Origin of the sequence: Streptomyces sp. NPDC091281 (assembly GCF_044757425.1) — a bacterium.
Taxonomy (GTDB): Bacteria; Actinomycetota; Actinomycetes; order Streptomycetales; family Streptomycetaceae; genus Streptomyces.
On sequence record NZ_JBIVUY010000012.1, the window covers coordinates 114340 to 330684 of the forward strand.

The following is a 216345-nucleotide window of genomic DNA, read 5'->3' on the forward strand; positions in this document are numbered from 1 at the left end:
CCCGCGCCTGGCCGACGTCCTGCACGGCACGGCGGGCGCCGCCTTCGGCCCCCGGGCGGCCGTCACCGGCGGCGGCCTGCTGGTCGTCGCCGTCATGCTGGTCCTCGCGGCGGCCGTCCCGGCGCTGCGGCGCTACCGCATCTGACGCGTCCGGCAGGCAGCCACGGCCCCGGACGCGACGCCGCGTCCCGCGGGGGCGGTTCCGCCGGGAGCGCCCCGGACCGCCCCGGCGCGTCAGATCACGCCGCGCCGGTACGACCCGTACTGGTCCATCAGCCTGCCGCGGGTCATCTCCAGCCGGTGCGCGAGGATCTCGGCCACGATCCGCACCAGGGACATGCCGAGCGCCGGGTCCTCCTCGCACAGCTTCAGCACCGCCTGCGCCTCGAACTCGTAGGCCCGCACCGGGCTGAAGGCCTCCGCGCCGAAGTCCCAGCGGTACGGGGGGAAGAGCCAGGACCAGCCGAGCAGATCCCCGGCGCCGAGGCTCGCGACGGTGACCCGCTGGACGGAGGTGACCTCCTGGGTGAGGGAGACGGCGCCGGAGCGGATCACCCAGAACCGGTCGGCCCGGCCGCCCGCCTCGAAGATCCGGACGTCCTCCGCGAACGACACCTCCCGGGCCAGTTCCGTCAGCCGGTGGCGCTGGGGCGGGGGGAGAGCGGTCAGCAGCTTGGTCGCTTTTGTCATGGGACGGGGCTCCTCGCCGGGACGGTTTCCGGGGCTTTCCCTCCGTCCATCTCAGCCGCTGCGCGGGTGACGGGCACCTCGGCGGACGGGACTTCCTGCCCGCCGTCCTCCCGGCGCGTCCGACCGGCGTCCGCGCCGTGCCGGGCGCGCGGGCATGGGAAAGCCCTGGCTGGACGGGGGAAGCCAGCCAGGGCCGCCATGGCGGGCCCGCGGGGGAGTTGCCTCGACCCCTGACCCACTGTGAATGAACGCTAAACCATTTCGGCGGGCGGCGCGAAACGAAAACCCGGGCACGTGACCTGTTTCACTTTTCCGGGGTCCGCACCCCGTCCCGGCGCCCGGTGTGCTCACCCTCCGAGCCGGGGCGGCGGCAACGGCGGCAGCCGCCGCGGCCACGCCTCCTACGGCGGCGGCACGCTGTGCGAGGCGGGCCGGGCGGAGGCGGCGGGGGACCCGTGCGCGGCGTGGGGCACGTGCGGCGTCTCCGCGTGCCCACCTGGCGACACGATCGTGTCCAGCGCGGCCAGCACCGCCTCGTAGGCCAGCCCCCGAACGTGTGCGTCGCGCGCCGCGTCCGGGTCGGTGCGGGTCAGCTCCTCGCTCCGGGTGTGCCAGGCCCGCACCTCCTCCCGGGCTGCCGCTCTCGCGCGCCGGATGCGGCGCAGCAGTTCGTCCGAGTCCACGACGTCCGTCATGCACCGCTCCTACCCCCGCCCGGCCGGACGATGGCCGCCCGTGCCCTCCCGGCGTTCCGGACAGGGCGCCGCTCGCGAATATGCCCCACAACGGCACGTTTGGCGTCGCGTGCGGCGGCCAGCCGAACAGGGAGGGACGTGCCGTCCGGCGGGGAGAGGGCCGGGGCACGGCGGCGGACCGGGCTCGTACGACCCGGCCGCCCCCACCGGGCCGGGAGACCGGTCCGAGCGGCCGGGGCCCGCCACCGGCGGCGACATCCCGAGGGGAGCACCCTCGGGCCGCCGTCGGGGCCCCGACGGACCACAGAGCAGCCGAGAACGTCAGGAGAGCGACGGATGCGCGCCCACCCCCCGACCGACCGCGCCGACCGAGCGACCGAACCCACCACCCGCCCCACCGGCCCCGCCGAGCGGCCCGATTCCCCCGGCGTCGAGGACCTGCCCTGTCGCCCGGCCGACGTCCGGGTCGCCGTGCGGCAGGCCGTCGCCGGATATCGGGCCGCCGGGCCGCCCTGCGACGAGCGGTCCGTCGCCGACGCCCTGCTCGTCGCCTCGGAGCTGGCCACCAACGCCATCCTGCACGGCGGCGGCCTCACCGCCTTCGGCGCCGACCTCGACGGCCGGGCCGTACGGGTCTCCGTCAGCGATCGCAGCGACCTGCTGCCCGTCGCACCCCCTCCGGGGGACGCGCAGCACCGGGGCCGTTTCCTGGTCGGCGGGCGGGGCTGGCCGCTGGTCTGCCGCCTCGCCCGCGAGGTCCGCGTCCGCTGCCTGCCGACCGGCGGCAAGACGATCACCGCCCTCGTCCCGCTGACCTGACCCGCCGGAGATCGGGTCCGCGCGCGCCCGCCGGACCCGTCGCCGGCCCGCCCGGCTCCCGATGCCGTCCGGGACGCGGAACACCGTTTCCGGAAAGGCGAGTTTGTTCCTCCGGGGGGCGGGCAGGCGGAGTTTCGTGCTTCGGACCGGAGGCGCGCCGACGGGAGCCGTACGCCAGGCTCCGGGGCGCCGCGCCCCGGCCGTGACCGTGCTCTCCCGTGGTCATGCCCCCCTGACACCACCGCTCAGGAGCGATTCCACATGCGCATCGACATGTCGACCGGCCACCCCGCGGCGGCCACGACGACCCTGACCGCCCCCACGACGCCGGAGGCCGCCCCCACCTCTGCCGCCCGGCCCGCCGGGCACCCCCGCCGCCCGCACGACGACGCCCCCGACACGATGGGCCGCTTCGTCCGCATGGCCACGCTCCCCGAAGGACCCGAACGGGACGCCCTGCGCGACGAGATCGTCACCGCCTGGCTCCCCATGGCCCACCGCATCGCGAGCCGCTTCCGCGAGCGGGGCGAGTCCCTGGAGGACCTGAAGCAGGTCGCCGCGCTCGGCCTGGTGAAGGCCGTCGACCGCTTCGACCCGGAACGCGGCGCCTTCGAGAGCTACGCCGTCCCCACCGTCACCGGCGAGATCAAGCGGCACTTCCGGGACCGCATGTGGGCCCTGCGGGTCCCGCGCCGGGTCCAGGAGCTGCGCAACAAGGTACGGCTGGCCCGCCGCGACCTGGCCCAGCGGCCGGGCGCGCCCGAACCGTCCGTCGCCGACATCGCCGCCCACACCGGCCTCACCGAGGAGGAGGTCGGCGCCGGTCTGGAGGCCCTGGACAGCTTCAGCACCCTCTCGCTCGACGCCGAACTCCCCGCCGGGGACGACGGATACAGCCTCGCGGACACCCTCGGCGGACCCGACGCCTCCTTCGACACCGTCGTCGACCGGGAGTCGGCCCGCGAGAGCCTGCGCCGCCTGCCGGAGCGCGAGCGGGCCATCCTCTACATGCGTTTCTTCGAGGACATGACCCAGAGCCGGATCGCCGACCGGCTGGGCATCTCCCAGATGCACGTCTCCCGCCTCATCACCCGCAGCTGCGCCCAGGTCCGCGACGAGGCCCTCGGCCCCGACACCGACCCGGACTGACCCGCCACCCGCGACCGCGAGCCCCCACGCCCGTGCCGCACCCTCTTCGCCGCGTCCTCACGTGTCCACCGCACCCGTTCCTCCGAAGGAGCCCCCCGCATGCTGATGCCCCACCCCGCCGTGCTGCGCACCCTCGTCGACGAGTACGAGGCCGCCGTCCTCGCCGGGCCCGGTGAGGCCACGCGCACGCAGGACCTCGCGTACACGCTCTGCGTCTCCACCGGCACGCGGGAGGTTCCCCAGGCCCTGGAGGTGGCCCGTGAGTGGCTCGCCGCCGCCACGGTCACCGGGACCGCCCCCGCCCCGCGGGTCGCGGCGGCGGCCTCCGCCCCCCTGGCCGCCGCGATAGCCGACGCCCCCGCCGGACGCCCCGGCGACGAGGGCCCGCACGCCTGCGCCGCCTGAGCCACCCCCCGCCCCTCCGGGCCCCGCACGCCCCGCCGCACCCCCTCGCGGCGGGGCGTGCGGGTGTGCCGGGCCGAAGCCGGGGCATCCGGACCCCGTCAGTCACCAGGGGAGGAACAGATGAACGCAGCCGCCGTCGCACGCAACGGCCGGGCCGGCGCGGAGCGCGCCGCCAGAGGAACCGCCACCAAGGCCGCGGCACGGGCCGGACTCAGCGCCCGCGGGGTGATCTACGTCCTGGTCGGCGCGCTCGCCCTCCAGATCGCCTTCGGCGAGAACACCGGACAGCAGGCCGACCGGCAGGGCGCGCTGGCCGAGATATCCGAACGGCCCTTCGGGTCGGTCCTGCTGTGGGCGCTCGCCGTCGGACTGGTCGGCATGGCGCTGTGGCGGCTCTCCGAGGTCGTCTTCGGCGCCGTCGGCCCCGAGGGCCGCAAGGCCAAGAAGCGGCTCCAGTCCGCCGCCCGCTTCGTCTTCTACTCCTTCGTCGCCTACTCGGTGCTCTCCTTCGCCGCGGGCTCGGGCAGCGGCGGCGGCAACAGCGACGAACAGTCCCGCGACGTCACCAGCCGGGTCCTGGAACTCCCCGGCGGCCGCTGGATCGTCGGCGCGGCCGGGATCGGCATCGTCGGCGCCGGGCTCTGGATCGGCGGCCGGGCCGTGATGCGCAAGTACCGCGACAAGATGAACCTCGCCGGGGTCTCCGCGCGCATGCGCCGCCTGGTGGACATCACCGGGGTGGGCGGCGGTGCGGCCCGCGGCCTGGTCTTCGCCACCGCGGGCGTCTTCGCCGTGCGCGCCGCGATCGAGTACAAGCCCGACGAGGCCAAGGGCCTCGACGACACCCTGCGCTCCTTCGCCGACACCCCCGCCGGACCCGCCCTGCTGGCCTGCGTGGCGGCCGGACTGGTCCTCTTCGGGCTCTTCTCCTTCGCCATGGCCCGCTGGCGCAAGGTCTGACCGTCACCGGACCCCCGGCACACGGTCACAAGGTCTGTACACCGCGGACAGGTCTGAACAGCGCCGGACCGGGGAACCCGGGGCCCATGAACGAATCCGAGTTCCCGCAGGACGGACGGCCCGTGGACATGTACCTCGACCTCCTTCGCGTCCGCATGGACAGCGAGGACTACGCGATGCTGCTCAAGGTCGTCGCCCCCGCGCTCCGCGCCCTCGACGAGGAGCGACCGCCGACCCTCGACCTCTCGCTCGATCCGCGCGAGACCGAGGAACTGCCCCAGCAGATCCGTGACGAGGCCGCCCTGGTCATCGCCACCGCCGTCACCGGCCGCCTCGACAACCGCCTGGTGGAGATCGAGGTCGACGGCACCGGCCCGGTCCGGGTCGTCACCGACGCCGTCACCGCCGACGACCCGGAACGGCTCGCCGAGATCGCCGGCTGCATCCGGCAACGCCAGAACGACACCGACGAACTCCGCGGCATCGCCGCCGCCAGCGGCCTGCCCACGGACTTCTGAACCCCGTACGGCCGCACCGCGGACGCGGTACGAGCACCCGCCGTCCCGCCCCCTCTCATCCGGTCTCATCCGGCGGGCCTGGCCAGCGGGACCGCCAGCGGCCGGGCCAGACCGACCACCGCCTCGTCGAGGCGCTGAAGGTGCCGCAGCACCCGGTCCGTGACCCGGCCGTAGCGCGGGGCCCCGAACGCCCCCGGCTTCAGCAGCGACGCCACGCTCGGGCCGGTCCGCACCTCCGCCGTACTGCGCTCGTCGCCCACGCGCGCGGCGACCGCGCCGATGTTGTCCAGGATGCGCTGCCCCGCCCCGCGCAGCCGGGGGTCCGCCGCGATCGACGGATGGCTCGGCAGCAGCTCCGCCGTCGCCGCCAGCGACCGCGCGTGGTACGCGCAGGTCTCCAGCAGCGCCACCACATACTCGGCGGTGTCCCGCCGGGTCCGCAGCGGCGTCACCGGGTGCGTCAGCGGCTGCGTCGCGGCCCGCAGGTCGGCCAGCGCCTGGTCCAGCTCGCGCGCCCGGTCCAGCAGATCGGCCGGCGGCCCGCCGCTCAACTGCTCCACCGCCGCCCCGGTGACGTCACCGAGCCGGTCCAGGACCGCCGTCAGCAGCTCGTCCGTACGGCGGTCCGTACGCACCGGCAGCACGAACGCCGCCGCGAACACCCCGCACGCCACCCCCAGCGCCGTCTCCGCGATCCGCAGCAGCAGCACGTCCAGGCTGTAGGTGTGCAGCAGCGTGTACAGCACGCCGAGCGCCGCCGTCACGAAGAACGACATCAGCGTGTACGACAGCGGCGCCGTGTAGAACATGCAGAACACGCACAGCAGCACCACCGCGAACGCCGTCACCGTGTGGTGCCCCACCAGCGCGGCGAGCCCGATGCCCGCGACCACGCCGAGCGCGGTGCCCAGCAGCCGACGGTAGCCCTTCACCAGGATCTCCCCGGTGGACGCCGTGTTGAGGAACACGATCCAGCAGGTCAGCACCGCCCAGTACCAGCGGTGCTCGGACAGCAGCTCACCGCCCACGATGGCCAGCGCCGACCCGACGGCCACCTGCACCGCCGCCCGCGTGGTGGGCCGCCGCAGCCCCGCCTCCCGCTCCTCCTCCGCCTCGTCCCCGGCCCGCTCCGCCCCGTCGATCGCAGCGTCCTCCGCGTCCAGCTCCTCCCGCGAGCGGGCCGTCTCGGGGCTGTCCGCGGACTCGTCCTGCGGCCCGTCGAGCGCCGCCCGCAGCCCGAGGACGGCGCGGGCCGCCTCACCGACCCCCCGGAACACGTCCTGCACGGGAGGGGAGGCGGCGGGCAGGTTCTCCTCGTCGCGGTAGCCGAGCAGCCGGTTGCGGACCGGCGCCAGCCCGGCCCCGCCCGCCACCGGATGCCGTACGAGCGTCCGCAGCGCCCGCAGGTCGCGGCGCAGGGCGTCGGTGGCCGGGTCGCGCACCGGGAGGTGCCCGCCTTCCGGGACCGGGGCGCCCGGCAGGTGCAGGGTGAGGGTGTCGGCCCGCTCCGCGCTGCGCGCCGTCAGGAGCAGCAGGCCCAGCCGCTCCGCGCAGATCTCTGCGTCCGCCACACGGCGTTGCAGCAGCCGGGCCGTCGGCGCGTCCGGGGTGCCCTCCTCCAGCCGCCCCTGGATCAGCATCGCCGTCTCGTGCAGCCGGGCGGTGCCCGCGCGGGCGTCGGCGAGGGCCTTCTCCACCTCCGCCGGACCCGCGTCCAGCAGACCGAGCTGCGCGTCCAGCAACTGCGCGAGCCGCGCCCGGAACGCCTGCCGCAGCCGCAGCAGGATGCCCGCCGAGGTCTGCGGCACCAGCGCGAACCGGGCCACCGCCGCACACCCGAACGCGACGGCGAGCGTGCCCCACAGGGCGGGCAGCGCGCCGGTGGTGGCGCCCACGAACAGCGACAGGAAGTAGACCTGGAAGGCGATCAGACCGAGCGCGGTGCCCCGCTCGCCGAACCGCCGCCCGTACACGGCGCCGAAGACGAGCGCCACGAAGAACACGTCACCGGCCAGCCAGCGCGTGCTCAGCAGCGCCCCCAGCGACAGCGACGCCAGCGCCACCGGCAGGCCGAGCGCCAGCGTCACCGCCTGCGGCCCGCGCCCCTTCTCCCGCACCGCGAACGTGGCCACCATCGCCGCGACCGCCCCGGCGACCAGACGGCTCACCTCCGCGTCCGCGAGGGAGAGCACCCCCAGCGTCAGGGTGATCGCGCCGACGGTCCGCAGGCCCGCCGCGAGCCGCAGCAGACCGGGGTCGGACGCCGCGACCCGGTCCAGCGTCCCGGTCCACCACCGGCGCGCCGCCGCCCTCACGCCGCCGCCTCCCGTCCGGCCCCCGGCCGCCCGTCCCGGCTCACCCGGTCCCGGTGTCCGGGCCCTGCGCCCGACCGTCCTCCCCGGCACCCGCCGTGCCCTCCGCGCGGCCCTCGACGTGGGCGCGCACCTGCTCGGGCGAGAGATAGCTGTCCGTGTACTCGAAGTCCCTCAGCTTCGCCGCCCGCCGGGCCTGGAAGCCGGTCCGCACGAAGTCGTCGCCCGCGACGGCGTTCAGCGTCCAGTTCGTGAGCACCCGCGTCTTCGCCACGCCCGTGCGCAGCGCGCTCCAGTGGTAGCCGCGCGCCACCGCCTGCGCGGGCAGCCCGCGCAGCTCCACCCCGAGCGGCTTCGACACGGCGTCCGTGCCGCCGAGGTCGACGACCAGGCCGAGGTCCTTGTGCACGTACGGCTTCGTGGGCCGCCCGCGCAGGGTCGCCACGACGTTGTCCGCGACGGCCTTGCCCTGCCGCATCGCGTGCTGCGCGGTCGGCGGGCACACCGCCCCGTCCTCCCCCTTCGCCTCGTCCGGCACGGCGGCGGCGTCACCGAGGGCGAACACCCCGTCGTGGCCGGGGAGATCCAGGTGGGAGGTGACCGCGAGCCTGCCGCGGACCGTCTCCGCGCCGAGCGTCGCGATCAGCGGGCTGGCGACCACGCCCGCCGTCCAGATCAGGGTGCGGGTCGGTACCACCCGGCCGTCGGTGAACGTGACCTCCTCGGGGCCCGCCTTGGCGATCGACACCCCCAGCGAGATCTCGATGCCCCGCTTGCGCAGCACCTCCTGCGCGCTGCGGCCCAGCTTGTCGCCCAGCTCCGGCATCAGCTTCGGCGCGATGTCGATCAGGTGCCACTTGATGAGGCCCGGGTCCAGCCGCGGATAGCGCTTGACCGCGTTGTGGGTGAGCAGTTGCAGACACGCGGCCGTCTCGGTGCCCGCGTAGCCGCCGCCCACCACCACGAACTGGAGCCGGGAGGCCCGCTCGGCGGGGTCGTGGCTGGCGTCGGCCAGGTCGAGCTGGGTGATGACGTGGTCGCGGACGTAGGCCGCCTCCGCGAGCGTCTTCATCCCGAAGGCGTGGTCGGTCAGCCCCGGGATGTCGAAGGTGCGGGTGATGCTGCCGGGCGCCAGCACGATGTAGTCGTACGGCTCGTTCACGATCTCGTCGGTGATGGTCCGGATGACACAGACCTTCTTCTCCATGTCCACGCCGATCGCGCCGCCCGGAATGATGCGGGTGCGGTACTTGCGGCTGCGGCGCAGCGACACCGCGATCGACTGGGGCGTCAGCACCCCGGAGGCGACCTGCGGCAGCAGCGGCAGGTACAGCTGATAGGCGAACGGCGTCACCAGGGTGACGTCGGCCTCGTCGGGGGAGAGCGCGCGCTCCAGCCGCCGCACGCACCCCACCCCCGCGAAACCGGCGCCCACCACCAGGATCCTGGGTCGTGTCACGATGTCCATCCCTTTCCGCGGCTTCGGGCGGTCTGCCTCGACGTCCTGCGCGTGCCCGCCGGTCGGCCTCTTCGCACATCGTCGATCCCACCGCGACCGGAGCGGTTGCGCCAGCCGGACGGAGCATGCAGACGAACGTTTCTTCTGAGCCCCCGTGGTACCCGCGGGGTGACCTGTGTACGCCCCGGCCGTTCGGGTAGGCCGACGTACATGACAAGTGTGGTGTCCGGAGGGTAGCGGGTGTGGAGTGCGCGGACGGCCCCGGCGGTGACGGACGGGGTGCCCGGGAGGCGCAGGCGAGGCGTGTCCTCGACGCCGTGGAGACGCTGGTCGCGGACTGGCTCGGCACGGCCGAGGAGACCGTGCCCCGCCTGCCCGCCCGGCAGCTCCTCGCCCTGCGCACGGTGCGGCGCAGCCCCGAGCTGAACCTGACCGCCCTCGCCGAACAGATCGGCGTCGCCCTCCCGGCCGCGAGCCGCCTCTGCGACCGCCTGGAGGCGGCGGGCCTCCTGGAACGCACGGTCCAGCCCCGCAACCGCCGCGAGGTCCAGCTCGTCCTCACCCCCTACGGCCGCCGCGTCCTGGCCGACGTCACCGATCGCCGCGTCCACCTCCTGGCCACGGCCTTCGCCGCCATGAGCCCGTCCCAACGCGCCGCCCTGGAAACGGGCCTGACCGCCTACCACGACTCCCGCACGCCCCCGGACACGGCGCGGGGCGAGGCGGAGGGCTGAGGTGCCCGCGGTCGGCGGGGCGGGACCGGGCGTCCCGGCGCGCGCCCGCAGGCGCCGCGCCCCCTTCAGCCCGCCGCGGGCAGATGGCTCAGCAGGAGGCAGACGTCGTCGTCGCGTTCCGAGTCGCTGAGCATGGGGTCGAGGATGCGTTCGGCGGAGCCGTCGAGGTCGTGGGCGAGGTCCTCGGCGCGGAGGGCGGCCAGGGCGGCGGCGAGGCGGGCGATGCCGGGGTCTATGCCGTGCGCGCGCCGCTCGACGAGGCCGTCGGTGTAGAGGGCGAGGGTGGAGCCGGGGGCGAGCGGGACCGAGTGGTCGGCGATCTCCTGGCGCAGCGGGATGCCCAGCATGGCGCCCGGTTTGGCGTCGAGGAGGCGGACCTCGCCGTCCGGGCCGCGCAGCAGCGGCGGCGGATGACCGGCCGCCGCCCAGGTCAGCACCGGGCGGCCGGGCTGGAAGCGGGCGATCACGGCGGTGGCGTACAGGTCGGGCTGGAGGTGGTGGAGGAAGGTGTGCAGCCGGGTCAGGAGCACGCCGGGGCTGCCGCCGTCGACCGCGTACGCGCGCAGCGCGGTGCGCAGTTGGCTCATCATCACGGCGGCCCGCAGTCCGTGCCCGGTGACGTCGCCGACGACCGTGATGAGGCTGCCGTCGGGCTGCCGGAACGCGTCGTACCAGTCGCCGCCGATGTTCAGCCCGTACGTCGCCGGGAGATAGCGGGCCGCCAGGGTGAGGCCGGGGGAGTGGGGCAGCTGGGTCAGCAGGGCGTGCTGGAGGGTCTCGGCGATGTCCCGGTTGTGCTCGAAGCGGCGGGCGTTGTCGAGGGCGGTGCTGGCCCGCCGGGTCAGCTCGACCAGCATGACCGCGTCGTCCGCGTCCCACCGCTCGCCCGGCGGCGTGAGCGTCAGCACGCCCAGCGGCGCCCGGCGGCCGGGCAGCGGCACGCACAGCAGCGGGCGGGCGGGGTCCAGCGCGGACGGCGGATGGTCGTCGACGCCGGGCAGCCCGCCGGGCCGGTCCGCCGCGTACTGGGCGCGCCCCGTACGGGCCGCGACGACCGCCGCCGCCGGTCTGGGCGGCGACTGGCGGCGCTCCTCGTCGGTGTCGAAGAGCCAGACGTCGACGCTGGAGGCGTACTCGGGCACCAGCAGGTCGGGCAGCCGCCGCACGATCTCCTCGTGGTTGAGGGACGCCGTCAGTGCCGCGCTGGCGTCCGCGAGGAACGTCAGCCGCCGCCGGGCGCTCTCCGCCTCCTGCCGGGCCGCCCGCTCCGCCGCGAACGCCTCCCGCTGCGCCCGCCCGGCCGCGTCCAGTTCGGCGTGCAGCGCGAGGACGCCCTGGTTGGTCTGGTGCAGTTCCTCGCGGTGGAAGGCGACCAGTTCCTCCTGCTCGGCGAGCCGGTCCAGGACCGCGGTGGTGTCCTCGTCGGCGCCGAGCAGGGCCTCCGCGAGGACCGCCGCGTCCCGCGCCACGCCCGCGGGGACGGCCGGGTCCACCGGGCCGGGGCAGGCCGCCTCGACCTGCCAGGGCGGTGCGGCGGCGGCCGGGCACGGTGTGATCTCCAGCCGCAGCCGTCCGTGCCCGGCCGTCAGGGTCAGCTCCCAGAGGCCGCCCTTGGTGAGGCACTGGCGCAGCCGCCCGCTGAGCGCGGCGGCCAGCCGGGTGCGCTCCAGCGGGGCGACGCCGAACGCCGCGGCGATCCGGGCGGTGGCGATCCGGGCGGCGGCCGCGTCGGTGACGGTGCCGACCGGCCAGACGCGGGTGACGGAAGGACTGGCCGGGGGCGGTCCGGCAGGGCGTGTCATGGGCGGTCCGGCGGGGTCGGGGACAGGACGGCGACGGCGGTGTCGTCCCGCACCGGGCGGGCCGAGCTGCTGGCGTCGCGCACGATGACGGCGGCGGTCACCGCCGGGTCGGCCGCGGTGAGCAGCGGGTGGACGGGCGGCACCCAGCGGCTGGGCAGCCCGTCGCTGTGCAGCACGAGCAGCCGGTCGGCGGCCCACGGCACCACGGTCTCGGGGAGGTGCGCGGGGCGGTGCACGCCCACTATCCCGGGCCGGGACAGCAGATGCCGCCAGGAGTCGCCCTCGCGCAGCCGGCCCGCGACGTTGCCGATCCCGGCGAAGCGCAGCCGCTCCGCGCGCAGGTCCACCTGGGCCACCGCGACGGCCGCGCCCCGCGTGCCGCGCAGGACGCCGTCCAGCCGCCGCAGGATCTCGCCGGGCGGCAGCTCGGCCGCCCGGTGCACCTCGTCCACGGCCGCCGTGGACGCCCGCGCCGCCTCCGGGCCGTGGCCCAGGCCGTCGGCCAGCATCAGCGTCAGCCGGTCGCCCGCCCTGATCCACGTCCAGGCGTCGCCCGAGCACTCCGCCCCGGCGAACGGCACGTTGACCCCGCCCGCCCGCGCGGGCACCGGTTCGCCGCCGTCGGACGCGGCGGCGGCGCCGAGCCGGGCCAACGCGACCGTGCCGCGCCCCGGCACGCTGTGCAGGTGGAAGTCGTCGGCGACCCGGCGGCAGGTGCCGAGCCCGGCGCCCAGCGACCCGGCGGTGGAGAACCCGTCGCCGAACGCCGCCGGTACGTCGGCCATGCCGGGGCCGTGGTCGACGGCGGTGAGCTGGACGACGAGCCCGCCCCGCCCGGCGGGCGGGGCCACCAGGTCGACGCGGAGCTGCCCGCCGCGGCCGTGCTTGAGCAGGTTGGTGGACAGCTCGGTGGCGACCAGCGCGGCCGCCGCAGTACGGGAGGAGTCCAGGCCGACGAGGGCCGCGGCCTCCTCCGCCGCCACCCGCGCGTCCCGCACCCGCGTCGAGTCGTGCACGGGGACGTCCCAGACCCGGGCCATCAGCCCTCCTCGCGCGGCCGGGGCGGGCGGGCCGCCCACGACGTGACGGTGACCGTCGTGCCCTCGCCCGGTCTGCTGTCGATGCCGAACTCGTGCACCAGCCGCCGCGCCCCGCCGAGACCCATGCCGAGTCCGCCGCCGGAGGTGAAGCCGTCACGCAGCGCCTGCTCCACGTCGGCGATACCCGGCCCCGAGTCCGTGAACACCAGCCGCAGCCCCTCGGCGCGGCCCTCGGACAGCCGCTCGGCGCGGACCTCGCCGCCCCCGCCGTACACCAGGGTGTTGCGGGCCAGTTCGCTCGCGGCCGTGACCAGCTTGGTCTGTTCCACCAGGCCGAAACCGAGGGCGGCGGCGGCCTGCCGCACATGCTGCCGTACCCACACCAGGTCCCGTTCGGAACGGATCGGCAGGCGGGCGTCGACGCCCGCGGCCGTCCCGCTCACCGCGGCTCCCGGCGCGGCCCGTCCGACGCCGCCGCGCCCGCCCGGCCGAGGAGGTCCAGGGCCGCCTGCGTGCTCAGCGCCGTCCGCAGACCCGGCAGCGTCAGCCCCAGCTCGACCAGGGTGAGCGCCACCGCGGGACGCATACCGGCGACCACGGTCTGCGCGGCCAGCAGGCGGGCGTTGGCCGCGATCTCGGCCAGCACCCGGCCGAGGAACGAGTCGACGATCTCCACCCCGGAGATGTCGATGACCACCCCGGCGACCCGGCTGCGGGCGATCGCCTCGGTGATGTCCTGCTGGAGCCGCTCCGCCGTGGCGTCGTGCAGATCCCCCTGGAGGGTGACGAGCAGGACGTCACCCAGCCTGAGCACCGGCACGGGGGTGTCGCCGACGCGGGAGAGGTCGTGGTTCACCGCGGACCCGCACCGCCGTGGCCCGCCTGCACGATGTCGGCGCCGAGGCCGTGCAGGGCGTGCGCCAGCGCGTCGGCCAGCCCCGCCCGGGTGACGACGGTGCCCAGGTCCAGGCCCAGGTGCACGATGGTCTGCGCGATCGCGGGACGGATGCCGGAGACGACGCACTCGGCGCCCATCAGCCGTACCGCCGCGACCGTCTTCATCAAGTGCTGGGCGACCAGCGAGTCCACCGTCGGGACGCCGGTGATGTCGAGGATCGCGTACCGGGCCTGCTGGTCGACGACCGCCTCCAGCAGCGTCTCCATCACCACCTGGCTGCGCGCGCTGTCCAGGGTGCCGATGAGCGGCACGGCGACGATGCCGTCCCAGAGCCGGATCACCGGCGTGGCGACCTCCAGCAGTTGGAGCTGCTGCCGGTCGACGAGCGAGCGCACGTCCGTCAGCGCGGTCTCCATCACCACCAGCCGCAGCGTGCCCATCAGCACCGTCAGCACCGTCTCGGCCTCGCGCAGCCGGTCCGGGGAGGCGTCCGGCAGGTCGGCGCGGAGCAGCCCCGCGACCGGCGCGCGCAGCGCGTCCACCTCGCGTGACACCTGGCCGGTGGTCAGGCCCGACCGGGAGCGGGAGGCCGTCATCCGGGACAGCTGCTCGCGCACCACGGCGAAGCCGTCGCTGTCGGAGTCCTCGACGCGTCCGTCGGCGGCGACGTGGGCGAGCGCGTCCACGACGCCGCGGCCCGCCTCCACCGCCTCGTCCCGCGAGACCGTGAACACGGTCCGGAACAGCGGTTCGTCGGCCCAGCGCTGGGCGATCTGCTCCCGGCGGCGGCCCAGGAAGGCCGCGACCTCGTCCGTCGGCGCGCCCTGCGCCGCGTCCTCTGCGTGCTCCGGCACTCCTGCTCCACTCCCTGTTCTCGACGTTCTCGACGTTCTCGACTGCGCCCGGCTGTCCCGGCCCCACCGGGTCCGTTCGGTTCCGCCAGGTCGTCCCCGACCCTTCCGGCCCTGCTGCCCCCTCCGGGCCGTTCGCGTCCTCGCCGCGTCCGGCCGCCGCGTTCGATCCGATCACCCTCCTGCCCGCCCCGCACAGTTGTCAAATGGCAACTGTCGGGGTGTCGTGAGGGTTCCCACCGGTCGGTGAACCCGCGGGTGAGCTGCGGCGGAGAGCGGTACGCGGTCCGGTCAGGCCTCCGGATGCTCCGTCGTGGAGCCGGACCGGTCGATGAGCGCCATGGCCTCGTCGACCTTCTCCGAGACCGGCACCGTGATGCTCACGCCGGTGAGGTCGAGCACCCGGCGCACGGCGGGCGTCGGGTTGATCACGTGCACGCTGCCGGGCCGGTCCCGCGCCTCCTGGTAGACGCGCAGGATGATGTTCATCCCGGAGGAGTCCATGAACGGCACCGCCGACAGGTCCAGCAGGAAGTGGCGGCGGCCGTGGTGGAGCTGGTTGGCCAGATGGGCCTGGAACTCGGTCGCGGTGTCGAGGTCCAGATGGCCTGCGACCGTGACCAGGGCCACGTCCTCACGGGGCACGGTGACCTCGACGGACAGCGGGTTCTGGGCGATGGACACGGGTACCTCCGACGACTGACGGTCCGGGGCGGTGCCCCGGCGGGCTGCGCGGGGCGCGGCCGGGGACCGAGGCGGACGCAGACGACCCCCGTACCGGGCGCCGTCCCCCTCCACCTGCGGTTCTCGGCCTCACACCGCGCAACAGCGGATACCCGAGATCCCGGCTGCCATTCCTGCCCCGTGCCACGACCCCCGGCCGACCCCGGCCGCGCCCCGGTCCCGGCCCGAGCCCCCCCGTACGGCCGGGCCCGGCCGTCGTCGGGCTAGCCCAGCCTGATGCCCACGATGCAGGTGTCGTCGTCCGTGTCGGAGCGGCTGTACGTCAGCAGCCGGTCCAACTGCTGGTCCAGGGACTTCGGCACCGAGCGGGCGTGGCTCAGCAACTGCGTCAGCGACTCCTCCACCGACCGGTCCCGCCGCTCGATCAGCCCGTCGGTGTACATCAGCAGGGTGTCCTCGGCGGCGAGCTGCACCTCCGCCTCCTCGTACTCCGTCTCCGGCACGGCGCCCAGCAGCATGCCCCGCAGCAGCGGCAGCGCCGCCGCGCCCGAGCCGCGCACCAGCACCGGCGGCAGATGTCCGGCCCGCGCCCACCGCAGGGTCCGCCGCACCGGGTCGTACATCCCGCAGACGGCCGTCGCCGTGACGGCGCCCGTCAGGTGGTGCGCCACGATGTTCAGCCAGGACAGCAGCTGGCCGGGGCCCGCGCCCGTCACAGCGAGGCCGCGCAGCGCGTTGCGCAACACGACCATGCTGGTCGCCGCCTCGATGCCGTGCCCCGCCACGTCGCCGACGCACAGCATCACCAGCCGGTTCGGCAGCACGACCGCGTCGTACCAGTCGCCGCCGACCAGCTGCTCCTCCTCGGCGGGCCGGTAGCGCACCGCGACCTGGAGTCCGGGGACCTCCAGCGGCGCCCGGGTCGGCGGCATGATCGCGTGCTGGAGCTGGAGGGCGAGCCGTCCCCGCTCGCTCGCGTGCTGCTCGGTCCGCGCCAGCCGGTCCCGGGTCGCCGCGAGCGCCACCTCCGTCCAGTGCTGCGCGGAGATGTCCTGGTAGGCGCCGCGCAGCGCGACCAGCCCGCCGTCGGTGTCCAGCACCGGCTCCGCCACGATCCGCAGGTGCCGGGTCACGCCGTCCGGCCGCTGGAGGCGGAACGCGGCGGAGGACGGTCGCCGGTGGTGCAGCAGGGTGCGCAGGAAACGGCCGATGGGCACCGCGTCGTCGGCGTGCGCGTGGGCGCCCAGGTCCTCCAGCGGCACCGGCCCGCTCGCCGGGTCCCGCCCGTACAGCGCGAACATCTGCGCGTTCCAGGTGGTCTCGCCGGTGAGGACGTTCTCCTCGAAGCCGCCGATCCGGCCCAGCCGCTGCGCGTGCTGCAACAGGCTCGCCAGCCGGGCCGTCTCGTCCTCGATGCGCCAGATCAGCAGGACGCAGCCGCCGTGGCGGCTGATGCTGAGATCGGCGACCGCCGACAGCGGCACCTCGTCCACCAGCGCCGTCAGGCTCATCCGGCGGGCCCGGAACGGCTCCCCGGTGGCGTGCACCCGCTCGATCCGCTGGAAGAGGTCGCTGCCGCCCGCCGCCAGCGGGTACGCCTCCAGCAGCAACGCGCCGTTCACCACCGCCCGCGGCCGTCCCGCTGGGTCGAGGAAGCGGTCGTTGACGTGCTGGACGCGGAAGTCCACCAGCCGGCCCGCGCCGTCCAGATGCGGCACGAGCACCAGCGCCGGGTCGTGCAGCCCGTCCGCGAGGTCCATGAGTTCCGCCGCGTCCGGCACCGGGCGCGGCCCCCGGCCGGCGGCCCCGTCGTGCGGGTACGTCTGGAGGGTGTGCGCGCACAGCTCCGCCAGCGCCTCCACCTGCTTGACCACCTGGGGCGGCTGCGGCTCCAGGAACCCCGGCCAGGCGATCTCCAGCACGCCGTGGACGCGCCCCCCGGTCCCGGCGGGCAGGGCCACCCGCCCGCCGTCGCGATGGCGCTGCCCGCCGATCGTCGGCAGCCCGGTCTGGGCGAGGGAGGTGATCCACCGCCCCGACCGCTCGGTCAGCCCGAGGCGGGCCACCGTGGCGACGTCCGGCGGCACGTACCGCCAGCGGTCGGCCTCCCCGGGCGGGAACCCGGCGCTGCCCGCCAGGGTGAGCGAGCCGTCGGAGCCCGCCGCCCAGATCGCCACCGCGACCGCGCCGAGCGGGCCCAGCGCGTGATGGAGCAGGGAGTCCGCGACGGCCTGCGCGTCGTCCGCCGCCAGCGCCCCGCTCTCCGCCGCTCGCAGCCGCACCGCGGCCGACTCGTCGGCGGGCACCCCCGAGCCGGACACGACGGCGAAGAACGCGTCCGTCACCTCCGACACCCGGTCGCTCGCGGCCTGGTTGATGACCTCCACCGCGAACTCCAGGGCGCTCACCCCGGCCTGCCGGGCGAGTTCGGTGAGCTGCCGCGCGGCCTCGGCGGGCCCGCAGCCCAGCCGCTCCACGAGGATGCCCTTGGCCAGCTCGACCAGGGCCCGCCCCTCGGCCTCGGCCTGCGCCGCCCGCACCTCCCGCCGCAGCCGCTCCACGGTCGCCGCGAGCCGCCCGACGGGGGTGGGCTCCCCGGCCGCCCCCTCGGAGGCCGCCGGGTCGAGCGCGCCGTCGTCCCCGCCGGGGTGCGGGGACACCGCCAGCGCGGCGGCCGTCGCGCCCTCGGGACCGTGCGGCACGGGACGGGCGGCGCCGTCCTGCCGTTCGTGGGGCTGCTCGGGAATGCTCATCGTGCGGTGACTCCTCGGCCGGGGCGCCTGGGGCGGGGGACGGGCGGCGCGCTCAGGCGGTCAGCCAGCGGCGGACGCAGGACATCAGGTCGTGGGTGTCCACCGGCTTGGTGACGTAGTCGCTGGCCCCCGACGCGAGGCTCTTCTCCCGGTCGCCCGGCATCGCCTTCGCGGTCACCGCCACGATCGGCAGATCGGCGTACCGGGGCATGGTGCGGATCTCGGCCGTGGCCGTGTACCCGTCCATCTCCGGCATCATCACGTCCATCAGCACCAGCGCCACGTCCGGGTTGGCCCGCAGCGTGTCGATGCCCTCCCGCCCGTTCTCCGCGTGCAGCACCCGCAGCCCGTGCAGCTCCAGAATGCCGCTCAGCGCGAACAGGTTGCGCGCGTCGTCGTCCACGACCAGCACGGTACGGCCCACCACCGCGTCGTCGACCGGCCGGTGCGCCACCGGCTGGGGCTCGTCCGGCCGCACCAGCGCCAGCACGTCGCCCGGCTCCTCGGCGGACAGGTGCAGTGTGATCCGCTCCCGCAGCTCGTCCAGGCTGGACAGGAATTCCAGCGGACGGCCCGCCGCACCCGACTGGAGCGTCCGCTCCTGCGCCAGGTCCGCCCGGTGCCCGCTGTGCACCAGCACCGGTACGCCCGCGAGCGCCGAGTCGCCCTGGAGCGCCGCCAGGAACCGCGACGCCTCCGCGTCGGGCATGCCCAGCTCCAGCACCACGCAGTGGCAGGGCTCCGCCGCGAGCGCCCCGGCCGCCTCCTGCGCGCCGACCGCGGTGACGATGTCGACCGGCGGCTGCGGCGCCCCGTCGTCCCGGCTGCGCGCCATGTCGGCGACCACGCTCTCCGCGACCAGCGTCAGCAGCCCGCGCGGCCGCTCCTCCACCACCAGCAGCCGGCGCGGGCGCCGCCCGGCCGCGGGCGCCGCGAGGGGGATGCCCAGCGGCCGGTCGGCGCTCTCCACCGCCTGCGGCTCGTACGCCCGCTCCACCGCCCGGCCGCTGCCGAGCAGCTCCTCGAACTCGCCGCGCGCGACCGGCAGATAGAGCGTGAACGTGCTGCCCTTGCCGGGCGTGCTGTCCACCGTGACCGCCCCGCCCAGCAGATGGGCGATCTCCCGCGTGATCGACAGCCCGAGCCCCGTCCCGCCGTACTTGCGGCTGGTCGTGCCGTCCGCCTGCTGGAAGGCGCCGAAGATGGTCTCCAACTGCTGCTCCGGGATGCCGATCCCGGTGTCCCGCACCCGGAACGCGACCACCGTGCCGCCACCTGCCACCCCCGCGGGCACCTCCTCGGCGGACACCGGCTCGATCCGCAGCTCCACCCCGCCCTGCTCGGTGAACTTCACCGCGTTGGAGAGCAGGTTGCGCAGCACCTGCCGCAGCCGCGAGTCGTCGGTGAGCAGGTCGGCCGGGGCCCCGGTGGCGGTGCTCACCGCGAACTCCAGGCTCTTCTGCGTCGTCATCGGCCGGAACGTCGCCTCGACGTACTCGATGAGCTGCCGCAGCGGCACCCGTTCCGGGGAGACGTCCATCTTGCCCGCCTCGACCTTCGACAGGTCCAGGATGTCGTTGATCAGCTGGAGCAGGTCCGAGCCCGCCGAGTGGATGATCCCCGCGTACTCCACCTGCTTCGGCGTGAGATTGCGCGACGGGTTCTGCGCGAGCAACTGGGCCAGGATCAGCAGGCTGTTGAGCGGGGTGCGCAGCTCGTGGCTCATGTTGGCCAGGAACTCCGACTTGTACTTCGACGCCAGCGACAACTGCTGCGCCCGCGCCTCCAGTTCCTGCCGCGCCTGCTCGATCTGGAGGTTCTTCGCCTCGATGTCCCGGTTCTGCGCCACCAGCAGCGACGCCTTCTCCTCCAGCTCGGCGTTGGAGCGCTGCAACTCCTCCTGCTGCGCCTGCAACTCCGCCGATCTGGCCTGGAGTTCGGCCGTCAGCCGCTGCGACTCGTCGAGCAGTTCGTCGGTACGGGCGTTCGCCACGATGGTGTTGACGTTGACGCCGATGGTCTCCCGCAACTGCTCCAGGAAGTCCCGGTGGATCTCGGTGAAGGCGCTCACCGACGCCAGCTCGATCACCCCGAGCACCTGCCCCTCGGACAGGATCGGCAGCAGGAGCAGCGCGGTCGGCTCGACCCGGCCCAGCCCGGAGGAGATCGTCACGTACCCGGCGGGCAGCTCGTCGACCGCGATCGTCCGGCGGCTGCGGGCAGCCTGGCCGACCAGGGAACGCCCGAACGGGAACCGGGTGGGGCGGTCGTCGTCGTCCGGGTAGCCGTAGCCGCCCACCAGCCGCAGCTCGGGGCCGCGGGCACCGTCGTCGGCGAGGTAGAACGCGCCGTACTGCGCGGCCACCAGCGGCACCAGCTCGTCCATGATCAGCTCGGCCACCACGGGCAGATCCCGGTGGCCCTGCATGAGCCCGGAGATCCGCGCCAGGTTGGTCTTGAGCCAGTCCTGCTCCTGGTTGGCGAGGGTCGTCTCGCGCAGCGACCCCACCATCGAGTTGATGTTGTCCTTGAGCTCGGCGACCTCGCCGGACGCCTCCACGGTGATCGACCGGGTCAGGTCGCCCTCGGCGACCGCGCTGGTCACCTCGGCGATCGCCCGCACCTGCCGGGTGAGGTTCCCGGCCAGCTCGTTGACGTTCTCGGTGAGCCGCTTCCAGGTGCCGGAGACGCCCTCCACCTCGGCCTGCCCGCCGAGGCGGCCCTCGGTGCCGACCTCGCGGGCGACGCGGGTGACCTCGTCGGCGAACGCGGAGAGCTGGTCGACCATCGTGTTGATGGTCGTCTTCAGCTCCAGGATCTCGCCGCGCGCGTCGACGTCGATCTTCTTCGACAGGTCGCCCCGGGCCACCGCCGTCGTCACCAGGGCGATGTTGCGCACCTGGCCGGTCAGGTTGTTCGCCATCGAGTTGACGTTGTCGGTGAGGTCCTTCCAGGTCCCGGCCACGTTCGGCACGTGCGCCTGCCCGCCGAGGCGGCCCTCGGTGCCGACCTCGCGGGCGACACGGGTGACCTCGTCCGCGAACGCGGACAGGGTGTCCACCATCGTGTTGATGACGTCGGCGAGCGCGGCGACCTCGCCCTTGGCCTCGACGGTGATCTTCTGCGACAGGTCGCCGCGCGCCACGGCGGTCGCGACCTGGGCGATCGAGCGGACCTGGCCGGTCAGGTTGGACGCCATCACGTTGACGTTGTCCGTGAGGTCCTTCCAGGTGCCCGAGACCCCGCGGACCGTGGCCTGCCCCCCGAGGTTGCCGGCCGTGCCGACCTCGCGGGCGACCCGGGTGACCTCGTCGGCGAAGGCGGAGAGCTGGTCGACCATCGTGTTGATGGTGTTCTTGAGTTCCAGGATCTCGCCGCGCGCGTCGACGGTGATCTTCTGCGACAGGTCGCCCTCGGCGACCGCGGTGGCGACCTGGGCGACGTTGCGGACCTGGGCCGTCAGGTTTCCGGCCATGAAGTTCACCGAGTCGGTGAGGTCCCGCCAGGTGCCCTTGACGCCCTTCACGTCCGCCTGGCCGCCGAGGCGGCCCTCGGTGCCGACCTCGCGGGCGACGCGGGTGACCTCGTCCGCGAAGGCGGAGAGCTGGTCGACCATCGTGTTGATGGTGTTCTTGAGTTCCAGGATCTCGCCGCGCGCGTCCACGGTGATCTTCTGCGACAGGTCGCCCTTGGCCACGGCCGTCGTCACCTGGGCGACGTTGCGGACCTGGGCGGTGAGGTTTCCGGCCATGAAGTTGACCGAATCCGTGAGGTCCCGCCAGACGCCCGCCACCCCGGGCACCTGCGCCTGGCCGCCGAGGCGGCCCTCGGTGCCGACCTCGCGGGCGACGCGGGTGACCTCGTCCGCGAAGGCCGACAGCTGGTCGACCATCGTGTTGACGGTCTCCTTGAGCTGGAGGATCTCCCCGCGCGCGGGCACGTCGATCTTCTGCGACAGGTCGCCCTTGGCCACCGCCGTCGCCACCTGCGCGATGTCGCGCACCTGCGTGGTGAGGTTGCCCGCCATCGCGTTGACGGAGTCGGTGAGATCGGCCCAGGTGCCGGAGACGCCCGGCACCTCCGCCTGCCCGCCGAGGGTGCCCTCGGTGCCGACCTCGCGGGCCACCCGGGTGACCTCGGAGGTGAACACCGACAGCTGGTCCACCATCCCGTTGAAGACGGTGGCGATGTCGCCCATCAGGCCTTCGCCGTCGGCGGGCAGCCGGGTGCCGAAGTCGCCGTCGCGCACGGCGGTCAGACCGGCCAGGAGCTGTCTCAGCTCCTGGTCGCCCGGGACCGTGTCGACCTCGGTGGCGTTGCTGGTCATGCGCACCCTCGTTCCGCTCCCCAGGAGCCCCCGGCGGGAGCTCGGAACCTGGCCGCCCCGCTGGGGCGGCACCGCATGTCGTGCGTCCATCCCCGCAGTTCACGGAAGCGCGCGATGAGAGAGATCCGCCGCAGGCTAACCCACCGGCCTGCGGCGGAACAAAGTCTCTCCGTCACCCGTCACTCACCGCACGTGCACGGAACGTGTGCGTGCGGGGAAATGCGGTCGGGGGCCACGGCCCGGGTGCGGCGGTCGGGCGGCGCAGCCGGGGCGTCAGGCCGCCTCGGAGCCGAGCAGCCCGGTGCGCAGCCGGCCCATCATGCGGCTGATCAGCCGGGAGACGTGCATCTGCGAGATGCCCAGCTCCTGCCCGATCTCGGCCTGGGTGCGCTCCTCCACGAACCGCAGGTGCAGAATCAGCCGCTCCCGCGGGTCGAGCCGCGCGATCAGCGGCGCCAGCGAGTGGAAGTCCTCGACGAGCGCGAGGGCCGGTTCCTCTACACCGAGGAAGTCGGCCAGCACCGACTCGCCGTCCACCCCGCCGTCCGTGCTGAGCGCCGCGTCGAGCGACGCGGACGTGTAGCAGTTCGACGCCTTGCGGGCCTCGATCACCTCCTCCTCGGGCAGCGACATCAGCGCGGACAGCTCGCGCGTGGTGGGCGTCCGCCCCAGCCTGGTCCGCAACTCCTCGGTCGCGCGGGCGAGTTCGACGCGCGCCTCCTGCAACCGCCGGGGGACGTGCACCGCCCAGCCGGTGTCCCGGAAGAACCGCTTGATCTCGCCGACGATGTACGGCACCGCGAACGAGGTGAACTCGACCTCGCGGCTCAGGTCGAAGCGGTCGATCGCCTTGATCAGGCCGATCGTGCCGACCTGGACGATGTCCTCCATCGAGTCGCCCCGCCCGCGGAACCGCGAGGCCGCGTACCGCACGAGGGACAGGTTCATCTCGATGAGCGTGTTGCGCACGTACTGGTGCTCGCGCGTGCCCTCCTCCAGGACCGCCAGCCGGTCGAAGAACCGGCGCGACAGCTCCCGCGCGTCCCTCGGCGCGACCTGGCTCGGCACGTCGACGACCGGGACCCCGTCCCCGGCCGTGCCGTCCCCCGGGGCCCCGCTCCCCGGACCCTCCCCGGCCGTCGGCCGTCCACCGGCCGTCCGTGCCCTCACCGTCACGGCATCCATGCCGCTCTCTCCGTTCGTTCGTGGCCCCGCCGCATCACCGCGGACCGCCGGGCCGGTCGATGACGCCAAGCGTGTGCCCGTGCTTCCGCGCCGCATGCCGTACCGGATGCGGCCGCCGATCTTCCCTTTCGGGTGCCTTTCGCCCGCCCTCCGGCCGCCCCCTCCGCCTCCTGTCCACCCCCGGCCCGCCCCGCCGTCCCGCCGCTCGTCGGGAACCCGGCGGGGCGGGTCCCGTCCGGCCCGAATGCGGGTGCGAGGGCCGGGTAAGGGAGCTGTGGAACGTGAGAAGGGAGAAGCGTGACCATCGACAACATCTGGTTCTACGCGCCGGAGAGCGGCCACACGGCGGGACAGGACCTCACGGGGTACGGGGTGGTGGCGTCCGACGGCACGGTCGGGCACGTCGAGCGCGAGGACGGCCACCACGGCATGTGGCACCTGGTCGTCGACACGGGCGTGTGGCTGTTCGGCCGCAGCGCCGTCGTGCCGGTGGGCGTGGTGGAGGCGGTGGACGACGAGAACCGCAAGATCACGCTGGCCTGCACCGGCGACGAGGTCAAGGAGGCCCCGCGGTTCCACACCGACAGCGAGACCATGGACCCCGCGTATCTGACGTCCGTCGCCGAGTACTATCAGCGACTCGCCCCTCGCGGTACCGCGACCGCCTGACGTGGGGAGGGGCCACCGACATGACCGAGCCGTGAGGACCGCGCCGCGCGGTGCGGCACGGACAGAGACCGCGCGGCGCGGCAGGGACAGAGGGGGAGCCCGGCCATGAGGGGTGACGAACTCGCTCCCGTCGACCCCGGGTTCACCCCGGTGCCCGCGGTGACGACCGCCGCCGCGGCCCGGGACCGGGCCCGCGCCGTCGTGGACGCCGCGTGGACCGATCCGGCCCGGCCGCCCGGCGAACGCGACCTGATCGACCTGCTGCTCGTCGTGTCGGAGCTGGTGACCAACGCCATCCGGCACGGCGGCGGCCTCGCGGGCTTCGAGGCGTCCGCGACGGCGGACGGTGTCCTGCTCGCCGTGCACGACCACAGCGACACGGTCCCGGCCGGTGCGTCCGGCACCGCCGCCTTCCCCGTCGGCCACCTCGGCAGCGGCTACGGCTGGCCGCTGATCGCCCGGCTGGCCCGCGACATCACCGTCCACCCCCGGCGCGCGGGCGGCAAGACCATCACGGTCTTCGTCCCGGTCGGACCGGAGGAGACCGCCGAGAACGCCGAGAACGCCGAGAACGGGGACACCGTGACGACCCCGCGGACCGTGGAGACCACGCGCACCGCGGCCACCGCCGACGCCGCGGGGACCGCGGAGGCCGGTCGCACCGGACCCACGCGGTGCGCCGAGGGCCACGCGGAGTGCACCGTGCACGCCGGAGCGGCCGGGCGGTAGCGGCGGCCCGAGCGGGCGGGGGGTGCGCGGGGACGCCGTACCGCACGAAGGCCCCGCGACCCGTCTCACCGGGGCGGGGCCTCACTCGTGGTGTGCCGGGCTCTCACCCGGCCCTCACCAGGGCAGGAAGACGTGGATGTCCTTGCCGCCCTCGTCCGACCCGTCGCCCGCGCCACCGTCCCGGGGCACCACGCTCACCTGGCTGCACAGCGTGTGGATCAGGTGCCAGCCGATGCCGCCGCCCCCGCTGTCCGGGTGGAACGGCCGGGGCGTCGGCGCGACCGGGCTGGTGTCGGCCACGGTGACGTGCACGCCGTCGAAGGTGGAGCGCAGTTCCAGCGTGAACGGGCCGGGCGCGTACTGGACCGCGTTCGAGGCCAGTTCGGTCACGATCAGCACGATGTCGTGCCAGCACTCGGGTGCCGCGGGCGGCACGGCCAGTGCCAGGGCGCGCAGGAACTCCTCGGTCTCCAGGCGCGCGCCCGTCACGTCGTGCGGCACGCCCTCGAAGCGTGCGGTGCGGCCCGGGATCGCCCAGGAGGACAGTGCGTCGTTGTCTCGGGGCTCGGTCGCCATGTCGTCGGTGCGGTCCGCTGCCGCCGGACCGTCGTCCTTTCTCGTACGGCATCTCGTTCGCCACTGTCAGGGTTCCCGAGGCGGCGCGGCCTACGCGTCCGGCCGCCGCCCGGCTCAGCGGAACACGTCGTCGGTGTCGTCCCAGCCCAGCACCTCCGCCGGTCCCGGCTCGCGGGGCGCCCGCGCGCGGGCCTGGTACATCGCCTCGATCTCGGCCGCGTAGTGCCGGGCGATCGCGTCCCTGCGCAGCTTCATCGACGGCGTCAGCAGCCCGTTGGACGGTCCGAAGGGCTCCGGCAGGATGCGGAAGACCCGGATCGACTCCGAGCGGGACACCGTGCTGTTCGCGGCGGCGACCGCCCGCGCGACCTCCTCGCGCAGCGCGTTCTCCTCGCGGGCCTCCCGGTTCGCCGAGTCGCCCTGGAGGGTCAGCCCGCTCCGCCAGTGCGCCAGGAACTCCGGGTCGAGCGTGATCAGCGCGCCCACGCACGGCCGGTCGTCGCCGACGACGATCGCCTGGTGGACCAGGGGATGCACCCGCAGCCGCTGCTCCAGCGCGGCCGGGGCGACGCTCTTGCCGCCGTTGGTGATGATGACGTCCTTCTTGCGGCCGGTGATCGTGAGGTACCCCTCGGAGTCCAGCCGTCCCAGGTCGCCGGTGGCCAGCCAGCCGCCCCACAGCGCCGCCCGGGTGGCGGCGTCGTCGCTGACGTAGCCCTGGAACACGGACGGGCCGCGCACCAGGATCTCCCCGTCGTCGGCGACCCGGATCTCGGTGCCGGGCAGGGCCTGGCCGACGGTGCCGCTCTTCTCCCGGCCGAGCGGCTGCATGGTGACCCCGCCGCTGGTCTCGGTCAGGCCGTAGCCGTCGTGGACGTGGATGCCGATGCCCTCGAAGAACAGCGACAGGTCGCGGTGCAGGGGCGAGCCGCCCGAGGTCGCGCGGTGGACCCGCCCGCCGAGGGAGGCGCGCAGCCGCCGGTAGACCGTCCGCTCGAACACCGCGTGCTGGAGCCGCAGATCGAGGCCCGGACCCGAGCCGCGGCCCAGCCGCTGCCGCTCCACGGCCCGCGCGAAGTCCCGCGCCGTGTCCGCCGCCCGCTCGAACAGCGCGCCCCGCCCCGCCTGCTGCGACGTCCGCAGGAAGTTCGTGTAGATCTTCTCGAAGATCGACGGGACGCCGTAGAGGTACGTCGGCCGGAAGGTCAGCAGGGCCTCCGCCAGGGCCTCCCCGCCGAGGTCGGGCTCGTGGCCCATGAGGATGCCGCCGCGCAGGCACAGTCCCTGGATCATCAGCCCGTACACATGGGAGAACGGCAGGAAGGCGAGGACCGCCGGGCGTTCCCCGGCCGGTGCCGCGGTGTGCCCCCAGCCCGCCAGCAGGGTGTCGCAGGGCCAGGCGAGGCTGCGGTGGCTGAGCGCGCAGCCGAGCGGCCGCCCCGAGGTGCCCGAGGTGTACGCGATCACGGCGGTGGAGTCGGGCAGCACGATCCGGCGCAGCGAGTCCACGGTGGTCATCGGGATCGACTCGCCGCGCCGGGTGAGTTCCTCGAACGCGCCCGCGTCGAGCTGCCAGACATGGCGCAGCGCGGGCAGCGCCGCGCACACCGAGCCGACCGTCATCACGCTCTGCTCGTCCTCGACCAGGACCCCCACGCAGCGGGCGTCACGCAGAATCCACTCGACCTGCTCCCGCGAGGACGTCGGATGGATGGGCACGACCTCGGCGCCGACCGCCCACAGGGCGTAGCTCATCACCGTCCACTCGTACCGGGTGCGGGCCATGATCGCGACGCGGTGCCCGGGGGAAGTCCCGCAGGCGATCAGGCCCTTGGCCAGATCCACCACCTCGTCGCGCAGCTCCTCGGCCGTCACCTCCCGCCATGCCCCGGCGGGGGCGGCGCGCCGGGCGAGGACCGGATGGCGCGGCGTCCGGGCGGCGGTCTCGAAGACGCTGTCGGCGAGACCTCCGGTGAGGTTCGCGGCGGCCGGGGGAGCGAGGGCGACGTCGCGCATGCGCTGCTCCTGACAAGTGCGGATCGTGCCGCAGCCCGCGTACGGGCTGTGACTCCGCCGACGGGTACGGTCATCGACGGTGGTCGAATGTAGCCCAGGCGGGAGCACAAGTGGCCAGGATCGGATAACTATTCCGCCCGTATCTGCGGCAGGCCGCCGACCGCGTCCGCCCGCGCCCGACGACGGCCGGGCGGTGGGGCCGGGGCCGGGCGGGGCGTCATCCCTCCTGGGTCAGCCGTACGCACGTACCGACGACGTCGCGCAGGCTGCCCGTGCGTCGCCACACCTCGTGCTGGACGCGTGCGCCGTTGCCGTCCCGGAGCAGGTCGGCGCACGAGGCCCGCACGCGCTGCCCGTCGCCGCTGTCGGACAGTGCGGCGCCCACGTGGTCGAGGAGTGCCTCGACGACCTCCGCGGCGGGCGCGCGCCGCATCGTCGCGGGGTGCAGCAGGTCCCCGGTGAGCCCGGAGCGGGCGGCACGCCAGCCCGCCAGCCGCAGCAGGCTCACACTGTGGTCCACGGGACCGGTCCCGGCCCGCCACTCCCGGGCCGCCGTCTCGACGAGGCCGCGCACCAGGGCGGCGACGAGGACGGCGGTGTCGGCGCGCAGGCACACGTCCGCGACCCGCACCTCGACCGTCGGGTAGCGGGCGGACACGCGGGCGTCGAAGTAGATCATCCCCTCGTCGAGGAGGGTGCCGGTCTCCACCATGTCGGCGACCCGCCGCCGGTAGCCCTCGGCCGAGCCGAACAGCTCGGTGGGCCCGGCGGAGGGCCAGCGCTGCCAGACCCGGCTGCGGTAGCTGCTGTAGCTGGTCTCCCTGCCCTGCCAGAAGGGGGAGTTGGCGCTGAGCGCGGTGAGCACGGGCAGCCAGGGCCGTATCCGGTCGAGGACGGCGACGCCCTCCTCGTCGGATTCGACGGAGACGTGCACATGGCAGCCGCACACCATCTGTTCGCGGGTGGCGATGCCGAACTGCTCCTCCATCCACCGGTAGCGGCGGCCCATGCCGACCGAGGGCTGTACCGGCAGCGGCGAGGTGGCGAGCGCCGCCACCGCGCAGCCGGTCTCCTTGGCGTGTCCGGCGGCCTCGGCCCGTATCCGGACGATCTCGGCCGCCAGCTCGTCCATGCCGGACTGCGGGTGGGTGGCGAACTCCAGCATCTGGGCGTGGAGTTCGCCCTCGAAGACGTCCGGGCCGCCGTCGTCCTCGCCGCGCCCGTCCCGCTCGCGGGTGGCGCGGGCGAGGACGGCGGCCGAGAGGGCCCGCGGTTCGCCGGTCTCGGGATCTACGAGGAGGAGTTCCTCCTCCACTCCGACTGTGCGCACGTCATGCAGCCCTTCTGGCAGGTGGTACGCACCCGACTGCCCCGCGGTGCCTCCTTCACACGGCTACGGCGTCAGCCACACCGTCGCCAGCGGCGGCAGCGTGAGCGCGATGTGCCCGTCCACCGCCTTCACCGGCTCCGTCAGGCGCACGTCACCGCCGCCGTAGCGGGCGTCGTCGGTGTTGAGCGCCTCGTGCCAGACGGGTACGTCGCCGGGGACGCCGAGCCGGTAGCCGTGCCGGACGACGGGGGAGAAGTTGCTGACCGCGAGCAGCGGCGCCCCGTCCGCGTCGTACCGCAGGAACGCGAAGACGTTGTCGTCGGCCGCGTCGCACAGCACCCACCGGAACCCGGCCGGGTCGGTGTCCCGCTGCCACAGCGCCGGGGTCGCCCGGTACACGGCGTTGAGGTCCCGCACGAGGTCCCGTACGCCGCGGTGGTCGGCCTCGGCGCCGTAGGCGGGGTCGAGGAGCCACCAGTCGGGGCCGTGCGCCTCGGACCATTCGGCGCCCTGGGCGAACTCCTGTCCCATGAAGAGGAGTTGCTTGCCGGGGTGGGCCCACATGAAGCCGAGGTAGGCGCGGTGGTTCGCGCGTTGCTGCCACCAGTCGCCGGGCATCTTCGACACCAGCGCCTGCTTGCCGTGCACGACCTCGTCGTGGGAGATCGGCAGGACGTAGTTCTCGCTGTAGGCGTAGATCATCGAGAACGTCATCTCGTGGTGGTGGTACTTGCGGTGCACCGGCTCCTTCGCGATGTACTCCAGGGAGTCGTGCATCCAGCCCATGTTCCACTTCAGCCCGAACCCGAGGCCGCCGTGTTCGGTCGGCCGGGTCACCCCGCCCCACGCGGTGGACTCCTCGGCGATCGTCACGACGCCGGGGTTGCGCCGGTAGACGGTGGCGTTCATCTCCTGGAGGAACGCCATCGCGTCCAGGTCCTCCCGGCCGCCGTGCACGTTGGGCGTCCACTGCCCGGAGTCCCGCGAGTAGTCGAGGTAGAGCATCGAGGCGACGGCGTCGACCCGCAGCCCGTCGACGTGGAACTCCTCGCACCAGTAGGTGGCGTTGGCGACGAGGAAGTTGCGCACCTCGGTCCGCCCGAAGTCGAACTCGTAGGTGCCCCAGTCCGGGTGCTCGGCCCGGCGGGCGTCCCCGGGCTCGTAGAGCGGCTCCCCGTCGAACCGGGCCAGCGCCCAGTCGTCCTTCGGGAAGTGCGCGGGCACCCAGTCGACGATCACGCCGATCCCGGCCCGGTGCAGCGCGTCGACCAGGAACTTGAAGTCGTCGGGCGTGCCCAGGCGGGAGGTCGGCGCGTAGAACCCGGTGATCTGGTAGCCCCAGGACCCGCCGAAGGGATGCTCCGCCACCGGCATGAACTCCACGTGCGTGAAGCCCATCTCCTTGACGTACGCCGGAAGTTCCTCCGCCAGCTGACGGTACGTCAACCCAGGTCGCCAGGAGGCGAGATGGATCTCGTACACCGACAGCGGGGCCTCGTGCACCGGCAGGTCGCCCCGGTGCGCGAGCCATTCCGCGTCGCCCCACTCGTAGTGCGAGGCGTGCACGATCGACGCGGTGTCCGGCGGGACCTCAGCGCGCCGCGCCATCGGGTCGGCCTTGAGGAAGCGCTGCCCGTGCCGGGAGGTGATCTCGAACTTGTACCGGGTGCCCTCACCGACGCCCGGCAGGAACAGCTCCCACACCCCGGACGCGCCCAGCGACCGCATCGGGAACGCCGTCCCGTCCCAGTGCGTGAAGTCGGCGGCCACCCGCACACCCCGCGCGTTGGGCGCCCACACCGTGAACCGGGTGCCGGTCACGCCCTGGTGGGTCATCGGCTCCGCGCCGAGCGCCTTCCACAGCTCCTCGTGCCGCCCCTCCCGGACGAGATGCAGATCGAGTTCGCCCAGCGCCGGAAGGAAGCGGTACGGGTCGTGCGTCTCCGTCGCCGCGCCCTCGTACGCCACCGACAGGGTGTAGTCGGGCACCGAGGTCATCGGCAGGACCGCCGCGAACAGGCCGTCGCCCTCCGACACCAGCGGGGTCCGCGCGCCGTCCACGACGACCGCCACGGACCGCGCGAACGGCCGCAGCGCCCGGAACAGGACGCCACCCGGGACCGGGTGCGCGCCCAGCAGCCCGTGCGGGTCGTGGTGCTCACCGGCCAGCAGCCGCCCCCGGTCGGCGGGGTCGAGCGCGGGGGCCGCCGTGGGGCGGGGCCCGGCCGACTCGGGCGGGGAGGTGTCACGCAGTGCCATGGGTCAGTCTCCTCGGACGGCGAGGCGCTCGATCGCCGCCATCGGTACGGGTAGCCAGTCGGGGCGGTGCCGGGCCTCGTACAGCACCTCGTAGACGGCCCGGTCGGTTTCGTAGGCGCGCAGCAGCGCGTGTTTCTCGCGGGGGTCCCAGCCGGCCCGGACCGCGTACCCGGCGCAGAACGCGTCCCGGCAGCGGCGGGCCCACTCCGGCCGCCAGGGCCGGCGCTGGCGGGCCGCGTAGTCGAAGGAGCGCAGCATCCCGGCGATGTCGCGGACCGGGGAGTGCGGGCTGCGCCGTTCGGCCAGCGGCCGGGACGGCTCGCCCTCGAAGTCGATGACGAACCATTCCCGTCCGGCCCGCAGCACCTGCCCGAGGTGCAGGTCGCCGTGGATGCGCTGGGCCGCCGGGCCCGGTTCGCTGCCCGCGAGCGCCCCGAAGGCGGTGGTGAGGCCGGGCACGAACGGCCGCAGCGTCGGCACGTGGTGGGCCGCCGCCTCCAGCCGTTCGGTCATCGCCGCCGCCGTCCGCGCGTTGTCGCCGCGCGGCGCCGACGGGAACGCGGCGGCGAGCGCGAGGTGCACCTCCGCGGTGGCCCCGCCCAGCGCGTACGCCTGCGGGGTGAAGTCGTCCCCGCGGGCCAGCGCGTCGAGCGCGAGGGTCCACCCGTCGGAGGCGTCCGGCAGGAACGGCTGGAGCACGCCCAGCGTCGCCTCCTGGGGATGGTTCGTCCGGAACCAGGCGACCGGGGCGGGCACCCGGCCGCAGCCCTGCCCGGCCAGCGCGACCGGCACCTCCAGGTCCGGGTTGACGCCGGGCTGGATGCGCCGGAACACCTTCAGGATGAAGGAGTCGCCGTACACGAGCGAGGTGTTGGACTGCTCGGCCTCCAGCAGCCGGGGCGCGAGCCCGGACGGGACCGGGACCGACGGGTCCGACTCGAAGCACAGCGGCCCGAGCGTCCCCGGATGCCGCAGGCGTTCCAGCAGCAGGTGCGCCGACCGGGGGTCCTGGAGCGCGTCGTGCACGGTCAGTCCCGCGAGCGCGCCCTCCTCCACCTTGCCGATCAGCGCCCGGCCCAGCCGGGGCGACAGATGCTTCTGGATGCCCAGCAGCAACTGGTAGCAGTCGCCGGGCGGCGGGGTGTTGCCGGGCGACGGCACGCCGGACTGGCCGGTCTGCACCAAGAGATGCAGACAGCCCGGGTACAGCTCGGTCATCGACAGCAGACGCAGGTCGTTGAGGGGCCGGTCCTTGCCCGCGAACCAGCGCTGCCGGGGCAGCCATTCGCGCAGCAGCGCGCCGAGCGTCCCCGTGGTGCGGACGCCGACGTCACTGGCCGGACTCAGAGGTGCGGTCTTCTGCATGGTGACGCGTCCTTCCCTCGGCGCACGCTCACAGGCGCCGTCCGACGCGGGATGCGGCTCGGGTGAGCCGGAACCAGTAGAAACCGTGCCCTGCGAGGGTGAGCAGGTAAGGCAGTTCACCGATCGCGGGGAAGCGGACCCCGCCGAACAGTTCGACCGGGTGACGGCCGTCGAAGCGGCGCAGGTCCAGCTCGGTGGGCTGGGAGAAGCGCGAGAAGTTGTGCACGCACAGGACGAGGTCGTCCTCGTACTCGCGCAGGAACGCGAGGACGGCCGGGTTGGACGACGGCAGCTCGGTGTAGGTGCCGAGGCCGAAGGCGGGGTTCTGCTTGCGGATCTCGATCATGCGGCGGGTCCAGTGCAGCAGCGAGGAGGGCGACGCCATCGACGCCTCCACGTTGACCACCTGGTAGCCGTGGACCGGGTCCATGATGGCGGGCAGGTAGAGCCGACCCGGATCGCACGACGAGAAACCGGCGTTGCGGTCGGGGGTCCACTGCATCGGGGTGCGGACGCCGTCGCGGTCGCCGAGCCAGATGTTGTCGCCCATGCCGATCTCGTCGCCGTAGTAGAGGATCGGTGAGCCGGGGAGGGAGAGCAGGAGGGCGGTGAAGAGTTCGATCTGGTTGCGGTCGTTGTCGAGGAGGGGGGCGAGGCGGCGCCGGATGCCGATGTTGGCGCGCATCCGCGGGTCCTTGGCGTACTCCGCGTACATGTAGTCGCGCTCTTCGTCGGTGACCATTTCGAGGGTCAGCTCGTCGTGGTTGCGCAGGAAGATCCCCCACTGGCAACTGGACGGGATGGCGGGGGTCTTGGCGAGGATCTCGGAGACCGGGTAGCGCGACTCGCGGCGCACGGCCATGAAGATGCGCGGCATGACGGGGAAGTGGAACGCCATGTGGCACTCGTCGCCGCCCGAGGCGTAGTCGCCGAAGTAGTCGACGACGTCCTCCGGCCACTGGTTCGCCTCGGCGAGGATGACCGTGTCCGGGTAGTGGGTGTCGACCTCTCTGCGGACCCGCTTGAGGAAGGTGTGCGTCGCCGGGAGGTTCTCGCAGTTGGTCCCCTCCTGCGCGTACAGGTACGGCACCGCGTCCAGCCGGAACCCGTCGATCCCGAGGTCGAGCCAGAACCGCAGCGCGGCCAGGATCTCCTCCTGGACGGCCGGGTTCTCGTAGTTGAGGTCGGGCTGGTGGGAGAAGAACCGGTGGAAGAAGTACTGCCCCCGCACCGGGTCGTACGTCCAGTTGGAGACCTCGGTGTCGACGAAGATGATGCGGGCGTCGGGGTACTTCTTGTCGTCGTCGGCCCACATGTAGTAGTCGCCGTACGGCCCGTCGGGGTTCGCGCGGGACTCCTGGAACCACGGGTGCTGGTCACTCGTGTGGTTCATGACGAAGTCGATGATGACCCGCATGCCCCGCTGATGCGCCGCGTCGACGAACTCCACGAAGTCGGCCAGGTCCCCGAACTCCGGGAGGACGGCCGTGTAGTCGGAGACGTCGTAGCCCCCGTCCTTCAGAGGCGACTGGAAGAAGGGGGGGAGCCAGAGGCAGTCGATGCCGAGCCACTGGAGGTAGTCGAGTTTCGCGGTGAGGCCCTTGAGGTCGCCGACCCCGTCGCCGTTGCTGTCCTGGAACGTCCGGACGAGGACCTCGTAGAAGACGGCTCGTTTGAACCACTCGGGGTCGCGGTCCTTGGCCGGGGTGTCCTCGAAGGTGTCCGGGACAGGGGAGTTGACGGTCATGGCGGGGTGGGGTCTCCGATCGGTGCTGCGGGTCACCGGACGTGGAACACGTGGGCGGGCGCCCGGCCGGGCTCCAGGCGTACGTAGTTGGTCCTGCTCCAGGCGTAGGTCTCGTCGGTCAGCTCGTCGCACACGGACAGGGACGCGCCCTCGTCCAGGCCGAGCGCGCCCAGGTCCAGCGAGACCGTGGTCTCCTGCGTGTGATGCGGGTCGAGATTCGCGACCACCAGCACCGTGTCCTCGCCCGTCCGCTTGCTGAACGCGATCACCGCGTCGTTGTCCGTCCCGTGGAAACGGAGGTTGCGCAGCCGCTGCAACGCCGGATGCGCCCGCCGGATGTGGTTGAGGCGGGTGATGAGGGGGGCGAGGGTGGTGCCTTCGCGGGCGGCGGTGTCCCAGTCGCGGGGGCGGAGCTGGTATTTCTCGGAGTCGAGGTATTCCTCGCTGCCCGGCTTGGCGGGGGTGTTCTCGCAGAGTTCGTAGCCGCTGTAGAGGCCCCAGGAGGGGGAGAGGGTCGCGGCGAGGACGGCGCGGACCTCGAAGGCGGGGCGCCCGCCGTGCTGGAGGTAGGCGTGGAGGATGTCGGGGGTGTTGGGGAAGAAGTTGGGCCGCATGTAGGCGGCCGCCTCCCCGGTGAGTTCGGTGAGGTAGTCGGTGAGTTCCTGTTTGGTGGTGCGCCAGGTGAAGTAGGTGTAGGACTGCTGGAAGCCGGTCTGGGCGAGGGTGTGCATCATCGCGGGCCGGGTGAAGGCCTCGGCGAGGAAGATGACGTCGGGGTCGGTGCGGTTGATGTCGGCGATGACGCGTTCCCAGAACACGACGGGTTTGGTGTGGGGGTTGTCGACGCGGAAGATCCGCACGCCGTGGCCCATCCAGTGCCGCAGGACCCGCACGGTCTCCTTGACGAGGCCGTTCATGTCGGCGTCGAAGGCGATGGGGTAGATGTCCTGGTACTTCTTGGGCGGGTTCTCGGCGTAGGCGATGGTGCCGTCGGGCCGGTGGTTAAACCACTCGGGGTGTTTGTGGACCCAGGGGTGGTCGGGGGAGCACTGGAGGGCGAAGTCGAGGGCGATCTCCAGGCCGTGGGAGGCGGCCTCGCGCACGAACCAGGCGAAGTCGTCGAGGGTGCCGAGGCCGGGGTGGACGGCGTCGTGGCCGCCTTCGGGGGAGCCGATCGCCCAGGGCACGCCGACGTCGTCGGGGCCGGGGGTGAGGGTGTTGTTGCGGCCCTTGCGGAACGTCGTCCCGATCGGGTGGATCGGCGGGAGGTAGACCACGTCGAACCCCATCGCCGCGATCTCCGGCAACCGCCGCGCGGCCGTGCGGAACGTGCCGTGCGGCTGCTCGGGGGTGCCCTCCGAGCGGGGGAAGAACTCGTACCACGAACCGAACAACGCCCGCTCCCGCTCCACCTGCACGGGCAGCGGGGCACTGGCGGAGACGAACTCACGGAAGGGGTGCCGGGCCAGGACCTCGTCGACCTCCGGCGCCAGCGCCGCGGCGTAGCGCTCCGCCACCGGCAGCGTGTCGTCCAGCACCCTGCGGGCCGCCTCCCGCACCGCCACCCGGCCGGGCCCGCGCGGCACCTTCGCCGCCGCCCGCTCCAGCAGCAGACCGCCCTCCTCCAGCACCAGACCCGTGTCGATGTCCGCCGGGATCTTCACCGCCGCGTGCGCGCGCCAGGTGGTCACCGGGTCGCTCCACGCCTCCACCGTGTACGTCCAGCGGCCCGTCTCCGTGAGGGTCACCTCGGCGCCCCAGCGGTCCGTGCCGGGCGCGAGTTCACGCAGCGGGGTCCACGCGCCGCGGCGGCCGTCCGGACCCTTGAGGACCACGTTCGCGCCGACCGCGTCGTGGCCCTCCCGGAAGACCGTCGCGGTGATCTCGAACGACTCGCCGCGCACCGCCTTCGCCGGCCGCCTGCCGCACTCCACGCGCGGACGGACGTCCCGCACCGGGATACGGCCGATCGCTCTGCTGGACCTCACGCTGCACCTCCGCTGTAACTCGAACCGCTGAACCCGAACCACTGCACTGAAAAAGGTTTCTCTTGCCTGCCGTTTGCCGTTTGCCGCCGGGCCCCTGCGGGTCCCGGCGGCGGGCCCCGTCTCCGGGCGTCGGCCCCGGACCTAGCGGTCCGCCGCGAGCCGCAGCGCGGGACGTGTCGGAGCGAACCGTGCCACGCCGTCCGCCCGGTGACGTGCGACGGCACGCCGCAACCGCGTCTCGGCGCCCGCTCGGACGTACTGCTCGGCCGCGTCCGCCGCCTCGCGCGCGCAGCGCTTGCCCATCAGCACGCACAGCGTGTATCCGCTGTCCTCGAAGCTGGCCCGCACCGTGCCGTCCCCGGGACTCGCGAGCATCGCGCGCTCCCAGGCGCGGTAGCTGCGCAGACGCCTGGCGACTTCGGTCTTCGCTGGTAGCAGCATGGCGCTGGTCACCTTCCGGGAGATGCGAGGGGTCTGTCGCTCCGCGTCGAGCGGGTCGGCCTGCCGACGGAGGCGCGCACTGGTCAAACCTCCCGGGGCCTTCACTCATGGTGCACGGCCCACCACACAACGTCCTGTTGGATCTTGTGTGTGGTGTGCTCGTGTTGCACGAATGGCGTAGCCGTCCCACTGTGGTTGTGACTCAGGAGCGATCGATGCTCACGCTTCGTGTCCAGCGCTCGGCCCGTCGGGCCGAGGAGGAGCGCGAGCCTCGCCGGTGAGGAGCGAACGACGATGAAGACCGCAGTCCCCTGCTACTACCACCTCGACGTGGACGTCAGCCCGGAACGGGTCGGGCAGGTCAGGCGCATCCTGGCCGCCCACCTCAGGTACTGGGACCTGGAGACGCTGGTCGAGCCCGTCTGCGGCGGCGCCGAGATGCTGCTGCGGGCCATCGACGAGCACGCCACGGACAAGCACATCTCGGTCGAGCTGTGGTGGAACGGCCAGCACCTGATCACGGCCGTCGGGGGCGACGACCGGGACCTGCGCCCGGACCAGGACCTGCGCGGCTGTCTGGAGCGGATCGCCGCGATCAGCGACGGCTGGGGCTGCTGCGCCACCGACACCGGCAGCAAGGTCATCTGGTTCTCGCGCCGCGTCCGCGCCGCCGAGCGCGTCCCGCGGGTGCCGTCCGTGCCCGACCGTGACCTGCGCGCGGTGCTGCTGGTGCCGCGCCCGGCCCGGACGGCCGCCCTCGCGGCGCCCGCCGGGCGCGACGGCGTCCTGGAGGGCGCCCGGTGACCCGAGGGACGCACCGGACCCCAGGGGCGCCCGTGTGGAGCGGGCGCCCCTATCCGTTGGGCGCCGACTACGACGGCAAGGGCACCAACTTCGCGCTGTTCAGCGAGGTCGCGCACCGGGTCGAACTGGTCCTGGTCGACGAGGACGGCGGCAGCCGCTCCGTCCCGGTCACCGAGGTCGACGGCTTCGTCTGGCACGCCTACCTGCCCGGCGTCGGTCCGGGGCAGCGCTACGGCTACCGCGTCGAGGGCCCCTGGGACCCGGCCTCGGGCCACCGCTGCAACCCGGCGAAGCTGCTCCTCGACCCGTACGCGCGGGCCGTGGACGGCCAGATCGACAACCACGCCTCGCTGTTCGAACGGGCGGGCGACCGGCCCGATCCGAAGGACAGCGCCGGGCACACCCTGCTCGGCGTGGTCACCGACCCGGCGTTCGACTGGCAGGGCGACCGCCCGCCGCAGCGCTCCTACGCCGACACGGTCATCTACGAGGCGCACGTGCGCGGCCTGACCCGCACCCACCCCGACGTCCCCGAGGAACTGCGCGGCACGTACGCCGGTCTCGCGCACCCCGCGATCACCGGGCACCTCGTCTCGCTGGGCGTCACGGCGGTCGAACTGATGCCGGTCCACCAGTACGTCCAGGACGGCACCCTCACCGACCGGGGCCTGTCCAACTACTGGGGCTACAACACCATCGGGTTCTTCGCCCCGCACCACGCCTACGCCGCCCACGGCAGTCGGGGCGAGCAGGTCACCGAGTTCAAGTCGATGGTCAGGGCGCTGCACGCGGCCGGGCTCGAAGTGATCCTCGACGTGGTCTACAACCACACCGCGGAGGGCAACGAGAAGGGCCCCACCCTCTCCTTCCGGGGCATCGACAACGCCTCGTACTACCGCCTGGTGGACGGGGACTTCACGCACTACTACGACACCACCGGCACCGGGAACAGCCTGCTGATGCGGCACCCCTACGTGCTCCAGCTGATCATGGACTCGCTGCGGTACTGGGTGACCGAGATGCACGTCGACGGCTTCCGCTTCGACCTCGCGGCCACCCTCGCCCGCCAGTTCCACGAGGTGTCCCGGCTGTCGGCGTTCTTCGACCTGATCCAGCAGGACCCGGTGATCAGCCGCGTCAAGCTGATCGCGGAGCCCTGGGACGTCGGCGAGGGCGGCTACCAGGTCGGCAACTTCCCCCCGCTGTGGTCGGAGTGGAACGGCCGCTACCGGGACGCCGTACGGGACTTCTGGCGGGCCGAACCGGGCTCGCTCGGTGAGTTCGCGTCCCGGCTGACCGGCTCCTCCGACCTCTACGCCCACCACCGGCGCCGCCCGCGCGCCAGCGTCAACTTCGTGACCGCGCACGACGGTTTCACGCTGCGCGACCTCGTGTCGTACAACGACAAGCACAACGAGGCCAACGGCGAGGGCAACCGGGACGGCGACAACGGCAACCGGTCCTGGAACTGCGGCGCCGAGGGCGACACCGACGACGCAGGCGTGCTGGAGCTGCGCGCGCGCCAGCAGCGCAACCTGATGGCCACGCTGCTGCTGTCGCAGGGCATCCCGATGATCTGCCACGGCGACGAGCGGGGCCGCACCCAGGGCGGCAACAACAACGCCTACTGCCAGGACAACGAGGTCTCCTGGGTGGACTGGCGGCCCACGGACGACGGCCGTGACCTGACGGACTTCACCCGCCGCCTGATCGCGCTGCGCGCCGCCCACCCCGTGCTGCGCCGACGGCGGTTCTTCCGCGGGGAGACCGTCACGCACGCCGGGCAGCCGCTGCCCGACCTGGTGTGGCTGCTGCCGGACGCGCGCGAGATGACCGACGCGGACTGGGACCGGTCCGACGCGCACTGCGTGGGCGTCTTCCTCAACGGCGACGCCATCGCCGAACCCGACCCGCGCGGGCGGCCCGTCGTCGACGACTCGTTCCTGCTGCTGCTCAACAGCTACTGGGAGCCGGTCGTGTTCCGGCTGCCCGGCGCCGAGTACGGCGAGCGCTGGACGGTGTGCGTGGACACCGTGGAGCCCGACGGCGGGCCGGACGAGACCGAGTACAAGGCGGGCGCCGAGGTGACCGTCGAGGCGCGCGGCCTGGTGGTGCTGACCCGGCCGCCGAGACGGTCGGAGTAGCCGGTCCCGGCGGCCCTGAACTCCCCCTCGATCGAAGCAGGGGGAGTCCAGGGCCGCGGAGGTTTCAGGGCGTGCGCTGGGTGGTGACCGTGAACTGGGCGCCGTCGGGGTCCCGCAGGACGGCCTCGTCGGCGCCCTCGCCGAGCACGCTGCCCCCGTGCAGTTCGGCGGCCCGCGCGCACGCCTCGGCGTCCGTCACCTTGAAGTTGACCTGCCAGTGCGGTCGGAGCGCCGGGTCGGGGGCCGCCTCCAGGGCGCCGGACGAGATCCGCGCGACGGCCTCGCCCCGGCTGCGCAGCACGACCTCGCCGCCCTCGTAGTGGACCTGGCAGCCGCCCGGCCGGTCCGCCGCCCACTCCAGGATCTCGCCGTAGAAGATGGCGGAGTCGAAGGCGTCGCGGGTGTGCAGCCGGACGAAGGCGGGCGCCGTCTGGCGCCAGGCCTCCCAGTTGTGGATGAGGTCGCCCTCCCAGACGCCGAAGGCCGCGCCGTCCCGGTCCGCGAGGAGCGCCGCGCGGCCCGGCGGCAGCGAGATCGGGCCGACGGCGACGGTGCCGCCCCGCTCCCGGGTCCGCGAGGCCGCCACATCGGCGTCGGGGACGGCGAAGTACGGCGTCCAGGCCACCGCCATCTGCCACATGGACGCGACGGCGGCGACCCCGGCGACGGGCACCTCGTCGACCAGCGCGGTCCGGAACTGGTCCCCGAGCGACCCCCGCCGCCACCGCCAGCCCAGGACGGCCCCGTAGAACGCCTGGGTGGCCTCCAGGTCGCGGCTGGTCAGGCTCACCCAGCAGGGCGCGCCGAACACGGACCGCGTGGAGACCGCCTCCGGCGCGCCGGGGGAGGGCCGACGGGCGGCGGCGGGGGAGGGGGGCTGAGGGTTCATGGCACTCGCGTTCCTGAGGGGGCGGCGTCGGTCGTCGCCGGTCGGCGGGTCGTTCCCAGTGTCGGACCCGACCGGCCCGCGGCGCCCGGCGACCGGCCCCCGGTACGACGCCGGAGAGGTCCGGGTACCGCGCGTGCGCACAGGTGAAACCGACGGGTCCCGGGCCTGTGCGCGGCGGATCATGTTCCACCGAACGAGTGACGCCTCGCGGGCCGCGACGGCGGGCGCGAGGCAGGCCTCGGCGGCACCGTGCGCCCCGCAGGTGCAGGCGTGGCCGGCTTCTGTCAGCCCGCCTCGGCGGCGACCTCCGCGCGCAGGCGCGCGACGCAGCCCGCGAGCAGCCGGGAGACGTGCATCTGGGAGATGCCGAGCCGCTCCGCGATGCCGCTCTGGGTCATCCCGGCGAAGAAGCGCAGGTACAGGATGGTCCGTTCGCGTTCCGGCAGCGCCCGCAGACAGGGCGCCGCGGCCACCCGGTCCTCCACGACGGCGTAGCCGGGGTCGGAGTCGCCGAGCGCGTCCTCCAGGGCGTAGCCGTCGGTGCCGGGCAGTTCGGCCTCCAGCGACAGCGCGGTGAAGCACTCCAGCGCCTCGGCGCCGGTGCGCACCTCGTCCTCGGTGAGGTGGGCGTAGGCGGCGATCTCGGCGACGGTCGGGGCGCGGCCGGGGATCGTCTGGGACAGTTCCTTCGCCGAGCGCCGTACGCGGTTGCGCAGGTCCTGGACGCGCCGCGGGACGTGCAGGGTCCACATGTGGTCGCGGAAGTGGCGCTTGATCTCGCCGGTGATGGTGGGCACCGCGTACGCCTCGAAGGCCCGTCCGCGGTCCGGGTCGTAGTGGTCGACCGACTTCACCAGACCGAGGGCGGCCACCTGGTAGAGGTCCTCCAGGGACTCGCCCCGGCCGCGGAAGCGGACGGCGATCCGCTCGGCCATGGGCAGCCAGAGCCGCACCAGTTCGTCACGCAGGGCCTGGCGCCGGGGCCCGTCGGGCAGGTCGGCGAGCAGGCGGAAGGACTCGGCGGTGTCGGGGGCGTCGTCATGGGGGTGCTGCTTCGTTCTGACGGTGGTACGCATCAGCGCGCCTCCCTCAGGGCGGGTGCCGGTGGTGGGACGGTCCGGAGCACTCCCCTCCCGATGCCCGCTGTGTCGACTTCTAAAACGATTTGATGGTTTTAGTCCGTTTTGCTCACGCGGGACCTGGCGACAGCCCGCCGCCCACGCCTCCCGAACCCTGGAGGGACGGGCTTGACCGGCCCTTGAATCCATTAGCTCTGACACAGAGGTAACGTCGACCGTATGGACACCCGCGCGAACGGCGAGACCGCCGACGGCCCCCTCCCGGCCGGTTTTCCGGCCGAGCTGGCCGACACGCTCGTCGGCGTCCAGCGGCTGCTCAGGCGGCGGCTGCGCGCCGGACTCACCGCACCCCGGCTGCGGGGCGCCGAGGTGGAACTGCTCCGCCTCGTCGACGACCACCCCGGCATCGGCGTCTCCGAGGCCGCCAAGGAGCTGCACCTCGCCGGGAACTCGGTGTCCACCCTGGTCAACCAACTGGTCAAGGACGGCCGCCTGGTCCGGGAAGCCGACCCCGCCGACCGGCGCGCCGCCCGCCTGCGCCTCACCCCGGCCGCCCGCGACCGGCTGCGCGACTGGGAGGAACGGCGCGCCGCACTCGTCGGACGCCACCTCGCCGGACTCGGCCCCGCCGACCGGGCGGCCCTGCGCGCCGCGCTGCCCGCCCTGCGCGCCCTCTCCGTACGCCTGCGCGAGGACGACGCCGGGGCCGCCGAGCCCGCACCACCCGCCCGGCCCGCCGGGGCCGGACAGAAGGCCGAGGACGTATGAGCACCGCCACGCCCCCCGCGTACGCCGTCGCCTGCACCGGGCTCACGCACGCCTTCGGCGAGACCCGCGCCGTCGACGGGCTGGACCTGACCGTGGACGAGGGCGAGGTCTTCGGGCTGCTCGGCCCCAACGGCGCGGGCAAGACCACCGCCCTGCGCTGCGTCACCACCCTCCTCCCGGTCCCGCCGGGCAGGATCGAGGTCTTCGGCCACGACGCCGCCACCGACCGCATGGCCGTCCGCCGCCTCCTCGGCTACGTCCCGCAGCAGCTCTCCGCAGACGCGGGCCTCACCGGCCGGGAGAACGTCTCCCTCTTCGCCCGCGTCTTCGACGTCCCCCGCCGCGAACGCGCCGAACGGGTCGCCCAGGCCCTCACCGCCGTCGACCTCACGGACGCCGCCGACCGGCTCGCCAAGACCTACTCCGGCGGCATGGTCCGCCGACTCGAACTCGCCCAGGCCCTCGTCAGCGCGCCCCGGCTGCTCATCCTCGACGAGCCGACCATCGGCCTCGACCCGATCGCCCGCACCAGCGTCTGGGAGCACATCACCGCCGTCCGCGCGGCCACCGGCATGACCGTCCTGGTCACCACCCATTACATGGACGAGGCCGACCAGTACTGCGACCGGGTCGGCCTCATGCACCACGGCCGCGTCCGCGCCCTCGGCACGCCCGAGGAACTGCGCCGGGGACTCGGCGCCCGGCGCGGCACCCCGGACACCGACCCGCCGCCCACCCTGGAGGACGTCTTCCGCGACGTCGCCGGCAGCGGACTCGACGACCAGTCAGGAGACTTCCGCGATGTCCGAAGCACCCGCCGCACCGCGCACCGCGTCGGCTGACCCCGACCGCCTCCAGGGCATCGGCCTGCTGCTGCGGCCGCCCGTCCCGCGCGCCGGATGGCGGGTGCTGCCCGCCCGCGTCGGCGCGATGTGCGCGGTCGAACTCCAGAAGCTGCGCCACGACCGCACCGAGCTGTACACCCGCGCCGTCCAGCCCGCGCTCTGGCTGCTGATCTTCGGTCAGACCTTCACCCGCCTCAAGGCGATCCCCACCGGCGGCGTCCCCTACCTCGACTACCTCGCCCCCGGCATCATCGCCCAGTCCGCCATGTTCATCGCCATCTTCTACGGCATCCAGATCATCTGGGAGCGGGACGCGGGCGTCCTCAACAAGCTGCTGGTGACGCCGACTCCACGCGCCGCGCTCGTCACCGGCAAGGCGTTCGCGGCCGGCGTGAAGTCGGTGATCCAGGCCCTCGTGGTCGTCGTCATCGCGGCCCTGCTCGGCGTCGCCCTCACCTGGAACCCGCTGCGCCTCCTCGCCGTCGCCGCGGTCGTCGTCCTCGGATCGGCCTTCTTCGCCTGCCTGTCGATGACCATCGCGGGCATCGTCCTCAGCCGCGACCGCCTCATGGGCATCGGGCAGGCGATCACCATGCCGCTGTTCTTCGGCTCCAACGCCCTCTACCCCGTGGACGTCATGCCCGGCTGGCTCCAGGCGGTCAGCAAGGCCAACCCGCTCAGCTACGAGGTCGACGCCCTGCGCGGACTCCTCCTCGGTACGCCCGCCCACCTCGCCCTCGACTTCGGCGTGCTCCTGCTCGCCGCCGCCCTCGGTGTCGCCGCCGCCTCCGCGCTGCTCGGCCGGCTCGCCCGCTGATCTTGCCGCCGACGTGATGTACGGCACGCCCGCGCGGCCGGCCGCGCCACCCGATCCGGGATTCCCGCTGCGCACGGCTTGATCAACGATCAAAAGGGATGAAGGGCCTGGCCACGGCCCAATCCGCTCATTTGACAGTGCGCTGAGCCCACGGATAGGAAGCAGCCGGTAGAAGTCGAGAGGTGGACTGTGTACGAGCCGAACGTGGTCGGGGACTGGCACGAGTACGACGAGCATGCCGGTCTGCGCGTCCGCGTCCACCGACTGGAGCGGGCCGAGCCGCCGCGGGGACGGGACGAGGCGGCCGAGGGGCTGACGTACTTCTGTCTGCGGGTGACCGTCGAGAACCGGGGCGAACGCAGTTGCTGCGTCCACCTGGAGGACGGGCAGATCGACGTCCGGCTCGGCGCCGACGGGGAGAGCGCCTTCGTCGACTGGCGCAACTCCCAGTTCGTGGAGGGCTTCGACGTCTACCCGCTGCGCCGGGTCACCGCCGTGCTCTACGCCGCCGGACCCGAGAACGCGCTCGACGTCGTCGACGTCCAGGTGCAGCTGCGGGCCGACGAGGAGTGGGCGGGCCGCCGGATGTGGGTGGGCGGCGTCGGCCTGCACGAGGGGCCCGCCGAGACCGCCGCCGGGCCCCACCGCGACAGCCTGGCCCGGCAGGTCAGCAACTTCCTGCGGGACCAGGCTGAAGAGGGCACGGCCTGACCTGGTCGGCGCCGGGTCGGGGTGACTTGTGTGCTCAGTGGGCGATGCCGTCGATGATCTCGCGGGCGCCCTGCCGCAGCAGCGCCACGGCCACCGAGGTGCCGAGCGTCGCCGGGTCGAGCGGACCCGCCCACTCGTGGGCGTTCAGCCGCGTCTTGCCGTCCGGGGTGAACACGCAGGCCCGCAGGGAGAGTTCGCCGCTGCGGTCGACGCGCGCGTAGCCCGCGATCGGGCTGTTGCAGTGCCCCTGGAGGACGTGCAGGAACATCCGCTCGGCTGTGGCCTCCCGATGGGTCGCCGGATCGCCGAGCCCGCTGACGGCGTCGATCACCGCGCTGTCGCCCTCACGGCACTGGAGGGCGAGGATGCCCGCGCCGATCGGCGGCATCATCGTCTCCGGCGACAGGACCTCGCTGATCACGTCCTGCCGACCGATCCGCTCCAGCCCCGACACCGCCAGCAGCAGCGCGTCCACCTCGCCCGCCGCGAGCTTCGCCAGCCGCCGGTTGGCGTTGCCGCGGAACGGCACGCACTCCAGATGCGGGTGGGTGGCGGCCAGTTGGGCGACCCGGCGCACCGAGGACGTACCGATCCGGGTGCCCGGCGGCAGCTCGTCGAGGGTGAGACCGCCGAGGTGGACCAGGGCGTCACGGATGTCGTCCCGCTTCAGGAAGGCGGCGAACACCGTGCCCGCGGGCAGCGGCCGGTCGGCGGGGACGTCCTTGACGCAGTGCACCGCCAGGTCCGCCTGCCCGGCGAGCAGCGCCGCGTCGACCTCCTTGGTGAACGCGCCCTTCCCCTCCACGTGGGACAGATCGCCCATCCAGGTGTCGCCGGTGGTCTTCACCGGCACGACCTCGGTGCGCACACCGGGGTGGAGGGCGGCCAGCTCCGCGCGGACGCGCTCCACCTGGGCCAGGGCCATGGGCGAGTCGCGGGAGACGATACGGATGAGTTCCGGAACGGACATGCGGGACACCCTAGACCCACGGGAGGGGTGCGGTGCGCCGTTCCGCCCCGGCGGACCCCCGCCGGGGCCGTTCTCCGGGCGTCTCCCTCGACCTGCCCCCGGATTCCTCCGGTGCCCCGCCTTCCCTCCCGTCTCCTTGTCCGTGCTCCGCCCCGGCGGCGCGCGTTCCAGGTCAGGCGTAGGCGTCGAAGGTGATCCCGGACGGCTTCGCCTTGGTGAGGTGGTTGCCGAAGTTGGGGTCCTTCAGGCCGAAGTTGGCCTTGCCGAAGTCGTGCGTGCTCAACTTCTCGCGCAGGCCCGCCGGATAGCCGTTCCAGCCGACCAGCGCCGGGTACTGCCAGGTGCCGCGGTGGTTCTCCGGCGGTTCGTCGCCCGAGGTCGCGAGCCGGAAGCAGTGGGTGCTGATGCCGTCCTTGTGGTAGACGACCTTGGCGTGGGTGCCCTCGAAGCGGACCCCGGAGGCGGCGGTCGTTTTGAAGTTGCCGTGCGCGGACGTCGAGACGTACTTCACCTGGCCGCCCTGCACCCACACCACGACGTGCTCCCAGTCGTGCCGGTGCCCGCCCAGGCCGCTGCCGGGAAGCGCCTGGTCCTTCTCGAAGTACAGGCCGTACAGGTAGGCGCACCAGCCGCTGTCGCACTTGTAGCGGGAGTAGCTGTTGGTGTTGGCGAGGTCCGAGGCGTCACGGCAACTGCCGTTGAGCGCGCCCGTCGGGTTGAGGCCGCCGTTGACGCCGCCGTCGGCGCCGATGGCGGGCGTCGCGTAGCAGCCGTCCTTGTCGTAGTCGAAGGCCGGTTGGTAGGCGAACTCGGCGGCCTCGGCGTTCGCGGGCAGCGCGCCGGGCGGGGCGGCGAACGCCACGGCGGGGAAGGCGATGACGAGCGCGGCGGCTCCGGCCAGGCCGGTGAGCCATCTGGTGCGCTGCGCCCTGAACGTCGGTGACGGCACTGAGTCCTCCTCGGGGACCGCGCGCAGCCGAACGAACGGCTGGGGGACGACGGGTTCCGAAACGGTCGCAGTGTGCCCGATCGCCCCTCCCGCGCCAAGAGGTGACGGGCGTCTCCCGAGTGAAGTGCCGCACAATGCGGCTGTTTTGAGACTCCGTCACCTGCCGTGCGGCGCCGGTCGGACGGCGTCCGGTGCGGTCAGGCGCCGGGTGGGGCCTGCCCGTCGCCCTCCGGGAGGTCCGCCGCCGACTCCCGGGCGGTGAGGTCGGTGCGCAGGCGCAGCCAGGACGGCTGGCGCAGCAGCCCCGCCCGGGTCCGGGTGCTGAAGCGGACCTCGCCGACCAGCCGGGGCACGACCCAGCGCGCGTCCGGCACCGCGGGCACCGGCTCGAAGGGGCAGACACCGGTCGCCGCCTCCGCCAACAGCCCCGCCAGCCGGGTGCGTTCGGCCTCGCTCCAGCCCGTGCCCACCCGCCCCACGTACCGCAGTCCCGTCGCCGACCGCTGGCCCACCAGCACCGCGCCGGGCCGCCCGCCGAGCCGCCCCTTGCCGGGGAGCCAGCCGCCGACCAGGACGTCCGCCGTCCGCATGTTGCGGATCTTGATCCAGGACCGGGACCGCACCCCCGGCTCGTACACCGAGTCCAGCCGCTTGCAGACCAGGCCCTCCAGCCCGTGCTCCCGCGTCGCCGCCAGCGCCTCACGGCCGTGCCCGACGAGCGCGCCCGGCGTCGACCAGAACGGTCCCCGCAGCTCCAGCTCCTCCAGCCCGGCCCGGCGCCGTACCCACGGCAGCCGGACGAGGGAGCGGCCGGCCAGGTACGGGACGTCGAACAGCACCAGATGGACCGGCGCGGTGGCCGCGAGGCGGGCCGCCCGCTCCGGCGCCCCGACGAGCCCCATCCGGGACTGGAGCGCCTGGAAGTCGGCCCGGCCGCTCGCGTCGAGGACCAGGATCTCCCCGTCCAGCACGGCGGGCGTGCCACGTTGGACGGCCCCCAGCGCGGCCAGTTCGGGGTAGGCGGCCGTGATGTCCTCGCCCGAGCGGGCGCGCAGCGACAGGGTCCCGTCTCCGGGCAGGTAGACCATGACCCGCTGCCCGTCCTGCTTGGTCTCGTAGGCCCAGCGGGCGTCCTGCGCGACGGGCGGCAGGGTGCCCGCGGTGGCCAGCATGGGGGCGATGAACGGGAGCGTCACGGGGGAGGTGTCGCCGTCCCCGCCCCGGCGCACGCCCGCCGCCCGCCGGATTCCCCTGAACGGACCGGGCCGGCCGCCCCGCCGGGAACCGCGTTCCTACTCTGGCGTAATATCGCGCGCCAGGACTTCCGAGGAGGAACCGTGAACCGGTCCGCACGCTCGTCCCTGCTGCTCGCGGGCCTGCTGGCCGGTGCGGGCGCCGCCCACTTCGCCGTGCCCCGCCCCTTCGACGCCATGGTTCCGCGCTCCCTGCCCGGCACCCCGCGCGCCTGGACGTACGCCAGCGGCGTCGTCGAGCTGGCGCTGGCCGCCGGGGTCGCGCTGCCCCGCACCCGCCGCACGGCCGCCCTGGCGACGGCCGCGTACTTCGTCGGCGTCCTCCCCGGCAACGTCAAGATGGCGGTCGACTCCCGTCACCGCCCCACCCCCCACAAGGCGGCGGCCCTCGGCCGGCTGCCCGTCCAGGTGCCCCTCGTGCTGTGGGCCCGCGACGTCGCACGGAAAGCGAAGGAACACGCATGAGCAAGGCACTCGAAACCGGCGACCTGGTCGACGACTTCACGCTCCCGGACGAGACCGGGACGCCGCGCAGCCTCAGCGGACTGCTCGCCGAGGGACCGGTCGTCCTCTTCTTCTACCCGGCCGCCCTCACCGCGGGCTGCACCGCCGAGGCCTGCCACTTCCGTGACCTGGCCGCCGAGTTCGCCGCCGTCGGCGCGCGCCCCGTCGGCGTCAGCGGCGATGTCGTCGAACGGCAGCAGGAGTTCGCCGACAAGCACACCCTCGGCATGCCGCTGCTGTCCGACGCCGACGGCACCGTGCGGGAGCTGTTCGGGGTGAAGCGCGGCTTCTCCCTCGCGCCGACCAAGCGCGTCACCTACGTCATCGGGCAGGACCGCCGGGTCCTGGAGGTGGTCCGCAGCGAGCTGCGCATGAACACCCACGCCGACCGTGCCCTGGAGGCGCTGCGCGCGCAGCGTGCGTGAGGGCGGGGGGCCGCGGAGCGGGGTGCACGGCAGCGGCGGGCCTGAACGCGGCGTGCCCGGACGTGGCGGGCCCGGACGCGGCACGCCCCGACGCGGCGGGCCCGTACGCCGGTGCGTCGGCGCACGGGCCCGCACTCCGCTCCGCTCAGAACTCCTCGTGCGTGTCCGGGTCCCCGCCGAGCCGGCGGTGCGGGGCCTCGCCGATGGCGGCCATCTCCTTCGCGTCCAGCTCGAACCCGAACACCTCCAGGTTGGCGCGCTGCCGGGCGGGGTCGGCGGACTTCGGCACGGGGACCGCCCCGAGCTGCACGTGCCAGCGCAGGACCGCCTGCGCGGGCGTCACCCCGTGCGCCTCGGCCGCCGCGACCACCGCCGGATCGGACAGCACGTCCGAGCCCCGGCCCAGCGGGCTCCAGCTCTCCGTCACGATGCCCTTGGCCGCGTGGAACGCGCGCAGCGCCGCCTGCGGGAACAGCGGATGCAGCTCGATCTGGTTCACCGACGGCAGCACCCCCGTCTCCCGCTCCAGCCGTTCGATCTGCTCGGCCGTGAAATTGGAGACGCCGACGGAGCGCACCAGGCCGTCCGCGCGGAGCTTCACCATGGCCCGCCAGGAGTCCACGTAGCGGTCGACGCGGGGCAGCGGCCAGTGGATCAGGTACAGGTCGACCCGGTCCACGCCGAGGCGGCGCCGCGACTCCTCGAACGACGCGAGGGTCTCCTCGTAGCCGTGGTGGCGGCCCGGGAGCTTCGTCGTCACCACGATCTCCTCGCGGGGCACGCCCGAGCGGGCGACACCGCGGCCCACGCCCGTCTCGTTGCGGTAGTTCGTCGCCGTGTCCACCAGCCGGTAGCCCAGCGCGAGCGCGCCCGCCACCGCCTCCTCGGCCTGCTCGTCGTCCATCGGCCAGGTACCGAGGCCCACGGCGGGCAGCGCGGTCGTGTCGTCGAGCGTGTGGGTGGGAATGCCGGTCACCATCAGGTCTCTCCTCGACTCGGTCGTCCCTCCAGCCTCGGGCACGGCACCGGGATCGACCAAACGGAGCGGGCCCCGACCGACCCGCGCACCGACGCACCGACCCACCGACGGACCACGCGACCGACGTGGCGACGAACGGAGCACCCATGACGACGACCCCCACCCCGGACACCGGCACCGGCGGCCGGACCAGCGGCGCGGAGGCCGTGGAGCGGGCCGTGCGGGCCGCCGGGCTGGAGATCAGGCCCGCCGCCGGACACATCGGCGCCGAGATCTCCGGCGTCGACCTCGCCGACGGCCTCGACACGGCCGCCACCGCCGCGATCCGGGCCGCCGTCCTGCACTGGAAGGTCGTGTTCTTCCGGGGGCAGCGCCTCGACCACGCCGCGCACGTGGCCTTCGCCCGCCGGTTCGGCGAGCCCGTCGTGCTGCCCCGGCGCGGCGGCGCCTCCCCGGCCGGGGTGCCCGAGATCGAGACCACCGCCGACCGCCTCGAACTCGGAGGCCGGTTCGGGATGGAGCACGACGAGTGGCTCGCGCGCCGCCGCCACACCCTGCTGCGTGGCTGGCACTGCGACCACGGGGCCCGTGTCGACCCGCCCGCCGCGACGATCCTGCGCGCTGAGACCGTGCCGCCCTACGGCGGCGACACCACCTGGTCCAACCTCGCCGCCGCCTACGCGGGACTCTCCGCGCCCGTACGGCAGTTCGTGGACGGGCTGCGGGCCGAGCACCGGCTCGGGGTCGGCTACCAGCCCCGCCCCGGCGACGACGCGTACGTCCGCCACCTTCTCGACCACCAGGTCGCCACCGTCCATCCGCTGGTGCGCGTCCACCCCGAGACCGGCGAGCGGATTCTCCACGTCAACGGCTACTACGTCGAGCAGATCCGCGGCCTCTCCCGCGCGGAGAGCGCCGCGATCCTGGACATGCTGCTCGCCGAGGCCACCCGGCCCGAGTACACGGTCCGCTTCCGCTGGGAGCCGGGCAGCGTCGCCTTCTGGGACAACCGGGCCACCATCCACCTCGCCCCGAGCGACAACGCCCACCTCGGCTTCCCCCGCACCATGCACCGGGTGATGCTCGCCGGGGACGTGCCCGTCGGGGTCGACGGCCGGGCCTCGGAGCCGCTGGTGGGGACCGCGCCCGGCCGCTGGTGAACGACGCGGGCAGGCGGGCGCGGGTGCGGCCCGCTGCCGGGCTCGGGCCTCGGGCTCAGGCGGCGGGCTCAGGTGGTGGGCTCAGGCGGTGGGCTCAGGTGGTGGGCTTCCAGCCCAGCGCGGGGCCCAGTCCGGTCGCCATGTCGGTGAGGATCTGCACGTAGTCGTCGTGCGTGAAGGTGAACGGCAGGGCGAAGGCCACCTCATCGACCTCCCGGAACGCGGCGTGCGCGTGCAGGCGTTCGGCGATCTCGGCGGACGTGCCGACGATGTCCGGCGCGAACAGCAGGCGCGCCGGACCCTGCGGGGACCTGGTGCGCGGGAGCCGCTGGGCGGCGAACTCCTCGTAGCGCACCCGCTGTTCGGGGGTCGCGGTGTCGGTGGGGATCACCACCAGGCCCTGGGACACCCGGGCCGTGTCGCCCGCCGGGTGCGCGGCCCGGAAGGCGCGGATGTGGGACAGCTGGATCTCCGCGAAGTCCCGCGTGTCGTCCGGGCCTTCGGGCTTCACCACACTGCTGGTGAGGAGGTTCATGCCGTGCTCCCCGGCCCAGCGGGCCGAGTTGAGGCTGCCGCCGCCGTACCACAACCGGCCGCCCAGGCCGGGGGAGTGCGGCTGCACCCGGTCGGAGAACACCTCGAAGCCCTCGACACCGCTGAAGTCCGAGGCGCTCTCGCCGCGCACCAGGTCCAGCAGCCGCCGCACCCGGCCGTACCCGAAGTCCTCGGTGTCGCCGCTGTCCGGGTACAGGGCCTCCCGGATCTGCTCGTAGTGGGCGGGCGGGCCCACGCTCACCCCCGGGTTGAGCCGCCCGCCGGACAGGACGTCCACGGTCGCCAGGTCCTCCGCCAGCCGCAGCGGGTTCTCCCAGCCCAGCGGGATCACCGCGGTGCCCAGCTCGATGCGCCGGGTGCGCTGCGACGCGGCGGCGAGCACCGCGACCGGCGAGGAGATGCCGTACTGGAGATGGCGGTGGCGCACCCACGCGCTGTCGAAGCCGAGCCGCTCGCCCAGCTCGATGATCTCCAGGGTGGTCTCGTGCCCCGGACCCGGGTCGGCGCCGTCGAACAGGCCGATGGTGAGGAAGCCCAGCTTGCGCAGCGGGCGGGGGGTGGTCGGCATGGGTTCCTCCAACGTGGGCGGCGGCCACCGCCGCACAACCGGTGCTTTTCTGATTGTCGCAGTATGCGGGGAAATGTGAGGTCAGTGGGGCGGTGGCCCCAGCGGGATGACGACCTCGTCCTCCACCGGGGGGTCCAGCTCCTGCGCCAGGTTCCCGGTCGCGGCGTGGCAGCGCAGCCGGATGCTCTCCGGGCTCACGTCCAGCCGCAGGAAGCTCTTGAAGAACGGCGGGCTGTAGGTCGCCGAGCCGGGGGAGAACACCGAGGTGTAGATCTTCCGCACCGGCAGCCGCAGCCGCGCCCCCCGGTCCGGCCTGCGGGCCGTCCCCAGCAGGGTCGCGACCAGCCGGACCCGCCGGGTGATCCGGACCTCCGCGCCCGGACCCCGGGTCGGCGGGATGCCCAGCCGCTCCGCGATCACCGCCGTCGCCTCGGCCTCGGAGAGCGTGAAGAAGCGGCGCAGCCGCAGGCGGCGGCCGTACAGGCGGCTGTAGAAGGCGAGGGAGTCGCCGCGCAGCGGATAGCAGCGGAAGCCGGCCTCGGTGACCCCGCCGACGGCGACCCGCGGAATGGTGTGCGTGGCGTGCGTGAAGGCGCCGCCGCCGCCCGACACCACGTACTGGAGCGTCCGGCCGTCCGCCAACCGCACCGGATAGCGCTGGTAGTTGTGGATGTCGCCGCCGATCGCCGCGACGAACCGGTGCTCCGGGTCGCGCACGATCTCGTCCACCGTGCCGCCGCCCTCGATGGCACACGGATGGTGCGCGCCGTCCACGTACAGCGGCGACCCGGTGACGAGGATCTTCGGGCGGGGCCCGCGGGCCACCTCCCGCAGCCAGGCGCCCTGTTCGGCGTCCAGGGTGCCGAGCAGGCCCGTGTCGATGCCGATGACACGGATCGGGCCCGCGTCGATCGCCCAGTACGGGCCCGGCTGCACGGCCTGCTGGGACGGCTCGCCCCGCAACCGCCGTGCCTCGTCCAGGCGTTGCCCGTCGAGGCGGCGCGGCCGGTGCCAGAGCAGCCCGCGCAGCCAGGCCCGGCTCGGCGGCCGGGGCGCGGGCGCCGCGGGCAGCGGCGGCGCGTCGTCGCAGAACACCCGCATGAACGCGCCGAGATCCTCGTACCAGTCGTGGTTGCCCGGTATCGCGTAGATCGGCGCCCGGTAGTCGCGGTACGGGCGGAAGAACTTGGCGTCGTAGTCGTCGGCGGCGCCCACCGGGTAGACGACGTCGCTCGCCAGGACCGCGAACCGCGTGTCCTGACCGACCGTCAGCAGGCCGGGCACGACGGCGTACTGGGGGTCGTCGCCCTCGCCCGTGTCCCCGATGACGAGGAACGAGAAGCGGTCCGGGTCCGTGCGCCGGATCACCCGGTCGGCCGGGGCCCCGGCCGCCGCGCGCTGCGCCACCCACCGGGACCTGGTCCGGCCGGTGGGGTCGCCGAACCAGGACGCCAGCACACCGTTGCGCGCGGCCCACAGCGTCCTCGGGTCCAGCCAGGACACCTTCTTCATGCCGTCGGGCATCAACCGGCTGTAGGAGCCGCGGTCGGTGGCGCCCCAACCGGCGCCTCGGGCGGTATCACGTGAGGAGTCAGACACCGGCGCACCGTAGCAACCGACCTGGGCGGACGCCCGCCCAGGGGACGGCAGTTGGGCGGCGGCAGCCGGTCGGGCAGCGGAGTACGGCCGGTCGGCGGAGGACGGCCGGGCACGGGAGGGTCGCCCGTCGGCAGAGGGGCGCCGGTCGGTGAAGGGCGGTTGGGCAGGGGAGGGCGGCACCGCCACCCGCGCCGCCCCCGCCCGTCCCGTCACGGTCAGGCCGCCCCGCCCCGCTCCAGGGGGATGCGCTCGCCCGCCTCGACCGCCACCGGCAGCCGGTTCTCGGCGGGCGGCAGCGGGCAGGTCGCCAGATCCGTGTAGGCGCAGGGCAGGTTGCCCGCCCGGTTGAAGTCCACGATCACCCGTCCCTCGGCGTCCGGCGCCGCCAGCGACAGCGCCCGGTTCGCCGCGTACGTCGTCACACCCGAGGTCGCGTCGGTGAACAGCACGGTCAGCGTGCCCGGCGCGTGCCCGTTGAACGCCGTCAGCCGGTACGTCTCCCCGGCCAGCTCGAACTCGACCTCGCCGGGGGAGTCGTAGACGTGCTCCAGGCCCTCCACCGCGGCGCCCACCGTCACCGCGCGCGGCACGTCGTACGCCACGAAACGGCCTTCGCGCACCCAGCGCGGGTCGGGCGCGTAGGCGGGGGTGCGGGTGAACGCGGTGCGCAGCGCGCTGTCGGGGTGGCGGGGGCGGAGGATGTCGTGGCCGCCGCGCTTGGCGACCTCGATCACCGCGTCACCGGCCACCGGGTACAGGCTGTCGCGTTCCGCGATCACCCCGAAGACGTGCCGCCCGCGCACCACCGTGCCGTCCACGGTCAGCTCCTCGCCCTCCGCGAGGTCGACGACGACGCCCTCCTCCGTGGTGGACCAGGCGCCCGGCGCGTCCTCGAAGCGCTCCGGCTCCGGCCCCAGCCAGCGCAGACTGGTGATGGCGAGGAAGCCGTGCGGCCCGGCCAGCACCCCCTCCTTCTGCCGGTGCCACTCCTCCCAGGCCTCGGTGAAACCGGTGCGGTCGATGTCCTGGACGGTCATGGGCGCTCCCTCTGACGGGTCGGGCGGATCGGGCGGACGCCGTCCACAACCGCGCCGGACCCCGCCGCCATCCCCGTCCGGGGCGGTTCGGGGCCGATTTCACGAGCCTGCAATGTGCGGGCCGTCCGGCACGGGAATCCGGACCGGGACGGCGGCGGCACGGCCGGGCCGCCGCCGGACGCCGCCCTGCCGAGGGCCGCCACGGGCCACCGCGGAACGCCACCGCCCCGGCCGCCGCGTACGGGACGCGGCCTCGCCCCGCCGCCACGCGCCCCGGCCAGGCGATCCCTGCCCCGACTCCGCGCGGCCCACCCTGTGCCCCCGCCGCCGCCCCCGCCCCGGCCCATGCGCGTGCATCTGATGCCCTTGACATCTTCCGCCCCGGTCGACGTAGGTTGAGCCACGTTCCGATCCGGACGGGTGGAGGCCCCGATGCACGTACCTGGCGCGGCACCCGCCGGTGCCGGCACGGGCACGCGCCTGATCACCCGGCGGCACGTCGACTACTGCCGCACCGCCTCCGCCGTCTGTCCTTCCGCGCGCCCCTGACCCCGCCGGCCCCTTCCGGGCCGGCCGTCCCACCGTGCCCTCGGAAGGAACACCCATGTCCGGCCCCGCCCTGCGGCTCGCCGTCGAGATCGACGGCGACGGCGCCCACCCCGCGGCCTGGCGCCGCGCCGCGCACTCCCCCGACCACCTGCTCACCCCGCGCCGGGTCGCGGACGTCGCCGCCGCGGCGGAGAACGCCGGGTTCACCCTCGTCACCCTGGAGGACGGCGCCCTGCCGCCCGCCGGATCGCCCGACGTCGTCGGCCGGATCGGCGCGGTCGAGCGGGCCGCCTACCTCGCCGCCCGCACCAGCGTCCTCGGCATCGCCCCCGTCGTCCCCGTCACCTACGCCGAACCCTTCCACGTCTCCAGCCAGTTGGCGTCCCTCGACCACATCTCCCTCGGCCGCGCCGGATGGGTGGTCGGCGACGAACCCGCCCCCGGCGCCGCCCGCGCCTGGGGCCGCCCGCTCGTGGACGGCGACGCCGCCCGCGCCCGCGAGGCCGCCGACGGCGTCGACGTCTCGCGCGCGCTCTGGGACTCCTGGGAGGACGACGCCGTCATCCGCTCCGTCGCCACCAGCCGCTACCTGGACCGCGACCGGCTGCACTACGTCGACTTCACCGGCGGCACCTACACGGTGAAGGGGCCCGCCATCGTGCCCCGCCCGCCCCAGGGCCAGGTCGTCGTGTTCGGCCGGGCCGCGGCCGTGCCCGCCGCCCTCCTCGACGTCGCCCTCGTCGACGGCACCGACCCGGCCGCCGTCGCCGCGGCCGCCGCCCGCACCGGCACGCCCCGCACCTTCGCCGAGGTCGAGGTCGCCCTCGACACGCCTGCCGCCACCGCCGCCGAACGCGTCGCCGACCTCGAACGGCACGCGCCCTGGACCCCCACCGGCCGTCTGCGGCACATCGGCCCGGCCGCCGGACTCGTCGCACTGCTGGCCGAGTTGGCGGGCGTCGTCGACGGTGTCCGCCTGCACCCGCTGGTCCTCGACGAGGAACTTCCCGTCCTCTCCCGCCTGGTCATCCCGGACCTGGTCGAACGGCGCCTCGCCGTACGCCCGTTGCCCGCCGCGACGCTCCGCACCCACCTGGGCCTCGACCGCCCCGCCAACCGCTACGCCGCCGCGGTCCCCACCGCCGGGCAGGAGACCCGATGACCCGCACCGACCCCCTCGACGTGCCCCGGCCCGACGCGCGCCTCCACTTCGGCGTCTTCTTCCAGGGCGTCAACCACTGGACCGTCTGGTCCGACCCGGCCAGCGGCTCCCAGACCGACCCCGCGAGCTTCCGCCGCGTCGCGCAGACCGCCGAACGCGGCCTGTTCGACGCGTTCTTCCTCGGTGAGGGACTGCGGCTGCGCGAGGTCGACGGCCGCATCCACGAACTCGACATCGCCGGACGCCCCGACGCCGTGACCCAGCTCGCCGCGCTCGCCGCCGTCACCGACCGGATCGGCCTGGTCAGCACCTCCAACACCACCTTCAACGAACCCACCGACCTCGCCCGCCGCCTCTCCGGCCTCGACCTGCTCTCCGGCGGCCGCGCCGGATGGAACGTCGTCACCACCGACAACGCCTGGACCGGCGCCAACTTCCGTCGCGGCGGCTACCTCGACCACGCCGACCGCTACCGCCGCGCCGAGGAGTTCCTCACCGTGGCCCGCGCCCTGTGGGACAGCTGGAAGGACGGCGCCGTCTTCGGCTCGCCCGGCGCCCAGACCTGGTCCGCCCCCGACGCCGTGCGCCGCGTCACGCACCGGGGCGACCAGTTCGACGTCGACCTCGCGCCGACGCTGCCGCGCAGCGCCCAGGGGCATCCGGTGATCTTCCAGGCCGGGGACTCCGCGGAGGGCCGCGACTTCGCCGCCCGCAACGCGGACGTCGTCTTCTCCGCGCACGGCTCCGACTTCGACGACGCGCTCGCCTTCGCCGAGGACCTCCGCCGCCGGCTGACGGCCGCCGGCCGCCCCGAGGACGACCTGCGCATCCTGCCCGGCACCGAGATCATCATCGGCGCCACCGAGGAGGAGGCCCTGGAGAAGAAGCAGGCCATCAGGCTCCAACAGGTCACCCCCGCCACCGCGTTGGGCGTGGCGGGCCTGCTCTGGGGCATCGACCTCTCCGACCGGGACGCCGACGCCCCGCTCCCCGCCGAGGACCCGGTCGTCGCCGAGAACGACGGTTCCTTCGGCGCCCGGCGCGTCGCCGACCCCCGCGCGGTCGTCGCCACCTGGCGGGCGCGGGCCGAGGCCAACCGCTGGTCGCTGCGCGAGACGGTCATCGCCCTCGGCCCCCAGCGCGGCCACGTCGGCACCCCGGACTCGCTCGCCGACCGGTTCGCCCACTGGGTCCGGCACGGCGCCGTCGACGGCTTCAACATCACGCCGTACCTCATCCCCGACGGCCTCGACGACATCGTCGACCTGCTCGTCCCCGCCCTCCAGGAACGCGGTGTCTACCCGACCGAGTACACGGGCACGACCCTCCGCGAGCACCTCGGCCTGCGCGCACCCCTCACCCACCGGTCCACGCACGCCTGACCCGACCGGCCGCGCGGCATCGCCACCGACGGCAACGCCCCGCACGCGAGGAACCGCGTGCGGGGCGTCGTCCTGACCGTGCCGGTGCCGACCGTGCGTCTCCGGCCGTGCGCGGCGGGTCAGTTGAGCGGCTGGACCGTCATGGAGGCCTCGATCGGCGAACCGTCGTGGACCAGCGACTCGTGGTGGCCGACGTCGTCGAAGGCGAAGCCGTACGCCTTCCCGTCCACCATCTGCTCGTGCACCTTCTTGGAGTAGATGTTGGTGACCGGCTCCTTGTAGAAGCTGGCCGCGGACACGTCCGGCTGGTTGGTGTTGGTCAGCAGGTTGGTCCGGTTGAAGCCCGAGCACAGGGTGCGGGAGATCGGCCCGCGCACCAGGTCGTTCGGGGCGTCCAGCTTGTTGAAGCAGCCGAAGACACTGGCGGAGTCCGGCTTGACGAAGGACGTCACGACCGCGCCGGAGCTGTTGGTGAAGTTCATGACGTCACCGGAGACCCGGCCGTAGTACTTGACCGACGGGTTGTCCGCGAACGGGGTCACCGTGAGCGTCGTCGTGCGGTACTTCTGCCAGACGCGGTTGATGTAGTCGTCCAGCAGCGACGGGGAGAGCTTGCCGGTCTCCACGCCGTACAGCGGCGCGATGGCGCGCAGGATCGTGCCGTTCGGCGCCCGCTGGATCAGCTTCTCCCAGCCGCCGCCCTGCGCCTGAAGCGAGTTGAAGAAGTTCTGGTAGCCGCCCGGCTTCAGCGCCCCGGCGGTGAGCGTGGTGCCGTTGGCGCGCTTCACCCCGACCGTGTAGGGCGCGGAGAACATGTCGACCTGCGTGCTGTTGATCCACAGCCCGTCGTTGTTGAGCGTGTACTCCGACCAGTTGAACAGGGTGTTGATGTTCGGGTCGGTCGGGTTCTGCATCGCGGGCTGCACGAGTCCGCCGGTCGCCAGCCTGAAGTTGATCTTCTTGCCGTACGAGAAGTAGACGCGTCCGGAGAACTTGGGCAGCCGGATCGTGGCCGACTGGCCCGGCGCCGGTCCGACGATCGCCGCGTCCGGAGCGGGAACCGGCGGCTCGGCGCCGCCGGGCCACGCGTGGAACGTGCCGTTGGCGTCGCCCCAGCCCTGGCGGCCCGAGGACAGCTGGGTGCCGAGGTTGTAGATGTACAGCGTCTCGCCGCGGGCCGAGTTGTTGGTGATCTTGAAGGGGATGGTGTCCGGCACCGCGGCCTCGGCCGAGGGGCCGACGGTGAGGAGGGTTCCGGCCACGGCGGCGACGACGGTCGTCGCCGCGAGGCGGGACTTGAGGGTGCGCAGCAATCTGCACCTCCGTGCGGGGAGTACTTCGGGGGGTGTGGGGTTGGCTGCTCTCGGTGAGAGCGCTCTCACGTTCTGCTCGCAGCCAGTGCGAGAAGTTCTTGAGAGCGCTCTCAACCTGACATCAGGTAGTGGTCATGTCAACGATTTACGCAGAAGTAACATGCGGAGGCGCCCCCGGTGAACTCACCGGGGGCGCCTCGTGAACCAGGTCAGAAGGTGCGCTTCAGGAGATCGAGCAGGGCCGCCCAGTGCCGCTCGGTCGCGGCCTCGTCGTACGCGCTCGTGTCGGCCTGGGTGAAGCCGTGCCGGGCTCCCGGATAGACCTCGCAGCGGTGGCGCACGCCCGCCGCGGTGAGTGCTTTCTCCAGGCGTCGCATCTGCTCCGGCGGCAGCGACGGGTCCTCGTCGGCGTGGCCGAAATACAGCTCCGCCCTGATCCGGTCGGCCACCAGGTGCGGGCTCTCCGGTGTCTCGGTCGCGAGCCGCCCGCCGTGGAAGCCGGCCGCGGCGGCGACCCGCTCCGGGTGGCTGCCCGCGGTCAGCAGGGCGAGCCGCGCGCCCATGCAGTACCCGGTCACCGCCACCGGACCGTCCGCCACCAGCGGGTTCTCCGCCAGGGCGCGCAGATAGGCGCCCGCGTCCCGGACCGCGAGGTCGGGGGTGAGGGACCGCATGATCGGGCCGAGGCGTTCCAGGATGTCGGGCCGTGCGGTGGTGTCGATGAAGTCGGGCAGCTCGACGACCGGGGCCGGGCCGTGCCGGTAGAACACGTTCGGCACCAAGACGCAATAGCCGGATTCGGCCAGCCGGTCGGCCATGGCCTTGAGGTGCGGGCGGACACCGAACGCGTCCTGGTAGAGCAGCACTCCCGGATGGGGCGCCCCGTCGCCGGGGTGGGTGAGATAGGCGTCCGCGACGCCGTCCTCGGTGGGTACGTCCACGGTGCGTCCGTGTGCGGAGGTCATGAAGGGGGTGCCTCTCTGCGCGGTTCGGGTCGGGGCGGCGGATCGGGGGCGACGGGGGGCGGGGGCTACTCGAAGCGCGTGGCGTCGCCCGCCCCGTACCGCACGATCTCCGCCTCGCCGCCGGAGAAGTCGATCACCGTGGTCGGCTCGGTGCCGCAGTCCCCGGAGTCGAGCACCCCGTCCACCACATGGTCCAGCCGGTCCTTGATCTCCCAGCCCTGGGTGAGGGGTTCGTCCTCGCCGGGCAGCAACAGCGTGCTGGACAGCAGGGGTTCGCCCAGCTCCGCGAGGAGCGCCTGCGTGACGATGTGGTCCGGGATGCGCACGCCCACGGTCTTCTTCTTCGGGTGCTGGAGCATGCGCGGCACCTCCTTCGTCGCCGGGAGGATGAAGGTGTAGCTGCCGGGTGTCGACGCCTTGACGGCGCGGAAGACGTCGTTGTCGATCCGTACGAACTGTCCGAGCTGCGCGAAGTCCTGGCAGACCAGCGTGAAGTGGTGCTTGTCGTCCAGCTCCCGGATCGACCGGATGCGGTCGATGCCGTCTCTGCTGCCCAGCCGGCAGCCGAGCGCGTAGCAGGAGTCCGTCGGGTACGCGATCAGCGCGTCCGCGCGGATGGCGGCGGCGACCTGGGAAATGGTGCGCGGCTGCGGGTTGTCGGGGTGCACGTCGTAGTACTTGGCCATCTGCCGAGCTTATGCCGGGGGCGGGGGGAGTGCCGCGACGGCGGGGGTGGGGGGCGAGGCGGCGGGGACTGGGGCGGCGCGAGCCGGGCGGTGGGGCCGGGCGGCGCGGGGGCGAGGGGGCTGGGGTGGCGAGGGGGGGGGCTGGGGGTGCGTCGGGCGATCCTCCGTCGGACCCGTTCCCTCCGTCCCGGTGTGGGGTAACGTCCCTGACCGATATGACGGGTTCGGTCCGATGCGGGCCGTGAGCGGGGCCAGGGGGTGCGGCGGCATGGGCGGCCGGGGTGGCGGGACCGACGGGCGCGACGCGGACACCGGGGCGGCGGCGCGGGCCGACGTGTCCGGGGACGACGCGGTCTGGGCGCGGGAGCTGCTCGACCTGCTGCGGCCGGGAGCGTACGACGCGGGCCGGGTCGTGGACTGGCTCGGTACGGCCGTGGACGCGTCCGTCTCGCTCCGCGACGACACCGGCCGGGTGCTGGCGGGCACGGGCTGCCCGGCCGAGGAGAGCATTCTCGCCGATGTCGTCAGCGGACGCCTCGCCTCGGCCGCCTGGGAGGGCGACGGCCGTCACCTGCGGCTGATCCACGTCGACCTGCCGCCCCCGGCCGGGGGCGGTGTCCTGGCCGTCGCCCGGACCACCCCCTTCGACCGGCGGGCCGCCGGGATCGTCACCCGCACCGCCGCCGCCCTGGAACTCCTGCTGCGCGCCGAGCACACCACCGCGACCGGGCTCCGCCTGGCCCGCGCCACCTCCGACCTGCGCCTGGCGATCCTCCAGCTCCTGATGGTCGAGGACACCATCTCCGCCCGCCGGGTCGCCGCCGGTCTCTGGCCCGGCCTCCTCGACACCGACACCACCTGCGTCTACGTCGTCGAGAGCACCCCCGCCGACCGCGACCGCCTCGCCGAGGCATGTCTCGCGGCCACCCGTGACCGGGCGCTGGTCGTCCGCTGCCCGGCCGTGGACGCCCACGTCATCGTCGTCACCCCCGGTGAGGCCGAGGGCGCGGCCCTGCGCCGCCTGTGCGACCGCGATCCCGGCACCTACCTCGGCGGCAGCACCCGGCAGAGCCTCGCCCACACCGCCGCCGCCTACGGCCAGGCCGTCAGCGCCCTCGCCGTCGCCCGCTTCCGCCCGGACCGGGCCGCCGTCCACGCCGAACGCACCCATCCCGAACGCCTCATGGACCCGGCCGCCCTGGCGTCCTGGGCGGGCGCCCTGCTGCGCCCCCTCGACACGCTCCCGCACCACACCCGCGGCGAACTGCTCGCCACCACCCGGCTCGGCCTGGAGTTCACCGCCGTCAGCGCGGCCAAGATCCTCGGCGTCAGCCGCAACACCGTCCGCGCCCGCATGGAACGCGTCGAACACCTCATCGGCGCCGACTTCTCCGATCTGACCGTGCGGGCCACCGTCCACCTCGCCCTGCACAGCCAGGCGGCCGGGGCGGCACGGCAACCCGGCCCCGCACCGGCTGTACTCGGCGGCCTGCTCGCCGGTACCGCGCTGCGCGCCTGGGCGCACGACCTGCTGGCCCGCCTCGACACCGACGGCCGCGATCTGCGCCGCACCCTGCGCGCCTGGCTCACGGCGGGCGGCAACGCCGAACGGGCCGCCCAGCTCCTCGGCGTCCACCCGCAGACCGTCCGCGACCACATCCGCGGCGCCGAGCCGGTCCTCGAACGGCAGCTCCTCGCCACCGGCAGCGACCTGTACGAGGTCGTCCTCGCCCATCTCGCCACCGGCGACCTCGACGGACCCGTCGCGGGCGGGACGGAATCGGGCCATCCGGACGCACCTGTGCACAGGTGAGCCCCCCGGCGCCGTGAACGGGCACCGCCACGGTTCACAGCCGCGGCGGCCTGCACGTAAGTTCGACGGACCGCGGGGGCACGACCGGAACGGGGGACCGGTCGCGTCCCCGCGCGGCCCACCGCCGCGGGAGTCCGGCGTCAGTGGAAGACGCCGCTGTAGGCGTTGAGGGCGGGCTGGCCGCCGAGGTGGGCGTACAGGACGTGCGAGTCCTTCGGGATGTCCCCGCCGCGGACGAGGTCGATGAGGCCCGCCATCGACTTCCCCTCGTAGACGGGGTCGATGATCATGCCTTCGAGGCTCGCGGTCAGCCGGATGGCGTCCAGCGTGGACTGCACCGGGATGCCGTAGAGGTCCCCGGCCCAGCCCTCCAGGACGGTGATCTCGTCGTCGCGCAGGTCGCGTCCGAGCCCGATGGTCTCGGCGGTGCTCCGGGCGATCTTCTCCACCTGGGCTCGGGTGGCGGCGAGTTGGGCCGAGGCGTCGATGCCGAGGACGCGGCGGGGCCGGTCCTGACCGGCGAAGCCCGCGATCATGCCCGCCTGGGTGGAGCCGGTGACGCTGCACACCACGATCGTGTCGAAGAAGATCCCCAGTTCCTGTTCCTGCCGCCGCACCTCCTCCGCCCAGTCGGCGAAGCCGAGACCGCCCAGCGGATGGTCCGAGGCCCCGGCCGGGATGGCGTACGGGGTGCCACCGGCGGCCCGGACGTCCTCCAGGGCCTGCTGCCAGCTGTCCTTCACGCCGATCCCGAACCCGGCCCGGACCAGCCGGACGTCGGCGCCCATGACGCGGGACAGCAGGATGTTGCCGACCTTGTCGTTGACCGGGTCCGGCCAGTCCACCCAGCTCTCCTGGACGAGCACGGCCTTCAGACCGGCCTTCGCCGCGACCGCGGCCACCTGCCGGGTGTGGTTCGACTGCACGCCGCCGATGCTGACGAGGGTGTCCGCGCCCCGCGCCAGGGCGTCGGGCAGCAGGTACTGGAGCTTGCGGGTCTTGTTGCCGCCGTACGCCAGCCCGCTGTTGCAGTCCTCGCGCTTCGCCCAGATCCGGGCCCCGCCGAGATGGTCGCTGAGCCGGTCCAGGGGGTGCACGGGGCTGGGCCCGAACAGCAGCGGGTAACGCGCGAAGTCGTCGAGGGACATCGGTGCTCCTTCGGGGGAGGTGATGCGCGGTGGGTCCGACGAGTCGGACGGACCGGGTCAGGCGGGTCGGGCGCCCGGCCCGTCGACGGGCTCGCTTGCCGGCTCGTCGCCCGGCTCCGCGCCCGGCCCGTTGTCTGGCTCCGCGCCCGGCTCGTCGTGCGGTTCGTCCTCGGGGAACGGGAGGTCGAGGAGGGGCACCAGCGTCTGCCAGTTGGCGCGGGTGGCGGCCACCGCCCCCTCCACGTCCCCGGCCTCGCACAACGCGACGATCCGGTCGTGCTGCGCGACCGAGCCCCGTCCGCCGAGCGAGCCGAAACGCCTGCGCTCCAGGCGCCGCAGCACCGGCGTGTACTGCTCCAGCACCCCGCGGACGGCGTCGTTGGCGCAGACGGTGACCGGGACGCCGTGGAAGGCGTCGTCGGCGGCGATCGCCGCGTCGACGTCGTTGCGGCGCAGGGCGTCGGCGAAACGCGCGTTGGCGGCGCGCATGGCGTCGAGATCGGCGGCGGTCAGGTGGGGGAGCGCCTCGCGGACGGCCAGTTCGTGCATCGCGGCCGTCACGGACTGGGCGCCGCGCACGGCACGGACGTCCAGCGGGCTGACCATGGTGTAGCGCCCCGGTTTCGTCTGGACCAGCCCGGCCTGCTCCAGCCGCGTCAGCGCCTCGCGGACGGGGGTGCGGCTGACGCCGAGCCACTGCGCGAGGTCACCGTCGTTGAGGCGTTCCCCCGGCGCGAGGGTGCCGTCGACGATGGCGTCCCGGATGGCGCGGTAGGCGTTCTCCCGGAGGAGCGACCTGGGGACGAGCCCCCGGCTCTGCGGTACTGGCATGCAATATATTGCATTCCGCATGCCGCCGAATGTCAAGGGATCAACAGGCGAGGGGCTGCCGCTGCCGCCGCTGCCGCCGCTGCCGGCGGGGACGGGGATGGGTACGCGTACGGGGACGGGTACGGGGAACGCCCGTCCGGTCGTCGGACGCGGGACGCAGCGCGGGGCCGGGGCGGGCCCTCCGAACGGGGGCCGTGCTCACCCGCCGAGGTGAGCGCGGGGGCGTGCGCGTGCCGTCGGCGGGGGTGCCGCGTTGCCCCCGGCATGGACCGACCCACCCGCCGCCTGAGGCCCGCCCGGCACCAGCTTCCGCCCGCGGGGACCTGCGCGTCCGGCCTCCTCCACGTGGTGCCCGCCCCGGCCGGGGAGCCCGTCGCGGACCCCGCGTGCCGTACGCCGATCTACGCCGCGCTCGTCGCGGAGTGGCGCGCCCGCGGCCGTACGGTGCCCGCCCCGGCCGACGCCCCGCGGGCGACGGGGGCAGTGAGTGCGGTGGGCGCCGAGGGGTTCACGCGCCGCGCGGCGGGGTGAGGACGGCGAGCGTTCCGTTGGCCTGGCGCAGCGCCAGTTCCAGGGTGACCGGCGGGTGCAGGGCACCGGTCCCGTCCGGCGGGACCAGCCATTCCAGGAACCGGGCCGGCCGGTACGGCGGCGGCACCGCGACCCAGGAGCCCCGGCTCGCCCGGCGCAGTCCGGCGCCGATCCACCGGCTGCGCGGGTCGGGCGGCAGGAAGAAGCCGACCCGGTGGGCCGCGGTGTCCACCAGGGTCGGCCCCGGGACCGGCAGGGTCGGCTGCCACAGCAGGTCCAGGGCGAGCAGGCCCAGCCGGTCGGGCACGCTGACCACGTCCCAGTAGCGGCCCGCCTCCAGGAGCGTCACCCCCGTGCCCCGGTCCCAGGCCCGCTTGCAGTCGCGCGGGTCGCTCGCGGCGGCGGCGAGCCATTCCACGCCGCGCGCCCACATCGCATCGATCATGTCCGGCTTTCGGGTAGCGCCACCCGGCGCGTACGCGGGGGCGCGACCGTGCCGGACCGGGCCCTCGTGTGCAAACCGACCCGGCATATTCATGCTGGTAGATATTTCTAGGTGGCGGAAGGGGTGGCGGACCGTGGCGTTTTGGCTGGTGGATTCGGGTTTCGTAGAGATGTTCGGCCTTGCGGGCAAAGGAGTTGGGTGAAGGGGGAGGGGCGCGGGGGAGAGGGTGAAGGCGGGGGCAGGCCTGTGGTGGGGCTGGGGGCCGGGTGAAGCGGTGCGTTCCGCGGGGTCCCGCGGGGCGGTCAGACGCCCGTCCTGCCGCGCGGCGTCGGCAGCGGGGCCTCGGTCTGGCGCAGCTCGGCCAGCAACTCGTTCTGCCCGGCGAGGAGTTCGGTGAGGATGCGGCGGGCCGCGCGCAGCAGCTCCGCGACGTCGCCCCCGGCGAGGGCGTAGCTCACGGTCGAGCCCTCCCGGATCGAGACCACGATCCCGGACCGGCGCAACACCGCCAACTGCTGCGACAGGCTGGAGGGTTCGATCTCGATCTCGTTCAGCAGGTCCCGCACGGGCACGGGTCCGGCCTGCAACAGCTCCAGGACCCGGATGCGCACGGGGTGACCCAGCATGCGGAAGAACTCGGCCTTGGCCTGGTAGAGGGGGACCTGCATGGTCGTTCGCTCGCTCCCTGCCGCTGTCGGGTCCTGCCGTTCGTGACGATCCTGGCCAGTGCCGGCTCCGCACGCCCTTGTGATGCACGGTTGTGGATGTGTCGAGTTGAAGAAATCTTCAACTCGTGGGCGTACGAAGCCGTCGGCCGCGCGGGTCTACACCTCCAGGTCGGTCTCGATGCGCTTGAGCTGGTGGCGGGCCATCGCCAGGTTGGACCGGCCGCGATCCAGGACGAGGTAGATGAACAGCCCGCTGCCCTGACGGCCCTTGAGCAGCCGGATCAGGTGGTACTGGCTGCCGAGGGTGATCACGATGTCCTCGATGTCGCTCTTGAGGCCCAGGTGCTCCATGGTGCGGACCTTGGCGCGGATCACGTCGGTGTTGCCCGCGGCGGCGATGGAGAGGTCGAGGTCCTTGCCCCCGCCGAGCGTCCCGAGCGCCATCCCGCTGGTGTAGTCGACGACGGCCACGCCCAGCGCCCCCTCGATCGTGGTCATCGTCTCCTTCAGCGAGATCTCGACGTTCGCCATGGCGGTCCTCCTGTCGCTTGCACGGGTCCGGGCTCCTCCGGTCCGTTGATGCCACGACCGTACGGAGCGTGACCCTTCCACTACGGCGAGGTTCCGGGACTGGCGGAAGGTGATCCATGAGAGGCGAGGGATGCCGCATTCTGATCGCTTCGGGTGCGGAGGCTGACCGTATGGGCTGGATGTAGCGGGCGGTGCGGGAGCGGCCAAGGGACCTGGGAACGGCGGCGACCGTCGGGCGGTGGTCGGTCGTGGTGGTAGGTCGCGGTGGTCGGTTGCGGTGGCCGGTTGCGTGGGTCGGCGGCCTCCGGCAGGGTTCGGTGCCGTGGCCACCCTGCTGATCGTCCATCACACGCCCTCCCCGAACTGCCAGGCGCTCTTCGAGGAGGTCGTCCGGGGCACGGGCGCGCCCGGCGTGGAGGGGGTCCGCGTGGTCCGCCGGGCGGCGCTCGCCGCGACGGCCTCGGACGTCCTCGACGCCGACGGCCTGCTGCTGGGCACCCCCGCCAACCTCGGCTACCTCTCCGGAGCCCTCAAGCACTTCTTCGACCAGGTCTACTACCCCTGCCTGGACAGCACGCGGGGCCGCCCGTTCGGCGCGTGGGTGCACGGCGGCGACGACGTCACCGGGGCGGTGCGCGCCCTGGACGCGATCACCGGCGGGCTCGGCTGGCGCCGGGTCGCGGACCACGTCACCGTCACCGGGGCGCCGGGCCGGGCCGACCTGGAGGCCTGCTGGGAGCTGGGGGCGACGGCCGCCGCGGCGCTCATGGACTGACCCGGGGCCGGACGGCGCAGGCGGAGGGGGCGCGGTCAGTCCCAGAGCGGGTAGCTCACCACGCGCGGGAAGTGGGCCGGACGGTCGGCCGGGTACTCCAGGGTGATCCGGCCGTAGCGCTGCTGCCGCGGGTGCTTCTTCCACGTCTCGGTCTTGTCCAGGCGGACGACGACCGGGTACGCGTGGAACCGGCCCGCCGCGCAGTACGGCTTGCAGTCGTTGACGACGTTGACGCCCCGAGCCTTCGCGGAGCGCGCGTTCCAGCGGTCCCAGGTGAGCTTCGTCAGGCGGCTGTTGCCGTCGCCGCAGGCCAGCACGTAGTCGTGCGGGCGCACCTTCGGGTGCCAGAGGCAGTCCACCAGCACCGGTGTCTTGGCCCGGGGGGCGGCCGCCGCGGGCGTCGCCGGGGCCTCGGCGCGCGGGGAGGCGGCGGGCGCGGCGGAGGCCGTGCCGACCGCCGCGGTGAGTCCGAGCGCCGCGCACAGGATCGCGGCGGTCCTGGTGGTCGTCCTGAGTCCGCGCATGCCCGCTCCCGCCCGCAGCACCGGGACCCGCCCGTCTCGCGGGTCCCGTGGAAGTTCCACCACGACGCTACGACGCCCGACGCGACCCGACCACTCGAACGGCCCAGCGCCCCCGCAGAGCCGGGACGGCCGCCCGAGGGAGCCCTCGGCGGGGGAGCCGCTCACGGCCTGGTCCGCTCGCGTCCGGCGGGCCCGGCCGGCCCGGCGGCCGGGGTGTTGTCCCGGTGTTCCGTCGTCACCACGACCACCGCGTCGTGCGGGTTCCAGAGCCGCAGCTCGTCCTTGGGAGGATTGAGCCGTACCCCGCCGCCCGCGGGTTCTCCGGGGAGGTCGGGCCGCCGGTAGCCGATCGCGCACTCGCCGCGGGCGCGGGCCGCCGCGACGACCGCCGCGAAGGAGACCGCCCGGCCCGGCCGGACGTAGTGGCCGCAGGGCCGCAGCCGGAGCGTGCCGCCCCCGACGCCGAACAGCTCGTCGAACACCGGGGCCAGCCGCCCGTCCTGGGAGACCTGCGCCATCAGCAGCCCGCCCAGCTCCCCGCCCACGACGACCTCGGAGCGGGGGCCCAGCGGGGCCAGCGCCCGGCTGCGGTGGTCGGTGAGTTCCGCGACCACCGGCACCTCGCGTCCCGCCTCCGCCGCCAGCGCCCGCAGCACGAGCAGCGTGACCAGCGTCCGGTCGTCGGGGCGCCCGGCCCCGTCCCGTGCGTCCGGGCCGAGCACCACGATCCGGTCGTACGACAGTGGGTCGAGGCCCCGCAGGGAGGCGGGGCGGGTCAGGTCGGCGGTCCGGAACGTGACCGTCAGCCCGTCGGCGACCGCCTCCCGGCGCGGTTCCGGCATCGGCGGGGGCTCCGCCGGATCGCACACGACGTCGACGATCCGGGCGCCGGGACCGGTGGGACGCAACTGGTCCACGACGAGCGGCGCCCGCCGGTTCCAGCCCAGGACCAGCAGCCGCGCGGGCTCCCCGTCCGCCGTGTCCGGCAGCTCCGGGGCCGCCGGGTCGACCGGGTACGGGCCGTCCGCCCACCCCACCGGACCGTCGTCCCGGGCCACCACCACGAGCCGGTCGCCGGGGCCGGGCACGGTGTCCGGGGGCGGGTTGAGCAGGGGGGTGCCGTCCGGCCGGAGCAGCCCGGCCACGGCAGCCGTCGCGCAGTCGAGGAGGAGGTCGCCGAAGGGCCGTCCGGCCGCCTCGGGCGGCACCGGGACGACGTAGAACTCGTCGCCCGCGTAGTCGAGGAGTTCCCGCAGGACGGGGAAGAGGCCGGGGTGCAGCGCGGAGCGGGCGACGAGCCCCGCCGTCGTCCGGTCGGCCTCCAGGACCACCCCGCGCGGCCCCGCCGCCAGCCGGGCCGCCTCCCGGTACCGCTCCCCGCACACCGAGGCGACCACGGCCGGACCCGGCCGCCGCACCGCCCCACCGTCCGGCCCGGACCCGGGCCCGGACGGCGCGTCCGACGCCGGTTCCGCTTCCCCCGGCGGCTGTTCCGCCCTCCCCGCCGCCTCCGGCTCCCCTCCCGGCCCCGCGCCCGGCTCCCCTCCCGGCCCCCTGCCCGCCCCCTCGACCGCCTCGCTCTCCGGTTCCGCTTCCGTCCCCGTCTCCCGCCGGGCCCCCGGAACCCGACCCTCCGTCGAGCCCCGTCCGACGGCGTGTTCCGGCCACGGGCCACCGTGCCCCGATGCCTCAGCCGTCCCCGCCGCCCCTGCTGTCCCTGCCGTCCCCGCCACGACCACCGACTCCGCCACGCCCGCCGCACCCACTTCCGCCCCCTCCCCGAGCACCGCGCGCAGCGCCAGCAGTGTGCGTACGGTCTCTGTGTCACGCACGTCCTCCGACGCCCGCGCCTCCCGCGGGCCTCCCGTGTCCCCGGGCTCGGAGCCCGCCCGTACGACGCCGAACTCCCCTACCCCGGAACGGAGTCCAGGACGTACGCCCTCGTCGCCGTCGGGCAGGACCAGCACCGCCACGGCGGTGGCCGGGCTGACCATCCGCAGGGTGGCGGGGTCGGTCGTGGGTCCGCTGCGGCAGATCAGGCGGATCGGCCCGGTCGGCCCCAGCGCGGCGGCGAGCGCCTCCTCCATCTCCGCCTTGTCCCGGTCGGCGAGCACGACCACGGCGCCCCCGCGGTGATGGGCCCGCGCGGCGACGAGTTCACCGACCACCGTGAACACCTGCTCCGACCAGCCCAGCACCACCTGGTGGCCCGACTCCACGACGGTCGACCGGCCCCGGCGCAGCTCCACCAGGCGGTCGCCCAGCCCGGTGGTGATCAGGCCGATCAGGGTCGACACGTACAGCAGCGCGACCAGGCCCAGCAGGACGGAGAGCAGCATCCGCAGCGGCGCCCCGGTCACCGCGCCCAGGCGCAGGGTCTCGGCGCTGACCCGGCCGACCGCGATCAGCCGGTCCGAGAGCGAGGCGGGGGAGCCGGGGTCCGTCCAGACCAGGACGGCGCTCACCGGGACGACCAGCCCGACACAGCTCAGCGCGAGCCAGCCGAGCATCCGCCCGGTGCTGCGGGCCAGTGTGCTGTCGAACCGGTAGCGCAGCCGGTCCCGTAACGACACCGGCCCCCGTCGCCGCAGCCCGTCCACTCGCGCCCCCTTGTGCCCCGCCCGCAGGCGATCCGCCACGCCGTCGACTCGCAGGGTGCGGTGCGCCGGGCCCGCGACACGCCGCCGGACGAGCGCATTCATCCTTTCGGGCGCGTCACAGGGGGGTGGCTTCCCCGCGGGCCGGGGGAGATCGGGAGCGGGCGTCCGGCGTGGCGGAGACGGCCGCGCCACCTGCCGGAGCGGAAGGTTCCGCCGACGGCGTCGCGTCTCGGCCGAAAAGGGGTACCGCAGGGCCCGAACTCCCAGAGCGGCATGGTCATTTCCAGCCGTTGTCTTGGCATTTACATGACAAATGAGAGGTGCCGGTGGCACGCTGCTGCCGAACGTTCACCGTTCCTTCACCCGACCGGAACGGGGCCCGCCCCCACCTCTCACACCCCCCACCTCTCACACCCCCCACCCCTACCCCTTTCCCCGGCCCCGGACCCCTTCGCGCCGCGCGCCTCCTCGGACGCCCGCGGACCGCACCTCCGCCGTGCGCGCGTCCCGGACCGGCTCACCCCGCCGGTCCACAGCCCCCCACCTCGGCCCGCACGACGGGCCCGCCTCCCCAAAGGAGAAAACGTTGTCTCGGCGACTCCGTTCCGCCCCCAGGCGCAGACGCGCCGCACTGCTGGCCTTCGCCACCGCGGGCACCCTGCTGGCCTTCGGCGCCCCCGCCACCCCCGCCGGCGCGGCCCCCGCCGACCCCGGCCCGGCGCTGATCAAGGCCGTCCCCCGGGCCGGTGCCGCGCCCGTCGAGCTGTCGCCCGCCCGGCAGGCCGCCCTGGTCCGCGGCGCGCAGGCCGCGGCCGACACGACGGCGCGTCAACTCGCCCTGGGCGCCAAGGAGAAGCTCGTCGCGAAGAGCGTGACCGAGGACGCCGACGGCACCCGGCACACCCGCTACGAGCGCACCTACGCCGGTCTCCCGGTCCTCGGCGGCGACCTCGTCGTCCACGCCCGCGACGGCCGCACCACCGTGTCCCGCGCCAGCGACGCGAAGCTCACGGTGCCGACCCTGACGCCGAAGCTCGCCGCCGCACAGGCCTCCGGCAAGGCGCTCTCCGCCGCGCGCGGCGCCGACGTCTCCGGCGCCAAGGCCGACGGCGCGCCGAAGCTGGTCGTCTGGGCCGGTGAGGGCAGGCCCGCGCTCGCCTGGGAGACCGTCGTGAAGGGCGTCCAGGAGGACGGCACGCCCAGCGAACTCCACGTCGTCACCGACGCCGCCACCGGCAAGCGGATCAGCACCGCCGAGCACGTCCACACCGGCACCGGCACCGGCCAGTACAGCGGCACGGTGGACGTGGGCTCGACGCAGACCGGCGGGTCGTACCAGCTCTCCGACCCCGACCGCGCGGACCAGAAGACGTACGACCTGAACCAGGGCACCTCCGGCACCGGCACCCTCTTCACCGACGCCGACGACGTGTGGGGCGACGGCACGCCCGGCAACCGGCAGACCGCCGGTGTCGACGTGGCCTTCGGCGCCGCCGCGACCTGGGACTACTACAAGTACGTCCACGGCCGCAACGGCATCCGCAACGACGGTGTCGCCGCCTACAGCCGCGCCCACTACGGCAACAACTACGTCAACGCGTTCTGGCAGGACAGCTGCTTCTGCATGACGTACGGCGACGGCTCCGGCAACACCAAGCCGCTGACCGCGCTCGACGTGGCCGCCCACGAGATGACGCACGGCGTCACCAGCGCCACCGCCAACCTGACCTACTCCGGCGAGTCGGGCGGCCTCAACGAGGCCACCTCCGACATCTTCGCCGCCGCCGTCGAGTTCAGCTCCGGGCTCACCGCCGACGTCGGCGACTACCTGGTCGGCGAGAAGATCGACATCAACGGCAACGGCACCCCGCTGCGCTACATGGACAAGCCGTCCAAGGACGGCCGTTCGCGCGACTACTGGGACCCGAGCCTCGGCGGCATCGACGTCCACTACTCCTCGGGCCCCGCGAACCACTTCTTCTACCTGCTCTCCGAGGGCAGCGGCACCAAGACGGTCAACGGCGTCACCTACGACAGCCCGACCTTCGACAACCAGGCCGTCACCGGCATCGGCATCGAGAACGCCGCGAAGATCTGGTACCGCGCGCTGAGCACGTACATGACCTCCTCCACCAACTACGCCGGCGCGCGCACCGCCACCCTTCAGGCGGCCGGTGACCTCTTCGGCGCCTACAGCCCGACCTACCTCGCCGTCGCCGACGCCTGGGCCGGCATCAACGTCGGCAACCGCATCGCGCTCGGCGTCAACGTCGCCCCGATCGCCGACCAGACCAGCGGCGTCGGCCAGGCCGTCTTCCTCCAGGTGGACGCCTACACCACCAACACCGGCTCGGCCCTCACCTACGCGGCGACCGGCCTGCCCGACGGCCTCTCCATCAGCGACTCCGGCCTGATCACCGGCGTCCCGACCACCACCGGCACCAGCCCGGTCACGGTCACCGTCACCGACGGCACCGGCGCCTCCGTCACCGCCGACTTCGACTGGCGCGTGGCCTACGTCTACGGCTCCACCACCCGCGTCGACATCCCCGACAACGGCGCCGCGGTCGAGTCGCCCGTCACCATCGAGGGCCGCGGCGGCAACGCCTCCGCCACCACCGAGGTGTACGTCAACATCGTGCACACCTACCGCGGTGACCTGACCGTCGACCTCGTCGGCCCGAACGGCACCGTGTACTCGCTGCTCAACCGCAGCGGCGGCTCCGCCGACAACGTCGACCAGACCTTCGTCGTCGACGCCTCCGCCCAGCCGGTCGACGGCACCTGGAAGCTGCGGGTGCGCGACACCGCGGCGATCGACGTCGGCTACATCCAGCGCTGGCAGCTGACCCCCTGACAGCCCCTCACCGCCCCGCCTGACACCGTCACCCCGCCGCGCCCCCGGTCCCGCCAGGACCGGGGGCGCGGTGCGTCCTGGGCCCGTACGCGGGTCGCGCGGCCTGCGGAAATGGGTGTCGGACCCGATGGCGCCGCCCACGGGACGCGTGTGACGGTGGACAGGACCCGGGGGCGCCGGGCCCGCCGTACGCCCCACGGTTCCTGACGGTCACGCATCCCAGGAGGACCACCCATCCACTCCCGTTCGGCACGACCCGCCAGCCCCCGACTCCCCTTCCGCGGAAGGGAGGTGACGCATGGGACACGCTGACACCCTGCTCGCTCTCGGCGGCGCCTTCCTGGCCGCGGCCTTCCTCGCCCGCCTGGGCAACCGCATCGGCCTGCCGACCATCCCCCTGTTCATCCTCGCGGGCATCCTGCTCGGCCCGCACACCCCGGGCCTCGTCCTCGTCGAGGACGCCCACGACTTCGAGATGCTCTCCGCGCTCGGCCTCGTCCTGCTGCTGTTCTACCTGGGCCTGGAGTTCCACCTCGACGACCTCAAGAACGGCGGACGCCGCCTCGCGCTGGCGGGCGGCAGCTACCTCGTGCTCAACGTGGGCGCCGGTCTCGGCTTCGGGTTCGCGCTCGGCTGGGGCGCGCGCGAGGCCCTGGTCCTCGCCGGGGTCCTCGGCATCTCCTCCTCCGCCATCGTCACCAAGATCCTCATCGACCTCGGGCGTCTCGGCCGCCCCGAGACCCGGCTGATCCTGGGCGTCATCGTCGTCGAGGACATCTTCCTCGCCCTCTACCTGGCCGCCCTCCAGCCCGTCATCGGCGGCGCCCACGGCGTCACCGAGGTCCTGCTGGAGGTCGGCAAGGCCTTCGGCTTCCTCCTCGCGCTCGCCGCCGCCGCCCGCTACGGCACCCGGCTGGTCGGCCGCCTCATCCACGTCCGCGACGACGAACTCCTCGTCATCAGCTTCCTCGGGGCGGCGGTCCTGGTCGCCGGGGTCTCCGAGGTCCTGGGCGTCGCCGACGCCATCGGCGCCTTCATGGTCGGCCTCATCTTCGCGGGCACCCCCTCCGGCCCCCGCATCCGGCGCCTGGTCCACCCCCTGCGGGACGCCTTCGCCGCCATCTTCTTCTTCGCCTTCGGCCTCGCCATCGACCCCGGCGACTTCGCCGCGGTCCTCGTCCCCGTCCTCCTCGCCGTCCTCCTCACCGTCGCCATGAACGCCGCCGCCGGCCTCATCGCCGCCCGCCTCCACGGCTACGGCCCCGAACCCGCGGCAAACATCGCCACCACCCTGCTCGCGCGCGGCGAGTTCGCGCTGATCCTCGCCGCGATGGCGGCCGGTGCCGGACTCGACGACCGCCTCGCCCCGTTCATCGCGGGCTACGTCCTCGTCCTGGCCGTCCTCGGCCCGGTCGCCGCCGGACGCGTCCCCCAACTCCTGCGCCCGCTGCTGCGCGCCCGGCCCGCCCCGCCCCCTCCGCTCGACGCCACCGAGGAGGAGCAACCATGTCCCCGCCCGACGACGAACGCCTGAGCGACCTGGCCGCCGCCCTCCACCACGACGACCCCCGCTTCGCCCGCGCCCTGGAGAAGGGCCGCCCGACCGCTCCCCGCGAGTACCGCCGCCTGCGCGGCTGGTGCTGGCTCGCCGTCGCCACCGCCGCCCTCGTCACCGGCGTCTTCCTCCCTCACGGGCTCCTCCTCGCCACCGGTCTCGTTCTCGCGGGCCTGGCGGCGCAGCTGTTCGACCCGCACCTGTTCCGGGGACGGAGAAGGAACGGCAGCGGGGGCGTCCGGCGCCTGTTCGGGAAGTGAGGCACGGGGGCGCGTCGGGCGGGGGTGGCGGCCCGCCTTACGCGCCGCTGCCCGGCGGCGTTCCCGGCGGGCCGTCCAGCGGGACGAGGTCGGTCAGTGCGGTGCCCGTCGCCCAGGCCTGTAGCCGGGGGCCGTCCACGAGGTGGGTGGTCGGGCGGCGGGTGGCCCAGGCGTGGTCGCGGGCGGTGAACGCGCCCCGGTGCACGACGAGCCGGACGTGCGGGGCTGGGCGCCAGCGGGCACGGCAGGCGCAGGCGTCGTCCTCGTCGGGGAGCGGCTCGGCCACCGGGCGGAACGCCACGTCCAGGAGCCGTCCCCGCCGGTCCCGGGCCACGATGTGCGGCGGGTCGTGCGCGGCGGGCGGCAGGACGCGCCAGCCGTCCCGGCGCAGCATCCGGGCCACCGCCTCCACCAGCCCCGGCAGATCCAGCTCTGCCAGCTCCGCGGGGGAGTAGTGCCCGCGCCGGTGGCGTGCCGGGCGCCGACGACGGCGGCGGACCACGACGGCCGTCGCGCCCAGGACCGCCACGCCCAGCGCGGGCGCCCACAGACCCAGCGCGCGGCCCGCCACCGCCAGCCCGGCCGTCGTCCCGCACACGAGCACGGTCACCGCGGCGAGGCCGGGCAGCGCCTCCCGCAGTCCGGGACCGCCCCGGCCCGCGGCGCGTACCGCGCGGGCGGCGCGCCGACGGCGGGCCCGCGCCGGCCCACGGGACCCGCCCGGCCCAGGAGCCCCACGCGACGCGGCGGGTCCGGGGGACGCGGCGTACTCGTCCGCCGGCCTCCGCCGTCCCCCGCGTGTCACCAGAGCCGGTCCCCCTACTCCGCCCACCGCCCGTGCGAGCGGCCCATCCCTACCCGCACCACGACGACATCCCCGCGAACGGCGCTTTCCGGCCACGCCCTTGGCCGAAGCGCGGCCCTGGACGCCCCCGGTCCGGGGGCCGTTGTCAGTGGGGGGTGCGAAGCTGCTGGTCATGGACGAGGCTGACTTCATGCGAGGGCGGGTCTACGGCGCGGACCACGAGGACGCCGGACCCCGCCCCGACCGCGCGTACGCCCAACTGGTCGGCGGCCCGCTCGACGGACTCCTGCTGGACGTCACCGACCTCGGCGCCGACGACCCGCGCGAGGTCGCCCTGACCACCGAGATAGGCCGGTACGGAGCGGGCGGCCGGGCCCTGTACGCGCGCCGCGCCGCCGACGCCCTCCGCTTCGACTGGCGCGGGGACACGCCCGGCGCCCCCTGAGTGTCCCGCGCCCGCCACCGGCCCCGCCTCTTTGTTCGATCGTACGAACCTTTGCGCGTGAGGGTTACCAGTCGCCCTCTCGCTTGATAGGAAACCTTCCTGTCAGTTAGTTCCGACCCGTTCCTCTGACAGTTGCAGTGCGGAACCACCCCCTCCAACCCCCCACTCCCCGACTGGAGTCACTGTGGTGCACCTTCCCCGCGGCACGCACACCCCCGCCGCCTCCCGCCGCACGGTCCTCGCCCTGTTCGCCGCGCTCACCGCCACGCCCCTCCTCACCTCGCCCGGCGCGTCCGCCGCACCGCGGGCGGCCGTCGGGCTCGACGACCCGGCGAAGAAGGAGATCGCCATGAAGCTGGTGTCGAGCGCGGAGAACTCCTCGCTCGACTGGAAGGCCCAGTACAAGTACATCGAGGACATCGGCGACGGGCGCGGCTACACGGCCGGCATCATCGGCTTCTGCTCCGGCACCGGCGACATGCTCGACCTCGTCGAGCTGTACGCCGCCCGCAAGCCGGGCAACGTCCTCGCCAAGTACCTCCCCGCCCTGCGCGCCGTCGACGGCACCGACTCGCACGCCGGACTCGACCCGAACTACCCCGCCGACTGGCGGCGCGCCGCCCAGGACACCGTCTTCCAGCAGGCGCAGAACGACGAACGCGACCGCGTCTACTTCAACCCGGCGGTCAGCCAGGCCAAGTCCGACGGGCTGCGCGTCCTCGGCCAGTTCGCCTACTACGACGCGATCGTCATGCACGGCGGCGGCAGCGACCCCACCAGCTTCGGCAGCATCCGCCGACGCGCCCTCGCCCGCGCGAAGACCCCCGCCCAGGGCGGCAACGAGACGACGTACCTCAACGCCTTCCTCGACGCGCGGGTGTGGGCGATGAAGCAGGAGGAGGCCCACAGCGACACCAGCCGCGTCGACACCGCCCAGCGCGTCTTCCTGCGCAACGGCAACCTCGACCTCCAGCCGCCCCTGGACTGGGCGGTCTACGGGGACCGCTTCCACATCGGCTGACCCGGCCGCGGGCCGCGCCGACGGCCGCCCGCCCGCGCCGCGCCCACGGGCGCCCCGCTCCCGAGGGGCGCCCGTGGCGTACGGGAGGGGATACGGGGTAGGCGCGCCGCCATGAACGGGGTTATGAAGGCGGTCCGCATGGAACCTGTCCCGCTCGACGAGGGCTCCCACGGACCCGACACGGTCCGGGTCGAGACGGCGCTGGCCCTCGACGGCGCGGACGGCAGCATCGCCGGGGCCCGGCACCTCACCGGGGACTTCCTCACCCGCGTGCGGCGGGAGCACGGGGTGCCGGTCTCGGCCCGGACCGTGGACCTGTCCCGGCTCGTGGTGAGCGAACTCGTCACCAACGCGCTGCGGCACGCGCCGGGGCCCGTCCTGCTGCACCTGCGTCTCGTCGGCGACGCCGTCGAGATCACCGTCTGGGACAGCGAACCCGCCCCGCCCGCACCCCGCGGCGCGGACCCGACCCGGGTGGGCCAGCACGGGCTGGAGATCGTGATGGCCGTCGCCGACGGCTTCGACGTCGTCCCGGAGCCGCTGGGCAAGCGCATCGTCGCCCGCCTCGGCCTGTTCGACGACATGTAGGAGGGCGGCTGGAGCCCAGGAGGCCCGGGGGCGCGAACAGGAGTGCCGGGGGCGGGCCGGTCGCGGCTCAGGGCCGGACGGCCGCCGCGTCCGCGTCGACCGTCCCGAACGTCGCCGGGCCCAGGGTGAGCACCCCGTCGGAGAGCGGCGTGCACCGCACCCCGCCCCGGTCCCGCAGCGCGCGCCGGGCGCCCGGTCCGACGGTGACGTCCATCCAGGCGCACGGCCGCGCCGGACGGTTCACCGCGAGGACCACCGGCCCCTGCCCGGTGTCGAGGACGACCGTCGACCCGACGTACGCGTCGATGTCGACGCCCCGCAGCAGGACGTTGCGGCGGGTGTGCCGCAGATCGGCGTCCGGTGCGATCTCGCGGGGCAGGTTCTCCTCGGACATCAGCGTCACCGACGCGTCCCGGTGCGCGGGCCGGCCGAAGTAGCGGTCACCCACGATGCCGAGGCCCCGGCGCAAGCGCACCGCGTCCACCAGGTCGTCGACCGGCCCGTCCGGGAGCCCCGCGGAGGGGCGGCCCGCCAGCCGGTGGACCGGGGACACGAGCAGCTGCACGACCTCCACCTCGATCACGCCGTCCAGCGTAGAACGCCCGCCCGGAAGGGGGCGCCGCGGGCTCGGGCCGAGGCGGCCGCGAGCGGCGCCGCCGCCCGTGATTGACTGCCCCGGTGCTGCACGAGTCCGTCTTCCGGACCCTGGACCTCCCGGCCCCCGACCGGTTCGAGGCGTGGGTCGAGCGCATGGGACACACCCACGCGCCGATGCGCCTCGACAGCGCGCACACGGCCGACTACCACGGCTACCAGCGGGTCATCGCCCTCGGCGACGTGACCGTCTGGCCCGCCACCTTCGACCAGCTCACCTTCCACCGGACCGCGAAACTCGTCCGCCGCTCCGACCCCGAGAGCTACCACCTCTCCCTGCTGCTGCGCGGAGAGGGCGTGGCCCGCTGGGGACGGCGGCAGGCGGTCTACCGCGTCAACGAGTTCCACACCAACAGCTCCTCCCGCGCCTACGACATCTCCACCGGCCCCGACCCGGTCAGCATGGTCGGCCTGGAGATCCCCCGCGCCCAGGTACCGCTGCCCGGCGACCGCGCCGACCAGGTGATGGGCCGCCGCATCACCGCCCGGCGCGGCACCGGAGCGCTGCTGGCACAGTTCCTGCACCAGATAGCCGCCGACACCTCCGCCTACCGGCCCGCCGACGGGCCGCGCCTGGCCACCGTCGCCGCCGACCTGGTCGCCGCCGTCTTCGCGCACGCCCTCGACGCGGAGTCCGCGCTGCCGCCCGAGACCCGCGGCCGCACGCTCACCCTGCGCGCCCAGGCGTTCGTCCGCCGCCGCCTCGGCGACCCCGACCTGACGCCCGCCGCGGTCGCCGAGGCGCACCACATCTCCCGCAGCCACCTGTACCGCCTCTTCCAGGCGGAGGGACTGACCGTGGCCTCCTACATCCGCGACCAGCGGCTCGCCCACGCCCGCCGCGACCTCCTCGACCCGGCCCAGCGCGCCACGCCCGTGCACGTCGTCGCCGCGCGCTGGGGCTTCCCGCGCGCCGCCGAGTTCAGCCGCGCGTTCCGTACCGCCTACGGCGTCCCGCCCGGCGAACTGCGCAACCGGACCCACGAGGGGACGGGCGCGGACACCGACGGTTCTCACGGTGGCTCCGGCACCTCGCGCGCGTCCGCCGGGGGAGACACGACGCCAACCGGTCCGGGACGCCCCGCCAACGACACCCCGCGCTCCTCCGACGCATCCTGTTGATCCACGGCGCGCCACCCGCGCCGGAGGAGCGCGGGGTGCCGTGCCAGGACCGCGGGGAAGTCCTGGCACGGCCTCCGCACCGCACCGCCCCCCGCTCCGGGCCGAGTGGTGACCCCCCGGACTGCGGCGTACCGTCGATCGGGTGAACTCCAGGGTGCACACGGCGGTGCCTGCCCCCGCCCCCGACTCCCCGACGGTCCGCCGCCGGGCGGGACACCGGTCATGAGCGGCCTCCCGCAGCAGGCCTCCGCGACCGAGACCTCCGCGTCGCCGACCGGCGGACGGAGCAAGGCGATCGCCCTGCTGGTCATCGCGTCGTGCCAGTTGATGGTGGTCCTCGACATCACCATCGTGAACATCGCGCTCCCCGACATCCAGCGCTCGCTCGACTTCTCCACCACCAGCCTGTCGTGGGTCGTCAACGCCTACACGCTCACCTTCGGCGGACTGCTGCTGCTCGGCGGCCGGTTCGGCGACATCCTCGGCCGACGGCGGGTGTTCGTCTTCGGCGTGCTGCTGTTCGTACTGGCCTCCCTGCTCGGCGGCCTCGCCCAGGACTCGGCCCAACTCCTCGCCGCCCGCGCCGTCCAGGGCGTCGGCGGCGCCATCGCCTCCCCGACCGCCCTCGCCCTGATCAGCACCACCTTCCGCGAAGGACCCGAACGCAACCGGGCGTTCGGGGTGTTCGCGGCCGTCTCGGCGGGCGGCGGCGCCATCGGTCTGCTTGCCGGGGGCGTCCTCGTCGAATGGCTCGACTGGCGCTGGGTGTTCTTCGTCAACGTGCCCATCGGCCTGCTCATCGCGGTCGCCGCGCCCCGCTGGATCAGGGAGTCGGAGCGCCGCCCCGGACACTTCGACCTCGCGGGCGCCGCCACCTCCACCGTCGGCATGGTGCTGCTGGTGTACGGCTTCATCCGGGCCGCGCAGGAGGGCTGGCGGGACACGCTGACCCTGCTGTCGTTCGTCGGCGCCGTCCTGCTGCTCGTCCTGTTCGTGCTGGTGGAGCGGCGCTCCCGGCAGCCGATCACCCCGCTGCACATGTTCGCCGACCGCAACCGCGCGGGCACCTACGGCATCATGCTCTGCCTGTCGGCCGCGATCTTCGGCATGTTCTTCTTCCTGACCCTGTTCGTGCAGGACGTCCTCGACTTCAGCCCCCTCATGGCGGGCGTCGCCTTCCTCCCGGTGAGCGCGGTCATCGCCGTCGGCGCGGGCCTCACCTCCCGTTTCCTGCCGGTCTACGGCCCCAAACCGTTCATGGTGACGGGCGCGGTGCTCGCCGCGGCCGGGCTGGGCTGGCTCACCCTCACCGACGTGCACTCCACCTACGCGGGCAGCGTCCTCGGCCCGATGCTGGTGTTCAGCCTCGGCATGGGCATGGAGTTCGTGTCGCTGACGCTGATGGCCCTGTCCAACGTCACCCCCGACGAGACCGGCGCGGCCTCCGGACTCCTCAACGCCATGCAGCAGGTGGGCGGTTCCCTCGGACTGTCCATCCTGGTCACCATGTTCGGCACCGCCAGCAACAACGAGGCCGACACCCAGGTGCCCGCCTTCCTCTCCCAGGCGACCCCGGCCGAACGCCTCGCCTTCCAGAAGACCGGCCAACTCCCGCCGCCCTGGGGCGACGAGGTCCTCACGTCGGGTGTCTCCGCGGCCTTCGTGATGGCGGCCGTCTTCGCCCTCCTCGCCGCGCTCATCGCCCTCCTCGTGATCCAGGTCCGCCCCTCCGACCTGGAACGCCTCAAGGGCGGCAGCGGGCCACCCGGCGCCCTGTGAGCGCGGCCGGACCCGGACGGATGCGCGGGCCGACGGGCTAAGGTCGCCGCATGGTTGAGCGAGACACGGGGATCATGGGGATGCTGCACCCCGGCGCGATGGGCGCGGCCGTCGCCGCGCAGGCCGTCGCGGCGGGCACGACCGTACGGTGGCTGCCCGCGGGCCGGTCGGCGGCCACCCGGCGCCGCGCCGAGGCGATCGGCCTGCTCCCGGCGGCCGACCTGCGTGAACTGGCCGACGGGTGCGGGACGTTGGTGAGCGTGTGCCCGCCCGCCGCCGCCCTGGACGTCGCCGAGGAGGTGGCCGCGGCCGGATTCGGCGGACTCTACGTCGACGCCAACGCCATCAGCCCGCAGCGCACGGCGGAGATCGCCGAGGTCCTCGCGCCCGGCGGCGCCACGGTGGTCGACGGCGGCATCACCGGACCCCCGCCCCGTACGGCCGGTACGACCCGCCTGTACCTCTCCGGCGACGCGTCCGCCGTCGGCCGGGTCAGCGCCCTGTTCGCGGGCACCGTGCTGGAGACCGTCGCCCTCGACGGCCCGGTGGGGCGGGCCTCGGCCCTCAAACTCGCCTACGCCGCCTACAACAAGATCTCGCACGCCCTCGCCGCCCAGGCCTGCGCCCTCGCCGCCGGCCACGGCGTCCTCGACGACCTCCTCGCCCTCACGGCGCACACCATGCCGGAGACCCCCTTCGGCTCGCCCGCCCGGCTCACCTCGGCCGGGGCGAAGGCGTGGCGCTGGGAGGGGGAGATGCGGGAGATCGCCCGCACCTGGCAACTGGCGGGCCTGCCCACCGACTTCGCCGACGCGGCGGCCGGGACGTTCGCCCGCTGGACGGAGCACAAGGACGACCCCGAGGTGTCCGCGGCCCGCCTCATCGAGGACCTGCGCACGGAGTGAACGACGCGGCCCGTCACGTCCCGGCGGAGGGACCTGACGGGCCGCGCGGTGTCAGCGGTCCAGCGTCTCGAGGACCTTGCCGAGGTCGACGAACTTGAAGTTCGTCGCGGTGCGGCCGTCCGTCCGGCCGGTGTCGTCGTGACCGTCCTGGACGACGAGCAGACCGTGCGGGTACCGGCGCCCCAGCGGGGCGTTCAGGGCCGCCGCGCCGTCGCACTCCTCCGAGCCGTCCGGGCCCTTCGCGGTCGCCGCGACCCGGAAACCGCCCTCGTACCGGTTGCCGCGGCCCGGCGCGCGGTCGTAGGCGGCGAACGTGTCGTCGCCCTGGCTGGAAGCGAGCAGATAGCCCGCGCCACGCTCACGGGTCACCAGGGTCAGGCCCTCGACGTCGGCGGTCAGCCGGGTCCCGCCGTAGCCCGGATCGGCCCCGGCCACGCACTCGTCGCTCGGCTCGTCGTAGGTGCCGGGCACGCCGTACTCGCGCACCTTGTCCACCAGCCGGGGCGTCCCCTTCAGTGTCGCCGGGACGCGCCAGATGCCGACGTCCTCCTGACCGGCGTACAGCGTGCCGGTCGCCGGGTCCACCACCATGCCCTCGACCTGCGGGAGTTCACCCGGCTCGTTGCACGGCGTCCACGACGAGCCGTTGGGCAGGCGGAAGGACGACGGCAGCGTCAGGGTGCGGACCGTGCGGTAGCCGACCGTGCCGCGGGCCGTCGGCGTCAGCTCCAGCAGCGCGACCGCGGTCCGCTCCCGCCGACTGACCAGCGCGTACGACCGTCCGCTGCGCCGGTCGGTCCAGGTGGCGAGGCCGTACGCGGTGCGCTGCTCGTTGATCTCGGCCTGGTCGGCGGAGAACACCGGGGCGACGCGCGGGTCGGTGACGTCCCTGAGCGGACGGCCGGGGGAGCGCGGGTCGACGCGGTAGAAGCGCAGCCGGTCGTTGCCCCGGTCGGTCGTGACCGCGAGATCGGCCCGCCCGGTGGACAGCTTCAGCCCGTGCACCAGGTCGACGTTGTTGAACCGGCCCGGGGCGTCGCCGGCGCCCGGCCCTGCGGGTGCCGCGACCGACTGCACCAGCCGGGCGGCGAGGTCGTAGACCCGCAGGCCGCCCTCCTTGGCGGTGGCGATCACGAGACTGGCGTCCGGGTCGGCGGCGTTGCGCCAGATCGCCGGGTCGTCGGCGTCGGCGTTGCCGCCCGCCTCGTCGTCGTACAGCGGGGCCGTCTCGACGCGGGGGTGGACGGCCGGGAGGGCGCCGGAGTCCTGGGCGGTGGCGGGCAGCGCGGCGGTCAGGGCGAGCGACGCCGTGAGCGCGGACACGGCGAGCGCTCTCGGGAGGGTACGGGCCACGTCGGCTTCCTTCGGTTGCGGGCATGACAAAGCACGGTGATCTTGGTGCCCGCGGCGAACGCGGAGGGGGCGTCCGTGTGACCGGCGGGCGCCATCGAGTGGAACACTGCGGCGGCGCCCGCCGACAGTCCGCACCAAGCCGTTCGGCGAGACCCGGAAACCCGCTCCGACCAGCCCGAAGGTCCAGTCCAGACGGCTCGTCGGTCCGGACCGGAACCGCGCGAGGAGAGGCGCGGGCGGGCTACACCGACGAGTGCGCCAGCAGGTAGTCGACGGCCAGGGAGACGTCCGTGACGGAGTGGTGGGGGACCGTCAGCCCCTCCGGCCAGGCGCGGCCCTCCACCCAGATCGTCCGCAGCCCCGCCCGGTGACCGCCCTGGATGTCGGTCTCCGGGTTGTCGCCGGTCATCCAGTCCCCGCCGCTGAGCTGGGTGCCGCAGCGCGCCGCCGCCAGCTCGAACAGCCGGGGGTCGGGCTTGCGGACGTCGATGTCGCCCGAGGCGGCGATCCCGTCGACCAGGTCGGCCAGCCCCGTGGCCCGCACCTTGGCGCGCTGGATGTCGGAGGCGCCGTTCGTGGCGACGCCGACGCTCCATCCGCACTCCCGCAGCCGTCCGAGACTGCTCAGCACCGCCGGACGGCAGGTCACGGCGGCGGCCATCCGGTCGACGTAGACCCGCCACAGGTGCTCCGCCGACTCCCCGAGCCCGAACGCCGCCCGCAGCCGCACGAAGTCGGCCCGGTCGGCCCGGTCGGCCAGCTCCCGCAGCAGCCACTGTTCGATCTCCGGGCCGTACCCGTGGTCGTGGCACAGCGCGGCCACCGCGTCGGCGAGACCGGACGCCCGGTCGACGAGCGTGCCGTCCAGATCGAAGAGGGCGAGGCGCATGCCGGTGACCCTACCCGCGCGTTGAGCTGCCCGAACGCCCCCGACGGCCGTCCCGCCGCCCCGCGCCGGGCGGAACACCGCGCTCCGCCCGTACGGCCGGACGTGTTTGCGGCCGGGGTCACCGGCAACGCGCAGCCCATGACTGAATCGAACGCCGGGTTCACCACCGGCACGGACAAGGACCTCCAGGCCGAGGCGGACGCCGTCCGCGCCCGGCACACCACCGACCGAGCGACCGCGCCCGCCTCACGGGCCGTCAGGACCGCGGCGGGCAAGGTCGACGAGGCCGCCTCGGCGGCGAAGGCGGGCGTCGAGCGCTCCGCGGACGCCACGTCCGCGGCGGCGCACGGCGCGGCCCGGCGCGTCGAGGCGGGCCGCCGCGCGGTCGTCGCCACGAGCGGCCGGGTCGCGGCCTCCGCCCGGACCGCCTGGACCGCCGTCGCCGCACGCAAGCTGGTCGCCGCCGGGGTCGGCGTGGGCGTCACCGCCCTCACCGCCGCCTCCTACGCGGTCGGGCGGCGTTCCGGCCGCCGCTCCCTCGGACCGATCACCCGCCTCACCGGCGGCCGGATCTGACGCTCCGGGCGCGACGGGCGACCGGCCTCCCACGAGGCCAGGCCCGTCGCGCGCGAGCGCCCGCCCCCGCCGGGCCCGGTCCCGTCGGCGCATGGGCCCTCCCGCCCGGATGAACCGTCCCTCCCGGGGCACACGCCCAACTGATCTTCGTTCAGGCCCACTTGGGAGGAACCGCCGCCGTGACCGTGCCCGCCCGCCCGCCGCGCTCCCTGTACACCCCGCGCCCCGCACGCCTCGTACGCCCCGCGGGACGCTCACGCCGTCGCCGCTTCGATCTGCGGACGACGGCCTTCTTCTTCCTCCTGCTCGCCCTGCTGCTCGCGCTCACGATGGTGACCCTGCGGACCGCGCTCGCCGCCGCGCAGCACCGCCCCGCCTGGGCGGCGGTCCTGCTCTTGCTCGCCGCCGCGGGCGGCGTCGCCGGGTACCGGGGCCGCCGCCGCCCGGCGCGCTCCCTGCTGCGGCGGGCGGCCGAGACCCTGGAGGACGCCGCCGCGACCGCCGCCGACGCCTTCGGCGACCCGTCGTCGTACGAGGCGCGGGCGACGACCGCGCCCACCCCGGCCTACGCCACCGCGGCCACGGGCGCCACGGAGGCCCTGGACCCGACGGAGATCACGGAACCCACGGGCGGCGACACGACGGTGCTCCCTCGGGGGAGGACGGCCTCACCGGTGCCGGGGACCCGAAGGAACGGGAGCTGACGGCCGAGCGGCCGGAGCAGCAGGTCGAGCGGTTCGCGCCGGGCTTCCGCGCCCTGGTCCACCGGCCACCGCGCGCTGGCGCCGCCCACGCCGCCGCCCACCCCAGATGCGCCGTCCCCCAAGGCGCCGCCCGCAGGCGCGCCGCGCCTCAGCCCGCCCCCACCGCCCCCGTACCCCCGCCCGGTTCCGGGACGGGCCGTCGCCGGAGCACCATCAGGGCCGTGTCGTCGCCCGGTGACCCGGCCGTGTACCGGCGCAGGTCGCGGTAGAGAGCCGTCGGCATGTCCGCCGCGCGGACGTCGGCCCAGGACGCGGTGCGCTCGGCCAGCGGGTAGAACGCGCCGGAGGGATCGCGGGCCTCGGTGACGCCGTCGGTGCACAGCAGCAGGGTGCTGCCCTGCGGGAAGGCGAACCACTCGACGGTGCGCGGGCCGGGGGAGAGCCCGTCCAGGCCGAGCGGCACGTACGGCTCGCCCAGCGGCACCGGGGCGGCCTTGTCGCCGTGCAGGATCAGCGGCGCGACATGACCGCAGTTGATCGCCTGGACCTCCTCCTCGGCGCCGACGCCCAGCACCAGCGCCGTCACGAACCGCTCGCTCTCCCCGGCCTGCGCGGCGAAGGAGTTGTGCCGCAGCACCGCCTCCTCCAGCGCGTCCACCACCGCCGTCAGCGTCGGCTCCGCCACCGCCGCCTCCCGGAACGCGCTCAGCACCGCGAACGCCGCACTGATCGCGGGCAGCCCCTTGCCCTGCACGTCGGCGATGAAGACCCGGCTGCCGTACGGCGACTCCACCACCTCGTACACATCGCCCCCGACCCGGCTGTCCTCCTCCACCGGCTGGTAGAGGCCGTGCACGATCAGCTCGTCCGTCATCAGCGGGAACGGCCGCAGCAACTGCCGCTGAAGGGCCGCCGCCGCCGACCTCAGGCGGGCGATCTCGCTCTCGCTGCGCACCCGCTGGGCCGCCCGCACCACGCTCAGCCCGTTGATGACGACCGCGAACACGACGGTCGCCACGCCCGCCGCGACGGTGTCCTCCGCCGCGTCGAACAGCGCCCCGACGATCGTGACCGTCACCCAGACGGAGGCCACCGCCGTCTGCCGCACGCTCCCGCGCCCCGCGACCAGCGCGGGCAGCACCACCAGGAACGGCGCGAGGCGGGTCTCGCGGCCCAGGTAGAGCCCGATCCCCGCCAGCACCAGCGTGAACAGGACCAGCCAGAACAGCAGGACCGCCCAGCTCAGCGGCGGCGCCCCGCGCTCCTCCGCCCCCGCCGCGGACGCCTCGCCCAGCTCACTCGACGTACGCACCGGCTCTCCCGCTCCCTAGACGTCGCCTCCGCGGCACCCCGCCGATCCCGGGGGACCGGCCGACTCCGCAGGACCTCGCGACGCCCCGCGCCGCAACGCCCTCCCTCTCAATATCCGCCTCCGCCGCCCGGACCGCCGACCGTGGCCGCCGGACGGACCCCCGGCCGTCCCGCCCGGCGGTCCCCCGGCCGCGCGCGGCGCCCGGCCACGGCAAGGTGAGGGGATGACCGTGCTCGCCGTCCTCTTCGCCGTCCTCGGCGCCGCCAGCAACGCCGTGGGCACGGCCTTCCAGCGCAAGGCCGCCTCCACCGTCCCGCACGGCGGCGGCCTCGGCCTGCTGCGCGCCCTCGTGCGACGGCCCGCCTGGACGATCGGCATCGCCGGAGTGGTGGGCGCCGCCGTCTTCCAGGCCCTCGCCCTGATCAACGGGCCGCTCGCCCTGGTCCAGCCCCTGTTCATCCTGGAACTGCCGTTCGCGCTGCTCATCGCCGTGCCCCTGATGCACCGGCCGCTCTCCGCGCAGGCCTGGTGGGCGGTCGGCGCGATCCTCGCCGGACTGGCGCTGGTCCTCCTCGCCACCGCGCCCTCCGGCGTCCACCAGCAGGCCCCCATGACCCGCTGGACCCCCGTGCTCCTGCTGTGCCTGGGGACCATGGCGGCGGCCGTCCTCCTGGCCCGCCCCGGCCGATCCCCGCTCTTCCGGGCCGCCGCGCTCGGCGCCGCCGCCGCCGTCGGCAACGCCCTCACCGCCGCCCTCATGAAGTCCGCCACCGGCCGCCTCGCCGACGACGGCCTGCCCGCCTTCCTCACCACCTGGCAGACGTACGGCTTCGCCGTGACCGGTGTCTGCGCCCTCCTGCTGCTGGAGAACGCCCTCCAGGCGGGCCCGCTGGTCGCCTCCCAGCCCGCCCTCACCGTCGGTGACGCCACCGTGAGCCTCCTCATCGGCGTCACCCTCTTCGACGAGCACATCCGCACCGGCTGGTGGCTGGTCCCCGAGGCGGCCGGGGTGCTGGTCCTGCTCTGGGGCGTCCTGCGGCTCACCCGGGTGGTGCCCGCCCTGGGCGACGTCGTCCACTGACCACCCGCGCGGGACAGGCGTACGAAGATCCGGAAAGGGCCCCCGGACGACTACCCGCCCCGTCGGGGCGGTAGATGTGTACGGGTGACGTACCGGCCGCCGGGGCCGGTGAGGGGAGCGGCGGGTGAGCGAGCAGCCGGGCAGGGCGTGGACGGCGATGACTCCGGGGGACTTCGACCGGGACGAGCCGCTGCGCCTCGACGTGCGCACCGGGCCCGCGCCCGTACCGGCCGAGCCCGACGCGTGCGGCACGGCCGCCCTGTTCGGCGACACGGCACCCCCGCCCGCCGCACGCCCGCCCGCCCCGCCCCGGCGACGGCGCGGCCCCGCCGCCCCCGGACAGGAACCGCTGTTCTGAACGCCTCCCCGTCCCGCCCGGCACGGGCGCCGCGCCCCGGTCACTCCGGCGGGCGGTGCAGCAGGAGGATCGCCACGTCGTCGGTGCGCTGCCCGCCCCGCCCCGACGCCGCCAGCAGGATGTCGATGAGCGCGTCCGGGTCCCGGCCGTCGCCGGGGCCGAGATCGGCGGCGAGCCGCCCGATCGCCTCGTCGATGTCGGTCCCCGGAGCCTCCACCAGCCCGTCCGTGTAGAACGCGAGGGTCATTCCCGGCGACAGCGGGATCTCCGTCACCGGGAACTCGGCGTCCGGGTCGATGCCCAGCAGCGGGCCCGGTTGCACGTCGAGCGGGGCGGTCGGGCGGCCGGGCAGCCGCAGCAGGGGCGGCGGATGGCCCGCGCTGGCCAGCGACACCCGCATCCGGTCGAAGTCGAGGTGGGCGTACAGGCAACTCGTGAACAGGTCCGGTTCGAGGTCGGTGAGGAGCCGGTTGGTGCCGGACAGGACCCGGTCCGGCGGGGTGCCGAGCTTGGCGTGCGCGTGGACGCCCGTACGGACCTGGCCCATCAGCGCGGCGGCGGCCACGTTGTGGCCCTGGACGTCGCCGATGACGGCCGCCGCCGTCCCGTCGCCGAGCCGGATCACGTCGTAGAAGTCCCCGCCGATGTCCATGCCCCGGTTCGCCGGGAGGTAGCGGGACGCCACCCGCAGCCCGGCCACGTCCGGCAGGGTGCGCGGCATCAGCGCCTGCTGGAGGCCGTGCGCGAGGTCGTGCTTCATGTCGTAGAGGCGGGCGCGGTCCAGGGCCTGCGCGACGAGCCCGGCGAGCGAGGTGAGGACGGCGCGGTCCTCGGCGGAGAACTCGTGCGGGCGGTCGTAGGACAGGACGCAGACGCCCACCTTGCGGCCGGAGACCGTCAGCGGCAGGAAGGCCCAGGCCTGCTTTCCGCTGATGGGCGCGGCCTTCGGGTACAGCTCCCGCATCTCGTCCGGGCTCGCGAAGAACGACGGGGTGCCGCTCTCCAGCGTGCGGCCCGCCGGGGTCAGCCGGGTGTCCACCGGCAGCCCGTCGAGCCGGTCGACGGTCTCGCGCGGGTAGCCGCGCGACCCGGTGATCCGCAGCCGCCCCGCCTCCACGGCGGACAGCACGAGCCCGTCGGCCCCGAAGGCGGGCATGATCTGGTCCGCGACCAGGTCGATCACGTCCCGCACGCCCACCACCTCGCCGAGCGCGGCGGCGAGATGGGTGAGCTGGTAGAGCCGTCCGGCCCGCGCGGGACCGTAGGCGCCGCCCGCCGGGGCCCGCGTGGTGACGGCGAAGGGCGGCCGGGTCCCGCTCGGCGTGACGCGGACGCTGATGCCGCTGGCGTCCGGGTACAGGTCGAAGTCCAGCCAGCGGTCGGGCGGGCGGCGCGCCGTGAACGAGGCCGCCGCCCGGCTGATCACCGCCGCCCGGTAGTGGTCCTCCACCGAGGGGTCGTCGAGCCAGGGCAGCGACTGCCACGGCAGGGTGCCCAGCAGCTGACCGGCGCCGCGCCCCAGCAGCGCGCACGCGCCGGAGCTGACGTAGGTGAACCGGCCCTCCAGGTCCAGCGCGCAACTGCCGCCCGGCAGCCGCTCCGCGAAGTCCGCCGCGGCCGCCACCGGGCCGGTCGCCCCGTCCGTGGCCTCCGGCGGCAGCGCCCGCGGCGGCCGGTCGCGGGCGCAGCGCCCGCGCAGCCCGCCGCCCTCCTCGATCAGCCGGGCCAGCCGCCGGCAGCCCGCCTCGATGCCGCCGCGCTCCCGCGCGCTCATCCGGGCCGGTCGCGTCGCGGGCCACATCAGCAGCAGCACCCCCCAGCGCCGCACCCCCGTGACGGGCGCCGCGACCAGCGCCAGCGGATACGGCAGCGCCGCCGCGGTCCGCGGATAGACGCGGGCCATGTCCTCCTGGCTGCCGACCCAGACGGTGCGCTCCTCGCGGACGGCGTCGGCCACCGGCGCCGGGGCGCCCATCGGCACCCGCGCCCAGGGCGCCGCCAGCGCGGCGGACGCCCCGCTCAGCACGTCGAGGCGGAGCACCCGCTCGTCCGGGGAGAGCAGGTAGAGGGCGCCGACGGACGCGCCGCTGCGGCGCACCGTCTCGGCGAACGCCGCGTCCAGGCCGTCCGCGTCGGAGGCCGGACCACCCGGATCGGTCACGAGGCACCTCCCGCCTCACCTGCCGCTCCCTAGGACGCTACGCCGGTAGGGGCGCCTCGGCACCTCCCGTGCGCTCCCCGGTCACGCGGCCGGAAAGCCGTACGACGGCCCAGGGGGGAGGCTCCCGGGGCCGTCGTACAGGTCGGTGCCGGCGGGGCGCGCCGGATCAGCGGGGTCCGCTCAGGGGTAGCTGACCAGGTTGGCGACGTTGGTGGCCGAGTTGGACGGGCCGCCGCGGTCGTTGATGACGTGCCGGATGGTGCCGGTGCCGCCCAGTGAGACCGTCACCATGCTCTGGAAGCGGACCCCGGCGTTGTTCGGGGCCTCGATGGCGTGCTCGGCGGTGACGGACGGGTTGACGTTGAAGTAGCAGTAGCTGCCGAACCCGTACACCTGGTGGCTGGTCACGGAGTTCGCGACCTTGTACGCGGCGTAGCCCTGGGTGGAGCCGTTCATCCAGGCGGCCTGGTTGGGCGGGTCGTAGGGCATCTCGTTCTGGTAGAAGTACGTCCGGCCGCCGTTGCCGTTCCAGACGGTCTGGTGCTTCTGGTAGTGCTCGACGAAGAGGCCGTACATCGTCACGTCGTCGCCGTTGACGATCAGTCCGGTGTCGCCGGTGTTGGTGTTCCAGCCGACGCCGCTGCCGTGGTCGGCGCGCCAGATCCACATGTGGTCGCCGATGACGTGGTCGCTGTTGACGACGAGGCTCGTGGTGGCCTTGCCGACGGCCGCGCCGCCGACGCGGAAGTACACGTCGTGCAGGGAGGTCGGGTTGGCGGCGTGCGAGGCGGAGGAACCGGCCGGGCCGACCTCCATGAGGGTCGGCGAGTTGGTGGTGCCCGCGTCGAACAGGATTCCGGCGACCTTCACGCCGTCGACGTCGGCGACGGTCATCGCGGTCACCCCGTTGTCCGGGACGAACGTGGCGAGGCCGAGGCCCAGGACGACCGTGTCGGGCCGGGTGACGCGCAGGGTCTGGTTGATGTGGTGGACGCCGGGCGTGACCAGCAGGTTCTTGCCCTCGGCGAGGGCGGCGTTGATCTGCGCGGCGGTGGTGCCCTGCCGGACGACGAAGAAGGTGTCGATGCCCAGCGAGGTGCCCGCCGGGTTCCCGCCCGCCCAGGTGGTCGCGACCGAGTTGGTCCGCACCGACGGCACGAACACCCGGTAGGCGCCCGCCCCGTCGACGTACAGGAACGGCTTCTCGCGGACCACGGGGCTCTGCGCGACCGTGGTGTACGGCGGGTTCGGGAAACTGGTGTTCGGGACGCCCTGGCTGCCGACGAAGACCATGTTCCAGTTGGAGCCGGTCCAGCTGCCGAGCTGGGAGTTGCGGGTCAGCCACTGCTGCTGGCTGCCCGAGCGGACCTGCCCGTCGACCTTGGTGTCGGCGAGGTAGCCGCCGCTGGACCAGCCGTTGTCGTCGAGGGCGAGGTTGCCGCGCAGGTGCATCCGGCGGTAGGAGGCGGCCTGGGAGACAGCCCAGCGGTCGGTGCCCCCGGCCGGGGTGACGGAGAGGTTCTCGGCGCCGCGCCAGAAGTTCTGGGTGGCGTTGCCCTGGAACCAGTCGGCCTCGGCGTGCACGGCGCCGTTGATCGTCACGGCGTCGGGGGAGAGGCCGAGCCCGAGGACCTGGGTGTAGAAGCCGACGTTGACGTCGTTGCTGTAGGTGCCCGGCTTGAACAGCACCGCGTAGCGCTGCGAGCCGAACTGGTTGGTCTCCTGCTGCTGGAAGATCTGGTTCAGCCGGGACTGGATGGTCGAGGAGGGCATCGACGGGTCGAAGACGACCACGTTCGGGCCGAGGTCGACGTCACCGGGCGCGGAGGTCACGGGGGCCACCTGGAAGCGTTGGGCGGCGCTGCCGTTGCAGGTGTACTGCACGAGCTGGACGCTGTCCGCCGTCGAGGCGCTCGGCACGTCCAGGCACTTGCCGCTGTTGCGGTTGACGAAGTGGTAGGCGCCGCCGCCCTCGTCCACGGGCAGCCACTGCTGGTTGGCGCCGCCGCCGTACGCCCACAGGTGCACGGCGGCGTTGTCGGCGGTGGACACGTTCGACACGTCCACCGTCTGGTTGGCGTCGTTGCGGTTGTTGATCCGCACATAGCCGCCCGAGGTGGCCGTGAGGCTCCACTGCTGGGCGGTGGAGCTGTTGCACGCGTACTGCTGGACCGCGGTGCCGTTGGCGGTCCCGGCGGCCCGCGCGTCCAGGCACTTGCCGCTGCCCGCGTTGACCACGGTGGCCCATCCGGTGGGCAGCGCGGCGGCGGCCTGCGCGGCCCGCCCGGCCTGGGCCGCCGGGGCGGCCGGAGCCTGCGGGGCGGGGGCGGCGCCCAGCAGCGAGACGGTCGCCGCTCCGACCGAGAGGGCCGCGGCCCAGGGCCGCGGGGAGCCGCCTCGGGGCGGTCGATGGGCGCGGGAGAAGACGTGCACGGAGCCTCCTGTGCGGGAGTGGGGGAACGCATCGTCCTGTGCATGTCAGTGCACGGAGTTCGGCGGGCTGATCGGGAACCTAAAGGTATGGACCACTTCCGTCAAGGGGTGAAGTAAGAGGTGAGTTAAGGGAGTCGGGGGCTCCGCGGGGCTGACAGGGGGGCGGCGCGGGGGCTGACCTCGCCCGCCCCCCCGCCGCCGGTTCCCTCCGGCCCGCCGCCGTTCCGCTCCGGCGCGCCGCCGCTCTACTTCAGCGCCGCCAACGCCTCCGTCAGCCGGTCCACGTCCTCGAACGACGTGTACGGCGCCACCCCGAGCCGCACCCCGCCCGCGTCCCCGAGCCCGAGGTGCCGGGACGCCTCCAGCGCGTAGAACGATCCGGCGGGCGCGGCCACCCCGTGCTCCGCGAGCCGCTCCGACACCTCGACCGGGCTCCGGTCCGCCACCGTGAACAGCAGCGTCGGCGTGCGCCGCGCGGCCCGCGAGTGCACCGTCACGCCGGGCGTCCCGGCGAGAGCACTCTCCAGCCGCTCCCGCAGCACCCGCTCGTGCCGCTCGACCAGCGCGAACGCCGACCGCAGCCGGGCCCGCCGCCCGCCCTCGCCCTCCGGCGCGAACCCGGCGAGGAAGTCCACCGCCGCCGTCACCCCGGCCAGCAGCTCGTACGGCAGCGTGCCCAGCTCGAACCGCTCCGGCACCGTGTCCGCCGACGGCAGCAGCTTGTCGGGACGCAGCGACTCCAGCAGCTCCGCCCGGCCGGTGAGCACCCCCAGGTGCGGGCCGAGGAACTTGTACGGCGAGCAGACCAGCGTGTCGGCGCCCAGCGCGGCCAGGTCCACCGAGGAGTGCGCGGTGTGGTGCACCGCGTCCACGTGCAGCAACGCGCCCGCCCGGTGCGCCAGTTCGCCGACGGCGGGCACGTCGGGGCGGGTGCCGATCAGGTTGGAGGCCGCCGTCAGCGCGACCAGCCGCGTCCGGCCCGACAGCAGCTCCCCGATCCGCTCCGGCGGCAACTCGCCGGTCGCCGGGTCGAAGTCCGCCCACCGCACCGTCGCCCCCACCGCCCCCGCCGCCTGCACCCACGGCCGGATGTTGGCGTCGTGGTCCAGCCGGCTGACGACCACCTCGTCGCCCGGCCCCCACGCCCGGGCCAGGGTGCGCGCCAGGTCGTACGTCAGCTGGGTCGCGCTGCGGCCGAAGACGACCGTCCCCGGCGCGGTGCCCAGCAGGTCGCCCATCGCCCCCCGGGCCGCCGCCACGATCGCGTCCGCGTTGCGCTCGCCCTCCGTGAGCCGCCCCCGGTTGGCGAGCGGCCGGGCAAGCACCTCGGCGACGGCGTCGATCACCGGCCGGGGCGTCTGGGTGCCGCCCGGCGCGTCGAAGCGGGCCTCACCGGACGACAGCGCCGGGACCTGGGCGCGGATCGCGCCGACATCGAGACTCATGCGAACTCCTGCGGGGGAAGGGGCGCGTGGGCCCGCCGTACCGGGGACACGAGCATGATCCCAGCCGGGGCGCCGCCGGTCACGGCTGGTTCCGGCGGACGGTACGCGCGGGGCGGGCGGCGGTGGCCCCGGCAGATCCGGGCGGGCGGGGCGAGGTGCGGCCCGGTGCCGCGGGGGCGGGTCTGCCTCGCAGGGGGCGCTTCGGGAACCGGCAGGTGTGCGGAAGGAGAGCGGGGGCACCCGGAGGGTGGGTGATGTGAAGCGGGGCGGTGCGCCTGGGGAGGTCGGCACCGCCCCGTCCCCGTGTCCGGCCCCCGGCGAGGGGGCCTTCGTTCGCTCGCGTGACCTGGTCCGTGGCGCGCACGGGTGACTTCCGTGACCGCCCGCCCACCGTGATCGTTCTCCCGGCGCCGGACCCCGCCCGCCGCCCCGGGGGCACGGACCGGCACCCCGTACGAGACCGGCCCATCCCGACCGGCCCTCGCACGCCCCGTACGTGACCCGTACACCCCGTACGCCGCCCGTACACCTCCGTACGTCACCCGTACATCCCTCAGGTCAGCGCGCCCCCGCCGGGCGCTCGTTCCGCTCGCCCGCGCGAGGAGAGGAGCCCCAGTTGGGGACCGGCTGGATCTCGGTCGGCCTGGGAGCCGCCGCCGCACTGTGGCCGCTCCCGGGCCACGCCGACGTGTGCGCGGGCGTCGCCGCGGGCGCGGACCTCGCCGCCGCGCGCCTCGTCGTCTGCGCGCCCGACGCGCCGCCCGTGGAGGACCCCGCGCCCTGCCCACCGCCCACCGCCTCCGGGCCCCGCGCGCCGTCCGCGCGTCCCGCGCCCGCCGAGCCGCCCCGGCGGGAGCGGGCCGCGCAGCCACCTCCGCCGGACCCCACGCCGTCGCCCGCCGCGGCGGCGCCGACCCCCCGTACGCCCCCGGCCCGCCCGGCCGTGACGCCCGCCCCGCCTGCCGCCGCGGCGCCCTCCGCGCGACCCGCGCGCCTGCGGGCCGCCGCCGCGGTCCCGGTGCCCGCCGCCTTCCGGTGGGTGCCGCGCTCCCACTACACGGGTGGCCCGAGCCGCCCGCTCCCCACCGGCATGTCCACCATGACGACCACCGTCGTCATCACCACCCCGGCCGTCCTGGCCGCCGCCGCACTGCGCCCCGGAGGCCGCCGCCGCAGACGCGGCTGACGCCACCCCGCCCCCACCTTCCTGCTCCTCTCGCTCTTCCCCCGCTTCCCCTCGCTTCCCTTTTCGTCTCTTGGAGTCCCGCCGTGCCGGAATGGCTGATCTACACCCTGGCCGCCACCCTCGTCTGCGCCTTCGTCGTCGTCGCGACCGTGATGCGGCACCGCCGCGTCGCCGCCGACGAGGACACCTCGCAGACCCCGGACGTGCTGGAGTACATGGTGATGATGGTGGGCGTCGTCTACGCCATCGTCCTCGGTCTCGCGATCGCCGGGGTCTGGGAGGCGCGCGGCGCCGCCGAGGACACCGTCCAGCGGGAGGCCCAGGCGCTCTACGAGATCGACCAGCGCCTCGACGTGTACCCGGCCGCCTTCCGCACCCAGGTCCAGGGACACATCGCGGAGTACGCCCGGCACGCGGTCACCACCGAGTGGACGGCCATGAAGAACGGCGAGGAGCCCGACGCCACCGGCGCCGAGCTGCTGAAGCGCATCCGCACCGACCTCGCCCACCGCACGCCCGCCGACGAACTCCAGGCCCAGGCCTACCAGCCCCTCCTCGACCAGGTCGCCGCCGCCGACGACGCCCGCCACCAGCGCCTGGACAGCGCGGGCACCACCCTGCCCGGCGTCGTCTGGTTCGGCCTGATCGCGGGCGGCGCCGTCACCCTCGGACTGCTCTACGCCCTCCAGATCCGCCGCTCGGTCCGCGAACTCATGCTCGCCACCGCCTTCAGCGCCCTCGTCGTCTTCCTGCTGTTCCTGGTCTGGAGCTTCGACGCCCCCTTCGGCCACTCCGGCACCGACACGGCCCAGCCGCTGTACGACCTTTACACGGCCGCGACCTGACGCGCCCCTGGCCGCGGCCGTCCCCCCGTCCCTCCCCGTCCGCGCGACCGGCCGCCTCCCGTCCCGGCGCTCCCGAGCCGCCCGGTCTCCCGGAAGGGGCCATGAAGTCGCGGTTTGCGAGCAGACGCCAGGAAGAGGCCGCGCGGTCACGGGCGTACCCGCCCCCCCGCGCGCTGCGGAGATGGCAGTCTTGAGGTGTGCCGTCGCCCGCCTCCCCCCTCGGAAGGGGCACGGCGGCCGCTACGGGCAGGGCGAAAAGGGGATGAGAACGTGCTGGAACTCGTCGAGCGAAACGGGGGCGTCGTCACCGCCTCCCTCCCGGTGGACGTCGACTTCCACACCGGCCCCGCCATCCGCAGCGCGGGGGAGGCGCTGCTCACCGACGACTGCCGGGTCCTGATCCTGGACGCCTCGTCGGTGGAGTGCCTGGACTCCAGCGGCATCACCGTCATCCTCGGCTTCTGGCGGCGGCTGGAGGCCACCGGCGGCACCCTGATCCTCGCCACCCCGGACGAACACGTGCAGGCCAGGCTCGTCATGCTCGGCCTGGACACGGTCCTGTCGGTCACGGACTCCGTCACCGAGGCCCGCGTCATGGCCCACCGCGCCGCCCGCGCGGACACCCCCGGCGCCCGCCTCCACGCCCTCCCGGGCACCGCCGACACGGAGGCCGAGGCCGGCTAGCGCCCGCCCCACCCCGCCCTCCCCGCACCGCCCCGGCCCCGTCACCCGTTCGGCGCGACCGTGCGCCGTCCGGCGGTCATCATGAAGGGGCCGCCGTGCGCCGGGCCGGTCCGGCACCCCGGAGGGAGGGCGCCGATGACGACCCGCCGCCCCCTCAGGAACGCCCTCGTCGCCGTGGCCCTCGCCGTCGCCTCCGTGTCGGCCGCCCCCGCCGCCCCCGCGGCCGACGCGCCCCGGCCGGACGGCGACCCGCGGCCCGGCCGCCGGGGCGCCCCGCACGACGTCGTCACGTGGGCGGCGGGCGCCGAGCGGCTGGGGGAGGGCGTCGCCGGACGGGCATACCGGCTCGTGGTGCGCGTCAGCGTGGGCGGCACGGACCTGCGGGTCCGCCTCACCAACGCCGAGGGCGACCGGCCGGTCACCTTCGACAGCGTGAGGGCCGGAATCCGCGCCGAAGGTGCCGCACTGGTGCCCGGCAGCAACCGGCGTGTCACCTTCGGCGGGGCGGGCACGGTGACACTGCCCGCCGGGGCCACCGTATTCAGCGATCCGCTGCCCGGCCGCGTCCCCGGCGGACGCGACCTGGCCGTCAGCCTGCACAGCCCCGACGCCGCGGGCCCGGTCACCGGCCACGGCACGGCCCTCCAGACCTCGTACGTCACCGACGGCGACCGCACCGCCGAGGAGAGCGCCGCCCACTGGCCCACCACGGTCCGCTCCTGGTCCTACCTGGACGCCGTGACCGTGCGCGCCCCCGCCCCGACCGGCGCTGTCGTGACCCTCGGCGACTCGATCACCGACGGCCACGCGTCCACCGCCGACCGCAACCGGCGCTGGCCCGACCGGCTCGCCGCGCGGCTGCGCGCCTCCTCCGCGACCACCGTCGAGGGCGTCGCCAACGAGGGGATCTCCGGCAACCGCGTCCTCACCGACGGCTCCGCACCGAGCGCCCTGCACCGGCTGGACCGCGACGCGCTGTCCCTCCCCGGCGTCCGCACCGTCCTCCTCGTCGAGGGGGTCAACGACCTCAAGGCCGCACCGGGCGCCACCGCCGACGCCCTGCTCGCGGGCTACCGGGCGGTCGTCGCCCGCGCCCACGCGGCCGGGGTGTGCGTCGTCGGCGCCACCGTCGCGCCGTTCAAGGGGTGGCCGGAGTGGGACCGCGCCGCCGAGGCGGTCCGGCAGGAGGTCAACGCCGTCGTCCGCGAGGGCGGCGTGTTCGACGCCGTCACCGACGCCGACCGCGTGCTCCGCAGCCCCCACGACCCCGAGCGGCTGTCGCCGTTCCTCGACGGCGGCGACCACCTGCACCCCGACGACGACGGCATGCGGGCCCTCGCCGACGCCGTCGACCTCACCGCCCTGGAGTGCGCCGGGGGCCCGCCGGACGACGCCGGGCGCCGACCGCCGCTCAGTCGCCCACCCAGCGCACCGTGGTGAGGGAGGCCAGCCCGGACACGGTCAGCACGGGCCGCAGCAGCGGCCCCGCGACCAGGGCCACCCGCTCGGCGCGGGCGAACAGCACGCTCAGCCCCGCGCTGTCCAGGTACTCCACCGCGGTCAGGTCCACCACCAGCCGTCCGGCGGGGGCGTCGAGCGCCGCCGCGAAGGCGCCGCTGTTGCTCATGTCGATCTCACCCGCGACGGCGAGCAGGGTGCCGCCGCCGGGGGCGGGGCCGGTGGTGACGGTGAGTTCCGTGGTCATGGTGTGATCCTCTTGGTCATCTCGACGGTCGTTCCGGTCGCGTCGGCCGTGACGGTGACGTCCCGCATCAGCGAACGCATCAGCAGCAATCCGCGCCCGCGCAGGGCGTGCGGTTCGGCCCGTGGCGCCCGCCAGCTGCCGCTGTCGGCGACGCTCAGGCGCAGTTCGTCGAACGAGGAGTCGGCGCGCAGCCGGACCGTCCCGCCGGGCGCGTCCCGGTGCCCGTGCTCGATCGCGTTGGCACAGGCCTCACCGGCCCCGATCAGCATGTCCTGAAGGTCACGGGTGGACAGGTCGCACCGCTCCAGCCAGCCGCGCAGCGCCCTGCGGACCGGCGCCAGCTGGGACGACTCGGCGGGGAAGGAGATCTCCAGCGGCGCCGGGTGACGGTACAGCAGCAGCGCCACGTCGTCCTCGTAGCCCGTCCCCGGGGCCAGGCGGCGCATCAGGTGCTCGGCGAGCTGCGTCACGGGCACCGTGCGGCCCTCGCGCAGCGCCTCCTCCGCCTGCCGGATGCTGACGTCCAGCGGCTGGCGGCGCCGCTCCACGAGGCCGTCGGTGAACAGCAGCAGCGTGGAGCGTCCGGGCAGCACGTACGAAGCCTCGGGGCGCGGCCGCCCCGGCCGGACCGCCAGCGGCAGCGACCGGCCCCCCTCCAGCAGGACGGTGCGGTCCTGCGCGTCGGGCGGCGGGGCGACGATGCCGGGCGGATGCCCGGCGCTGGAGTACGTCATCCGGCCCGTCGCCGGGTCCAGCACCCCGCAGAAGACGGTGGTGCACAGGGCACCCGGCACGCCCGCCGCGAAATGGTCCAGCGCCGTCAGGGTCTGCGCGGGGCTGCCGTTCTGCAGCAGCAGGGCCCGGCAGGCGCTGCGCAGCTGGCCCATGACGCTGGCCGCCTCCAGCCCGTGCCCGACGCAGTCGCCGACCACGATCCCGATCCGCCCGTCGGCCAGCGGCACCGTGTCGTACCAGTCGCCGCCCACCTCCAGCGGCCGGGCCGCCGGTTCGTAGCGCACCGCGAAGCCGTCCGGCAGGTGCGCCGGGCCCAGGATCGCCCGCTGGAGCGCCACCGCCGTCTCGCGCTGCCGGTCGATCTGGTGCGCCCGCACCAGGCCCTGGGCGAGCCGCCCGGCGAGCAGCGACAGCAGCAGGTGGTCCTCGGCGGTGAACCGGCGCTCGTGGTCCCGCTCCACGCGCACCACCAGCGACCCGCGCGGATGCTCCAGCACGACGTCCATCGCCGTCGGCCCGGAGACCGGGGTGAGCGGCGGCCGGTCGCGCAGGTCGGCGAGGGCCTCCCGCTCGGCACCGCTCAGCTGCGCCCAGGCGGGCGGGGAGCCCGTCGCGGTCACGGCCGGCTCGGCGCGGTCCTCGAAGAGCACCGCCAGCACCCGCCGCGCCGACCACAGCCCCCGGAGTTCGTCGAGCGCCCCGGTGAGCGCGTCGGCGGAGTCCGCCGCCTCCGACAGGACCACGCCGAGCGCCGCGAGCGCCGCCTCCCGGCGGGCCGCGTGGTGCTCGGCGGTGACGTCCCGGAAGGTGCCCACGGCGACCCGACGGCCCGTCTCGGGATCGCGCACCTGGTTGAAGGCGACGCTGATCCACACGCGGTGTCCGTCGCGGTGGTCCACGGGCACGGTGTGGCGGCCCCGGCCCCGGCGGGTGAGGCCCTCGAAGACGTCGGCGGCGCGCCGGTGCGCTTCGGGGTCGGCCGCCGCGTCCGGCCACCACGGGTGGCGGGGCGGATAGGGCAGGCCATCGGCGCCGTAGCCCAGGATGTCGGCGAACGCCGCGTTGGTCTCGATGACCGAGCCGTCCTCGGCGCACACGAAGAACGCCTCCTGGAGGGAGTCGATCAGCGCGTCGCGCCAGCGGACGTGGTGGGTGCGCAGCCGGGCCAGCTCCACGTTGGCCCGGACCCGCGCCAGCAGTTCGGCCGACGCGAACGGCTTCACGAGATAGTCGTCGGCGCCCGCCCGCAGCCCCTCGACGGACGCCTCCTCGCCCGCCCGCGCGGACAGCAGCAGGACCGGCACGGACGCGGTGCGCGGATCGGCCCGCAACGCCGCCACCAGCGACAGCCCGTCCAGGTGCGGCATCATCACGTCGCTCACCACCAGGTCGGGCGCGCGGGTCCGCGCCGAGCCGAGGGCGGCCCGCCCGTCGGCGACCGCGTCCACCGCGTACCCGGCGCCCCGCAGGATGCGGGTCAGGTACTCGCGCAGGTCCGCGTTGTCGTCGGCGACCAGCACCCGGACCGCCGACCCCGGCGCGGCCTCGTGCGGGCGGGCCGCTGCCTCCGGCGCGGGAGCGGTGGCCGCGCCCGGTCCGGGCAGCCAGCGCAGCGCCTCCTGGACGTACGGCGCCGTGCCGTCCGCGACCTCGGCGGGGGCCGCGTCCGTGACCCGCGCGTCGGCGGGCAGGTGTCCGGTGCCCCGGGGCAGCCGGACGGTGAACCGGGTGCCCGCGTCCTCCTCGCTCGCGGCGTCGATGGTCCCGCCGTGCAGCAGGACCAGTTCCTTCACCAGGGCCAGGCCGATGCCGCTGCCCTCGTGGGAGCGGGAGCGGGTGTTCTCGATGCGGTGGAACCGCTCGAACAGCCGGGGCATCTCCGCGGCGGGCACCCCGACCCCGGTGTCCTCCACCGTGACGACGGCGTGCGCCTCCCCGGCGCGCACCGTGAGCCGGATCGTGCCCTCGAAGGTGAACTTCAGCGCGTTGCTGAGCAGGTTGAGGACGACCTTCTCCCACATGCCCCGGTCGACGTGCACCGGCTCGTCCAGGGGCGGGCAGTCGACCTCCAGCGTCAGCCCGGCGCGCTCGACCGCGGACCGGAACACCCCGGCGAGTTCGGCGGTGACCGCGCTCAGATCGACCGGCTCGAACCGGGCCCGCGTCCGCCCGGCCTCGATCCGGGCGAAGTCCAGCAGCGAGTTGACCAGCTTGCCGAGGCGCAGCGCGTTGCGGTGGATGACGTCCAGTTCCTCGCGGGCGACCGGGTCCGCGCCCGCCGGACCGGCCCGCAGCTCCTCCACCGGCCCCATGATCAGCGCCAGCGGGGTGCGCAGCTCGTGGCTCACGTTGGAGAAGAACGCCGTCTTCGCGCGGTCCAGTTCGGTCAGTTCCGCGGTCCGCCGCTCCTGCGCCGCGTGACTGCGGGCCCCCGCGAGACCGGACGCGAGATGCCCGGCGACCAGGGCGACGAAGCCCCGGTAGCTCTCGTCGGGCGGCCGGTGCGGGTTCAGCCCCGCCACCAGGAAGCCGTACGGGGCCCCGCCGCGCGGCACCAGCGGCACCACCAGCGCCCGGGTGGGCGGCGCGGACCGCTCGCCGCGGGGCAGCGCGGCGAACGTGGGTCCGTCGAGGGCGACCAGGACCGGCTCCCCGCCGTCCGTGCCGTCCCCCTCGGCCGCCCCGGGCGGCCACGGCAGGCGCGGGGGCCCCGAGGCGGACGGCGCCGCCGGGAGGACGGCGGGCGCGGCGGGGTGCCCCGCGGGGAGACCGGTGGCGCCCGCGAGCCGGGCGGTTCCGTCGCCGTCGTAGAGGTAGGTGAGGGTGAACGGCAGGTCGTACGGGTTGCGGCCGAGGTGCGCCCCGACGCCGTCCAGCACCTCCCGCTCGGTGCGCACCCCGCCCGAGCCGGAGCCCAGGTCGCGCAGCGTCGTCATCCGGCGCCCGCCGACGACCCGTTCCGTCTCCTCGCTGACCACGCACAGCATCCCGACCACCGCTCCGGCGTCGTCGCGCAGCGGGCTGTAGGAGAACGTGTGGTAGGTCTCCTCGGGGTAGCCGGAGCGTTCCAGGAACAGCGGCAGCGCCTCGTCCCAGGTGGCCCGGCCGGTGGTCAGCACCGACGCGATCCGGTCCTCGACGTCGTGCCAGACCTCCGCCCACACCTCCCGCGCGGGGCGGCCCAGCGCCCACGGGTACTTCCGGCCGAGGGTGTCGCGGCGGTAGGCGGCGTTGCAGAAGAACGTCAGCTCCGGCCCCCACGCCATCCACATGGCGAACCGGGACGACAGCAGGATGCCGACCGCCGTGCGCAGGCTCTGCGGCCACTCCTCGGGCGGCCCCAGCGGGGTGGCCCGCCAGTCCACCCGCGCCAGGTCGCCGCCGACCTCGTCCCCGCTGGCCAGCAGCGGGGACGGCCCCGGCGGCACGGACCGGCGCCCGCCCTCCCCGGGGGCGCGGTCGGCCTCGGGGGGCTGGGCGTCCTCGGACGGCGCCATGGTGTCCCTCGCTTCTCCGGATGCTCTGCTCGGTACCCTCTCCTGCTGCCCGCTTTTCCGTACAGGCGGGCATCCCGGACGCCGACGGATTTCGCTCGCACGCCCGTTCGGGGACCGCTACCGCTGTCCGAACCGGGTACCCGCCAACGGAGGACCCCGGAAGAACGGTGCGGCCGACCGGGGCGGTACGTGCTTGCGGTGAGCGGGGCAAGTGCGAGACGGTTGTCAAAGGTCAACTGTTTCGCCCCGCAGCAGCTGTGCGGATTCCCCCCACAGACGTCCATCAGGAAAGGGGGTGGGGTGCGCGCCGTGCGTCCCCCCGCCTGTGACTTTTTTGCCCGGCCCCCCGGCCCGACCCCGCGACGGTGCCGACAGCGTCCGCGCCGCCTGGAGTAGTGCTCCCTACCCGGTCCTCGTCGTGGACCGCGGTGGCGGAGTCGTCGACATCAACGACGCCGCGCGCGTCCTGCTCCCCACCGCCGCCGACGGCGAACGGCTCGACCGGACCGCCCCCGGCTGGCTCGTCGACGCCCACCGCCGCCTCAGCCGCGACGGCGCCGACCCGCGGGCCGCGCGGCCCGCGTCCGGCGCCATCGCCGACCGCACCTTCGAGGCCCACCCCACCTCCGGCGCCGGGGACGAGGGCGACATCGTGTGGTGGCTGGTCGAGGACACCGACCTGCGCCTCACCGAGCAGGCCCTGCACAGCCAGCGGCAGCGCGCCGCCGTGCTCGCCGACATCTCCGGCGCGCTGCTGTCGTCCCTGAACGTCGAGCGCTGCATGGAGGTGACCGCCCGGATGGCCGCCGAGCACATCGGGGACGCCGCAGTCATCGTCGCCCCCGCCCAGGGACGCCGCTACCCGATGACCTACGCCCAGAACGGCGGCCCGGTCACCCAGGCGACCGCCCTCATCGACCCCGCCGACGTGCCCGGTCTCGCCGAGGCCCTCCAGGGCTTCCCGCCGGTCCCCGCGCGCTGGATCAGCCCGGACGACATCCCGGACTGGGCGATCCCGCCCGGGTTCACCGGCCCCATCGGCTCGGTGATCATCACCTCGCTGCCCGGCCACGGCGTCCCCGCGGGCGCCCTGATCCTGCTGCGCTCCAGCAGCCACCGGGCCTTCACCGAGGGCGAGGAGCTCTTCGCCCGGCTGTTCGCCGCCCGCGCGGGCGCCGCGCTCTCCGCCGCCCGCCTCTACGCCGAACAGACCTCCATCACCGCCGTCCTGATGCAGGAACTGCTGCCGCCGTCCCTGCGCAACGTCCACGGCGTCGGCTACGCGGGCCGCTACCGCGCGGCGGGCGACCACGAGCGCGTCGGCGGTGACTTCTACGACGTGCACCCCGGCGCCGACCCCTCCCAGGAGTCCCTCGTCGTCCTCGGCGACGTCGCGGGCAAGGGCCTGGAGGCCGCCGTCCTCACCGGCAAGATCCGCAGCGTCCTCCAGGCGCTGCTGCCCCTCGCGGGCGACCACCAGCAGGTCCTCACCCTCCTCAACGACGCCCTGCTCACCTCCCACCACACCCGCTTCGCCACCCTCGTCCTGGTCTCCGCCCGCCGCCGCGCCGGGCAGGTCCACCTGCGGATCACCAGCGCCGGACACATGCCGCCGCTGATCGTCCGCCGCGACGGCCAGGTCGAGGAGGCCGACACCGGCGGCCAGCTGATCGGCGCCATGCCCCAGGTCACGGCCCGCACCGCCCGGGTCGTCCTCGCGCCGGGGGAGACCTGCCTGCTCTACACCGACGGCATCACCGAGGCCCGCGGCGGCCCCCTCGGCGACCAGCTGTACGGCGAACCCCGGCTGCGGCACATGCTCGGCGAGTGCGCCCGGATGCCCGCCGAGGCCGTCGTCGAACGCGTCCAGATGCTCGCCGCGAACTGGCTGGCCGGTGCCCGCCACGACGACATCGCCACCCTCGCCATCACCAACCCGACGAGCAGCCGCGGCACCCTTCACCTGGTCGACGACCACACCCCCGCCCCGGCCGCCGTCCCGCCCACCGCCACCGCCCCGGTGCCCCGGCAGGGCGGTCCGGCCGACCGGGAACGCACGGACCGGGAACGCGCCGACGGGGACCGGCCCGACCAGGAACCCGCCCACCAGGAACCCGCCCACCAGGAACCCGCCCACCGGGAACGCGCCGACCGGGAAGGGGACCGCGCGTGACCGCAGCACCACCGGCGGACCGCGAACTCGCCGAGCTGTGCGACCGGCTCTGGACGGCCGCCGTCGACGGCGACGAGACGGCCGCCGTCGACCTCGTCACCCGGGCGGCGGTCGACGGCTGGTCGATCGAGTCCCTTCTGCTGGACGTCGTCGCCGCCGTGCAGGGCCGCCTCGGCACCGAGTGGGCCGCCGACCGCATCACCGTCGCCGACGAGCACGTCGCCACCGCCGTCAACGACCGGGTCGTCTCCGCCCTCGCCGCCCGCGTCCCGCCGCCCGAGGACACCGCCCGCCGCGTCACGGTCGCCTGCGTCGACAACGAGTGGCACGCCCTGCCCGCCCGTCTCGTCGCCGAACTCCTCGCCACCCGCGGCTGGCGCGTCGACTTCCTCGGCGCCCAGGTCCCCACCGCCCGCCTCGTCGCGCACCTGCACGCCACCGCTCCCGAGGCGGTCCTGCTGTCGGCGTCGATCCCCACCCACCTGCCCACCGCGCACGCCGCGCTGACGGCCTGCCAGTCGATCGGGGTGAGCGTCCTCGTCGGCGGCGCCGCCTTCGGCCCCGACGGCCGTCACGCCCGCGCGCTGCACGCCGACGCCTGGGCCGCCGACGCCCGCGAGGCCGCCGTCCTGCTGGAGAAGGGCATTCACCTGCGGGCCGGCTCCACCCCCCGCCACCAGGTCGACGACCTGCCCCACCTCGCCGACCAGGAGTACACGCTCATCACCCGCGGCCGCCCCACCCTGGTCCGCCGGGTCCTGCACGAACTCTGCGAGCGCCACCCGCCCGCCCGCTCCTACACCCCCGCCCAACTCGACCGCACCGCCGAGGACATCGTCCACATCGTCGACTTCCTCGCCACCGCGCTCTACGTCGACGACCCCGGGCTCTTCCACGACTTCACCGCCTGGACCGCGCACATCCTCGCCTCCCGCGGCGTGCCCCCGGCCTCCCTCCGCCTCGGCCTCACCCTGCTCGGCGGGCACCTCCACGACTTCCCCCGCGCCCACCGCATCCTGAGGGAGGCCATCGCCACCCTCGACCAGTCACCCCCGACCCCCGTACCCGCCCCCGCCCCCGGCCCAGGAACGTCCGCATGACCCTGCACCCCTCCTTCCACCTCACCACCAGCGCCGTCAGCACCGGCGCCCTCACGGTGGCCGTCACCGGCGAACTCGACTTCGACACCGGTGACACCTTCCTGGCCGTGCTCACCAGCACGCTGGACGCGCACGCGCGGGAGCACGGAGGGACGCTGCGGAACCTCCACCTGGACTGCGCCGCGCTCGACGTCATCGACTCACTGGGCCTGTCGATGCTGCTCATGCTGCGCCGCCGCACCTTCGCGGCCGGGGTCACCCTGCACCTCGACAACCGGCCCGTGTGCCTGGCCCGCATGCTGGAGGTCACCGGCACCGCCGCCTACCTCACCGAGGACCGCAACGCCGCCCCGTCCCGCCCCGGCGAGCACGCCGACGAGTCGGGCAGCGCCCCCGCCAACTGAGCCCCGCCGGGTCGGCGTCCGTCAGATCCGTCAGGGCGTGCCGGCCGGGGGACGGAAGCAGGCGGTCACCGTCTTGCCGTGCGGACAGGGCCGGGTCTCCCAGCTGTCGGCGAGCGCGTCGACCAGCATCATCCCCCGGCCGCCCAGCCGGTCCGGGCTCGCCGGACGGGGCGCCGGCAGCTCCGCCGAGGAGTCGTGCACCGCGATGTGCAGACAGTCGCTGTCCCAGGTCAGCACCAACGAGGCGGTGCTGTGCGCGTGCCGGTGGGCGTTGGTGACCAGCTCCGACACCGTCAGCAGCACGTCGTCCACCGTCTCCGGCGCGGTGTCGGTCCAGCCGAGCGTCTCCAGATGCCGCCGGGCCCAGTCCCGGCCCTCCTTCACCGTGCTCGTCAACGGCAGGGTGCGCGCCCACCCCATGGCCCGCATCGCTGAACCCTTCACCGTGATCCCTCCCTGGCCTCGAAGCCGTCGACCTGACGGGTACCCCCGGCGGGCGCGGTGACGCCGCCCGTGTGACACCCACGGCACGCCCCGACCGCATCGGGTGATTTGTCTGATTGGCTGCCTGCTCGGCGGCCCGGTCCGGCCGTCCCGCCGTACGACCGCCCCCACCACCCGGCGGCCGTCGGGCCCTGGCCGGTCCCGCCGTACCGCGGACCGCCCGTACGAACGTATGGCCGTATGAGAGGACGTCAGATGGCGCGAGCGTGCCCCACCAGCCCCGCGGACGACCACCCCCTCGCCGCGCAGGACACCGCACTGCGGTCCGCCGCCCGGGTACTGGGCCGCCGCGGGTTCCTCACCGCCGCCGCGGCGGCCGGGACGCTCGCCTTCACCGTCAACACCCCGGCCCGCGGCGCCGTGGCCGCCCCCGAACTCGACCCGGCCCGCGTTGCCGGCGACCCCTTCACCCTGGGCGTGGCCTCCGGCGACCCGCTGCCCGACTCGGTCGTGCTGTGGACCCGCCTCGCCCCGGAGCCCTTCGCCCCGGACGGCGGACTCGGCGCCCGGCGCGTCGCCGTGCAGTGGGAACTCGCCCTCGACGAGTACTTCGCGGTCGTCGTCCAGCGCGGCTCCGTCCTCGCCCAGCCCGAGTACGGCCACAGCGTCCACATCGACGTACGCGGCCTGCTCCCCGGCACGCCCTACCACTACCGGTTCCGCACCGGCCCCTGGATCAGCCCGGCCGGCCGCACCCGCACGGCGCCCGCGCCCGGCACGCCCGTCGCGGCGCTGCGGGTCGCGGCGGTCTCCTGCCAGGCCTACCAGGACGGCTACTACACGGCCTACCGCCACCTCGCCCAGGACGACGTCGACCTCGTCCTGCACCTCGGGGACTACCTCTACGAGCACGCCGTGGACCCGGCCGGGGGCGAACGCCGCCTCACCGGCACCCGCCTGCCCGACGTCCTCAACCGGGAGACCGTCACCCTCGCCGACTACCGGATGCGCTACGCCCTCTACAAGAGCGACCCCGACCTGAGCGCCGCGCACGCCGCGCACCCCTTCGTCGTCACCTGGGACGACCACGAGACCGACAACAACTACGCCGGGGCCGTCGACGAGCACGGCGGCCCGCCCGAGGCGTTCCTCGCCCGGCGCGCCGCCGCCTACCGCGCGTACTGGGAGAACCAGCCGCTGCGCGCCACCCAGCTGCCCCGCGGCTCCGCCATGCGGCTCTACCGCCGCCTGCGCTGGGGCACCCTCGCCCAGTTCGACGTCCTCGACACCCGCCAGTACCGCTCCGACCAGGCCTACGGCGACCGCCCGCACCCCGTCGGCCCCGAGGTGGAGGACCCGGCGCGCACCCTCACCGGGGCCGAGCAGGAGCGCTGGCTGATCGACGGCTGGCGCGCCTCGGACGCCGTGTGGAACGTGACGCCCCAGCAGGTCTGCTTCTCCCAGCGCCGGTTCGACCTCGGCGCCGAGCCCAACGTGTCCATGGACGCCTGGGACGGCTACCGCGCCTCCCGCGACCGCGTCGTCGCCGGGGCCCGCGCGGCCGGGATCGAGAACTGGATGGTTCTCACCGGCGACGTGCACGTGGCGTACGCCTTCGACATCAAGGACGACTTCGACGACCCGCGCTCGCGCACCGTCGGCACCGAACTCACCTGCACCTCCGTCAGCAGCGGCCGGGACGGCGCCGAACGGCCCGCGAACCGCGACACCCTCCTGCGGGCCAACCCCCACCTCAAGCACTACGACGGCCGCCGCGGCTATCTGCGGGTCGCCCTCGGCCGCGACAGCGCGCGCGCCGACTTCCAGACCGTCGCCGCCGTCACCACCCCCGGCGCCCCGCTCACCACGGCCGCCTCCTTCACCGTCGAGGCGGGCACCCCGGGCCTCACCCGCGCCTGACCCCCCGCCACGCGGGAGCCGGCGCACGGGGGCCGGTGTACTGCACTTGGCGGTCCCGCCGTCCCCCGGAGCGCGAAAGACCCCGCCGTCCGGCATCCCCGCGGCCGGGCCGGGCAAGGCCTCGCGGCATCCCCACCCGAGCGAAGTACCGCCCCACCCCACCCCAGCCAGTCAAGCCCAGCCAAGGAGAACGCCGTATGGTCGGCCCACCCGCCGCCGGTACCCGCCGTGCCGCTCTGACCGCCGTCACCGCCCTCGTCCTCGCCGCCGCCCCCGCGGCGGCCGCCGACGCCACCGGCACGCCGGACGTGCCGCGTCCGGTGGCCCGTGCCGTCGGCGCCGACCGGCCGTCCCCGCTGCTGCTGCGGGCCCTCGCCCGCGACCTGGGCCTGACGCCCCGCCAGGCCGAGGAGCGGCTCGCCAACGAGGCCGAGGCGGGCACCCGCGCCGGGCGCCTCCAGCACACCCTCGGCAGCCGTTTCGCGGGTGCCTGGGTGAGCGGCGCCACCGCCGCCGACCTCACGGTCGCCACCACCGACGCGGCCGACACCGCCGCCATCACCGCCGAGGGAGCCCGCGCCGCCGTGGTCCGCACCTCGCTCTCCGCGCTCACCGGCCGCAAGGCCGACCTGGACGCGGCGGCGGGCCGCACCCGCTCCCTGGACACCCCGGTCCGCTACGTCGACGTCCGCACCAACCGGGTCGTCGTCCAGGCCACCAGCCGCACCGCCGCCACCGCTCTCCTCAAGGAGGCGGGTGTCGCGGCCGACGGGGTGCGCGTCCGGCTCTCCGCCGACCGCCCGCACCCCCTGAAGGACGTGGTCGGCGGCGACGCCTACTACATCGACGGCACCGCCCGCTGCTCGGTCGGCTTCTCCGTCACCAAGGACCAGCAGCAGGGGTTCGCGACGGCCGGGCACTGCGGCAGCGCGGGCGACCCGACCACGGGCTACGACGAGAGCGACCAGGGCACCTTCCAGGCCTCCGTCTTCCCCGGCAAGGACATGGCCTGGGTCGGGGTGAACGCCGACTGGACCGCGACCCCCGACGTCAAGGGCGAGGGCGGCGTACGCGTCCAGGTGACCGGCTCGGTCCAGGCCATGGTCGGCGCCTCGGTGTGCCGCTCGGGCTCCACCACGGGCTGGCACTGCGGCACCGTCCAGCAGCTCGGCGTCGGCGTCACCTACGAGGAGGGAACGGTAGGCGGCCTCACCCGGACCACGGTGTGCGCCGAACCCGGCGACTCCGGCGGCCCGTACGTCAGCGGCACCCAGGCGCAGGGCGTCACGTCCGGCGGCTCCGGCGACTGCACACGCGGCGGCACGACCTTCTTCCAGCCGGTCAACCCGCTGCTCGCCGAGTTCGGCCTCACCCTGAGGACCGCGGCCCAGACCGGCACCGCCGCACCCCCGCCCGCCACCACCACCGACACCTGGGCGGCGGGCCGCGTCTACGACGTCGGCGACACGGTCTCCTACGGCGGCAGCTCCTACGTCTGCCTCCAGAACCACCAGGCGCTCACCTCCGGCGCCCCGCAGGCCGCCCCGGCCCTGTGGCAGCGCGCCTGACGGACCCGGCAGCGGGACACCACCGCGTGTTCCCCCGGTGAGGCCCGTGAGGCCGGTGAGACCGGTGCCCCGCCCCCGTGGCGGGGCACCGGCCCGTCGTACGTCCGGCGTCCGGGGTCCGGCGTCCGGCGTCCGGCCGGGGTTCGTTCAGGTGTCCGCGAGGAGGGCGTACGCGGTCGCCACGAACGTGTCGCGGAGGCGGAACCGGCGGGTGCACAGCGCCGCCAGGGCCGTGCCCGTGCCGGGCGCGAACCCGAGGAACGCCTGCTGTCCCATCGTCGCCCCGCTGTGGAAGTACATCGGCCCGCGCGGGGTGGGGTGCCGGAACCAGCTCACCGTGTGTTCGTGCCGGTGCCCGATCCCGCGGCGCAGCACGGGGGTGAGCACCGCCCGCAGGCTCGCCGCCGGCAGCCCTTCCGAGGACCCCTCCGACAGCTCTCCCGACGGCCCTTCCGGCGGGGCGAGATGTGCCTCCAGGAAGGTCAGCAGGTCGTGCGGCGTCGCCCGGATCGCCCCGGCCGCCGCGAACCCGCCGGGATCGAAGGCGGGGACCGGCGTCCGCCCGTCCCGGCCGTGCCCGACGGCGTCGAGGCCCGGACCCAGCGGCCACAGCCCGGTCCCGCCTAGGGCCAGCGGACGCAGGACGCGCTCGGTGACGAGATCCTCCCAGGCGGTGCCGGTCACCGCCGCGAGGGCGTGCCCGAGGACCGCCACCCCGTAGTTGGAGTACCCCCAGCGCGATCCCGGCCGGTGGCGCGGCCCGTGCCGGAGGAAGGCGTCCACCACGCGGGCGGCCGGGTAGCGGGCGTAGGGGTTGGTGCGCCAGGCCGGGAGGGCGCGGGGCAGGAACCCGGCGGGCAGCGCGGGCAGCCCCGAGGTGTGGGTGAGGAGATGCGCCAGGGTCACGGGCGTGGGGCCCGGATCGCGGCCCGGCCGCAGACAGCTCACGGCGGCCTCGCCACCGGTCAGTCGCCCGTCGCGCACCAGGTCGGCGAGGAGCAGCCCCGTGAACGCCTTGGTGGCGGAGCCGAGTTCGTAGCGCAGTCCGTCGCGCGGGTCCGGCGGCGGGGGAGCGGTGCCGCCCGTCCGCACGGTGCGCGTCCCGTGGTGGGACACGGCGAACACGACGTCCGGGGCGTCGACCGCGGCGACCGCGGCGGCCAGGCGGGCGGGCCAGTCCGGCGCGTCGGCGGCGCGCGGGAGGTCGGGGGCGGGGGGCTCCCCGGCGACGCCGGGCCACGGGGTGTCGGCGGCGGGCGCGGTCACGCGTCGGCTCCCACGAGGGCGGTCAGGGAGCGGGACGTGGCCAGCGCCGACGCGAACGCGGCGACCAGCGTGGGGTGGTACACCTGGTCGAACACCTCGTCCGGGCCGCCCGACGGCATGTCGCGCAGCGCGGGCATCGCGCCCTGGGGCTGCTGGGCCGCCGCGAAGCCCGCCCAGGCCCGCTCGTCCAGCGTGGGGCGCGGCAGACAGGCGTCGACCACGAGGAGTTCGCCGAGCAGGTCCCAGCGGCGCAGGTCCAGCCAGTCGTCCAGCCACACCGGCAGCCACTGCGCGAGGTACCCGGCGAGGCGCGGCGGGAGCCCGTCCGGGCGGGCACCCCAGTCGGTGAGGTGGAAGACGGTGTGCGTCACGTCGTAGGCGATGTGGCCCTCGACCGTCCACGGTTCCGGGGTGCGGGCGAGCCAGGTCGCCTCCAGCGCGTCCGCCTCGGACAGGGCCGGGGTCAGTCCGTAGCGGCGCTGGAACGCGCTCAGGCCCAGACGGCGGGTCGGCGCGGCCTCGAACGCCGACCAGGTGGTGGTGCGGTGGGCGAGCGCGACGGCCGCCTCCACCTCCGGTCTGCGGTAGCCGAGTTCACGGAACGGCACGTACACCTCGAACGGGATGGTCGACACCGGCTCGGTCCGCTGCGCGCGCACCAGCATGGCGCCGCCGTCCAGGGTCTCCCGCCAGACGTGGTCGAGGAGTTGCCGGGCGAGCTTGGCCTGCCGCGCCCCGGCGACGCCCTCGCGGAACAACACCCCGCAGATCACCGCGAGTTCGCCGACCGGCTTGAAGCGGTCGAGGAAACCCACCTCGGGGTCCGCGTCGGGCACCAGCCGGAACCCGTCGCGCCACGCCCACAGCCACTCCAGGGCCCGGACACCGACGGTGTGGATCAGCCGTGTGTCGGTCATCCCAGGACTCCTAGCACGTTGTTCGGGGGGTGCGCTCGGTGCGCGGACCGCGCGTCGTGCGCGGGCCGCGGGTCCCGGCCGGGCCGGGCGAGGGTGAGGGCCGCCGCGAACACGGCCAGCAGGGAGGAGTGGTAGCAGTGCGCGAAGCCCGGTACGGGCCCGCCCGCGCGGGGCCGGTCCTCGGGGAGCGCGCCGTCGGGGAGCTGCGCGGCCCGCACCCGCTCCCACGCCTGCGCGTAGGGGGCCGCCTCCGCGCCGGGCAACAGGCCCGCCACGGCGAGGAGTTCGACGCTGAGGTCCCACATGCCCGCCTCCAGGCAGGTGTCCAGCCACGGGGGCAGCCAGTCGGTGAGGTAGGCGGCCAGCCCGGCGGGCACGCAACCGGCGCCCTCGCCGTTCCCGGTGGCCCGGCCCCAGTCGGTGAGGTGGAACACCACATGCGTCATCGCGTAGCCGGAGGCCCGTTCGAACGTCCACGGCTCGGGCAGGCCGCCCAGCCACGTCCGCCGCAGCGCGCGGTTGCCCGCCTCGGTGTGCCGGACGCCGGTGTGGCGCTGGGCGGCGAGCACGCCGAGGCGCCGGGTGGGGTCCTGCTCGGTGAGCTGCCAGCCGCGGCAGCGGGCGAGCGCGGCCACCGCCCGTTCGTAGCCGGGGTGCCGCAGGCCCGCCGACGCGAACGCCGCGTACACCTCCAACGGGTAGGTGGAGAAGGGTTCCTGACGCTGCATCCGTACGAACAGGGCACCCTCGTCGGTCTCCCGCCAGGCGAACGCGAGCAGGTCGCGCGCCCAGGCGTGCAGGGGGTCGGCGGGCGCGGTGCGGCGGGTCACCGTCGCGCAGACCTGGGCCAGTTCGCCCAGCGGCTTCCAGGTGGCGTCGACCCGCCCGTCGGGCGCGAGCGCGTCCGCGCCGAGCCGGAACGCGTCCCGGTGCGCGCGCAGCCACCCGGCGGCGTCCAGCGCGACCCGCCGGGCGGCCCGGTCCGCGTGGACGGCGGGGCCGACGCGGTCGCCACGGTCGGCGGGGGCCGCGGAGTCGCCGCGGTCGGTGCCGTTCGCGCGGTCCGCACGGGCCGTGCGAGCCGTGCGGTCGTGGTGGCGCGTACGGTCGTCGCGGTGGCCCGTCACACGAGTGCTCCCGTCCGCAGGGCGCGTGCCGCCTCCAGGGAGAGTGCGACGCGCTGATCGGCGCCGCCCATCAACTCCACGAAGTCCACGCCGGTTTCGAGGCCGAGGGTGCTCGGCACCCCGTCCAGCAGGGTCAGCCAGCGCGCCGCGCCCGCGGCCTGCTGCCAGTCCCGGCGCCGGACCGCCCGCACGAATCCGCGGGCCAGGTCGGCGGGGCGCGCCCGCGCCGCGCGCGCCACGGCGCAGTCCGCGTCCGGCAGGGCGAGCGCGCTCAGCACCGCCAGCCGGTGGGTCAGGGTCTGCCAGGTCGCCTCGGTGAGCCACACCGCCTCGTGCTCCGGCGGCGGTACGTCGGCCGGTCCGGACGCGTCCGGGGTGAAGCGGCGCACCGCGCGGACCGAGGCCCAGTGGCTCCACCGGATCGCGGGCGGCGCGTCGGCGCGCGGGGGGTAGAGGTCGATCGCCCGGCTCAGCAGGGCGACGGCGGTCGCGTCGGGGCGGGTGCCCCGCAGGACGTCCGCGACGAGCAGGTCCGCGCCGAGGACGCGTGCGGCGGCGACGCGCAGTCCCGCCGCGTGGTCAGGGGTGTCGGGGGTGTCGGGTCCGTCGCCCGCGACCGGGGAGTGGCCCCCGCCCCGAAGGGCGGAGACCACACCGGAAGCGAGGTCCTGCACCGTGCCGGCCAGCAGGGCCGGAGTGCCTGACTGCTCCATTGATCACTCCTGGGAGTTCCGCTGTTGCCGTCGGCCTAGCCCTTCTTGGGCCGCGGGGTCGGCGGGGACAGGAGCAGGGCGCCGCCGCCGATGGCGAGGGCGAGTGCCGCGCACTCCCTGCTGTCGCGGAACACTCCGTCCGCCTCGGCGGGGTCGAGCGCCGCGTCGAGGTCGACGTCCTTGATGCCGGTCAGTTCGTCGGTCAGGTGTTCGGCGGAAGCCATACCACCATCTCCCTCGTGTTCTTGGTTGTCGAGCTTCCTCCACCATGGTGAGCAGATTCCAACAAAACATGCAAAAGTAGCGCAAATATCCACGGTTTCCCCTTCAATCAATCAGCGCGCGAGCGCACCGAGAACGAGGGGCCATCTGGATGCGGTCGGCGGGTCCGCAGACATGACGAAGCGTCAGCACAGCGACGCGTGAAGGGAACTGATGATCCCTCAGTCCTCGTCCACCGCGCGGGCGACCAAGAGGGCGACGTCGTCGTGGTCGTCGGCGTGACGCAGGCCGTACAGGAGGAGGTCGCAGGTCTCCTCCAGCGGGCGCTGCGGCTCGTCGAGGAAGCTGAGGAGCACGGCCAGCCGGTCGTCGATGGCGTGGTGGCGGGTCTCCACCAGACCGTCCGTGTAGAGGACGAGGAGGTCGTCGGCGCGCAGGCGGGTGGTCGTCGTCTCGAAGGTGATCCCGCCGACCCCGAGCGGACCCCCGGTCGGCAGGTCGAGCAACTCGGCCGGACGGCCCGGCCCGGCGAGCGCGGGCGGCATGTGCCCGGCGTTGGCGATGCGGAACTCCCCGGTGTGCGGGTCGTACACGGCGTACAGACACGTGACGATGTAGTGCTCCAGATCGCAGGTGATCTTGTCGAGGTGCTGGAGGACGCTGCCGGGGTCGAGTTCCAGGTCGGCGTAGGCGCAGGTCGCCGTCCGCAGCCGGCCCATGGTCGCGGCGGCGTCGATGCCGTTGCCCATCACGTCGCCCACCACCAGCGCGGTCTTGTCGCCGGACAGCGGGATCACGTCGTACCAGTCGCCGCCGACCTCGCTCGTGGCCTGGGCGGGCTGGTAGCGCGAGGCGAGTTCCAGGCCGGGGTGGCGGGGCGCGTGGTCGGGCAGCAGGCTGCGCTGGAGGGTGAGCGCGGTGTTGCGCACGCTCTGGAACCAGCGGGCGTTGTCGATCGCCACCGCCGCCCGCCCGGCCAGCTCCCCCGCGAGGACCACGTCGTCCTCGTCGAAGGGCAGCGGGTTGCGGGTGCGTTTCAGGTCGAGCGCGCCGAGCACCTCGCCGTGCGCGATGAGCGGGACGGCGAGATAGGAGTGCACCCCGGCCCGCGCCAGCAGGGAGGACGCCTCCGGGCTGCGCGCGATGCGCGGCAGGTCGGCCTCCCCGACGTGCCGCACCAGCACCGGACGGCCGGTGTGCACGCACAGGGTGACCAGCCGGTCCCCGTCGTACGCGGCGAGGTCGCCCGGCGGGTCGGCGGCCCGCAGCGCCTCCGTCGGGTGGGACGCCTTGAGGGCCAGCGCGCGGAAGAGTTCCGGGCCGTTGTCGGGACGGCGGCTGCGGCGGCAGGCGAGCGCCGAGTCGAGGATGTCGACGGCGACCACGTCGGCCAGCACCGGGGTGGCGATGTCGGCGAGTTCGTCCGCCGTCCGCTCCACCTCCAGCGTCGTGCCGACCCGCGTCGAGGCGTCCGCGATCAGGGCCAGCCGCCGCCGGGCCCGGTCCGCCTCGGCCGCCGCCCGGTGCCGCTCGGTGACGTCCACGACCGAGATCGCCGCGCCGAGGACCCGGCCGCCCGGGTCCTCCAGCCGGTAGAACGACATCGACCAGGCGTGCTCGTGCTCCGGGTCCGCGGGCGGGCGGCCCACGTGGAACTGGTCCAGCAGCGGGGTCCCCGTCGCGATGACCTGGCGCAGCGCGGACTCCACGGTGTCGATGTCGGGCAGCGGCAGCGTCGTGCGCAGGTCGCGGCCCACGTGCTCCTCGGCGGGCACGCCGTCGACCCGCTCCAGCGCCGGGTTGACCAGCAGATAGCGCAGGTCCACGTCGACCAGGGCCAGCCCGATGGGGGACTGGTTGATCAGCCGCTCGCACAGCGCCACGTCGGTCTCGACGCGCTGGAGGAGGTTGTGGTCGGCGACGATGCCGAGGGCGTAGACGTCCCCCAGATCGTCCTGGAGCCGGATGTTGCGGAACTCCACCAGGCGGCTGCTGCCGTCCTTGTGCCGCACGGGGAAGCTGCCCGCCCAGCCCTGCCCGGTGCGCAGCACCTCGGCGAACAGCCGCTGCACGGAGTTGAGGTGCTCGGGATGGATGAACAGCCGGGCCGCGTACGAGCCGAGGGCCTCCTCGGCGGAGTAGCCGAACAGCTCCTCGGCCTGCGGCGTCCAGAACACGATCCGCCCCTCGGTGTCGACCACCACCGCGGCCACGCTCAGCAGGTCCAGCAGCCCGGTCGGCCGGGGCGGCTCCGACCCGTACGGGTCCTCCTCGGGCCGGAAGGTGTCGGCTGTCATCGCGGACCCTCCTCCGCCGGCCGGCCCCGGCGGGCGGAGCCACACCGACCCTGCCGCACGTCCGGACCGCACACCGGCCCTTCCATGCTGCCTCCCGCCGGGACCGGGCGGAAGTGGAGCGCCCCGCGACGGCGGCGCGACCCCACCGGGTCCGTCCCCCGCTCCGCCCCGCGAAAGCGGCGCGCCGCCCACCGGGTCCGTCCGCCCGTCCGCCCCGCCGTCCCCCTGCCGCCCTCGCCCCGTGCGGATTCGGCGGACTAGCAGGAACATGGTCCTGTGGAGGATGGCACTCATGGACTCTGCGCCAGAACCGCCCGGCGGGTCGACGCCCGGGCCACCCTACGACTCCCTCGACGCGTCCACCGACGCGGCCGCCGTGGTCGACGGGCACGGTGTCGTGATCGGCTGGACCCGTGGGGCCGAGGAACTGCTCGGCCGCCCCGCCGCGGACGTGGTGGGCGGCTCGGCCGCCCCCCTGGTGGCGACCCCCGGCGACCCCGCCCGGGTGGCCGCGGTCGCCGACCGGTGCCGGGCCGGGATGGGCTGGAGCGGCGTCGTCTCGCTGCGCCACGCCGACGGCCGGGCCCTTGACGCCGACCTGAGGGTCTCCGCGCCGTTCCGCATGGGCGACACCGAGTGCTTCCTGCTGTCCGCCCGCCGGCGGTGGCCGCACTGGACGGTCGGCCAGTCCGTCCTCGACGGGTTCCTCACCCGTTCGCCGGTCGGCATGGCCGTCATGGACCTCGACCTCCGCTACATGTGGCTCAACGACACCCTGGAGCGCTTCGGCGGCGTGCCCCGCGAACAGCGCCTCGGGCGGCGGCTCAGCGAACTGCTGCCCGGACTCCAGGCGGAGGCCCTGGAAGGGCTGATGCGCAAGGTCCTCGACACCCGCGTCCCGGTCACCGACTACGAGTACGTCGGCTGGAGCTGGGCCGACCCGCACCGGCGGCACGCCTACTCGACGTCGTTCTTTCCCCTCGTCGACGCCGGGAACACGATCACCGGCGTCTGCTACATGGTCCTCGACGTCACCGAACGGTGGAACGCCCGCCAACTCCTCTCCCTGGTCAACGAGGCCGGCACCCGCGTCGGCACCACCCTCGACGTGCTGCGCACCGCGCAGGAACTCGCCGACTTCGCCGTCCCCCGCTTCGCCGACTTCGTCGCCGTGGACCTGCTGGAGGCCGTCCTCAGCACCGAGGGCCACGGCACCTGGCTCACCGACGCGGGACCGGCGCCCGCCCGCCCCATGATGCGGCGCACCGGCCTGTCCTCCGTCCGCGAGGGCGTCCCGGAAGCCCTGGCCCAGGTCGGCGACCTGGTCGACTTCCTCCCGCCGTCCTACGACATCGGCCTGCTCATCGACGGCGAACCGGTGCTCTACGCCGTCCTCGACGAGACCGACACGTCCTGGGCGGCCGAACAGCCCGAACGGGCCGCGAAGATCCGCGAGTTCGGCATGCACTCCCTGATCGCGGTGCCCATGCGGGCCCGTAACACCGCCCTCGGCCTCGCCACGTTCGTCCGCTCCCTCAACCCCGTCTCCTTCCAGCGCGACGACGTGCTGCTCGCCCGCGAACTCGTGGCGCGCGCGGCCCTGTGCGTGGACAACGCCCGCCGCTACACCCGGGAACACACCGCCGCCGTCACCCTCCAGCGCAGCCTGCTGCCCCACGCCCTCAGCGGCGGCACCGCCCTGGAGGTGGCGTCCAGCTACCTCCCCGCCGACCCCACCGACGGCGTCGGCGGCGACTGGTTCGACGTCATCCCCCTGTCCGGCGCCCGCGTCGGACTGGTCGTCGGGGACGTCGTCGGCCACGGCATCACCGCCGCCGCCGCGATGGGAAGACTCCGTACGGCCGTCCAGACCCTCGCCGACATGGAGATGCCGCCCGACGAACTCCTCGCCCACCTCGACGACCTGGTGCTGCGGCTCAGCGCCGAGAGTCCCGAGGAGGGCGGGTCCGGCACCGTCGGCACCGCGGGCACGGCGTTCCTCGGCGCGACCTGCCTCTACGCCGTCTACGACCCGTTCACCCGCCGCTGCACCATGGCCAGGGCCGGACACCCGCCGCCCGTGGTGGTCTCGCCCGACGGCCGGGTGTCGTTCCCCGAACCCCCGGCCGGGCCCCCGCTCGGGCTCGGCGGCATGGGCTTCGAGTCCACCGAGATCGAACTCGCCGAGAACAGCCTGCTCGGCCTCTACACCGACGGCCTCGTCGAGGGCGCCGACCACGACATCGAACGCGGCATGGCCCGGCTCGGCGAACTCCTCGCCCGGCCCGACGCCGACCTCGCCCACCTGTGCGGGTCGGCCGTGCGCCGCCTGGTCTCCGAGGCCCGCCCCGACGACATCGCCCTGCTGCTGGTGCGCACCCGCGCCCTCAGCGCCGACGACGTCGCCTCCTGGGACGTGCCCGTGGACCCGGCCGCCGTCGCCGACATCCGGGCGCGGGCCACCCGCCAGGTGGAGGCCTGGGGGCTGGACGACCTGGCCATGACGACCGAGCTGATCGTGAGCGAACTGGTCACCAACGCCATCCGGCACGCCGCCCCGCCCATCCGCTTCCGGCTGCTCCGCGACACCCGGCTGACCTGCGAGGTCTCCGACTCCAGCAGCACCGCCCCCCGGCTGCGGCACGCCCGCAGCACCGACGAGGGCGGCCGCGGCCTCTTCCTCGTCGCCCAGCTCGCCCTGCGCTGGGGCGCCCGCTACACCTCCGAGGGCAAGATCATCTGGGCCGAACAGGAGATCCCGGGACAGCCCTGACCCCGCCCCCGGCCCGGTCCGGCAACCGGGAGCCCCGCCCGGTTCAGGCGTCCGGCGCCGTGTGGACGCGCCGCCCGTCCACGTACGTCAGCAGCACCCGCGCCTCCCCGATCTCCTCGGCGGGCCCCGCGAACACGTCCCGGTCCAGGACCACCAGGTCGGCCGCCCTGCCCACCATGATGCTGCCGCTGACGTCGTCGAGATGGTTCAGGTACGCGCTCCCGGCCGTGTACGCGGCCACCGCGCTCCCCAGGTCGAGCCGCTGGCCGGGCAGGAACACCGGGGTCCCCTCCGGCGCGTCCGGCGTGACCCGGTTGACCGCGACGTGCAGCGCCTGGAGCGGGTCGGGGCTGCTCACCGGCCAGTCACTGCCCGCCCCGCACACCGCGCCCGCCCGCAGCAGGTCCCCGAACGGGTACTGCCGCTCCCCGCGCTCCGCACCGAGGAAGGGCAGGGTCAGCTCGTCCATCTGCGGCTCGTGCGCCGCCCACAGCATCTGGAGGTTGGCGCCCGCGCCCAGCGCCGCGAACCGGGGCACGTCCCGCGGCTGGACGACCTGGAGATGGGCCAGGTGGTGCCGCGTGTCGCGGAACCCGTTGGCGTCACGGGCCGCCGCCACCGCGTCCAGCGCCTCCCGCACCGCCCGGTCCCCGAGCGCGTGGAAGTGAACCTGGAAGTCGAGCGCGTCCAGCGCCGTCACGTACGTCCTGAGCGCGTCCGGCGGGACGAAGCTGATACCGCTGTTGTCCGACGGGCAGCCGCAGCCGGTCAGATACGGGTCCAGCATCGCCGCCGTGTGGTTCTCCGCGATGCCGTCCTGCATGATCTTCACGCTGGACGCCCGCAACCGCCCCCGGCTCAGCTCCGCCCGCCGCGCGACCAGTTCGGGTATCTGCTCGGCACCCCGCTCCCGGTCCCACCACAGCGCCCCCACGACCCGCGCGGTGAGCAGGCCCCGGTCGATCGCGGTCAGGTACGACGGCCCCGGATCGGTCATGTTCGCGTACGTGCCGACGATGGCGTCCTGCCAGGCCGTCACGCCATGTGCGTGCAGCACCGCCTGGGCGCGCAGCAGCCCGGCCAGCCGCTCCTCCGCCGTCGGCGCCGGGACCAGCCGCCCCACCAGATGGACCGCGCCCTCCTGGAGCATGCCGGTCGGGGTGCCGTCCGGGTGCCGCTCGATCCGGCCGTCCGCCGGGTCGGGGGTGCGGGCGTCGATCCCGGCCCGGCGCAGGGCCTCGCTGTTCACCCAGGCGCCGTGGTGGTCCCGGTTGGGCAGGAACACTGGCCGGTCGGGCACCACCGCGTCGAGCGCGTCGGCGGTCGGGGCGCCGCCGGGGAACGCCTCCAGCGACCAGCCGCCCCCGGTGATCCACTCCGTCTCCGGATGCCCGTCGGCGTACGCCCTGACCAGACGCAGGTACTCCGCCGGGTCGGTGGTGTCGGCCAGATGGCACTGGCCGAGTTCGAGGCCCGCGCCGAGCGGGTGGACGTGCGCGTCCTGGAAACCGGGCAGCAGCAGCCGTCCCGCCAGGTCGACGACCTCGGTGCCGGGACCGATCAGGTCGTGCACCTCGGCGTGGCCGACGGCGACCATCCGTCCGTCCCGCACCGCCACGGCGGTGGCGCGGGAGCGGGCCGGGTCCACGGTGTGGACGGGGCCGCCGGTGAGGACCAGGTCGGCGTGGTCCGCGGTGCGGGAGCGGGACATGGGGTGTGACCTCCGTCGAGGGGATGGCGGGGCGCGGTCAGACCGCGGTGCGGTCCATGGGCAGGGTGAGGGCGTCGGCGTCGGTGCCGCGCCCGGTGGTGAAGTAGGGCGAGTGCCGTACGTACTTGGCGACGGCGGCCATCGCCAGACCGGCCAGCACGATGGCGGCGGGCAGGCTGAACAGGAACCAGCCGTTGTCCGGGCTCAGTTCGAAGTGGTCGCTCATCGTCAGGTACGAGTGGGCGAGGTAGGCGCCGAGCCCCAGCAGGACCAGGCCCGACGCGCCGGGCACGCCGACGGCGAGCAGCGCCGCGCGCGGACCCGAGCGCAGGTCGGCGCGGAACCGCACCGCGCAGGCCAGCGCCGTGAGGCCGTAGTAGAGGGCGACGACCAGGCCGATGGCGTTGACGGCGGTCAGCAGCATGTCGGCGAGCTTCGGCAGGACCACCGCCAGCAGCGCCACGGCCGTCGCCACCCCCATCACCAGGGCCGTGCCCACCGCCGGGGTCCCCCAGCGGGGGTGGACCCGGGTCCACACGGCGCCCATCGTGCGGTCCCGGCCCATCGCCAGCAGACCGCGCGCCGTCGGCACCAGCGTCGCCTGGACCGACGCGACGGCCGAGAACATCAGCGCGATCACCGGCAGCGTCGCCCACGGCTCGTCCGCCAGCTTCGTGCCCAGGTACGGCAGGGCCTGCGGGCCGTTGCGGATCAGCTCCGGAAGGCTCATCTCCCGCTGGAACGCCACCGACGCGAACAGGAACAGCCCCAGCATCGCGAACAGGGCGATGAAGCCGCCGCGCGCCGAGTCCTGCGGACCGCGGGTCTCCTCGGTGACGCTGAACGCCGCGTCCCAGCCCCAGAAGAAGAACACCGCGAGAACCATGCCCTGCGCGAAGGCGGTCCCGCCGGACATCGCGAACGGGTTGAACCAGGACAGCGAGAACGCCTGGTCGCCGGTGACCAGCGCCCAGCCGCAGAACCCCAGCAGCACCGCGTACTCGAAGACCAGCAGGACCAGCTGGAACCGGGCGGCGGCCCGCATCCCGGTGACCGTCAGCGCCGCCAGCGCCAGCAGCACCACCAGTCCGACGCCGGTACACAGCGCCGTCGACGACGGGTCGAGCCGGACCCCGGCGACCTCCCCGACCCCGGCCCGGCCCGCCAGGATGAGCAGCACCGAGCCGGTCACCGCGCTGGTGTAGGCGCAGAACACGATCGAGGCGATCAGGGTCACCCAGCCGGTGAGGAACCCGGGCCACGGCCCCAGGGAACGGCCCACCCACACATAGCCGTTGCCGCAGTTCGGCTCCGAGCGGTTCAGCCGGGCGTACGCCGTCGCGATCCCCAGCACCGGCAGGAACGCCAGCAGCAGGAGCGCGGGGGTCTGGAGGCCGACGACGGCCGCGATCGTGCCCATGCCGACGGCGATGCTCGTCGTGGCGGCGGTGCTGGACGCGGCGATGGCGACACCGTCGAGGACACCGAGCGAACGCCGCAGCCCGGGGCCGTCGGCGGGAGCCGGGGGAGCCGGGGGAGCGGGCGGACGGGAGGACCGGGGTGACCGGGATGACGACATGGAGGACTCCACAGGGGAGGAGGACGGGGAAGCCGCGCGGGACTGCGATGCAACCGCCGCCCTCCCCATTGCGTCAATGCTGTTGACATAAGAGCGCCGGAGACCGTTCACTGCGAGGACACCCCGGCCCCGGCGGCGAGAGGAACCCGGATGACGACCCGCGTCCCCCAGGAGCGCCGACGCCGCAGACCCACCCGGTCGGGCACCGTCCTGTCCGAGGACCTCATCGTCACCACCGCGCTGCGGCTGATCGGCGCACACGGACCCGAGGCGCTCAGCGTCCGCCGGCTCGGCGCGGCCCTCGGCTGCGACCCGACCGCCGTCTACCGCTACTTCCACGACACGGACGACCTCGCCCTCGCCATCGCCGACCGCATCATCGGCGACGCCATGACCGGGTTCGTCCCCGGCGCGGACTGGGCGACCTCGCTGCGCGACATGGCGATGCGGGTGCGCGCCGGATACCTCGCCCACCCGCGCGCGGCCGCCCTCGCCGCACACCGGGTGACCCGGCGCGCCAACGAGATCCGGGCGGTCGAGACCGGGGTCGGGCTGCTCCTCGCCGCGGGCTTCCCGCCCGACGACGCGGTCCGGCTCTACCTCGCGTTCATCGACACCGTGCTCAGCCACGCCGCCACCGACGCCGCGTTCCACGCCCTGCCCCGCCCGCAGCGGGACGCCGACCAGCGCGCCTGGGGCGACGTCTACCAAGGCCTCGACCCCGCCACCCATCCCGCCCTCGCCACCGCCGGGACGCACCTGCTCGCCATGGCCGAGAGCTCCTTCGAGGAGGCCGTCGACCTCCTCCTGGAAGCCCTCACGGCCCGCGCGGCCCGCCTCCCCGGCTGACGGGCCGGCACACCGCCGGACCGGCCGTCCCACACCGTGGACCGGAGGTCAGGGCGACGCGACCCCGCGGACCGGTCCCGTCTACGATGTCCAGGCCCCGCCGCACCCGGCGGGGCGGCGAGCGGACCACCGGGCGACCGGACCCGCTCGGCGGACAGTGTCCGGCCCGGCGTCGACCCGCCGCACCGGCCGCGTCCGTCCGCCCCCAACGGCCCGCCGCGGCCGCCGTCCACCGAAAGTGACCCTCGTACGTGTTCCAGGACACACCGATCTTCCAGCGCCTCGTCTCCGAGCGCGGCGACATCCCCACCCAGGTGCGCGGCGAGGCCGAACGCATCCGGCGCGACCTCGCCGCGATCATCCCGGCCCCCGCCTCCGCCCCGGCCCCCTCCGCCGTCGGCGCCCGCCCCGCCCAGCAGTTCCTCGCCCTGCGCACCCCCGCCGAGTGACCGGCCCCCTCCCCGGTCCGCCCCGCTGATCCCACCTCCCGAACGCTCCCCCCTCGACGCCCCGGCCCCCCACCGGCCCGACGTCCCGCAGGGCGCCGGGAGGTGCCCGCGTTTCCGGGCCCCTCATCGCGCCCCGCCCGCCTGCCGCGTGACGTCCCGTCACCCCGCGCGACGAACCCGCCGCGACCGGCGGGAACCGCCGGCCACCCCCGCCGCGTTCAAAGGTCTGAGTGCCCCGCGCCGGGGTAGGCAGACGGACGACGCCGCGCGCCACGACCGCGCGGACGGACGACAGTGACGGACCGAACCGGAGGTGGCCGATGGCCGGACTGATAGGGCGACTCAAGGCGTTCGCGCGGAGCCCGCAGGGACGCAGGGCGATCGAGGAGGCACGACGCGCGGCGGCCGACCCGCGCAGACGGGCCCAGGCCCAGGGCCTCCTGGCCCGGCTCAAGCGGCGCCGATAGCCGAAGTGAGCGGGGGTGACCGTCTGTTCTAGAGTGGCTGCCGTCCGTCAGTACCCCCTCACCGGGACCGAGAGAGGTAGCCGAGAACCATGCCGACCGAAACGTTTGAGTTCCAGGTGGAGGCCCGTCAGCTGCTCCAGCTGATGATCCACTCGATCTACTCGAACAAGGACGTCTTCCTGCGCGAACTCGTCTCCAACGCCTCCGACGCGCTGGACAAACTGCGCCTCGCGGCGCTGCGCGAGGACGCGCCCGACGCCGACGTGTCCGACCTGCACATCGAGATCGAGACCGACGGCGAGGCCCGCACCCTGGTCGTCCGGGACAACGGCATCGGCATGTCGTACGACGAGGTGACCCGGCTCATCGGCACCATCGCGCACTCCGGCACCGCGAAGTTCCTGGAACAGCTGAAGCAGGCCGAGGACCAGGCCGGCGCCGAAGGCCTCATCGGCCAGTTCGGCGTCGGCTTCTACTCCGCCTTCATGGTCGCCGACGAGGTCACCCTCGTCACCCGCCGGGCCGGGGAGACCCAGGGCACCCGCTGGTCCTCCCGCGGCGAGGGCACGTACACCCTGGAGACCCTCGACGACGCCCCGCAGGGCACCGCCATCACCCTCCACCTCAAGCCCGCCGACCCGGAGAACCAGCTCCACGACTACACGTCCCCGTGGAAGATCCGGGAGATCGTCAAGCGGTACTCGGACTTCATCACCTGGCCGATCCGCATGGCCGCCCCCCAGCCCCCGGCCGGGGAAGACGCCGACGGCGACACCGAGACCGGGCCCGCCGCCCCGGAGACCCTCAACTCCATGAAGGCGCTGTGGGCCCGCTCCCGCGAGGAGGTGAAGGAGGAGGAGTACCACGAGCTGTACAAGCACATCAGCCACGACTGGAACGACCCGCTGGAGACCATCCGCCTCCAGGCCGAGGGCACCTTCGAGTACCAGGCACTGCTCTTCCTGCCCGCGCACGCCCCGCAGGACCTCTTCACCCAGGGCTACCGCCGGGGCGTCCAGCTCTACGTGCGGCGCGTGTTCATCATGGACGACTGCGAGGCGCTGCTCCCGCCCTACCTGCGGTTCGTCAAGGGCGTCGTCGACGCCCAGGACCTCTCGCTCAACGTCTCCCGCGAGATCCTCCAGCAGGACCGCCACATCCAGCTCATCCACCGCCGCCTCGCGAAGAAGGTCCTCTCCTCCGTCAAGGACCTCCGCACCGCCCAGCCCGAGAAGTACGCCACCTTCTGGCGGGAGTTCGGCGCCGTCCTCAAGGAAGGCCTGATCACCGACACCGACAACCGGGACGCGCTGCTCGCCGTCTCCTCCTTCCCCAGCACCCACGACGCCGACGGGCCGACCACCCTGGAGCAGTACGTCGAGCGGATGAAGGACGGCCAGGAGGACATCTACTACCTGACCGGCGACTCCCGCGAGGCCATCGAGAACTCGCCCCACATGGAGGCCTTCCGCGACCGCGGCATCGAGGTGCTGCTGCTCACCGACCCGGTGGACGAGGTGTGGACCGACGCCGTCGGCACGTACCGCGGCAAGACGCTGCGCTCCGTCGCCAAGGGCGAGATCGACCTCGGCGCGGGCGACGAGCGGGAACCGGAGCAGAGCCGCGCGGAGCAGGCCGAGGAATACGCCGGTCTCCTCACCTGGATGACCGAGCGGCTCCAGGAGGACATCAAGGAGGTCCGCCTCTCCACCCGGCTCACCCAGTCCCCGGTCTGCCTGGTCTCCGACGCCCAGGACATGACCCCGGCGCTGGAGAACCTCTACCGCGCCATGGGCCAGGAGGTGCCGCGCAGCCGCCGCATCCTGGAACTCAACCCCGACCACACCCTCGTCAAGGGCCTCAACCAGGCCCTCAAGGACCGCCCCGACGCCGACGGCCTCGCCGACGACGCCGAACTCCTGCACGGCCTCGCGATCCTCGCCGAGGGCGGCCGGCCCAAGGAGCCCGCCCGCTTCACCCAGCTCCTCGCCGAACGCCTCGAACGCGCGCTGTAGCCGCGGGAACGGACCCGGCGGCGCCGTGCGCGACGGCGCCGCCGACCGTGCGGAATACGCCGGGGACCCGCATTGTCAGTGGTGTGCAGAACAATGCGCGAAAGAGAGATCAACTCCTGGCGAGGCGGGGTACACGATCTCGGAGTCCTGCCCCGGAAAGAGGTCACCGCTGATGCCGCTCACCGCGATCCAGCCCCCCACCGTCGGCGCCCGGCGCCCCGCCCGACGGCTCAGCGCCGCCGAGGCCGACGTCCTGCGGATCGTCTCCGACGCGCGCACCCCCGTCTTCGTCACCGTCCGCGCCGACGGCCGCCGCCGCTACCACCACTGGCGCCCCCTGGACTCCGCCACCGGCCGCGGCGGCTGCTACGTCGCCCTGCCCACCGCCGACTGCGAGGCGCTGCGGGCCGACGGCCGGATCGTCCTCGGCGACCCCGTCAGCGACCCCGGCCGCACCACCTACCGGGTCAGCGCCGCCGTCGCCCCCTCGCCCGCCGTCCGCCTCACCGGCGTCCCGGCCCCCGCCCGCCTGGCCCGCCCCCGGATGCGCGCCGCGTGACCCCGCCACCCCCACCCGCACGGGACCCCGCGCCGCCCCGACCGGCGGGCGCCCACCGCCGGGCGGTCACCGCACCGTGACCGCCGAGCCCGCCGCCTACACGCAGCAGACCGCCTGCGGCGAGGACACCCGCACCCCGCTGCGCGACTTCCTGCGCACCGAGACCGGCAGCGCCGCCGTCCTCGTCGCGGGCGCGCTCGCCGCCCTCGCCTGGGCCAACATCGCGCCGGGCGGCTACGCGTCGTTCTGGCACACCCACCTCTCGGTCCGGCTCGGCGACCACGGCGTCTCCCTCGACCTGCGCGAGTGGGTCAACAGCGGACTGATGACGTTCTTCTTCCTCGTCGTCGGCCTGGAGGCCCGCCGCGAGTTCGACCTGGGCGAGCTGCGCGACCGCGGCCGCCTCCTCCTCCCGCTCGCCGCGGGACTCGGCGGCATGCTCGTCCCCATCGCCCTCTACCTCGCCGTCAACGCCGGGCAGGACACCGCAGGCGCCTGGGGCACCGCCATGTCCACCGACACCGCGTTCGCCCTCGGGATGCTCGCCGTCGTCGGCCGCCGGATGCCGGAGGGCCTGCGCGTCTTCCTCCTCACCCTCACCGTCGTCGACGACTTCCTCGCCCTGGCCGTCATCGCCGTCGCCTACAGCGAACGCGTCGAGTGGGCCGCCCTCCTCGTCGCCGCCGGCACCTTCGGGGTGATCCTCCTCGTGCGGCGGCTCGGCGTGCGCCGGGGCGCCGTCTACGCCGTCCTCGCCGTCGTCGCCTGGCTCGGCCTCCTCGAATCCGGCGTCGACCCCGTCGTCATCGGCCTCGCCATGGGCCTCATCACCTACGCCTACCCCGCCAGCCGCACGGACCTGGAACGCGCCTCCGGCCTGTTCCGCCTCTTCCGCGAACAGCCCACCCCCGAACTGGAACGCTCGGTGCGCGCCGGGATCGCCTCCGCGCTCTCCCCGAACGACCGCCTCCAGCGCCTCTACCACCCCTGGGCGAGCTATGTGATCGTCCCGCTGTTCGCCCTCGCCAACGCGGGCATCGAGATCGGCGGCGACCAGCTCGCCCGCGCCTCCACCTCCCCCGTCACCCTCGGCATCGTCCTCGGCTACGTCGTCGGCAAGCCCCTCGGCGTCATCGGCGCCTCCGCGCTCACCGCCGCCCTCTCCCGCGGCAGGGCCCGCCCGCCGATCGGCTGGGGCGCCGTCACCGCGGGCGGCACCCTCGCCGGGGTCGGCTTCACCGTCTCCCTGCTCATCGCGACCCTCGCCCTCGACGGCACCGACCTGGAGGACGCCAAGGCGGGCATCCTCGCCGCAGCCGTCGCCTCCTTCGCGGTCAGCCGGGTCGTCACCGCCGTCATCGGCGCCCTCCCCGAGGAACGCCGCCGCCGCGCCCTGTTCGGCGAGGCCCAGTCGCTCGTCGACCTGGCCGTCCCCGTCGACCCCGACCGCGACCACGTCCGCGGCCCCCGCCACGCGCCGGTCACCGTCGTCGAGTACGGCGACTACGAATGCCCCTACTGCGGCCTGGCCGAGCCCGCCGTCCGCGCCCTGCTCGGCGACTTCACCGACGTCCGCTACGTCTGGCGCCACCTCCCGCTCACCGACGTCCACCCGCGCGCCCAGCTCGCCGCCGAGGCCGCCGAGGCCGCCGCCCTCCAGGGCCGGTACTGGGAGCTGCACGACCTGCTGATCAGCCACCAGGGCGCCCTGCGCCCCGACCACCTGCGCGGCTACGCCGCCGAGGCGGGCCTCGACACGGCCCGCTTCGAACGGGACCTGCGCGCCCACGCCGGAGCCCGGCGGGTTGCCGAGGACGTCGACTCCGCCGACCTCAGCTCGGTCGCGGGCACCCCCACCTTCTTCGTCAACGGCAGCCGCCACCACGGCGCCTACGACCTCGCGGGCCTCACCGCCGCCGTACGGACCGCCCGCGAGCGGGCCGCCGTCGGCACCCGCTGACCGGCACCGGTCAGCGGTCCGGTCGTCCGGCGGCGTCGGGCGGGGCGGTCACGGCCGCGCGGGACGGGGCCATCGCCCAGCGGATCGCCGCGGTCATCGCCGAGCCCAGCGGCCGCACGCACAGCCCGTCCACCAGCGGCAGCCGGGGCAGCCGCAGCTCGTCGGCGGCCCAGCCGGGCAGCGCGGACACGGCGTTGGCGGCCAGCACCCCGTACGGCAGCCGGGCCGCCAGCGGCACGGGCGGGTCGAGCAGCAGGAAACGGGCCGCGTCCCGCGCCGGGGCGGTGGACCGCAGCTCCGGACGGTAGCCGTCCAGGCGCCGCGCGAGCTGCGCCCGGGTGCGCGGCGGGTCGGGGACACCCAGCGCCTCCGCGATCCGGGCCATGTCCTCGACGTAGCCGTCGCACTCCTCGTCCGTCAGCGGACGGGCGCCGTAGCGCTGGTGGGCGCGGAGGAAGCTGTCCACCTCGGCGACGTGCACCCAGCACAGCAGGTGCGGGTCGGAGGCCCGGTAGGGCTCGCCGTCGGGGGTGACGCCCACGACCCGCTCGTGCACCGCCCGGACCTGCGCGCACGCCTCCTCGGCGTGCCCGGCTGTGCCGTACGTCGTCGTCGCCAGGAAGGTGCTGGTGCGCTGGAGACGGCCCCACGGGTCGCCGCGGAAACCGGAGTGGGCGGCCACCGCCGCCATCGCCCGCGGGTGCAGCGACTGCAGGAGGAGGGCGGAGAGCCCGCCGATGAACATCGAGGCGTCGCCGTGGACCCGCCGCACCGGCCGGTCCGGGGCGAACCAGCGCGGGCCGGGCGTCCGGTGGATGACGGCCCGGTTGCGCGGACCGTCGGGACCGGCGACGCGGGCGAAGAGCCCGCCGCCCAGCCGCGCACGGGCGCTCGCCCCGAGCGCCCTCAGCGGGTCGAGCGCCCTGAGCGGGTCGAACGGTCCGGGTGCGCCGTCGCGTTTCGTGGTCGCCGTGGCTCCTCCTGCTGCCGGGGCGCACCGGAGCGCGCCGGACGAGACCGTACGTCTCCAGCTTCCCCCGTCGCGCGCCCCGCGGATGCGGACGGCCGCCGGTCCCGGTCCGCTCAGGGGCACGCGTAGGTGAAGCGGACCTCGCCCGCCTGCCGCTCGGGGGACAGCACGCGCAGCTCCGCCACGGCCCGCAGCCGACCCGGCCCCTCGAACGTCCACAGCAGCTCCAGCCGGACCGTCCGCTGCCCCCGGACCACGGTGGCGTGCCGTACGGCGGAGGAGGTGCCGTCGCTGCGCACCCACCGGTAGGACAGGGTGCCGGGGCGGCCGTCGGTGCGGACCACGCCGACGACACCCGCCGTGGAGTCGCACGCCAGGGTGTCCCGCGCGGCCGTCACCGACACCTCCCGCACCCCCGGACCGGACCCGGTGCCGCCCCGCCAGAGCAGGAACAGCACGGCGGCGAGGAGCACCAGCGCGGGCAGCGCGTACCGGCGGGGCCCGCCGCGCCGGGGCCGCTCCGGCGGCGGCGTCACCACGGGCAGCGTCCGGTGCGGCTGCCGCGCCAGGGCGGCGGTCACACCGGGGCCGAAGCGCAGCACGGTCCCCTCGGGGAGCGGCACCGGCGCGGCGGCGGCGCCGGTGACGGCCGGGGGCCCGTCGAGGACGGCGGTCCGGTCGTCCCGTACGGCCGTCGGGTCGTCGAGCACGGCGGTCCGGTCGCCGGCCGCGGCGGTCGGCTCGTCGAGGACGGCCGTCGGGTCGCTCTCGGGCCGCTGCACCCAGTGGCTGGCCAGCACCGTGGCGCTGTACTCGGCACTGTCCGACGGAGCCGGGGGCCGGGAAGGGGGCGGGGCCGCCGCGGCCGGGGGAGCGGCGGGGACGGTGCGGTCGAGGTCGCGGGGGTCCGGGTCGCGGGGGTCCGGGGTGCCGGGGGCCGGGACGCGGGGGTCGGGAACGTTCATCGGACGGTGCACCGCCGGATCAGGAGCTGCTGGGAGGCGCCGCCGTCGGCGGACGCGGGCGAGGTGCCGACCTGGACCGTCCAGTAGCAGCCCTTCCCGCCGAAGGTGTGCTCGGCGGCGAAGGTGTACTGCGTGGAGCCGCTCAGCCGCCGCACCGTCGCCGCCCCGTCCGGGGCGCCCGACGGCCCGGCGGCGTCGCCCGAGAACCACCCGACGGTCACCGTGACCGGGCCGGTTCCGTCCGTGGTCACCGTGACCGACGCCGTGGCCGTCGCGTTGCCGGTCTGCCGGAACCCGCCGAGGGCGACGCCCTTCACGCCGGTGCGCGGCGGGGGAGCGGACGAGCTGGAGCCGGTGCCGCCCGAGGAGGGCGGCGCGGACGGCTCCCCGCTCGGCGTGCCGGAGGACGGCGGGGCGGAGGAGGGACCGGCGGAGGCCGGGTCCGACGGGGACGGCGACCCGGCACCGTCCCCGGTGGTGCCGGACGCGCTCTCCGAGGGGCCGGCGGAGTCGGACGCCTCGGCGGAGGCGGAGGACGGTGAGCCCCCGGAGGCCGAGGGGGAGGCCGAGCCGCTCGGCGGGGCCGCGCCGCCGGTGACCTCCGGGACGGCGCTCGTGGTGGCCAGCGCCTCGGCCGCCTGCCCCGCGGCCACCCCGGTGGTGTCCTTGCCGCCGAGGCCCTGGGCCAGCAGCACCGCCACCAGCACGGCGGCGGCCGCCACGACCAGACCCGGCCAGGTGGGCCGCCACGGGCGCAGCCCGCCGGGCCGCCCGCCCGCCGCCTGCCGCAGGACCGTGCGCGCGGTGTCGGCCTGCGCGCGGGGCGTCTCGCGCGCGGACGGCAGCAGGAAGAGCAGCAGCGCGACCAGCGCGGCGAGCCGTCCCCGGCCGCGCTCCTCCCAGTCAGGTCCGTAGGCGCCGACCGCGGCCCGCTCCAGGTCCGTGACGAACGCCGCCGCGTCCGAGGGGCGCTCGGCGGCCGACTTCGCCAGCCCCCGCGCCACGAGCGGCCGTACCGCCTCCGGCACCTCCTCGACGGGGACCGGGCTCTCCACGTGCCGCAGCGCCAGCTCGGCCATGTTGTCGCCGGTGTAGGGGCGGCGGCCGGTCAGGCACTCGAAGAACGTCGCGGTCGCCGCGTACACGTCCCCGGCGGGCGAGGCGGGCGCTCCGGTCCACTGCTCGGGCGCCATGTACGACGGGGTCCCGGCGACGCCCGCCGTCACGCCAGCGTCGACCGCGATGCCGAAGTCCACCAGCTTGGACGCGCCGTCCGGGGTGACCAGGACGTTCTCCGGCTTGTAGTCCCGGTGCACCACACCGACCCGGTGCGCGTCGGCCAGGCCCAGCAGCGAACCCTTCAGCAGGACGAGGGCCGCCTCGGGGGTGAGCGGGCCCTGCCGGGCCAGCACCGTGCGCAGCGAGACGCCGTCCACCAGCTCCATCACGATCGCGGCGCCGTCGGTCGCCTCGACGTACTCGTAGAGCCCGGCCACGTGCGGGCTGCTCAGCCCGCCCAGCAGCTCGGCCTCCGCGCGGAAGCCGTGCACGAAGCCGGGGCGGGTGCGCAGCGACTCGCTCAGGTACTTCACCGCCACCGCCACGCCCGTCGGCTCGTGCACGGCGCGCACCACCCGGCCGCTCGCCCCGGACCCCAGCTCCAGGGCCTCGGCGTACCCCGGCACCGCCCATGTGTTCATCGCCGTACCCCCCTTGCCGCCGCGCCTCGCGCGCGCGGTCCGTGCCGTGGTCCCGGTGCCGCGGCGGCACTCCGGTACAGCGGACCACGCGGACAGAGACACGATTATGGCCGCCGCGGTTGCAGACGGACCCCGTCGGGTCCGGGCCACGGCGAAGCCCCGCCGGGCCGACGGTGTCGTCGGTCCGGCGGGGCGCTCCCCCTGGTGCGGCGGTCCGGTGCGGCGCTGGATCAGGAGGCCGGGACCTCGTCGACGAAGGCCGTCCCGGCCCCCCGGTAGGCGGCCACCTTCGCCGCGACCTGGGCCGGGGTGAGGACCTGGTCCTTGACGTGCAGGACGTAGTCGACCTGCTGGTCGTAGGCGCGCGGTGTCGTGGAGGTCTGGCCCGCGAGGTCGATCAGCCACTGGTTGAAGTTGATCGACATCGGGCGCTCGGGCAGGTACTGGGCGTCGTGGGTGCCGAAGAGCTGCCCGTCGATGTAGTAGGTGATGGCGCTGTTGTCGATGGTCACCACCAGGTCGTGCCAGCCCGCGTAGCTCTGCCGGGACTCGGTGTGCTGGTTGACGGCCTGCCACGGGTCGGGGTTGTAGGTCTCCCAGGACGTCGTGTAGAGGATGTTCGACGGCTCGCCCCAGCCGCCGTTGGGCAGGTACTCGAAGTCGTACTCGGCGTAGTCGTCCGCCATCGGCGCCTTGAGGTCGTTGATGGTGAAGAACGTCTGCACCAGGCGGTCCCCGTCCGGGCCCGACTTCGGGGCGTCGGAGAACTTCACCCGCGCCGCGTACGTCCCGTTCCTGAACTTGGTCGCCTTGGTGAGGACCTCGGTCTGCACGGTCGACGACGCGGTGCCCGCGGTGGAGGTCTCCAGGTTCATCACCGAGTTGCCGCCGGAGCTGGTGAAGGTCACCTTCGACGGGTCCCAGGTGGCGCCGGGCACACCGGGACCGCCCGAGTTGGAGCGGACGTTCCAGCCGTGCGCGGAGATCGCCGGGTCGGTGTGCGAGCTGTACGAGAAGTCGTCGAACAGGGTCTGCCCGCCGCCGGGCGGATCGGTCGGGTCGGTGGGGTCGGTCGGGTCCGTGGGGTCGTTGCCGGCGGGCGCGGTGCCCCACACGGTCGCCCCGGAGAGCTGGGCGGTGACCTTGTTCCAGTCGCCGTACGCGGTCTGCGTCCCGCTGAAGGAGTAGTCGTCGCTCTGCCGCAGCGTCTGCCAGTTCGCCTGGTAGAAGCGCAGCTGCATGTCCCCGGTGTCCGCGCCCGGGGCGAGCGTCCCGGCCGCCGAGGTGAAGCCGATCTCCAGGTAGCGGTCGGCCGTGGCGGTGGGGTTGGCGAGGGTGCCGAAGGTGCCGGTGATCCCCGCGCAGCCGCGCACCGCCCAGGAGCAGGCGAAGCGGTACGAGGCGGAGGCGGTGTCCGCCTTGAAGTAGTAGCGGACCTTGACCTGGCTGAGCTGGACCGTGGTGGAGCCGTTGTTGCGGACCTTCAGCCACGGCTCGGACTGGTCGGCGGTGGCCCCCGTGGCGCTGGTGCGGTACTGCACGGCGACCGAGCCGTCGGCGGCGGACGCCTGGGTGGGCACGGCGGTCAGCAGGGCGCTGCCCAGCAGGGCCGACAGCGCGAGGGCGAGCCGGCCGCGACCGCGGGTGGGGCGGGATGTCATCGGGGTTCCTTTCGGCAGGGCTCCCGCGGGCGCGGGAGGGTCGGGGAACGTGCGGGTGGGGAGGGAGGGGCGTGCGGGGGTGCCCGCGGCGCCGGTCGAGCGGGCGGGGCGGGCGGTCGGGAGGGGGTCAGGCGCTGCGCGGCCGGTCGGCGCGGGCCGTGCCCGGGGTGCGGGACACCCTGAGGACGTCGAGGCGCTCGCGGTGTCCGGTGAGGCGTCCGCTGAAGTCGTCCCAGCCGGACGTGCCGTCCCAGACCCGCTCGGCGAGCGCGCACAGCCGCGGGTAGGTCAGGTACTCGATGTGCTCCGGCGTGCTGACGTGCTCGGTCCACAACTGGCCCTGCGCGCCGAGGATGCGCGCGGCGGACGCCTCCTCGCCGGGCGGGGCGAGGTCGAGCCCGTACACCGTCCGCAGGTCGACGACGAGGCCGGGCTGGCCGGGCGGTTCGAGGGGGCCGGGGCGCTGCGGGTAGTCGAGGTAGGTGGTGCGGTGGTCGGCGTGCACCACCTCGTGGCCGCGCCGGGCCGCGGCCCAGGCGTGGGCCGGTTCGCGCCAGCTCATCACCGCGCACTCACGGGGCAGGGTCACGCCGTCCTCGGCCCAGGCCACCGGGCGGCGGCCCGCCGCCACCAGGTGCTCGGTCATCCGGGCGAGGAACCAGCCGTGCAGCGCCCCGGGGCCCGGCAGTCCCTCGCGCGCCGCCCGCGCCCGCGCGGCCGGGGACCGTTCCCACTCGGTGGTGGGGCATTCGTCGCCGCCGAGATGGACGTACGGCGAGGGGAAGACGTCCATCACCTCGTCGAGGACGGTGCGGAAGAAGTCCAGGACGTGGTCGTCGACGCCGAGGACGTGCTCGCTGATGCCCCAGCGGGTCCACACGTCGAGGCGGCGGGACGGGTCGGTGCCGAGTTCCGGGTGGGCGGCGAGGGCGGCCCGCACATGGCCGGGCACCTCGGTCTCGGGCATCACGGTGATCCCGCGCTCCGCGGCGTACCGGACCAGCCGGGTCAGCTCCGCCCGCGTGTACCAGCCCGTGTGCGGGCGCCCGTCGAAGCGGTCGCCGCCCGCCGGTCCGATCTGGGTCTGCGCCCGCCGCCCGCCGACCTCGGTGAGCCGGGGGTAGGCGGCCACCGGCATCCGCCAGCCCTGGTCGTCGGTGAGGTGCAGGTGCAGCACGTTCAGCTTGTGCAGGGCCATCAGGTCGACGTAGCGCAGGAGGTACGACAGCGGCTGGAAGTGCCGGGCCACGTCGAGCATGCTGCCCCGCCAGCGGTGCCGGGGCACGTCGGTGATCTCCACGGCGGGCAGCTCCCACGCCGTGCCGCGCACCGGCAGGTCGGACAGCGCCACGTACGGCAGGAGCTGACGCACCGTCTGCACGCCGTTGAGGAGTCCGGCCGGGCGGGCGGCGCGCAGGAGGACCCCCTGGGGGCTGACCGTCAGGCCGTAGCCCTCCTCGCCGAGGCCGGTCAGGGCGCTGTCGAGGGTGAGGACGAACGTGCCGTCGGCGGCGGTCGGCAGCGGCAGACCGGTGGCGGGGGCGAGGAGGGTGCGCAGCAGGCGGGCGGCCGGTTCGGCGCCGGGGGAGACCCGCAGGGCGGTGCGCGCGTCGAGCCGGAAGCGGCCCGAGCGGGTGACGAGCCTGCGGGGGCGGGGGACGAGGGTCAGTTCGGGGGGCGGCAGGTCCACAGGACGACTCCGTCGGTCGGAAGGGGCACGGCGGGGGGCGGGGGCGCGGTTCAGCCCTTGACGCCGCCCGCGGCGAGACCCGCGGTCACATGGCGCTGGAGCGCGAGGAAGACGATCAGCGCGGGCAGGGCGAACAGGGTGGAGGCGGCCATGGTGGCGCCCCAGTCGGTGCCGAACGTCGACTGGAACGAGGAGAGCCAGACCGGCAGCGTGCGGCTGTCCTGCTGCTTGATGATGAGGAAGTTGGCGTACGTGAACTCGTTCCAGGCGGTGATGAAGCCGAACAGGGAGGTCGCCATCAGTCCGGGGGCGAGCAGGGGCAGCGCCACCTTGCGGAAGGCGCCCGCCCGGGTGCAGCCGTCGACCTGGGCCGCCTCCTCCAGCTCGGGCGGTATCCCGGCGATGAAGCCGCGCAGTACGACCACCGTGAACGGCAGGGTGATCATGAAGTAGACGAGGGTGAGCGTCGGCAGCCGGTCGAGCATGTTCGTGTCGCGGGAGATGATGTAGACCGGGATGATCAGCGACTCCCAGGGCGCCATCTGCGCGATGAACACCGCGAGCATGAACTGCCGGCGTCCGCGCCAGCGCATCCGGGCGACGGCGTAGGCGGCGCCGAGCGCGACCAGCAGGGAGAGCAGGACCGCGCTCAGGGTGACGAGGACGCTGTTGCGCCAGAACAGACCGAAGCTGTCTGCGCCGACGGCGGTGCGGAAGTGCTCCAGCGTCCAGTGCTCGGGGATCAGCCGGGGGTCGTAGGTCTGGATGTCCGGTGACGGCTTGAACGCGGTCGACATCATCCAGTAGACGGGGAACAGGCACAGGACGACGGTGAGGGCGGCGGCGAGGTGCAGCGGCACCCGGCGCAGGCGGCGCCGTCCGGAGCCGCGGGCGGGGGTGGCCGCGCCGCGGGTGGCGGGTTCCTTGTCGAGGCGGGCGGTGGCGGGCGGGTGTGCGGTGGTCACAGGGTCTCGCCCTCCTGACGGAACAGCTGGCGGAAGTAGAGGACGAGGACGCCGCTCATCAGCAGCAGGGTGATCATCGAGGCGGCGGAGCCGAGGTCGTAGCGCTGGCCGGAGAGCGCGGTCTGCACGGCGTAGACCGGCAGGATGGTGGTGGCGCCGCCCGGACCGCCGCGGGTCATCACCCAGATCTGCACGAACGCCTTGAACGTCCAGATCACTTCGAGCGAGAGCACCAGCATGAAGATCGGCCGGATCAGCGGGAACGTCACCGAGCGGAAGATCCGCGCGGGGCCCGCGCCGTCCATGCGCGCCGACTCGTACAGCTCGGCGGGGACGGTGACCAGCGCCGAGTAGAGGGTGATGGCGGCGAACGGCACCGACTGCCAGACGATCAGCACGACCACGATGGCGAACGCGGTGCCGCCGTGCGCGAACCAGGGGTAGCCCTCGAAGGAGGAGAAGCCGAGCGAGGTGAGCGTCTCGTTGACGATGCCGAACTCCGAGTGGAACAGCCACTGGAAGACGGTGGTGGCCGCCACCACCGGCACCGCCCACACCAGCACCAGCGAGCTGAGCACGACGGTCCGCACGACCCGGCCCAGCCGCTCCACCATCAGGGCGACCAGCGTCGACAGGACCATGATGACGACGACGTTGACGGCCATGAAGAGGAAGGTCCGGCGGACCACCTCCCAGAACTCCGGGTCGGACAGCAGGGTCCGGTAGTTGCGCAGGCCCACGAACTCGGCGTCGCCGACGATCAGTTGCCGCAGCCGGAAGTCCTGGAAGGAGATCGTCACGGCCCGCACCAGCGGGTAGACCAGCAGATAGAGCATGCCCAGCACGGCCGGGGCGATCAGCAGGTAGGGCCAGGGGCCCGACCGGCCGTCGCGGGCGGGGCGCCGGGGCGGGCGGCGGGCGGGACCTTCGGCCGCGCGGCGGGCGGGTCGGCGGCCGGCGGAGCCGGGCAGGCTCCGCTCACGGACGGTCGACACGGCGCCTCCTGTTCTTCGGGGTCGCGTTGTTCGGGGGGCACGGACTGTGCGGGGGCACGGACTCACCGGGGCTTCCCGGTGTCCGGGGCGCGGGTCCCGGCCGGTGCGGGCGGCCGGGACGCCCGGTCAGGAGCCGCTGTTGAGGGTGGAGGTGATCGTGTCCGACGCCCCGGCCGCCGCCTTCGCGGCGTCCTGGCCGGTCAGGACCGCCGTCATGTACTCCTTGATCGGGTTCTTCGCCTCGACCGCCGCCCACTGGGGCGTGTTGGGCGTGGCGTGGCCCTGGGCGGCGCCGACCGCCATCGCCGCGGTGCCGGGGTCGGCGGCGACCGCGTCCGCGAGGGTGGTGCGGTTGGGCACGTAGCTCATCGCCGGGGCGAGCTTGCGCTGCCAGGTGTCGCCGGTGAGTTCCTTGATGAAGGTGTACGCCTCGTCCTGGTGCTTGGCGACGGCCGGGACGACCAGGTCGGAGCCGCCGGTGAAGACGCTGCCCGGGGTGCCCGCGGTCTTGCCGGGGATCGGGAAGAAGCCGAGCTTGCCCTTGAGTTCGGGGTTGTGCTCCTCGACGACCTTGGCGCCGCCGGGGACGGCGATGATCTGCGCGACCTCGCCCCCGGCCATCACCTCGGCCTGTGGCGGCTGGGCCTCGTCGGAGTCCTTGGGGCCCTTCCCCAGGGCCTGGAGGCTCTGGTAGAAGTCCATCGCGCGCAGCGCCTCCGGGCTGTCGAGGCCGCCCTTCCACTTCCCGCCGCTCTCCGTGGCGAGGTCGCCGCCCTCGTCCCAGACGAAGCCGGAGAGGACGTACCAGTTCTGGCCGGGCAGGTAGATGCCCTGGGTGCCGCCCTTGTTCAGCTGCTTCGTCGCCGCGATCCAGTCCTCGCGGGTCTTGATCGCGGCGGCGTCCACGCCCGCCTTCTCGAACAGGTCGGTGCGGTAGATGACGACCCGGTTGGCCGCGTAGTACGGGATGCCGTACTGCTTGCCCTCGTACGCGCCGGGCTCGGCCAGTCCCTTGAGCCAGGCGTCGCCGCCGAGGTCGGAGACCTTGCCGGAGAAGTCGGTGAGGCCGCCGCTCTGGGCGTACTGCGCGACCTGGGTGTTGCCGACCTCGATGACGTCCGGAGCGTCGTTGCTGGCCAGCGCGGCGGTGACCTTCTCCCCGATGCCGTCCCACTCCTGGATCTGGATCTTCGCGTCGATGTCGGGGTGGGCCTTCTCGAAGCCGGTCTCGAACTCCTTCTGGAACTCGGCCGAGACGCTGTCACGCATCAGCCAGACGTCGAGGACGGTCCGGCCGCCGCCGGCGCTGTCCGACGCGTCGTCGGAGGAGGAACAGCCGGTGAGCCCGGCGCTCAGCGCCAGAGCGCCGAGCAGGGCGAGCGAGCGGTACTTCACGGTTCACCTCTGGGAGACCTGGGACCTGGGAGAAGACGTGCACGGGAACCTGACCAGTAAGTGGACCAGTGGGCTTACCAGTCGGCGCTCGATGAAGGTGGCATAGACCAATGTGGGCGTCAAGCCCCCACGTACAAAGCGTTATGGGCGATTCGACGCCGACAGAAGGCCGGGCGGGACGGGCGGAGCGTGGTCATCCGGCCGAATTCGGAAACCCGCGGCCCACTTGACCAGCAGACCAGTTATCGTCGGAGGGCATACCAGTGCGCCGCCCCGGCCGACCGGGAGAAAGAGAAAGAGTGCCGCATGGAGATCGACCCCGCCGCCTCGGGTGCGGTGCTCAAGCGCGAGCGCGTCCGCGACGCGATCCTCGAACTCGTCGAGGACCGACGGCCGGGCGACCCGATTCCCTCCGAACGCGCCCTGTGCGCCCGGCTCGGCGTCTCACGGCCGACGCTGCGCGCCGCCGTCGACGAACTCGTGGTCGCCGGGGTCCTGGTGCGTGAGCACGGGCGGGGCATGTTCGTCGCCGCCGAGAAGATCACCCAGGAACTGGTCTCCGACCGGCAGGCGTTCAGCCTTCCGCAGGCGGCCGGGGTCTGGAGCAGCAGGCTCCTGGAGATGAACACCCACCCGGCCGGCGCCCGCGTCGGACGCAAACTGCGCATCTCCCCGGCCGCGAAGATCCACTACGTGGCCCGGCTGCGCCTGGTCGACGGCTCGCCCACGGCCATCGAGTACCTGCACGTCCCCGCCGACCTGGTGCCCGGCCTGACCAGTGAGGAACTGGAGCAGGGCGACCTCTACGAGCATCTGCGGGCCCGGCACGCGGTCGACGTGAGCGAGGCCGTCCAGTCCATCGAGCCCACCGTGGTGACCCGGGCCGAGGCCGATCTGCTCGACGTGCCGGAACTCTCCCCCGCGCTGCTCTTCGAACGGCTGACCACGGACGTGCGCGGCCGGGCCGTCGAGTACGTCCACTCCCTCTACCGGGGCGACCGCTACCGCATCGTCTCCCGGCTCAGCCTCGGCCCGCGCGACCAGGCACCGCCGTCGCCCGGGGGACACCATCCGGGTATCCCGCCGGGCGACTTCACGACCGGGGAGCCGGTCACCTTCACCACGCGGGGAGTGGTGCAGGACGGTCAGTGAGGCGACCTCGCGCCCCGGAGCCCGGACCCGTGTGACCGACCCCGGGCCCCGACCCGGCCCGGACACCGCCGGGCCGTTCGCTCGTGCGTGTTTCCGGGGACCCGCCGGACCGTACCGGCCCCGGCGGGTCCCCGGCCGCCGTCAGGCGGTGTGCAGGCGCAGGCCGTACCGGTTGAGGATCTCGTTCACCGGCTGGAACCAGGTCTGGCCGCCGCTGGAGCAGTTGCCCCAACCGCCGGAGGTGACGCCCTGGGCCTGGTCACCCGTGATGAACGAGCCGCCCGAGTCGCCGCCCTCGGCGCACACGCTGGTCTTCGTCAGCTGGTACACCGCGCCCTGCTGGTAGTTGACCGTCTCGTTCTTGGCCAGCACGTTCCCGCAGTGCCAGCGGGTGGTCGAGCCCGACCGGCAGACCGAGCTGCCGACGGGGGCCTCGTTCGACCCGCGGACCAGCTGGTCCGGGACGGTTCCCCAGCCGAGCACGACCGGCACGGTCCACCAGCCGCTGCCCACGTTCACCCAGGCGTAGTCGTCGCCCGGGAAGGACGAGCCCTGGAAGTTGCCCACGTAGGAGCGGTCCCAGCCGTACACCGCCTGGCCCGCGCGGCCGCAGTGCCCGGCGGTGACGAACCCGCCCTGCACCGAGAAGCCTATGGAGCAGCGGACGTTGCCGGTGTAGTACGGGTCGCCGCCCACGGTGCCCGCGGCGAAGGTCTGCGGCGCCGAGGCCACTGTCTTGACGGTCACGGGACCGGCCGCGCGGGCCCGGTCCAGGAACCGCCGGACATCGTTGTCGGAGGCCTTGTCCTTGACCACGCCGACGACCAGCGAGTTGGCCGCCGGGTCGACGTACCAGTTGCTGACGCCGCTCGGCGCGGCCAGCCGGTCCACGCGGGCCTTGGCCGTGTCGAGGGCGCGGGCGCTGTGCTCGACGGTGCGCACGGTGGCGCCGGTGGCGCGGACCGCCCGTACCGTCGTGGCGGGGGCGTCCGAGGTGACGGCCACCGTCAGCCGCTCGGAGGCGGCGTCGAACCACGAGCCGCCGTAGGCCGCTCCGGCGGCGGCACGGGCCTTCGGCTCCACGCCGGTGGCGGCGCGCTCGGCGGCGAGCCGCTCCCGCGCCTCGGTCGCGGTCAGGCCCAGGTCGCGCTGCATCGCGGCCAGAAGGCCCGTGCTGAGCGGCTTCGCCTCGGCGGCGACGGGGGAGTCGCTGGCCGCCGCGGGCAGGGCGGCGCCGGTCGTCCAGCTGCCGACCAGGAGCAGGACGGCCAGTCCTGCGAGCTTGACTCTGTTCTGTCTCACGGGAGTTGCCCCTTCGTCGTTCCAGCAAGGTGGGGGTGGAACAACCGCGGGTTGAGAGCGCTCTCGTGCGGGTTGCTCCGAGAGTAGCCATCCAACGTGGACAGGTCCATGCCAATGCCGTACATCGTTGTCGGAGTTGCCGACGGGGCGTCAGGCGGGCCGGGGAACACCGCGGCGCACGCCGGGGAGGCGTGCGCCGAGCGGACCGTGGACGGGAGGGAAAAAGAGTTCCGTCGCCTATCGACCGATTGCCGACCGGATATGACGGAATAAGGGGCGATGTTCAGCGGCTGCGGATCGCGCTGGTGGCAAAGAATCCGGTGGCCGCGGCGGTGATGAGGGCACAGACGGCGAGCAGGGCGGTACGTCGCATCGAGCAACCTTCCCGAGGGGGAGAGGGACGGATGGGCCCTGCTCAACGCCCCACCGTGCCGCACCGCTTCGCCCGCGCGGCGATGCCACCCGTACGGACGCGGGCCGGTCGTGCGGCGCCGTGACGGCCGGTGCGCGGGGGACGGGTGTGACCCTTTCCATTGCGCTCGCCGACCACGACGGTAAACATCGGCTCACAAGTTTTTCCGAATAATTGTTATCCGAGGACCGCTCAGGGATCTCCCCTGTCACGGACAGCATCGTTCGGCGTCTACGACAGGGAAGCAGCGATGGGTACTCAGCACACGGCGGACACGGCGGCACTGGTGACCGCCGCCCGAGAGGGCGACCCGCAGGCACAGGACGCGTTGGTGAGCGCGTACCTGCCGCTGGTCTACAACATCGTGGGCCGCGCGCTGAACGGCTCGGTGGACGTCGACGACGTCGTCCAGGAGACCATGCTCCGGGCCCTCGACGCGCTGCCCGGCCTGCGCTCCACGGAGAGCTTCCGGTCCTGGCTGGTGGCCATCACCATGAACCAGGTCCGGGCCCACTGGCGCGAACGGCAGGTCTCCTCGGGGCCGGTGGAGGAGGCCGGGGAACTCGCCGACCCGGGCGCGGACTTCGTCGACCTCACGATGGTGCGGCTGCAACTGTCGGGCCAGCGCCAGGAGACCGCGCGCGCCACCCGCTGGCTGGAGCCCGACGACCGCGGCCTGCTGTCGCTGTGGTGGCTGGAGTGCGCGGGTACCCTCACCCGCGCCGAGGTGGCCGCCGCGATGGAGCTGTCGCCGGAGCACACGGCGGTGCGGGTGCAGCGGATGAAGGCCCAGCTGGAGGCGGCCCGGGTGGTCGTGCGGGCGCTGGGCGCGCAGCCGCCGTGCGAGGAACTGCGCGGGGTGCTGGCGAGTTGGGACGGCCGTCCGTCCGCGCTGTGGCGCAAGCGGATAGCCCGGCACGCCCGCGGCTGCGGCCGCTGTTCCGGCCTGTGGAGCGGACTGCTGCCCGCCGAGGGCCTGCTCGCCGGTCTGGCGCTGGTCCCGGCGTCGGCGTTCCTGGTGGCCTGGGCGGGTTCGGGCGACCCGAACGCCCTCGTCGGCTCGGCGACCGCGGCCTCCGCCCCCGCCACCGCGTACGGCGTCGACGGCGCGTCCGGCGCCGGGGCCGCTCACGCGGACGCCGGTGTCGTCACCTCGGGCAGGCACCGGGGCGCGAGCGGGGACCGGTCCGAGGGCGCGCGCGGCGCGGCCCGCCGCAGGCGCCGCGTCCGCCGCCGCGCGGTCGGCGGCGCCGTCGTCGCCGCCGTCGTGGCGGGCGGCGGCCTGTTCTACTTCCTGCTGCCCGACGGCGGCAAGGACGAGTCGACGGCGAGCCGCGTCGTCGACGACGCCCCGGTGCCCCCGTCGGTCACGGCGAGCGCGAGCACCCCGACCGGCACGCCGTCGCCGTCCGCCTCCCCCTCGCCGTCGGCCTCGCCGTCCGCGAAGAAGTCCCCGAGCCCGAGCGCCTCCCCGAAGCCGTCGCCGAAGAAGACCCGCCCCGCTGCCCCGAAGCCCGCGCGGCCCGCGCCCGCACCCGCGCCGGAGGAGAAGCCCGCCCCGAAGGCGGCGCCCAGCGGTCTCAACGGCCAGGTCATCGCCCTCGTCAACGAGGAGCGGTCGAAGGCCGGTTGCGGACCCGTCACCGACGACGGCGAGCTGCGCGCCGCGGCGCAGGGCCACTCCGACGACATGGCCGCCCGTGACTTCTTCGACCACACCAACCCGGACGGGGAGAACCCCGGCCAGCGCATCACCGACGCCGGGTACCGCTGGTCGACCTACGGCGAGAACATCGCCAAGGGGCAGCAGACCGCCGCGTCGGTGATGGAGTCCTGGATGAACAGCCCCGGCCACCGCGCCAACATCCTCAACTGCGCCTTCAAGAACATCGGTGTCGGCATCCACCAGGGCGACGGCGGCCCGTGGTGGACGCAGAACTTCGGCGCCAAGCTGTGAAGGCCCCCGCGCGGCAGGGGTGTCGCGGCGCGGCGCGCTGAGCGTCCCGCCGCCGGGTGTCCCCGGCCGTCGGGCCGGGGCGGGCCCCGGTGTGCCGGGGTGGCCGGGAGGCCGGGCCCTCCTCCGGGCGGGCCCGGCCTCCCGCGGGCGGCGGCGGCCGTCGGTCCGGTACGTGCCGCCGCCCGTCCCGCCGGTCCGGCGGCCCCGCGCCGGGCCGCCGGACCGGCCCGTTCCGGGCCCGGGACGGGCTGAGATGCGGGGTCGTGGGGGCCGACGGAGACTGAGGGGGTGAAGACCACCCGTCCAGGACATGGCGAAGCCGGACCCCGCGCCGTCGAGCCACCGCGGGAGACCCTCGGGCTGGCGGCGATGCTGTTCGCGGTCGCCATGACCTTCATCGACCAGACCATCGTGGCCGTCGCGGCCCCGGACATCACCGACGAACTCGGGCTGACCACCTCCGGGATGCAGTGGGTCGTCAACGCCTACCTGCTCTCCCTGGCCGCCTTCTTCGCCCTCGGCGGACGCCTCGCGGACCTCCTCGGGCCGCGCCGCATGGTCGTCGTCGGCACCCTGGTGTTCGTCATCTCCTCGATCCTCTGCGGCTGTGTCCCGAAGGGCGACTTCGCCCAGACCTGGATGATCATCTTCCGGGCGGTCCAGGGCCTCGGGGCCGCCCTGCTCTTCCCCGCGGCGCTCGCCGTCGTCGTCGCCGTGTTCCCGGTCGAACGGCGCGGGCGCGCGCTCGCGCTGTTCTTCGGCCTCTCCGGCGCGCTGACCGCGATCGGCCCGCTGCTGGGCGGCTGGCTGACCGCCTGGACCTGGCGCGCGATCTTCTGGGTCAACGTGCCCGTGGCGATCATCGCGCTGATCCTGACCGCCATGGCGCACATCGCCGACCGCAGACGCGACGAACCCCTCGACGTGCGCGGCGCCGCCCTCATGGTGGTCGGCATGGGGCTGAGCGTGCTCGGCTTCCAGCAGGCCTGGTCCTGGGGCTGGGACAGCGTGGCGACCTGGGCCTGCATCGTGGGCGGACTCCTCGTGCTCTGGTTCTTCGTCCGCTTCGAGCGCGGCGTCCGGCATCCCCTGATCGACCTGCGGGTCTTCGACGACAAGGCGTTCCGCGTCGACGCCGTCGTGCTGTTCTTCGCGATGCTCGCGTTCGTCCCGCTGTTCTTCTTCGCCTCGGTCTACGCCCAGGTCTCCCTGAGCGCCTCGCCCAACCAGGCCGCGCTGTTCCTGCTGTACTTCTTCGCGGGCTTCGCCATCGCGTCCCAGTGGGGCGGCCGCATCTTGGACCGCACCGGCGCGCGCCCCGCGCTCAAGGCGGGCACCGTGATCGGCGCGGTCGGATTCGCCCTGTGGGCGGGCAAACTGACCGACCTCTCCATGCACGACCAGTGGCCCTACGCCGCGCTGGCGGGCGCCGGGATCGGCTTCATCCTCGCGCCCGCGTCCACGGACGCCGTCAACCGGTCGCTCAACGCCTCGTACGGCGAGGTCACCGGGGTCACCCAGACGATCCGCAACTACGCGGCCAGCGTGGGCCTCGCCGTCTTCGGCACGATCCTCACCCACGCCACCACCGACAACGTGGAGAAGACGCTGGAGTCGCGCGGGGTGTCCGAGGGCCGCTCGCGGGACATCGCCCGCCAGGTCGCCGAGTCGGTCACCGGCAGCGGCGACGCCCGCACCCCGGACGGCGGCGGGCCCGCGGCCTCGGCCATGCGGGACGCCATGTCGGCGATCCGGATGGACTTCGCCCAGGCCAACCAGTGGGTCTTCTACGGGATGGCCATCGCCCTCGGCATCGCCTTCCTGTTCGCCCTGCGCCACCCCGGCGGCAAGGCCGTGCAGGCCGATCCGAACACTCCGCAGGGTGACGCGGCCTCCCCGCGGGCGCCCGCTCCGGGCGCCACGACGCCCGGCGGCGGTGGCCGTTAGGGGGCTTGTACGTCCGGACGCGCCGAGGGGCGCCCGCGGTCCCGCGGGCGCCCCTCGGTGGTGGGTCGGGCTCCGGACCGTTCACGGTCCGGCGGCCGCGTCGCTCAGAGCTGGCCGGAGGCGGAGATGGTGACCTTCGAGGAGAGGCGGCCGCTGCCGGAGCCGAGCGCCTCGATCCGGCGGACCAGCTTCATGCTGTCCTCGTCGGCGACCTCGCCGAACACGACGTGCTTGCCGTCGAGCCAGCCGGTCACGATCGTGGTGACGAAGAACTGCGAACCGTTGGTGTTCGGGCCCGCGTTGGCCATGGACAGCAGGCCCGGCCGGTCGTGCTTCAGCTGGAAGTTCTCGTCCGCGAACTTCTCGCCGTAGATGCTCTTGCCGCCGGTGCCGTTGCCCGCGGTGAAGTCGCCGCCCTGGAGCATGAAGTCCGGGATCACGCGGTGGAAGGAGGAACCGGCGTAGCCGAAGCCCTTCTCGCCGGTGGCCAGCGCGCGGAAGTTCTCCGCGGTCTTCGGCACGACGTCGTCGAACAGGTTGAAGTTGATGCGCCCGGCGGGCTCGCCGTCGATGGTGATGTCGAAATAGACCTTGGTCGTCATGCTCCTATCCTGCACTCTCCCGCGTGCGAGGCCGAATCGAGGCCCCCGCACCGGCGCCGGACACCGCGTCGCGGGGGCCCGCGCCCAGCTCGGGGGCGATCAGGTTCCGCACGTCGTACAGGATCTGCTCGTAGTCCTCGCGGTGGAACTCGTACGGGAGTTCCAGCCGCAGTTCGCGCACGGACGCGACCACGGGATCGGCGGCCAGCGCCTCCAGGATCTGCTCGGCGCCGCCCACCAGGTCGGGGGCGAACAGGGTGCGGCGCGGGCCCTGCGGGGCGAGGGTGCGGGCGTGCCGGCTCTCCGCGTACGCCCGGTAGCGGGCCCGGGTCGCCGTGTCGGCGCTGTCCCACGGCACGATCACCCGGCCCAGCGCCACCCGCGGCTCGGGCCGCCCCGTCGGCAGGGCGGACCGGTAGGCGTCCAGCAGGGCGAGCTGCGCGGTGGCGAAGTCGTCCGTGCCCTCGCCGGTGACGATGTTCCCGGTGAGCAGGTTCAGCCCCCGTTCCCCGGCCCAGCGGGCGGACCGCAGACTGCCGCCGCCGTACCAGACCCGGTCCGCGAGGCCCTCGGCGTACGGCTGGAGCCGCGGGCGCTGGACGTTGCCGGGGGAGTGGATCACCGTGTCCGGGTCGCCGAGGAAGGCGCCGCGCAGATGGCCGACGACGCGGTCGATGCGGCCGTAGGACAGGTCGAGGGAGCGCCAGTCCCCGTCGTGCACCAGGCCGCCGAGGAGGTCCGCGTGCGGCATGCCGGTGCTGAGGCCGACCTGGAGGCGGCCCCGCGACAGCACGTCGGCCAGCGACAGGTCCTCGGCCAGCCGGAACGGGTTCTCGTAGCCGATCGGGATGACGGCCGTGCCCAGCTCGATCCGCTCGGTGCGCTGGCTCGCGGCGGCGAGGAAGACGGCGGCGGAGCCCACGCCGTGCTCCAGGTGGCGCTGGCGTATCCAGGCGCCGTCGAAGCCCAGCCGCTCCCCGTGTGCGAACAGCCGGAGGGTGTCCTCCAGGCCGCCGTACGGGTCGTCGTCGGCGAAGTTGCCCGGCGTGAGGAAGGCCAGCGAGGCGATCGCGGGGCGGCTCACGCGCGGTGGTCCGGCGGCAGGGCGTACAGCTCGGGCAGGTTCACCACGATCGCCTCCTGCGTGCTGCGCGCGATCACCACCACCGCCTCCTCGTCCGGGTCGGGGTTCTCCTCGCGGTGCGGCACGAACGGCGGGACGAAGATGTAGTCGCCGGGCCCGGCCTTCAGCCGGACCTCCTCGGCGCCGTCGCCCGAGCCGTCCAGGAAGACGAACTCCGGACGGCCGCTGACCACGTAGATCGCCGTCTCGGACGCGCCGTGGTGGTGGTCGGAGGAGGAGGTGGAGGGCGCCACGTGGGTCTGGCCCATCCACAGCTTCTCCGAGCCGACGGCCCGGCCGCTCACCGCGGCGAAGCGGCGCATGCCGCCGGTCTGCGCGGTGTCGCCGTCGAGGGCGTCGGCGCGGATGTGGTGCAGCCGGGTGTGCAGCGGCCGCGTCGGGCGCTCCGGCTCGGGGTGGTCGTGGAGGTGCGGGTGGAAGCCCTCGCCCGCGGTGGTCAACGGCTCGCTCATGGCCCGGACGCTAGGTCGGCCCCGAAAAGGATGTCAAGAGGTGTCCATTGCGCTTCACCTGCGGCAATGTTCCCGCAACACTGCGCGGGTGGCTGGTTCGCGCCGCACCCGGGGGCACGCCTCGGGCATGATGAGCGCATGCATATCTCCGCGAAGGCGGACTACGCCACCCGGGCTCTGCTCGAACTCGCGTGTGAACCCGCCCGTCCCCTCACCTGTGAGGCCATGGCCTCCGCCCAGGGGATTCCGTTCCGTTTCCTGAAGTCCGTGGTCGGCGAGTTGCGCCGGGCCGGTCTGGTCCGCAGCCAGCGCGGCTGCGAGGGCGGCTACTGGCTCGGCCGCCCCGCCGACGAGATCACCGTCCTGGACGTGGTCCGGGCCGTCGACGGCGAGATCATCACCCTGCGCGGCGAGCCCCTGGCCGGGCTCGACTACCCCGGCCCCGCCGACGAACTGCCCGCCGTCTGGCGGCAGATCGAGGCCGACGCCCGCGCCCTCCTCGGCGGGCGGACCCTGGCCTCGCTGCTCCCGGCCGACGCCGCCGCCGACCCCCGGCCGCGGAGCGACGCGGCATGACAGGCGCCTCCGGGCCACCCGCGCCGACGGAGCACCGACCGGCCCTGGAAGTGGTCGAGTACACCGACCCGCTGTGCCCGTGGGCCTGGGGGTCGGAGCCCGTCTTCCGCAGGCTGCGCGCCGCCCTGCCCCAACAGGCCCGCTGGCGGCGGGTGTTCGCCATCCTCTTCGACGAGGACGACGATCCGCCGCCCGACCCGGCCGCCGAGACCGCCTGGTACGCCCGCTACGTCGAGGACATCACCGGCCACACCGGGGCGCCCCGCGCCGCCCGGCTCAGCCGGGTCGCCGCCGGTTCCTGGCCCGCCGCGCTCGTCGCCCGCGCCGCCGAGGCCCAGGGCCCCGAGGTCGCCGAACGGGTGCTGCGCCGCCTGCGGGAGAGCGTCTTCGTGCGCGGCGAACCGGCCGACCGCGTCGACCTCGCCCTCGCCTGGACGCACGGCGTGCCCGGCCTGGACCCCGCCCGCCTGGCCGCCGACGCCGCCTCGGCCGGGGTGCTCGCCTCGGTCCGCGCCGACCACGCCGAGGCGCGCCGCCCCGTCCCGGAGGTGTTCGACCCACCGGGCGGCTCCCCGCACCCCGGCGCGGCCAAGGAGACCCCCGACGGCGCCCACCGCTACGCCCTGCCGACCCTCGTCGTGCGCCGCGGCGACCGCCGTCGCGCCGTCCCCGGCCGACGGCCCTTCGAGGCCTACGCGGCGGCCGTCGAGGACCTCGCGCCGGGTGCGGTCACCGACCCCGGACCGCTCACCCCGGCCGCCGCCCTGGAGCGCCACCGCAGCCTCACCGGACCGGAGTTGGCCGCCCTCACCGACGGCTCGGGACCTCCGTCGGAGGCGGTGCGCGTGGACACCGGCAACGGCCCGCTGTGGCTCCACCCCGACGAGGCCGCCGTCCACCCGGCGCTGGCCCCGCCGCCCGCCGCGCGCCTCTGATCTGCGGCGGGGGCGGACCCCGGCCCCGGCGCGGCGTCCGTCCCGCCGAATGAGACACCAATTGGTGTCCATTGACAGCCGTCCGATCCAGACCCCAGGATGTGGAGCATGCTCACGACGCACCCCGGTGTGGTGTGCCGCTACGTGGACCTGCGGCGCACCTCCAGCGCTCTCTGTCGCTGACCGCCAGCCGCCCACGGCTTCCCGGCGCCTGACCACCCACGGCGGCACCGCCTGCCCGCCGCCCCGTCCGACGGCCCCCGTCCCCCCGCGCCGTCGCGTCGCGCCGTAACTCCCGCTGTTCCCCACCGGCTTCCCCTCCCGTCGCCCTTCGGCCGCCTTCGTCCGTCGGATCGCGTCGCCCTGCCCACGCGTTCCCGGCCGCACCCCCGCGCCGCCGCTGCCGCCGTCCCGTGCTCCGCCCTGCCCCGGGGCGGCCGGTCCGGGGCAGGGACCCTCGCTCCGTCGTGCCCGTGACGGATCTCCGGCGACCGGATCACGCGCCGCGCCCACCCCTGCCTTCCCTCGCCTCTTCCCGGCCGCCGCCCCGCCGCGGGCCGGGACCAGCAGAGAAAGATCGATATGTCCGGACAGCTCACGCCCCGCCGCCCCAGACTTCCCCTGCGACCCGCCCGCAGGGCCGGCCGGCTGCGCACCGCGGCCCTCGGCGCCACCCTGCTCACCGTGCTCGTCCCCGCGCTCAGCGCCTGCGGCGGCGACGCGGCCGGCGCGGGCGGCACCGCCACCCTCAAGTGGACCTCCTCCTACTTCCCCACCCACTGGGACCCGGTGGTCGGCGGCAGCGGCGCCCAGTTCCGCGAACTCGCCCTTGTCTACGCCTCGTTGACCCGCACCGACGAGACCGGCAAGGCCGTGCCCGACCTGGCCAAGAGCTGGGAGTACAACGACAAGGGCGACCAGATCACCTTCCACCTGCGGCCCGGCCTGAAGTTCAGCGACGGCGAGCCCGTCGACGCCGCCGCCGTGAAGGCCGCCGTCGAACGCGCCCAGAAGCAGAAGAACTCCGCCCTCTTCGGCGACCTCACCTCCATCAAGTCGGTCGAGGCCAACGGGCTCGACGCGGTGGTGACTCTCACTCAGGTCGACTACCAGATACCGCAGTTGTTCGGTCAGCGCGTCCTCCAGGTCGCCAGCCCCAAGGCCGCCCGGACCCCTGACAAGCTGGACCAGAACCCCGTAGGCGCCGGACCGTTCGTCGTCACCCAGCTCGTCCCCGGCACCAAGGCCGTCCTGAAGAAGAACCCGGACTACTGGGACGCCGAGAACATCCACATCGACCACGTCGAACTCACCTCGGCACCCGACGCCTCCACCGTCGTCTCCGGACTCCAGACCGGCGTCTACAACTTCGCCGACATCAAGCCCAGTCAGGCCGACGCCGCCAAGAAGGCGGGCCTCGACGTCTTCGTCCAGCCCGGCTTCAACGCCTCCAACATCAGCCTCAACATCAACAAGGCACCCTTCAAGGACGACCGCGTCGTGAACGCCGTCCGGTACGCGATCAACCGCCAGGAGTTCGTCGACAAGCTGACGTTCGGCTACGGCGAGGCCACCGACCAGCCCTTCCCCAAGGGCTACGTCGCCTACGACCCGCAGTCGGAGAACGCGTACCCCTACGACCCCGAGAAGGCGAAGAAGCTCCTCGCCGAGGCCGGGCACAAGCCCGGTGACCTCAAGCTCGACCTCGTCATCCCGGCCGAGGACCCGCAGGCGGAGATCGTCCAGTCACAGCTCGCCAAGGTCGGCATCACCGTCACCATCAAGATCGACAAGAACTGGGCCACCCCCTTCTTCGCCAAGGACCTGACCTTCTCCCTCTACGGCACCACCGGCCGCGACTCCGCCGCCCAGACCCTCACCGCCCACTTCGGACCCAACGGCCCGCTCAACCTCAGCTCCCCCTACGAGCCCGCCGGTTTCGAGGCGGCGATCGCCAAGGTCCGCCAGACCCCGCTGGACGCCCCCGACTACGCCGACACCCTCCAGGCCGCCACCCGCGCCGGACTCCAGAGCAAGGCCCTCGTCTTCACCTACTCCGGGCCCAACCTCATCGCCAAGAGCAAGACCGTCTCCGCCCTGCCCAAGAACCCGGCCCACATCGACTGGACCGGCGTCACCATCGGCGGCAACTGACCCCGTCCGTCCCGCACAGAGAGGGGGCAACCCCATGACGACCACCCTGGACGGGGTCCTGACCGAGGCCCGTCCCGACGAGCCCGCACCCCACCGCCGTCGCGGGGTCGCCGCGACCAGGACGCGCCACGCGCTCGGCCGCGTCCTGGTCACCCTCGCCCGCTCGGCCGCCCTCTTCGTCCCCGTCTTCCTCGTCGCCACGTTCGTGACCTTCGCGCTGCGGTCCCTCAGCGGCCTCAGCCCGGCCCGCATCCAGCTCGGCGAGGAGGCCACCCCCGAGGCCATCGCCCGCATCGAGGCGCAGTGGGGCCTCGACCGGCCCTTCCTGGTCCAGTACGGCGACTGGTTCTCCGGCGTCCTGCACGGACAGCTCGGCGCCAGCTGGACCAACGGCGCCGACATCTCCACCCTCATCGGCCTCGGCCTCGGCGTCAGCCTCTCCGTCGCCACGTTCGCGCTGCTCATCGGCGTGGTCGCCGGGTTCCTCCTCGGCACCGTCGCCGGACTGCGCCCCACCAGCTGGATCGACCGCGCCGTCACCGGCTTCGTCACCGTGGTCTCGGTGATGCCCGCCTTCGTCGTCGGCATCGTCCTCGTCGCCGTCCTCGCCGTCGGCCTCAACCTGTTCCCGTCCGCCGGATACATCCCGGCCGAGCAGGGCCTCGGACCCTGGCTCGCCCACATCACCCTCCCCGCGGTCGCCCTCAGCTGCGACGTCGTCGCCGACGTCGCCCGGCAACTGCGCGGCAGCCTGATCGCCGCCTACCGCGAGAACTACGTCACCGGCGCGGTCGTCCGGGGACTGAGTCCCCGCCGCATCTTCTTCCGGCACGTCCTGCGCAACGCCCTCGGTCCCACCCTCGCCACGCTCGGCCTGAAGTTCCCCGCGCTGGTCGGCGCCTCCGTCGTCACCGAGTGGATCTTCGGCCTCCAGGGCTTCGGCCGCTTCGCCAACGACTCCGCCCAGGCCGGAGACGTGCCCGCCGTGCAGGGCGTCCTCGTGGTGTCGATCGTCCTGGTCGTCGCCTTCAACCTCGTCGTCAACCTGGTGCTGGCCCGCGTCACGCCGGCCTCCCAGAGGGGGGTGTGAACCCATGGTGCGCCGTGTCCTCGGCCTCACCACCGGACGGATCGCCGTCACCGTCCTCGCCCTGATCGCGCTGCTGGCGCTCCTCGGCCCGCTGATCGCCCCGCAGGACCCCCTCGCCACCAGCGACAACACCCTCGCCGGGACCTCCGCCGCGCACTGGCTCGGCACCGACTACCTCGGCCGGGACGTCCTCAGCCGTCTGCTCGACGGTTCCCGGGTCAGCGTGCTCGGCTCGCTGGAGGTCGCCCTCACCGCCCTGGTCGTCGGCACGGTCCCCGGCATCCTCTCCGTCTACCTCGGCCGGACCTTCGAGTGGATCACCCTGCGGGTCACCGACACCCTGGTCGCGCTGCCGTTCCTGCTCTTCGCCGTCGCCGTGATCGCCCTGCTGGGCAACGGCCTCACCCAGGCGATGCTCGTCACCGGCGTGCTGGTGTCCCCGCTGTTCTACCGGGTCTCACGGGCCGCCACCCTCGCCGTCGCCCGCTCCCCGTACGTCGAGGCGGCGCTCATCGCGGGCGCCTCCGTCGGCTGGGTCGTCCGGCGGCACGTGTGGGCGAAGGTCCTGCCGCCGATCGCGGTCGCCCTCGCCCAGACCGTCGGCGTCGGCTTCGTCATCGTCTCCAGCCTCACCTTCCTCGGGATCGGCGTGCAGCCGCCCGACCCGACCTGGGGCGGACTGCTCGCCTCCGACCTCGGCTACCTCAGCCACCGGCCCTGGGCGCCCGTCGTCCCCGCCCTGCTGATCATGATCACCGTGTGGGCCGCCAACCTGCTCGCCGACGCCATCCGGGACGTCTCCGGCGAGGCGGGCCACGACCTCCTCGACCGGCGCCGCGCCCGCACGCCGCGCCCCGCCCCGGACGACCCCGCCGACCCGGCCGCCCCCGCCGCGACGGCCGACCCCGCTCCCGCCGGAGGTGCGCGATGACCGCCCTGTCCGATGTCACCGACCAGTCCGCCGCACCGCACGTCACCGGCACCGCCACGCCCGCCGCCCCCGGACCGGGCGACGGGACCGCCCGACGGGCCGGGGTCCCGGACCCGGCCCCTGCCTCAGGTCCGGCCCTCGCGCCTGACGAGGCCACCGCCCCCGCCGGGGACTCCGCCGAGGCCGAGGCCGAGGCCGCGGTCGGGGAGCCCGCCGCGCCGCCCCTGCTCGACGTGCGCGACGTACGGATCACGCACCGGATCGCCGACCGCGAGATCGTGCACGGCGTCAGCTTCACCCTCACGCCCGGCCGGTCCGTCGGCATCGTCGGGGAGTCCGGCAGCGGCAAGACGCTCACCTGCCGCGCCGCCCTCGGCATCCTCCCCGAGCACTTCGACGTCACCGGCGGCTCGATCACCCTCGACGGCACCGACATCGCCACCCTCACCCCGCACGCGTGGACCGCCCTGCGCGGCACCACCATCAGCGCCGTCTTCCAGGACCCGTCGTCCTACCTCAACCCCTCGATCCGGGTCGGCGCCCAGATCGCGGAGGTGGTCCGGGTGAAGAAGGGGCTCGGCCGCCGCGCCGCCCGCCTGCGCGCCCTGGAACTGCTGCGCGCGGTGCACCTGCGCGACCCCGAACTCGTCTCCACCCAGTACACGTACGAACTCTCCGGCGGCATGCTGCAACGCGTCCTGATCGCCGCCGCGATCGCCGCCGAGCCGCGCGTCCTGATCGCCGACGAGGCCACCACCGCGCTCGACGTCACCGTCCAGGCGGAGATCCTCGACCTCCTCGCGGACCTGCGGGAACGGCTCGGGCTCGCCCTGGTCGTCGTCTCCCACGACCTCGCCGTCGTCGCCCAGCTCTGCGACGAGGTCCTGGTGCTGCGGGAGGGCGAGGTCGTCGAACAGGGCCCCACCCGCACGGTCCTGCACGCACCGCGCCACGACTACACCCGCCTCCTCCTCACCGAGCACGAGCAGTACGGCATGGAGAGGTTCCTGACCGCCGAGGAGGCATCGTGACCAGCACGGCGAAGGTCTCCGAGGGCCAGGGGCCCGCCGGGGCCACCCGATCCGCCGGGCCCACCGGCGCCCGCGAGCCCGTCCACCCCGTCGAGTCTGCCGCGCCGCGTCCCCGCGAAGCCGAGGGCGAGGGCGACGGAGGCGGCGAAGCCCCCGGCTCCGTCCTCCGCATCAGCGGGCTCGACGTCCGCTACGGCCCCCGCCGCAGGCGCCGACGCGCCCTGAACGGCGTCTCGTTGAGCGTGGCGCCGGGGGAGACGGTCGGCGTCATCGGGGAGACCGGCTCGGGGAAGTCCACCCTCGCCCGCGCCGTGCTCGGGCTGGTCCGGCCGTCCGCCGGGTCGATCGTGATCGCGGGGGAGGAGGTCGCCGGACACGGCGCCCGCCAGTGGCGCGCCCTGCGCCGCCGGGGCGTCGTCCAGTACGTCTTCCAGGACCCGCTGCGCAGCCTCGACCCGGACCTGACCGTCGAGGAGTCGATCACCGAACCGCTGCTGATCGCGGGCGTCCCGCGCCCCGAGGCGGCCCGCCGCGTGCGGGACTTCCTCGCCCGCGTGCACCTCCCGGAGGAACTGCTCGACCGGCTGCCCGGCCGGCTCTCCGGCGGCCAGCGCCAGCGGGTCGCCGTGGCCCGCGCCCTCGTCACCGAACCGCGCCTGGTCATCCTCGACGAGCCGGTCAGCGCCCTCGACTCCGCCCACCGCGTCCAGGTGCTGGAGATCCTGAAGGACCTGCGCGCCGCCGGGGTCGCGCTGGTGTTCATCTCCCACGACCTCGGCTCGGTCGCCGGGATCGCCGACCGCGTCGCCGTCCTCTACCGGGGTGAACTCGTCGAGACGGGCACCGCCCGCGAGGTCATCGGCGCGCCCCGCCACCCCTACACCCGCCTCCTCGTCCGCTCCGCGCCCACCCTGCGCTCCGCCCCGGCCGACCGCGCCGAACGCGCGGCCCTGCGCGCCCTGCTGGACGCCTGAGCCACACCCCGCACCCCCCGGACACCGCCCCGCCCTTCCCTCACAGACAGGAACCAGCCATGTCCCGCAGACTGCACCTCGCCCTCCACCCCTACGGCGTCGGCGGCCCCGGCCAGCACGGCCTGTGGAAGGACCCCCGCGTCGCGAAGAACGCCAGCATCGACATCCAGTACTACATCCGGCAGGCCCAGGCCGCCGAACACGCCCTGTTCGACGCCCTGTTCATCGTCGACAGCCAGTTCATCAACGCGACCTACCCCGCGCACTACCTCAACCGCCTGGAACCGCTGACCCTGTTGTCGGCGGTCGCCACCCACACCCGGCACATCGGCCTGGTGGGCACGGCCAGTTCGACGTACAATTCGCCGTTCAACCTGGCCCGCCGGTTCGCCTCGCTCGACCACATCAGCGGCGGCCGGGCCGGATGGAACGTCGTCACCAGCTTCGACACCGGCACCGCCCGCAACTTCGGCCTCGACGAACACCTCGACTACAGCACCCGCTACGGCCGCGCCCTGGAGTTCGTCCAGGTCGCCCGCGGCCTGTGGGACTCCTACGAGGACGACGCCTTCCCCGCCGACGTCGAACGCGGCCTCTTCCTCGACCCCGCCAAGCTGCACCGGCTCGACCACTCCGGCGAGCACTTCGACGTCGCCGGGCCGCTGAACCTCTCCCGCTCCCCGCAGGGCCAGCCGGTCATCTTCCAGGCCGGGGTCTCCGAGGAGGGGCGCGACCTCGCCGCCCGCGTCGCCGAGGGCATCTACGCCCCCGGCGGCTCCCTGGAGCAGGCCCAGGAGTACTACGCCGACATCAAGCGCCGCACCGCCGCGCACGGCCGCGACCCCGAGCACATCAAGATCTTCATCCACGGCGGCCCGGTCGTCGCCGCCACCGACGAGGCTGCCCGGCTGCGCGAGCGGGAGATCTTCGAGGAGGACAACGACCTCGTCCGCAACCTCGCCCTCCTCGGCCGCTCCTTCGGCGCCTACGACTTCACCGGCCACGACCTCGACGCGCCCTTCCCGGACATCGCCCATCTCGCCGAGAAGGGCGGCCGGACCTCCGCCACGAAGATCATCGAGCGGGCCCGCGCCGAGAACCTCACGCTCCGTCAGGTCGCCGAGGGCGCCAACGAGTTCCGCCGCTCCCCGTTCGTCGGCGCCCCGGACACCGTCGCCGACGCCATCGAGAAGTGGTTCGAGGCCGGCACCTTCGACGGCATCAACCTGGCCTTCCGCACCACCGACGAACTCGACCTGTTCGTCGACGGCGTGGTCCCGCTCCTGCAGAAGCGCGGCCTGTTCCGCACCGAGTACGAGGCCGACACCCTGCGCGGCAACCTCGGCCTGCCGATCCCCGCCAACCGCCACACCCGCGAGCGCGAACTCGCGCGCGACTGAGGACACCGGACATGAGCGATCTCTCCGCGACGGGCGGACGCGACGTCCACACCGTCCCCTTCCCGGCCGGGTCTCCCCCCGAGACCGTGGACGTCCTGATCGTCGGCGCGGGCCCGGTCGGGCTCGCCGCCGCCCTCGAACTCACCGCGCACGGCGTCCGTACGGCCGTCGTGGACCGCGCCCGCGAGGCCACCCTGGTCCGCGCGGGCGCCATGGGCCACACCCCCCGCGTCGTCGAGCACCTGCGCCGCTGGGGCCTCCTCCAGCGGGTCCGCGACGCCTGGACCTACCCGCCCGAGTGGAACCGCGGCACCCGCCTCGTCACCTCCCTCGTCGGCCACGAACTGGTGCCCCTGCCCCGCCCCTCCCGCACCGGCCCGAGCGCCGGGCCCTCCGCCGAGGAGGCCCTGCGCCGCCCCCAGACCGTCCTCCAGCGCGTCTTCCTCGACCGGCTCGCCGAACTCGGTGTGCCCGTCACGGGCGGCTGGGAACTCCGCGCCCTCCACGAAGGCCCGGACACCGTCGAGGCCGAGCTGACCGACCCCGGAACCGGGGAGCGCCGTACCGTCCGCGCCGCGTACGTCCTCGGCGCGGACGGCGGCAGCAGCACCACCCGGCGCCTCGCCGGGATCGACCGCGAGGGCGAGCGCGCCACCGAGAAACGGCTGCGCCTCATCGTCCGCACCGGCGACGTCTCCGACCGCGTCGGACCCGCCCCGAGCGCCACCAACATCGTCTTCAACCACGGCGCGTCCGGCTTCCTCGCCGCCGTCAGCACCCGCGAATGGCGGATCTACGCGGGCCCCTACCCCCTCGACCACGAACCCGCCGAGGCGGAGCTGCTGGCGATCGGCCGCGCCGCCTTCGGGTTCGACCTCGACCTCGAACTGGTCTCCGCCACCACCTTCCACCACGCCACCCGCATCGCGGAGACCTTCCGCCGGGGCCGCGTCCTGCTCGCGGGCGACGCCGCCCACGTCCGCACCCCCGGCGGCAACCTCGGCGAGGGCATCGGGGACGTCGTCAACCTCGGCTGGAAACTCGCCGCCGTCCTGCGCGGCCACGCCCCCGCCGCCCTCCTCGACAGCTACGACCAGGAGCGCCGCCCCCACAACCGGCGCGTCGCCGACTTCGCCCTCGAACGCTCCCGCCGCGCCCAGGCCACCCTCGCGGAACTCCGCCGCGACGGCATCCCCGACGACGCCGACCTCGGCCCCGAGGCCGTCCGCCGCCGCGCGGAGATCGGCGCCCGGCTGCGCCGCGACCGCAACGACGCGCCCGGCGTCGCCTTCGACGAGCGCTACGACGCCTCCACCGCGCTCTGGTACGAACCCGGCCAGCTCGACACCGAACCCGCCTGGCGCGCCGACGTCTACGAGGACGACCCGCGCCCCGGCCACCGCGCCCCCGACGGCCCCGTCGACCCGCACGGCGGCACCCTCCACGACCGTTTCGGCACCTCCCTCGCCCTGCTCGTCCTCACCGAGGACCGCACCGTGGAACGGGAGTTCGCCGCCGAGGCCGCCGCCCGCGCCCTGCCCTTCACCGTCGTCCACCTCACCGACCCCACCGCCCGCGCCCTCTACGGCACCCCGCACGCCCTGGTCCGCCCCGACCAGCACGTCGCCTGGCGCGGCGCCCACCTGCCCGACGGCGGAGCCGCCGCCGTCCTCGACCGCGTCCTCGGCCACGCGCCCGCGCCCGCCTCCGACGCGCCCGCGCCGGACCGGGCAACGGCCGCCGCGCACCACCCGTCCGACGCGGCCGACGCCGACGCCGACGCCGATCTGGCGCCGGCGGGCGCGTCCGGCCCCGGCGCCTGACCACCGAGCCGTCCGACCTCCGAGGGACACCACCGCCATGACCACCGACGCACCGGCCTTCCGGCTCGGCTTCCTCACCCACGTCCAGGGCCGCGACCAGGACGCCGCCCGCGCCTACCGCACCGCCCAGGACCTTTTCGTCGCCGCCGACGAACTCGGCTTCGACGTCGGCTGGGTCGCCCAGCACCACGAACCGCTCGCGGGCGGCGGCCTCTCCTCGCCCTGGACCTTCCTCGCCCACGCCGCCGCCCGCACCCGCCGTATCCGCCTCGGCACCGCCGTCACCGTGCTGCCCCTGGAGGACCCGATCCGGGTCGCCGAGGACATCGCCACCGTCGACGCGCTCAGCGGCGGCCGGGTCGAGGTCGGCGTGGGCAGCGGCTCCAGCGCCCTGGAGTACGCCGCGTTCGGCCGGGACACCGAGCGGCGGCGCCGGCTCACCAGCGAGCACCTCGCCGTCCTGCGCGCCGCCCTGTCCGGCGAGGAGGTCGGCGCGCCCGGCTTCCGCGTCCAGCCCGCCCCCGGCGACTTCACCGACCGGATCTGGCAGGGCGTCTTCAGCACCCAGGGAGCGGCTCACGCGGCGGCGGCCGGATCGAACCTCCTCCTCAACCGCGCCGCCTACGGCCACGACGCCGCCACCGACGAGGTGCAGCGCCCCTGGGCGGACGCCTTCCTCGCCGCCTGGGACCGCCCGCACCGGCCGCGCGTCGGCCTGTCCCGCTTCGTGTTCCCCGCCAAGGACCGGCGTACGGCGCTGCGCCAGATCGGGGACGACGTCCACCGGGCCGCGCTGCGCATGGCCGAGAGCGGGGCGTTCCCCGAGGGGCTGAGCGCCGACGAGGCGCTGCGCCGTTTCCACGCCTTCCACGGCGCCCCGGAGGAGATCGTCACTGCGCTCCGGCAGGAGAAGGTGCTGCCCCTCGCCACCGATCTCATCACCCAGTTCAACCCGGCGATCCCCGACCCCGACGCGGCGATCCGGGCACTGGAACTCATCGCCACCGAGGTGGCCCCCGCCCTCGGCTGGCGGCCCGCCCCGCGCACCGCCGCCGTCCCTGTCCCGACCGCCCCCGTCCCCACCCCCGGAGCCGTCACGGCCCGGCCCGCAGGAGTCTGACATGACCGAGCCCACCACCCCCGCCGACGGCACCGCCGCCCCTGCCTCCGCCGACGGCGCCGCCCCCGCCGCGTACACCGATCACCTCACCCCCGACGGCCTCCTCGTCCGCGGCACGGTCGTCGTCGTGCCCGGCCGCGGGGAGAGCCGCGCCGCCTACGGGCGCCTCGGCAGACGGCTGGCCGCCGACGCCTACCGGGTCCGGGTCGTCGACGCCCCCGCCCTGGACGCCGGGGACCTCCCCGCAGCCCTGGCCCGCTTCGCGACCGCGCTCACCGCCGCCGTCGAGGGCAGCACGGCCGACGGGGCCGACGGCGCCGCCCGGCCCGTCGTCCTGGTCGGCGCCGACACCGGCGCCGCCGCGATCGCCGCGCTCCTCGCCGCCGGGACGGGGGAGGCGTCCGGCGCGGTACCGGCGGACGCCGTCGTCCTCGCCGGGCTGCCCGGCCGCGCCACGACCGCCGCCGACGCCACCTGGGACGACGAACTCGACGTCCGCACCTCCTGCCCCACCCACCGGGGCGTCCTCACCGACGACCCGCACACCCGCCGGGGGGCCCTCACCGACCCGGTCCCGGACGCCCTGCTCGCGGCGGCCCAGGACGCGGTCCTCACCGTCCCCGCGCTGCTGCTGGTGGGGGACGCCGACCCGCTCGCGGACCGCGACGCGCTCGCCCGTACCGCCAAGTCCCTGGACCGGGCCCGCCTGTCGGTCGTGCGGGGCGCCCACCACGACGTCCTGAACGACCTCCAGCACCGCTCGGTGGCCGCCGAGGTCGTCACCTTCCTGGAGACCCTCCGCAACGACCTGGTGCCGCAGGTCGCGGTGGAGTCCAGCGCCTGGTGAACCGACGGCGGCCGAGCGCCCGGTGGCGCCTCCCGCGACGCGTCCGCCGGTCCGCCGACCGACCCGTCCGGTACGCGCCACCGGCCGCCGACCGCCCTCCCCTCGTGCACCGGTCACCGTCCCACCGACCGCCGCCCCGCTCCCGCAGCCCTCTCCCCGCCCGACCCGCGCCGCCCCGCGGGTCCGATCCGGAAGGTCCTTCCATGGCCACCGTCCTGTCCGTCTCCGGCAGCCCCTCGGCGACCTCCCGCACCGCGCGCCTGGCCCGCCACCTCGACGACCGGCTGCGCCGCCAGGGACACGAGGTCGTCTCCCTCCAGGTGCGCTCGCTGCCCGCCGAGGCCCTGCTCGGCGCCGACTTCGGCCACCCGGCGATCGTCGAGGCCGCCGCCCAGTTCGCCCGCGCGGAGGGGGTCGTGATCGCGACCCCCGTCTACAAGGCCGCCTACTCGGGCCTGCTGAAGTCGCTCCTGGACCTCCTCCCGCAGTACGCGCTCGCCGGGAAGACCGTGCTGCCGCTCGCCACCGGGGGCAGCACGGCGCACGTCCTCGCCATCGACTACGCCCTGCGCCCGGTCCTCACCTCCATGGGCGCCGCGCACGTCGTCCCCGGCTGGTTCACCCTCGACAAGGACCTCACCGTCGGCGCCGACGGCACCCTGACCGTCGCCCCGGCCGCCGCCACCGCCCTCGCCGAGGTCACCGACCGGTTCTCCGTCGCGCTGGGCGCCCGCCTGGAACCCCTCGCGCGCACCGCGTAGCGCCGCGCGGCCCCTGGCCCGGTGCCGCCCGCGCCCGCCGCCGTCAGGCCTCGTGCCGTACGGCGGCGGCGTCGGTGCGGGCCTCCAGGGCGCGCAGCACCGCCACCATGTCCTCGCCCCCGTGCCCCCGCGCCACCGTCTCCTCGAACAGGGCGTGGCTGGCGTCGAGGAGGGGCGAGGCGAGCCCGGCGGCGCGGGCGGCCTCGGCGACCAGCCGGTTGTTCTTGAGGACGTCCGTGGCCGCCGCCTGCACGGAGAAGTCGCCGGTCAGCAGCTTCTCCGCCTTCACCCGCGAGACCGCGCTCGCCATGGGGCCCGCGTCGAGCACGTCCCGCAGCAGCGTCCGGTCCAGGCCGTGCCGGTCGGCGAAGTGGAACGCCTCGGCGAGCCCGGTGACCAGGGTGATCAGGAACAGGTTGACCGACAGCTTCATCAGCAGCGCGCCCGGCACCGCGCCGCAGGCGAACGCCTCCCGGAACACCGGGGCGAGCAGCGGACGTACGGCGGCGACCGCGTCCTCGTCGCCCGCCAGCAGGACGACCAGCTCGCCCCGCTCGGCGGGCACCCGCGACCCGGAGACCGGTGCCTCGACGTACCGGCCGCTCGCCGCGCGCACCGCGTCGCCCAGCCCGGCCGAGTGGGACGGGGACGTCGTCCCCATGTGCACGACGGTGCGCCCGGCGACGCGCGGGGCGAACGCGGGAGTGCCCCGGCCGAGGACGGTGTCGACGGCGTCCTCGTCGGCCAGCATCAGCACCACCGTCCGCGCGGCCTCGAACACCTCGGCGGCGCTGCCGGCGACCCGGGCCCCGGCCTCCCGTACGGGCGCGCAGCGCGACGGCGTCCGGTTCCACACGACCAGCGGGGTCCCCGCGCGGGCCAGGCGGACCGCCATCGGCAGGCCCATCACGCCCAGCCCGACGAAGCCCACCGGCTCCCCGGCCACCCCCACGTCCGGCCCACCCGGATCTCCCGGCCCGCCCGTTCCCACCGGCCCGTTCGCATCCCGCACACCGCACCACCGCTCCCGGCCCACGCCGTCCTCGCAGCCGACTATGACGGCTGTCATGACGGCCCATGATAGGCAGACCATGACCACGGTCATAGAGTGGGCGGACGCCGACACATCCGGAGGGCGGACACATGGGCGACACCCCAGGGACGGCAGCGGACGCGCCGGGGGCGGCAGGCGGTGTGCCGGGGACGACGGGAGAGGTGCCGGAGGCGTCGGCGCCGGCGCGGGGCCCGCGGGAGCGGATGGTGTTCAGCGCGGCCCAGTTGCTCCGGCGGGGCGGGGTGGCCGCCGCCGGGATGCGGGAGGTCGCCGCGCACGCGCGGGCCCCGAGGGGGTCGCTCCAGCACTACTTCCCCGGCGGCAAGGACCAGTTGGTCGAGGAGGCCGTCGCCTGGGCGGGCCGTTACGCGGGCAACCGCGTCGACCGGTTCCTCGCCGCGCTGCCCGAGCCCACGCCCGCCGGACTGTTCGCGGAGATGGTCCGCCAGTGGACCGACGAGTACGCGGCCGAGGGCTTCGCGGGCGGCTGCCCCGTCGCCGCCGCCACCGTGGACCGCGCCGCGACCACCGACACGACCCGCCGGGCCGCCGCCGACGCGTTCGCCGCCTGGACCGGAGCGGTGGCCCGCGCCCTCACCGGCATGGGCGTCCCCGCCGAACGGTCCGCGTCCCTCGCGCTGTTGATGATCAGCACGCTGGAGGGCGCCCTCGTCGTCGCCCGCGCCGAGCACGACGTGCGCGCCCTCACCGTCGCGGCCCGCGAACTCGGCCCCCTCCTCGACGCCACCGTGACCGGTCCCGGCCGCGGGGGAGGGGCCTGACACAAAGTCACCGGGCCGTCCGGCGTGACAAACAGGGCGGGGCGGCCGTTGAACCGCCCATGGAACACGCCCTCAACGAAGCGGGCTCGCCGGTGGCGAGCGAACGTGACGGCTCCCGGCGCGGTGCGCGCCGCGCCCGCCGCCCGGTGACCGGACGGAGCCACCGATGACCGCCCCGAGGCATGAACACCGCCTGGAGTTCGAGGGATTCACGTTCCTCTGCCGGATCGCCGAGTCGCCCGCGCCGGTCACCGGACCGCTCGTCGTGGTCGGCGGCATGATGCAGGACCGCGCGTCCTGGACCCCGTACGAGAAGCGGCTGCTCGGCCACGCCTCGCTGGTCACCGTCGAACTCCCCGGCTTCGGCGCGGCCGACCCCCTGCCCCCGCAGTACGGCTACGACTTCCTCGCCGCCGCCCTGCGTCATCTCCTGGTCGAACTCGACCTGTCCGGTGCCAACGTGCTCGGCACCTGTTACGGCGGCGCCATCGCCCTGCGCTGCGCGCAGCGCTACCCCGCCCATGTGTCGCGGCTGCTGCTCGGCGCGATGACGGGCCGGGTGCCGCAGCCCTACCTCGGCATGATCCCCCGGTGGCGGGCGATGGTCGCGGAGGACCGGCGCGACGAACTCGCCGACAGCCTGCTGACCACGTTCGTCCAGGCGCCCGACCGGCGCATCCCGCGCCACGCGGCCGTCTGGCGGATGCTCGGCCACCAGTTCCGCACCCAGAGCCGCGCCGACCTCGACAAGGCCAGCGACCACAACGCCCGGATGCTGCGGCACGCCTGGTACGAGCCCGCCGACCTCGACGTGCCGACGCTCGTCTACACCGGCGAGCACGACCACCTCACCACGCCCGCGCAGGGGCGCCAGCTGGCCCGCGACCTGCGCGCCCCCTTCGTGACCCTGCGCGACGCCGACCACATGTTCCCGCTGGAGCAGGAGGCCGCCCACGCCGACCTGATCCTGCGCTTCTGCACCGACCAGCCGCTGACGGGCCTGTCGTCGCTGCGGTCGCTCGAGTACCCGCCCGGCGGCTCCCCGGTCCGCCCGGCCGACCGGGCGGCGGCCGTCTGACCCGCCCGCCCCTGGGCCGCCCCCGCTCGTACCCCGGTGCCGCCCGCCGGTCCGCGCGCGCCGCGTCGGCCCGGCGGGCGGCCCGGTCGGCGCGGTCAGCCGACCGGCGTCCCCCGCATGCCCGCGCGGTGCGCCCGCGCCGTGGCCATCAGTCCGTCGAGCGCGTCACGGGTGCGGACCAGGTCGGCGATGTGCGCGGAGAGCCGGTCGCGTTCCTGGCCCATCCGCTCCATCGCCGCGTCCGAGTTCTCCTCGGAGGGCGCGTCCACGCACGGCAGGAGTTCGGCGATGGTCCGGCTGGACAGGCCCGCCGCGAACAGCCGCTGGATGAACAGCACCCGCTCGGCCTCCTCGTCCGTGTAGTGCCGCTGCCCGCTGGAGCTGCGCGTGCTGGTCAGCAGCCGCTGCTCCTCGTAGTAGCGCAGCGACCGCACGCTCACCCCGGTGCGCGCCGCCAGTTCACCGATGCGCATGCCCGCGCCCTCCCGATGCCGTCGGGCCCGTGACCCGCGCCACAGGACTTGCCTCTCACATCCATGTCAGGTTTTAGCGTACTCCCGTGCCCGGCGGACCCCCGCCGGGCAGCGCGACCACCCCGCGACCACCAGGGAGAACACCGTGACCACGACCCTCTTCGACCGCCACCGGCTCGGCGCACTGACCCTGCCCAACCGGGTGGTGATGGCGCCGATGACCCGGGTCCGGGCCGCCGGGGGCGGGCTCGCGACCGCGTCGATGGCGACGTACTACGCGCAGCGCGCCACCGCCGGTCTGATCGTCACCGAAGGCGTCCAGCCCAGCCTCATCGGCCAGTCCAACCCCGGCACACCGGGCCTGCACACCGACGAACAGACCGCGTCCTGGCGGCAGGTGACCGGCGCGGTGCACACCAACGGCGGCCGGATCTTCGCCCAGATCATGCACGGCGGCCGGGTCTCGCACCCGGACACCACCGGCCTCACCCCGGTCGGCCCCTCGGCGGTGGCCGCCGTCGGCGACGTCTTCACCCCCACCGGGCCGCAGCCCGCGCCCCTGCCCCGCGCCCTCGGCACCGCCGAGGTCCCCGAGCACGCCGCGTCCTACGCCGAGGCCGCCCGGCGCGCCGTCGACGCCGGCTTCGACGGGGTCGAACTGCACGGCGCCAACGGCTATCTGATCTCGCAGTTCCTCTCCTCCAACGCCAACCTGCGCACCGACCGCTACGGCGGCCCGGTCGCGCACCGCATCCGCTTCGCGGTGGAGGCCGCCGCGGCGACGGTCGACGCGGTCGGCGCCGACCGGACCGGCATCCGCCTCTCGCCCGGCGCCCGCATCTGGGGCGTCGAGGACACCGACGTCCCCGAGCTGTACGCCGCCCTGCTCGCCGAACTCGCCGGTCTGGGCCTCGCGTACGTGCATCTGGAGGCCACCGCCGACGAGGAGGTGCTGTCGGGGCTGCGCCGCGCCTGGCCCGGCACCCTGGTCATGAACCCGCTGCCGCCGCTCGGCCCGAAGCAGACCGGCCGCGCCGACGCCGACCACTGGCTCGGTCTCGGCGCGGACCTGATCAGCTTCGGCCGGGCCTTCATCGCCAACCCCGACCTCGTGGAACGCCTGCGCGGCGGCCTGCCGTTGGCGCCCGTCGACGAGGCGACGTACTACCAGGGCGGCGACGCGGGCTACCTCACCTACCCGGCGTACCAGCACGCGGGGTGAGCCCGGCGGCAGCGCCGGTGTCCTCGCGCCGCAGCAGACCGGAGAGGGCCAGGGCGCCCGGCCCGTAGAACACCAGCATCAGGAAGCCCCAGCAGAACAGCGCGGGCGCGAGGCCGCCGTTCTGGAGCGGGAACAGGCCGTCCGGCTGGTGCTCCGTGAAGTAGGCGAACGCCATGATCCCGGAGCAGAGGAACGCCGCGGCGCGCGTCGCGACGCCGAGCAGCACCAGCGCCCCGGCGACCAGTTCGATCACCCCGGCGTACCAGAAGGGCCAGTTGCCCACGTCGCTGGCGTCGCGGTCCAGCACGCCGAAGACCGTCGCCGCGCCCTCACTGGTGAACAGCAGGCCCAGCACGACGCGGAACAGGCCCAGCACGAGGGGCTGACGGGCGGTCAGCCAGTCGTTCAGGCGCGCGGTGTTCATGGGTACTCCTCGGATCGGTCAGGGTGTCCTCGGCCGACGGGGGCCGTGCGGACAGGGAAGGTCCCTCCCCTTGCATACGCGCACGGGTGACGTCCGGTTCAGCGTGCCGGAGGAGTCGCGGCGCGGGCGCGGCCGAGGCGAGGGGAGACGACGCGAACGACGCGAACGGGGCCGGTACGGCGCGAAGTGCGCGCCGTACCGGCCCCGTTCGCGGGTGCCGTGCCGGGTCAGTCCGTGCCGAACTCCATCGCGGCGCGGTCCAGCAGTTCGTCGTCCTCGGAGACCTCGCCGCGGGAGGCGATGGCCTCGGCGCCGCCCCGCGGCATCTCCGGCATGCTGCCGATGAGGCCGGTGGCCGCGGCCTGCGCCGCCCCGATCGCCGGGCTGCCGGTGCCGATCAGCCCGAGACCGGCGTACTGCTCCAGCTTGGCGCGCGAGTCGGCGATGTCGAGGTTGCGCATGGTGAGCTGGCCGATCCGGTCCACGGGGCCGAACGCGGAGTCCTCGGTGCGCTCCATCGACAGCTTGTCCGGGTGGTAGCTGAACGCCGGGCCCGTGGTGTCGAGGACCGAGTAGTCCTCGCCGCGCCGCAGCCGCAGCGTCACCTCGCCGGTGACGGCGGCGCCTACCCAGCGCTGGAGCGACTCGCGGATCATCAGCGCCTGCGGGTCCAGCCAGCGGCCCTCGTACATCAGGCGGCCGAGGCGGCGGCCCTCGTTGTGGTACTGGGCGAGGGTGTCCTCGTTGTGGATCGCGTTGACGAGGCGCTCGTAGGCGGCGTGCAGGAGGGCCATGCCGGGCGCCTCGTAGATGCCGCGGCTCTTGGCCTCGATGATCCGGTTCTCGATCTGGTCGGACATGCCGAGCCCGTGGCGGCCGCCGATCGCGTTGGCCTCCGTCACCAGGTCGACCGGGGAGGCGAACTCCTTGCCGTTGACCGTCACCGGGCGGCCCTGCTCGAAGCCGATCGTGACGTCCTCGGCGGCGATCTCGACCGACGGGTCCCAGAACCGCACGCCCATGATCGGGTCGACGGTCTCGACGCCGGTGTCGAGGTGCTCCAGCGTCTTCGCCTCGTGGGTGGCGCCCCAGATGTTGGCGTCGGTGGAGTACGCCTTCTCGGTGCTGTCCCGGTAGGGGAGGTCGTGGGCCAGCAGCCACTCCGACATCTCCTTGCGGCCGCCCAGCTCGGTCACGAAGTCGGCGTCCAGCCACGGCTTGTAGATCCGCAGGTGCGGGTTGGCCAGCAGGCCGTAGCGGTAGAACCGCTCGATGTCGTTGCCCTTGAACGTCGAGCCGTCGCCCCAGATCTGGACGTCGTCCTCCAGCATGGCCCGCACCAGCAGGGTGCCGGTGACGGCCCGGCCGAGCGGGGTCGTGTTGAAGTAGGCGCGCCCGCCCGAGCGGATGTGGAACGCGCCGCAGGTCAGCGCGGCCAGGCCCTCCTCGACCAGCGCCGCGCGGCAGTCGACCAGGCGCGCGATCTCGGCGCCGTACGTCTTCGCGCGACCGGGCACCGACGCGATGTCGGGCTCGTCGTACTGGCCGATGTCGGCGGTGTAGGTGCACGGGACGGCGCCCTTGTCGCGCATCCACGCGACCGCGACGGACGTGTCGAGGCCGCCCGAGAAGGCGATGCCGACGCGCTCGCCGGCGGGAAGGGAGGTGAGGACCTTGGACATAGGAAGAGTATGCAGCATCGCGCATGGTCATGCAAAGTCCCGTGTGCGGCTCCCGCCGGACGACCTGGACGACGGGGAGGCCCCCGGCCTCGCCGCACCGCCCGGCGCCGTCGGTATCGTGACCCCGTTCCGCCGTCCAACGGCCCTCCCGCCCACGTCAGGAGCCCCGTGACCGACCTCCGCGCGCCCGCCGCGCCCCGTCCCCTGCTCCTGCCCGACGGACGGCCCGCCGCCGACGCCTGGACCCTCGACCCCGGACTGCTGCACCTCAACCACGGCTCGTTCGGCGGCGTCCCGCGCGCCGCGCAGCAGCGGCAGAGCGCGCTGCGCGACGAGATGGAACGCGCGCCCGTCGTCTGGTTCCCCGAACTGACCGGCAGGATCGCCGCCGCCCGCGCCGAGATCGCCGCCCACCTGCGCACCGACCCGGCCGACCTCGCGCTCGTCCCCAACGCCAGCGCGGGCGTCAGCGTCGTCCACGCCGCGCTCGCCGCGCGCCCCGGCGGCGACATCGTCGTCACCGACCACGGCTACGGCGCCGTCACCATGAGCGCCGCACGCCTCGCCCGCCGCTGGGGCACCCGCGTCCGCACCGCCCGCGTCCCCCTCGACGCCGACGCCGACCGGGCCCACGACGCCGTGATGGCCGAGGTGGACGCGGGCGTCGCCCTGATCGTCCTCGACCAGATCACCTCGGCGACCGCCCGCCTCCTGCCCGTCGCACGGGTCGGCGCGGAGGCGGCCCGGCTCGGCATCCCGTTCCTGGTGGACGGCGCGCACGCGCCCGGCCTGCTCGCCGCGCCCCTCGACGGCCTGGTCTGCGACGCCTGGGTCGGCAACCTCCACAAGTGGGGCTGCGCCCCGCGCGGCACCGCCGCCCTCGTCGCCCGCGGCCCGCTGCAGACGGAACTGCACCCGCCGATCGACTCCTGGAGCGCCGACGCGCCCTTCCCGGACCGCTTCGACCAGCAGGGCACCGTCGACGCCACCGCCTGGCTCGCCGCCCCCACCGCCCTCGACCTCGTCGAGACCACCTGGGGCTGGGACGCGGTCCGCGGCCACCTCGACGACCTCGCCCGCTACGGCGCCCACGTCGTCGCCGCCGCCCTCGGCACCGCCGACCCGGTCGACGTCGGCCTGCCCGTGCCCGGAATGCGCCTGGTCCGCCTCCCCGAGGGCCTGGCCCCCACCCGGATCGCCGCCGACGCCCTGCGCGACCGCGCCCCCGCCGAACTCGGCGCCGAGGCCGCCTTCACCAGCTTCGACGGCATCGGCTACCTCCGCCTCTCCGCCCACGTCTACAACACACCCACCGACTACGACCGCTTCGCCGAACAGTGCGTCCCGGTCATCGAGAAGTGGGCCCGCGAGGGCACGGACGGGGCCTGAGCCGCAGCGGCCACGGAGGGAGAGGACCATGTTCGGCGCCGACGACGCGCACCGTCCCGTGGCGCGGGGAATCCGGCCGTCGAAGGGGCCGCGGGCGGATGCCGGTCGGGGCTCCGACGGTGTCCTCGCGCTGCTGGAGTGCCTGGCCGGACAGGGCGCGGTCGTCACGCTCGCGGCGGACGGACGCGCCACCGGGCCGCCGGGGGACGGGCGGTGGGCCCTGGCCGTACTGGACGGACGCCCCGCCGTGCGCGGCGCGGCACCGGGGGAGTGCGCGCGGCTGCTGCTGCCCGCCCTCACGGGCGCGGCCCCCACCGTGTCGGGTGCGCCGACCTACGCCGTCCCCGACGCGGTGGCCGTCCGGGCCGACCGCGAGGGCACCGGCCTCCTCTTCCTCGACTGGCTGGCGGATCACGGCGCGTACGTCTTCCTCAAGGCCGACGGCGACCGGCCGCGCCCCGGCTGGACCCTCCTGGCCCGCGGCGGACCCGTCCCCGGTCCGCTGCGCGCCGACGCCCCGGACGCCGGGCGATGTCTGCAAGCCCTGGTGAAAGACCTTCGCGCACACGGCCTGACCGTGCCGCTGTGACCGGCGCGCGCCGACCGCGTCCCGGAGCCGCTGTCCGGTCGCGCGGGTAACCTGGTCGCGTGTCGCGTCCCCGTTCCCGGCTCCGTCGTGTGGCCGTCCTGGTGCTGGAGGGGGCGAAGCCGCTGGACGTGGGGATTCCCGCGCAGGTGTTCACGACGCGGGGCAGCATGCCGTACGAGGTGCGGGTCTGCGGTGCCGCGCCCGGCCCGGTCGCCGGCGGTGACGGGCTGTCGTACCACGTCGCGCACGGTCTGGAGGCGCTGGAGTGGGCCGACATCGTCTTCATCCCCGGCTACCGCTTCCCGGACCGGGAGGACCCGCCGCCGGTCGTCGTCGAGGCGCTGATCGCCGCGCACACGCGCGGGGCGCGGCTCGCCGCGATCTCCACCGGCGCGTTCGCGCTGGCCGCCACCGGACTCCTCGACGGTCACCGCGCCACCACGCACTGGCACTACACGCGGGCGCTCGCCGAGCGCCACCCCGACGTGCGGGTCGACGAGAACGTCCTCTTCGTCGACGAGGGCCGGGTGCTGACCTCCGCCGGGGCCGCCTCCGGCATCGACCTGTGCCTGCACATCCTCCGCGCCGACCTCGGCGTGGCCGCCTCCAACCACACCGCCCGGCGCCTGGTCGCCGCCCCCTACCGCAGCGGCGGCCAGGCCCAGTACGTGCCCCGCAGCGTGCCCGAACCGCTCGGCGAGCGGTTCGCCGCCACCCGCGAGTGGGCGCTGCGCCGCCTCGACACCTCCCTCACCCTGACCGTCCTCGCCCGGCACGCCGCCGTGTCGCCGCGCACCTTCTCCCGCCGCTTCGCCGAGGACACCGGCTACACGCCCATGCAGTGGGTGATGCGGGCACGCGTCGACGCCGCCCGCGCCCTGCTGGAGCGCTCCGAGCGCGGCGTCGAGCAGATCGCCGCCGACGTCGGCCTCGGCACCGGCGCCAACCTGCGGCTGCACTTCCAGCGCATCCTCGGCACCACCCCGAGCGAGTACCGGCGCACCTTCGCCCGCGGCGAGTGACCGGACCCGGCGGCGGACCCCCGCACCGGCTGGCGCGATCCTTGCGAACCGTGGCGATCGCGCCGCTGTCCCGGCCGCGGGCCGCGCGCGAGCCTGGAGGGGCGAACGGAAGGGACACCACTCATGACTCGCATCGCCATCAACGGATTCGGCCGCATCGGACGCAACGTGCTGCGCGCGCTCCTGGAACGGGACAGCACGCTGGAGGTCGTCGCCGTCAACGACCTCACCGAGCCCGCGACGCTCGCCCGGCTCCTCGCCTTCGACACCACCTCGGGCCGCCTCGGCCGCCCGGTCACGGTCGACGGCGACACGCTCGTGGTCGACGGCCGCCGCATCAAGGTGACCGCGGAGCGGGAGCCCGCGAAGCTGCCCTGGGCGGAACTCGACGTCGACCTCGTCCTGGAGGCCACCGGCCGGTTCACCGCCGCCGACGCCGCCCGCGCCCACCTCACCGCCGGGGCCCGCAAGGTCCTGGTCGGCGCCCCCTCGGACGGCGCGGACGTCACCCTCGCCTACGGCGTGAACACCGGCGCCTACGACCCGGCCGCCCACACCGTCGTGTCGAACGCGTCCTGCACCACCAACGCCCTCGCCCCGCTCGCCCAGGTCCTCGACGACCTCGCGGGCATCGAGCACGGCTTCATGACGACGGTGCACGCCTACACCCAGGAGCAGAACCTCCAGGACGGCCCGCACCGCGACCCGCGCCGCGCCCGCGCCGCCGGGGTCAACATCGTGCCGACCACGACGGGCGCGGCGAAGGCGATCGGCCTGGTCCTGCCGAACCTCGACGGCAAGCTGTCCGGCGACTCCATCCGGGTGCCGGTGCCGGTCGGCTCGATCGTGGAGCTGAACACCACCGTGGCCCGTGACGTCACCCGCGACGAGGTCCTCGCCGCCTACCGCGCCGCCGCCGAGGGCCGCCTCGCCGGAGTCCTGGAGTACTCCGAGGACGCCCTCGTCTCCTCCGACATCACCGGCAACCCGGCCTCGTCGATCTTCGACTCCGCTCTCACCCGCGTCGACGGCCGCCACATCAAGGTCGTCGCCTGGTACGACAACGAGTGGGGCTTCTCCAACCGCGTCATCGACACCCTCGAACTCCTCGCCGCGGGCTGAGCCACCACACCCCGCCGCCCCCGCGGCCTCCCGAGGCGGTCCGCCGGTCGGCTCCCCGGCGCGGTCGGGCCGTCCCGGCTAGCATGCCGATGCCATGGAACTCGTTTTCGAAGGCCGGATCATCGAGTGGCGCGGGCCCGCGCCGTACTTCTTCGTGCCCGTGCCGGACGAGGAGTGCGGCGAGATCCGGGAGGTCGCGGCGATGGCGACCTACGGCTGGGGCGTGATCCCGGTCGCGGCGCGGATCGGCGGCACCGACTTCACCACCTCGCTCATCCCCCGGCAGGGCGGCTATCTGCTGCCCCTGAAGAACGCCGTACGGCTCCCGCAGAAGCTGGGGGAGGGCGACGAGGTCACCGTCGCGCTGACGGTCCGGCTCTGACCCCGGCCGCGCTGCGCCCACCGTCACCGGGGAGGCGGCCGGCCCCGCACCGCCGACAGCGCGGGCCCGGCCTCCTCCCCGCCGGACGGCGAAGCCGCCCGGCACACGGCCACTGTGACGGGCCGTACGTTGCGACACCGTTGCAAGCCCCCCGAGCCGGTCAGGAACCGCACGCGGGAGCAGCCGGTCAGGTGCCGACGGTCAGGACCACCTTCCCGAACTGGGCGCCCGACTCCAGATACCGGTGGGCGGCCACGGCGTCGGCGAGGTCGAAGACGCGGTCCACGACCGGGGCCAGGGTGCCGTCGGCGAGCCCGGACTCCACGAACGCGACCGCCCGGCGACGCCGCTCCGGATCGGTGGTGACGGGGAACAGGGTGTAGAGGCTCACGCTGATGCCGGGCACGGTGGGCAGGCCGAGCGAGAGGTCGTTGCGCGGGTCGAGCAGCCCGTACGCCAGCAGCCTGCCGCCGGGCGCGACGGTACCGGCGACCTGGACGATGCCCGGCCCGCCGACCGGGTCCATCGCCGTGCGCACGCCCCGCCCGCCGGTGATCTCCCGGACCCGCGCGACAAGATCCTCCTCGTCGGTGACGACGACGTGCGCCGCGCCCGCGTCCAGCAGCCGCTGCCGCTTCGCGGCGGTGCGCGTCGTCGCGATGGGCACGGCGCCGATCCGCCGCGCCACCTGCACCGCCGCCAGACCGACACCGCCGGTCGCCGCGTGCACCAGGACGTGGTCGCCGGGCGCCACGGGACCGTCCTCGACGAGCGCCCCGTACGAGGCGACGTACGCCATCCAGGTCGCCGCCGCGACCACGGGGTCCCCGTCGGCGGGGCGCGGCACCAGCGCGTCGACGGGCACGACGACCAGGTCGCCGTAGGTGCCGTACTCGGTGAGCTTGAACGTGGGGACGACCGCGACGGCGGCGCCGACGGCGACCCCGACCGTGTCGGGGCCCACCGCCTCCACCGTGCCCGCGGCCTCGTAGCCGAGACCGGAGGGCAGGGCCGGGGGATAGAAGTAGCGGTTCTCCCGGAACATGACGTCGGCGCGGTTCACGCCGATCGCCGCCACCCGGACCAGGGCCTCGCCCGCCCGGGGCCGCGGGGTGTCCACCTCCCGCAGCCGCAGGGTCTCGGGGCCGCCGGTCGTGTCGAAGAAGATCTGCCGTGCCATGGAGGGATCGGTGTCCTTTGCCGTGAGGTCCGCCGGAGCGGAGCATGAAGGGGATGGGTGTGGGGGTCGGGGTGGGGGTGGCGTGAGGGACGGGGGTCGTAGGGGGTCGAACAGGCAGCGCATGCGGTAAACCGTCCTGTTTCCGGAGCGGCGTCGGTCGGCGTTACATTGGGCGCATGACGACAGGGGCGAAGGGCGTGGACCAGGTGCGGGAGCGGGTGCTGGAGGCGGCCTGCGAGCTGTTCACGCGCCGCGGGATCAACAGCACCGGTGTCGATCTGGTGTCCGAGGTGGCGGGCGTCTCCAAGCGGAGCCTGTACCAGCGCTTCCCCAGCAAGGACCACCTGATCGCGGCCTATCTGCCCCGCGCCACCGACCGCTTCCTGGAGGCCGTCCTCCCCCCGGAGGGCGACACGACGCCGCCCGCCGGGCGCCTGGTCGCCGTCTTCGACACCGCGCGCCGCGCCTCCGCCGACCCCGATTTCCGGGGCTGCCCGGTGCTCAACGCCGCCGCCGAACTGCTCGACCCGGAGCACCCCGTGCGCGGCGTCGCCCTAGGCTACAAGCAGCGCATGGAGGCCTACTTCACCGAGCTGGCGGCCGCCGCCGGTGCCGCCGACGCCGCTCTGCTGGCGGAGCAGCTCGTCGTCGTCTTCGACGGCGCGATGGCGTACGCGGCGGTGCGTCAGACGGCCTTCCCGGAGAGCGTGTGCCGCACCGTACGGACCCTGCTGGCCGCCCAGGGCCTGGAGCCCGCCGCCGGGACGACCGAGGAGCCCGCGAAGCCGCACCGGCCCGAGAAGGTCGCCGCGGTCTCCGCGTGAGGCCCCCGAGCGCCCCGGTGCGGGACGTCAGGCGCTGAGGAAGGCCTCGGTCTCGGCGGCGAACGCGGCCGGACGCTCGAACAGGAACCCGTGACCGCCGTCCGGGTCCACGAACACGTGCGCGTTCGGCAGGTGCCCGCCCAGGAGATGGGTGTTGGAGACCGGCGTCATCACGTCGAGCGCGCCCCCGGCGACGAACACCGGGTGGGTGAGCGCCGCCAGCCGCTCCAGCCGGGACCGGTCGGGGACGCCCCAGGCGGAGATCGCGGCCGTCTGCGCGTCACGGGTCGCGAGGTCGGTCGGCGCGTCCCGGTCCGCCTCGCGGGCGAAGATACGGCCGAGGAACTCCCCGCCGCGCGCCCGGTTCGCCTCGGAGGGCCCGAAGAACAGGGTCAGCAGGTCCTCCCCGGTGGGCTCGTCGCGCCGGGCCGCCTGCGCGACCGCGCCGGTCCAGTGGTGGAAGTCCCGGCCGCCCTCCGGCGCCGTCCCGGCGAGGACGAGCCGCCGCACCCGGTGCGGGACCGTCAGGGCCAGCTGCTGGGCCACGAACCCGCCGAGCGAGAAGCCGAAGAGGTCGTAGCGGCCGACGCCGAGCGCGTCCAGGAAGGCCGTCACGCCGGCGGCGGTCTCCGCGACCGTCGTGGCGGGGGTGCCGGTCGAGCCGCCGACGCCCGCGTAGTCCACCAGGATCACCTCGCGCCCGGCGGCGAGGGGGTCGATCAGCGCGGGGTCCCAGTTGTCGAGGTTGCCCCGGAAGTGCTGGAGGAAGACCAGCGGCAGCGCTCCGGGCCGGGCGGTGCCGAAGCGCCGGTAGGTGTACCGGACCCCGTCGGCCGCTTCCACGACCTGGTTGGGCGCGGTGCCGCTGTTCGATTCGGGCATGGCGAAGCTCCGTACGAGAGAAGGGGAAACAGATCTGTTTCTCGAACGGGGATGACTGTACACCGATCTGTTTCCCTCGCGCGGCCGCCCGCCCCGGACAGGACGGTGGGGCCGGTCTGCGTCCGACCGGCCCCACCGTCACCGCCGCCTCGCCGTCAGTCGGTGTAGACCTCCGCCCGGTCGACGCTCACGAACGCCCCCGACGACGCGGACGACCGCTCCCCGGTCACCCGCACCGTCAGCGTGTGCCGCCCGTACGGCAGCCGCGGGCTGACGTACTGCACGGTCTCCCCGGTGCGGATCGCCGCGTACAGGTCCACGCGCTGCTCGGCGCCGCCGTCGACCCGGACGCCCGCGATGCCGTTGCCCGTGTCACGCACGGACAGCAGCGCGATCCGGGTTCCGGTGAACGCGAAGGTCGCCGTGGCGCCGGTACGGTCGCTCCAGTGGTCGTCGCCCCAGAAGCACTGGGTGGCGCAGCCGGTGCCCGCGTTCCAGGCGCCCGCGTACGTCACCGTGCCGTCGCCGCTCGACCGGCCGTCGTCGTTGATCCAGTGGTTGCCCGAGCCGGGGTCGCCCGAGGGCAGGTCCTGGGTGGCGCCGAGGGCGAGCGGACGCCCGAGCGCCGGGCTGCCGTCGGCGTTCCAGCCGATGCGCTGCGCGCGGGTGGTGCGGTTGCCGTAGGTGAGCTGGGACGTGGTCTTGGCGTGGTAGACGATCCAGTCCTCGGTGCCGTCGGGCGAGCGGAAGAACGCGTGATGGCCGGGCCCGAACACGCCCCGGTCGTCGGCGCGGGAGAACACCGCGCCCTGGTGCCGCGTCCAGTTGCCCGGCACCAGCGGGTCGGCGCCGTCGCGCAGCGACATCATCCACACCTGGTAGTCCGGCTTGCCGGTGTCGCAGGTCGAGTACGTCATCCAGGTGCGGCCGTTGCGGTAGAGGAACTCGGGGCCCTCGCGCACCTCGGGGCAGCCGCCGGGCGCGTCCAGGGCGACCTGGTTGCCGGAGACCGTCCAGGGGTTGGACATCGGGGCGAGGTTCAGCCCGTTGTGCTGGTACTGGTTGAGGCCCGCCCAGGCCAGGTAGAGCCGTCCGTCGCGCTGGAGGATGCCGGGGTCGATGGCGAAGTCGTCCGCGTGACCGGGCGCCGCGAGTTTCGCCTTGAAGTGGTACGGCCCGGCCGGGTCGTCGCGGTCGGACTCCAGGACGTAGAGCCGGTGGTGCTCGTCCACGCCGTCGTCGGCCGTGTAGTAGAGGTACCAGCGGTCACCGAAGCGGTAGAACTCCGGCGCCCAGATGTTGCGGTTGCGGGAGGCGTCGCTGTCCGTCCACACGGTGACCGGGGCGGCGGTCAGCAGGGTGCCCAGGGACGGCGAGCGCCACATGCGGATGCTGCCGCCCTGGGTGGTCGTCAGGTAGTAGTTCCCCTTCCAGTGCGTCATGAAGGGGTCGGGCCCGGAGTTGAGCGGGTTGCGGAAGGTGCCCGCCGCGGCGACGCGGGTGGCGGGCACGGAGGGGGAGGCGGTCGCCTCGGGGACGGCCGCCAGGCCGAGCAGCAGGACCATCAGGCCGAGCAGGGCGGTGAGGGGGGAGGTGCGGGTGCCGGTGCGCATGGGCGGCTCCTTCGCCGTCACGGGTGGGGGCGTGCACGGGGGACACGGTGTGGTGCGCTGCGGCGGGCGGTGGGGCGCCCCGGACCTCCGGGACCTCACTGACCGCCGAGACCTGTGGTGGCCACGGACTTCACGATGTGGCGCTGGAAGAGCACGAACACGACGACCAGCGGCAGCGCGGCGAGCACCGCCGACGCCATCGTCTGGGCGTACTGGAGGCCGTAGGCGTCCTTCACCGAGGTGATGCCGACCGGGAGCGTCATCAGCGCGGGGTCGGAGGTGGACACGAACGGCCACAGGAAGTTGTTCCACGCGCCGATGAACACGAAGATCGACACGGCCGCGAGCATCGGACGCGACAGCGGCAGCAGCACCGACCAGAAGATCCGCCAGTGCCCGGCGCCGTCGATCCGCGCCGCCTCCTCCAGCTCCCGCGGCAGGGAGTCGAAGTGCTTCTTCAGGATGAACACCATGACCGGCGCCACCGTCTGCGGCAGGATCACCGCCGCGTACGTGTCCAGCAGGTCCAGGGCGAGCATCTGCCGGAACCACGGCACGATCAGCATCTGTGGCGGCACCAGCACCGCCGCCACCGTCAGCGCGAACAGCCACCGGCGGCCCGCGAACCGGGTCCGGGAGAAGGCGTACCCGGCCATCGCCGACACCATCACCGTGATCGCCGTGACCGCCGCCGAGATCAGCAGGCTGTTCAGCATCCACAGCGGCAGGTCCCCGCGCTCCCACACGGTGCTGAACCCCTTCAGCGTGAACCCGTGCTCCGGCCAGAACCAGTGCGCCGGATCGCTGGCGTCCGCCTCCGACTTGAACGCCGTCAGCAGCGCCCACGCCATCGGCAGCAGCCACACCAGCGCCGTCACGCCCAGCGCCAGCAGCGCCAGGACCCGGGTGACGCGGCCCCCGCCGAGGGTCAGGTTCGTGCCGCCCCCGGCCGCGCCGCGGCGGGCCCTCAGCTCCCGGATGTGGCCGCCGTCCGGGCGCGGGGCGGCGGGGGCGGGACGGACGGGCAGGTCGGTGGAGGTCATGTCAGTTCTCCCGGCGGCGGAGTGCGAAGTACTGGGCGGCGGAGGCGAGGAGGACCAGGGCGAAGAAGATGTAGCTGATCGCCGAGGCGTATCCGAGCCGGTAGCCGGTGAAGCCGACGTCGTAGACGTACTCGACGACCGGGCGGGTGGAGTTGTTCGGGCCGCCCTTGGTCAGCAGGTACACCTGGTCGAAGACCTTCAGCGAGGCCAGCACCTGGAGCACCGTGATGACGACCGTGATCCGGCTCAGCTGCGGCAGCGTGATCGACCACAGCCGCCGCCACGCCCCGGCTCCGTCGATGGCGGCCGCCTCGTAGAGGTGGTCGGGCACCGACTGGAGGGCGGCCAGGTAGAGCAGGAAGTTGAAGCCGACCGTCCACCACAGAGTGGTCAGCGCGATCGCCCACAGGGCGACCGACTCGTCGCTCAGCCAGGCCACCTGACCGAGCCCGACGGCGTCCAGGAGGTGGTTGTAGAGGCCGAGGTCGGGCTGGTAGAGCCACAGCCACAGCAGGCCCACCACACCGACGGGCAGCAGGTACGGCGCGAAGAACGCCAGGCGCCACACCCACTGGCCGGGCAGCCCGGTGTGCACCAGCAGCGCCATGCCGAGGGCGACCACCACCAGCGGCACCGTCGAGATCAGCGTGAACAGGACCGTGTGCCACAGCGCCCGCCACATCTCGGCGTCGCCGAACGCCTCGGTGAAGTTGTCGGCGCCGACGAACTGCGGGCTGTGCGCCGACAGCGAGGCGTCGGTGAGGCTCATCCACAGGCCCTGGCCGAGCGGCCAGAGGAGGAACATCGCGAACAGGACGAGGAAGGGCAGCGCGAACAGCAGGCCGGGCGGGACCGCCCGGCGCACGGACCGGGCCGCGGGGCGGGGTGCGGCGTGAGGAGAGGACATCGTGGTGCCTCCAGCGCGGGGGAGCGCGGGGTTCGGGTCGGGCTCGGGGCGGGCTCGCATCGGATCGGGCACGGGTCGGGCGCGGTGCGGGCCCGGATCAGGCCGGGCTCGGCTTGGCCAGGAAGGAGTTCAGGCGCCGCACCATCGCGCGGGCGGCCCGGTCGGGCCGGAGACCGTCGAGCAGGGCCTGCTGGAGCACCTGCGACATCGCGTTCTGGAAGTCGGACCCGGCCCCGGCGAACCACACCGCCGGGTCCAGCACCACGTGGTCCTGCGCCGACGCGTAGTGCGCCTGCGGCCGCAGCGCCGCGTAGTCCGCGGTGCGGGTGACCGGGCCGTACGACGGGATGTGCCCGGCCGTCGCCCAGATCTGGCCCGCCTTGAGCAGCGCGGCGACCGCGCGGTGCGTACGGCGGCGGCGCTCCGCGTCCGGGTCGGGGTGGTGGGGCAGGACGAAGGAGTGCGCGTCGGCGTACACCGCCGGGGTGCCGAACACGGTCGGGAACGGCGCCGCGCCCACCTTCGCGTCGGCGCCCCGGAAGGTGCCCAGCTCCCACTCGCCGGAGAGGATCATCGCGGTCTGCCGGTTGGAGAAGGCGGCGATCGCGGCCGCGTAGTCCAGCCGCCGCGGATTGGTCCGCCCGTCGACGAGCTTCGCCATGAACGCGATGACCTCGGCCATCCGGTCCTCGTCGACCTCGGCCGGGCCGCCCTCGGGCACTTCGAAGACGCCGCCGGTCTGCCGGTACAGGCCGTAGAACAGCCGCCAGCCCTGCGCGGTGTCGTTGACGTAGCCGAAGGCCACGCCCTGCTTCCCCGACGCCTTCGCCAGTTCCCGTCCGGCGGCGAGGAAGCTGTCGGGGGAGGCGAAGGCCTCCGCGTCGAGCGTCCCGTCGGGCTTCAGCAGGCCCGCCTTCGCGGCCGGTTCCGGATGGAAGAAGACGATGAAGGGATGCGTGTCCAGCGGGATCGCGTACGTCCGCCGCCGGTACTGGGTGCGTGACCAGACGGCCTCGGAGAAGTCGTCCCGGCGGACGCCGTACTCGGCGAGCAGGTCCTCGTCCCACGGGTCGAGCAGCCCGCTGGGCGCGTATCCGGCGAGCCGCGACAGGTGGGCGACGGCCACGTCCGGGCCGCGGCCCCCGGCGGAGGCCATGGCGAGCTTGGTGTAGTACGGGGTGCCCCACTCCAGGACGGTGCGCTCGATGCGGGTGCCCGGCATGTCCGGGCGGGCGGCGTCCACCATGTCGTTCAGCAGACCGCCGTCGGCGCCGCTGAAGAGGTCCCAGAGCCGGACCGTCGAGGCGTCGGCGGCCTGGGCCGAGCCGCAGCCGCTGAGCGCCCCCGCGCCGAGCAGGGCGGCCCCGGAGGCGAGCGCGGCACCGAGCAGGCGGCGCCGGCTCGGCCCGGCGGGACCGACGGGTACGGGTGTGCCGGTCATGCGGCTCCTTTCCACGGGCGGCGGGGTGACCGGAGGTCGGGGCGCCGAGGCGCCGAGATAACCGGAAGTATCGCCTCCGGATGCCGCCGCCCGTTGGGATCGTGAATCGTCGTACGGACTTACATCGATGTAAATCGTGGGGAGGGGTCGGCCCCCGGCCGCGTGCGCGGCCCCGGACCGGTCACGGGGTGTCCTCGTAGGCGGCCACGCGGAGCTGGGCCCGGCGCAGCGGTGCGACGTCCACCTTCTCGGAGCGGTCGAAGCGGTAGACGCCGTTGCGTTCCTGGAAGACGTCGGTGAGCTGCGTGTAGCAGTAGCCGAACATGTCCGGGTCGTCCAGCAGCACCCCGGTCAGCCCGGCGAAGCGCTCGGTGAACTCGTCCTCGGTGCGCGGCCGTTCGCCGTACCCCCAGGACACGTCCCGCTCGTCGCCCGCCGCCGCGGCGGCCTCCGGGTCCCACCAGATCCCGCCGAACTCGCTGCAGAAGTAGGGCTGTCCCGCGTACGGCACCGACCAGGGCCGTCCGTCCGGCGCCGCGTTCACGTACGGCCGGTCCTCCGCCAGGCCCGCCATCAGCTTGGCGAACTCGGCCGGGTCCTGCTCGTAGCAGTGCGAGTCGTACACGTCGGTTTCCGGCACCCGGTGCGCGTAGCCCGAGGCGTCGATCACCGGGCGGGTGGGGTCGGCCTGCTTGGTGGCCAGGAACATGCCGCGGGTGACGTCGTCGAGGACGGTCAGCCGGTCGTGGAGGTGCTGGTACGTCTCGTTCAGCGGGCACCAGCCGACGATCGACGGGTGGGAGTGGTCCCGCTCCAGCACCTCCAGCCACTGCGTGACGAAGGAGGCGTCGGGCCGCTGGTTGTCGTCGCGGACGCCGACCTCGCAGCCCCAGTCGCCGAACTCGCCCCAGACCAGATAGCCCAGCCGGTCGGCGTGGTGGAGGAAGCGCTCCTCGAACACCTTCTGGTGCAGCCGCGCCCCGTTGAAGCCCGCCGCGAGACCCAGCTCGATGTCCCGCACCAGCGCGGCGTCGCTGGGCGCGGTCATCAGGCCGTCGGGGTAGTAGCCCTGGTCCAGTACGAGCCGCTGGAAGACGGGCTCGCCGTTGAGCAGCAGCTTCTTCCCGCGCAGCGAGACCGAGCGCAGTCCGGCGTAGGAGCGGGCCGCGTCCACCACCGTGCCGTCGGCGTCGAGCAGCTCCAGCGTCAGGTCGTACAGGTGCGGGTCGGCGGGCGACCACACGCGGCGCCGGTCCTCGGGCAGCGGCAGGACCAGGCGGGGCGCGAGGTCGAGATCGGCGCGGGAGGTGGCCGTGACGACCTCGCCGCGCTCGTCGGAGAGGACGGCGCGCACCCGGTGGCCGGGCGGGTTCGCGGTGAGCGGCAGTTCCAGGAAGAAGGAGCCGGACGCCAGGTCGGGGGTGATGCGCGGGCGCTTGAGGGCGGCGGCGCGCGGGACGGCCTCCAGCCACACGGTCTGCCAGATGCCGGTGGTCCGCGTGTAGTGGCAGTGCGTGTTGGCGTACCAGGTGGCCTGCTTGCCGCGCGCCTGGACGCCGTGCCTGCTGTCGCGGGCGCGCACCACGAGGGTCAGTTCGGCCCCCGGCCGCGCCACCTCGCCGAGGTCGGCGGTGAACGGGGTGAAGCCGCCGCGGTGCCGGGCGACCTCGACGCCGTCCGCCCACACCGTGGTGTCGTGGTCGACGGCACCGAAGTGCAGCAGCACCCGGGAACCGGTCCACTCGGCGGGCACGGTCACGGTGCGCCGGTACCAGACGGCCTCCAGGAAGTCGGTCTCGCCGATCCCGGACAGCTCCGACTCCGGGCAGAACGGGACGGTGATCCGGTCCGCCAGGGGGCGCTCGCGCAGGCCGCGCTCCAGGCCGGTGTCGGCGCGGTCGATCTCGAACTGCCACGTGCCGTTCAGATTCAGCCAGGCGTCCCGGACGAACTGCGGCCGGGGGTGCTCGGGCCGCGGCAGGTCCGCCGCGCCGGACGGGGTCGTGGGGTGGGGGAGCGGCATGGAACTCCTTGCGCCTCTCGGTGGAGCGGTGTGTGTGAGGCCATGGCACCATGACGATTACATCGATGTAAATACTCGGGACCGAATGAATCCGGCCAGGCGTGCGGCGGAGAGTCCGTTCCGGTCCGGGGCCGGCCGGTGCGGTCGGCGGCCGGGGTGCCGGGCGCGGTGCCTGGTTCGGCGTCGGGAGCGCTGCCCGGTCCGGCGTCGCGCCCGGAGCCGGGAGCGGGGCCGGTGCCGGGCCACGCCCGCAGCCGGGACCGGGCCGGGCGGCAGCCGGGACCGGCGTAGCGCGCGGGGGCGGCTGCGGGGGCCGCCCGGAGTCGGCCGCGGGTGGTCGCGGTGGGTACGATCGGGCGGCGTGGCGGAGGGATGAACAGCGTGGCGGCAAGACCCAGGATCAAGGACGTGGCGGAGTACGCGGGTGTCTCCCCGAAGACCGTCTCCAACGTCATCAACAACTTCGAGCACGTCTCCGACCGCACCCGCACCGCCGTGCAGGACGCCATCGAGGCGCTCGGCTACCGCGTCAACATCGCCGGACGGCAACTGCGCCAGGGCCGCACCGGCATGATCACCCTGGCGGTCCCCGAACTCGACGTCGCCTACTTCGCGGAGCTGGCCAAGCTCGTCATCGCGGAGGCCGACCGGCGCGGCCACACCGTCCTCATCCACCAGACCGAGGCCGTACGGGAGCGCGAACTGGCCGCGCTGCACGGCTTCGACGCGCAGTTCTCCGACGGCGTCATCCTCAGCCCGCTCGCCCTGCACCCCCGCGACCTCGCCACCCGCGACCGGCGGCTGCCTGTCGTCCTGCTCGGCGAACGCCCCGCCGACGGCGGCACCGACCACGTCGGCATCGACAACGTCCGGGCCGCCCGCGAGGCCACCGCGCACCTGCTGGAGCGGGGCCGCCGCCGCATCGCCGTCCTGGGCGGCGCCGTCCGCGGCCGTCAGGGCACCGACCGGCTGCGCACCGACGGCCACCGCGCGGCGCTCGACGCGGCCGGGCTGCCCTTCGACGCCTCCCTCGTCGTCGCCGTGGACGCCTACCACTGGCGCGACGGCGCCCGCGCCGCCGCCGAGGTGATGCGCCGCACCCCCCGCCCGGACGCCCTGCTCTGCCTCAACGACCACCTTGCCCTCGGCGCGCTGCGCTCCCTGCACGACCTGGGTCTGACCGTGCCCGGCGACTGCGACGTCGTCGGCTTCGACGACATCGAGGCCTCCCGCTTCAGCGTCCCGACCCTCACCACGGTGGCCCCCGACAAACGCGAGATCGCCCGCTCCGCGGTCTCGCTCCTGCTGGAGCGCGTGGAGTCCCCGGAGGCGGCACCCGGCCGCGACCACGTCGCCGCCCACCGGGTCGTGGTGCGGGAGACGACGGGCGGGAAGCGGGTGGGCGAAGAGGCCGGGGACGACCCCCCGCCCCGGCCCTGACACCGCGCCGGCAGAACTGCCTGAGGAGGCGTCAGATGAGGTACCCGTACGCGCACTTGGTGGCGTGCGGGAAGTACGCGCCCGTCGAGGACGGCCGCGACGCCGTGGTCTTCGTCGTGGTCCTCGCGGCCCTGGCCGTCGTGGGGTGGGTCCTGCTGCGGCGGCGCGGAGGCGGGTGAGGGGCCGGGTGCGGCCAGGGTCTCCGGCCTCCTCCCCGCGCCGGTGCCGTCACTCCGGTGGCGGAGCGATCTCCCCGGAGCCGCGGGGGACCAGGCGGACCGGGATGGTCTCGCGGACGGCGGCCGTGCGGGTGCCGTCCAGGCGGGCCAGGGCGAGGCGGGCGGCGGTGGCGCCGATCACCGCAGGGTCCTGGGCGACGACCGTGAGGCCCGGCCGCAGCACGTCGCCGAGCATCGGATCGTCGAAGCCGACCAGCGCCACGTCCCGCCGGTCGGCCTGGGCCAGGGCCTTCACCACGCCCACCGTGGCGAAGTTGTTCCCCGCGAGGACCGCCGTCGGCGGCTCCGGCAGCGCCAGCAGCCGGGCCATCGCACCGGCCGCCGCCTCGGGGGAGTGGCCCTCGGCCAGCAGTTCCGGGCGGTGCGGCAGCCCCGCCTCGTCGAGCGCGTCCCGGTAGCCGCGGAACCGTTCCCGCCGCGTGAACAGGGTCGACGGGCCGTCACCGAGGAAGGCGATCCGGCGGTGCCCGTGGGCGATGAGGTGCGACGTGCCGAGGGCGGCGCCGGTCCGGTTGGCGCTGACGACGCAGTCCGTGGTGAGACCGGTCGCGGGCCGGTCGAGGAAGACCAGCGGCAGCCCGCCCGTGCGTTCCCGCCGCAGGTAGCGGTGGTCGCCGCCGACCGCGGGCACCACCATCAGCATGCTGACCCGCCGGGCCAGGAACGTCGCGATCAGCGAGTTCTCTCGCTCCACGGACTCCTCCGACGAGCCCATGATGAGGGTGAGCCCGCGCTCCCGCGTGGCCTCCTCGATCCCGCCCGCGACCGCCCCGAAGAACGGGTTGCCGATCTCCGGCACCACCAGGCCCACCGTCGAGTCCCGCGACCCGATGCGCATCGTGCGCGCCATCAGGTCACGGTGGAAGCCCAGTTCACGGGTGACGGTGAGCACCCGCTCCCGGGTCTGCTCGGACACCGGACCCTCCCCGTTGAGCACCCGGGACACGGTCTTGGCGCTCACCCCCACCCGCTCGGCGACGTCGGAGAGGGTGAGCCGCCGTGGGGTGGAGGGCATGCCGTCAGCCTTCGCTTCCTGGGACCACCGGGTCCGTGGGGGCGGCACCCTCGGCGCCACCGGGTCGTCGTGCTCGGCCACGGGGCCGCCGCGCTCACCGGCCGTCCGGCCGCCCGTCGGCGGCGTCCGTCGCGCGTGAGTCGGCTACGACAGTACCCCCGACCTCGGCGGGCGGTTCCAAAGCCCCGGTCATGATCGCCACGACCTCCGACATGGTGTGGTCGGCGGGCCGCAACTGTGCGATCCGGCGTCCGAGGCGCTGCACGTGGACACGGTCGGCGATCTCGAAGACCTGCGGCATGTTGTGGCTGATCAGCACCGTCGGCAGACCTCGCTCGCGCACCTTGCGGATCATGTCGAGCACCTGCCCCGACTCCTTGACGCCGAGCGCCGCCGTCGGCTCGTCCATCACCACGACGTGCCGCGACCAGGCGACCGCGCGCGCCACCGCCACCCCCTGCCGCTGGCCCCCCGACAGCGACTCGACGGGCTGGGTCAGCGAGCGCAGCCCGATCCGCAGGTCCGCCATGTGCGCGGCGGACTCCTCCCGCATCCGCCGGGTGTCGAGCAGCCGGAACACCCGGCCGAGCACTCCGGGCCGCCGCAGCTCCCGGCCGAGGAACATGTTGCTGGCGATGTCCATCGAGGCGGCCACCGCCAGGTCCTGGTACACCGTCTCGATGCCGCGCCGCCGGGCGTCGAGCGGATCACGGAACCGCACCGGCCGCCCGTCGAGTTCGATGGTGCCCTCGTCCGGCTGGAGCGCCCCGGTCAGCGCCTTGATGAGGCTGGACTTCCCGGCGCCGTTGTCGCCGACCACCGCCAGCACCTCACCGGGCAGCAGGTCGAAGTCCGAACCGTCCAACGCGGTGACCTGCCCGTACCGCTTCACCAGGCCGCGCGCCCGCAGGACCGGGGTGGGCGCGGAGGGCGGGGACGCGGCGGGTGCGGGTGCGGACGTGCCGGTGGCGGGCGCGGGTGGCGCCGTACGGTCGCGGTCGTCCTTGCCGAGGGACGTACGGACGGGCTCGCCCTCGGGTCCGTGGGCGGGGTCGCGTACGGGTTCGGTGCTCATCGGGACGCCTTCCTGCGGGACACCTGGTCCACGGTCACGGCGAGGATCACCAGCACGCCGGTGATGAGGGTCTGGTAGATCGAGCCGACGCCCATCAGCTGGAGCCCGTTGCGGAACACCCCGACGATGAGGGCGCCGATGAGGGTTCCGACGACGAGGCCCCGGCCGCCGAAGAGGCTGGTGCCGCCGAGGACGACCGCGGTGATGGAGTTGAGGTTGTCGTCGGTGCCCGCCTTCGGGTCGCCGACGCCGGTGCGCGAGATCAGCAGCAGCGCGGCGATGCCGTACACGAACCCGGCCACGGTGAAGATGCCGAGCCGCAGCCGGTCCACCCGGATACCGGTCAGCCGGGCCACCTCGGGGCTGTTGCCGAGGGCGTACGTGTGCCGCCCCCACGCGGTCCAGCCGAGGAGGTAGGCGAAGACGGCGAACAGGACCAGGGTCAGCACCGAGCCGTAGGTGACGTCGGTGCGGCCGAGCGGGAACGTCTCGCCCAGCGCGGTGAGTTCACTCGGCAGGGCGGTGACGGTCTGGTCGTCGGAGACGATGTGGGTCAGCGCGAACGCCACGTTGAGCATGCCGAGGGTGACGATGAAGGGCGGCAGCCCGACGAACGTCACCAGGGCGCCGTTCGCGAGCCCGAGCAGCGCGCACACCGCGAGCCCGGCGAGGATCGCCGGCAGCGGGGGCAGCCCGCTGTCGACCGCCAGCTTCGCCATCACGATGCTGCCGAAGGCCATGATCATGCCGCAGGACAGGTCGATGCCCGCGATGAGGATGACGAGGGTCTGCCCCAGGGCGAGGGTGCCGACCACCATGACCTGCTGCATCACCAGCGAGAGGTTGCCGCCGGAGAGGAACTGCTCGCTCTGGAAGGAGAAGAAGAGACCGGCGAGCAGCAGCGCGGCCAGCGGCCCGGCGACGGAGTGGGTGGCGAGGGACCGCCAGTCGGACGGGGACGAGGGGGCGGGAGCGCCGGCGGGCGGCGGCGCCGAGGACGCCGGCGGGGCGGTGGTGCTCACGTCAGGTGCTCCTAGGAGTCGGGGGTGACGGTGGGGAGAGGGGCGACGGGCAGGGGACGGGGCCGGGGTGGGAGGGTCCGGCCCCGGTGGTCCCGGTCAGCCCCAGCAGTTGTCGAGGCCGTACGCCGTGTCCTTCGCGGTGACGCCCGCGGCGGGCTCGTCGGTGATGAGGGTGACGCCCGTGTCGGTGTAGCCGGACACCTTCGTGCCGTCCTTCACATGGGAGACGACCGCCTCGACGCCCTTGCTCGCCATCAGGAGCGGATACTGCTGTGAGGTCGCGGCCAGCGCGCCCGACTGGACGGCCTTGACGCCGGTGCATCCGCCGTCGACCGACACGATCAGCACGTCGTCGGCGCGGCCCTTCGCCTTGAGCGCGGTGTGCGCGCCCATGCCGGCCGGTTCGTTGATGCTGTAGACGACGTCGATGTCCGGTTCCTTCTGGAGGCAGTTCTCCATCGCGGTCTGCCCCTTGGCCTGGTCGCCGCCGGTGTCCTGGGCGCACACGACCTGCGGGTCGTTCTCCTTGATCCCGTAGCCCTTGAGGAAGCCGTCGCGGCGCAGCACCCCGACGGAGACGCCGGGCGCGAGGTTGAGCAGGGCGATCTTCGCCTTCCCGGCACCGTGCCGTGCCTTGGCGTAGGCGCCGATCAGCTCGCCCGCCTTGAAGTTGTCGGTGGCGAAGAGCGCGTCGGAGGCCTTCTCCGGCTCGGTCGGGGTGTCCAGCGCGATGACCACGACGCCCTTGGCGCGGGCCCGTTCGAGGGCGGGGACGATCGCCTTGGAGTCGTTGGGGGTGATGAGGACGCCGTCCACCCCGGCGGCCACCATGTTCTCCAGTGCGGTGACCTGGCCCTCGTTGTCGCCGTCGAACTTGCCCGCAGCGGTGGAGAGTTCGACGTCGTGCGACTTCGCGGCGCGTTCGGCGCCTTCCTTCATCTTCACGAAGAACGGGTTGGTGTCCGTCTTGGTGATGAGGCCGACCTTGACGGGTCCGTCGTCGCCGGACGAGCCCTTGGCCCCCTCGCCGCAGGAGGCGAGCAGCAGGACACCGGCCACGGAGACGGCGGCCACCGCCGCGGTGCGGGGACGGGGCCGGGGGCGCGGCGAACGTCTGGTCTGGAACATGAACGGGCTCCTCGGATGAGCGGAACAGATGGAACAGGGGGAACAGACGGGACAGCGGGAACAGGCGGTGAGGCGGGTGAAGCGGGGTGAGGCGGGTCAGGCGGGGAGGGTGCGGAAAAGGGGCTGGGGAAGGCGGTGGTGCCGCACGGCGAACAGCCGCACGAAACCGCGGGAAAGCACGGCGGGAGTGCACGGCGGAGAGCACGGCGGCAGAACACGGCGAGAAGCCGCGAAAGCCGGTGAAAAGGGACGCGGGAAGACGACGGACGGCGGGCGACGGCGCACGGAGAAACGGGCGCGGAACGGGCGTGCATCGGAGGCCAAGGAGGCGCTGCGGCGGCCCTCGATGTCAGCGTTGTCATCTGACGAGCAACGATGATGGGCACGCGGACGCGGGCTCGTCAATGCCTGGAACTGGAGAGATCCGACGAAGGTGCGACGCCGAGGGATCGGGAGCGTCAGATTCCGTATGACCGTTCTCGATTGATGTCGCGTCACCGGTTGACGTCAAGCGGGCACACGCCCATCATCTCTCAGCGTCGGGATGTCAGCGTTGACATATGTCAGCGATGACATCCCGCCCCTGCCCGGAACCGCATTCCTCGCAAGAGAGTGGGTCCCCCATGCGTGCAAGAGCCGGGGCGCTGGTCGTCGCGCTCCTCGCGGGCCTGTTGGTGCTGCTGCCGTCGGGAACGGCGTCCGCCGGAACGGCCCCCGACTACCCGGAGTTCCCGTATCCGCAGACCACGTACAGCGAGCCGCAGCGCGGCCAGTTCCACTTCAGCTCGCGGTCGGGCTGGATGAACGACCCCAACGGCCTGGTCTTCGCCAACGGCGAGTACCACTTCTTCTACCAGCACAACCCGCACGGCCTGGAGTGGGACACCATGCACTGGGGCCACGCCACCAGCCCCGACCTGGTGCACTGGACCCAGAAGCCGATCGCCCTGGAACCCGGCGTCCACCCGGGCACGCTCTTCTCCGGCGCGGGCGTGGTCGACAGGAACAACACCTCGGGCCTGAAGACCGGGGCGTACGACCCGATCGTGGTGTTCTCGAACACCGACGGCGTCAACGTCCACTACAGCAACGACAACGGCCGCACCTTCCAGTCCTGGGACAAGGGCCGCGAGGTCATCGACATCCCGGAGGAGAGCCGCGACCCGAAGGTGTTCTGGGACCAGGCGCGCGGCCGGTGGACCCTCGTGGTGTGGTCGAACCGGCAGGGCAACGGTGTGTACTTCTACACCTCGCCCAACCTGCGCGACTGGACCTACGCCAGCCGCTACCAGGCGTCCTGGCTCTTCGAGTGCCCCGACATGTTCCCGCTCCAACTGGCGGGCAGGCAGCGGTGGGTGCTCACCGACGCGTCCGGCGAGTACGTCGTCGGCGACTTCGACGGCACGTCCTTCCGCACCGACTGGACGGCGCCCCAGCGCATGGACGTCGGCGCGACCGGCGCGGGCGGTGACTTCTACGCCGCGCAGGTCTTCAACGACGCGCCCGGCGGCCGGGTCGTCCAGATGGCCTGGCAGGGCGGCAACCGCGGCAGCGTGTGGACCGGCAACGCCTCCTTCCCCGCCGAACTCGCCCTGGTCAAGACGCCCGACGGCCCCCGCGTCACCCGCACCCCGGTGCCCGAGCTGGACAGCCTCGCCGCGGGCGGACGCACCGTCCGCGACAAGGTGATCGGCCCCGCCACGGCCGACCCCTTCGCCCGCGTCAAGGCGGACACCTACCGGCTGACGGCCACCTTCGACGTCAGCGGCGCCACCACCCGCCGGTTCGGCTTCGGCCTGCACACCCGCGCCGACGGATCGGCCGACCACACGGTGGTCTACGACACGGCGGCGCAGACCCTCGACGGCAAGCCGCTCGCCCCGCGCGGCGGCAAGATCGCCCTCGACATCCTCGTGGACCGCGGCCAGCTGGAGATCTTCGCCGACGGCGGCCGCTTCTCCTACACCCGCAACGTCGACTTCGACTCCGGCGCCGACAGCCTCGGCCTGCGCACCTTCGCCGAGGGCGGCACCGTCACCCTCCGCAAGGCCGAACTGACGCAGCTCAGCACCAGTTGGGGCCGCGGCGAACCGACCCTGGAGAGCAACCTCGCGGGACCCTGGCGGGCGGCGCGCGGCTCCTGGAGCGACGTCAGCGGCGGCAAGCGCGGCAGCGCGAGCGGCGACGGCTTCTACCTCAGCAACCGGCGCGGCGCCGACGCCGTCTACCAGGGCGACATCACCCTGGACAGCGCGCGGGCCGGCGGCCTCACCTTCCGCGCCGACACCGGCGGCGCGGGCTACACCGCCACCCTCGACACCGGCGGCACGCTCAAACTCTGGCGGCCGGGACGGGACATCGCCGTCGTCGGCGCGCCCGTCGGCCCCGGCGAGACCCACCACCTCAAGGTCCGCACCGACGGGCCGCGCATCCGGGTGTGGCTCGACCACGGCGCGCAGCCGCTGATCGACGCCACCGACGACACCTACGCCGAGGGCCTGTTCGGCGCCAACGTCTACGCCGGGGCGGCCACCGTGCAGAACCTCCACGTCGGCGAGACGGAGTTCGCGGGCTTCACCGCCGGGCGCTGGAACTCCCGCGGCGGCACCTGGACCAGCACCCCCGAGGGCTTGCGGGGCCGGGCGCGGGGTGACGCCTTCTATCTCAGCGACCGCACCGGGGGCGACTTCGACTACGAGGGCGACCTCACCGTCACCAACGGCGCGGCCACCGGCCTCACCTTCCGCGCCGACGCCACCGGCGCGGGCTACACCGCCACCCTCGACACCAGCGGCGTCCTGAAACTGTGGCGGCCCGGCCGGGACATCGCCGTCCACCGCACCCCCGTCACCGAGGGCCGCTCCTACCACGTCAAGGTCCGCGCCGAGGGCCCCCGCATCCGCGTCTGGCTGGGCGGCGCCGCCGACCCGGTGATCGACGCGACCGACCCGACGTACGGCAGCGGCTTCTTCGGCGTCAACGCCTTCGACGGGAACGTCCTGGCGACGAACCTCCGCATCAGCTGACATCCGACCCGTCGGCGTCGGACCCGTCCGACGCCGGCACCCCGCTCACCGGACCCCTGGGCGCCGGGCCCCGCGGCTCACCCACCGCGCGGCCCGGCGCCTCTATTGCGGCCACCCCGACATCGCCGTAGCGGACCCTCGCGGATTGAACGATTCAATCATCTGCCCGTCACGACTTCTGTCCGATCTGTTGACGTCCTTCGTCAACGCGCCCTAGCCTCCCCGCCATCCCGACTGAATCCTTTCATTTCTGTGACTCATTCCCTGCGAGGGTGCCATGTCCCGAGAGCTGTCACGGCGCACGATGCTGCACCTCGGCGGTGCCGCCGTCGCCTCCGTCGGGCTGGCGCAGCCCGCGTCCGCCGCCGCAAGCCCCCTCGCCGCGCACGCCGACGACCCGTCCGTACCGGACGGGCTGCTCGCCGACCTGCTGACGCGAGGTCTGGGCGTCGCCGCGGGCCGGGACCTCCGGCTGAGCTGGCAGATGCCCGACCAGGGACCCGGCACCGTCCAGCACGCCTACCAGATCCAACTCGCCTCCCTCCCCAAGGGGTTCGAGCGCGGCGACCTCGTCTGGGACTCCGGCCGCGTCGAATCCGCCGCCTCCACCGCCGTCCCCTACGCCGGGCGCGCCCTGAAGCCCCGTACCGCCTACTGGTGGCGGGTGCGGACCTGGGGCACGCGCCGTTCCGGCTGGTCGCGTCCGGTGCTGCTGGCGACGTCCGTCGAGGACCAGTGGCAGGCGCGGCCGGTCTGGGCGCCGCCGGGCCGCACCCTCACCGACGGCACCCTCACCGCCCGCGTGAAGATCACCGCCGTCGCCGCGGGGCTGTGGTTCCGCGCCGCCGGGGTCCAGGACACCTACCTCTGGCAGTTGCGGGCCGGAAGCCCCGGTGTGCTGCGCACGCACATCTGCGTCAAGGGCACCTACACCGTCCTCGCCGAGGTCCGGCTGCCGTTCGCCGTCGCCACGGGGCAGTGGATCGACTTCGCGGTCCGTATGGACGGGCCCACCTTCACCACCACGGTCGACGGCACCGTCGTCGACACCACCACCGACTCCCGCCTCACCACCGGCAACATCGGGCTGCGCAACGGCGCCACCGAGTCCCAGGTGTACGACCGCGTCACCTTCGCCGACCGCGCCGGAACCGTCCTGTTCGACGACGACTTCGGCACGGACCGGGGCACCTTCGCCGCCGGGACCGTCGCGGGCGGCGTCCTCACCCTCCCGACCGGGGCGTCCTCCCTCTCCTCCTTCGTCGAGGACGACTCCTGGGCCCTGCTGCGCCACGAGTTCCGGCTGCCCGACCGGGAGATCGCCGCCGCCGTCCTGCACACGGCGGCGGACTCGCCGGTCCCGGGCCGCCAGTACGTCGCGAAGGTGTGGAGCAACGGCACCGTCGTCGGACACCCCTCCGTCCGCTCCGGCAGCGGCGTTGCCTACCACGTCCTCGACGTCAGCGGCACGCTCCGCCGGGGCCGCACCAACGCCCTCGCCGCCCTCTGCCACACCACGTCCTCCCGGAAGTTCCTGGCCCAGCTGGAGATCACCTACGCCGACGGCTCCCGCGCCACCCTCGCCACCGGGGACACCTGGAAGGCGCGCCGCCAGGGCGGACTGCTGCCCGCGCGGGGCAGCTCCGGCACCAGCTTCTTCACCGCCCCGCAGGAGTACTGGGACCTGCGGCACGAGCCGGTCGGCTGGACCTCGCCCGGCCACGACGACCGGGCCTGGGAGAAGCCGGTCGTGCGCGACCCGATCGACGGGCTGGTCCCCGCCCGCCTCGAACCGGTCCTGCCGCACGACGTGCGGCCCGCCTCCGTCACGAAGGCCGCCGACGGCCGCTGGCTCGTCGACCTCGGCCGGGAGATCGTCGGCGGTCTCGCGCTGCGGGTCACCGGCCGCGCGGGCGACACCGTCGAGGTCCGGCTCGGCGAGGAGCTGAACGCCGACGGCACCGTCTGGTACAAGCTGCGGGCGGGCAACACCTACCAGGAGGTGTGGACCCTGCGCGACGGCACCCAGCACGTCGAGCACTGGGGGTGCCGCGCCTTCCGCTGGGCCGAACTGCGCACCTCCGTCGACCTGTCCGGCGCCGTCGTCACCGGCCGCGCCTGGAAGGCCGCCTGGAACGACGCCGACTCCTCCTTCACCAGCTCCGACCCCGCCCTGGACCGCGTCCGCGAACTGTGCCGCTACTCCATCGAGGCCACCCGCGCCGACCTCTACGTCGACACCCCGACCCGCGAACGCGGCCCCTACGAGGGCGACGCCCTGGTCAACCAGCTGTCCGAGTACGCCGTGCAGCGCTCCTACGCGCTGGCCCGCTGGTCCGACGACTACCTCGTCCGGCACGGCACCTGGCCCACCGAGTACCGCCTGATGTGCGCCCTCTCCGCCTGGGAGGACTACCTCGCCACCGGCGACGACCGCCAACTCGCCCGCGACTACGACCTGCTGGCCGCGAAGAACCTCACCGCCTCCCTCGGCGCCGACGGCCTGGTGCGCAAGGACCCCGCCTCCCCGGCCGACCTGGTCGACTGGCCCGCCTCCCAGCGCGACGGCTACGTCTTCACCGAGGTCAACACCGTCGTCAACGCCTTCCAGTACGCCGCGTTCGACGCCCTCGCCCGCTGCGCCACCGTCCTGCGCAGGACCGCCGACGCCCGCCGACTGCGCTCCCGCGCCGACACGTTGGCCGCCGCCGTCCGCGCCACCCTCCTCGACAGCGCCGCCGGACGCCTCGTGGACGGCGTCGGCACCACGCACAGCGCGCAGCACGCGACCGTCTTCCCCGTCGCCCTCGGCGTCCTCGACGCGGCCCCGGCCGACGTCCGGCGACGGCTCGGCGACACCCTCGCCGCGGGCGGCATGAGAGTCAGCGTCTACGGCGCCCAGTTCCTCCTCGACGCCCTGTTCCGCCTCGGCCGCTCCGACGCCGCGATCGGGCTGCTGACCTCCACGTCCACCACCTCCTGGCTGCACATGCTGGACGGGCTGAAGGCGACCGTCGTCACCGAGGCCTGGGATCCCGCCCTCAAGCCCAACATGACCTTCTCGCACGCCTGGGCGTCCGCGCCCGCCAACGTCATCGCGCGCCACGTGCTGGGCGTCCGGGTCGCCGCGCCCGGCGCCGCGGAGTTCCTGGTCCGCCCCCGCACCGGCCCGCTCACCTCCGTGCGCGGCACCGTCCCGTCGGTGCGCGGCCCCGTGGCGGTGTCCGTCCGCCGCGACCGGACCGCCCACGAGACCCGTGTGACCGTGCCGCCCAACTCCCGGGCCGTGATCGAGGTGGAGATCGGTGACGCCGCAGCGAGCGCCTACCGGGTCCGCGGCACGACCCCCGGCGCCCGCGGCCCCGTCCGGGTCACCTCGTCGCGGGACCTCACCGGCACCGTCCTGCGCGTCGGCCCGGTCGGCTCCGGCACCACCACCGTCACACGCGCCGGGAGGTGAGCGGCGACGCGTCGGGCCACCGCGGACCCGCCGCGCCGGGCCCCGGCCCCGGCCGGGCCGCCGTCCAGGGAACCGAGGAGGCGGCGGCAGCCGTCGAGGGCGAGCGAGTCGGCACGCCGGGCGACGTACCCGTCCGGCGCTCTCTGCCCCGCAAGCGGCCCAGAGACCGGGAGAGCGGCCCCGCGTCAGGGCGCCGGGGCGCGGTCCCCGCGGGCCGCCGCCCGGTGGGCGCCCGGGGTCTGGCCCACGGTCCGGGTGAAGACGTCGATGAAGGCGCTGGTCGTGGCCCAGCCGCAGTCCCGCCCGGCCGCCGTCACGGTCGCGCCCTCGGCGAGCCGGATCATCGCGTGGAACACCCGCGTCAGCGTCCGCCACTGCGGATACGTCATACCGAACTCGCTCCGGAACAGCCGCGCCAGCGTCCGCTCCGACACCCCCGCCCGCCGGGCCAGCCACGCCACCGTCCGGGGCCGCGCCAGATCCGCCGCGGCCAGCGCGCACGCCCGCGCGAGACGGGCGTCGCGCGGCGCGGGCAGCGTCAGCGGCTGGACGGCGCAGCGGCGGATGCGGTCGCGCAGCACCGCCTGGAGCCGCTGCGCCTCCGCGGCCGTCAGCCCGGGGTCGCCGCACGCGAGGAGCAGTTCCCGCAGCAGCGGGTCGACGGACACCACCGTCGGCGTGGGGGAGCACAGCGGCGGATCGTCCGCGGGGAACCCCACGGTCCGCACATGGCTGGCGCCGTAGACCCGGTGCTCGTGCCAGGTGTCGGCCGGGATCCACATGGCCCGCGCGCTGGACGCCACCCACGACGCCTCCTCGGTCCGCACCGACAGGACCCCGGTGTCGACGTGGATGAGCTGGTGGAAGGCGTGCCGGTGGCGTTCGATCGTCTCGCCGCCGACATGGTCGTGCCGGGTGATCCGCGGTGGACCGGCGGGGGAGTGGCTGTTCTGCGACATCACGGCCGAGAGTAACGCGGAACCGCGCGGCGGGCCGGGTGGCCGTTTTCCGACACAGATCGACCGAATACGGGAAGCCGACCGTGCCCGCCGCGCGCCAGGGTGAGACGCATGAGCACGCCGACACCCCCCGACGACGGGACGCCGACCCGGACGCCCCGCGCGGGCGCCGTCCGCCGCCGCCTGCGCGCCGCCGCCCTGGACACCCGCCCCCTGGCCCACCCCGCCTACCGCCGCCTGCTGGCCGGACAGGCCCTCTCCTACCTGGGCACCATGGTCACCGCCGTCGCCGTCCCGCTGGAGATGTACCGGCTCACCCACTCCTCCCTGTACGTCGGCCTGACCGGCCTCGTCGGCCTCGTCCCGCTGATCGTGTTCGGCCTGTACGGCGGTGCCGTCGCCGACCGCGTCGACCGCCGACGGCTCTCCCTCGCCGCGGCCTCCGTCACCTGGGCCGTCACCCTCGGCCTGCTCGCACAGGCCCTCCTGGACGCCGGGTCGGTCGCCCTGCTGCTGGCGCTGGTCGCCGTGCAGAGCGGCGCCTTCGCCGTCTCCTCCGCCACACGCGGCGCGATCATCCCCCGCGTCGTCCCCGAGGACCTCGTCCCCGCCGCCAACACCCTCAACTACACCGCCGGAACCCTCGGCCAGGTTGCCGGGCCGCTCGTCGCGGGCGTCCTGATCAGCCTCCCGCACGGCTTCGTCTGGGCCTACGGCGCCGACGCCGTCCTCTTCACCGCCCTGCTGTACGCCACCCTGCGGCTCCCCCCGGTGAAGGTCGCCGAGCCGCCCGCCGCCACCGGCGGACTGCGCCTCGTCGCGGAGGGGCTGCGCTTCATCGCCGCCCACCCCGTGCTGTGGATGTCGTTCGCGGTCGACATCGCCGCGATGGTGCTGGCCATGCCGACCGCGCTGTTCCCCGAGGCCGCCGCGACCCGCTTCCACGGCGGCGCCGGGCTCCTCTACTCCGCCATCGCCGCCGGGTCGGTCGTGGCGGCGCTCTTCAGCGGCTGGATCGGCCGGGTGCGCCGCCAGGGCGTCGCCCTGACCGCCGCCGTGGCCGGCTGGGCGGCCGCCATCGCCCTCGCGGGCCTGACGAGCCGTCTCTGGCTCGCCGTCACCCTGCTGGTCTGCGCGGGCGCCGCCGACCTGGTCAGCGCCGTGTACCGGCAGACCATCCTCCAGACGTACGCCCCGGACGCGCTGCGCGGCCGTCTCCAGGGCGTGTTCACCGTGGTCGTCGCGGGCGGCCCGCGCCTGGGCGACCTGCGCGCCGGGGCGATGGCCACCGCGACCGGCCTCACCTTCGCCTGGTCGGGTGGGGCGGTGCTCTGCCTGGTGCTCGTCCTGCTCGCGGCGCCCGCCGTCCGCGTGTTCTGGCGCCACGACGCCACGGCACCCGCCCCGCGCACCCCGGCCCCGGCCCCGCAGGCGGCCTGACGGCCGGGCCGCCCGCGGCCGGGATCACCCGCCGCCCGCGTTCACAGAGCGCCCAGGTCCACGGCGGCGGCCATCGCCGCGTATCCCGCGTCCCCCGGGTGGAGGTGGTCCCCGGAGTCGAACTCCGGCCGGAACCGGCCCGGTGCGGCCGGATCACGCGTCGCGGCGTCGAAGTCGACCACGGCGTCGTACGGCGCCTCGGTCCGTATCCACGCGTTGAGCGCCGTACGCTGCTCCTCCCGCGCCGGGGAGTACGCCCCCGAGCCCTCGAACGGGGTGAGCGTGCCCCCGACGACGCGCACCCCCGCCGCGTGCAGCCGCGCGATCACCTGAAGGTGACCGGCGATCAGCTCCTCGGCGGTCGCGTTCCAGGTGATGTCGTTGATCCCCTCCAGGAAGATCACCGTCCGCACCCGGGGCAGGGACAGCACGTCCCGGTCGAGGCGGGCGAGCGCCGAGTCGCCCGCTCCGTCGGCGAGGACCCGGTTGCCGCCGATGCCCGCGTTGGCCACCCCGAACCGGCCGCCGCGCGCCAGGCGGGCCGCGAGGCGGTCCGGGTAGCGCCGGTTCGCGCCCACGGTCGACAGGTGGCCCTCGGTGATCGAGTCGCCGAGCGTCACCACGGTCGACGCCGTCCCGCGCGGTTCCACGGTCACCGCGTCGACCCAGTAGAACTGCCGCGACCGGTACGGGAATCCGGCCCCCGAGTCCTGGCCCGCCGTGTTCCCGTCGGCGTAGTACGCCTCCTGCGCGCCGTAGGCGTGCCCGGTCGCGTTGCCGCTGCCGCCGGGCAGGTACACGCTCACCGCGAGGTCGGCACCGGCCGCCACCGTCATCGGCACCGGATCGCTGAGCGCGTGCGCGCCCCGGGGGACGGCCACGGAGTCCCGGCCTCCGAACGTGACCTTCTGGTTGGTCACCGGCACCACGTCGGCCCCGGACCGCCGCAGACCCGCGTAGACCGACGCGAAGGTCACCGGCACGGTCCCGTAGGCGTTCGACAGGCGGACACGGACGTGCGAGCCGCCGATCGAGGTGTGCACCACGTTCCTGGTCGTCTTGTCGGCGAACGAGCCGCCCAGCGACTGCGGGGCCGATGCCCAGGTCACCACCGTGCCCGCACCGGGCGGGGCCGCGGGGGAGTGCCCCGGCAGGCTCTGCGCCGGGGCGCCGGCCGCGGCCAGGGCCAGCACGGCCACGACGGCTGCCACGACCGTCCGTACACGTGAGGCGAGCCTCATCCGAACACCGTTCCTCTCAGAAGGAAGTGGGGGGAAGGAGGGGGCGGTACGGGGATCAGGCGCGGCCCGTGAACCGCCAACTGCCCTGCGGCACGCGGTGGACGGCGTACCCCGGCTCGGTGCGTACCCGGCGCGCGCCCGCGGGCGCCGTCACGCCCCCGCCGCCGGAGTCCGCGGGCACGTGCACGTCGGCGGTCGCCCCGACCGGCACCTGCACGTCGACCGTCAGCCGCTGCCCCGACCGGGTCCACGACACCCCGGCCGTGCCCCGCACGGTACGGATCGACGTACGCGCCCAGTCGACGCCCGTGCGCGCGTCGGGCCGCACCGTGAACGTGGACCAGCCCGCGTCACCGGGGCGCAGGCCCGCCACGTTCTCGTACAGCCACTGCGCCACCGTGCCCTGGAAGTAGTGGTCACGCGACCGCGAGTCCAGCGGCCACATCTCCCACATGGTGTCGGCGCCGTTGTCCTGCCAGTAGCCCCAGCCCGGGTACGTCCGCTGCGTCGCCACCGCGTGCGCCAGGTCGGGCCGGCCCTCCGCGCACAGCACCCGCAGCAGCACACTCGTGCCCAGCGCGCCCGTATTGAGGTGGTTGCCCCGGCTCTCCACGTCCCGTACCAGACTCGCGAACACCGACGCCCGCGCCTCGTCCGGGACCAGCCCGAACGCGAGCGGGATCGCGTTCGACGTCTGCCGGTAGCCGGGGTCCTTCGCCGTCCGGTAGTGCCCCTCCGGCCCGAGGAACGCGGCGTTGAACGCCGTCCGCAGCCGCCCCGCCACCTCCCGGTAACGGGCCACCACCCCGCCTTCGCCCAGGACTTCGGCCATCTCCGCGGTGTGCAGCAGCGCCCGGTACAGGTACGCCGTCGCCGTGAGCCGGGTGTCCTCGGGCGGGTTCCCGCCGTAGCCCGGCGGCAGGTAGTCGCCGAGCGCGGTGACGGCGAGCCCGTCCCGCAGCCGCGACACCTCCCAGTCCAGGTAGCGCACCAGCGTCGGCCAGTGCTCGCGCGCCGTCCGCGTGTCCCCGTACGCCCGGTAGAACTCCCGCACCAGGAACGGGTAGACGGTGGTCCACTCCGGCGACGGGATGTCCCCGTAGCCCCAGCCGCCGCTCGGCACGATCATCGGCAACTGCCCCTGCGCGGTCTGGCTGTCCACCAGGTCACCGAGCCACTTCGACAGCATCGGGTGCATCCCGAACGCGTACAGCATGACCGGCGCCCCCAGCTGCGCGTCGCCGGTCCAGCCGTTCTTCTCGTACATCGGCGTGTCGGTGGGGATGCCGTGCATGTTGTTGAGGAGGGTCCGCCGCATCGCCCGGTCCAGCCACTCGTAGAACGGCTCCGAGCAGGCGAACGAACTGACCTCCTCCAGCGGGGTGTGCACCAGCCGCCCGAGGATCTGCCCGGTCGTCGGCGCCTGCGGCAGACCGGCGATCTGCACGTACCGGAACCCCTTGTAGGAGAACGACGGCTCCCACGCCTCGCCCCGGCGGCCCGCGCACACGTACTCGTCGCGCTGGAACCGGCCCGGCACGTGCGAGGTCTCCGCCGACACCGTGCCGTCCGCCTTCAGCTTCTCGCCGTACGTGAGCCGCACCCGCGTCCCCGCCGGGGCGCCGCCCGTGTCGAGCCGTATCCAACCCGCCATCGTGCGCCCCATGTCGACCAGGTGGTCGCCCGAACCGAGGCGGGTGATCCGCGCCGGACGGAACGACGCGACGACCTCGATCCCGTCGTGCCGCTGCGCCCGCAGCGTCCCCCGCGGCGCCGCCTGCGTCCCCGCGGCCCGCCACGCCGTGTCGTCGAAGCCGGGCCGCGTCCAGTCGCCCGGCTCACGGCGCGCGTCGTAGGTCTCGCCCGCGTACAGCGAGTCGGACAGCGTCGGCCCCCCGGTGATCCGCCACCGGTCGTCGGTGACGACCGCGGTGCGCGAGCCGTCCGGGTGGTCCACCTCCAGCCGGGCGATCAGCCGCGGCTCGGCGTGCCACGGCGGACGGTGCCAGTTCCACACGTTGGGCGTCGTCATGCCGTAGAAGCCGCGCCCCAGCGCCACCCCGATCGCGTTGCGGCCCGCGCGCACCGCGTCCGTCACGTCGTGCTCGGCGTACAGCACCGTCGCGTCGTAGTCGGTGAACCCCGGGTCGAGGACCTGACGGCCGATCCGCCGCCCGTTGACCGTCGCCTCGTAGTACGCCAGCCCGCTGATGAACAGCCGCGCCCGGCTCACCGGCTTGGACACCGTGAACTCCCGGCGCAGCAGCGGCGCCGCCCGCTCCGGCACCGCCACGGTCACCCCACCGCCCCAGGGGCCCTGCCCGTACGGCGCGAGGACGGCCGCCGCCGCCCACCCCGCGTCGTCGAACCCCGGTGCCTGCCAGCCCTGTTGCTCGGTGTCCGCGGCCTTCCAGCCGCCGTCCGTGACACGTTCCCACGCCTCCCCGGACGCCCGCTCCACCCGCAGCCGCACCAGCAGCCCCGCCGGATTCACCGACGGGCCCGCCCGGTTGGTCGCCACCGCCGCCAGCACCAGCCGCCCGCCCGCCCCGGCGAGCGCCCGCACCCGCTCCGTCGCGTCCGCCGACCGGCCCACCTTCCACCCGTCCTGCTCCTGCGGCGCGCGCAGCACCTCCTCGCCGCCCAGGTACAGCGTGAAGTCGTCGTCGGCGGTCGCCACCACCGTCGCCCGCGTCACCTCGGTGCCCGCGGGCACGTCGAGGCCCGCCCGGAACCAGCGCGCCCCCACCGGCGCGTCCGAGGACGTGGCGCCCGCCGTCCAGATCCAGTTCGCCCCCGTCGGCGGCAGGGGCGCCTCGGGCGCGTCCAGGCCGATCCAGCGCGCGTTCCACTCCGCGGGTGACAGCGTTGTCTCCCACCGGCGCGGCGCGCTCCACCCCGAGGCCCTGCCCTGCCCGTCCCACACCTGGACCTGCCAGGAGTACGCGGTACGCGGCTTCAGCGGCGGACCCCCGTACGGCACCCCGAGGGTGTCCGCCGAGGCCACCTTCCCGGAGTCCCAGACCGGCGAGGGCCCCCGGCCGACGGTCTCGGCGCTCACCCTGATCCGGTACGCGCTCTGCCGGGCGCCCTGACCGTCGGCCGCCGACTCCCAGGAGAGGAAGGGGCGTTGGACGTCCGTGCCCAGCAGGTCCACCCGGTGCTCGACGGTCGTCCGGGTGATCCGCAGCGGGCCCGGCGCGGCCGGACCGGCCCCGGGCCGCGCGGGGACCGCCGCCGCGTGTTCGGCCGCGCCGACGGCGACCATCCCGGCCGTCGCCGTCCCCGCCGTGACCCGCAGGAACGCCCGCCGCGCCCACGGCCCGACGGAGTCCCCGGGGCCGCCGGGGCCGCCGAGGTCGCCCTGGTCCGCGGCGACAGCCGACTCTGCCTCATCCGTGCTGTCCATGCTCTCCGTGCTGTCCGTGCTGTCCGTGCTGTCCGTGCTGTCCGGGTGATGCGCCATGCGTACTCCTCTGGTCGCCTGCACGCCCGCGCGTGCTCGCCGTCGTGAAGGGAGGGGGAAGCGGGGGAGAGAATCACGTGCCGACCCGTATTGAAACGTTTCATTCACCCTGTCTACGGACCTTATGCGGACGCCGAGTTCGGCTACAAGAGGTCGGACGGTGATCGTTCGTGATCGGCGGAGGGCCCGTCCCGGCCGTCCGGAGATTCCGAGGGCGACCCGCGGCGGCGGCGCCCGGTGACGTCCGCCGGACCGCCCGACCGGTGGCAAGCGTTTTCTGCGAACGCCCAGGCCGTCGACGCGGTCCGGTGCTCCGGTGTGAACGGTCCGTTCAAGTGGTCTGTACCAACGCCTTGACACAGCTATTGCTCACTTCTTAAATCACCTAGTGAACTAAGCCTGCCCCGGGCCCGGTTCGCACCCCCCACCCTCATGGTGCGGTCTCCGGCCGACGTCGGCCGACCTGTGTCGGCCGTGGCGCGGAACGACCCGTTCCATACCCGGCTCTGTCATGCGCATGACGCTGCGGAGTCGCCCGACGAAGGGAGAGTCATGGACTCCCCGCGCTTCCCCCGGCGCATGCTGCTGTCCCTCGCCTCGCTGCTCGTCTTCGCCTCGCTGTCCGCCGGGCCCGCGCAGGCCGCGACCCCCGTGGACCGGGCGGCGCCCGCTCCGGCCGCGGCGGCCGCCGTCACCTTCTCCGACGACTTCAACGGCCCCGCCGGTGCCGCCGTCGACGGCTCCAAGTGGCAGATCGAGACCGGCGACAACGTCAACAACCACGAACGGCAGTACTACACGGCCGGGAACCGCAACGCCGCGCTCGACGGCCAGGGCAACCTGGTCATCACCGCCCGGCGCGAGAACCCGTCCAACTACCAGTGCTGGTACGGCCGGTGCGAGTACACCTCGTCCCGTCTGAACACCTCCGGCAAGTTCACCACCACCTACGGCCGCGTCGAGGCGCGGATGAAGATCCCGCGCGGGCAGGGCATGTGGCCCGCGTTCTGGATGCTGGGCAGCGACATCGGGCAGGTCGGCTGGCCCAACTCCGGTGAGATCGACATCATGGAGAACGTCGGCTTCGAGCCGAACACCGTCCACGGCACCCTGCACGGCCCCGGCTACTCCGGCTCCGGCGGCATCGGCGCCGGTTACAGCCTGCCGGGCGGCCAGGCCTTCGCCGACGCCTTCCACACCTTCGCGGTGGACTGGAGCCCGAACCGGATCACCTGGTCCGTCGACGGCACCGTCTACCAGACCCGCACCCCCGCCGACCTCGGCGGCCGCCAGTGGGTCTTCAACAAGCCGTTCTTCGTCATCCTGAACCTCGCCGTCGGCGGCTACTGGCCCGGCGACCCCAACGGCAGCACCGTCTTCCCGCAGGCCCTCCTCGTCGACTACGTCCGCGTCTCCGACACCGGCGGCCAGCAGCCGGGCGGCGGCACCGGCCCGATCACCGGCCTCGCGGGCAAGTGCGTCGACGTCGCGGGCGGCAGCAGCGCCAACGGCACCGCCGTCCAGCTCTACGACTGCAACGGCACCGCCGCCCAGCAGTGGACCGTCGGCTCCGACGGCACGATCCGCGCCCTCGGCAAGTGCCTCGACGTCGCCTCCGGCGGCACCGCCGACGGCACGCCCGTCCAGCTCTACGACTGCAACGGCTCGGCCGCCCAGCAGTGGGCCGTGCCCGCCGCCCGCGACATCGTCAACCCACAGGCCAACAAGTGCCTGGACGTCGCCGGGAACAACTCCGCCAACGGCACCCGGTTGCACATCTGGACCTGCACGGGCGCGGCCAACCAGAAGTGGACGGTGACCCGTTGACCACCGAGTCGTCCGTCGTCCGCGCCGGGGTGACCCTCACCCCGCGCGGGCGCGGCCCGGCGGCCGGCTCGCTCCGGCGGCGCGCGGCCCGGCTGTTCCTGCTGCTCGCGGTGTTGCTGGGGCTGACCGCCCCGGCGGCGCACGCCGGGCCCGCGGCGGCGCCCGCCGCAGCGCCCTTCAAGGTGATCGCGTTCTACAACGGCACCTGGGACGCCGCGCACATCGACTTCGTCAAGGAGGCCAACGCCTGGTTCCCGCAGGTGGCCGCGCAGAACGGCTTCACCTACACCGCCACCACCGACTGGAACCTCCTCGCCAACGGCGGCGTGAACGCCTACCAGGTGGTCCTGTTCCTCGACGACGCCCCGCAGACGGCGGCCCAACGCGCCGGATTCGAGCGGTACATGAGGGGCGGGGGCGGCTGGCTCGGCTTCCACGTCTCCGCGTTCACCACCAACGCGGGCGGCTGGCCCTGGTACTACAACACCTTCCTGGGCAGCGGGAACTTCCGCACCAACACCTGGGGTCCGACCACCGCGGTGCTGCGCACCGAGGACCGCACCCACCCGTCCACCACCGGACTGCCCGCCACCTTCACCTCGGCGGTCAGTGAGTGGTACGGCTGGAACAACGACCTGCGCACCAACCCGGACATCAGGATCCTGGCCTCGGTCGACCCGTCCAGCTTCCCGCTGGGCACCGACCCCAACCAGTCCTGGTACAGCGGCTACTACCCGATCCTGTGGACCAACCGGCAGTACAAGATGCTGTACGCCAACTTCGGCCACAACGCCATGAACTACTCCACCAACACCCGGCTCTCCTCGACGTTCGCCAGCGCCACCCAGAACCGCTTCCTGCTCGACGGCATCAAGTGGCTCGGCGGCGGAGGCGGCGGCACCCCCGAACCGGGCGGCCCGATCTCCGAGACGGCCTGGTACACCCTGGCCGACAACGCGGGCGGCCTGTGCGTCGACGCCCGCGCGGCGGCCACCGCCAACGGCACGGCCGTCCAGCAGTACGCCTGCAACGGCACCACCGCCCAGCAGTTCCAGTTCCGTCCCACCGACGGCGGCTACTCCCGGATCGCGATCCGCGGCAACCCGCAGCAGGTCGTCGACGTCACAGGCGTCTCCACCGCCGACAACGCGCCCCTGCAACTGTGGGCGTACGGCGGGGGCACCAACCAGCAGTGGCTGCCGGTGCGGGAGTCCTCCGGCCGCTACCACTTCACGGCCCGGCACAGCGGCAAGTGCCTCACCGCCAACGGCACGTCCACGAACGCCGTCCAGTTGACGCAGCGCACCTGCGACAACTCCGCGGCCCAGAGCTTCGCGCTCACGGCCCAGCCCTGACGGCCCAGCCCTGACGGCCCCGCTCCCGCCCGCGTCGGCTCGCGGGCGGGAGCGGGCCCCGGCGGTGGCCGTACGCCGTACCCCCTCTTTTCCTTCCGACCCTTTCCCGAGGTGGATGTCCATGACTGTGTCCCGGCGTGCCCTCTTGTCCACGGCGGCGGGTGCGAGTGCCGCCTCGGTGGTGGCGACCGGGCCCGCGCGGGCCGCCGACGCGGTGACCGCCGGGGCGGGGGCCGCACCGGCCGCCGAGGATCCGGCGGAGACGCTGCGCACCCTGCGTACCGCCGCCGACTACGCCGTCACCAAGCTGCGGGCCGTCGCCCCCGGCGTGACCGCCTTCCCCGTCGGGACCAGATTCGAGAAGTGGACCTACTCCCAGAACGGCGACTGGGTCGGCGGTTTCTGGCCCGGAACGCTCTGGATGGCCTGGCTGCACAGCGGCGACGACACCTTCCGCACCCGCGCGGCCGACTCCGCGCGCCGCCTCGCACCCCGCCAGACCGACACCGGCACCCACGACCTCGGCTTCCTCTTCTACCCGTCCTGGGTCACCGCCTGGCGCCTCACCGGCGACGCCACCTGGCGCACCGGCGCGCTGCGCGCCGCCGACTCCCTGATCCAGCGCTACAACCCGCGCGGCCGGTACCTCCGTGCCTGGGGCGCCCTGAACTCCCCGAACGACGCGGGCCGCGTGATCATCGACACGATGATGAACCTCGACCTGCTGGCCTTCGCGACCCGGCAGACCGGCGACCCCAAGTACCTCGACATCGCCGTCCAGCACGCCCGTACCGCCCAGCGGGTCTTCCCGCGCGCCGACGGCTCCACCCCGCACGTCTACGACTTCGACCCGGCCACCGGCGCCGCCCTCGGCCCGAACACCGTCCAGGGCTACAGCCCCACGTCCTGCTGGGCGCGCGGCCAGGCCTGGGGCGTCTACGGGTTCACCACCATGTACCGGCGCACCGGGGACCGGCAGTTCCTCACCACCGCCCGCAGGCTCGCCGACTTCGCGGTGGGCGCCCTCGGCGCGGACCACGTCCCCGTCTGGGACTTCCGGGCCCCGCAGCAGCCGAACGACGTCAAGGACGCCTCCGCCGGGGCGATCCTCGCCTGCGGGCTGCTGGACCTGTCGGCCGCGACCGGGGTGGCGGAGTACCGGGCGGTCGCGCTGCGGCTGCTCACCGCGCTGGCCCGGACCTGCCTCACCGACCGGTCGGCCCGCGCCGACGCCGTCGTGGCCCGCTGCACCCGCAACCGGCCCGCCGAGGACGGCGTGGAGATCTCGCTGCCGTACGCCGACTACTACCTGCTGGAAGGCATCCTGCGCGTCCTCGACCCGCAGGCCGTGAACCGCGCCGTCGATCTGTCGACCGTCTGAGCCCGGCCGACCCGGCCGCCCGGAGGCCGGATCAGGGCGTCGGTTAGGTTAGGCATACCTGACCGCCTCTGATCCGCTCCGGGAGACCGGCTTGTCCCAGACGACCGACACCACCACCCCGCCTCCGGCGACGACCCCGCCCGTGGACGGCGCCCCGACCGGTGCCGTGTCCGGCGCCGAGGACGGCTGGGTCGAGCTGCGTTCCGCGCGTGACCTGCGGGAGCTGATGGGCGAGCCGATGCCGCTCGTCATCGACAAGGTCCACGACCGTCTCACCGAGGACGACCTCGACCTGCTGGCCCGCTCGCCGTTCTGCCTGCTCGCCACCGCCGACGCCGACGGCAACTGCGACGTGTCGCCGCGCGGCGACGGCCCCGGCTTCACGCATGTCCTCGGTCCGTCGACGCTGGCGCTGCCGGACCGGCCCGGCAACCGGCGGGCCGACAGCTTCCACAACATCCTCGCCAACCCGCACGCCGGGCTGCTCTACCTCATCCCCGGCACCCGGGACGTGCTGCGGATCAACGGGCGGGCCCGGCTGCTCACCGACGCGCCGTTCTTCGACGCGATGACGCGGGAGGACGGCCGTCGGCCCGTGCTGGCGCTGGTCGTCGAGATCGACGAGATCTTCCGGCACTGCCCGCAGTCCCTGAACCGCTCCGGTCTGTGGAAGTCCCGTGCGGGGCAAGGGGACTGACGGGGCGTCGGCGGTCTGTCCGGGTGTTGCGCCCGTCTCAGGCCGCCCGTTCGCCCTCGTGCCGCCAGAAGCCCGAGAAGGTGATCCGGCCCTTCGGCAGGCCCGCCCGGTGCAGATGCCGTCGCCCCTCGGTGGCGAGCGTCGACTCGCCGACCACGAAGGCGTACCCGGCGGCGTCCGCCCGTTCGTGCCGCCGGAGTTCACCGAGCGCGGCCGTGCCGGGGACCGTGTCGTCGCCGTCGCGGACCACCCAGGTGACGGTCATGCCGGGCGGGGCGTCGAGGTCGCGGCGGTCGCCGGGCACGGGCACCTCCTGGATGAGCCGCCCCACCGTGTGCCGGGGCAGTGAGCGCAGGATGTTGGTGGTGGCGGGCAGTCCCGTCTCGTCGGCCGCGATGATCACCTCGGTGGCGTCCTCGGGCAGGTCGAACAGCAACCCCTGGTCCAGTACGGCGAGTTCGTCACCCGCGCGGGCCCGGCAGGCCCAGACGGCCGCGCCGCCCTCGATCTCCCCGTCGGGTCCGCGGTGCACCACGAAGTCGATGTCCATCTCGGCGGCACCGGGGCGGAAATCGGCCACCGTGTAGTTGGCGCAGTGCGGGCGCTCCGCCTCCGGGATCGCCAGATACGGCTGCCACCAGCGCGAGCCGCTGAACTCCGGCAGCCGCAGCCGGTCCTGGTGGGGCAGGCGCAGGAACAGCCGGAACCAGTGGTCGAAGCCCAGCCAGGTGAAGTCGGCCAGGTCGGGGCCGGTGACGGTGACACGGTGGAGGGAGGGGGAGACGCGCTCGGCGCGCACGACCTCGGCGCGGAACATGCGCGGGTCCTGGGGCATCAGCCTGGGGATCTTCGCCATGAAAGCAGGTTAGCCTAAGCTAAGTAACGGCCAGGGAGGCTGGGTCGTCGCCGCCCGCCGGACCCGCTGGATTCAGCCAAATTAAGGGTAGGCTAACCTAACGGTGTGAGTTCCGGAGAAGAGAAACCCGAGGCGTTCCGCCGACGCGGACAGCGGCTGACGGCCCGCGAGGTGTGCGTCGCGTACGACGGCACGGACGTCGTGCACGACGCCGCCCTGACGCTGCGGCCCGGCGAGGTCACCGCGCTGGTCGGCCCCAACGGCAGCGGCAAGTCGACCCTGCTGCGCACCCTCGCCCGGCTCCAGCGCCCCCGCACCGCCACCCTCCTCCTCGGCGGCCCCGACGACGCCACGGCCGACGGCCCCGACCGCGCCCCCGGCGACCGCGACGGCGAGGAGAGCGCGGGCGCGTCCGACGCCCTCGCCCTCACCTCCCGCGCGTTCGCCCGCCGCGTCGCCCTCCTCACCCAGGGCCGCCCCACCCCCAGCGGACTCACCGTCCGCGACATCGTCGAGTTCGGCCGCTACCCCTACCGGGGCCGCTGGGGCCGCGCCGACCCGGACGGCGCCGCCGCCGTGGACCGCGCCCTCGCCATGACCGACGTACTGGACCTCGCCGACCGGGGCGCCGAGCACCTCTCCGGCGGGCAGCTCCAGCGGGTGTGGCTCGCGGGCTGCCTCGCCCAGGAGACCGGCGTCCTCCTCCTCGACGAACCGACCACCTACCTCGACCTCCGCTACCAGGTCGAACTCCTCGACCTCGTCCGGGACCTGGCCGACGACCACGGCATCGCCGTCGGCGTCGTCCTGCACGACCTGGACCAGGCCGCCGCCGTCGCCGACCGTGTCGCCCTGCTGCACGCGGGCCGCGTCGTCGCCGACGGCCGCCCCGCGGAGGTCCTCACCGCCGAACGCCTCACCGAGACCTACGGCATCCGCATCGACGTCGACACCGACCCCACCACCGGCGGGCTGCGCACCCGCGCCGTCGGCCGCCACCACGCCCGCACCGAAAGGCTCAGCACCACCCCATGAGAAGCTCCCTGGTCACCCTCGCCGCCGCCACCGCCGCGGCCGTCGTCCTCACCGGCTGCGGCACCACCGAGCCCGCCGCCGACAAGAAGGCCGAACCCACCGCGAAGAGCATCACCCTCACCGACGCGAGCGGCGCGAAGGTCACCCTCGACGGCCCGGCGAAGAAGGTCGTCGGCACCGAGTGGAACGTCGTGGAGAACCTCGTCTCCCTCGGCGTCCAGCCCGTCGGCGTCGCCGACGTCAAGGGCTACACCGCCTGGGACACCGCCGCCCCCCTCACGGCCTCGCCCAAGGACATCGGCACCCGCGGCGAGCCCAGCATGGACACCATCGCCGCGCTCTCCCCGGACCTGATCGTCGCCACCACCGACCTGACGGCCGCCGCCGTCAAGCAGCTGCGCGCGGTCGCCCCCGTCCTCCAGGTCCGCTCCGCCGACTCCGCGGACCAGATCGGGCAGATGAAGGAGAACCTCGACCTCATCGCCGAGGCCACCGGCACCACCGGCAAGGCCGACGGACTGAAGAAGTCCTTCGACGCCAAGCTCGCCGAAGGCAAGCAGGCCCTCGCCGACGCCAAGCTGGCGGGCCGCGAGATAGCCTTCGCCGACGGCTGGGTCGCCTCCAACCAGGTCTCCATCCGCCCCTACACCAGCGGTTCGCTGCTCGGCGAGGTCAACGAGGCGCTCGGCCTGAAGAACGCCTGGAAGGTCGAGGGCGACAAGGACTACGGCCTCGGCTCCACCGACGTCGAGGGCCTCACCGGCCTCGGCGACGTCGAGTTCGCCTACATCGGCAACAAGGCCGACGGCGGCGACCCCTTCGCCGACCAGCTCGGCAAGAACGCCGTCTGGAAGTCCCTCCCCTTCGTCAAGGCCGGCAACGTCCACCGACTGCCCGACGGCATCTGGATGTTCGGCGGCACCGACGCGATGGAGGCGTACGTCGACGCCCTCGTCGCCGCCCTCACGAAGTAACGGCATGACCGTCACCGCCCCCGCGCCCCCGACCGCGCCCGCCACCTCGGGCGGCACCCCGGCACCGGCCTCCCGGACCGGCGCGGCCGCGGTGGCGGTCGCGCTGGTCCTGGTCGTCGCGGCCCTCGCCGTCGCCGACATCACCCAGGGCACCGCCTCCGTCGGCCCGGCCGAGGTCTGGAAGGCCCTCACCGGCCGCGCCGACGCCTCCGACGCGTCCGTCGTCATCGCCTCCCGGCTGCCCCGGATGGCCGCCGGACTCCTGGTCGGCGCCGCCCTCGGCATCGCCGGGGCCGCCCTCCAGGCCGTCAGCCGCAACGTCCTCGCCGCCCCCGACACCCTCGCCGTCAACGCCGGTTCCTACCTGGCGCTCGGCCTGCTCACCGTCTCCGGCGTCACCCTGCCGCTGCTGGCCTCCTCCGGTGTCGCCTTCGTCGGCGGTCTCGCCGCCGCGGCCGTCGTGCTGTCGCTGTCCGGCCTCGGCACCGGCACCGTCCGTCTCGTCCTCGCGGGCAGCGCCCTCACCCTCGGCCTGTCCTCCGTCACCGAGGGCCTGCTCCTGCTCTTCCCCGAGGAGACCCACGGCCTCTACCAGTGGAACCAGGGCAGCATCAGCCAGAACGGCTTCGACGGCGTCGTGCAGATGGCGCCCGTCGCCGTCCTGGCCGCCGCCGGACTGGTCCTCGTCGCCCGCCGCGTGGACGCCCTCGCCCTCGGCGACGAAGCCGCCCGCGGGCTCGGGGTGCCGGTGCGCGCCACCCGGATCACCGTCGTCGTCCTGGCCGCCCTGCTGTCGGCGGCGGCCGTCACCCTCGCCGGACCCATCGGCTTCGTCGGCCTGTGCGCCCCCGCCCTGGTCCGCCCGCTCGCCCGCCGCCTGCGCCCCTTCGCCCGGCTCCGCGGCCTGCTGCCCGTGGCCGCGCTCGCCGGGGCCGGACTCGTCCTCGGCGCGGACGTGCTGCTGCGCGCCCTGGTCTCCGCCGAGTCCGCCGTCGCCGTGCCCACCGGCGTGGTCACCAGCCTCCTCGGCGCGGTCTTCCTCGTCGGCATGGCGCTGCGGGTGCGCGACGCCGCCGCAGCGAGCGCCCCGGAACGGCTGCGCATCCCGGGCCGCACCGCGTTCCTCGTCACCGTGGCCGCGATCACCGCCCTGCTCGTCGGCGTCGTCCTGGCCGCCGTCCTGCTCGGCGACACCAAGCTCCTCCTCGGCGACGTCGTCAACTGGGCGCAGGGCAGGGCCGCGTCCTCGATCTCCTTCGTCCTCGACACCCGCGTGCCCCGCGTCGCCGCCGCGCTCCTCGCGGGCGGCGCCCTCGCGCTCTCCGGCACCCTCGTCCAGGCCGTCACCCGCAACCCGCTCGCCGAACCCGGCATCCTCGGCGTCTCCGGCGGCGCCGCGCTCGGCGCCGTCCTGTGCGTCACCACCGTCACCGGCGCCGGGTCCTGGGGCATCGCGGGCGCCGCGTTCGCGGGGGCCGCCGTCACCTCCGTCGTCGTCTTCGGCCTCGCGGCCCGCGGCGGCTTCGGCCAGAACCGGCTCGTCCTCGTCGGGGTCGGCGTCTCCGCCGCCACCACCGCCCTCATCAGCCTGTTCATCGTGCTGACCGACCCGTTCAACGCGACCAAGGCCCTGACCTGGCTCTCCGGTTCCACCTACGGCCGCACCGGCCCGGACACGGTCCCCGTCGCCGCCGCGCTGCTCCTCGGCCTGGTGGTGGCGGTCGTCCGGCGCACCGAGCTGGACCTGGTCTCCCTCGACGACGACACCCCCGGACTGCTCGGACTGCGCCTGGCGCCCGCCCGGTTCGGGTTCCTGCTGCTCGCCGTCGTGCTCAGCGCCACCGCCGTCGCCGCCGCCGGGACCATCGGCTTCGTCGGCCTGGTCGCCCCGCACGCGGCCCGCGCCCTCGTCGGCCGCCGCCACGTACGGGTCGTCCCGGTGGCCGTGCTGCTGGGCGCCGCCCTCGTCTGCGCCGCCGACCTCGTCGGCCGCACCGTGATCGCGCCCGCGCAGCTCGGCGCCGGACTGATGACGGCGGTGATCGGGACGCCGTACTTCCTGTACCTGCTGATCCGCACCCGGAAGTGACGGCCCGCGCCCGCCGACGGCACCGGAGGCGCCCGCGGAACTACCGCGGCGGCGGGCTCAAGATACGTGCAGGGGACAGGTGTTCAGATGTTCCCTGGAACAGGTGATCGTCGCCCGTGCGGTCGACGCGGGGCGGGTGGGGCGTTCGATACTGACGGTGCGCAAGCGACGGGCTGCAGACCGTGGTGACGCGCGGTCCCACTCATCGCAAGAAAAGAGCACGAGCATGAACCTTCTCACCGACATCCTCGCCGGGCTGATCCACTTCGTGGGCCGGCTCGTCTGAGGTCCGGACGAGAACGAAGCGGCGCCGCCTCCCAGTCCCAGGGAGGCGGCGCCGCCGCGTGTGTGCGCCGGGGTGCCCGGTCAGAAGGGCATCCGGCCGCGGGTGCGGCGCCCGGCGGAGCCGCTGCGGCCGAGGGCGCGCGAGCTGGAGCTGAACGGCTTGCTGAACCAACGGCCCAGTCGGCCCGGGGCCTTGGAACCGGCCCGCGACCCCAGGCCGAGCGTCCGCTGCGCGCCGTTCTGCGGGTGCCGGGACAGCCGCGGCAGCGCGAAGGCCAGGACGGCGAGGACGACACAGGCGGCGAGGACGCCGACGATGACCATGGGATTCTCCCTTGGGGTGAGGGGCTGTTGCGCTCGGTCCGACACGGATCGGGTGCCCCGTCCCGACGCTTCCAGACCACCCGGATCGTTCCCGGCGCGGGAAACCCGACGCCGATACGCGTAGTTCGCCGTGGAGGACCCGTCCGCCCGGCATGCCCCGTCCTGCCCGTCCGCGTCAGCCGAGCAGGTCGCCCGCGGTCACCGGATGCGCCTCCAGGCCGGGCGCGGCCAGCAGGTCGGCGACGAGGTCCGCCGACCCGCCGACGTAGGTGCTGACCAGGTCGACGTCGCCGCCCACACACCACGCGCGGTCCTCCGGCCACCACAGGTCGGGCAGTTCGGTGAACTCGTCCAGGTCCACCGGCGAGACGGCGTCGGTGAGCGTCCCCGACAGCAGCACCTCGTCCCGGCCCGGCGTCGCGAAGGTGGGGAACCGGCCGAAGTCCCAGCGTCCGTAGCCCTCCCACAGGCCGAACCAGCAGCGGTCGGGGGTCGTGGTGTGCCGGGCGAGGACGGGCAGCAGGGCGCGGGCCACGTCCGGCGGGGTCGGCCCCTCGGCGGGATGCTCGTCCCACACCCCCGGCAGGCCCTGGTCGGAGCGGTTGGCGTAGTCCCGTTCCAGGCCCACGAGTTCGTGCCACGCCGTACCGGGCGCGACGGCCCGGCCGTGGGCGGCGCCCACCTCCGCCCAGCGCACGGGCCGCTCGTCGAGCGCCGCCGGATGCAACAGGCGTGCGTACGCCGGGAATCCGGGTGCCGAGACCCCGGCGACCGTGCCGAAGGCGGCCCTGCCCACGCCCTGTCCGGGCGCGGGCACGGTGAGCCAGTCCGCGGCGGCGAGTCCGCGGGCGCGGACGGTCAGGCGTCCGTAGCGGTCGGGTGCGGGATCGCGCCGGATGAGGGGGAGTTCGTCGTCCATCCGTCCATGGTGCCGGGCGCCTCCTCCGGCCCCGCGGGCGGCTCGCCCCCCGGCCCGGGGTCGGGTCCGGCGGGCGCCGCGAGCCCCGCCCGCGCCGCCTCCAGCTGGGCCGCGAAGGCGATGCCGAGGAAGAGGGCGACCGCCGTCACGTTGGCCCACAGCAACAGGGCCACCACCGCGGTGAGCGGCCCGTACACGGCGCCGAACGTGCCGCTGCCGCCGACGTACAGCGCCAGCAGCCAGGTCGCGCCGACCCAGAGCACCAGATGCACGGCGCTGCCGAACGCCAGCCAGGTGTAGCCCGGTTGGCGCCTGCGCGGCGACCAGCGGAAGATGACGGCGGACGCCACCCAGGCGAGGGCCAGCCCCACCGGGACCTCCAGCACGTCCCACCAGCGCCGCCCGCCGCCGCCCTCGCCGAGCACGCCCGCGACGGCGTCGCCGAGCGGCGCCCCGGCCACCAGGGCGACGAACCCCAGGACCAGCGGCATCCCGGCCGCCAGCGAAAGCGCCAGGGCCCGCCCGTACTTGCGGGGGAACGGGCGGTCGCGCTCGATGCCGTAGATGCGGTTGGCGCCCCGCTCGATCTGGCCCATCGCGGACGTCAGGTTCAGCAGCGCGAAGCCGAGCCCGGACCACAGCGCGAGGGTGCCCCACGCGTCGCCGTCCGCGCTGCGCCGCGTCCCGGCCAGCGCGTCGTCCACGACGTCGGCCCCGGCACCCGGCACGACCTGGGCGAGGGTCCGTTCGACCACCCGCCCGACCGCCTCGGTGTGCACGGAGGCGGCGAGCCCCACCAGCGCCAGCACGAACGGCACCAGCCCGAGCACGACCTGGAAGGCGAGCGCCCGGGAGTGGGTGAAGCCGTCGGCGTAGCGGAAGCGGGTGAAGGCGTCGGCCAGCAGCCGCGGGCCGCCGTACCGGCGCAGCGCGGTGAGCGCCTCGTCGCCGGAGAGTTCCTCCCCGATCATGTCCCGGGTCTGCGGGACGTGTGCGGCTGTGCCCATCGCGGTGGGGCTCCCTCCCTCGGCCGGAGCGCGCTCCGGCGGCCGGGGGGGGCCCCCCCCCCCGCCCCCCCCCCGGGGACCCCCCCCCCCCCCGGCGCCCCGCCGGGGGGGGGGGGCGGGGGGGGGGGGCCCGCGGGCGGGGGGGGGGGGCGCG

The 216345-nt window shown here is 74.4% G+C and carries 180 protein-coding genes and 2 pseudogenes (1 of these 182 only partly in view); 89 read left to right on the top strand and 93 right to left on the bottom strand.

What is annotated here, in order from left to right; translation table 11 throughout:
• Positions 1–145, top strand: partial view of an MFS transporter gene (locus ACIQPQ_RS27940; protein WP_401308882.1) — the 3' end only. The gene continues 1169 nt to the left of window position 1, outside the view; 145 of the gene's 1314 nt are visible here — the last part of the coding sequence; its start codon lies beyond the left edge, outside the window; it ends in the stop codon at positions 143–145.
• A gap of 89 nt (positions 146–234) precedes the next feature.
• Here the strand turns inward: ACIQPQ_RS27940 and ACIQPQ_RS27945 are convergent, their stop codons facing one another.
• Positions 235–690: a cyclic nucleotide-binding domain-containing protein gene (locus ACIQPQ_RS27945; RefSeq protein WP_401308884.1), complete on the bottom strand. Its 456-nt coding sequence runs from the start codon at positions 688–690 to the stop codon at positions 235–237.
• Between the two features lie 488 nt (positions 691–1178).
• Positions 1179–1385, bottom strand: a pseudogene (locus tag ACIQPQ_RS27950) (hypothetical protein); the annotation flags it as partial.
• Positions 1386–1721: 336 nt separating this feature from the next.
• Here ACIQPQ_RS27950 and ACIQPQ_RS27955 point away from each other — a divergent pair.
• The 5 genes from ACIQPQ_RS27955 to ACIQPQ_RS27975 all read left to right on the top strand — a co-directional run bounded on the left by ACIQPQ_RS27955 (position 1722) and on the right by ACIQPQ_RS27975 (position 5236).
• On the top strand, positions 1722–2204 hold the full coding sequence (locus tag ACIQPQ_RS27955) for an ATP-binding protein (protein ID WP_401308887.1): 483 nt from the start codon (positions 1722–1724) through the stop codon (positions 2202–2204).
• Positions 2205–2465: 261 nt separating this feature from the next.
• A complete protein-coding gene (locus tag ACIQPQ_RS27960) occupies positions 2466–3353 on the top strand; it encodes a SigB/SigF/SigG family RNA polymerase sigma factor (protein ID WP_401308889.1) in 888 nt (295 codons plus the stop codon).
• A 99-nt stretch (positions 3354–3452) separates the two neighbouring features.
• Complete coding sequence (locus ACIQPQ_RS27965) at positions 3453–3758, top strand: DUF5133 domain-containing protein (protein ID WP_401308892.1); 306 nt, start codon at positions 3453–3455, stop codon at positions 3756–3758.
• Positions 3759–3878: 120 nt separating this feature from the next.
• A complete protein-coding gene (locus ACIQPQ_RS27970; protein WP_401308895.1) occupies positions 3879–4718 on the top strand; it encodes a DUF1206 domain-containing protein in 840 nt (279 codons plus the stop codon).
• Between the two features lie 86 nt (positions 4719–4804).
• A complete protein-coding gene (locus ACIQPQ_RS27975) occupies positions 4805–5236 on the top strand; it encodes a hypothetical protein (protein ID WP_383777478.1) in 432 nt (143 codons plus the stop codon).
• Between the two features lie 65 nt (positions 5237–5301).
• On the opposite strand, the gene ACIQPQ_RS27980 is transcribed toward ACIQPQ_RS27975, so the two are convergent.
• Together ACIQPQ_RS27980 and ACIQPQ_RS27985 are read right to left on the bottom strand one after the other, a co-directional pair.
• On the bottom strand, positions 5302–7551 hold the full coding sequence (locus ACIQPQ_RS27980; RefSeq protein WP_401308898.1) for an FUSC family protein: 2250 nt from the start codon (positions 7549–7551) through the stop codon (positions 5302–5304).
• Between the two features lie 40 nt (positions 7552–7591).
• Positions 7592–9016: an NAD(P)/FAD-dependent oxidoreductase gene (locus ACIQPQ_RS27985; RefSeq protein ID WP_401308901.1), complete on the bottom strand. Its 1425-nt coding sequence runs from the start codon at positions 9014–9016 to the stop codon at positions 7592–7594.
• 308 nt (positions 9017–9324) lie between these two features.
• Between ACIQPQ_RS27985 and ACIQPQ_RS27990 the strand changes: the two genes are divergently transcribed.
• The gene (locus ACIQPQ_RS27990) at positions 9325–9741 is read left to right on the top strand and encodes a MarR family winged helix-turn-helix transcriptional regulator (RefSeq protein WP_401308904.1); all 417 of its coding nucleotides are present in this window, start codon (positions 9325–9327) and stop codon (positions 9739–9741) included.
• Between the two features lie 65 nt (positions 9742–9806).
• Here the strand turns inward: ACIQPQ_RS27990 and ACIQPQ_RS27995 are convergent, their stop codons facing one another.
• The 9 genes from ACIQPQ_RS27995 to ACIQPQ_RS28035 all read right to left on the bottom strand — a co-directional run bounded on the left by ACIQPQ_RS27995 (position 9807) and on the right by ACIQPQ_RS28035 (position 23281).
• Positions 9807–11543 (bottom strand): PP2C family protein-serine/threonine phosphatase, encoded by a 1737-nt coding sequence (locus ACIQPQ_RS27995; protein WP_401308907.1) that lies wholly within the window; start codon positions 11541–11543, stop codon positions 9807–9809.
• Entirely contained in the window at positions 11540–12583 is a 1044-nt protein-coding gene (locus ACIQPQ_RS28000) for a SpoIIE family protein phosphatase (protein ID WP_401308909.1), read from the bottom strand. Before ACIQPQ_RS28000 ends, ACIQPQ_RS27995 begins: the two co-directional genes overlap by 4 nt.
• Entirely contained in the window at positions 12583–13026 is a 444-nt protein-coding gene (locus ACIQPQ_RS28005; RefSeq protein ID WP_383777487.1) for an anti-sigma regulatory factor, read from the bottom strand. Before ACIQPQ_RS28005 ends, ACIQPQ_RS28000 begins: the two co-directional genes overlap by 1 nt.
• A complete protein-coding gene (locus ACIQPQ_RS28010) occupies positions 13023–13439 on the bottom strand; it encodes an STAS domain-containing protein (protein WP_401308912.1) in 417 nt (138 codons plus the stop codon). Before ACIQPQ_RS28010 ends, ACIQPQ_RS28005 begins: the two co-directional genes overlap by 4 nt.
• Entirely contained in the window at positions 13436–14335 is a 900-nt protein-coding gene (locus tag ACIQPQ_RS28015; protein ID WP_401308915.1) for an STAS domain-containing protein, read from the bottom strand. Before ACIQPQ_RS28015 ends, ACIQPQ_RS28010 begins: the two co-directional genes overlap by 4 nt.
• 288 nt (positions 14336–14623) lie before the next feature.
• Complete coding sequence (locus tag ACIQPQ_RS28020; RefSeq protein WP_401308918.1) at positions 14624–15016, bottom strand: STAS domain-containing protein; 393 nt, start codon at positions 15014–15016, stop codon at positions 14624–14626.
• A gap of 263 nt (positions 15017–15279) precedes the next feature.
• Positions 15280–17769, bottom strand: a complete 2490-nt coding sequence (locus tag ACIQPQ_RS28025; RefSeq protein WP_401308921.1) for a SpoIIE family protein phosphatase — start codon at positions 17767–17769, stop codon at positions 15280–15282.
• 52 nt (positions 17770–17821) lie between these two features.
• Positions 17822–22096, bottom strand: a complete 4275-nt coding sequence (locus ACIQPQ_RS28030; RefSeq protein WP_401308924.1) for a HAMP domain-containing protein — start codon at positions 22094–22096, stop codon at positions 17822–17824.
• Between the two features lie 273 nt (positions 22097–22369).
• Positions 22370–23281 (bottom strand): RNA polymerase sigma factor SigF, encoded by a 912-nt coding sequence (locus tag ACIQPQ_RS28035; protein ID WP_401308926.1) that lies wholly within the window; start codon positions 23279–23281, stop codon positions 22370–22372.
• Between the two features lie 297 nt (positions 23282–23578).
• On the opposite strand from ACIQPQ_RS28035, the gene ACIQPQ_RS28040 reads away from it, so the two are divergent.
• Both ACIQPQ_RS28040 and ACIQPQ_RS28045 read left to right on the top strand, forming a co-directional pair.
• Positions 23579–23950 carry a PRC-barrel domain containing protein gene (locus tag ACIQPQ_RS28040; RefSeq protein WP_383777500.1) on the top strand — a complete coding sequence of 124 codons (372 nt, stop codon included), beginning with the start codon at positions 23579–23581 and terminating at the stop codon, positions 23948–23950.
• 105 nt (positions 23951–24055) lie between these two features.
• On the top strand, positions 24056–24679 hold the full coding sequence (locus tag ACIQPQ_RS28045) for an ATP-binding protein (RefSeq protein ID WP_401308929.1): 624 nt from the start codon (positions 24056–24058) through the stop codon (positions 24677–24679).
• A gap of 114 nt (positions 24680–24793) precedes the next feature.
• On the opposite strand, the gene ACIQPQ_RS28050 is transcribed toward ACIQPQ_RS28045, so the two are convergent.
• The 8 genes from ACIQPQ_RS28050 to ACIQPQ_RS28085 form a co-directional block, all read right to left on the bottom strand.
• On the bottom strand, positions 24794–25255 hold the full coding sequence (locus tag ACIQPQ_RS28050) for an ATP-binding protein (RefSeq protein WP_401308931.1): 462 nt from the start codon (positions 25253–25255) through the stop codon (positions 24794–24796).
• A 114-nt stretch (positions 25256–25369) separates the two neighbouring features.
• The gene (locus ACIQPQ_RS28055) at positions 25370–27271 is read right to left on the bottom strand and encodes an AMP-dependent synthetase/ligase (protein ID WP_401308933.1); all 1902 of its coding nucleotides are present in this window, start codon (positions 27269–27271) and stop codon (positions 25370–25372) included.
• A gap of 217 nt (positions 27272–27488) precedes the next feature.
• Complete coding sequence (locus ACIQPQ_RS28060) at positions 27489–28601, bottom strand: glutamate--cysteine ligase (protein ID WP_401308936.1); 1113 nt, start codon at positions 28599–28601, stop codon at positions 27489–27491.
• Positions 28602–28664: 63 nt separating this feature from the next.
• On the bottom strand, positions 28665–30860 hold the full coding sequence (gene glgB, locus ACIQPQ_RS28065) for a 1,4-alpha-glucan branching enzyme (protein ID WP_401308939.1): 2196 nt from the start codon (positions 30858–30860) through the stop codon (positions 28665–28667).
• Between the two features lie 3 nt (positions 30861–30863).
• Positions 30864–32225, bottom strand: coding sequence for a maltokinase (locus ACIQPQ_RS28070; RefSeq protein ID WP_401308941.1), 1362 nt, complete (start codon positions 32223–32225; stop codon positions 30864–30866).
• 28 nt (positions 32226–32253) lie between these two features.
• Positions 32254–33972 (bottom strand): maltose alpha-D-glucosyltransferase, encoded by a 1719-nt coding sequence (gene treS, locus ACIQPQ_RS28075; protein WP_401308943.1) that lies wholly within the window; start codon positions 33970–33972, stop codon positions 32254–32256.
• Between the two features lie 32 nt (positions 33973–34004).
• Positions 34005–35960: a maltotransferase domain-containing protein gene (locus ACIQPQ_RS28080; RefSeq protein WP_401308946.1), complete on the bottom strand. Its 1956-nt coding sequence runs from the start codon at positions 35958–35960 to the stop codon at positions 34005–34007.
• Between the two features lie 141 nt (positions 35961–36101).
• Positions 36102–36401, bottom strand: coding sequence for a DUF5133 domain-containing protein (locus ACIQPQ_RS28085; protein WP_383778527.1), 300 nt, complete (start codon positions 36399–36401; stop codon positions 36102–36104).
• A 294-nt stretch (positions 36402–36695) separates the two neighbouring features.
• Between ACIQPQ_RS28085 and ACIQPQ_RS28090 the strand changes: the two genes are divergently transcribed.
• Together ACIQPQ_RS28090 and glgX are read left to right on the top strand one after the other, a co-directional pair.
• The gene (locus ACIQPQ_RS28090) at positions 36696–37205 is read left to right on the top strand and encodes a pep a2 (protein WP_401308949.1); all 510 of its coding nucleotides are present in this window, start codon (positions 36696–36698) and stop codon (positions 37203–37205) included.
• 32 nt (positions 37206–37237) lie between these two features.
• A complete protein-coding gene (gene glgX, locus ACIQPQ_RS28095) occupies positions 37238–39349 on the top strand; it encodes a glycogen debranching protein GlgX (RefSeq protein WP_401308952.1) in 2112 nt (703 codons plus the stop codon).
• 64 nt (positions 39350–39413) lie between these two features.
• On the opposite strand, the gene ACIQPQ_RS28100 is transcribed toward glgX, so the two are convergent.
• On the bottom strand, positions 39414–40238 hold the full coding sequence (locus tag ACIQPQ_RS28100; protein WP_401308954.1) for a VOC family protein: 825 nt from the start codon (positions 40236–40238) through the stop codon (positions 39414–39416).
• Positions 40239–40522: 284 nt separating this feature from the next.
• The gene (locus ACIQPQ_RS28105) at positions 40523–41314 is read right to left on the bottom strand and encodes a SigB/SigF/SigG family RNA polymerase sigma factor (RefSeq protein ID WP_401308957.1); all 792 of its coding nucleotides are present in this window, start codon (positions 41312–41314) and stop codon (positions 40523–40525) included.
• 222 nt (positions 41315–41536) lie between these two features.
• Between ACIQPQ_RS28105 and ACIQPQ_RS28110 the strand changes: the two genes are divergently transcribed.
• The 4 genes from ACIQPQ_RS28110 to ACIQPQ_RS28125 all read left to right on the top strand — a co-directional run bounded on the left by ACIQPQ_RS28110 (position 41537) and on the right by ACIQPQ_RS28125 (position 44458).
• A complete protein-coding gene (locus tag ACIQPQ_RS28110; protein ID WP_401308960.1) occupies positions 41537–42085 on the top strand; it encodes a MarR family winged helix-turn-helix transcriptional regulator in 549 nt (182 codons plus the stop codon).
• On the top strand, positions 42082–42927 hold the full coding sequence (locus tag ACIQPQ_RS28115) for an ABC transporter ATP-binding protein (RefSeq protein WP_401308963.1): 846 nt from the start codon (positions 42082–42084) through the stop codon (positions 42925–42927). Before ACIQPQ_RS28110 ends, ACIQPQ_RS28115 begins: the two co-directional genes overlap by 4 nt.
• Positions 42887–43747: an ABC transporter permease gene (locus ACIQPQ_RS28120; protein ID WP_383778538.1), complete on the top strand. Its 861-nt coding sequence runs from the start codon at positions 42887–42889 to the stop codon at positions 43745–43747. The genes ACIQPQ_RS28115 and ACIQPQ_RS28120 overlap by 41 nt, the downstream gene beginning before the upstream one ends.
• Before the next feature lie 189 nt (positions 43748–43936).
• Positions 43937–44458 carry a hypothetical protein gene (locus tag ACIQPQ_RS28125; protein WP_401308967.1) on the top strand — a complete coding sequence of 174 codons (522 nt, stop codon included), beginning with the start codon at positions 43937–43939 and terminating at the stop codon, positions 44456–44458.
• 34 nt (positions 44459–44492) lie between these two features.
• On the opposite strand, the gene hemC is transcribed toward ACIQPQ_RS28125, so the two are convergent.
• The 3 genes from hemC to ACIQPQ_RS28140 all read right to left on the bottom strand — a co-directional run bounded on the left by hemC (position 44493) and on the right by ACIQPQ_RS28140 (position 47573).
• On the bottom strand, positions 44493–45428 hold the full coding sequence (hemC, locus tag ACIQPQ_RS28130; RefSeq protein WP_401308970.1) for a hydroxymethylbilane synthase: 936 nt from the start codon (positions 45426–45428) through the stop codon (positions 44493–44495).
• Between the two features lie 172 nt (positions 45429–45600).
• Positions 45601–46377, bottom strand: a complete 777-nt coding sequence (locus tag ACIQPQ_RS28135; protein WP_401308972.1) for an NPP1 family protein — start codon at positions 46375–46377, stop codon at positions 45601–45603.
• Positions 46378–46574: 197 nt separating this feature from the next.
• Positions 46575–47573, bottom strand: a complete 999-nt coding sequence (locus ACIQPQ_RS28140) for an ATP-dependent DNA ligase (RefSeq protein ID WP_401308975.1) — start codon at positions 47571–47573, stop codon at positions 46575–46577.
• Positions 47574–47714: 141 nt separating this feature from the next.
• Between ACIQPQ_RS28140 and ACIQPQ_RS28145 the strand changes: the two genes are divergently transcribed.
• Both ACIQPQ_RS28145 and ACIQPQ_RS28150 read left to right on the top strand, forming a co-directional pair.
• Positions 47715–48095 carry a DoxX family protein gene (locus ACIQPQ_RS28145; RefSeq protein ID WP_401308978.1) on the top strand — a complete coding sequence of 127 codons (381 nt, stop codon included), beginning with the start codon at positions 47715–47717 and terminating at the stop codon, positions 48093–48095.
• Positions 48092–48559, top strand: coding sequence for a peroxiredoxin (locus ACIQPQ_RS28150; protein WP_383778544.1), 468 nt, complete (start codon positions 48092–48094; stop codon positions 48557–48559). The genes ACIQPQ_RS28145 and ACIQPQ_RS28150 overlap by 4 nt, the downstream gene beginning before the upstream one ends.
• 145 nt (positions 48560–48704) lie before the next feature.
• On the opposite strand, the gene ACIQPQ_RS28155 is transcribed toward ACIQPQ_RS28150, so the two are convergent.
• A complete protein-coding gene (locus ACIQPQ_RS28155; protein WP_401309307.1) occupies positions 48705–49535 on the bottom strand; it encodes an aldo/keto reductase in 831 nt (276 codons plus the stop codon).
• A 149-nt stretch (positions 49536–49684) separates the two neighbouring features.
• On the opposite strand from ACIQPQ_RS28155, the gene ACIQPQ_RS28160 reads away from it, so the two are divergent.
• Positions 49685–50698 carry a TauD/TfdA dioxygenase family protein gene (locus ACIQPQ_RS28160; RefSeq protein ID WP_401308981.1) on the top strand — a complete coding sequence of 338 codons (1014 nt, stop codon included), beginning with the start codon at positions 49685–49687 and terminating at the stop codon, positions 50696–50698.
• 94 nt (positions 50699–50792) lie between these two features.
• Here the strand turns inward: ACIQPQ_RS28160 and ACIQPQ_RS28165 are convergent, their stop codons facing one another.
• The 3 genes from ACIQPQ_RS28165 to ACIQPQ_RS28175 form a co-directional block, all read right to left on the bottom strand.
• Entirely contained in the window at positions 50793–51821 is a 1029-nt protein-coding gene (locus ACIQPQ_RS28165) for an LLM class flavin-dependent oxidoreductase (RefSeq protein WP_401308984.1), read from the bottom strand.
• Between the two features lie 81 nt (positions 51822–51902).
• Entirely contained in the window at positions 51903–53420 is a 1518-nt protein-coding gene (locus tag ACIQPQ_RS28170; RefSeq protein WP_401308986.1) for a metallophosphoesterase family protein, read from the bottom strand.
• 215 nt (positions 53421–53635) lie between these two features.
• Complete coding sequence (locus ACIQPQ_RS28175) at positions 53636–54457, bottom strand: DUF1684 domain-containing protein (RefSeq protein ID WP_401308989.1); 822 nt, start codon at positions 54455–54457, stop codon at positions 53636–53638.
• Between the two features lie 604 nt (positions 54458–55061).
• Between ACIQPQ_RS28175 and ACIQPQ_RS28180 the strand changes: the two genes are divergently transcribed.
• Complete coding sequence (locus tag ACIQPQ_RS28180) at positions 55062–56168, top strand: LLM class flavin-dependent oxidoreductase (RefSeq protein WP_401308992.1); 1107 nt, start codon at positions 55062–55064, stop codon at positions 56166–56168.
• Positions 56165–57550, top strand: coding sequence for an NtaA/DmoA family FMN-dependent monooxygenase (locus tag ACIQPQ_RS28185; RefSeq protein WP_401308995.1), 1386 nt, complete (start codon positions 56165–56167; stop codon positions 57548–57550). Before ACIQPQ_RS28180 ends, ACIQPQ_RS28185 begins: the two co-directional genes overlap by 4 nt.
• Before the next feature lie 119 nt (positions 57551–57669).
• Here ACIQPQ_RS28185 and ACIQPQ_RS28190 read toward each other — a convergent pair whose 3' ends face one another.
• The 3 genes from ACIQPQ_RS28190 to ACIQPQ_RS28200 all read right to left on the bottom strand — a co-directional run bounded on the left by ACIQPQ_RS28190 (position 57670) and on the right by ACIQPQ_RS28200 (position 60514).
• Positions 57670–58863 carry a glycoside hydrolase family 64 protein gene (locus tag ACIQPQ_RS28190; RefSeq protein ID WP_401308998.1) on the bottom strand — a complete coding sequence of 398 codons (1194 nt, stop codon included), beginning with the start codon at positions 58861–58863 and terminating at the stop codon, positions 57670–57672.
• A 209-nt stretch (positions 58864–59072) separates the two neighbouring features.
• Positions 59073–59828: a dienelactone hydrolase family protein gene (locus tag ACIQPQ_RS28195; RefSeq protein WP_401309001.1), complete on the bottom strand. Its 756-nt coding sequence runs from the start codon at positions 59826–59828 to the stop codon at positions 59073–59075.
• Between the two features lie 65 nt (positions 59829–59893).
• Entirely contained in the window at positions 59894–60514 is a 621-nt protein-coding gene (locus ACIQPQ_RS28200) for an L-threonylcarbamoyladenylate synthase (protein ID WP_401309004.1), read from the bottom strand.
• 268 nt (positions 60515–60782) lie between these two features.
• On the opposite strand from ACIQPQ_RS28200, the gene ACIQPQ_RS28205 reads away from it, so the two are divergent.
• A complete protein-coding gene (locus ACIQPQ_RS28205; RefSeq protein WP_401309310.1) occupies positions 60783–62327 on the top strand; it encodes a helix-turn-helix domain-containing protein in 1545 nt (514 codons plus the stop codon).
• A gap of 140 nt (positions 62328–62467) precedes the next feature.
• Here the strand turns inward: ACIQPQ_RS28205 and ACIQPQ_RS28210 are convergent, their stop codons facing one another.
• The gene (locus ACIQPQ_RS28210) at positions 62468–63475 is read right to left on the bottom strand and encodes a 1-aminocyclopropane-1-carboxylate deaminase (RefSeq protein ID WP_401309007.1); all 1008 of its coding nucleotides are present in this window, start codon (positions 63473–63475) and stop codon (positions 62468–62470) included.
• A 183-nt stretch (positions 63476–63658) separates the two neighbouring features.
• Positions 63659–64306 (bottom strand): annotated as a pseudogene (locus ACIQPQ_RS28215) (GntR family transcriptional regulator); the annotation flags it as partial.
• A gap of 264 nt (positions 64307–64570) precedes the next feature.
• Between ACIQPQ_RS28215 and ACIQPQ_RS28220 the strand changes: the two are divergent.
• Entirely contained in the window at positions 64571–64837 is a 267-nt protein-coding gene (locus ACIQPQ_RS28220) for a hypothetical protein (protein WP_401309010.1), read from the top strand.
• Here the strand turns inward: ACIQPQ_RS28220 and ACIQPQ_RS28225 are convergent.
• The 3 genes from ACIQPQ_RS28225 to ACIQPQ_RS28235 all read right to left on the bottom strand — a co-directional run bounded on the left by ACIQPQ_RS28225 (position 64815) and on the right by ACIQPQ_RS28235 (position 66481).
• Positions 64815–65282, bottom strand: a complete 468-nt coding sequence (locus tag ACIQPQ_RS28225; protein ID WP_401309013.1) for a hypothetical protein — start codon at positions 65280–65282, stop codon at positions 64815–64817. The two genes, ACIQPQ_RS28220 and ACIQPQ_RS28225, sit on opposite strands and share 23 nt — an antisense overlap.
• A 302-nt stretch (positions 65283–65584) precedes the next feature.
• Positions 65585–65950: an ArsR/SmtB family transcription factor gene (locus ACIQPQ_RS28230; RefSeq protein WP_383778567.1), complete on the bottom strand. Its 366-nt coding sequence runs from the start codon at positions 65948–65950 to the stop codon at positions 65585–65587.
• Positions 65951–66106: 156 nt separating this feature from the next.
• On the bottom strand, positions 66107–66481 hold the full coding sequence (locus tag ACIQPQ_RS28235) for a hypothetical protein (protein WP_401309016.1): 375 nt from the start codon (positions 66479–66481) through the stop codon (positions 66107–66109).
• A gap of 322 nt (positions 66482–66803) precedes the next feature.
• Between ACIQPQ_RS28235 and ACIQPQ_RS28240 the strand changes: the two genes are divergently transcribed.
• The gene (locus ACIQPQ_RS28240; protein WP_401309019.1) at positions 66804–67256 is read left to right on the top strand and encodes a flavodoxin family protein; all 453 of its coding nucleotides are present in this window, start codon (positions 66804–66806) and stop codon (positions 67254–67256) included.
• A 35-nt stretch (positions 67257–67291) separates the two neighbouring features.
• On the opposite strand, the gene ACIQPQ_RS28245 is transcribed toward ACIQPQ_RS28240, so the two are convergent.
• Together ACIQPQ_RS28245 and ACIQPQ_RS28250 are read right to left on the bottom strand one after the other, a co-directional pair.
• A complete protein-coding gene (locus tag ACIQPQ_RS28245) occupies positions 67292–67780 on the bottom strand; it encodes a hypothetical protein (protein ID WP_401309021.1) in 489 nt (162 codons plus the stop codon).
• A gap of 161 nt (positions 67781–67941) precedes the next feature.
• Positions 67942–70371, bottom strand: coding sequence for an NAD-binding lipoprotein (locus ACIQPQ_RS28250; protein ID WP_401309313.1), 2430 nt, complete (start codon positions 70369–70371; stop codon positions 67942–67944).
• Between the two features lie 595 nt (positions 70372–70966).
• On the opposite strand from ACIQPQ_RS28250, the gene ACIQPQ_RS28255 reads away from it, so the two are divergent.
• From ACIQPQ_RS28255 to ACIQPQ_RS28265, 3 genes are all read left to right on the top strand, one after another.
• Positions 70967–73237: a M4 family metallopeptidase gene (locus ACIQPQ_RS28255; RefSeq protein ID WP_401309024.1), complete on the top strand. Its 2271-nt coding sequence runs from the start codon at positions 70967–70969 to the stop codon at positions 73235–73237.
• A gap of 298 nt (positions 73238–73535) precedes the next feature.
• The gene (locus ACIQPQ_RS28260) at positions 73536–74771 is read left to right on the top strand and encodes a cation:proton antiporter (RefSeq protein ID WP_401309026.1); all 1236 of its coding nucleotides are present in this window, start codon (positions 73536–73538) and stop codon (positions 74769–74771) included.
• Positions 74744–75052 carry a DUF3040 domain-containing protein gene (locus ACIQPQ_RS28265; protein ID WP_401309028.1) on the top strand — a complete coding sequence of 103 codons (309 nt, stop codon included), beginning with the start codon at positions 74744–74746 and terminating at the stop codon, positions 75050–75052. The genes ACIQPQ_RS28260 and ACIQPQ_RS28265 overlap by 28 nt, the downstream gene beginning before the upstream one ends.
• A gap of 37 nt (positions 75053–75089) precedes the next feature.
• On the opposite strand, the gene ACIQPQ_RS28270 is transcribed toward ACIQPQ_RS28265, so the two are convergent.
• Positions 75090–75662, bottom strand: a complete 573-nt coding sequence (locus tag ACIQPQ_RS28270) for a hypothetical protein (protein WP_401309031.1) — start codon at positions 75660–75662, stop codon at positions 75090–75092.
• Between the two features lie 367 nt (positions 75663–76029).
• Between ACIQPQ_RS28270 and ACIQPQ_RS28275 the strand changes: the two genes are divergently transcribed.
• The 3 genes from ACIQPQ_RS28275 (at position 76030) to ACIQPQ_RS28285 (ending at position 77911) form a co-directional block, all read left to right on the top strand.
• Positions 76030–76302, top strand: a complete 273-nt coding sequence (locus ACIQPQ_RS28275) for a hypothetical protein (RefSeq protein ID WP_401309033.1) — start codon at positions 76030–76032, stop codon at positions 76300–76302.
• Between the two features lie 184 nt (positions 76303–76486).
• Positions 76487–77323 carry a chitosanase gene (locus ACIQPQ_RS28280; protein ID WP_401309036.1) on the top strand — a complete coding sequence of 279 codons (837 nt, stop codon included), beginning with the start codon at positions 76487–76489 and terminating at the stop codon, positions 77321–77323.
• A gap of 138 nt (positions 77324–77461) precedes the next feature.
• A complete protein-coding gene (locus ACIQPQ_RS28285) occupies positions 77462–77911 on the top strand; it encodes an ATP-binding protein (protein WP_401309038.1) in 450 nt (149 codons plus the stop codon).
• Between the two features lie 67 nt (positions 77912–77978).
• Here ACIQPQ_RS28285 and ACIQPQ_RS28290 read toward each other — a convergent pair whose 3' ends face one another.
• The gene (locus ACIQPQ_RS28290) at positions 77979–78494 is read right to left on the bottom strand and encodes a molybdenum cofactor biosysynthesis protein (RefSeq protein WP_401309040.1); all 516 of its coding nucleotides are present in this window, start codon (positions 78492–78494) and stop codon (positions 77979–77981) included.
• A 95-nt stretch (positions 78495–78589) separates the two neighbouring features.
• Between ACIQPQ_RS28290 and ACIQPQ_RS28295 the strand changes: the two genes are divergently transcribed.
• The 3 genes from ACIQPQ_RS28295 to ACIQPQ_RS28305 all read left to right on the top strand — a co-directional run bounded on the left by ACIQPQ_RS28295 (position 78590) and on the right by ACIQPQ_RS28305 (position 82371).
• Positions 78590–79687: a helix-turn-helix domain-containing protein gene (locus ACIQPQ_RS28295; RefSeq protein ID WP_401309043.1), complete on the top strand. Its 1098-nt coding sequence runs from the start codon at positions 78590–78592 to the stop codon at positions 79685–79687.
• A 294-nt stretch (positions 79688–79981) separates the two neighbouring features.
• Entirely contained in the window at positions 79982–81466 is a 1485-nt protein-coding gene (locus ACIQPQ_RS28300) for an MFS transporter (RefSeq protein WP_401309315.1), read from the top strand.
• A 50-nt stretch (positions 81467–81516) separates the two neighbouring features.
• On the top strand, positions 81517–82371 hold the full coding sequence (locus ACIQPQ_RS28305; protein WP_401309045.1) for a DUF1932 domain-containing protein: 855 nt from the start codon (positions 81517–81519) through the stop codon (positions 82369–82371).
• Between the two features lie 51 nt (positions 82372–82422).
• On the opposite strand, the gene ACIQPQ_RS28310 is transcribed toward ACIQPQ_RS28305, so the two are convergent.
• Together ACIQPQ_RS28310 and ACIQPQ_RS28315 are read right to left on the bottom strand one after the other, a co-directional pair.
• The gene (locus ACIQPQ_RS28310) at positions 82423–83724 is read right to left on the bottom strand and encodes a phytase (RefSeq protein WP_401309048.1); all 1302 of its coding nucleotides are present in this window, start codon (positions 83722–83724) and stop codon (positions 82423–82425) included.
• A 241-nt stretch (positions 83725–83965) separates the two neighbouring features.
• Positions 83966–84613 (bottom strand): HAD family hydrolase, encoded by a 648-nt coding sequence (locus tag ACIQPQ_RS28315; protein ID WP_401309050.1) that lies wholly within the window; start codon positions 84611–84613, stop codon positions 83966–83968.
• Positions 84614–84751: 138 nt separating this feature from the next.
• Between ACIQPQ_RS28315 and ACIQPQ_RS28320 the strand changes: the two genes are divergently transcribed.
• On the top strand, positions 84752–85189 hold the full coding sequence (locus ACIQPQ_RS28320) for a hypothetical protein (protein ID WP_401309053.1): 438 nt from the start codon (positions 84752–84754) through the stop codon (positions 85187–85189).
• Between the two features lie 179 nt (positions 85190–85368).
• Entirely contained in the window at positions 85369–85893 is a 525-nt protein-coding gene (locus ACIQPQ_RS28325) for a hypothetical protein (RefSeq protein ID WP_401309056.1), read from the top strand.
• A 148-nt stretch (positions 85894–86041) separates the two neighbouring features.
• Here ACIQPQ_RS28325 and ACIQPQ_RS28330 read toward each other — a convergent pair whose 3' ends face one another.
• Complete coding sequence (locus tag ACIQPQ_RS28330; protein WP_401309058.1) at positions 86042–87205, bottom strand: PP2C family protein-serine/threonine phosphatase; 1164 nt, start codon at positions 87203–87205, stop codon at positions 86042–86044.
• A 223-nt stretch (positions 87206–87428) separates the two neighbouring features.
• Between ACIQPQ_RS28330 and ACIQPQ_RS28335 the strand changes: the two genes are divergently transcribed.
• Entirely contained in the window at positions 87429–88286 is an 858-nt protein-coding gene (locus ACIQPQ_RS28335) for a DMT family transporter (protein ID WP_401309060.1), read from the top strand.
• Between the two features lie 124 nt (positions 88287–88410).
• Positions 88411–88644 carry a hypothetical protein gene (locus ACIQPQ_RS28340; RefSeq protein WP_401309062.1) on the top strand — a complete coding sequence of 78 codons (234 nt, stop codon included), beginning with the start codon at positions 88411–88413 and terminating at the stop codon, positions 88642–88644.
• Between the two features lie 40 nt (positions 88645–88684).
• Here the strand turns inward: ACIQPQ_RS28340 and ACIQPQ_RS28345 are convergent, their stop codons facing one another.
• From ACIQPQ_RS28345 to ACIQPQ_RS28355, 3 genes are all read right to left on the bottom strand, one after another.
• Complete coding sequence (locus tag ACIQPQ_RS28345) at positions 88685–90805, bottom strand: SpoIIE family protein phosphatase (RefSeq protein WP_401309065.1); 2121 nt, start codon at positions 90803–90805, stop codon at positions 88685–88687.
• 180 nt (positions 90806–90985) lie between these two features.
• A complete protein-coding gene (locus ACIQPQ_RS28350) occupies positions 90986–93238 on the bottom strand; it encodes an RICIN domain-containing protein (protein ID WP_401309067.1) in 2253 nt (750 codons plus the stop codon).
• A gap of 245 nt (positions 93239–93483) precedes the next feature.
• The gene (locus tag ACIQPQ_RS28355; protein WP_401309070.1) at positions 93484–94683 is read right to left on the bottom strand and encodes a cysteine desulfurase-like protein; all 1200 of its coding nucleotides are present in this window, start codon (positions 94681–94683) and stop codon (positions 93484–93486) included.
• A 616-nt stretch (positions 94684–95299) separates the two neighbouring features.
• Between ACIQPQ_RS28355 and ACIQPQ_RS28360 the strand changes: the two genes are divergently transcribed.
• The 4 genes from ACIQPQ_RS28360 (at position 95300) to ACIQPQ_RS28375 (ending at position 98838) form a co-directional block, all read left to right on the top strand.
• Positions 95300–95869, top strand: coding sequence for a hypothetical protein (locus tag ACIQPQ_RS28360; protein WP_401309072.1), 570 nt, complete (start codon positions 95300–95302; stop codon positions 95867–95869).
• An 83-nt stretch (positions 95870–95952) separates the two neighbouring features.
• Complete coding sequence (locus ACIQPQ_RS28365) at positions 95953–96714, top strand: hypothetical protein (protein ID WP_401309074.1); 762 nt, start codon at positions 95953–95955, stop codon at positions 96712–96714.
• Positions 96715–96984: 270 nt separating this feature from the next.
• Positions 96985–97398, top strand: a complete 414-nt coding sequence (locus tag ACIQPQ_RS28370; protein ID WP_401309077.1) for an STAS domain-containing protein — start codon at positions 96985–96987, stop codon at positions 97396–97398.
• A 135-nt stretch (positions 97399–97533) separates the two neighbouring features.
• Positions 97534–98838, top strand: a complete 1305-nt coding sequence (locus ACIQPQ_RS28375; protein ID WP_401309080.1) for an SGNH/GDSL hydrolase family protein — start codon at positions 97534–97536, stop codon at positions 98836–98838.
• On the opposite strand, the gene ACIQPQ_RS28380 is transcribed toward ACIQPQ_RS28375, so the two are convergent.
• Positions 98810–99103, bottom strand: a complete 294-nt coding sequence (locus ACIQPQ_RS28380; RefSeq protein ID WP_383779122.1) for an STAS domain-containing protein — start codon at positions 99101–99103, stop codon at positions 98810–98812. The two genes, ACIQPQ_RS28375 and ACIQPQ_RS28380, sit on opposite strands and share 29 nt — an antisense overlap.
• Positions 99100–103335, bottom strand: coding sequence for a SpoIIE family protein phosphatase (locus tag ACIQPQ_RS28385; RefSeq protein WP_401309083.1), 4236 nt, complete (start codon positions 103333–103335; stop codon positions 99100–99102). The genes ACIQPQ_RS28380 and ACIQPQ_RS28385 overlap by 4 nt, the downstream gene beginning before the upstream one ends.
• 325 nt (positions 103336–103660) lie before the next feature.
• Between ACIQPQ_RS28385 and ACIQPQ_RS28390 the strand changes: the two genes are divergently transcribed.
• Genes ACIQPQ_RS28390 through ACIQPQ_RS28400 form a run of 3 tightly spaced genes read left to right on the top strand, consistent with a single transcriptional unit; the run spans position 103661 to position 107012 of the window.
• Positions 103661–105508 (top strand): SpoIIE family protein phosphatase, encoded by a 1848-nt coding sequence (locus tag ACIQPQ_RS28390; RefSeq protein WP_401309086.1) that lies wholly within the window; start codon positions 103661–103663, stop codon positions 105506–105508.
• Positions 105505–106608, top strand: a complete 1104-nt coding sequence (locus ACIQPQ_RS28395) for a B12-binding domain-containing protein (protein WP_401309089.1) — start codon at positions 105505–105507, stop codon at positions 106606–106608. The genes ACIQPQ_RS28390 and ACIQPQ_RS28395 overlap by 4 nt, the downstream gene beginning before the upstream one ends.
• Entirely contained in the window at positions 106605–107012 is a 408-nt protein-coding gene (locus ACIQPQ_RS28400) for an STAS domain-containing protein (RefSeq protein WP_401309092.1), read from the top strand. Before ACIQPQ_RS28395 ends, ACIQPQ_RS28400 begins: the two co-directional genes overlap by 4 nt.
• 30 nt (positions 107013–107042) lie before the next feature.
• Here ACIQPQ_RS28400 and ACIQPQ_RS28405 read toward each other — a convergent pair whose 3' ends face one another.
• On the bottom strand, positions 107043–107432 hold the full coding sequence (locus ACIQPQ_RS28405; RefSeq protein ID WP_401309318.1) for an ATP-binding protein: 390 nt from the start codon (positions 107430–107432) through the stop codon (positions 107043–107045).
• 279 nt (positions 107433–107711) lie between these two features.
• On the opposite strand from ACIQPQ_RS28405, the gene ACIQPQ_RS28410 reads away from it, so the two are divergent.
• Both ACIQPQ_RS28410 and ACIQPQ_RS28415 read left to right on the top strand, forming a co-directional pair.
• Positions 107712–109376 (top strand): alkaline phosphatase D family protein, encoded by a 1665-nt coding sequence (locus ACIQPQ_RS28410; protein WP_401309094.1) that lies wholly within the window; start codon positions 107712–107714, stop codon positions 109374–109376.
• A 197-nt stretch (positions 109377–109573) separates the two neighbouring features.
• Complete coding sequence (locus ACIQPQ_RS28415; protein WP_401309096.1) at positions 109574–110944, top strand: trypsin-like serine protease; 1371 nt, start codon at positions 109574–109576, stop codon at positions 110942–110944.
• A gap of 147 nt (positions 110945–111091) precedes the next feature.
• Here ACIQPQ_RS28415 and ACIQPQ_RS28420 read toward each other — a convergent pair whose 3' ends face one another.
• The 6 genes from ACIQPQ_RS28420 to ACIQPQ_RS28445 all read right to left on the bottom strand — a co-directional run bounded on the left by ACIQPQ_RS28420 (position 111092) and on the right by ACIQPQ_RS28445 (position 117486).
• Positions 111092–112210, bottom strand: coding sequence for a serine hydrolase domain-containing protein (locus ACIQPQ_RS28420; protein WP_401309098.1), 1119 nt, complete (start codon positions 112208–112210; stop codon positions 111092–111094).
• Positions 112207–113127, bottom strand: a complete 921-nt coding sequence (locus ACIQPQ_RS28425; protein WP_401309101.1) for a DUF6895 family protein — start codon at positions 113125–113127, stop codon at positions 112207–112209. Before ACIQPQ_RS28425 ends, ACIQPQ_RS28420 begins: the two co-directional genes overlap by 4 nt.
• Positions 113124–114086 (bottom strand): DUF6895 family protein, encoded by a 963-nt coding sequence (locus ACIQPQ_RS28430; RefSeq protein ID WP_401309320.1) that lies wholly within the window; start codon positions 114084–114086, stop codon positions 113124–113126. The genes ACIQPQ_RS28425 and ACIQPQ_RS28430 overlap by 4 nt, the downstream gene beginning before the upstream one ends.
• A 164-nt stretch (positions 114087–114250) precedes the next feature.
• Positions 114251–114967 (bottom strand): hypothetical protein, encoded by a 717-nt coding sequence (locus ACIQPQ_RS28435; protein WP_401309103.1) that lies wholly within the window; start codon positions 114965–114967, stop codon positions 114251–114253.
• Between the two features lie 35 nt (positions 114968–115002).
• Positions 115003–115191: a hypothetical protein gene (locus ACIQPQ_RS28440; RefSeq protein WP_383779101.1), complete on the bottom strand. Its 189-nt coding sequence runs from the start codon at positions 115189–115191 to the stop codon at positions 115003–115005.
• A gap of 219 nt (positions 115192–115410) precedes the next feature.
• The gene (locus ACIQPQ_RS28445; protein WP_401309106.1) at positions 115411–117486 is read right to left on the bottom strand and encodes a SpoIIE family protein phosphatase; all 2076 of its coding nucleotides are present in this window, start codon (positions 117484–117486) and stop codon (positions 115411–115413) included.
• A gap of 292 nt (positions 117487–117778) precedes the next feature.
• Here ACIQPQ_RS28445 and ACIQPQ_RS28450 point away from each other — a divergent pair, with 292 nt between their 5' ends.
• Entirely contained in the window at positions 117779–120259 is a 2481-nt protein-coding gene (locus ACIQPQ_RS28450) for a SpoIIE family protein phosphatase (RefSeq protein WP_401309108.1), read from the top strand.
• A gap of 43 nt (positions 120260–120302) precedes the next feature.
• Here the strand turns inward: ACIQPQ_RS28450 and ACIQPQ_RS28455 are convergent, their stop codons facing one another.
• Positions 120303–121970: an amidohydrolase gene (locus ACIQPQ_RS28455; protein WP_401309111.1), complete on the bottom strand. Its 1668-nt coding sequence runs from the start codon at positions 121968–121970 to the stop codon at positions 120303–120305.
• 37 nt (positions 121971–122007) lie between these two features.
• Positions 122008–123549 carry an APC family permease gene (locus ACIQPQ_RS28460; RefSeq protein ID WP_401309113.1) on the bottom strand — a complete coding sequence of 514 codons (1542 nt, stop codon included), beginning with the start codon at positions 123547–123549 and terminating at the stop codon, positions 122008–122010.
• A gap of 150 nt (positions 123550–123699) precedes the next feature.
• Between ACIQPQ_RS28460 and ACIQPQ_RS28465 the strand changes: the two genes are divergently transcribed.
• The 6 genes from ACIQPQ_RS28465 to nhaA all read left to right on the top strand — a co-directional run bounded on the left by ACIQPQ_RS28465 (position 123700) and on the right by nhaA (position 129848).
• Entirely contained in the window at positions 123700–124398 is a 699-nt protein-coding gene (locus ACIQPQ_RS28465) for a TetR/AcrR family transcriptional regulator (protein WP_401309115.1), read from the top strand.
• A gap of 251 nt (positions 124399–124649) precedes the next feature.
• Positions 124650–124847 (top strand): hypothetical protein, encoded by a 198-nt coding sequence (locus ACIQPQ_RS28470; RefSeq protein WP_401309118.1) that lies wholly within the window; start codon positions 124650–124652, stop codon positions 124845–124847.
• A gap of 320 nt (positions 124848–125167) precedes the next feature.
• Positions 125168–125314, top strand: coding sequence for a hypothetical protein (locus tag ACIQPQ_RS28475; protein ID WP_383779090.1), 147 nt, complete (start codon positions 125168–125170; stop codon positions 125312–125314).
• An 89-nt stretch (positions 125315–125403) separates the two neighbouring features.
• On the top strand, positions 125404–127329 hold the full coding sequence (gene htpG, locus ACIQPQ_RS28480) for a molecular chaperone HtpG (RefSeq protein WP_401309120.1): 1926 nt from the start codon (positions 125404–125406) through the stop codon (positions 127327–127329).
• A gap of 172 nt (positions 127330–127501) precedes the next feature.
• Complete coding sequence (locus ACIQPQ_RS28485; protein WP_401309123.1) at positions 127502–127888, top strand: hypothetical protein; 387 nt, start codon at positions 127502–127504, stop codon at positions 127886–127888.
• Positions 127889–127964: 76 nt separating this feature from the next.
• Positions 127965–129848 (top strand): Na+/H+ antiporter NhaA, encoded by a 1884-nt coding sequence (nhaA, locus tag ACIQPQ_RS28490; protein WP_401309126.1) that lies wholly within the window; start codon positions 127965–127967, stop codon positions 129846–129848.
• Between the two features lie 10 nt (positions 129849–129858).
• Here nhaA and ACIQPQ_RS28495 read toward each other — a convergent pair whose 3' ends face one another.
• The 8 genes from ACIQPQ_RS28495 to ACIQPQ_RS28530 all read right to left on the bottom strand — a co-directional run bounded on the left by ACIQPQ_RS28495 (position 129859) and on the right by ACIQPQ_RS28530 (position 140189).
• Complete coding sequence (locus tag ACIQPQ_RS28495) at positions 129859–130758, bottom strand: oxygenase MpaB family protein (protein WP_401309322.1); 900 nt, start codon at positions 130756–130758, stop codon at positions 129859–129861.
• Positions 130759–130931: 173 nt separating this feature from the next.
• A complete protein-coding gene (locus ACIQPQ_RS28500) occupies positions 130932–131783 on the bottom strand; it encodes a hypothetical protein (protein WP_401309129.1) in 852 nt (283 codons plus the stop codon).
• Positions 131780–133483, bottom strand: coding sequence for a protein kinase (locus ACIQPQ_RS28505; protein ID WP_401309132.1), 1704 nt, complete (start codon positions 133481–133483; stop codon positions 131780–131782). The genes ACIQPQ_RS28500 and ACIQPQ_RS28505 overlap by 4 nt, the downstream gene beginning before the upstream one ends.
• A gap of 230 nt (positions 133484–133713) precedes the next feature.
• Positions 133714–135144, bottom strand: a complete 1431-nt coding sequence (locus ACIQPQ_RS28510) for a cellulose binding domain-containing protein (RefSeq protein WP_401309134.1) — start codon at positions 135142–135144, stop codon at positions 133714–133716.
• Positions 135145–135271: 127 nt separating this feature from the next.
• Positions 135272–136834: a beta-N-acetylhexosaminidase gene (locus ACIQPQ_RS28515; RefSeq protein ID WP_401309137.1), complete on the bottom strand. Its 1563-nt coding sequence runs from the start codon at positions 136832–136834 to the stop codon at positions 135272–135274.
• Positions 136835–136884: 50 nt separating this feature from the next.
• Positions 136885–137703 (bottom strand): carbohydrate ABC transporter permease, encoded by an 819-nt coding sequence (locus ACIQPQ_RS28520; protein ID WP_401309325.1) that lies wholly within the window; start codon positions 137701–137703, stop codon positions 136885–136887.
• Between the two features lie 92 nt (positions 137704–137795).
• On the bottom strand, positions 137796–138794 hold the full coding sequence (locus ACIQPQ_RS28525) for a carbohydrate ABC transporter permease (protein ID WP_401309139.1): 999 nt from the start codon (positions 138792–138794) through the stop codon (positions 137796–137798).
• Between the two features lie 126 nt (positions 138795–138920).
• Entirely contained in the window at positions 138921–140189 is a 1269-nt protein-coding gene (locus ACIQPQ_RS28530; RefSeq protein WP_401309142.1) for an extracellular solute-binding protein, read from the bottom strand.
• A gap of 306 nt (positions 140190–140495) precedes the next feature.
• On the opposite strand from ACIQPQ_RS28530, the gene ACIQPQ_RS28535 reads away from it, so the two are divergent.
• Complete coding sequence (locus ACIQPQ_RS28535; RefSeq protein WP_401309145.1) at positions 140496–141341, top strand: GntR family transcriptional regulator; 846 nt, start codon at positions 140496–140498, stop codon at positions 141339–141341.
• A gap of 141 nt (positions 141342–141482) precedes the next feature.
• Here ACIQPQ_RS28535 and ACIQPQ_RS28540 read toward each other — a convergent pair whose 3' ends face one another.
• A complete protein-coding gene (locus ACIQPQ_RS28540) occupies positions 141483–142643 on the bottom strand; it encodes a S1 family peptidase (protein ID WP_401309148.1) in 1161 nt (386 codons plus the stop codon).
• Positions 142644–143305: 662 nt separating this feature from the next.
• Here ACIQPQ_RS28540 and ACIQPQ_RS28545 point away from each other — a divergent pair.
• Positions 143306–145012 (top strand): sigma-70 family RNA polymerase sigma factor, encoded by a 1707-nt coding sequence (locus ACIQPQ_RS28545; RefSeq protein WP_401309151.1) that lies wholly within the window; start codon positions 143306–143308, stop codon positions 145010–145012.
• Between the two features lie 369 nt (positions 145013–145381).
• The gene (locus ACIQPQ_RS28550) at positions 145382–146959 is read left to right on the top strand and encodes an MFS transporter (RefSeq protein WP_401309328.1); all 1578 of its coding nucleotides are present in this window, start codon (positions 145382–145384) and stop codon (positions 146957–146959) included.
• Positions 146960–147063: 104 nt separating this feature from the next.
• Here the strand turns inward: ACIQPQ_RS28550 and ACIQPQ_RS28555 are convergent, their stop codons facing one another.
• Genes ACIQPQ_RS28555 through ACIQPQ_RS28565 form a run of 3 tightly spaced genes read right to left on the bottom strand, consistent with a single transcriptional unit; the run spans position 147064 to position 149157 of the window.
• Positions 147064–147561, bottom strand: a complete 498-nt coding sequence (locus tag ACIQPQ_RS28555) for a peptidylprolyl isomerase (protein WP_401309154.1) — start codon at positions 147559–147561, stop codon at positions 147064–147066.
• Positions 147562–147565: 4 nt separating this feature from the next.
• The gene (locus ACIQPQ_RS28560; RefSeq protein WP_401309157.1) at positions 147566–148645 is read right to left on the bottom strand and encodes an LLM class flavin-dependent oxidoreductase; all 1080 of its coding nucleotides are present in this window, start codon (positions 148643–148645) and stop codon (positions 147566–147568) included.
• The gene (locus ACIQPQ_RS28565) at positions 148642–149157 is read right to left on the bottom strand and encodes a cupin domain-containing protein (RefSeq protein WP_401309160.1); all 516 of its coding nucleotides are present in this window, start codon (positions 149155–149157) and stop codon (positions 148642–148644) included. Before ACIQPQ_RS28565 ends, ACIQPQ_RS28560 begins: the two co-directional genes overlap by 4 nt.
• A 138-nt stretch (positions 149158–149295) precedes the next feature.
• Here ACIQPQ_RS28565 and ACIQPQ_RS28570 point away from each other — a divergent pair, with 138 nt between their 5' ends.
• The 12 genes from ACIQPQ_RS28570 to ssuE all read left to right on the top strand — a co-directional run bounded on the left by ACIQPQ_RS28570 (position 149296) and on the right by ssuE (position 162799).
• Positions 149296–149733, top strand: a complete 438-nt coding sequence (locus ACIQPQ_RS28570) for an RrF2 family transcriptional regulator (protein ID WP_401309163.1) — start codon at positions 149296–149298, stop codon at positions 149731–149733.
• On the top strand, positions 149730–150668 hold the full coding sequence (locus tag ACIQPQ_RS28575; RefSeq protein ID WP_401309166.1) for a DsbA family protein: 939 nt from the start codon (positions 149730–149732) through the stop codon (positions 150666–150668). The genes ACIQPQ_RS28570 and ACIQPQ_RS28575 overlap by 4 nt, the downstream gene beginning before the upstream one ends.
• 582 nt (positions 150669–151250) lie before the next feature.
• On the top strand, positions 151251–152822 hold the full coding sequence (locus tag ACIQPQ_RS28580) for an ABC transporter substrate-binding protein (RefSeq protein WP_401309169.1): 1572 nt from the start codon (positions 151251–151253) through the stop codon (positions 152820–152822).
• Between the two features lie 34 nt (positions 152823–152856).
• The gene (locus ACIQPQ_RS28585) at positions 152857–153912 is read left to right on the top strand and encodes an ABC transporter permease (protein ID WP_401309171.1); all 1056 of its coding nucleotides are present in this window, start codon (positions 152857–152859) and stop codon (positions 153910–153912) included.
• Between the two features lie 4 nt (positions 153913–153916).
• Positions 153917–154843, top strand: a complete 927-nt coding sequence (locus ACIQPQ_RS28590) for an ABC transporter permease (protein ID WP_401309174.1) — start codon at positions 153917–153919, stop codon at positions 154841–154843.
• On the top strand, positions 154840–155874 hold the full coding sequence (locus tag ACIQPQ_RS28595) for an ATP-binding cassette domain-containing protein (protein WP_401309177.1): 1035 nt from the start codon (positions 154840–154842) through the stop codon (positions 155872–155874). The genes ACIQPQ_RS28590 and ACIQPQ_RS28595 overlap by 4 nt, the downstream gene beginning before the upstream one ends.
• Positions 155875–156044: 170 nt before the next feature.
• Positions 156045–156848 (top strand): ABC transporter ATP-binding protein, encoded by an 804-nt coding sequence (locus ACIQPQ_RS28600; RefSeq protein WP_401309331.1) that lies wholly within the window; start codon positions 156045–156047, stop codon positions 156846–156848.
• A 59-nt stretch (positions 156849–156907) separates the two neighbouring features.
• Entirely contained in the window at positions 156908–158248 is a 1341-nt protein-coding gene (locus ACIQPQ_RS28605; protein ID WP_383779348.1) for an LLM class flavin-dependent oxidoreductase, read from the top strand.
• Positions 158249–158259: 11 nt separating this feature from the next.
• Positions 158260–160071, top strand: a complete 1812-nt coding sequence (locus tag ACIQPQ_RS28610) for an FAD-dependent monooxygenase (protein ID WP_401309180.1) — start codon at positions 158260–158262, stop codon at positions 160069–160071.
• Positions 160072–160108: 37 nt separating this feature from the next.
• A complete protein-coding gene (locus ACIQPQ_RS28615) occupies positions 160109–161191 on the top strand; it encodes an LLM class flavin-dependent oxidoreductase (protein ID WP_401309183.1) in 1083 nt (360 codons plus the stop codon).
• A 1-nt stretch (position 161192) separates the two neighbouring features.
• On the top strand, positions 161193–162038 hold the full coding sequence (locus tag ACIQPQ_RS28620) for an alpha/beta hydrolase (RefSeq protein ID WP_401309186.1): 846 nt from the start codon (positions 161193–161195) through the stop codon (positions 162036–162038).
• A 203-nt stretch (positions 162039–162241) separates the two neighbouring features.
• Positions 162242–162799 (top strand): NADPH-dependent FMN reductase, encoded by a 558-nt coding sequence (gene ssuE / locus ACIQPQ_RS28625; protein ID WP_383779353.1) that lies wholly within the window; start codon positions 162242–162244, stop codon positions 162797–162799.
• Between the two features lie 43 nt (positions 162800–162842).
• On the opposite strand, the gene ACIQPQ_RS28630 is transcribed toward ssuE, so the two are convergent.
• On the bottom strand, positions 162843–163706 hold the full coding sequence (locus tag ACIQPQ_RS28630) for an NAD(P)-dependent oxidoreductase (protein ID WP_401309334.1): 864 nt from the start codon (positions 163704–163706) through the stop codon (positions 162843–162845).
• A gap of 350 nt (positions 163707–164056) precedes the next feature.
• Here ACIQPQ_RS28630 and ACIQPQ_RS28635 point away from each other — a divergent pair, with 350 nt between their 5' ends.
• Complete coding sequence (locus tag ACIQPQ_RS28635; RefSeq protein WP_401309337.1) at positions 164057–164635, top strand: TetR/AcrR family transcriptional regulator; 579 nt, start codon at positions 164057–164059, stop codon at positions 164633–164635.
• Positions 164636–164801: 166 nt separating this feature from the next.
• Positions 164802–165713 carry an alpha/beta fold hydrolase gene (locus ACIQPQ_RS28640; protein WP_401309188.1) on the top strand — a complete coding sequence of 304 codons (912 nt, stop codon included), beginning with the start codon at positions 164802–164804 and terminating at the stop codon, positions 165711–165713.
• Positions 165714–165808: 95 nt separating this feature from the next.
• On the opposite strand, the gene ACIQPQ_RS28645 is transcribed toward ACIQPQ_RS28640, so the two are convergent.
• Complete coding sequence (locus ACIQPQ_RS28645) at positions 165809–166186, bottom strand: MerR family transcriptional regulator (protein WP_401309191.1); 378 nt, start codon at positions 166184–166186, stop codon at positions 165809–165811.
• A 145-nt stretch (positions 166187–166331) separates the two neighbouring features.
• On the opposite strand from ACIQPQ_RS28645, the gene ACIQPQ_RS28650 reads away from it, so the two are divergent.
• On the top strand, positions 166332–167408 hold the full coding sequence (locus ACIQPQ_RS28650; protein WP_401309194.1) for an alkene reductase: 1077 nt from the start codon (positions 166332–166334) through the stop codon (positions 167406–167408).
• Here the strand turns inward: ACIQPQ_RS28650 and ACIQPQ_RS28655 are convergent.
• Together ACIQPQ_RS28655 and argG are read right to left on the bottom strand one after the other, a co-directional pair.
• A complete protein-coding gene (locus ACIQPQ_RS28655; protein WP_401309196.1) occupies positions 167377–167832 on the bottom strand; it encodes a DoxX family protein in 456 nt (151 codons plus the stop codon). The two genes, ACIQPQ_RS28650 and ACIQPQ_RS28655, sit on opposite strands and share 32 nt — an antisense overlap.
• Positions 167833–168059: 227 nt before the next feature.
• The gene (gene argG, locus ACIQPQ_RS28660; protein WP_383779361.1) at positions 168060–169514 is read right to left on the bottom strand and encodes an argininosuccinate synthase; all 1455 of its coding nucleotides are present in this window, start codon (positions 169512–169514) and stop codon (positions 168060–168062) included.
• Positions 169515–169682: 168 nt separating this feature from the next.
• On the opposite strand from argG, the gene ACIQPQ_RS28665 reads away from it, so the two are divergent.
• From ACIQPQ_RS28665 to ACIQPQ_RS28685, 5 genes are all read left to right on the top strand, one after another.
• Positions 169683–170903, top strand: coding sequence for an aminotransferase class V-fold PLP-dependent enzyme (locus tag ACIQPQ_RS28665; protein ID WP_401309198.1), 1221 nt, complete (start codon positions 169683–169685; stop codon positions 170901–170903).
• Positions 170904–170931: 28 nt separating this feature from the next.
• Positions 170932–171492: a hypothetical protein gene (locus ACIQPQ_RS28670; protein WP_401309200.1), complete on the top strand. Its 561-nt coding sequence runs from the start codon at positions 170932–170934 to the stop codon at positions 171490–171492.
• Positions 171493–171551: 59 nt separating this feature from the next.
• Positions 171552–172514 carry a GlxA family transcriptional regulator gene (locus tag ACIQPQ_RS28675; RefSeq protein WP_401309203.1) on the top strand — a complete coding sequence of 321 codons (963 nt, stop codon included), beginning with the start codon at positions 171552–171554 and terminating at the stop codon, positions 172512–172514.
• Positions 172515–172637: 123 nt separating this feature from the next.
• On the top strand, positions 172638–173636 hold the full coding sequence (gap, locus tag ACIQPQ_RS28680; RefSeq protein WP_401309206.1) for a type I glyceraldehyde-3-phosphate dehydrogenase: 999 nt from the start codon (positions 172638–172640) through the stop codon (positions 173634–173636).
• 94 nt (positions 173637–173730) lie between these two features.
• Positions 173731–174018, top strand: coding sequence for a DUF1905 domain-containing protein (locus ACIQPQ_RS28685; RefSeq protein WP_401309207.1), 288 nt, complete (start codon positions 173731–173733; stop codon positions 174016–174018).
• A gap of 187 nt (positions 174019–174205) precedes the next feature.
• On the opposite strand, the gene ACIQPQ_RS28690 is transcribed toward ACIQPQ_RS28685, so the two are convergent.
• On the bottom strand, positions 174206–175198 hold the full coding sequence (locus ACIQPQ_RS28690) for a zinc-dependent alcohol dehydrogenase family protein (RefSeq protein WP_401309210.1): 993 nt from the start codon (positions 175196–175198) through the stop codon (positions 174206–174208).
• Positions 175199–175374: 176 nt separating this feature from the next.
• Between ACIQPQ_RS28690 and ACIQPQ_RS28695 the strand changes: the two genes are divergently transcribed.
• Positions 175375–176022, top strand: a complete 648-nt coding sequence (locus tag ACIQPQ_RS28695; protein ID WP_401309212.1) for a TetR/AcrR family transcriptional regulator — start codon at positions 175375–175377, stop codon at positions 176020–176022.
• A 27-nt stretch (positions 176023–176049) separates the two neighbouring features.
• On the opposite strand, the gene ACIQPQ_RS28700 is transcribed toward ACIQPQ_RS28695, so the two are convergent.
• From ACIQPQ_RS28700 to ACIQPQ_RS28725, 6 genes are all read right to left on the bottom strand, one after another.
• Complete coding sequence (locus ACIQPQ_RS28700; RefSeq protein ID WP_401309214.1) at positions 176050–176904, bottom strand: alpha/beta fold hydrolase; 855 nt, start codon at positions 176902–176904, stop codon at positions 176050–176052.
• Positions 176905–177059: 155 nt separating this feature from the next.
• Complete coding sequence (locus ACIQPQ_RS28705) at positions 177060–178517, bottom strand: family 43 glycosylhydrolase (RefSeq protein WP_401309216.1); 1458 nt, start codon at positions 178515–178517, stop codon at positions 177060–177062.
• A 95-nt stretch (positions 178518–178612) separates the two neighbouring features.
• Positions 178613–179560: a carbohydrate ABC transporter permease gene (locus ACIQPQ_RS28710; protein ID WP_401309218.1), complete on the bottom strand. Its 948-nt coding sequence runs from the start codon at positions 179558–179560 to the stop codon at positions 178613–178615.
• Between the two features lies 1 nt (position 179561).
• Positions 179562–180467 (bottom strand): carbohydrate ABC transporter permease, encoded by a 906-nt coding sequence (locus tag ACIQPQ_RS28715; RefSeq protein WP_401309220.1) that lies wholly within the window; start codon positions 180465–180467, stop codon positions 179562–179564.
• A gap of 97 nt (positions 180468–180564) precedes the next feature.
• Entirely contained in the window at positions 180565–181908 is a 1344-nt protein-coding gene (locus ACIQPQ_RS28720; RefSeq protein WP_401309222.1) for an extracellular solute-binding protein, read from the bottom strand.
• A gap of 181 nt (positions 181909–182089) precedes the next feature.
• The gene (locus ACIQPQ_RS28725; protein ID WP_401309225.1) at positions 182090–183931 is read right to left on the bottom strand and encodes a glycoside hydrolase family 2 protein; all 1842 of its coding nucleotides are present in this window, start codon (positions 183929–183931) and stop codon (positions 182090–182092) included.
• 372 nt (positions 183932–184303) lie between these two features.
• Here ACIQPQ_RS28725 and ACIQPQ_RS28730 point away from each other — a divergent pair, with 372 nt between their 5' ends.
• Positions 184304–185371 (top strand): LacI family DNA-binding transcriptional regulator, encoded by a 1068-nt coding sequence (locus ACIQPQ_RS28730; RefSeq protein ID WP_401309227.1) that lies wholly within the window; start codon positions 184304–184306, stop codon positions 185369–185371.
• A gap of 35 nt (positions 185372–185406) precedes the next feature.
• A complete protein-coding gene (locus ACIQPQ_RS28735) occupies positions 185407–185550 on the top strand; it encodes a hypothetical protein (protein WP_401309230.1) in 144 nt (47 codons plus the stop codon).
• A 49-nt stretch (positions 185551–185599) separates the two neighbouring features.
• Here ACIQPQ_RS28735 and ACIQPQ_RS28740 read toward each other — a convergent pair whose 3' ends face one another.
• From ACIQPQ_RS28740 to ACIQPQ_RS28755, 4 genes are all read right to left on the bottom strand, one after another.
• The gene (locus tag ACIQPQ_RS28740) at positions 185600–186625 is read right to left on the bottom strand and encodes a LacI family DNA-binding transcriptional regulator (RefSeq protein WP_383779385.1); all 1026 of its coding nucleotides are present in this window, start codon (positions 186623–186625) and stop codon (positions 185600–185602) included.
• Between the two features lie 94 nt (positions 186626–186719).
• Positions 186720–187700, bottom strand: a complete 981-nt coding sequence (locus ACIQPQ_RS28745) for an ATP-binding cassette domain-containing protein (protein ID WP_401309233.1) — start codon at positions 187698–187700, stop codon at positions 186720–186722.
• Positions 187697–188722 (bottom strand): ABC transporter permease, encoded by a 1026-nt coding sequence (locus tag ACIQPQ_RS28750; protein WP_401309235.1) that lies wholly within the window; start codon positions 188720–188722, stop codon positions 187697–187699. Before ACIQPQ_RS28750 ends, ACIQPQ_RS28745 begins: the two co-directional genes overlap by 4 nt.
• Positions 188723–188818: 96 nt before the next feature.
• On the bottom strand, positions 188819–189850 hold the full coding sequence (locus tag ACIQPQ_RS28755) for a sugar ABC transporter substrate-binding protein (RefSeq protein ID WP_401309238.1): 1032 nt from the start codon (positions 189848–189850) through the stop codon (positions 188819–188821).
• Between the two features lie 623 nt (positions 189851–190473).
• On the opposite strand from ACIQPQ_RS28755, the gene ACIQPQ_RS28760 reads away from it, so the two are divergent.
• Together ACIQPQ_RS28760 and ACIQPQ_RS28765 are read left to right on the top strand one after the other, a co-directional pair.
• A complete protein-coding gene (locus ACIQPQ_RS28760; protein ID WP_401309240.1) occupies positions 190474–192876 on the top strand; it encodes a glycoside hydrolase family 32 protein in 2403 nt (800 codons plus the stop codon).
• A 277-nt stretch (positions 192877–193153) separates the two neighbouring features.
• Positions 193154–196336, top strand: coding sequence for a family 78 glycoside hydrolase catalytic domain (locus tag ACIQPQ_RS28765; protein ID WP_401309242.1), 3183 nt, complete (start codon positions 193154–193156; stop codon positions 196334–196336).
• A gap of 185 nt (positions 196337–196521) precedes the next feature.
• Here the strand turns inward: ACIQPQ_RS28765 and ACIQPQ_RS28770 are convergent, their stop codons facing one another.
• Positions 196522–197295: an AraC family transcriptional regulator gene (locus ACIQPQ_RS28770; protein ID WP_401309244.1), complete on the bottom strand. Its 774-nt coding sequence runs from the start codon at positions 197293–197295 to the stop codon at positions 196522–196524.
• A gap of 111 nt (positions 197296–197406) precedes the next feature.
• Here ACIQPQ_RS28770 and ACIQPQ_RS28775 point away from each other — a divergent pair, with 111 nt between their 5' ends.
• Entirely contained in the window at positions 197407–198735 is a 1329-nt protein-coding gene (locus ACIQPQ_RS28775) for an MFS transporter (protein ID WP_401309247.1), read from the top strand.
• A 41-nt stretch (positions 198736–198776) separates the two neighbouring features.
• On the opposite strand, the gene ACIQPQ_RS28780 is transcribed toward ACIQPQ_RS28775, so the two are convergent.
• On the bottom strand, positions 198777–199946 hold the full coding sequence (locus tag ACIQPQ_RS28780; RefSeq protein WP_401309250.1) for an SGNH/GDSL hydrolase family protein: 1170 nt from the start codon (positions 199944–199946) through the stop codon (positions 198777–198779).
• Positions 199947–200031: 85 nt separating this feature from the next.
• A complete protein-coding gene (locus tag ACIQPQ_RS28785; RefSeq protein ID WP_401309253.1) occupies positions 200032–203442 on the bottom strand; it encodes a family 78 glycoside hydrolase catalytic domain in 3411 nt (1136 codons plus the stop codon).
• Positions 203443–203994: 552 nt separating this feature from the next.
• Here ACIQPQ_RS28785 and ACIQPQ_RS28790 point away from each other — a divergent pair.
• The 4 genes from ACIQPQ_RS28790 to ACIQPQ_RS28805 all read left to right on the top strand — a co-directional run bounded on the left by ACIQPQ_RS28790 (position 203995) and on the right by ACIQPQ_RS28805 (position 208702).
• Positions 203995–205269, top strand: a complete 1275-nt coding sequence (locus ACIQPQ_RS28790; RefSeq protein ID WP_401309255.1) for an RICIN domain-containing protein — start codon at positions 203995–203997, stop codon at positions 205267–205269.
• Positions 205270–205298: 29 nt separating this feature from the next.
• Positions 205299–206624 (top strand): ThuA domain-containing protein, encoded by a 1326-nt coding sequence (locus ACIQPQ_RS28795; RefSeq protein ID WP_401309340.1) that lies wholly within the window; start codon positions 205299–205301, stop codon positions 206622–206624.
• A 121-nt stretch (positions 206625–206745) separates the two neighbouring features.
• Entirely contained in the window at positions 206746–208005 is a 1260-nt protein-coding gene (locus ACIQPQ_RS28800; RefSeq protein WP_401309257.1) for a glycoside hydrolase family 88 protein, read from the top strand.
• Between the two features lie 91 nt (positions 208006–208096).
• Positions 208097–208702, top strand: coding sequence for an MSMEG_1061 family FMN-dependent PPOX-type flavoprotein (locus ACIQPQ_RS28805; protein WP_401309260.1), 606 nt, complete (start codon positions 208097–208099; stop codon positions 208700–208702).
• A 37-nt stretch (positions 208703–208739) separates the two neighbouring features.
• Here the strand turns inward: ACIQPQ_RS28805 and ACIQPQ_RS28810 are convergent, their stop codons facing one another.
• On the bottom strand, positions 208740–209558 hold the full coding sequence (locus tag ACIQPQ_RS28810) for a siderophore-interacting protein (RefSeq protein ID WP_401309263.1): 819 nt from the start codon (positions 209556–209558) through the stop codon (positions 208740–208742).
• A 105-nt stretch (positions 209559–209663) separates the two neighbouring features.
• Between ACIQPQ_RS28810 and ACIQPQ_RS28815 the strand changes: the two genes are divergently transcribed.
• From ACIQPQ_RS28815 to ACIQPQ_RS28830, 4 genes are all read left to right on the top strand, one after another.
• Positions 209664–210593, top strand: a complete 930-nt coding sequence (locus ACIQPQ_RS28815; RefSeq protein WP_401309265.1) for an ABC transporter ATP-binding protein — start codon at positions 209664–209666, stop codon at positions 210591–210593.
• Positions 210590–211567 (top strand): iron-siderophore ABC transporter substrate-binding protein, encoded by a 978-nt coding sequence (locus tag ACIQPQ_RS28820; protein WP_401309268.1) that lies wholly within the window; start codon positions 210590–210592, stop codon positions 211565–211567. The genes ACIQPQ_RS28815 and ACIQPQ_RS28820 overlap by 4 nt, the downstream gene beginning before the upstream one ends.
• 4 nt (positions 211568–211571) lie before the next feature.
• Positions 211572–213656, top strand: a complete 2085-nt coding sequence (locus ACIQPQ_RS28825) for an iron ABC transporter permease (RefSeq protein WP_401309270.1) — start codon at positions 211572–211574, stop codon at positions 213654–213656.
• 103 nt (positions 213657–213759) lie between these two features.
• Positions 213760–213942, top strand: coding sequence for a hypothetical protein (locus ACIQPQ_RS28830; protein ID WP_401309273.1), 183 nt, complete (start codon positions 213760–213762; stop codon positions 213940–213942).
• 80 nt (positions 213943–214022) lie between these two features.
• Here ACIQPQ_RS28830 and ACIQPQ_RS28835 read toward each other — a convergent pair whose 3' ends face one another.
• The 3 genes from ACIQPQ_RS28835 to ACIQPQ_RS28845 form a co-directional block, all read right to left on the bottom strand.
• Positions 214023–214265 (bottom strand): DUF6411 family protein, encoded by a 243-nt coding sequence (locus ACIQPQ_RS28835; protein WP_401309276.1) that lies wholly within the window; start codon positions 214263–214265, stop codon positions 214023–214025.
• Positions 214266–214440: 175 nt separating this feature from the next.
• Positions 214441–215184, bottom strand: coding sequence for a hypothetical protein (locus tag ACIQPQ_RS28840; protein WP_401309278.1), 744 nt, complete (start codon positions 215182–215184; stop codon positions 214441–214443).
• A complete protein-coding gene (locus tag ACIQPQ_RS28845) occupies positions 215124–216191 on the bottom strand; it encodes a YihY/virulence factor BrkB family protein (RefSeq protein WP_401309281.1) in 1068 nt (355 codons plus the stop codon). Before ACIQPQ_RS28845 ends, ACIQPQ_RS28840 begins: the two co-directional genes overlap by 61 nt.
• Positions 216192–216345: the final 154 nt, after the last annotated feature.

Excerpts from the sequence above, each read along its gene's own strand:
- ACIQPQ_RS27945 (WP_401308884.1), bottom strand. The coding sequence starts at position 690 with ATGACAAAAGCGACCAAGCTGCTGACCGCTCTCCCCCCGCCCCAGCGC.
- ACIQPQ_RS27955 (WP_401308887.1), top strand. The coding sequence starts at position 1,722 with ATGCGCGCCCACCCCCCGACCGACCGCGCCGACCGAGCGACCGAACCC.
- ACIQPQ_RS27960 (WP_401308889.1), top strand. The coding sequence starts at position 2,466 with ATGCGCATCGACATGTCGACCGGCCACCCCGCGGCGGCCACGACGACC.
- ACIQPQ_RS27965 (WP_401308892.1), top strand. The coding sequence starts at position 3,453 with ATGCTGATGCCCCACCCCGCCGTGCTGCGCACCCTCGTCGACGAGTAC.
- ACIQPQ_RS27970 (WP_401308895.1), top strand. The coding sequence starts at position 3,879 with ATGAACGCAGCCGCCGTCGCACGCAACGGCCGGGCCGGCGCGGAGCGC.
- ACIQPQ_RS27975 (WP_383777478.1), top strand. The coding sequence starts at position 4,805 with ATGAACGAATCCGAGTTCCCGCAGGACGGACGGCCCGTGGACATGTAC.
- ACIQPQ_RS27985 (WP_401308901.1), bottom strand. The coding sequence starts at position 9,016 with ATGGACATCGTGACACGACCCAGGATCCTGGTGGTGGGCGCCGGTTTC.
- ACIQPQ_RS27995 (WP_401308907.1), bottom strand. The coding sequence starts at position 11,543 with ATGACACGCCCTGCCGGACCGCCCCCGGCCAGTCCTTCCGTCACCCGC.
- ACIQPQ_RS28000 (WP_401308909.1), bottom strand. The coding sequence starts at position 12,583 with ATGGCCCGGGTCTGGGACGTCCCCGTGCACGACTCGACGCGGGTGCGG.
- ACIQPQ_RS28025 (WP_401308921.1), bottom strand. The coding sequence starts at position 17,769 with ATGAGCATTCCCGAGCAGCCCCACGAACGGCAGGACGGCGCCGCCCGT.
- ACIQPQ_RS28030 (WP_401308924.1), bottom strand. The coding sequence starts at position 22,096 with ATGACCAGCAACGCCACCGAGGTCGACACGGTCCCGGGCGACCAGGAG.
- ACIQPQ_RS28035 (WP_401308926.1), bottom strand. The coding sequence starts at position 23,281 with ATGGATGCCGTGACGGTGAGGGCACGGACGGCCGGTGGACGGCCGACG.
- ACIQPQ_RS28045 (WP_401308929.1), top strand. The coding sequence starts at position 24,056 with ATGAGGGGTGACGAACTCGCTCCCGTCGACCCCGGGTTCACCCCGGTG.
- ACIQPQ_RS28050 (WP_401308931.1), bottom strand. The coding sequence starts at position 25,255 with ATGGCGACCGAGCCCCGAGACAACGACGCACTGTCCTCCTGGGCGATC.
- ACIQPQ_RS28055 (WP_401308933.1), bottom strand. The coding sequence starts at position 27,271 with ATGCGCGACGTCGCCCTCGCTCCCCCGGCCGCCGCGAACCTCACCGGA.
- glgB (WP_401308939.1), bottom strand. The coding sequence starts at position 30,860 with ATGGCACTGCGTGACACCTCCCCGCCCGAGTCGGCCGGGCCCCGCCCC.
- ACIQPQ_RS28070 (WP_401308941.1), bottom strand. The coding sequence starts at position 32,225 with ATGCAGAAGACCGCACCTCTGAGTCCGGCCAGTGACGTCGGCGTCCGC.
- treS (WP_401308943.1), bottom strand. The coding sequence starts at position 33,972 with ATGACCGTCAACTCCCCTGTCCCGGACACCTTCGAGGACACCCCGGCC.
- ACIQPQ_RS28085 (WP_383778527.1), bottom strand. The coding sequence starts at position 36,401 with ATGCTGCTACCAGCGAAGACCGAAGTCGCCAGGCGTCTGCGCAGCTAC.
- ACIQPQ_RS28090 (WP_401308949.1), top strand. The coding sequence starts at position 36,696 with ATGAAGACCGCAGTCCCCTGCTACTACCACCTCGACGTGGACGTCAGC.
- ACIQPQ_RS28100 (WP_401308954.1), bottom strand. The coding sequence starts at position 40,238 with ATGAACCCTCAGCCCCCCTCCCCCGCCGCCGCCCGTCGGCCCTCCCCC.
- ACIQPQ_RS28105 (WP_401308957.1), bottom strand. The coding sequence starts at position 41,314 with ATGCGTACCACCGTCAGAACGAAGCAGCACCCCCATGACGACGCCCCC.
- ACIQPQ_RS28110 (WP_401308960.1), top strand. The coding sequence starts at position 41,537 with ATGGACACCCGCGCGAACGGCGAGACCGCCGACGGCCCCCTCCCGGCC.
- ACIQPQ_RS28115 (WP_401308963.1), top strand. The coding sequence starts at position 42,082 with ATGAGCACCGCCACGCCCCCCGCGTACGCCGTCGCCTGCACCGGGCTC.
- ACIQPQ_RS28120 (WP_383778538.1), top strand. The coding sequence starts at position 42,887 with ATGTCCGAAGCACCCGCCGCACCGCGCACCGCGTCGGCTGACCCCGAC.
- hemC (WP_401308970.1), bottom strand. The coding sequence starts at position 45,428 with ATGTCCGTTCCGGAACTCATCCGTATCGTCTCCCGCGACTCGCCCATG.
- ACIQPQ_RS28150 (WP_383778544.1), top strand. The coding sequence starts at position 48,092 with ATGAGCAAGGCACTCGAAACCGGCGACCTGGTCGACGACTTCACGCTC.
- ACIQPQ_RS28160 (WP_401308981.1), top strand. The coding sequence starts at position 49,685 with ATGACGACGACCCCCACCCCGGACACCGGCACCGGCGGCCGGACCAGC.
- ACIQPQ_RS28165 (WP_401308984.1), bottom strand. The coding sequence starts at position 51,821 with ATGCCGACCACCCCCCGCCCGCTGCGCAAGCTGGGCTTCCTCACCATC.
- ACIQPQ_RS28175 (WP_401308989.1), bottom strand. The coding sequence starts at position 54,457 with ATGACCGTCCAGGACATCGACCGCACCGGTTTCACCGAGGCCTGGGAG.
- ACIQPQ_RS28180 (WP_401308992.1), top strand. The coding sequence starts at position 55,062 with ATGTCCGGCCCCGCCCTGCGGCTCGCCGTCGAGATCGACGGCGACGGC.
- ACIQPQ_RS28185 (WP_401308995.1), top strand. The coding sequence starts at position 56,165 with ATGACCCGCACCGACCCCCTCGACGTGCCCCGGCCCGACGCGCGCCTC.
- ACIQPQ_RS28195 (WP_401309001.1), bottom strand. The coding sequence starts at position 59,828 with ATGACCTCCGCACACGGACGCACCGTGGACGTACCCACCGAGGACGGC.
- ACIQPQ_RS28200 (WP_401309004.1), bottom strand. The coding sequence starts at position 60,514 with ATGGCCAAGTACTACGACGTGCACCCCGACAACCCGCAGCCGCGCACC.
- ACIQPQ_RS28205 (WP_401309310.1), top strand. The coding sequence starts at position 60,783 with ATGGGCGGCCGGGGTGGCGGGACCGACGGGCGCGACGCGGACACCGGG.
- ACIQPQ_RS28210 (WP_401309007.1), bottom strand. The coding sequence starts at position 63,475 with ATGTCCCTCGACGACTTCGCGCGTTACCCGCTGCTGTTCGGGCCCAGC.
- ACIQPQ_RS28220 (WP_401309010.1), top strand. The coding sequence starts at position 64,571 with ATGGACCGACCCACCCGCCGCCTGAGGCCCGCCCGGCACCAGCTTCCG.
- ACIQPQ_RS28225 (WP_401309013.1), bottom strand. The coding sequence starts at position 65,282 with ATGATCGATGCGATGTGGGCGCGCGGCGTGGAATGGCTCGCCGCCGCC.
- ACIQPQ_RS28230 (WP_383778567.1), bottom strand. The coding sequence starts at position 65,950 with ATGCAGGTCCCCCTCTACCAGGCCAAGGCCGAGTTCTTCCGCATGCTG.
- ACIQPQ_RS28235 (WP_401309016.1), bottom strand. The coding sequence starts at position 66,481 with ATGGCGAACGTCGAGATCTCGCTGAAGGAGACGATGACCACGATCGAG.
- ACIQPQ_RS28245 (WP_401309021.1), bottom strand. The coding sequence starts at position 67,780 with ATGCGCGGACTCAGGACGACCACCAGGACCGCCGCGATCCTGTGCGCG.
- ACIQPQ_RS28260 (WP_401309026.1), top strand. The coding sequence starts at position 73,536 with ATGGGACACGCTGACACCCTGCTCGCTCTCGGCGGCGCCTTCCTGGCC.
- ACIQPQ_RS28265 (WP_401309028.1), top strand. The coding sequence starts at position 74,744 with ATGTCCCCGCCCGACGACGAACGCCTGAGCGACCTGGCCGCCGCCCTC.
- ACIQPQ_RS28275 (WP_401309033.1), top strand. The coding sequence starts at position 76,030 with ATGGACGAGGCTGACTTCATGCGAGGGCGGGTCTACGGCGCGGACCAC.
- ACIQPQ_RS28285 (WP_401309038.1), top strand. The coding sequence starts at position 77,462 with ATGGAACCTGTCCCGCTCGACGAGGGCTCCCACGGACCCGACACGGTC.
- ACIQPQ_RS28305 (WP_401309045.1), top strand. The coding sequence starts at position 81,517 with ATGGTTGAGCGAGACACGGGGATCATGGGGATGCTGCACCCCGGCGCG.
- ACIQPQ_RS28315 (WP_401309050.1), bottom strand. The coding sequence starts at position 84,613 with ATGCGCCTCGCCCTCTTCGATCTGGACGGCACGCTCGTCGACCGGGCG.
- ACIQPQ_RS28320 (WP_401309053.1), top strand. The coding sequence starts at position 84,752 with ATGACTGAATCGAACGCCGGGTTCACCACCGGCACGGACAAGGACCTC.
- ACIQPQ_RS28335 (WP_401309060.1), top strand. The coding sequence starts at position 87,429 with ATGACCGTGCTCGCCGTCCTCTTCGCCGTCCTCGGCGCCGCCAGCAAC.
- ACIQPQ_RS28355 (WP_401309070.1), bottom strand. The coding sequence starts at position 94,683 with ATGAGTCTCGATGTCGGCGCGATCCGCGCCCAGGTCCCGGCGCTGTCG.
- ACIQPQ_RS28375 (WP_401309080.1), top strand. The coding sequence starts at position 97,534 with ATGACGACCCGCCGCCCCCTCAGGAACGCCCTCGTCGCCGTGGCCCTC.
- ACIQPQ_RS28380 (WP_383779122.1), bottom strand. The coding sequence starts at position 99,103 with ATGACCACGGAACTCACCGTCACCACCGGCCCCGCCCCCGGCGGCGGC.
- ACIQPQ_RS28385 (WP_401309083.1), bottom strand. The coding sequence starts at position 103,335 with ATGGCGCCGTCCGAGGACGCCCAGCCCCCCGAGGCCGACCGCGCCCCC.
- ACIQPQ_RS28400 (WP_401309092.1), top strand. The coding sequence starts at position 106,605 with ATGACCCTGCACCCCTCCTTCCACCTCACCACCAGCGCCGTCAGCACC.
- ACIQPQ_RS28405 (WP_401309318.1), bottom strand. The coding sequence starts at position 107,432 with ATGGGGTGGGCGCGCACCCTGCCGTTGACGAGCACGGTGAAGGAGGGC.
- ACIQPQ_RS28410 (WP_401309094.1), top strand. The coding sequence starts at position 107,712 with ATGGCGCGAGCGTGCCCCACCAGCCCCGCGGACGACCACCCCCTCGCC.
- ACIQPQ_RS28415 (WP_401309096.1), top strand. The coding sequence starts at position 109,574 with ATGGTCGGCCCACCCGCCGCCGGTACCCGCCGTGCCGCTCTGACCGCC.
- ACIQPQ_RS28425 (WP_401309101.1), bottom strand. The coding sequence starts at position 113,127 with ATGACCGACACACGGCTGATCCACACCGTCGGTGTCCGGGCCCTGGAG.
- ACIQPQ_RS28435 (WP_401309103.1), bottom strand. The coding sequence starts at position 114,967 with ATGGAGCAGTCAGGCACTCCGGCCCTGCTGGCCGGCACGGTGCAGGAC.
- ACIQPQ_RS28440 (WP_383779101.1), bottom strand. The coding sequence starts at position 115,191 with ATGGCTTCCGCCGAACACCTGACCGACGAACTGACCGGCATCAAGGAC.
- ACIQPQ_RS28445 (WP_401309106.1), bottom strand. The coding sequence starts at position 117,486 with ATGACAGCCGACACCTTCCGGCCCGAGGAGGACCCGTACGGGTCGGAG.
- ACIQPQ_RS28450 (WP_401309108.1), top strand. The coding sequence starts at position 117,779 with ATGGACTCTGCGCCAGAACCGCCCGGCGGGTCGACGCCCGGGCCACCC.
- ACIQPQ_RS28455 (WP_401309111.1), bottom strand. The coding sequence starts at position 121,970 with ATGTCCCGCTCCCGCACCGCGGACCACGCCGACCTGGTCCTCACCGGC.
- ACIQPQ_RS28460 (WP_401309113.1), bottom strand. The coding sequence starts at position 123,549 with ATGTCGTCATCCCGGTCACCCCGGTCCTCCCGTCCGCCCGCTCCCCCG.
- ACIQPQ_RS28465 (WP_401309115.1), top strand. The coding sequence starts at position 123,700 with ATGACGACCCGCGTCCCCCAGGAGCGCCGACGCCGCAGACCCACCCGG.
- ACIQPQ_RS28475 (WP_383779090.1), top strand. The coding sequence starts at position 125,168 with ATGGCCGGACTGATAGGGCGACTCAAGGCGTTCGCGCGGAGCCCGCAG.
- htpG (WP_401309120.1), top strand. The coding sequence starts at position 125,404 with ATGCCGACCGAAACGTTTGAGTTCCAGGTGGAGGCCCGTCAGCTGCTC.
- ACIQPQ_RS28485 (WP_401309123.1), top strand. The coding sequence starts at position 127,502 with ATGCCGCTCACCGCGATCCAGCCCCCCACCGTCGGCGCCCGGCGCCCC.
- ACIQPQ_RS28500 (WP_401309129.1), bottom strand. The coding sequence starts at position 131,783 with ATGAACGTTCCCGACCCCCGCGTCCCGGCCCCCGGCACCCCGGACCCC.
- ACIQPQ_RS28505 (WP_401309132.1), bottom strand. The coding sequence starts at position 133,483 with ATGAACACATGGGCGGTGCCGGGGTACGCCGAGGCCCTGGAGCTGGGG.
- ACIQPQ_RS28510 (WP_401309134.1), bottom strand. The coding sequence starts at position 135,144 with ATGACATCCCGCCCCACCCGCGGTCGCGGCCGGCTCGCCCTCGCGCTG.
- ACIQPQ_RS28535 (WP_401309145.1), top strand. The coding sequence starts at position 140,496 with ATGGAGATCGACCCCGCCGCCTCGGGTGCGGTGCTCAAGCGCGAGCGC.
- ACIQPQ_RS28545 (WP_401309151.1), top strand. The coding sequence starts at position 143,306 with ATGGGTACTCAGCACACGGCGGACACGGCGGCACTGGTGACCGCCGCC.
- ACIQPQ_RS28550 (WP_401309328.1), top strand. The coding sequence starts at position 145,382 with ATGCTGTTCGCGGTCGCCATGACCTTCATCGACCAGACCATCGTGGCC.
- ACIQPQ_RS28555 (WP_401309154.1), bottom strand. The coding sequence starts at position 147,561 with ATGACGACCAAGGTCTATTTCGACATCACCATCGACGGCGAGCCCGCC.
- ACIQPQ_RS28565 (WP_401309160.1), bottom strand. The coding sequence starts at position 149,157 with ATGAGCGAGCCGTTGACCACCGCGGGCGAGGGCTTCCACCCGCACCTC.
- ACIQPQ_RS28570 (WP_401309163.1), top strand. The coding sequence starts at position 149,296 with ATGCATATCTCCGCGAAGGCGGACTACGCCACCCGGGCTCTGCTCGAA.
- ACIQPQ_RS28575 (WP_401309166.1), top strand. The coding sequence starts at position 149,730 with ATGACAGGCGCCTCCGGGCCACCCGCGCCGACGGAGCACCGACCGGCC.
- ACIQPQ_RS28580 (WP_401309169.1), top strand. The coding sequence starts at position 151,251 with ATGTCCGGACAGCTCACGCCCCGCCGCCCCAGACTTCCCCTGCGACCC.
- ACIQPQ_RS28585 (WP_401309171.1), top strand. The coding sequence starts at position 152,857 with ATGACGACCACCCTGGACGGGGTCCTGACCGAGGCCCGTCCCGACGAG.
- ACIQPQ_RS28590 (WP_401309174.1), top strand. The coding sequence starts at position 153,917 with ATGGTGCGCCGTGTCCTCGGCCTCACCACCGGACGGATCGCCGTCACC.
- ACIQPQ_RS28595 (WP_401309177.1), top strand. The coding sequence starts at position 154,840 with ATGACCGCCCTGTCCGATGTCACCGACCAGTCCGCCGCACCGCACGTC.
- ACIQPQ_RS28605 (WP_383779348.1), top strand. The coding sequence starts at position 156,908 with ATGTCCCGCAGACTGCACCTCGCCCTCCACCCCTACGGCGTCGGCGGC.
- ACIQPQ_RS28610 (WP_401309180.1), top strand. The coding sequence starts at position 158,260 with ATGAGCGATCTCTCCGCGACGGGCGGACGCGACGTCCACACCGTCCCC.
- ACIQPQ_RS28615 (WP_401309183.1), top strand. The coding sequence starts at position 160,109 with ATGACCACCGACGCACCGGCCTTCCGGCTCGGCTTCCTCACCCACGTC.
- ACIQPQ_RS28620 (WP_401309186.1), top strand. The coding sequence starts at position 161,193 with ATGACCGAGCCCACCACCCCCGCCGACGGCACCGCCGCCCCTGCCTCC.
- ssuE (WP_383779353.1), top strand. The coding sequence starts at position 162,242 with ATGGCCACCGTCCTGTCCGTCTCCGGCAGCCCCTCGGCGACCTCCCGC.
- ACIQPQ_RS28630 (WP_401309334.1), bottom strand. The coding sequence starts at position 163,706 with ATGGGCCTGCCGATGGCGGTCCGCCTGGCCCGCGCGGGGACCCCGCTG.
- ACIQPQ_RS28635 (WP_401309337.1), top strand. The coding sequence starts at position 164,057 with ATGGTGTTCAGCGCGGCCCAGTTGCTCCGGCGGGGCGGGGTGGCCGCC.
- ACIQPQ_RS28640 (WP_401309188.1), top strand. The coding sequence starts at position 164,802 with ATGACCGCCCCGAGGCATGAACACCGCCTGGAGTTCGAGGGATTCACG.
- ACIQPQ_RS28645 (WP_401309191.1), bottom strand. The coding sequence starts at position 166,186 with ATGCGCATCGGTGAACTGGCGGCGCGCACCGGGGTGAGCGTGCGGTCG.
- ACIQPQ_RS28655 (WP_401309196.1), bottom strand. The coding sequence starts at position 167,832 with ATGAACACCGCGCGCCTGAACGACTGGCTGACCGCCCGTCAGCCCCTC.
- argG (WP_383779361.1), bottom strand. The coding sequence starts at position 169,514 with ATGTCCAAGGTCCTCACCTCCCTTCCCGCCGGCGAGCGCGTCGGCATC.
- ACIQPQ_RS28670 (WP_401309200.1), top strand. The coding sequence starts at position 170,932 with ATGTTCGGCGCCGACGACGCGCACCGTCCCGTGGCGCGGGGAATCCGG.
- gap (WP_401309206.1), top strand. The coding sequence starts at position 172,638 with ATGACTCGCATCGCCATCAACGGATTCGGCCGCATCGGACGCAACGTG.
- ACIQPQ_RS28685 (WP_401309207.1), top strand. The coding sequence starts at position 173,731 with ATGGAACTCGTTTTCGAAGGCCGGATCATCGAGTGGCGCGGGCCCGCG.
- ACIQPQ_RS28690 (WP_401309210.1), bottom strand. The coding sequence starts at position 175,198 with ATGGCACGGCAGATCTTCTTCGACACGACCGGCGGCCCCGAGACCCTG.
- ACIQPQ_RS28695 (WP_401309212.1), top strand. The coding sequence starts at position 175,375 with ATGACGACAGGGGCGAAGGGCGTGGACCAGGTGCGGGAGCGGGTGCTG.
- ACIQPQ_RS28700 (WP_401309214.1), bottom strand. The coding sequence starts at position 176,904 with ATGCCCGAATCGAACAGCGGCACCGCGCCCAACCAGGTCGTGGAAGCG.
- ACIQPQ_RS28705 (WP_401309216.1), bottom strand. The coding sequence starts at position 178,517 with ATGCGCACCGGCACCCGCACCTCCCCCCTCACCGCCCTGCTCGGCCTG.
- ACIQPQ_RS28710 (WP_401309218.1), bottom strand. The coding sequence starts at position 179,560 with ATGACCTCCACCGACCTGCCCGTCCGTCCCGCCCCCGCCGCCCCGCGC.
- ACIQPQ_RS28715 (WP_401309220.1), bottom strand. The coding sequence starts at position 180,467 with ATGTCCTCTCCTCACGCCGCACCCCGCCCCGCGGCCCGGTCCGTGCGC.
- ACIQPQ_RS28720 (WP_401309222.1), bottom strand. The coding sequence starts at position 181,908 with ATGACCGGCACACCCGTACCCGTCGGTCCCGCCGGGCCGAGCCGGCGC.
- ACIQPQ_RS28725 (WP_401309225.1), bottom strand. The coding sequence starts at position 183,931 with ATGCCGCTCCCCCACCCCACGACCCCGTCCGGCGCGGCGGACCTGCCG.
- ACIQPQ_RS28730 (WP_401309227.1), top strand. The coding sequence starts at position 184,304 with ATGAACAGCGTGGCGGCAAGACCCAGGATCAAGGACGTGGCGGAGTAC.
- ACIQPQ_RS28735 (WP_401309230.1), top strand. The coding sequence starts at position 185,407 with ATGAGGTACCCGTACGCGCACTTGGTGGCGTGCGGGAAGTACGCGCCC.
- ACIQPQ_RS28740 (WP_383779385.1), bottom strand. The coding sequence starts at position 186,625 with ATGCCCTCCACCCCACGGCGGCTCACCCTCTCCGACGTCGCCGAGCGG.
- ACIQPQ_RS28745 (WP_401309233.1), bottom strand. The coding sequence starts at position 187,700 with ATGAGCACCGAACCCGTACGCGACCCCGCCCACGGACCCGAGGGCGAG.
- ACIQPQ_RS28755 (WP_401309238.1), bottom strand. The coding sequence starts at position 189,850 with ATGTTCCAGACCAGACGTTCGCCGCGCCCCCGGCCCCGTCCCCGCACC.
- ACIQPQ_RS28760 (WP_401309240.1), top strand. The coding sequence starts at position 190,474 with ATGCGTGCAAGAGCCGGGGCGCTGGTCGTCGCGCTCCTCGCGGGCCTG.
- ACIQPQ_RS28765 (WP_401309242.1), top strand. The coding sequence starts at position 193,154 with ATGTCCCGAGAGCTGTCACGGCGCACGATGCTGCACCTCGGCGGTGCC.
- ACIQPQ_RS28770 (WP_401309244.1), bottom strand. The coding sequence starts at position 197,295 with ATGTCGCAGAACAGCCACTCCCCCGCCGGTCCACCGCGGATCACCCGG.
- ACIQPQ_RS28775 (WP_401309247.1), top strand. The coding sequence starts at position 197,407 with ATGAGCACGCCGACACCCCCCGACGACGGGACGCCGACCCGGACGCCC.
- ACIQPQ_RS28785 (WP_401309253.1), bottom strand. The coding sequence starts at position 203,442 with ATGGCGCATCACCCGGACAGCACGGACAGCACGGACAGCACGGACAGC.
- ACIQPQ_RS28790 (WP_401309255.1), top strand. The coding sequence starts at position 203,995 with ATGGACTCCCCGCGCTTCCCCCGGCGCATGCTGCTGTCCCTCGCCTCG.
- ACIQPQ_RS28800 (WP_401309257.1), top strand. The coding sequence starts at position 206,746 with ATGACTGTGTCCCGGCGTGCCCTCTTGTCCACGGCGGCGGGTGCGAGT.
- ACIQPQ_RS28810 (WP_401309263.1), bottom strand. The coding sequence starts at position 209,558 with ATGGCGAAGATCCCCAGGCTGATGCCCCAGGACCCGCGCATGTTCCGC.
- ACIQPQ_RS28820 (WP_401309268.1), top strand. The coding sequence starts at position 210,590 with ATGAGAAGCTCCCTGGTCACCCTCGCCGCCGCCACCGCCGCGGCCGTC.
- ACIQPQ_RS28825 (WP_401309270.1), top strand. The coding sequence starts at position 211,572 with ATGACCGTCACCGCCCCCGCGCCCCCGACCGCGCCCGCCACCTCGGGC.
- ACIQPQ_RS28835 (WP_401309276.1), bottom strand. The coding sequence starts at position 214,265 with ATGGTCATCGTCGGCGTCCTCGCCGCCTGTGTCGTCCTCGCCGTCCTG.
- ACIQPQ_RS28840 (WP_401309278.1), bottom strand. The coding sequence starts at position 215,184 with ATGGACGACGAACTCCCCCTCATCCGGCGCGATCCCGCACCCGACCGC.
- ACIQPQ_RS28845 (WP_401309281.1), bottom strand. The coding sequence starts at position 216,191 with ATGGGCACAGCCGCACACGTCCCGCAGACCCGGGACATGATCGGGGAG.